Below are 181,698 nucleotides of genomic sequence, written 5' to 3' on the forward strand. Positions count from 1 at the left end.
TTGAAATACAAAACGCCCGATGCGGTGCATCGGGCGTTGGGGTGAAACAGGTGTAAACCTATTTCAGGACTAGACACTGCCACTTTCTTACATCCAATGAAGATCCCCCTGTGGGAGCGGGTTTACTCGCGAAGAGGTCATAACATTCGATATAAATATTGACTGAAAGTCCGCTTTCGCGAGCAAGCCCGCTCCCACATTTGGTCGGTGTTGCCCCACAGATGTGGGACAATGCCCGCCACTTTCAGCCATACCCGAATCGACCACCGCCATGACCGCCCCCCGCTCCCCCAAGCCTGCGCGCAAAAAGCCTGCCCCGAAGACCCCGGCCACGGCCGTCGCTCCGAAGGAGAAGGCCAGCCTGCACCCGCGCAATCGCCATCAGGGTCGCTACGACTTTCCGGCGCTGATCAAAAGCACCCCGGAACTGAAGAAGTTCGTGATCATCAATCCGTACGGCAAGGAAAGCATCGACTTCGCCAGCCCGGAAGCCGTGCGGGTGTTCAATCGGGCGCTTCTCAAGTCGTTCTACGGCATCGCTCACTGGGACATTCCGGCCGACTACCTGTGCCCACCGGTGCCAGGCCGTGCCGATTACGTGCACTTCCTCGCCGACCTGCTGGCCAGCGGCAATGACGGCGTGATTCCCCGTGGCGCCGCCGTGAAGGTGCTGGACATCGGCATGGGCGCCAACTGCGTGTATCCGCTGATCGGCTACAGCGACTATCGCTGGCAGTTTCTCGGTTCCGATATCGATGGGACCGCCATCGCCGCGGCGAAGGCCATCATTCAATCCAATGGCCTGAACAAAGCAATCCAGGTACGCCAGCAGAGCAACCCCAAGCAGATCCTCACAGGCTTGCTGGAGAGCACTGAGCGCTTTGACCTGACCATGTGCAACCCACCATTCCACGCCTCGCTGGACGAGGCTACGCGGGGCAGCACGCGCAAATGGCGCGCCCTGGGCAAGGCCGATCCAAAACGCAAGCTGCCGGTGTTGAACTTTGGCGGGCAAGCGGCGGAATTGTGGTGTGAGGGCGGGGAGGTGCGTTTCGTCACGCAACTGATCAGCGAGAGTGCGCACGTGGCACAACAAGTGCTGTGGTTCAGCACGCTGGTGTCGAAAGCGTCGAACCTGCCGGCAATCCAGAATGCCCTGACCAAGGCCGGAGCGCTGGACAGTCGGGTGGTGGAAATGGGTCAGGGACAGAAGCAGAGCCGCTTCGTCGCCTGGACGTTCCAGACCAAATCCGAACAGCAGGTCTGGCGCGAGCGCTGGGCACGTAAAGCTGAGTAACTGACCGACGCAGATCAACTGTGGGAGCGGGCTTGCTCGCGAAGGCGGTAAGTCAGTCGACTTCAATGGTGACTGACACACCGCCTTCGCGAGCAAGCCCGCTCCCACATTGGTTCAGCGGTGTTTGTGGTAAATCGCGCCCACAAAAAAACCGTGCCCGGATCGCTCCGGTGCACGGTTTTTTTTAACAAGTCTTACTTGTTAACAGCGTCGGTCAGGCCTTTGGCCACAACCAGCTTGATCACTTTCTTGGCAGCGATTTCGATGGCAGCGCCAGTCGAAGGGTTACGGCCGGTACGGGCAGGGCGCTCAGTCACTTTCAGTTTGCCGATACCTGGCAGAGTGATTTCGCCGCCGTTTTCCAGCTGATCGGCAACGATTTGGCCCAGTTGGTCCAGAGCGTTACGCGCGGTGGTTTTCGGCGCGTCGATAGCTTCAGCGATGTCGGCGATCAGTTGGTCTTTAGTAAGAGCCATTTAGTGTTCCTTCCCTATCAAATTCATATGGATTGCAGAGTGCAATGTCAGCCATCGAGCCCGATCTTCTGGATCTGGCACCCTCGGCCAAATAACCTCGGGATCGGGGTTATAGATACCGAAATCAGGGTTTGGTTCGACCTGACAAATGCTGACTGCACGCTTAACGCAGTGACTTCGCGCAAGACCGGGCAAAGCTAGCACACAGACGTGGAAATATCCGCCTCTAGCTACCCATTTGGTCAGCTTTATTGCGCTAAAACAGGAAAAAACTGCATAAGCGCCGTCGGTCGCCCGTCAATTGCCCTTCGTACCGCGCCAAAACCAGTGGTTGCGGTACACTGGGCGTTTTTTCGGGGGAGCACGCCCTCCTCTCTTCATTCAGCCGAGAAGCCCATGCCGATCCGTCATTGCATCGTCCACCTGATCGACAAAAAACCCGACGGCACACCTGCAGTTCTCCACGCCCGCGACTCTGAACTGGCTGAGTCCGCGGCCATCGAGAACATGCTCGCCGACCTCAACGAAAGCTATAACGCCAAACAGGGTAAAGCCTGGGGCCTTTTCCATCCGGAATCCGGCGCGTTCCCGTTCAGCGGCTGGCTGAAGGAGTACCTCGAGGGCGGCCAGGATTTCACTGCATTCAGCCGAGTGGCGGTCGAGCACCTGCAAAAACTGATGGAAGAGTCGAATCTGTCCGTCGGCGGCCATGTGTTGTTCGCACACTACCAGCAAGGCATGACCGACTACCTGGCCATTGCCCTGCTGCACCACAGTGAAGGCGTGGCCGTGACCGATGAACTGGACGTGACCCCGTCCCGTCACCTGGACCTTGGCCAGTTGCACCTGGCGGCGCGGATCAACGTTTCCGAGTGGCAGAACAACAAACAATCCAAGCAATACATTTCGTTCATCAAAGGCAAGAACGGGAAAAAGGTTTCGGAGTATTTCCGCGACTTCATCGGCTGCCAGGAAGGCGTCGACGGTCCGGGTGAAACCCGTACCCTGCTCAAGGCCTTCAGCGATTTCGTTGAAAGCGAAGACCTGCCGGAAGACGACGCCCGCGAGAAGACCAAGACCCTGGTGGATTACGCCAGCAGCCAGGCCAAGCTCGGTGAACCGATGGGCCTGGAAGAATTGTCGGGGCTGATCGACGAAGAACGCCCGAAGGCCTTCTACGATCACATCCGCAACAAGGATTACGGCCTGTCGCCGGAAATCCCGGCCGATAAACGCACCCTGAACCAGTTCCGCCGATTCACTGGCCGCGCCGAAGGCCTGTCGATCAGTTTCGAAGCGCACCTGCTGGGCTCGAAGATCGAGTACGACGAAGAAGCCGGCACGTTGATCATCAAGGGCCTGCCCACTTCGCTCACCGACCAGCTCAAGCGTCGCAACTGATGCTCGGCGGCGTACTGAAGAAATTCCTGCTGATCCTGCTGGTGGTCGTGGCCTATCAGAACTGGGGCAAGATCGAGCGGGTGTTCAATCCATCGCAAGTGGTGCCGGCGCAGACCCAGGCCAGGGCCAACGTCGTGCTCTACGCCACCGAATGGTGTGGTTACTGCAAGTTGACCCGGCGCTTCCTCGATCAGAAAGGCATTGCGTACAAGGAGTTCGACATCGAGAAGGATGCCGTCGCGCGCGGGGACTATCAGGCACTGGGCGGTGGTGGAATTCCGATCATCGATGTGAACGGGACGCTGATTCGCGGGTATGACCCGGATGCGATTCTGGCGGCACTGAAATAACCCTGTAGGAGCGAGCTTGCTCGCGAAAAAACCATGGGCGCCGCTGGGCATCCGGTTTTACGCGTTATCGTTCACGCTCTTCGCGAGCAAGCTCGCTCCTACAGTGGTCAGATGGCTTCGATCCGGAAACCAAACCGCGGGAAGTGCACATGCACCACACCGCCACGCTCGTCCTCTCGCCGTACAATCAGCTCCTCGCGGCCGGCAAACAACAACTCCCCTGCCACCGGATCCACGCCGTAGTCCGTGGCTGCGATCACTACCTGCTGCCCCGCCTTGAATCCATTGGGATCGACAAACTGCTCATCCGGCAAGGCCGCTGGCGTGGACGTACGCGCCACTGCCAGGGCCTCCTCGGAACTCATCTCGCTGGAGGCACCATGACCGAAGCCCAATACCCGCGCATGCCATGCATTGACTGCCGGATAAGCTTCGACCAGTGGAGCCGTCACCGGCGTGGCCTTGAGGAACCAGAGGCAATGAGCCAGGGCGAAGTCGGCAATCGACGGCTCGCCAAACAGGTAGTCACCCTCCTCGCGCTGCAACTGTTGCTCCAGACGCGACATGATCGTTGGCCACTGATGCCTGGCCTGTTCGGTAGACAATTTTGTCGCGCTACCACCATTGAAAAAACCGGCACGGTCGGCCAGAAACGCCTTGATCGCTTCCTGCGGTAAATTACCGAAGCGCACGGCAATCGATTCCGGCTGGAACACCAGGCTGACCGCATGCTGGAACACCACCGAATCAGCCCAGGTTGCAAACGATGCGGTGATCATTTCCTGACCTTCCGGGAAGAACGCCGGCAAGGTTTTTTCCTGCTCCAGTCGCCGGGCAATCAATGCCGTGTCGCAATAGATATCGGCACCGACCTGCAACACCGGTGTCTTGCGGTAGCCACCGGTCAACGCCGTGAGATCCGGTTTGGGCATCACTGGCGAGATCTTCACCGAACGCCAGGACAACCCCTTGAAACCCAGCAGCAGGCGGGCCTTCTCGGCAAAGGGGGACGTCGGGTAATGATGCAGAATCAACTCGGACATGCTCGGCTCCGCCGCAAGGATCAGGAACCAGCAGCTTAGCGCGCAATCACCTGGCAGCCTACAGATCCGCCTGATGGGAACTGATCAGTCAGAGTGATGAGCCAGGGGCTGCGCTCGTTGCGCTCGCCACCAGGCATTCCTTGGCGCTCTTCTTGAGTTTTTTGATCAGCCGCTCCTGACGCAACGCATCGCTTTTGTCACGACAGCGTTCGGTGTAGACCAGGGCCATTGCAGGGCTGGAAAGAAAGAATCGCGCGCCCTTGCCGCTTTGATGCTTGGCGAAGCGACGCACGGGATCATCGCTGATCCCACAATAGAGTGAACCGTTGGCCGCGCGAACGAGGTAGACGAACCAGGTTTTGCTCGCGGGGGTGTCGGCGTCGACAGGGCTTTCGCTGAGGGTGGTCACGTAACGATCAGGGCTTGAAAGGAAACAGGCCGCGATCTTATCAGCGACTGGCCTGGAATGCCTTCAGCCCCTTCAGGGCCTGCGAGCGAACGGCGTTGCGGACAAGTGGCGTCCAGCCCAGCAACAGGCCTTTGAAACCCAGGGCCTGACGCGACCATGTCCACAGGTCGAAACTGTCGTGATGCTCGCAGATCTTGCCATCGCGAAAGACAAAGCGTGCCTGGATGTCATTGACCACGGTATTGCCGGTCTGACTGAACAGATAGGTCGCGACCCAATGGGCGCTACCGGCACGATCATCGGCACGGACATGATCGAAGGTCAGGGAGAAATCCTTGGCACGCGTGGCGAGCATCCGCCACATGTCGCCGGCATCCCGGCCACGCAGCTCACCGAACGCCGGGTCACTGAATACCACGTCATCGGTGTAGCAGGCAGCCATGGCTTCGCCATCGAGGCGCTGGAAGGCCTGGTAAAAGCGGGTGATCAAGGCGCTGTGGACTTCACTCATGGGCAGACTCCCTGTTGTGCAATGGGTATCGAAAGATTGCCTGCACGATAGTCTGCAAATGGGTCGAACACTATCGGCATTCGCAAGACGAATACCGACAGTGTGCGGGGATCAGACCTTTTCGCTGTCGACCTGCACGTACAACGCACGTCCGGCCCCCAGGCCGGCGATGATCGCACCGAGGCCAATGACACCGAAGATCCAGCCCACGGCCGTCCAGCCGCCGGTCCAGTCATGCACGATGCCGACCGCGAACGGCCCCATGGACGCCAAGGTATAACCGAAACCCTGGGCCATGCTCGACAGGTTTGCCGCCACGTGGGAGTCCCGCGAGCGCAGCACGATCAGGGTCAATGCCAGGCTGAACGTGGCGCCCTGCCCCAACCCCAGCACAATCGCCCAGCCCCACAAGCCATCGATTGGCGCATACAGGCAGCCGAACAAACCGCCGAGGGTCAGCGCCATCACGATCACGATCGCCAGGCGCTGATCCTTGCCCCGTGTCGCCAGCCATGGCGCGGCGAGGGAACTGACCAGTTGAACGATCACCGAACCCGACAGCACCAGTCCGGCCTGGGTCGGGGTCAGGCCACGTCCGATCAGGATCGACGGCAACCAGCCGAACACGATGTAGGCCAGGGACGATTGCAGGCCCATGTACAGGGTCACCTGCCAGGCCAGCGGATCGCGTAACAATCCCCGAACCCGGTAAGCCACGTTGTGCGCGCCGTGTTTCTGGCCGACTTGCGGCAACCAGAACAGCGCAGCCGCCAATGCCGGAATGACCCAGAAACCGAGGCCCAGCGCCCAGCTCTTGTCAAAGTGTTCACTCAACGGCACGGTCGCACCCGCCGCCATTGCCGCGCCCAGGCACAGGGCCATGGTGTAGACACCGGTCATGGTCCCGGCCTGCTTCGGGAAATCGCGCTTGACGATGCCCGGCAGCAACACGCCGATCACGCCGATGCTGGCACCGGCCAGCACACTGCCGGCAAACAGGCCGATCTCACCGAACGAACTGCGCAGGATGATCCCGCACGCCAGGGTCAGAAGAATGCCCAGCACCACCCGTTCCGCACCAAATCGCCGTGCCAGCACGGGTGCCAACGGCGCAAACAGGCCCAGGCAAAGCACCGGCAACGTGGTCAGCAACCCCGCCGTGGACGCCGACAAGCCAAGGGACTTCGAGACCTCGCTGAGCATCGGCGCCATGCTCGACAACGCCGGGCGCAGGTTCAGCGCCACCAGAATCAGGCCCAGCAGCAACAACCACGGCCGCCGTAGAGCCGGGTGGGCCTGCTGGACCTGTTCGTCATCGACCTCGGCATCGATCAGCAGCTCCTCCAGTTCGGCCGAACGTTTTGAGGTTGTGGATAACTCACTGCGGTGCATGGGCTTCTCGGTTTCAAGGTTCATTGATCAACTGCCTCGACAGGGCTTTGGCCCGTTCCGGGTCGCGTTGCTCGACGGCATCGAGCAACTCGATGTGCAGGTCGAACACTTCCTGGCGGCGCGGGACGATGCTCAGGGTCTGGCGCAGTTGCGCGCCGACGATGCTGGAAAAATAGCGATACAACTCGCTGAGGGTCGGGTTGTGCGCGGCGTCCACCAGACGGCGATGAAACACCAGGTCGCAGGCGATGTAGGTGTCGAGATCGCCGTGATAGTGGCTGCCGCTGACACCCAGGGCCTCGCGCAATGCCACCAGGTCTTCGTCGGTACGGCGCACTGCCGCCAGGCCGATGGCCTCGACTTCGAGGATGTGCCGGGTTTCCCGGGCCTGCTCAAGGGAACAACGGGACAGTGCCTTCAAGGTATCGAGCGGATCGACCACAGCCCGCAGGTAACTGCCGTCACCCTGACGGATTTCGATCAACCCGGAAAACGCCAACACCCGCATGGCTTCGCGCACGGTGTTGCGGCTGATGCCCAGCTCGGCGGACAACTCAGGCTCGGTGGGCAAACGCTGGCCCACTACCCAAACGCCCTGATTGATGCGCAGGCGCAGTTGGTCCAGGGCCTGGTCAACCAGGGATCGTTTCACCAATGGAGAAATTTCTGACATGGAATTCGCCCTCTCATCCAATCATAGGATGAATTTTCTGACATGTTAGTCAGCTTAAGCTGCCCACACAACCCCTGTAGGAGCTGCCGAAGGCTCCTACAGGGTTGGGCACAAATCGCAGGCAAAAATAAACCCGGAACTCGGTCCGGGTTTATTTCAGTGCCTGGGGTCGATCAATGCAGGATCTGGCTCAGGAACAGCTTGGTCCGTTCATTCTGCGGGTTGTCGAAGAAGTCGTTCGGCGCAGCCTGTTCGACGATTTCACCCTTGTCCATGAAGATCACGCGGTTGGCCACGGTGCGGGCAAAGCCCATTTCGTGGGTCACGCAGAGCATGGTCATGCCGTCTTCGGCCAGGCCGATCATGGTGTCCAGTACCTCTTTCACCATCTCCGGATCGAGTGCCGAGGTCGGTTCGTCGAACAGCATGATCTTCGGTTTCATGCACAGCGCACGGGCAATCGCCACACGCTGTTGCTGGCCGCCGGACAGTTGTCCCGGGTACTTGTGCGCCTGCTCCGGAATGCGTACGCGCTCCAGATAGTGCATGGCGATTTCCTCGGCCTTGCGCTTGGGCATCTTGCGCACCCACATCGGCGCCAAAGTGCAGTTCTGCAAGATGGTCAGGTGCGGGAACAGGTTGAAGTGCTGGAACACCATGCCCACTTCACGACGGATCGCTTCGATCTGCTTGAGGTCGTTGGTCAGTTCCACGCCATCGACCACGATGCGGCCCTGCTGGTGTTCTTCCAGGCGGTTGAGGCAGCGGATGGTGGTGGACTTGCCGGAACCCGACGGGCCGCACAGCACGATACGCTCGCCCTGCTTGACGTTGAGGTTGATGTCCTTGAGTACGTGAAACTGACCGTACCACTTGTTCACGCCCTGCATCTGAATAATGCCTTCAGGGCTCACAGGCTGTTTGATTGCTTCGCTCATCACAAAACTTCCTAAATTAGGTAGCGACTTAGCGCTTGTGGCCAGTGTCGAGCTTGCGTTCCAGATGCATGGAATAGCGCGACATACCAAAACAGAAAATCCAGAACACCAGGGCGGCGAACACATAGCCTTCGGTGGCCATGCCCAGCCACTTCGGGTCGGCGGCGGCTTGCTTGACGCTGTTGAGCAGGTCGAACAGGCCGATGATGATCACCAGGCTCGTGTCCTTGAACAGCGCAATGAAGGTGTTGACGATGCCGGGGATCACCAGCTTCAGGGCTTGCGGCAGAATCACCAGGCCCATGCTGCGCCAGTAACCCAGGCCCATCGCCGCTGCCGCTTCGTACTGACCTTTTGGAATTGCTTGCAGACCGCCGCGCACCACCTCGGCCACGTAGGCCGACTGGAACAGGATCACGCCGATCAGCGCCCGCAGCAGCTTGTCGAAGTTCATGCCTTCAGGCAGGAACAACGGCAGCATCACCGAGGACATGAACAGCACCGTGATCAACGGCACGCCGCGCCAGAATTCGATGAAGGTCACGCAGACCACGCGAATCGCCGGCATGTTCGAACGACGGCCCAACGCCAGGACAATCCCCAGCGGCAACGCACCGGCGATGCCGACGGTAGCGATCACCAGGGTCAGCATCAGGCCGCCCCACTGGCTGGTCGCCACCGCGTCCAGACCCAATACGCCGCCATGCAGCAGGCACCAGGCAATGATCGGGTACAGCACCAGGAAGCTCAGCCCGTACACCGCCTTATGGTGAAAGCGCGAGATAAACAACGGCGCCACGCCGACAATCGCCAGCCACACCGTCAGGTCCACGCGCCAACGCAGTACCGGCGGGTAGTAGCCATACATGAACTGGCCGAAACGCTGCTGGATGAACACCCAGCAGGCGCCCTCCTTCGTGCAGTCGGCCTGACTGGTGCCGACCCAGTTGGCATCAAGGATCGCCCACTGCAGGATCGGCGGTACCACCAGGTAGATGAGGTAGAACGCGAACAGGGTCAGCAGGGTGTTGAGCCAGCTGGAGAACATGTTCGCGCGCATCCACGCCACCGCACCGATGCTGCGGTTCGGTGGCGGCATGTCAGGTTTGAAAGTATGAGTACTCATGCGCTTTTCCTTACCGCTCGATCAGCGCAATGCGCTTGTTGTACCAGTTCATCAGCAGGGAAATGCTGATACTGATCGCCAGGTACACGCTCATGGTGATCGCAATCACCTCGATTGCCTGGCCGGTCTGGTTGAGCACGGTCCCGGCAAACAGCGAGACCATCTCCGGATAACCGATACCGGCCGCCAGCGAGGAGTTCTTCGCCAGGTTCAGGTATTGGCTGGTCAGCGGCGGAATGATCACGCGCAGGGCTTGCGGGATGATCACCTTGCGCAGGGTCGGACCGTTGCGCAGGCCGAGGGAATGCGCCGCTTCGGTCTGGCCATGGCTGACCGACTTGATGCCCGAACGCACGATCTCGGCGATGAACGCCGCGGTGTATACGGTGAGGGCCAGGGTCAGCGCCAGCAGTTCCGGGATCAACACCCAGCCGCCGACGAAGTTGAAGCCTTGCAGCTTCGGCATTTCCCAGTGCACCGGTGCACCGAAAACCAGCGCGCACAGCGCAGGGATGGCCAGGAACATCGCCAGGCCGACCCAGAACTTGTGGAACGGCACACCGGTGGCTTCGAAGCGTTTGGTCGCCCAGCGGCTCATCAGCACGATGGCGACGATGGCGACTACAATGCTGGTCACAAACGGCCAGAAACCATCCGCCATCAACGCCGCCGGCATGTTCAGGCCACGGCTGCTGACATAGAAGGTGTCGCCGAAGTTATGACTGTTGCGCGGCCCCGGCATGGTCAGGAACACCGCGAAGTACCAGAACAGGATCTGCAGCAGCGGCGGAATGTTGCGGAAGACTTCCACATACACCGTCGCCAGCTTGGCGATGATCCAGTTCTTCGACAGTCGCGCCACACCGACGATGAAACCCAGGATCGTCGCCAGAATCACGCCGATGAAGGTCACCAACAGGGTGTTGAGCAGGCCGATGACAAACACCCGGGCGTATGTGTCCGCTTCGGTGTAGTCGATCAGGTGTTGAGCGATGCCGAAACCGGCACTGCGCTCCAGAAAGTCGAAACCGGAGGTAATACCCCGGTGTTGCAGGTTGGTCTGGGTGTTATCGAACAGATACCAGCCCAGCGAGACCACCGCGATAATCGTGATGATCTGGAATACCCAAGCACGCACGCGTGGATCGCTGAGGCTGAGCCTCTGCTTTGGTGCGCCGATTGAATTTTGCATGAAGTGCCCCGGAAATAATGGAACAGAACATCACCCGGTGGTTGGCCCACCGGGTGATAGAACCATCAGCGCACTGGTGGTGCGTATTGAATGCCGCCAGCGTTCCACAGAGCGTTCAGCCCGCGGTCGATTTCCAGCGGAGTGCTCTTGCCGAGGTTTTTCTCGAACACTTCGCCGTAGTTGCCGACTTGCTTGACGATCTGCACGACCCAGTCTTTCTTCACTTTCAGGTCTTTGCCGTATTCACCGTCGGTACCGAGCAGACGGGCAACGTCAGGGTTCTTGGTGCCCTTGGCTTCGGCTTCCACGTTCTTCGAAGTGATGCCGGCTTCTTCAGCGTTGAGCATGGCGTAGCCAGTCCAGCGCACGATGGCCAGCCACTCGTCGTCGCCATTACGCACGACCGGGCCCAGGGGTTCCTTGGAAATGGTTTCCGGCAGAACCACGTAGTCCTTCGGTGAAGCCAGCTTGCTGCGCTGGGCGAACAGCTGGGACTTGTCGGAGGTCAGTACGTCGCAACGACCGGATTCCAGCGACTTGGCGCTCTCGTCGGAGGTGTCGAACGTGATCGGGGTGTATTTCAGGCCGTTGCCGCGGAAGTAGTCGGAAACGTTCAGTTCGGTGGTGGTACCGGCCTGGATGCAGATGGTCGCGCCGTCCAGCTCTTTAGCGCTTTTCACGCCCAGCTTGTTGTTTACCAGGAAGCCGATGCCGTCGTAGTAGGTAATGAAGCCCGGGAATTTCAGGCCCATGCCCGCGTCACGGGAGCTGGTCATGGTGGTGTTGCGCGACAGAATGTCGATTTCGCCGGACTGCAGCGCGGTGAAGCGCTCCTTGGCGTTCAACTGGCTGAACTTGACCTTGGTCGCGTCGCCGAAGACAGCCGCTGCTACTGCACGGCAGTAGTCAGCATCGATACCCACGATCTTGCCGGTGGAATCCGGAACCGAGAAGCCTGGCAAGCCATCGCTGACGCCACACTGCACGAAACCTTTCTTCATCACTGCATCCAGGGTTGCGCCCGCCTGGGCAAACCCGCTGACACCGAGTGCTGCGGCTGCAGTCACGATAGCCAGGGTGGATTTCAACATCTTCATTCAAACCTCCAGTTTTGCTCTTGTTGTGTCGGAGCGTGAGTCCTGTCGCACCCTTTTGAGGCGTAGTCGACCCGTGTTGGCTTGTTTTGGGGTCAACCGACGTAAGACGTTAGCTATGAGTCTAGTAGGAGAAAATCCACGTCATGGAAAACTCGCTCTCACCAGTCGGCCGAACGGGCTGTAGCCCTTTCACGTTCGCGAAGCCCCGTAGCGGCCATTGGCGAACATCCATCACCGGATTCATTGCTATCCCACAGTCGGCAGTACACTGATAGTGTTACCGCCGGGCGCGAGATGGGTTGCACCGTTTCCCCATAGCAAAGCCCGTACCACACCGCTCGCCGAAGCGGTTCAACTGCAGGTCAATAGCAAAACTTGTACGCTTGCGACACTTTCTTAACGGATCAACCTGACGCGCACTTTGATCACGCACTTAAATGTGCGCGCACGCACAACATTGGAGCAGACATGACCGAGCCCTTGATTCTTCAGCCCGTAAAGACCGCAGACGCCTGCGTTATATGGCTGCACGGCCTGGGCGCCGATCGCTACGACTTCCTTCCGGTGGCCGAAGCGCTGCAGGAAACCTTGCTGAGTACCCGCTTCGTTCTCCCGCAGGCACCGCATCGCCCTGTCACTATCAACGGCGGCTACGAGATGCCGAGCTGGTACGACATCCTGGCCATGAGCCCGGCGCGCGCGATCAACCGCGAGCAACTGGAAGAGTCGGCGAACCGCGTCATTGAACTGATCGAAGTGCAGCGAGCCAGCGGAATAGACGCCTCGCGGATTTTCCTGGCAGGTTTTTCCCAGGGCGGCGCCGTGGTTTTCCACACCGCGTTTCTGAAATGGCAGGGACCACTGGGTGGTGTAGTTGCCCTTTCTACTTATGCACCGACCTTCAGCGACGAACTGCAACTGTCCGCCAGCCAGCAGCGGATCCCGGTGCTGTCGATGCACGGCCAGTATGACGATGTGGTGCAAAACTCGATGGGGCGCAGCGCCTACGAGCATTTGAAACTGCGTGGTGTCACCGTGACATGGCAGGAATACCCAATGGGTCACGAAGTGTTACCCGAAGAAATTCGCGACATCGGCGTCTGGCTCGCCGAGCGCCTGCGTTAAGCATTCTGTTTAAAAGCGCCCTTTGATCCATCCCACTACGCCGCGCCCGATTCTTGCATTACACTGGCCGGCGTACATTCCTTAATCAATTGATGAGATGACCGTGCTCAAAGCACTCAAGAAAATGTTCGGTAAAAGCGAGACTGAGCAACTCGCGCCAGTTCCCAGCCCTGCGTCTCACGCTCCCGGCCACCGCACCGACGGTATTCAGTCTGAACGAGCCACCGCCACGGCGGCACCCAAGCATGAGCCGAAGACCGCAATGGCTGACCTGCCTGTGGCGACAACAGCCCAGGAGCAGCCGCTCAGCGAAACGCCGAAACCCGCCAGACCACGCCGCGAACCCAAGCCAAAGGCACCGGTCATTCCATGGAAACTCGAAGACTTCGTCGTCGAGCCCCAGGAAGGCAAGACCCGCTTCCACGATTTCAAGCTGGCCCCTGAACTGATGCACGCCATCCAGGACCTGGGCTTCCCGTATTGCACGCCGATCCAGGCCCAGGTACTGGGCTTCACCCTCGCCGGCAAAGACGCCATCGGCCGCGCCCAGACCGGTACCGGCAAGACCGCGGCGTTCCTGATCTCGATCATCACCCAGTTGCTGCAAACCCCGCCGCCGAAAGAGCGCTACATGGGTGAGCCACGGGCACTGATCATCGCGCCGACCCGCGAACTGGTGGTGCAGATCGCCAAGGACGCCGCCGACCTGACCAAGTACACCGGCCTCAACGTCATGACGTTCGTCGGTGGCATGGACTTCGACAAGCAGCTCAAGCACCTCGAAGCCCGCCACTGCGACATCCTCGTGGCCACGCCGGGCCGCCTGCTGGACTTCAACCAGCGCGGCGACGTGCATCTGGACATGGTCGAAGTAATGGTGCTGGACGAAGCCGACCGCATGCTCGACATGGGCTTCATCCCGCAAGTGCGCCAGATCATTCGCCAGACGCCGCCGAAGTCCGAGCGTCAGACGCTGCTGTTCTCCGCGACCTTCACCGAAGACGTGATGAACCTGGCCAAGCAATGGACCACCGACCCGTCGATCGTCGAGATCGAGTCGCAGAACGTGGCCAGCGAAAACGTCGAGCAGCACATCTACGCGGTGGCCGGTGCCGACAAATACAAACTGCTCTACAACCTGGTCAACGACAACGGTTGGGAGCGGGTCATCGTGTTCGCCAACCGCAAGGATGAAGTGCGGCGCATCGAAGAACGCCTGGTGCGTGACGGCATCAACGCCGCGCAATTGTCCGGCGACGTGCCGCAGCACAAGCGCATCAAGACCCTCGAAGGCTTCCGCGAAGGCAAGATCCGCGTACTGGTCGCCACCGACGTGGCCGGTCGCGGCATCCACATCGACGGCATCAGTCATGTGATCAACTTCACCCTGCCGGAAGTGCCGGACGACTACGTGCACCGCATCGGGCGTACCGGGCGCGCCGGTGCCGACGGCGTGTCCATCAGCTTTGCCGGTGAAGACGACTCCTACCAGCTACCGTCCATCGAAGAACTGCTGGGCCGCAAGATCAGCTGTGAAACGCCACCGACGCATCTGTTGCGGGCGGTTGAACGCAAGCGTCCCCATTAAACGACGCTGAAAAGACAAGCGCAGCCGGAAACGGACTGCGCTTTTTTTTCGCCTGGATATTGCGACAGATATCTAAAAGTCCATAATGGACAAATTAGTTTACTTCCAGCTCCGGAGCCGACCATGTCCAGCACGCCCCAAGTGATCCCCCAAGCCCAGGCTCGCGAGCTACTGACGCAGGTCGATGTGCCGCAGATCCTGCGCAAACTGTTCCGCGACCTGGCCGCCGGGCAGGCCGTACAACCGGCACAGCAATTGGTGGAGTTTCCACAGGGCGCCGGCGATTTCATCAACTACCTGGGCGTGTTGGCCGAAGACGGTGTGTACGGGATCAAGACTTCGCCCTACATCGTCCGCGAACAGGGGCCATTGGTGACGGCGTGGACGCTGTTGATGTCGATGCAAACCGGCCAACCGCTGCTGCTGTGCGATGCCGGCGAACTGACCACGGCACGCACCGCTGCGACCACCGCCGTAGCGGTCGATGCCCTCGCGCCGCTCACAACCAATCGCCTGGCCATCATCGGCAGCGGCAAAGTGGCTCAGGCGCACCTGCACTACGTGAAAGGCCTGCGCGACTGGCAGAGCATCAGCCTGTACTCGCCGAGCTTGAGCGAAGACGCTGAAACCGTGAGCCTGCTGAAAAACATCGAGCCACGCCTGAACATCGTCGACAGCCGCGAAGCTGCCGTTCAGGACGCCGACGTGATCATGCTCTGCACCTCGTCCGCCGGTCCGGTGATCGATCCATCGAGCTTGCGCAAACCGGCGCTGATCACCTCCATCAGCACCAACGCGCCGCGTGCCCACGAAGTGCCGCCGCAAAGCCTCAACAACATGCAGGTGTTCTGCGACTATCGCCTGACCACCCCGGGCTCGGCCGGTGAAATGCTGATTGCCGCCGAACGGCACGGCTGGGACAAGGGCGCGATTGTCGGCGACCTGCCCGACCTTCTCAGCGAAAAAGTCCTGCGCCCCGATTACGATCGCCATGTGTTTTTCCGCTCCATCGGCCTGGGCCTGGAAGACATTGCGCTGGCCAATGCGATCTATCGCCTCACGCACTAACACCAACAGTCACCTGTGGGAGCGAGCTTGCTCGCGATAGCTATCTGTCATTCAGAAATGATGTTGACTGATACACCGCCATCGCGAGCAAGTTCGCTCCCACAAAGGCACCGACTTCATTGGCATTTGCGCTCTAAAGGAGACGTTCATGAGCCAGGCAGATTTCATCATCATCGGCGGCGGGATTGCCGGCGCTTCCACGGGTTTCTGGCTGTCGCAGCACGGCCGCGTTATTGTGCTCGAACGCGAATCCCATCCGGCCTATCACTCCACCGGCCGTTCGGCTGCGCTGTACACCGCAGCCTACGGCACCCCGCAAGTGCGGGCGTTGACCCTGGCCAGCCGGGACTTTTTCGACAACCCGCCCAGCGGTTTCTGCGAACACCCGCTGCTGACCCCGCGGGGCGAAATGACTGTGGACTTGACCGGTGACCCGGAAGAACTGAACAGGCAATACCAGAGCGCAAAAACCACGGTGCCGCAGATGCAATTGCTCGGCGTCGACGAGGCCTGCGCGCTGGTGCCGATCCTGCGCCGGGAAAAAGTCCACGGCGCCATCTACGACCCGACCGCCAGCGACATCGACACCGACGCCCTGCACCAGGGCTACTTGCGCGGCATCCGCCGCAATCAGGGCGAGGTGCATACCGACAGCGAAGTCGTCAGCCTGAACCGCGACGACCAAGGTACATGGCACGTCCAGACCGGCAGCCAGACCTTCAGCGCGCCGATCATCATCAACGCCGCCGGCGCCTGGGCCGACAAGATCGGCGAACTGGCCGGCGCGAAGCCACTTGGGCTGCAACCAAAACGCCGTGCCGCGTTCATCTTCGCCGGCCCCGAAGGCGTGGACATCCACCATTGGCCGATGCTGGTCAGCCTCGACGAATCCTTCTACATGAAACCCGACGCCGGGATGTTCCTCGGCTCACCGGCCAACGCCGACCCGGTGGCCCCCCACGACGTGCAGCCTGAAGAACTGGACATTGCCATGGGCATCTACCAGATCGAAGAAGCCACCACCCTGACCATTCGCCGCCCAACCCGGACCTGGGCCGGCCTGCGCAGCTTCGTCAGCGACGGCGACTTGCTGTCCGGCTTCGATCCACAGGTGCCGGGGCTGTTCTGGGTCGCGGCACAAGGCGGTTATGGCATCCAGACTTCACCTGCCATGGGCCAGGCCAGCGCGGCACTGGTGCGCGGCGCAGCATTGCCCGAGTCGCTTGGCCGCTTCGGCCTGAGTGCCGAAATGCTCTCCCCCGCCCGCCTCGGCTGATCCTGATCCTCAGGTGACGTGTCCACACGATTACGGCACACTTTCAGCGCCCCTTTGACGGGGCGCTGACGCTGCCTGGAGTTCCACTGTATGAACGCCCCCGAAAAAGACTCGGCCCCGAACACTGCGTCGCTGGATAACTACCGGGCGATCGCCGATGCCATCGCCACGCTGTTCTTTCCCCACGCCGAAGTGGTGCTGCACGACCTGCGCACGCAAAAGGTCGACTACATCGCCAACAACCTGTCCAAGCGGGAAATCGGCGACGACTCGGCGCTGGAAGACATGCTCAGTGACGATGTCAGCGAACGAAACATCGGGCCGTACGAAAAGCTCAATTGGGATGGTCAGAAGATTCGCAGCCTCAGCACCGTGCTACGGGACAGCGAAGGTCGTCCGCTGGCGGTGCTGTGCATCAACCTGAATATTTCGCTGTTCGAGAATGCCAAGGCCGCCCTGGACCTGTTCCTGTCGCCGACCAAGCTGATCCCGCAACCGGATGCACTGTTCCGCGATGACTGGCAGGAGCGGATCAACACCTTCCTCCACGCCTGGCTGCGCGAACGTCAGTTGAGCCTGAATCTGCTGACTCGCGACCACAAGCGGGAACTGGTGCTGGCGTTGCACGCCGAAGGCGCGTTCAAAGGCAAAAGCGCGTCGAACTATGTGGCCAATGTGCTGAACATGGGCCGGGCGACGGTGTACAAGCATTTGAAGGAATTGAAGGGCTAGGCCCTGAAGCTTGTGCTGTCTGATCTGGCCTCTTCGCGAGCAAGCCCGCTCCCACACTGGATCTTCGTCTTATGGAGATCAAATGTGGGAGCGGGCTTGCTCGCGAAAGCTATAGATCAGTCGCCGTAGATATCCGACTTGAAGTACTTGTCCGAAATCTTCTGGTACTCACCACTGGCACGAATGCCATCAATGGCCGTGTTCAGCTCGCTGACCAACTCGGTATTGCCCTTGCGCACTGCGATCCCGGCACCCTCGCCCACATACTTCGAGTCTTTCAGCTCCGGCCCGACAAAGGCGTAGCCCTTGCCACGGGGCATCGACAGGAAGTCATTGAGTGGAATGGTGTCGGCAAAAATCGCGTCAAGGCGGCCGGCTGCCAGGTCCATGTAGATTTCTTCGTTGTTGCTGTAGCGCTTGACGTTGATGCCCTTGGGTTCGAACACCTCGGTGGCGTAACGGTCGGTGGTGGTGGCGCGCTGCACACCGACAGTCTTGCCCTTGAGGCTGGCGTACTGGTCATCCACCACCGCGCCATCCTTCATCACCAGACGCGACGAAGTGAAATAGTACTTGTGAGTAAAGTCCACCGACTTCTTGCGGTCTTCATTGATGGTCATGGACGACAGCGCCATGTCGATTTTCTTCACCTTCAGGGAAGGAATCAGACCGTCGAACTCGCCTTCGACCCACACACACTTGGCCTTCATCTGCGCGCACAGGGCGTTGCCGATGTCATAGTCGAAACCGACGATTTCGCCTTTGTCGGTTTTCGAGGCGAACGGTGGATACGCCGCTTCGATACCGATGCGCAGGGTTTTCTCGGCGGCGAACACTGAGCTGCACGCCAACAGGCTCAGGGCCAGACCGGTGATGAGGGGGAACTTCTTCATGTTCGTTTTCTCGCGGTTGTTGTTGGTTTGGCAAGACGGAAGAAAAAGCTGAAACGGGTGGAAACCTTTTTTGTACTTATAATTCCATCTTGGACTTTTATGTATTGGTCGTCAATCGGGCAAATGCAGACCGTGCCGGCCGATGGTCGGGTGGTGGTTCTGCAAGGTATTGGGTGAGTCAGATGGCCCATTCGCGAGCAAGTCGGATCGCCGCACCGCCGCTCCCACAGTGGATCTGGTTGAACACAGATTTTGTGTACGACACAGAACCCTGTGGGAGCGGGCTTGCTCGCGAAGGCTGACTTGAGAACGCCGCAGGAGTTACTGCTTCCAGCGATCCGCCGCCGCATGATCACTGTCACGCCCCTCAACCCAACGCGGCCCGTCACTGGTGTTTTCTTTCTTCCAGAACGGCGCACGGGTTTTCAGGTAATCCATGACAAAGGCGCAGGCGTCGAATGCCGCCTGACGATGGGCACTGGCCGCGCCAACGAAGACAATCGGCTCGCCCGGTTCCAGGGCGCCAATACGGTGCAACACTTCCAGCTTGAGCAAGGGCCAGCGCTGTTCAGCCTCGATGGCGATCTTGCCGAGGGCCTTTTCGGTCATGCCCGGATAATGTTCGAGGAACATCCCGGCGACGTCCAGGCCGTCATTGAAGTCGCGCACGTAACCGACAAAACTCACCACTGCACCCACGCCGACATTGGCGTCGTGCATGGCGTTGACTTCAGCACCCGGATCGAACGCTGTGGACTGCACGCGAATGGCCATGGCTCAGCCTCCGGTCACAGTCGGAAAGAACGCCACTTCATCGCCCTCGCTGACCGGCTCGTCGAGCTGGCACAGGTCTTCGTTGCGGGCGCACATCAGGTTTTGCTCGGTCAGCACCTCGGCACCGTCACGTTGGGCCAACAGTGCGCGGACGTCGTCGACGGTGGCGAAGTTGCCCTCCACTTTCACCGAGTCCAGACCCAACGCTTCACGATAACGGGCAAAAAACTTCACGGTCACGTTCATGGCTGCTCCGCCTGGAAATGTCCGCTCTTGCCGCCGACCTTCTCCAGCAGACGCACGCTTTCGATGGTCATGCCACGGTCCACGGCCTTGCACATGTCGTAGATCGTCAGCGCGGCGACGCTGGCGGCGGTCAGGGCCTCCATCTCGACGCCGGTCTGCCCGGACAGCTTGCAGCGCGCCACGATGCGCACCGAATCGTCGCCTTCGGCACTCAGTTCGACCTTGACTCCGGTCAGCATCAGCGGATGGCACAGGGGAATCAGATCGCTGGTTTTTTTCGCCGCCTGAATGCCGGCAATGCGCGCCACGGCAAACACATCACCCTTGGGGTGACCGCCGCTGACGATCATCCGCAGGGTTTCGGGCAGCATGCGCACCAGCGCTTGGGCCGTCGCCTCACGGAACGTCACGGCTTTTTCAGTGACGTCGACCATGTTGGCGCGGCCTTGGGAATCGAGATGAGTCAGCACGGGATTACTCCTGATCAGGAGCATCGATTGTAAACCTGCGGGTCAATTTTTCGCACGCACGATTGTCGGCCCACCACAAACCGATGTGGGAGCGGGCTTGCTCGCGAAAGCGGTGGGTCAGTCGATGCATGGGTGACTGATCCACCGCTTTCGCGAGCAAGCCCGCTCCCACAGGGGATTTTGTGTCGGGCAGAAAAACCGGGCGGCTGTTGGGCCGCCCGGTTTCGGTGGACAGTTACAAATGCGATTCGGCGTATTCGGCCAGGATCGAACGTGGTACCCCTTGCAAGGTGATGTGCACCCCGTTCGGGAAGTCCTTGAAGCGTTCAGTGAGGTAGGTCAGCCCGGAGCTGGTCGCGGACAGGTAAGGGGTGTCGATCTGTGCCAGGTTGCCCAGGCACACCACTTTGGAACCGGCGCCGGCACGGGTGATGATGGTTTTCATCTGGTGCGGCGTGAGGTTCTGGCATTCGTCGATCAAAATCAGGCTCTGCTGGAAGCTGCGGCCCCGGATGTAGTTGAGGGATTTGAACTGCAACGGCACTTTGCTGAGGATGTAGTCGACGCTGCCATGGGTGCTTTCGTCATCCATGTGCAAGGCTTCGAGGTTGTCGGTGATGGCGCCCAGCCACGGCTCCATTTTTTCCGCTTCGGTGCCGGGCAGAAAGCCGATTTCCTGGTCCAGGCCCTGCACGCTGCGGGTGGCGATGATGCGGCGATAACGTTTGCTGACCATGGTCTGCTCGATCGCAGCGGCCAGCGCCAGGATGGTTTTACCCGAGCCCGCGGCACCCGACAGGTTGACCAGGTGGATGTCCGGATCGAGCAAGGCGTACAGCGCCAGGCTCTGATAGATATCACGCGGCTTGAGGCCCCAGGCTTCCTGGTGCAGCAGCGGTTCCTGGTGCAGGTCGAGAATCAGCAAGCGGTCTTCTTCAATCTCCTTGATCCAGCCGACAAAGCCCTGTTCATCAATGATGAACTCGTTGATGTGCACCGCCGGCAGGTTGTCGATCAATTGCACCTGATGCCAGGTGCGGCCGTGGTCCTGACGGGTTTCGACCTTGCTCACGCGGTCCCAGAAAGAGCCGGTCATGTTGTGGTAGCCGTTGGGCAGCAAGGACACGTCATCGACCAGTTGGTCGGTGCTGTAGTCCTCGGCCGCGATCCCGCAGGCCCGCGCTTTGAGGCGCATGTTGATGTCTTTGGTGACCAGCACCACGGGCTTCTTCGGGTCGCGCGCGTGCAGGTCGATCAGTTGGTTGATGATTTTGTTGTCATTCAGGTGCTCGGGCAGAATCAGGTTCGGCTCGGCATGCTTGCTCATCAGAATTGACAGCAAACCCTTGGGTCCGCTTTTGCCACGCTGGATCGGCACACCCTGCTCGACATCCTCGGGTGAGGCATCGCCCAGAGTCTTGTCGATCAGGCGGATGGCCTGGCGGCATTCGGCGGCTACGCTGTGATGCCCGCTCTTGAGCTTGTCGAGCTCTTCAAGCACGGTCATCGGGATCGCGACGTGGTGTTCTTCGAAGTTAAGCAGCGCGTTTGGATCGTGAATCAATACGTTGGTATCGAGTACATAAAGGATTGGCTGGTTGGAAGAAGAGCTACGTCCGTGATCATCCATACTCGGTCACCTTTGTGGGAGCCATTCGACGCAATACCTTGACGGTGCTGCGCCTCGAAGTGACTGCCGAATACACCTGCGGGGACTCAAGTGTTCTGCATACATGCGGGGTCTTGGAAGACGCCACCTGTGTTGCAGGTTTCGGCGGTCTGTCTTCGTAATACTCCAAAACGTGTGACAGAAAAAAGTACTTTGACGCTTTTTTGAAGTTTATTTTGCAGATTGACCAATAGCACTTGGCGGACTGCCATCACCCGTTTAAAGTCGGAAGTCCACCTGCAACGAATCCCCTTCCAGAATTGCCAAAAACCCAATGTTTACGGGGTTTTGTCATTTTCAGCGAAACGCATCCTGGCAATCCTCCCAGCCGATCCCGACAGGCGCCGTTTGCGTGACCAGCCACGGCAACGCCGTTTTCACTGCATCCTGTTTCACATTGAAATTGATCACCCCGTGCCGCCACAGCAGCATCAGGGTCAGCACCCGTTGCGCACTCGGGTTGCCCTTGAGTTTGCCTGCACCGTCCTGGGCATCGATGTCCCACAACGCTACCTGCAACCCCTGAGCCTTGAAGAAACCTTCGGCATCGGAGCGGCGCTGGCCATCGGGCGGACGGAACAGGGGCACGTAGTTCTCCGGCAGCTTGCTCTTGACCAGTTCGGCGCTGCGGCGCACCGAGTCCTGCCAGTCCTGCCAGTGGCTGTGGGAACGGAACTCCCAGCCTTGTACGCCGATGCACTGACTCGAGTAGGTCGCTTGCAGGCTACTCACCGAATGCTCGGCCAAGCGCGCCTGGATGTCCTTGCCAAGAACGAAGAACGTCCCGCTCAGGTTCGACTTGCGCAGGTACTCGGTGACCCAGGCGGTGTTATCCGGCGCAGCGTTGGCGGCGCTGTCGAAGGTCAGCAGAAACAGCCGGTCATGCATCCCGTCGCCACTGCGCTCATAGTCGCCAAAATGATCGACTTCGCTGCTGGTTTGCGGGAACAAGGCGGCCTTGCGCAACTGCTCGTCCAGGTACTGGGTGTGGAACACACGGCTCGGCTCGGCCCATTTGATGTAGTAGCTGTCTGCGCCGACCTGGAACTTGGCGGCCTGCTCACGCAAAGTGGGCATGTCTTCGACCAGAAAACAGAAGGAGGCATCCTGGTCGCAGCTCTGTTGGGCGAAGTTGTAGTTGGTCAGCAGCCGTTGCCACATGCGCTGGCGAACCCGGTTGACCGACTCCAGATTGATCGTGCGCAGGCCCAGGCGCTGGGCCAGGGCGGGCTCATCCAGCGCCTCGCTGGCCAACAGGACACTGGAAAACATGAGGATCTCGGCCCTGGACGCCACGTCGAACAGCGTCGGGTTGCCGAGTTTTTCCGGCCAGGTGCTGCGATCAAGCGTCGCCACCTCGCCCGGTGTCGCGATAGCGCCGAAGCTCAGTAACCAGATCGAGATGAGAAAAGCGATACGCAATGGGATGTCTCCATAACAAAACCCGCGCGGCACTATAGCTGATCGCGGCCCTCATTCCCGCAGCAACCCCAATCTCCTGTGGGAGCGAGCTTGCTCGCGATGACGGTGCATCAGCGAACATCTTTTCCGAATGTCAGACCGCTATCGCGAGCAAGCTCGCTCCCACAGGGCTTTGTGCACAGCCACCGGCCATCACCTATGGACGCGATAGCTGGAGTCAACGAGGACAACCCCCTAGAATCGCCGCCACGATTAAAGGAGACGACTTCATGCTGATGGTGATTTCACCCGCCAAGACCCTCGACTATGAAACACCGCCGGCGACCCAGCGCTTCACCCAGCCGCAGTACCTCGACCACTCCCAGGAGTTGATCCTGCAATTGCGCGAGTTGACGCCCGCGCAAATCAGCGAGTTGATGCACGTCTCCGACAAGATCGGCGGGCTCAACGCCGCGCGTTTCGGCAGCTGGACGCCCGCGTTCACCCCGGAAAACGCCAAGCAGGCGCTGCTGGCCTTCAAGGGCGATGTGTACACCGGCATGAATGCGCAATCCCTCAACGAAGCCGATTTCGATTTCGCCCAAAAACACCTGCGCATGCTCTCGGGCCTCTATGGCCTGCTGCGTCCGCTGGACCTGATGCAACCCTATCGCCTGGAAATGGGCACCAGGCTGGCCAACGCCCGGGGCAAGGACCTGTATGCCTTCTGGGGCACGCGCATCAGCGAATGGCTGAACGAAGCCCTGGTCGACCAGGGCGATGACGTGCTGCTCAACCTGGCGTCCAACGAGTACTTCTCGGCGGTCAAACGCAATGCCTTGAACGCGCGCATCATCAATACCGAATTCAAGGACCTGAAGAACGGCCAGTACAAGATCATCAGTTTCTACGCGAAAAAGGCCCGCGGCTTGATGAGCCGCTTCGTCATCGAAGAACGCATCAACGACCCTGCCACCCTCAAGCAGTTCGACGTTCAGGGCTATCGCTACAGCGCCGAACAGTCCAAGCCGGACAATCTGGTGTTTCTGCGCGATCACGCACCAGAGTGATGCATCCGGTCGGCGCACGACCTCCACAAACCTTCCTGCGCCGACCCTTGACTCACTTCAGCCTTCCCCGCCTTTTCGCCATTTTTATGGCGCCAGAAAAATACCGACCGGTTTTCTAACTTTAGTTTCACTCGACTTCAATCATTTTTTTGCGTAGTGGCACTGACTTTTTTTAACAGTAGTGGCAAAAAAATATCCCATCCGATGAGCCGCCTATATATAAAGGGCGAAACGGCAAGTGCTATCAATTTGAGAGCAGTGCCATCTTTCTCAATATTTCAAAAAATTTCAGGTTTCGCGATGAGCGGACTGGAACTATGTCCAAACGCGCCGCTCATACCACCCGTAACGATTCTCTCCGAGCGTGTACGAGATAACTTACGCAGATAAGCGATTCTTGTAGCGAAGTTGTAATACAAACTTGCGCTGACTAATCACTGATTTGGACAACAGCAATCGGACAGGAGATAACGCGGTATGACTATCCCCTACAAGGCCACGACAGCGCCCCTATAAACGTGCTCACCCGAGCACCAAACCGCTTGATCCACGGGCTTTCAGCCTGACATCGAGCGTGCAAGGCCGTTGCACCCGAATCCTTCTGACAGGAGGGTCGGCTGCATAACAGGGCAAATCATAACAACAAGGCCTAGTTGCGCACACTTTGAGTGCATTTATTTAGACACTCGTAACTTATATGCCAGCACAGGGCATCGTTGTGCCTGTAAGGCACACTTGCGAGTGCACTAAAACACGCTGAACACCATTAACTCCGGCCATCTAATGGCTTGATGTATACAGGCTTGATAACAGAGAGGTAATTGCGATGCGCATCAGCATTTTTGGTTTGGGTTACGTCGGCGCAGTATGTGCCGGTTGCCTGTCTGCACGGGGCCATGACGTCGTTGGCGTCGATGTGGCCAAAGACAAGATCGATATGATCAATGCCGGCAAATCGCCGATCGTTGAACCGGGCCTGGGCGAACTTCTGGCCCAAGGCATCCAGACAGGTCGTCTGCGTGGCACCACCAACTTCGCCGAGGCGATTCGCGACACCGACCTGTCGATGATCTGCGTGGGCACGCCGAGCAAGAAGAACGGCGACCTGGAGCTGAACTACATCGAGGCAGTGTGCCGCGAAATCGGTTTTGTCCTGCGTGACAAGACCACCCGCCACACCATCGTCGTACGCAGCACCGTGTTGCCGGGCACCGTGGCCAACGTGGTCATCCCGATTCTCGAAGACTGCTCCGGCAAAAAGGCCGGCGTTGATTTCGGCGTGGCCGTGAACCCAGAGTTCCTGCGCGAGAGCACCGCCATCGCCGACTACGATCAACCGCCAATGACCGTCATCGGCGAGTTCGACAAGGCGTCCGGCGACGTTCTGCAATCGCTGTACGAAGAGCTCGACGCACCGATCATCCGCAAGGACATCGCGGTCGCCGAGATGATCAAGTACACCTGCAACGTGTGGCACGCTACCAAGGTCACCTTCGCCAACGAAATCGGCAACATCGCCAAGGCGGTCGGCGTCGACGGTCGCGAAGTGATGGACGTGGTCTGCCAGGACAAGACCCTTAACCTGTCCCAGTACTACATGCGCCCAGGCTTCGCCTTCGGCGGCTCGTGCCTGCCAAAAGACGTGCGTGCCCTGACCTACCGCGCCGGTTCCCTGGACGTGGAAGCCCCGTTGCTCAACTCGCTGATGCGCAGCAACGAATCCCAGGTGCAGAACGCATTCGACATCGTCTCCAGCCACGACAAACGCAAAGTCGCCCTGCTGGGCCTGAGCTTCAAGGCCGGCACCGACGATCTGCGCGAAAGCCCGCTGGTCGACCTGGCGGAAATGCTGATCGGCAAGGGTTACGACCTGAGCATCTACGACAGCAACGTCGAGTACGCCCGCGTTCACGGTGCCAACAAGGACTACATCGAGTCGAAGATCCCTCACGTCTCGTCCTTGCTGAACTCCGATTTCGACGCGGTGATCAACAACTCCGACGTGATCATCCTCGGTAACCGTGACGAGAAATTCCGCGCCCTGGTGCAGGAAGTTCCACACGGCAAGCAGGTGATCGACCTGGTGGGCTTCATGTCCAAGGCCACCAGCACAACTGCCCGTACTGAAGGCATTTGCTGGTAACCACGGTTCCGTAGGAGCTGGCGAAGCCTGCGATCCTTTGGCGCCTTCACGGGCGCCAAAGGTCCCTGGATCGCAGCCTGCGGCAGCTCCTACGGGCTGCTTTCTACGCCTGCCAAAACCCCATCGGGCCACCCCAAAGGCTCGCCCGAGATCGAGACGGATGCAGATTATGCACAGGCTAAAGCACGGCCTACTCCAGGCCGCCGGTTGGCTGTTCTACCTGAGTTTACTGATGGGCCTCGCCATGGCGTTGCCCGTGTCCACGTTCGACTCCGAGTCGAAGGACTTCATTTTCCTGATTGGCGCCGTGGGTATCTGGCGCTATTCGATGGGTGCCACTCACTTTGTGCGCGGCATGATTTTTCTGTACATCGTCTACCCGTACCTGCGGCGCAAAGTGCGCAAGCTGGGCAAAGCGGCTGACCCGTCCCACGTGTTCCTGATGGTCACCAGTTTCCGCATCGACGCCCTGACCACCGCGCAGGTCTACAGCTCGGTGATCCGCGAAGCCATCGACTGCGGCCTGCCGACCACCGTGGTCTGCTCCATCGTGGAGATGTCCGACGAACTGTTGGTGAAGAGCCTGTGGAACCGGATGAACCCTCCGGCCCGGGTGAAACTCGACTTCGTGCGCATTCCCGGTACCGGCAAGCGCGATGGCCTGGCCTACGGCTTCCGCGCCATCTCCCGACACCTGCCGGATGATCGCGCCGTGGTCGCAGTGATCGATGGCGACACCGTGCTGGCCGAAGGCGTGGTACTCAAGACCGTGCCGTGGTTCCAGATGTTCGGCAACGTCGGTGGCCTGACCACCAACGAGTTCTGTGAAGTGCGCGGCGGCTACATCATGAGCGAATGGCACAAGCTGCGTTTTGCCCAGCGCCACATCAACATGTGCTCGATGGCCTTGTCCAAGCGCGTGCTGACCATGACCGGCCGCATGTCGGTGTTCCGCGCCACCGTGGTCACCAACCCGGACTTCATCGCCGATGTGGAAAGCGACTCGCTGCAACACTGGCGCCTGGGTCGCTTCAAGTTCCTTACCGGCGATGACAAGTCGAGCTGGTTCAGCCTGATGCGCCTGGGCTACGACACGTTCTACGTGCCGGACGCCGCGATCAACACTGTTGAACACCCGCCGGAAAAGAGCTTCATCAAGGCCAGCCGCAAACTGATGTTCCGCTGGTACGGCAACAACCTGCGGCAGAACTCCCGTGCCCTGGGCCTGGGGATCAAACGCCTCGGTGTGTTCACTTCGGTAGTGCTGTTCGACCAGCGCGTGTCGATGTGGACCTCGCTGCTGGGCCTGACCGTGGCGTTGATTGCCAGCTTCAAGTATGGCACCGCGTTCATCCTGGTGTACCTGCTATGGATCGGCATCACCCGGTTCATCCTGACCTTGTTGCTGTCGTGCTCCGGACACCGGATCGGCCCGGCCTACCCGGCGATTCTCTATTACAACCAGATCGTCGGCGCGCTGGTGAAGATCTACGTGTTCTTCCGCCTCGACCAACAGTCCTGGACCCGCCAGCCCACTTCTCTGACCCGTGATCTCGCCAGCTTTCAACGTTGGTTCAACACCTGGTCGTCTCGGACCATGACCTTCTCTGCCGGCAGCATTTTTGTCGCCGTGCTGCTGTTGATGGTCTGACCGAACTCGCCTGAATTAACTAGGAAAACGCCCCCTATGAATACCGCCGTCAACGCCAACGTAGTGCATGAATCCGAAGCCCAGCGCCAACACGCCCGCGTGAAAATCCCGGCCAAGCTGCGTTTCTTCGGCCCCGACCGGACACCGGTCGAAGCCCGGGTGATCGACCTGTCCGCCGGTGGCCTGGCATTCAACGCCGGTCAATTGCCGCTGAAAATCGGTGACGTGTACAAGGCCCGCCTGCAATTCCTCATCGACAACCTCGGCCTGGCCATGGACGTCGAATTGCAGGTCCGCTCCTTCGATCGCGAGACCGGACGCGCCGGCTGCCAGTTCCAGAACCTGGAACCACGGGACATCTCGACCCTGCGCCACCTGATCACTTCGCACCTGGCCGGCGACATCGTCAGCGTGGGTGAAATGCTGGCGACCCTGCAGCGCGACAACTTCACCAAGGCGCGCAAGCTGAAGGACGGCGGCCACGGCATGACCGCGTTCGGCCGCATGAAAGCCGTGACCTTCAGCCTGGGGATCTTCGTTGTCGGTCTGGCTGCTTTCGGTTTTGTTTTCAAATCGGTGTACGGCATGTACTTCGTCAGCCACGCCCAGGCCGGTCTGGTCAGCGTGCCGGGCGTGAACATCACCATGCCCCGCGACGGCACCGTACAGAGCCTGGTGAAAGCCGACGGCGTGGCTGCCAAGGGCGCACCGCTGGCGACCTTCAGCACCAGCATGCTCGACGTGCTCAAGGGCCATCTGGACGAAGACCAACTGCAACCGGCCAAGGTTGCGGAACTGTTCGGCAAGCAGATGACCGGCACCCTGACCTCGCCTTGCGACTGCACCGTGGCCCAGCAAATGGTCGCCAACGGTCAGTACGCCAGCAAGGGCGACGTGATCTTCCAACTGGTCCCGCGGGGCGGCGAAGCCAATGTTGAAGCGCGCTTCTCCTATCGCCAGTTCAGCGACGTGCGCCCGGGTACTTCGGTGCGCTTCCAGATCGCCGGCGAGGACAAGAGCCGCACCGGCAAGATCGTCAGCAGCACCAGCCTGAAAAGCGCCGATCTGTCTTCGGACATCCGCGTGCTGATCCAGCCGGACGAAACCCTGGACAGCTCCCTCGCCGGCCGCCCGGTGGAAGTGAACAGCGACCGTGGCCCGAACCTGAACTGGCTGATCGACAAAGCCATGGCTGTCGGTCTTTAAGTCGAGGACATGCCTGTGACTACTCCAAATTTTCTGAACACACCACATCCCCTGTGGGAGCGGGCTTGCTCGCGAATGCGGTTGAACATTCAGAATCAATGCTTGCTGACACACCGCTTTCGCGAGCAAGCCCGCTCCCACATGGGCTCGCTGTGTGCAGTGGCATTGGCGGTGAGCCTGGCCGGTTGCGCCGGCCTGCCCGACCAGCGCCTGGCCAACGAAGCGCTCAAACGTGGCGATACCGCCACCGCTGCGGCGAACTACCGGCAACTGGCAGACCTGGGCTACAGCGAAGCACAGGTCGGCCTGGCCGATATCCAGGTCGACAGCCGTGACCCGGCGCAGATGAAACAGGCCGAGGCGACTTACCGCGCCGCGGCCAGCGTTTCGCCCCGCGCCCAGGCACGCCTCGGTCGTCTGCTGGTGGCCAAGCCCGGCTCCACCGAAGCGGAACAACACGAAGCCGAAACCCTGTTGAAAAAAGCCGCTGCGGCAGGCGAAGGCAACACGCTGATCCCGTTGGCGATGCTGTACCTGCAATACCCCCACAGCTTCCCCAACGTGAATGCCCAGCAGCAGATCAGCCAATGGCGTGCCGAGAACAAACCGGAAGCCGGTCTGGCGCAAGTGCTGCTCTATCGCACCCAGGGCACCTACGACCAGCATCTGGATGACGTGGAAAAGATCTGCAAGGCTGCGCTCAACACCAGCGACATCTGCTACGTCGAACTGGCCACGGTCTATCAGAAACAGGCCAAGCCAGAGCAACAGGCCGAGCTGATCAAGCAGATGCAAGCGGCGCACGCCCAAGGCACCGTTTCGGCGCAGCGCGTCGACAGCGTCGCCCGCGTGCTCGCCGACGCGTCCCTGGGCAAGACCGACGAGAAAACCGCGCAGTCGCTGCTCGAACCGATCGCACCGGGCTACCCGGCGTCGTGGGTCACCCTCGCGCAATTGCTCTACGACTTCCCGGAACTGGGCGACGTCGACCAGATGATGAAGTACCTGGACAACGGCCGCGCCGCCGACCAGCCACGCGCCGAACTGTTGCTGGGCAAACTCTACTTCGAAGGCAAACTGGTGCCGGCCGACGCCAAGGTCGCCGAAGCGCACTTCCAGAAAGCCGTCGGCCGCGAAGTCGCTGCCGATTACTACCTCGGCCAGATCTATCGCCGTGGCTACCTGGGCAAGGTCTATCCGCAGAAGGCACTCGACCATCTGTTGACCGCTGCGCGCAACGGCCAGAACAGCGCTGATTTCGCCATTGCCCAACTGTTTTCCCAAGGCAAGGGCACCAAGCCTGACCCGCTGAACGCGTACGTCTTCAGCCAACTGGCCCTGGCCCAGAACACTCCGCAAGCCACCGAGCTTGCGCAAACAATCCAAACGCAATTGCCGCCCGACCGGTTGGCCGAAGCCCAACGCCTGTTGAAACAAGAACAGGCCGTGCGCGGTGCACTGAGCCCGAACACGCCGGAACTGCATGCCCTGCAAGAAGATGGCGAGGAATCCCAATGAAGTTGAATCCATTCATGAAGGCCGGAATCGGCCTGACATTCGCGCTGATCTGGTCTTGCCCGACGCTTGCTGCGATGACTGAAGAAACCAAGAACTTCGGCCTGGACGTGAAAATCACCGGCCAGTCCGAAGACGACCGCGACCTCGGCACCGCACCTGGCGGCGACGTCAACGGCGTCGGCCTCGACCTGCGTCCATGGGTCTACGGCGAAAGCGGCGCGTGGAGCGCCTACGCCATGGGTCAGGCGGTGACGTCCACCGACATCATCGAGACCGACACCCTGCAACAATCCGATGGTGCCGAGAACACTGACAACAATGATCGCCAGACCAAGAAAAACTACCTGGCCATGCGTGAGTTCTGGGTCGGCTACAGCGGCTTCACGCCCTACCCCGGCGAGATCCTGAAACTTGGTCGCCAGCGCCTGCGCAACGACGACGGCCAATGGCGCGACACCAACATCGAAGCCCTGAACTGGACCTTCGACACCACCCTGCTGCGCGCCAACGCCGGTATCGCCGAACGCTTCAGCGAATACCGCACCGACCTCAAGGAACTGTCGCCGCAAGACAAGGATCGCCTGCACGCCTACGCCGATGCCGCGTACCAGTGGACACCTGGCAACTGGGTCGGCATTCGCGGTCACCACACCCATGACAACGGCAAGCTCGACTACCCGGAGCCGGGTGTGCCGACGGATTCGCTGGACAAGAAACAGAACGGCGACATCAGCTGGCTCGGCCTGACCGCCGACAGCGACGCCTACAACTGGCGCAACACCAACACGGTCAATTACTGGGGCAGCATCACCGGCATGAGCGGTGACATCGACAAGGTCAACCCGCTGAATGCCGATGGCACGGCGCCGGCCGAAGCCAAGCGCGGTGAAGACCTCAGCGGCTGGGCCACCGATGTCGGTGTGCGCCTGCGCCTTGATCCGCAATGGCAAGTCGGTGCCGCCTACGCCCGCGCCAGCGCCGATTACGAACAGAACGGCCTGGAAAGCAACCGCTCGAACTACACCGGCACCCGCTCGCGCGTGCACCGTTTCGGCGAAGCCTTCCGTGGCGAAATGAACAACATGCAGAGCGCCACCCTGTTCGGTTCGTGGATGCTCAACGACGAATACGACGCCAGCCTGATCTACCACAAGTTCTGGCGTGTCGACGGTAACAAGCCGGTCGGCAGCAATGGCATCAACGCCGTGCAGAACAACACCGACGACGTCACCGGCGCGATCCTCTCCAGCACTTCGCTGCCGCTGAACGATGGCGAAAAAGACCTCGGTCAGGAAATGGACCTGGTAGTCACCAAGTACTTCAAGCAAGGCCTGTTGCCGGCGTCGATGAGTCAGGCGATCGATGAACCTTCGGCCCTGGTGCGCTTCCGTGGCGGCGTGTTCAAGCCGGGCGATGCGTACGGCAAGGAAGTCGATTCGTACATGCACCGCGCGTTCATCGACGTGATCTGGCGCTTCTGATGCACATTGCGAAGGGAGTCTCCCAGATGAATCATCCAGCCCGAAAAGGCTCGATCAGCCTGTTGGCCGGCGCGATGCTGCTGGCCAGTGCGACTGGCTTCGCCAATGTAGAGCCGGCCAAAGTGGATCCGGCGAAGCCGGTAACCATCGCCAAGGAACTGCAACAGGCCAAGACCTACACCGTCAGCAGTGCACCGACCGCTCCGCTGGAACTGGCCAAGCCGAAACTGCCGGACGTTTCCGGCTACACAGCCGAAGCCATCGCCGCGAAGATCGTGCGCAGCAAACCGGGCAAGATCAGCCTGCGCCGGATGATGCAGGAAGACGCCCTCAAGGACTTCATCGGTGGCGACAACAAGATGGCCGAGTGGGTGGTGCGTCAGCACGGCATTCCCCAGGCGATCTTCGTCGACGATGGCTACATGAACCTCAAGGACCTGGCGAAAAAGGTCCCCAAGCAATACTTCAGCGAAACCTCGCCAGGTGTGTACCTGGCGAAGTTGCCGATCGTGGTCGGTCGTCACGGCATCCTGGAAATCGACAAGCAGACCCAGGAACTGCGCCTGTCCCAGGAGGCTGGTGCGTTCCTGGTCAACGACGGCCAGCTGTTCGTTCGCGATACCAAAATCACTGGCTGGCGGGAGAAGGACAACGGCCCGGCGACGTTCAACTCGCCGAAGGAATTCCGTCCGTTCCTGCTGTCCTGGGGCGGCACCGAGACCTACATCGCCAACAGCAAGATCGCCAGTTTCGGCTACGCCAACAGTAAGTCCTACGGCGTGAGTATTTCCCAGTACACGCCGAACATGGCCAAGGTGCTCAAGCGCCCTGAACCGACCGGCTGGATCGTCGGCTCCGAATTCTCGGACATGTGGTACGGCTTCTACTGCTATGAAACCCGCGACTTCGTGGTCAAGGGCAACACCTACAAAGACAACATCGTCTACGGCATTGACCCGCACGACCGTTCCCATGGTCTGATCATTGCCGACAACACGGTGTATGGAACGAAGAAGAAGCACGGGATCATTATTTCCCGTGAGGTCAACGACAGCTTCATCTTCAACAACCGCAGCTACGACAACCACCTCTCGGGGCTGGTGATCGACCGTAACAGCGTGAATAACCTGATTGCCCACAACGAGATCTACCAGAACCACACCGACGGCATCACCCTCTACGAGAGTGCCGACAACCTGCTGTGGGGCAACCGCGTGTTGAGCAACAAGCGCCACGGCATCCGCATTCGTAACAGCGTGAACATTCGCCTGTACGAAAACGTCGCCATGGCCAACGGCCTGACCGGCGTCTACGGCCACATCAAGGACCTGAGCAACACCGACCGTGACATCAAGCTCGACCCGTTCGATGCCCAGGTGTCGCTGATCGTGGTCGGCGGTGAGCTGGCGGCCAACGGCAGCGGCCCGCTGTCCATCGACTCGCCGCTGAGCGTCGAGTTGTATCGCGTGTCCATGCTCGCACCGACCAAATCCAGCGGCATCAGCTTCACCGGCATCCTCGGCGAGCGCCAGGATGAAATTCTCGACCTGTTGGTGCGCCAGCAGAAAGCCGTGCTGATCGACCCCGTCGAACGCCAGACCGAAATGCGGGACTGAGGATAATCTTATGCACCCACACTTGATCAAATTACTCAGCCTGTCGGCCCTGACCGCCGGCATTCTCGCGGCGAGCGGCGGCGCGCGTGCCGATGAAGCTGCCGGTAAAGCAAGCCCACCAAAATTCACTGCCGAACCGTGCTGCAGCCTGTGCCCGGCCGCCCACGATCCGAAGAACTACACCACCCGTTATCAGCAGAACTTCACCACGCTGGTGCAAGCCCAGGGTGACTGGCTGTTCCGTACGCAAGAAGACTTGCGCACCGAATTCGACACCACGCCCGCCGGCTACAAACGCATGAAGCAACTGCACGATGCGTTCAAGAGCAAAGGCGTGGAACTGGTTGTCGTCTACCAGCCGACCCGTGGCCTGGTGAACCGCAACAAGCTCAACCCGGCGGAGAAAGCCAGCTTCGACTTCGACAAGGCGCTGAGGAACTACAAGTCCATGCTCGGCCGTTTCGCGCAGATGGGCTACGTCGTCCCGGACCTGTCGCCGCTGACCAACGAGTCGTTGCCCGACACCCTGCCCGCCCACGATTTCTACTTCCGTGGCGACCAGCACTGGACCCCGTACGGTGCCCAGCGCACGGCGAAAATCGTCGCCGAGAAGGTCAAGCAATTGCCTGAGTTCGCCGACATTCCCAAGCGCGAATTCGAGACCAAAAAGTCAGGTCGCATGGGCAAGACCGGAACCTTGCACAACATGGCCGGTCAACTCTGTGGCACCAGCTACGCGATCCAGTACATGGATCAGTTCACCACCGAGCCGAAGGGCGAAGCCGGCGATGGCGATCTGTTCGGCGACTCCGGCAACCCGCAAATCACCCTCGTGGGTACCTCCCACAGCGGCAAGAACTACAACTTCGCCGGTTTCCTCGAAGAGGCCATCGGCGCCGACATTCTCAACGTGGCGTTCCCCGGTGGCGGCCTGGAAGGCTCGATGCTGCAGTACCTGGGCAGCGACGAGTTCCAGAAGAACCCGCCGAAGATTCTCATCTGGGAGTTCTCGCCGCTGTACCGCCTCGACCAGGAAACCATCTACCGCCAGATGATGGCGCTGCTGGACAACGGTTGCGAAGGCAAGGATGCACAGATGTCCGGCAGCGCGACGCTCAAGCCGGGCAAAAACGAGTTGATGGTCAACAGCAAGAACATGGACCTGCGCAACGCCAGCCACCAGGTCGACATCCGCTTCGCCGACACTTCGGTGAAAACCCTGCAAGCCACCCTCTGGTACATGAACGGTCGCCACGAGGACATCAAGATCGACAAACCGGAAACCTCCGAGACTGACGGGCGTTTCGCTTTCGAATTGCGCACGGACGAAGACTGGGCCTCGCAGAACCTGCTGGCCGTCGAAGTCCAGGGTCCGGAACAAGCGGGTGCCGCGCCACAGAAAGTCGAAGCGAAAATCTGCAAACGCAACGTATTCCCGGGCGCCGAACAGCGTACTGCTTCGGTCGGGCAATGAGGTCTGCTATGCGCTATCCGAAATTTTCAACACTGTTGGCACCGACGCTCTTGAGCCTGGCGATGTTCGCCGCAGCCTCGCAAGCGGCTGCGCCACTGCGTCCACCCCAGGGCTATTTTGCGCCTGTGGATAAATTCAAGACGGGCGACAAGAGCGAAGGCTGCGATGCAATGCCTACGCCGTACACCGGTTCGTTGCAATTTCGCAGCAAGTACGAAGGTTCGGACAAGGCCCGCGCGACCCTGAACGTGCAGTCGGAAAAAGCCTTCCGCGAAAGCACCGCCGACATCACCAAGATCGAGCGCGGCACCAGCAAGCGCGTGATGCAGTTCATGCGTGACGGTCGCCCGGAACAGCTGGAATGCACACTGAGCTGGCTGACGGCCTGGGCCCAGGCCGATGCCCTGATGTCCAAGGACTTCAACCACACCGGCAAGTCGATGCGCAAATGGGCGCTGGGCAGCATGGCCTCGGCGTATATCCGCCTGAAGTTTTCCGACTCCCACCCCCTGGCCACCCATCAACAGCAAGCGCAGTTGATCGAAGCCTGGTTCAGCAAGATGGCCGACCAGGTGGTCAGCGACTGGGACAACCTGCCGCTCGAGCAGACCAACAACCACTCGTACTGGGCCGCCTGGTCGGTAATGGCCACTTCCGTCGCCACCAACCGCCGCGACCTGTTCGACTGGGCAGTGAAGGAATACAAGGTGGGCGCCAACCAGGTCGACGCCGACGGCTACCTGCCCAACGAACTCAAGCGCCAGCAACGGGCCCTGGCCTACCACAACTACGCCCTGCCGCCGCTGGCGATGATCGCCAGTTTCGCCCAGGTCAACGGCGTGGACTTGCGTCAGGAAAACAACGGCGCACTCAAACGCCTGGGTGACCGGGTGTTGTCCGGGGTGAAAGACCCGGATGAGTTCGAGGAAAAGAACGGCAAGGAACAGGACATGACCGACCTGAAGGAGGACATGAAATTCGCCTGGCTCGAACCGTTCTGTTCGCTCTACACCTGCTCGCCCGAGGTGCTGGCGAAGAAGCACAAGATGCAACCGTTCAAGACCTTCCGTCTTGGCGGTGACCTGACCAAGGTCTACGACCCGGCCAATGAAAAGGGCAAGGGTTCCTAGACCAACACTGATCCCCTGTGGGAGCGGCAGTGCGACGATTCGACTTGCTCGCGAATGCGGTCTGACATTCACCAATGATGTCGACTGACACACCGCTTTCGCGAGCAAGCCCGCTCCCACAGGGTTAGTTGTCAGCTGTGAGATGTGAGTTATGCCCCCCGAATTTCTGTGGGGGGTTTGGGGGGGCCGTTGGCCCTTGACTGTTGGTTCAAACAAGGAGAGACCGGGATGGTTTTTTCATCCAACGTGTTCCTGTTTTTGTTCTTGCCGATCTTCCTCGGCTTGTACTACCTGAGCGGGCAACGCTATCGCAATCTGCTGCTGCTGATTGCCAGTTACGTGTTCTACGCCTGGTGGCGTGTGGACTTCCTCGCGCTGTTCGCCGGCGTCACGCTGTGGAACTACTGGATCGGCCTGAAAGTCGGTGCCGCCGGGGTCAAGACCAAACCGGCACAGCGCTGGCTGCTGCTCGGCGTGGCCGTCGACCTGTGCATCCTCGGCTACTTCAAGTACGCCAACTTCGGCGTCGACAGCATCAACGCGATGATGACGTCGGTGGGTCTTTCGCCATTCATCCTGACCCACGTGCTGCTGCCGATCGGGATCTCGTTCTACGTCTTCGAGTCCATCAGCTACATCATCGACGTCTACCGTGGCGACACCCCGGCGACCCGCAACCTGATCGACTTCGCGGCGTTCGTGGCGATCTTCCCGCACCTGATCGCCGGCCCGGTGTTGCGTTTCCGCGACCTGGCCGACCAGTTCAACAACCGCACCCACACCCTCGACAAGTTCTCCGAGGGCTGCACGCGGTTCATGCAGGGTTTCATCAAGAAAGTCTTCATCGCCGACACCCTCGCGGTGGTGGCCGACCACTGCTTCGCCCTGCAAAACCCGACCACGGGCGATGCCTGGCTCGGCGCCCTGGCGTACACCGCGCAGCTGTATTTCGACTTCTCCGGCTACAGCGACATGGCCATCGGCCTGGGCCTGATGATGGGTTTCCGTTTCATGGAAAACTTCAAGCAGCCGTATGTCAGCCAGTCGATCACCGAGTTCTGGCGGCGCTGGCACATCAGCCTGTCGACCTGGCTGCGTGACTATCTGTACATCACCCTGGGCGGTAACCGCAAAGGCACGCTGATGACCTATCGCAACCTGTTCCTGACCATGCTGCTTGGTGGTCTGTGGCACGGCGCGAACATCACCTACATCGTCTGGGGGGCGTGGCACGGCATGTGGCTGGCGATCGAGAAAGCCATCGGCCTGAACACCTCTCCACGCAGCTTCAACCCGATCCGCTGGGTACTGACCTTCCTGCTGGTGGTGATGGGCTGGGTGATCTTCCGCGCGGAAAACCTGCACGTCGCCGGGCGCATGTACGGCGCGATGTTCAGCTTCGGCGACTGGTCGCTGTCGGAACTCAACCAGGCCAGCCTCACCGGTCTGCAAGTGGCGACCCTGATCGTGGCCTACGTGACCCTGGCGTTCTTCGGCCTGCGGGATTTCTACACCAATCAGCCTCCGGTCAAGACCAAGCCTGCCGTGAACGTCGACGCCGACGGCCCGGCCGCTGCGACACCGGGAACGATCAAGGCCGTGCCTGGGGATAACCCGGCGAGCATCCACCAGCCTGGCTACACCGTCGGCGTCGAAGCCCAGGTGCAACCGGCCTACTGGACCGCTGACTGGTCGCGTTACGTGATGCGTGCGCTGGTGCTGCTGCTGTTCATCGCCTCGATTCTCAAACTCTCGGCGCAAAGCTTCTCGCCGTTCCTTTACTTCCAGTTCTGAGGGATCTGACCATGACCCGCTCATTACGCATCTTCTACATCGCGCTGTTCCTGGTGACCCTGCTGGTGCTCGGCCTGTGGTCGGTGCGCAGTTTCTTCGGCTTCAGCACCAACGCCGATGCGACGGTACTCAACGGTCGCTGGACCAAGGCCGTGGAAACGCACTACGACGACGAGTTCCCGATCAAGCGCCTGGGCACCAACCTCTGGGCCGCGCTGGATTTCAAACTGTTCAACGAAGGTCGTCCGGGCGTGGTGCTCGGTCGCGACCAGTGGTTGTACAGCGATGAAGAATTCCACCCGGTGGTCAACGAAGAATTGAACCTGCAAGGCAACTACGCGCTGGTCGAAGGCGTGCGCCAGACCCTGAAGGAAAAAGGCGTGCAACTGGTGATGGCGGTAGTACCGGCCAAGGTGCGCCTGTACCCGGAACACCTCGGTGAAGTGAAACCGGCGAGCATCCACGCCAACCTCTACAAGGACTTCCACCAGCGCCTGGCCGCCGACCGGATTGCGGCCCCTGACCTGCTTGGCCCGCTGCAACAGGCCAAGCAGGATGGCCAGCAAGTGTTCCTGCGCACCGACACCCACTGGACGCCGCAAGGCGCCGAGATCGCCGCCAACCTCCTGGCCCGGACCATTGCCGACAAGTACCCGCTGAGCGGCGAGCCGCAGCGTTTCGTCACCGAACCGGCTGAGACCATCACCCACAAGGGTGACCTGCGTCTGTTCCTGCCACTGGACCCGCTGTTCGAAAACCTGATGCCTGAACAGGAGCAGTTGCAAAAGCGCAATACGGTCGCGGCTGAAGATCAGCCCGCCGGCGACGACGCTCTGTTCGCCAACACCGAAGTGCCGGTGGCCCTGATCGGCACCAGCTACAGCGCCAACCCCAGCTGGAATTTTGTGGGTGCGCTCAAGCAAGCGCTGAACAGCGACGTGGTCAATTACGCCGAAGACGGCCACGGCCCGATTCTGCCGATGCTCAGCTACCTCAAGAGCGATGCCTTCAAGAACAGCCCGCCACAGGTGCTGATCTGGGAGTTCCCTGAACGATATCTGCCCGTGAACAACGAAATCGGCGACGCCGACCCGCAGTGGGTCGCAGAGCTTAAACAAGCCGGCGCCCGCCAACAAAACGTAGCTGCAAACACTCAATCCGAGACGCCCGACCGGGCGCAAAACTGAAAGAGAGGTACACCATGACTTTCACTACAACTCCGCGTCGTCTCGCTAAAAGCTTTGCCCTGGTTGCCGGCCTCAGCGTGCTGTCGGTACAGGCTTTCGCCGCTGGCGACGCCGCCCTGTACGGCCCGACCGCGCCGAAAGGCTCGACCTTCGTGCGTATCTACAACGCCAGCAACGCCGAAGTCAGCGCCACCGTCGGCAGCACCAACCTGAGCGATGTAGCGCCACTGTCGAGCAGTGACTTCAGCTTCATGCCGGGCGGCGACTACAGCGCCAAGGTCGGTAGCCAGAGCCTGCCGGTGAAACTGGCCGGCGACCACTATTACACCTTGGTCAACAACGCCAGCGGCGCACCGCAATTGATCGAAGAGCCGCCGTTCAAGAACAAGCAGAAGTCCCTGGTACGCGTACAAAACCTTAGCGACAAGGCGCTGACCCTGAAAACCGCCGATGGCAAGACCGACGTGGTCCCGAACGTTGCGCCCAAGGGTCGCGGCGAGCGTGAAATCAACCCGGTGAAGGTCAGCCTGGCCTTGTACGACGGCACCACCAAAGTCGGCGACGTGAAACCGGTCGCCCTGGAACGCGGTGAAGCCGCGGTGCTGTACGTCACCGGCAGCGGCAGCAGCCTGTCGCCGGTCTGGGTGAAACGCCCGGTGTCGACGCGCTGATGAATTCGTCAGGTCGATGATCCCCCTGTAGCAGCTGGCGAAGCCTGCGTCCGGCTGCGCAGCAGTCGTCAATCCAGGCGCCTTCTTGTCTGGATTGACGACTGCTGCGCCGCCGAACGCAGCCTCGCAGGCTCGGCAGCTGCTACGGGTGACCCGATCTGGCTACGAAACAAAAACAAGAGTGAAACGACAGAACGCAGTAGCTCTAACCAATCGATATTAAAGGAGTAACAACATGATTCCGGTGATCTTGTCAGGTGGTAGTGGCTCACGTCTTTGGCCGCTTTCCCGCAAACAATTCCCTAAGCAGTTCCTGGCCCTGACCGGCGAACACACCCTGTTCCAGCAAACCCTGGAACGCCTGGTGTTCGAAGGCATGGACTCGCCAATCGTGGTCTGCAACAAGGACCACCGCTTCATCGTCAACGAGCAGTTGGCGGCGCGCAAGCTGGAATCCCAGCGCATCCTGATGGAGCCGTTCGGTCGCAACACCGCGCCAGCCGTGGCCCTGACTGCGATGATGCTGGTCAATGAAGGTCGCGACGAGCTAATGCTGGTGCTGCCGGCCGACCATGTGCTGGAAGACCAGAAAGCCCTGCAACGCGCTCTGGCCCTGGCTACCGTCGCCGCCGAAAACGGTGAAATGGTGTTGTTCGGCGTGCCGGCTACCAAACCGGAAACCGGTTATGGCTACATCAAGTCGACCAACGACTCGCTGCTGCCTGAAGGCATCAGCCGCGTCTCGCACTTCGTGGAAAAACCCGACGTGAAGCGCGCCACCGAGTTCGTCCAGTCCGGCGGTTACTTCTGGAACAGCGGCATGTTCCTGTTCCGCGCCAGCCGGTTCCTGGAAGAGCTGAAGAAGCACGATCCGGACATCTACGACACCTGCCTGCTGACCCTGGAACGCAGCCATCAGGATGCCGACACCATCACCTTCGACGAAGCCACCTTCGCCTGCTGCCCGGACAATTCCATCGACTACTCGGTGATGGAAAAAACCCAACGCGCCTGCGTCGTGCCGCTGACCGCCGGCTGGAGCGACGTCGGCTGCTGGTCGTCGCTGTGGGAAGTCAATGAAAAAGACGCCAACGGCAACGTCACCAAAGGCGACGTGGTGATCCAGGACAGCAAAAACTGCATGATCCACGGCAACGGCAAGCTGGTGTCGGTGATCGGCCTGGAAAACATCGTCGTGGTCGAAACCAAGGACGCCATGATGATCGCCCACAAGGACAAGGTCCAAGGCGTGAAGCAGATGGTCAACACCCTCAACGAACAGGGCCGCACTGAGACCCAGAACCACTGCGAGGTCTACCGTCCGTGGGGCTCCTACGACTCGGTGGACATGGGCGGGCGCTTCCAGGTCAAGCACATCTCGGTCAAGCCGGGTGCGTGCCTGTCGCTGCAGATGCACCACCACCGCGCCGAGCACTGGATCGTCGTCAGCGGCACCGCCGAGGTGACGTGTGACGAGAACGTGTTCCTGCTGACCGAGAACCAGTCGACCTACATTCCGATCGCTTCGGTTCACCGTTTGCGCAACCCGGGCAAGATCCCGTTGGAGATCATCGAAGTTCAATCCGGCAGCTACCTGGGCGAAGACGATATCGAGCGGTTTGAAGATATCTACGGGCGCTCCACTCCGGTTGAGCGTGGCGTGGCGGTGAAAACCATCGCGCAGTAACGCTCAGTAAAACAAGAAGCCCTCGTCCAGCCTGCTGCGTTCCCTATCCGCAGCAGGCTGGGCGGGGGCTTTTTTTTTGCACTGTTTTTTTGTAGTGCCTCGACTGGCCTCTTCGCGAGCAAGCCCGCTCCCACAGAAGACCGGGTGGAATACAACATTCGTGAACAATCAAAAAACCTGTGGGAGCGGGCTTGCCCGCGAAGGGGCCCCTACAGTCATCGCGGAAATCTCTCCCATCGCCAATCGCACCTACGCTTAGGTAGGATGCTCTTCTCTGCTCCCGAGGTTTGCGCGTCATGTTCATCGGCGTCCTGCTGGTCATCACCTGGCTGATCCTGTTGCTGCGCTATCCCGCCAAGGCCTTGCCCGTCTCCCTGGCGGCGGCCGTGGGGCTGGGCATCGTCGCCACCTGGGTCATCTGGATGGACCACCACGAACTCAAGCAACTGCAACGCCTGGAGTTGCGCATCACTTACGCACCACAACAATGTCCCGCTGACCGCCCATTGCAATTGACCCTGAACAACGGCAATGACGTGCCGCTAACCGAACTGCGCTGGCGAGTCGCGGCCTATGCACCGGGCGATACGGTGAACCTGGCCGACAATCAATACACCGCCCCGCGCTATCGTGGCCCCGGCGAATTGCAGGCCGGTGGCAACTGGGAAGATTGCTTGCCGCTGCCGCCATTGCGCCCTGGCTACCGGCCGGAAACCCTGGAGTTTCGCGCCGAGCGATTGCAGGGTAGTTTTTCCGACTGATCCCTCCCCCCATATTTTGCACAAGGAATGCGCCATGCCCGTTGCGTTGATTACCGGTTGCTCCAGCGGCATTGGCCGTGCCCTTGCCGACGCGTTCAAGGTCGCCGGCTATGAAGTCTGGGCCAGTGCGCGCAAGGCCGAAGATGTCGCCATGCTGAGCGCTGCCGGATTTACCGCCGTGCAACTTGACGTAAACGACGGTGTTGCCCTTGAGCAATTGAGCGAGCGCATCAACCAGGAACGCGGTGGTCTCGACGTACTGATCAACAACGCGGGTTATGGCGCCATGGGACCGTTGCTCGATGGCGGCGTGCCGGCCATGCAGCGCCAGTTCGAAACCAATGTGTTCGCCATCGTCGGCGTCACCCGCGCGATGTTTCCCGTGCTGCGCCGGACCAAAGGATTGGTCGTGAATATCGGCAGCGTTTCGGGTGTGTTGGTCACGCCATTCGCCGGTGCCTACTGCGCCTCGAAAGCCGCCGTGCATGCCTTGAGCGATGCCTTGCGCATGGAACTGGCGCCGTTCGGCGTGCGGGTCATGGAAGTGCAGCCCGGGGCCATCGCTTCCAGCTTCGCCAGGAATGCCGGGAACGAAGCCGAGCAACTGATCAGCGAGCAATCGCCGTGGTTTCCGCTGCGTGAAGGCATACGCGCCCGGGCCAGGGCTTCCCAGGACAGACCGACCCCGGCCAGTGAGTTTGCCGCCGGATTGCTCAAGGCCGTGCAGCAAGCCAAACCGCCACGGCTGATCCGCCTGGGCAATGGCAGCCGCGCGTTGCCGCTGATGGCCAGTTTGCTGCCCAAGGGTTTGCTCGAATCCGGGCTGATGAAGCGGTTCGGGCTGCGTGGGCAGCTCTGACACCGCGTCATCGTTATTCGCGGGCAAGCCCGCTCCCACAGGTCATGCACAGATTTTGAAATAGCGCTAATCCTGTGGGAGCGGGCTTGCCCGCGAAGGCGTCAGAACAGACACCACAGAACTTCAGGAAACAACATGACCGACTACACCGAATACTTCGACGAAGTGATCCAGGCCCACGTGGCCATCGAACAATGGCTGGCCGAGGAACGCGACGCGTCCGAACTCGAAGAACTGCTGACGCGTTTTTCACCGCAGTTCTCCATGGTCTCGCCGCTCGGCCGGGTGCTGGACTTGGACGCGCTGAACGAACTGTTCACGCTGGCGGGCGGCAAGAAACTCGGGTTCAGGATCGAGCTCAGCGAATTGCGTGGGATCGCGCTGTACGAGGGTGGCGCCACCGTGAGTTACCGCGAACAACAGACCGATGCGACCGGGTTGCACTCGGATCGTCGTTCCACCGTGGTCTTCGAGAAGCACGCCGATGGCCGGGTGATCTGGCGGCATCTGCATGAGACGTTTTGCAAGGAGTGAAGCGCTGCCTTATACCCGCGCAACCGAGTCGTTCCCATCGCGGGCAAGCCCGCTCCCACGGGGATCTTTGGTGTGAATGCTATTTAGGTAACCCAGCAGATATTTGTGGGAGCGGGCTTGCCCGCGATGGGGCCACACGGTCTACAAGTCATGCCCCACCCGCCTGCTTCACCACCACCGTACAGGTAATCCCCGCCGCCAACAGCACCCCCTCCGGTACTTCATCGATGTGAATGCGCACCGGTACCCGCTGCGCCAGGCGCACCCAGTTGAAGGTCGGGTTGACGTCGGCGATCAGTTCGCGGCTCTCCGGATTGTCGCGGTCATAGATGCCGCGCGAGATGCTTTCCACATGGCCCTTGAGCACTTCGCCGCTCATCAGTTGCATGTCGGCCTTATCGCCGACGCGCACATGAGGCAGTTTGGTTTCTTCGAAGAAGCCGTAGACCCAGAACGAGTTCATGTCGACCACGGCCATTTTTGCCTCGCCGATGCGCGCGTAGTCGCCGCGATGCACGTTGAGGTTGGTGACGTAACCATCCACCGCCGCACGGACTTCAGTGCGTTTGAGGTTGAGTTCCGCGGCTTCCAGTTGCGCCTGGGCCTGTTGGTAATCGGCCAGGGCCGAGTCGGCGAGGTTGCTGGCGTCGTCACGGTTTTCCCGGGAGATCACCAGGTTGTCCATATCGGCGCGACGATGGGCGTTGACCTTGCGCATCTCCCAGGTTGCCTTGCGCGATGCCACCAGACTCTGTGCCTGTTTCACCGCGAGACGGTAGTGCTCGGGGTCGATCTGCATCAGCAATTCACCCTTCTTCACCAGCTGGTTGTCGCGCACCGGCACGTCCACCACTTCTCCGGTGACGTCGGCGGCGACGTTGATGATGTCGGCCCGCACGCGGCCGTCACGGGTCCACGGCGTGTTCATGTAGTGCTCCCACAAGGAGCGGCCGATCCACAGCGCGAGGGCCAGCACCAACAAGGTCGCGAGCAGGCTGAAAAACTTTTTCATCGGGGCATTCTCAGTGATAGAGAGTCAACGGTAGACAGTCAGCGCCAACGCGCCGAACAGACAGGTAAACAGGCTCAGGCGCAGCAACGCCGGATGCCAGAAAAAACGGTACAGGTCGAACCCGGACAGGAACCGGTCCAGCGCCCAGGCAAGCAGAGCCGCGATGAAAAACATCAGGGTCATGGTCGGCATGTACACGCCGTGGAAGGCGATTTCACGAGGCATGTTCAAGTCCTTTGGGCTGGCGGCTTGCGAAGGCAGCGAGCGGTGATTGCGGATCAAGCAGCGAGGTGCGGATGAAGTGCAGGTAGCTCTTCACCCGGCGCAACGCCGAGGTATCGAAGTGCGGGGCGAAGGGTTCGTCGGTGGACTGCACACGGCTGATCGCGTGATCGACGGCAATCAGCGCGCGTTCCAGGTTGCTGCTGTTCGGTTGCAGGAACAGCCGCACCAGCGCCCGCCCCATCACCCGGATCGCCTGGCGCCACGGCCGGGATTCGGCATAGGCCGGATGCACCGGCAGAATCGCCTGTTCCTTGCGCAACTCGATGATCCCGTGGCCGACTTCCAGCACCACGAACATCCAGCGCAACAAGTCCCGCTGCACCTGCGGTTGGCCCGCCGCGAAGCCGTAGGCCTGATGCACCAGATCTCGGGTGCGGCTTTCGAAACTCGACGCCAGCCCCTTGAGCTTGCCGCTGATGGCGTACACCACCTGAGCGCGCAGGTCCTGCTCCAGCCGACGCCACAGCCAACGGCTGTTGGGCGGCAGAATGATCGCCCCGGCCGCCGCGCACACCAGCATGCCCAGCACCATGGCGATGTAGTCGTTGATGAAGGTGTAGGGGTTGTAGACCGTGAGGTTGTCCGGCACTGAACCGGTGCTGAAGAAGATCAGCAAGCCCAGGCCGACACCGACGTACTGCGGCCGCGAAGTCAGGAACGAGCCGAGTACGATCACCGGTGCGAGTATCACGCACAGCAACGCAAATCCATCGATCCACGGGAAAATGAAAAACATCTCGACGAAGCCGATCAGCGCTCCGAGCAAAGTCCCGCACGCCATCTGAAAGGCCATGCGTTTCGGGTTCGGGGTGGCGGCGGACAGGCCCACGGTCGCGGCCGCAATCAGGGTCATGGTCGCGCCGCTCGGCCAGGCGGTTGCCACCCAATAGCTGCCCAATACCACCAGAATGAACGCCGCGCGTATCCCCGATGCTGCCGCTGCCATCCAGTTGGTTTGCGGAGTGAACGGCTCGTCCCAGCGCTCCCGTTCGTGACTGTGATCGGCCAGGGAAGCGTGGGTCTGTGCATAACTGTGCAGGTCGTCGACGAAGCGATAGAGCAGTTCGTACGCCGTATGGAAGTCCAGCAGTTCGTCGTCGCTCGGTTCGCTCTCCTGAAAGATCGCCCGCAGGCTGCGCACCCGCGCCGGCAACCCTTCCTTGTAGGCGCTCAGCACCGTGACCAGACGCGCTGCATCGGCGCTGGTCAAGGCACGCCCGCTGAAGCCGTCGAGCAGCTCGGCGAGGTCCTGCAAGCCGGGTTTGATCGCCTCCACCACCTGGTCCGCCGCGCTGCTGCGCAGGCGTTCGAGCAACTGGTGCAAGGCATTGAAGCGCGTGGTGATGCCCATGAATTCGCTGTTCAGGCGACTGAGACGGCCATTGCGCCGACGCATGTGCGGGTCTTCGAAAACAGTAACGCTGCGCAAGCCTTCCAGGCCCACGGCTTCGGCGATAAAACGCACGTTGCCGGCCTCGAACGCCTCGCGCTGACTGCGGCCGCGCAAGCCGTCGGTCACGAACAGGGCGAACACGCCAAAGCGCTGGTACAACGCATTGCGCATCGCCGCGCTCGCTGATTGCGGCAGGATGGCGGCACTGATCAGGGTCGAACAGAGAATGCCCAACGAGATCTCCAGCACCCGCCAGACCGCCGCCATGAACGCACCCTCCGGATGGGCCAGCGCGGGCAAACCGACCATCGCCGCGGTGTATCCGGCGAGTACGAAACCGTAGGCGCGGAAGTTGCGGCAGCGGGCAGCGCCGGCCGTGCAGATACCGACCCAGATCGCCAGCGAACCGAGGAACAGTTCAGTGTTCTGCGCAAACAGGGCGATCAGCGCGACCATCACCGCCGACCCGGCCAGGGTGCCGAGAAAACGATAGAAACTCTTGGCGAACACCTGGCCGCTTTGCGGCTGCATGACGATGAACACGGTGATCATTGCGGTACGCGGTTGCGGCAGCTCCAGGCGCATGGCCAGCCACAGCGTGAGGAACGCCGCGATCAGCACCTTGAAGATGTAGACCCAGGTCACGCCGTCGCTGCGTGCCCAGTCGAAAAAACCCCGACGCCATTCCAGGGAGTACAGCCAGCGCAAGGGTACGGGCAAGGGAGTCATCAAATCCTGCTCAGTGAAAAATCAGCCAAAACTCGGAACCTGTGGGAGCGGGCTTGCTCGCGAAGTGGGAGTATCAGGCGACAAAAGTGTCATCAGACACACCGCCTTCGCGAGCAAGCCCGCTCCCACAGGTGTTGTGTTCAACGCAAAAGGCTCGGGGTTTTCGGTGCCTGGGTCTGTTCGGCGTTCGGCACGTCGTTGCCGGCACCGAGACCACCGCCCAACGCCGTCACCAATTGCGCATGGGCGCTCAAACGCGCTGCCTGAACCTGCTGTTGCACTTGCTGCTGCTTGAACAGCAGGGTCTGGGCATTGAGCACGTTGAGGTAATCGGTCAGGCCACGCTGGTAGGCGATCATCGCGATGTCGTAGGTCTTCTGCGCAGTGGCCACCGACTCGGCGGCGAAAGCCTGTTGCTTGTCCATGGACTCGCGGCGGATCAACTGGTCGGAGATGTTTTTCAGGGCATTGACCAGGGTCTGGTTGTACTTGGCCACGGCGATGTCATACCCGGCCGAGGCTTCACCCAACTCCGCACGCAGGCGCCCGCCATCGAAGATCGGCAACGAAATCGCCGGTCCCACGCTGTAGTTGAGCTTCTTGCCGGTCAAGAACTCCAGGGCCCCGCCGCCGGTGGCCATGTAGCCGAGGCTGCCGACCAGATCGACGTTCGGGTAGAAACCGGCATGGGCAACATCGATGCCCCGCGCCTGCGCCGCCACTTGCCAGCGGCTGGCGACCACGTCCGGGCGTTGGCCGAGCAATTGCGCCGGCAGCGACGACGGCAGTTTCAGCGGTGCACCCAGCGACAGCGTTGGCCGCTGCAACTGCGCGCCCTCCCCCGGGCCCTTGCCGGCGAGGGCGGCGAGCTGGTTGCGGCTCAAGGCGATTTCTTCGTCGAGGGAGTCGATCTGGCGATGGGTTTCCGGCAGCGGCGTCTCGGCCTGGCTGACTTCGAAATGGGTGCCGATACCCCCGTTCAGACGCTTTTGCGCCAGCTCAAGGATCTGCTGTTGCTGCTTCAAGGTCGCTTCGACGATGTCCCGCTGGGCGTAATGCAACGACAATTCGATGTAGACCCGTACGATATTGTCTTGCAATTCGAGCTGGGCCTGGCGCGCTTCGGCGACGCTCATGTGCGCCATGTCCACGGCGCGCTCGGTGGCATTGCTTTCGCGGTCCCAGAGGTCGAGGGCATAGCTGAAACCCAGCGCCGCGTTATTGTCCCAAGTGGTGCTGTTAGCCAGCTCACCAGGGCCATAGAACTGATCGGTAGGCCAGTTGTGACGCTTGAGGGTGGACTCGCCATTGATCTGCAGCGACTCGGCCGCTTCGGCCACGCCGGCCATGGACCGGGCCTGACGCACCCGGGCGGCGGCCATGGCCAGGGTCGGGCTGCCTTGCAGAGCGAGGTCGATCCAGCGGTTCAGTTGCGGGTCGCCATAGGCTTGCCACCATTGTGAGGTGGGCCAGTGCGCATCCTGCGCGGCGCTCTGGATCGCTTCGTCGGTGGCCAGTGAATTGACCACCAGCGCCTTGCCCTGTGGGGCAATACCTCCGGTTCCGATGCAGCCGCTGATTGCCAGGGTTAAAGCCAAAACACTGAGCGGCTGAAGCGCTCTGCTGATGCGACGCGGCACTGCTGCGATTTCCTGAAAATAGGGGGAGGCATGGGATTTTCTGGAAACCGGAGATCCGCTTTTATGGGAGCGGGCTTGCTCGCGAAAGCGGTCTGTCAGTCAACATCGCTGTTGAATGTGATGCCCTCCTCGCGAGCAAGCCCGCTCCCACGGGTTATGCGGTGGGTCGAGCCCCGGTTGCCCAAGTTGCGCAATTCTATGGGGCGGCCTGAAGGGCGATAAGCCGGGATTCCTGTGAATCTTTGTTACCGTTAACGAGATAATCCGTAGGTAGGGGTCACCGCCCCCGAAACTTCGTGTCACAATTTGCCATCGCACCCGAGAGCACCCCATGGACACTTTGCAAAACATGCGCGCCTTCAGTTACGTGGCCGAAGCCGGCAGCTTCACCGCCGCCGCCGTGCAACTGGACACCACCACGGCCAACGTCTCGCGCGCGGTCTCCAACCTGGAAGCCCACCTGCAAACCCGCCTGCTCAACCGAACGACCCGCCGCATCGCCCTGACCGAAGCCGGCAAGCGTTACCTGTTGCGCTGCGAACAGATCCTGGCCTACGTCGAAGAAGCCGAGGCCGAAGCCAGCGACGCCCACGCCCGCCCGGCCGGGCAACTCAAAGTGCACACCATGACCGGCATCGGCCAGCACTTCGTGATCGACGCCATCGCCCGCTACCGCAAGACCCACCCGGACGTGACCTTCGACCTGACCATGGCCAACCGCGTGCCGGACCTGCTCGACGAGGGTTACGACGTGTCCATCGTCCTCGCCAGCGAACTGCCGGATTCGGGTTTCGTCTCCCAGCGCCTGGGCATCACCTACAGCATCGTTTGCGCCTCGCCGGCCTACGTCAAAACCAACGGCTGCGCACAAAAACCCAGCGACCTGCTCAACCACGCCTGCCTGCGCCTGGTCAGCCCGGTGATTCCGCTGGAGAAATGGGCCTTCGACGGTCCCGATGGCCAGGAAATGGTCACCATCAACAGCTCACCTTTCCTGGTGAACTCCGCCGATGCCATGAAATCCGCGATCATCAGCGGCATGGGCGTTGGCGTCCTGCCGCTGTACGCCGCGATAGAAGGCCTGCGCAACGGCACACTGGTGCGCGTCATGCCCAACTACCGCTCGCAAGAACTGAACCTGTATGCGATCTACCCGTCGCGCCAGTACCTGGATGCGAAGATCAAGACCTGGGTCGAGTATTTGCGCGGATCGTTGCCGGAATTGCTGGCAGCGCACCAGGCGGAATTGGCGGCGTATGAATTGAGTGGGAGTTTGGGTGGGGTTCGGGTGGCGAACTGAAAATCTCTCAGCTCACAGATTGATCCTTTGTGGGAGCGAGCTTGCTCGCGATGGCGTTCTTACATTCAACATCACTGTGAGCAGATACACCGCTTTCGCGAGCAAGCCCGCTCCCACAGGTACTGTGTACACCGAACCAGACAATCAGGCCGGCCGGTAGGCCGCCTCGGGCGCTGTTGCGGTGCACGCCCCCTCGAGAGGCCGAGTGGAGGTTCTGCGCAGTGGGCAACCCGGCATGGATGCCGGGATAGCCGCCCCCGGCCATGGATGGCCGATGGCGGCGGGCCCACGGAGCAGGACCGGAGCGAGGGCACCCTGAGCCTAAGCGAAGGGCCGAACGTCAGGGGCAAAGCGTTTTGGTTACTTTGGCGCTCTTCCAAAGTGTCCCGCTGTAAGAGCGGAACCGAAAGCCGCCGTTACCGAAGAAACGGATATGTACACAGTCAACCACAACATGGTCGGCCCAAAGGCCGCCAAGTCCCCCAAACTGACAGCGCCGTCAGTTAGCCGTCACCCTCCTGACCGGCAAACAGGTTTATAAAGGAAAATACCTTACCCACCTACCGACCACCCCAGCCCCGGCGCCCCACTCGCATGCGAATCCAGAAAAAACCCGCCCTGCTCGTCGCCCTTCTGATCGTCCTGGCAGCGCTGGGCCTGTGGTACGCCACCAAACCGGCCAAGGCCAAACTCGCCACCCCCACCGCCATCCCCGTGCGCGTGGTCGCCGTCGCCGAAAAAGACGTACCGCGCTACGTCAGCGGCATCGGTTCGGTACTGTCCCTGCACAGCGTCGTGGTCCGCCCGCAAATCGACGGTATCCTCACCAGACTGCTGGTCAAGGAAGGCCAACTGGTGAAAAAAGGTGACCTGCTGGCCACCATCGACGACCGGTCGATCCGCGCCAGCCTCGACCAGGCCCGGGCACAACTGGGCGAAAGCCAGGCGCAACTGCAAGTGGCGCAGGTCAACCTCAAGCGCTACAAGCTGTTGAGTGTCGACGACGGCGTGTCCAAGCAGACCTACGACCAGCAACAAGCCCTGGTCAACCAGCTCAAGGCCACCGCCCAAGGCAACCAGGCCTCGATTGACTCCGCCGAGGTACAGCTTTCCTACACGCAAATTCGCTCCCCGGTCAGCGGTCGTGTCGGCATTCGTACCGTCGACGAAGGCAACTTCCTGCGCATGACTGACACCCAAGGCCTGTTCACGGTGACCCAGATCGACCCGATCGCCGTGGAATTCTCCTTGCCGCAGCAAATGCTGCCGACCCTGCAGGGCCTGATCAACGACCCGCAGCACGCCCGGGTCAAGGCCTACATCGGCGCCGACACCGACGGCGAAACCGGCAACCTGCTCGGCGAAGGTCACCTGACCCTGATCGACAACCAGATCAACGCCAATACCGGCACCATCCGCGCCAAGGCCGAATTCGACAATCCAGGACAGAAGCTCTGGCCGGGCCTGCTGGTGACGGTAAAGATTCAGACAGCCCTGGATAAAGATGTGCTGGTGGTGCCACCGACAGTCGTACAACGCGGCCTCGATCAGCACTTCGTGTACCGGGTCAATGGCGACAAGGTCGAAGCCGTGCAGGTGCAGATGGTCTTTCAAGGCAGCGGCCAGGACATCATCAAGGGTGTGAAACCGGGTGATGTACTGGTCAGCGATGGTCAGTCGCGGCTCAAGCCCGGCGCTACTGTGCAAGTACTGACCGAGCCACCTCAAGTGGTGCGATCGGAGGCGACGCAATGAAGGGCCATGGTTCGATTTCAGCCTGGTGCATCGACCATCCGGTGGCCACGGTCCTGCTGACGTTCGCCCTGGTGCTGCTGGGTGTGATCGCGTTTCCACGCCTGCCGGTAGCGCCGTTGCCGGAGGCAGAATTCCCGACCATCCAGGTGGCGGCGCAACTTCCCGGCGCCAGCCCGGAAACCATGGCTTCCTCGGTGGCCACCCCCCTTGAAGTGCAATTCAGTGCCATTCCCGGTGTAACCCAGATGACGTCGAGCAGTGCCCTCGGCTCGACCAACCTGACCCTGCAATTCACCCTCGACAAGAGCATCGACACCGCCGCCCAGGAAGTGCAGGCGGCGATCAATACTGCCGCAGGCAAATTACCCAAGGACATGCCGAACCTGCCGACCTGGCGCAAGGTCAACCCGGCGGACAGCCCGGTACTGATCCTCAGCGTCAACTCGTCGCTGATGCCAGGCCCTGAGCTCAGCGACCTGACGGAAACCCTGTTGTCCCGTCAGCTCAGTCAGGTAGACGGTGTAGGCCAGGTCGTCATCACCGGTCAGCAGCGTCCGGCGATCCGCGTCCAGGTTTCGGCGGACAAGCTCGCGGCCATCGGCCTGACCCTCGCGGACATTCGCCTGGCAATCCAGCAGACCAGCCTCAACCTGGCCAAAGGCGCGCTGTACGGCGAATCGAGCATTTCAACCCTGTCCACCAACGACCAGTTGTTCCGCCCCGACGAATACAGCCAGTTGATCGTTTCCTACAAGGACCGTGCACCGGTTCACCTCAAGGATGTCGCGAAAGTCGTCAACGGCTCGGAAGATGCCTACGTTCAGGCGTGGGCGGGTTCGCAACCGGGCGTAAACCTTGTGATTTTCCGCCAGCCAGGCGCCAACATCGTCGAGACCGTGGATCGCATTCAGGCAGCACTGCCGGCGCTGCAAGCGATGTTGCCGGCCTCGGTGCAGGTCAAGGTGCTGATCGACCGCACCCAGACCATCCGCGCTTCGCTGCACGAGGTGGAAATCACCTTACTGATCGCCGTGATGCTGGTGGTGGCGGTGATGGCGCTGTTCCTGCGGCAACTGTCGGCCACGCTGATCGTGTCGGCAGTGCTCGGTGTATCGTTGATCGCCAGCTTCGCGCTGATGTACGTCATGGGCTTCAGCCTGAACAACCTCACGCTGGTGGCGATCGTGGTGGCCGTGGGCTTTGTGGTGGACGATGCGATCGTGGTGGTGGAGAACATCCACCGACATCTGGAGGCCGGTGACGGCATGCGCGAGGCGGCGATCAAGGGCGCCGGCGAGATCGGGTTTACCGTGGTGTCGATCAGTTTCTCGCTGGTGGCGGCGTTCATTCCGCTGCTGTTCATGGGCGGCGTGGTCGGTCGGCTGTTCAAGGAGTTCGCCCTGACCGCCACCTCCACCATCATGATTTCGGTGGTGGTTTCGCTGACGTTGGCACCGACCCTCGCTGCGCTGTTCATGCGCGCGCCAGTGCACCATGCCCACGACAAACCGGGGTTCGGTGAGCGCCTGTTGGCGTGGTACGAAAAAGCTCTGCGCCGCGCCCTCGCCCACCAGAAACTGATGATCGGCGTGTTTGGCTTGTCCCTGGGGTTGGCGGTCGCCGGTTACATCGTTATCCCTAAAGGTTTCTTCCCGATTCAGGACACAGGCTTCGTCCTTGGCACCACTGAAGCCGCCGCCGATATTTCCTACGGCGACATGGTGAAAAAACACCTGGCGATGGCAGAAATCGTTGCCGCCGACCCCGCTGTCGAAACCTTCTCGCACTCGGTCGGCGTCTCGGGCAGCAACCAGACCATTGCCAACGGCCGCTTCTGGATCACCCTGAAAAAACGTGGCGACCGTGACGTTTCGGCCAGTGAATTCATCGACCGGATTCGCCCGCAACTGATGAAAGTGCCCGGGATTGTGCTTTACCTGCGTGCAGGGCAAGACATCAACCTCAGCTCAGGCCCAAGCCGCGCCCAGTACCAATACGTGCTCAAGAGCAACGACGGTGCAACCCTCAGCACCTGGACCCAGCGCCTGACGGAAAAGCTGCGCGGCAACCCGGCGTTCCGCGACATTTCCAACGACCTGCAACTGGGCGGCAGCATCACCCACATCAGCATCGACCGTAGCGCCGCGGCACGTTTCGGCCTCACCGCCAGCGACGTCGACGAAGCCCTGTACGATGCCTTCGGCCAGCGCCAGGTCAATGAATTCCAGACCCAGATCAACCAGTACAACGTGATCCTGGAACTGGATACCAAACAGCGCGGCAAGGCCGAAAGCCTCAACTACTTCTACCTGCGCTCGCCCCTGAGCGGGGAAATGGTGCCGCTGTCGGCCCTGGCCAGGTTCGATGCACCGACCATCGGTCCGCTGTCCATCGCCCATGACGGCATGTTCCCTGCGGCCAACCTGTCGTTCAACCTGGCCCCCGGCGTGGCGTTGGGCGATGCGGTGATCATGCTCAACCAGGCCAAGGCCGACATTGGCATGCCGACCGCCATCAGCGGCAATTTCCAGGGCGCGGCCCAGGCGTTCCAGAGTTCGCTGGCCAGCCAGCCGTGGCTGATCCTGGCGGCGCTGGTGGCGGTGTACATCATTCTCGGCGTGCTCTACGAGAGCTTCGTGCACCCGCTGACGATCATTTCCACCTTGCCTTCGGCGGGCCTCGGCGCGGTGATCATGCTGTGGATTTGCGGCCAGGACTTTTCCATCATGGCCTTGATCGGCCTGGTGCTATTGATCGGTATCGTCAAGAAGAACGGCATCCTGATGATCGACTTCGCCCTCGAAGCGCAGCGCAATGGCGGAATGTCGCCTGAGGAAGCGATTTTCAAGGCCTGCATCACACGGTTCCGTCCCATCATCATGACCACCCTCGCCGCCCTGCTCGGCGCTCTGCCGTTGATGCTCGGCTATGGCACCGGCGCCGAACTGCGCCAGCCCCTGGGGATCGCGGTAGTCGGCGGCTTGCTGGTGAGCCAGGCGCTGACGCTGTTCACCACGCCGGTCATATACTTGTGGCTGGAGCGTCTGTTCCATCGACCTGAACCTGCGCCAGTACCGGCGCTGGCGACTACAGACTGAGGCGGGTCATGCGCGTTCTGATTATCGAAGACGAAGAAAAAACCGCGGACTATCTGCATCGCGGCCTGACGGAACAGGGTTTCACCGTGGATCTGGCCCGCGACGGTGTGGAAGGCCTGCACCTGGCGCTGGAGAGCGACTACGCGGTGATCGTCCTCGACGTGATGCTGCCGGGCCTCGACGGTTTCGGTGTGTTGCGCGCCTTGCGTGCGCGCAAGCAAACCCCGGTGATCATGCTCACCGCCCGCGAGCGTGTGGAAGATCGCATCAAGGGCCTGCGTGAGGGCGCCGATGACTATCTGGGCAAACCGTTTTCCTTCCTGGAACTGGTGGCGCGCCTGCAAGCGCTGACCCGCCGTAGCGGCGGCCATGAACCGGTGCAGGTGAGCATCGCCGACCTGTGGATCGATTTGATCAGCCGCAAGGCCACCCGCGCCGGTACACGCCTGGACCTGACCGCCAAGGAGTTCTCGCTACTCAGCGTGCTGGCCCGGCGCCAGGGCGAAATCCTTTCGAAAACCGCCATTGCCGAAATGGTCTGGGACATCAATTTCGACAGCGACGCCAACGTCGTCGAAGTCGCGATCAAACGCCTGCGGGCCAAGCTCGACGGACCGTTCGAAGAGAAACTGCTGCACACCATTCGTGGCATGGGTTATGTGCTGGAGAGCCGTGGTGTCCAGTAATTCGATCGCGCTGCGCCTCAGCGGGATGTTTACGCTGGTAGCGCTGCTGGTGTTCCTGCTGATTGGCTGGGCACTGTACCAGCAGGTCGACAAAAGTCTGGGCCTGTTGCCCGAAGCCGAACTGGATGCGCGCTACAGCGTGCTCGAATCCACGGTCGGCCGTTATGGCACCCCCGAGCACTGGGTGAAGATCAAAAACAAGCTCAACCTGCTGAGCGAAGAAGACAAACGCATCAGCTTCTGGATCATCAGCGGTGATCCGCACTACGAATACGGCAACCTGACCCCGCAGCTCCGCGCCTTTGCCCAAGGGCCGCCGGGTACGCGCGACATGCATCTGCCGGATCACCCATATCCGCTGAAAGTGCTGGTCAGCGAGTTCCCGGCCAAGGATCAGCGCCCACCGCTGCGCTTCATGATCGCCATCGATACCGAAACGTTTTTCCATACCCAGCATGACCTGCTGGTCGCGCTGATCAGCCTGGCGATTGTCGGCGTGCTGCTGGCCTCGGCACTGGGTTATTGGGTGGCGCGGATCGGCCTCAAGCCGCTGATCAAACTGTCCCAGGAAGCCCAGCGCCTGGCCCCGCCGCTGCGCTCGGGGCGCTTGCGACTGTCACCGTTGCCGCCGGAACTGGATCAATTCGTCCGTTCGTTCAACTCGACCCTGGAACGGGTTGAACAAGCCTACTCACGCCTTGAATCGTTCAATGCCGACGTCGCCCACGAACTGCGTTCGCCACTGACCAACCTGATCGGCCAGACCCAGGTCGCTCTGACCCGCGGACGCTCCGCCGAGCATTACTTCGAAGTGCTGCAATCGAACCTCGAAGAGCTTGAGCGACTGCGCTCGATCATCAACGACATGCTGTTCCTCGCCAGCGCCGATCAGGGCAGCAAGGCGACCAAACTCACCTCGACCTCGCTGGCCGATGAGGTGGCCACGACCCTGGAATATCTGGACTTCATTCTCGAAGACGCTCAGGTCCAGGTTGAGGTCAGCGGTGACGCGCAGGTGTGCATCGAGATCGCCCATCTGCGCCGGGCGTTGATTAACTTGTTGAATAACGCGGTACAGCACACCGCACCCGGGCAGGTGATTCAAGTACGGATCGAAGCCCGGGAGCATCAAGTCAGCATCGGCATCGCCAACCCCGGCTCGCCGATTGCCAGCGAACATCTGCCGCGCCTGTTCGAACGCTTCTACCGGGTCGATGCCTCACGCAGCAACAGTGGCCACAATCACGGCCTGGGGCTGGCGATCGTCAAGGCGATTGCGCTGATGCATGGCGGGGATGTGTTCGTGCGCAGCGACCATGGGATGAATACCTTCGGCATACACCTGCCCGTCTGACCCTCTTCTTCCTTTGTGGGAGAGCTTGCTCGCGATGCAGGCGACTCGGTGCAACTTCTGAACCGAGGTGATGCTATCGCGAGCAAGCTCGCTCCCACATTGGTTCCGGGTTGAACACACGTGTGCGGCCAACCAACTGTTGCCATAACAGCAACAGTCCTTTCATGAATCCGATCTTTTTCCCCTCGCCTCATATCCTTATCTTTGCCCGCACCAAACAGCACTTGCCAAGCAAGAAGGTTTTAAAGATGTCCAACAGTATGGGTATTGCCAGCGCTTTCGTTTTGTCCTCTTTGTTCCTGTCGCCATTGGCGATGGCGGAAGAATCGCAGACTTTCGTCGCGCATAACGCCGCACGCGCTGCGACGTTCGAAGAGCATCAGATCGAGATGACGGCCAAGGCTTCGCAAGACTCCCAGGCCCCGCAAACATCCGGCATCCAGGCCCAGCCACTGGCCGAAAAAGACAGCTGATCTGCACCAGTCTCTCGCGTTTCCCTCGACACTTTTCATCGGCTCTTCCCTTTGAAAAGTTGTCGTCAAAGCCGCTGCTGTCAGCGGCTTTTTTTATAGCTGCGACTCGGCCTTCATTGCAATTTATGCAACGAAAGTCACTGACGCCCAGGCAATTGATCAATCGCTCTGGCAACAGGAAGGATTCACTCGGCTGCGACGTTTATGCAACTACGCTTATAGCGTCCCTTTAGCAGACGTCAGCCCTATGACCGCAAGCCGCACCGCACATTTTCAAGGCCCGACCGGGCGACCCGAGATCATGGTGATCTTCGGCAGCACCCTGACAGTCATTTCGATCCTGTGCATCGTCACTTTCCTGCTGATCCGCGAACACGCCAACGCCCAGCAGACCGCCACACGCAGCGCGACCACCATCGCGCAACTGATCGATGCCGATGTCCTGCGTACGGTCGAGCTCTATGACTTGACCTTGCAAGGCCTGATCGCCGCAGCCCAACGGGACGACCTCAAACAGGTTGCACCGCAGATCCGGCATCTGGTGCTGTTCGACCGCTCCACCACCGCGCGCTACAAGGGCGACATCCTGCTGCTGGACAAACACGGCGACGTGCTGGCCGACTCTTCATTGATCGAACCGAAACCGGGCAACTTCGCTGACCGCGATTATTTCCTGGCCCATGCCTTCAACCACGACACCGGCATGTTTATCAGCCGGCCGTTCAAACCACGCTGCGACTGCGATGACAGCGACGAATGGCGCATCAGTTTCAGCCGGCGCATTTCTTCGCCCACGGGCGAGTTTCTGGGTGTCGCGGTGGCGTCGATGCGCATGAGCTACTTCGATCAACTGTTCAACAGCCTCGACATCGGCAACGGCAGTACGCTGGGCATCATCAACGATGACGGGATCCTCCTGGCGCAGAAACCGTACCGGGAACAAAACGCCATCGGCAAAAGCCTCTCCAGCCGTCCCAACGTCGTACGCATGCTACGCGAGCGCAGTGGCACCTTTGAAAGCGTGTCGAGTGTCGACCATCAACGGCGCCTGTACACCTTTACCCGGGTCGGCAACCTGCCACTGACGGTCATCGTGGCCCTGTCCATCGACGAAGTGTTCGCCACCTGGAACCGCACGGCCTATGTGATCAGCGGTGCGACAGGGGTTTTGTGCATCGGCCTGTTGTGGCTGACCTGGATGCTCTGCCGCGAGCTGCGACGGCGCCAAAGTGCCGAGCAGGAACTGGCGCAACTGGCGGCCACCGATGCCTTGACCGGCGTGGCCAACCGTCGCTCCCTTGATCTGACCCTGCGCCATGAATGGTTTCGCGCGCAACGCAGCGGCAAGCCGTTGTCGTTGCTGATGATCGATGCCGATCACTTCAAGGCCTTCAACGACCGGCACGGGCATCAGGCCGGCGACGATGCCTTGCGGGCGTTGGCCGAGGTCATCCGCGCCAATGTCCATCGCCCGGCGGATCTGGTGGCTCGTTATGGTGGCGAAGAGTTTTCGGTGGTCCTGGCCGAAACTGAGAGTGAAGGCGCAAAGCAGATCGCCGAGTACATCCGCGAGGCGGTGCAGAAACTACCGCTGGTGGACCCCGGTGAGCCGCCGATGAGCGTAAGTATCGGCATTGCCACCTGGACTACAGCCAGCGATATCAACCTGGAGCAATTGCTGTTCAGCGCGGACAAGGCGTTGTATCAAGCCAAGGAAGGGGGGCGTAACCGGGTGGTGTATGCCAGCTGAATTTTATGCTGAACCGACCGGCCTCTTCGCGAGCAAGCCCGCTCCCACAGGGGGACGCGGTCAACTGTGGGAGCGGGCTTGCTCCGGGCGGCGCTCCGACGAAGGGGCCTTCATTGCCACCATCAAAATCAGGACATAAAAAAAGGCCACCCGAAGGCAGCCTTTAAAAAACTAGAGAGGTTTTTTGCTTACACCGCCGCAACCGGACGCATGTAAGAGATCGGTGCAGTGCTGGCGTCTTCGAACGTCACGACTTCCCAGGCATCTGTCTGCTCAATCAACTTGCGCAGTAGCTGGTTGTTCAGTGCGTGGCCGGACTTGAAGCCCTTGAACTCACCAATCAGGCTATTGCCCAGCAGGTAGAGGTCACCGATTGCATCGAGAATCTTGTGCTTCACGAATTCGTCTTCATAGCGAAGGCCGTCTTCGTTCAGTACTCCATCGGCATCGACCACGATTGCGTTTTCAACGCTGCCGCCGAGTGCGAGGTTGTGCTTGCGCAGGTACTCGATGTCACTCATGAAACCGAAAGTACGGGCGCGGCTGACTTCTTTTACGAACGAAGTGCTGGAAAAATCCACGCTTGCACTTTGGGTGCGGTCCCGGAAAACCGGGTGATCGAAATCGATCTCGAAGCTCACCTTGAACCCTTCGAAAGGGACGAAAGTGGCGCGCTTGTCGCCGTCTTCCACTGTCACTTCACGCAGGATGCGGATGAATTTCTTGGCGGCGTCCTGTTCTTCCAGGCCTGCCGATTGAATCAGGAATACGAAAGGTCCAGCGCTGCCATCCATGATCGGGACTTCGGACGCGGAGAGCTCGACGTAGGCGTTATCGATGCCCAGGCCAGCCATGGCCGAGAGCAAGTGCTCTACCGTGTCCACTTTGACGTCGCCATTGATCAGCGTGGTCGACATAGTGGTTTCACCGACGTTTTCCGCGCGGGCAGGAATCTGCACCACAGGGTCGAGGTCAGCGCGACAAAACACAATGCCAGTGTCGACAGGCGCAGGCTTGAGGGTCAGGTAGACCTTCTCCCCGGAGTGCAGGCCTACACCTGTGGCACGGATAATATTTTTCAGTGTGCGTTGTTTAATCATGGCTTGGGCCGCTTCAGCGCAAATTGCGAACTGGTATCAACAAAGGCTGGCGATGATAGCAGACCGAGCCTTTGCTGAACACCAATCACCTTCATAGCCCTGATACATTCCATCAATCGGCCTGACGACGCAGGAAAGCCGGGATGTCCAGGTAGTCCAGGTCATCTTGCGGATTCATCTTCGCGGCAGTCGCAGCACCGGCCTGGGCCTGGTTGCGCATGACGGTCGGACGGTCCAGGTCACGGTAGTTCACCGCTGGAGCTTCCTGACGAACAGGGGCCTGTTGTTGTGGCTGTGCAGCCATCGAAGTGTGGACGGTGTTGTCGATGACCTTCACAGGCTTCTCGATTTTAGCGCCAAGACCTGTGGCAACGACAGTCACGTGCAGCTCGTCGCGCATGTCCGGATCGATAACGGTACCGACCTTGACCATCGCGTGCTCGGAAGCGAAGGCTTCGATGATGCTACCCACGTCGGAGTACTCACCCAGGGACAGGTCAGGACCGGCGGTGATGTTCACCAGGATGCCGCGTGCGCCTTGCAGGTTCACGTCTTCGAGCAGCGGGTTGCGGATGGCCGCTTCGGTCGCTTCACGTGCACGGTTCGGACCGCTGGCGCAGCCAGTGCCCATCATCGCCATGCCCATTTCGCTCATTACGGTACGCACGTCGGCGAAGTCGACGTTGATCATGCCCGGACGCTTGATGATGTCGGAGATACCGCGAACGGCACCGGCCAGTACATCGTCAGCCTTGGCGAAAGCCGACAGCAGGCTTGCGTCTTTACCGAGGATGGTCAGCAGCTTCTCGTTGGGAATGGTGATCAACGAGTCGACGCTTTCGGAGAGCATGCGGATGCCTTCGTCGGCGATCTGCATACGCTTGCGGCCTTCGAACGGGAACGGACGGGTCACGACCGCAACGGTCAGGATGCCCATTTCCTTGGCCACTTCGGCGATGATCGGCGCAGCACCGGTACCGGTACCGCCGCCCATGCCAGTGGTGATGAACACCATGTTGGTGCCCTGCAGGACTTCGGCAATACGCTCACGATCTTCCAGAGCGGCCTGACGGCCGACTTCAGGGTTGGCGCCAGCGCCCAGGCCCTTGGTCACGCCCGTGCCCAGTTGCAGGATGGTCCGCGCGCCGATGTTTTTCAGCGCTTGAGCATCGGTGTTGGCGCAGATGAACTCGACGCCTTCGATGTTGCTCTTGACCATGTGGTTGACAGCGTTGCCGCCGCCACCGCCGACACCGATAACTTTGATTACCGGGCTTGCGGGGATGTTGTCTACGAGTTCGAACATTTTCCCTCTCCTTTACATTCTCTAGTTTTTTCGCCTACTGCGTGCTTCGGTAAAACGGTATTGCGGTAAATCTTCAGAAATTGCCCTGGACCCACTTCTTCAGGCGGTCCAGCAGCGGAGCCTGTGGCTCTTCGTTGCTGTAGCTGTCGCGGCTGCCGATTCCCGAGAACGAGATGCCGTCGGACTGCTTCTGCAGGCCGTACATCAACAGGCCGACGCCGGTGGAATAGATCGGGTTGCGCACCACGTCATCCAGACCTTTCACGCCGTGAGGCACGCCCAGGCGCACCGGCATGTGGAAGATTTCCTCGGCCAGTTCGGTAGCGCCTTCCATCTTCGACGTACCGCCGGTCAGCACGATGCCGGCCGGGATCAGGTCTTCGTAGCCACTGCGGCGCAATTCGGCCTGGATCAGCGTGAACAGTTCGTCGTAGCGCGGCTCGACCACTTCGGCCAGGGCCTGGCGGGACAGCTCGCGCGGCGGACGGTCGCCGACGCTTGGCACCTTGATGGTTTCACCGGCACCGGCCAGCTTGGCCAGGGCGCAGGCGTAACGGATCTTGATTTCTTCGGCGTACTGGGTCGGAGTGCGCAACGCCATGGCGATGTCGTTGGTCACCTGGTCACCTGCAATCGGGATCACCGCAGTGTGACGGATCGCGCCTTCGGTGAAGATCGCGATGTCGGTGGTGCCACCGCCAATGTCCACCAGGCACACGCCCAGCTCTTTCTCGTCATCGGTCAGTACCGAGTACGCGGAAGCCAGTTGCTCGAGAATGATGTCGTCGATTTCCAGACCGCAGCGACGCACGCACTTTTCAATGTTCTGTGCGGCGTTGACGGCGCAGGTGACCACGTGGACCTTGGCTTCCAGACGCACGCCGGACATGCCCAGCGGTTCGCGGACGCCTTCCTGGTTATCGATCACGTAATCCTGCGGCAGGGTGTGCAGCACGCGCTGGTCAGCCGGGATCGCCACGGCCTGGGCGGCGTCGAGCACTCGCTCAAGGTCGGCAGAGCTGACTTCGCGATCACGAATCGCCACGATGCCGTGGGAGTTCAGGCTGCGGATGTGATTGCCGGCCACGCCGACGAACGCCGAGTGAATGCGGCAACCAGCCATCAGCTGCGCTTCTTCGATGGCGCGCTGGATCGATTGCACGGTGGATTCGATGTTCACCACCACGCCTTTTTTCAGGCCACGGGACGGATGGGTACCGATCCCGACGATTTCCAGCGTGCCGTCGTCCGCGACCTCGCCCACCAGCGCCACCACCTTGGAGGTGCCGATATCGAGACCGACGATCATTTTGCCGCTTTGCACGTTTGCCATGGGTCCTGCCTCTTCTTAATTCTTCGCGACAGCGGGTTGGGCTGCCGTGGGCGCTACAGGTTCCCGCCAGCCAACAGCGAGGCCGTTGGCGTAGCGCAGATCGATGCGCGCAATGTTCGTAATCTGTTCTTTGAGCGTCTTGTCATAGATGGCGATGAAACGGCGCATCTTTTCCACCTGGTTGCCGCGTCCCAGCAGCAGTTCAATCCCGGGACCCGCGCTGCCGGGACCGGTGGTCAGGAACCAGCTGCCGCGATCACGCAGTTCGAGGCGTGCAATCGAGAAGCCCAGCGGCCTGAGCATCTGGCTCAGCACCTGGTATTGCTGCATCACTTGCTGCTGGGCCCGCTGCGGGCCGAACAGCTGTGGCAAGTGTTCGTAGTTCGCCAGCTCACGCGGAGTGAAGGCCTGGCCCTGATTGTTCAACAGCGACTCGTCGCCCCAACGGGCCACCGGCAGTTGTTCTTCCAGGCGGATCACCACTTGATCCGGCCACACCCGGCGCACTTCGGCGTGGGCAATCCATGGCATCGTTTCCAGCTCGGTGCGCATGCTCGCCAGGTCGATGGTGAAGAAGCTCGACGCCACGTACGGGGCGATCCGCTGCTGCACCGCTTGCTGGCTGATGTAACTCAGGTCGCCCTGCACGTTGATCCTGGTGATCGGCCGGTCGGCATACGGCAACAACCGTGTCGCGCCTTCGTAAGTACCGACCCCCAACGCCACCAGCAGTACCGGCCAGAACAACGCTTTGAGAAAACCGAAGTTGGCTTTCGGCAGGCGCGCGGACATCGGCTCTTTGGCCACCATTCGGCTGGCACCCCGCGGTACCGGCTTGCGGCCGGTCGGTGCGGTGGGCTGATGTCTGAGCTGAGCGCCTTGCATGGCCTTAACCTCTCATCGACTCTTGGTTACCGGCAGTGTTGCCGACAACGCTCTCGGCCAAAATGGCCAGAACCAGTTGCTGGAAATCCAGACCGGCGGCACGGGCCGCCATCGGCACCAGGCTGTGATCGGTCATGCCCGGTGCGGTGTTGACTTCCAGGAACCAGAACTGCCCGTCGGCGTCCTGCATCACGTCTGCCCTGCCCCAACCGGCGATACCCAGCGCTTCACAGGCTTTCGCCGTGAGGTCCATGAGTTCCTTTTCCTTGGTGCTGTCCAGGCCGCACGGAATGCGGTACTGGGTATCGTTGGCGATGTACTTGGCGTCGTAGTCGTAGAAGCTGTGCGTCGTGCCCAGGGCAATCGGTGGCAACACCTGGTCACGCAGGGTGGCGATGGTGAACTCCGGACCGTGAATCCATTGCTCGACCAACACTTGCGAATCGTAGGTACTGGCCGCTTTCCATGCGTCGATCAACTCGGACGCAGAACTCACTTTGGCCATCCCGATACTTGAACCTTCATGGGCCGGTTTGACGATCAAAGGGAAGCCCAGTTCCGTGGCCGCCGAAATACAATCGGCCTCGCTGCAAAGGACCGCGTGACGTGGGGTCGGAATGCCCAGGCTGTGCCAGACCTGCTTGGTGCGCAGCTTGTCCATGGCCAGGGCCGACGCCAGGATGCCGCTGCCGGTGTACGGAATGCCCAGGCATTCGAGCAGGCCCTGCATGCTGCCGTCTTCACCGCCACGACCGTGGAGGATGATGAAGGCGCGGTCGATCTTTTCGCTCTGCAGACGCTGCAGCAGGTCATCGCCCACATCGAGGCCGAACGCGTCCACACCGGCGGTTTGCAGTGCATCCAGAACGGCGTTGCCGGATTTCAGGGACACTTCGCGCTCGGCGCTCTTGCCGCCGAACAGCACGGCGACGCGGCCGAAGTCTTTCGGCGCGATCGTGGAGACCAGGTTGGCGTAGGCAGCACTCATTTCAACTTCCCCTTCTCCGGCGCGGCAACGGCACCGGCGAACAACTCACTTTTCAACAGTTTTGGTGCGAGACCGCCGATATCGCCGGCGCCCTGGCACAGCAGGATGTCGCCGGCGCGCAGCAGCGGCTTGACCACTGGCGCCAGGTCGACACCACGCTCGATGTAGATCGGGTCAAGCTGGCCACGCTGACGGATGCTGTTGCACAGCTTGCGGCTGTCGGCGCCCGGAATCGGCTCTTCGCCGGCCGGATAGACTTCCATCAGCAGCAGTACGTTGGCGTCGGCCAGCACATTGACGAAATCGTCGTACAGGTCACGGGTGCGGCTGTAACGGTGCGGCTGGTAGACCATCACCAGGCGGCGCTCCGGCCAGCCACCGCGTACGGCCTTGATCACGGCCGCGACTTCCGTCGGGTGGTGACCGTAGTCATCGACCAGCATCACATTGCCACCATCCACCGGCAGTTCGCCGTAGACCTGGAAGCGTCGGCCGACACCCTGGAACCCGGACAGGCCCTGGACGATGGCTTCATCGCTGACGCCTTCGTCGGTGGCGATGCAGATGGTCGCCAGTGCATTCAATACGTTGTGGTTGCCCGGCATGTTCACCGAAACATCCAGCGGCTCGCGGTCAGGGCGCAGCACGGTGAAGAAGGTCTGCATGCCTTGCTGGCGCACGTTGATGGCGCGCACGTCGCAGTCTTCGCCGAAGCCATAGGTGACCGTCGGGCGTTTGACCTGCGGGAGGATTTCACGCACCACCGGATCGTCCAGGCACACCACCGCCAGACCATAGAACGGCAGGTTGTGGAGGAATTCGACGAAGGTTTTCTTCAGTTTGTTGAAGTCACCGTCGTAGGTCGCCATGTGATCGGCGTCGATGTTGGTGACCACGGCCACCAGCGGCTGCAAGTGCAGGAAGCTGGCGTCGCTTTCGTCGGCTTCGGCGATCAGGTAACGGCTGGTGCCGAGTTGGGCATTGGTGCCCGCGGCGTTCAGGCGTCCACCAATCACGAATGTCGGGTCCAGGCCACCAGCGGCGAACACCGAAGCGATCAGGCTGGTGGTGGTGGTTTTGCCATGGGTACCGGCAACGGCAATGCCGTGGCGATAACGCATCAGTTCAGCCAGCATTTCAGCACGCGGCACCACCGGGATACGGCGTTCCAGGGCGGTGGCGACTTCCGGGTTGGACGTGTTCACGGCGCTCGATACGACCAGCACATCAGCGGCCGCGGCGTTCTCGGCGCGATGGCCGATGAAGATCTGCGCCCCGAAAGACTCCAGGCGCTCGGTCACCGGCGAAGCCTTCAGGTCGGAACCGGACACGGCATAACCCAGGTTCAGCAACACTTCGGCAATCCCGCACATGCCCACACCGCCGATACCGACGAAGTGGATGCGACGGATGCGGCGCATTTCCGGTTGCGGCATGGCTTTCTGACTCTCAACCATGGGCCACCTCCAGGCAGCTATCGACCACGTTACGGGTGGCATCGGGTTTGGCCAGGCGGCGTGCCGCGGTAGCCATTTCGTTGAGTCGTTGTGGTTGCATCAGGACCTCTGTCAGACGAGCGGCAAGATCCGCTGCGCCAGTCGTTCTTTGTGGCATCAGGAAGGCTGCGCCTTCACGGGCCAAATATTCGGCGTTGCGGGTCTGGTGATCGTCGATGGCATGGGGCAAAGGCACCAGCACCGAGGGCAGACCGGCGGCGGCCAGTTCACTGATGGTCAGCGCGCCTGCGCGACATACCACCAGGTCGGCCCAGCCGTAGGCTTGGGCCATGTCTTTTATGAAGGGCTGCACCTGCGCCTCGACGCCAGCCGCGCGATAGCGCTCTGCAGTCACTTCATCGTGGTTTTTGCCGGCCTGATGGAACACTTCCGGACGCAAGTCGGCAGCGACTTGCGACAGGGCTTCAGGCAGCAACTTGTTCAACGGCTCTGCGCCCAGGCTTCCGCCCAGGATAAGCAAACGCGCCTTGCGACCGGCCAGGGCAGGTCGCGATGTCTCGAGGAACAGCTCTGTGCGCACCGGATTACCGGTGGTCCGGCGGCTGTCCGACAGGGTAAAGGTGTCGGGGAACGCTTCACAGACTCGGGCGGCAAACGGCACCAGCAACCGATTGGCGGTACCGGCCACGGCGTTCTGCTCGTGAACGATCACCGGCACGCCGGCCAGTTTGGCCGCGACACCGCCAGGACCGGTCACAAAGCCACCAAAGCCCACGACACAGACCGGTTGCAGACGACGAATGATCGCCCGCGCCTGCCAGACCGACTTGAGCAACATGAACGGCGCCTTGAGCAGGGACAATTTGCCCTTGCCCCGCAGACCGCTGGCGTTGATCCGATGCAACTCGATACCGGCCATCGGCACCAGATCGTTCTCGATCCCACGCGGGGTGCCGAGCCAGTGCACGGTATAGCCGCGTGCCTGGAATTCGCGGGCACAGGCCAGCGCCGGGAACACGTGTCCACCGGTGCCGCCGGCCATGATCATGACGTTAGCGCCCATGGTTCGGCTCCTCGGCGAAGTCGCTTTCATGGAACTCCATCTCTTCACTACCCAGGTGGGTACGACTTTCCCACTCGATGCGCAGCAACAAGCCGAGACAGGCACAGCAGATCACCAACGAACTGCCGCCATAACTGAGGAACGGCAGGGTCAGCCCCTTGGTCGGCAACAGACCGACGTTCACGCCGATGTTGATCAGGAATTGACCGATCCACAGAAACGACAGACCGTATGCCACGTAAGCTGCAAAAAACTGCTTGGCCTTTTCAGCCCACAATCCGATGTACATGCCGCGAATACACACGAAAACGAACAGTGCCACGGTGCACAACGAACCCACCGCACCCAGCTCCTCGGCCAGGACCGAGAACACGAAGTCAGTGTGGGCTTCCGGCAGGTAGAACTGTTTCTGCACGCTGTTGCCCAGGCCGACACCCAGCCATTCGCCGCGACCGAAGGCGATCAATGCCTGGGACAACTGATAGCCGGCGCCGAACTGGTCGGCCCACGGGTCGGCAAAGTTGGTCAGACGCGCCATTCGATACGGCTGCATTTGAATCAACAGCACCACCGCGCCGACGGCCAGCACCACCATCAGGGAAAAACGGAACAGCCCGACGCCGCCAAGGAACAGCATCGCCGCCGCCGCGCCCATCATCACGACGGTGGCACCGAAGTCCGGCTCCATCAGAAGCAGACCCGCCATCGGCAGCAGCACGATGAACGGCTTGAAGAAGCCCATCCAGCTTTCACGCACTTCTTTCTGGCGACGCACCAGATAACCGGCGAGGTAGATCACCACGAAGACCTTGGCGATCTCGGAAGGCTGAACGTTGAAGAAACTGAAGCCGATCCAGCGCATCGAACCGTTAACCTCGCGGCCGATCCCCGGAATGATCACCATCACCAGCAAGCCGAACGCCCCCAACAGCATCAACCAGCCCAGGCGTTGCCAGGTGGCAATCGGGATCATCATGGTGACGATGCAGGCACCCAGGCCCAGCACCACGTAAATAAGGTGGCGAATCATGTAGTACAGGGCGCTGCCCGACTGCACGGCCGCCACTTCGGTCGATGCCGAGGCGATCATGATCAGCCCCAGGCCGAGCAGCGTCAGGCAACCGGCGAGCATCGGGAAGTCGAGGTCGATCCCGCGCCCGGTAATGAGCGGCGATGGAAACGGCTTGATGATGCCTTTGAGGCTCATGCCAGATCCTCCACGGCTTGGACGAACTGGTGACCACGGTCTTCGTAGTTCTTGAACATGTCGAAGCTGGCGCAGGCTGGCGACAGCAGCACCACGTCGCCCGGTTGGGCGGCGGCGCGGCATTGTTCGACGGCTTCGACCAGGGAAGCGACGCGGATCAGCGGAACGGCGTCGCCAATGGCCTCGCCGATCTTGTCGGAGTCGCGGCCCATCAGCACCACGGCGCGGCAGTTGGCCGCCACCGGATCACGCAGGTCCTTGAACTCGGCACCCTTGCCGTCGCCACCGGCGATCAGCACGACCTTGCCGTCGATGTCCGCGCCCAGGCCCTCGATGGCCGCCAGTGCGGCACCGACGTTGGTGGCCTTGGAATCGTTGTAGTAACCCACGCCGTCGAGGTCGCGGACCCACTGGCAGCGGTGCTCGAGACCGGCGAAGGTGCGCAGGCTCGACAGCATGGCATCGAACGGCAGGCCGACCGCATGACCCAGGGCCAGGGCCGCCAGGGCGTTGGACTGGTTATGGGCGCCGCGAATCTTCAATTCGCGCACTGGCATCAGGTTCTGGAATTCGAAGGCCAGGTATTTCTCGCCGTCTTCTTCACGGATGCCAAAGGCCTTGAAATCGGGTTTGCTCAGGCCGAAGGTCCAGCACGGCTGGCCCTCGCCCATCAGCGGACGGCTCAGGGCATCCTGACGATTGACCACGAACTGCCTGGCGCCCCGGAAGATCCGGTGCTTGGCCAGGTGATAGGCCGGCAGACCGCTGTAACGGTCCATGTGGTCTTCGCTAACGTTGAGCACGGTCGCCACTTCGGCGTTGAGCTGATCGGTGGTTTCCAGCTGGAAACTTGACAACTCCATCACGTACAACTCGATGTCGTCGCTAAGCAGGTCCAACGCCGGGGTACCGAGATTGCCACCGACGGCAACACGTTTGCCGGCCGCCGCCGCCATTTCGCCGACCAGCGTGGTGACGGTACTTTTCGCGTTGGAGCCGCTGATGGCCACGATCGGTGCCTTCGCGTTACGCGCGAACAGCTCGATGTCACCGGACAACTTCACGCCACGGGCGGCGGCAGCCTGCAGGGCCGGGGTCGCCAGCGCCAGGCCGGGGCTCACGTAGAGCTCGTCGGCACGGCACAGGAATTCGACGTCCAGCTCGCCACAACGCACTTCCACGTGGGGGTAGTCACGCTTGAGCGTGGCCAGTTCCGGTGGATTTTCCCGCGTATCGGCCACGGCAAACGCCACGCCCCGATTCGCCAGGAAGCGAACCAGGGACATGCCGCTCTTGCCGAGGCCGACAACGATGCGGAAGTGGTCAGAAGCGATCAGAGACACGTGTTTCTACCTCAGCTTCAGGGTGGCAAGGCCGATCAGCACGAGAATCACGGTGATGATCCAGAAACGGACGATCACGCGCGGCTCGGGCCAGCCCTTGAGTTCAAAGTGGTGGTGAATGGGCGCCATGCGAAATACACGGCGACCGGTCAGTTTAAAAGAGGCAACCTGAATGACGACTGACAGGGTTTCCATCACGAACACGCCGCCCATGATGAACAGGACGATTTCCTGACGGACGATCACCGCGATGGTGCCCAGGGCCGCGCCCAGCGCCAGTGCGCCGACGTCACCCATGAAGACCTGTGCCGGATAGGTGTTGAACCAGAGGAAGCCCAGGCCGGCTCCGATCAACGCGCCACAGAACACGATCAACTCACCGGCGCCCGGTACATAAGGAATCAGCAGGTATTCGGCGAATTTCACGTTACCCGACAGGTAGCAGAAAATGCCCAGGCCACCACCGACCATCACGGTCGGCATGATCGCCAGGCCGTCGAGGCCGTCAGTCAGGTTGACCGCGTTGCTCGAACCGACGATCACGAAATAGGTCAGGACGATGAAGCCTGCGCCCAGCGGAATGCTGTAGTCCTTGAGCATCGGCAGGATCAGCGTGGTTTCCACCGGCGTGGCGGCAGTCATATAAAGAAAGACCGCCGCGCCCAGACCGAACACCGACTGCCAGAAATACTTCCAGCGGCTCGGCAAGCCACGGGAGTTCTTCTCGATGACCTTGCGGTAGTCGTCGACCCAGCCGATGGCGCCGAACAGCAAGGTCACCAGCAGTACGACCCAGACGTAACGGTTGCTCAGGTCAGCCCACAACAGGGTGCTGACACCGATGGACGACAGAATCAGCGCGCCGCCCATGGTCGGTGTACCCGACTTGGACAGGTGCGACTGCGGGCCGTCGTTACGGACGGACTGGCCGATCTGACGGTTCTGCAACGTGCGGATCATCCATGGGCCATAGCACAGCGACAAGACCAGCGCGGTCAGTACACCGAGAATCCCGCGCAGGGTCAGGTACTGGAAGACCGCGAAGCCTTTGTAAAACTGTTGCAGATACTCCGCTAGCAGCAGCAGCATTAATGTTTCTCCAGACTGGACCCGCACAAGGCGGCGACGATGTTTTCCATCGCAGCGCTGCGCGACCCCTTGATCAAAATGGTGGTATTTGTGTCTTGCTCGGCACCCAGGGCCTTGATCAGTTCAGCCTGAGTGCTGAAGTGAAAAGCCTGCGGACCGAATGCGTTCACGGCGTGAGCCATCATTGGCCCGACGGCGTACAGCGCAGAAACCTTGCCACGGGCGTACTCGCCCACGTCGCGGTGCCCCTGCTCCGCCCATTCGCCCAACTCGCCGATATCCCCGAGCACCAGGACGGTGCGACCGGAAAAGCCGGCCAGTATATCAATGGCAGCGCACATGGAGGTGGGGTTGGCGTTGTAAGTGTCATCGATCACGCGCATGCCGTTGGTGGCCAGTTGCGCGACGGTGCGCCCCTTGACCGGTTGCACCGCGCCAAGGCCGGTGGCGATACCGAGCAGTGACACACCCAGGGCATGGGCGGCAGCGGCGGCGGCCATGGCATTGGCGACGTTATGGGTGCCGAGCAGGTTCAGTTGAACGCGCTCCACACCTTCAGGGCTGTGCAGGTTGAACGCCGGGCAGCCGCGGGCATCGGTGGCCAGGTCACTGCCATGAAAATCGGCGCTGGAATTGCTCAACGCAAACGTCAACACTTTGCGATCACCGGCGCGTGCCTTCCAGATACCGAATGCCTTGTCGTCGAGATTGAGAACGGCGACGCCATCGGCATCCAGCCCTTCGATGATCTCGCCCTTGGCTTCGACGATTTTGTCCGGCCCGCCGAACTCGCCGACGTGGGCGGTCCCGGCATTGTTGAGAATGGCCACGTGCGGCCTGGTCAGGCCGACGGTGTAGGCAATTTCACCCAGGCGCGAAGCGCCCAGTTCGATCACGGCAGCGGTGTGTTCCGGCGCCAGTTCGAGCAAGGTCAGCGGCACGCCGAGGTCGTTGTTAAGGTTGCCACGGGTGGCCAGCACCGGACCGCGAGTACGCAGGATGCTCGCAAGCATTTCCTTGACCGTGGTCTTGCCACTGGAACCGGTGACGGCCGCGACAGGATGGGTGTAGGCGGCGCGATTGAGCGCGCCCAACTGGCCCAGGGCCTGGCGGGTGTCGCTGACCAGTAACTGCGGCAGCGTGCTGCCGGCGACTTCACGCTCGACCAGCGCGGCCACGGCGCCCTTGGCGGCGACTTCATTCAGATAATCATGACCGTCAAAACGCGGACCGGTCAGGGCAATAAACAACTGACCCGGCCTGATTGCACGACTGTCGATGCTGACGCCGTCAAAACCGGCATCGGCGGACACCAGGCGAGCCTTCAACGCACCGGTCAGTTCACTCAGTTTCAAGGCCTTAAGCATGGGCCACCTCCCACGCGGTCAAGGCATGATCGGCCTCGACCAGATCGGAAAAGGCATGGCGTTCGCCGTTGATTTCCTGATAGTCCTCGTGACCCTTACCGGCCAGGACAATCACGTCATCCACCGAGGCACTGGCGATCAGCCGGGCAATCGCCTGACCACGACCGGCAACGAACTCCACTTTATCCACAGCCGTGAAACCGGCGCGGATGTCATCGAAAATCACTGCAGGGTCTTCAGTACGCGGGTTGTCGTCGGTGACCAACACACCATCGGCCAGGCGCTCGACCACTTCGGCCATCAACGGACGCTTGCCGCGATCGCGGTCGCCGCCACAGCCGAACAGGCACAACAGCCGGCCCTTGGCGTGCGGACGCAGTGCCAGCAGTACTTTTTCCAGGGCATCCGGGGTGTGGGCGTAATCGACCACGACCAGCGGCTGCGAGCCTCCACCCAGACGCTGCATGCGACCGGCAGGGCCTTCAAGCTTCGGCAGGACCTTGAGGATTTCGTCCAGGGCATAATCCAGACCGAGCAACGCGCCGACCGCGGCCAGGACATTGCTCAGGTTGAAGCGACCGAGCAAGGTGCTGCGCAGGTGGTGCTCGCCCTGTGGCGTGACCAGCGTGGCGCGCACGCCTTCGTCGTCGAATTGCGCCTGGCGGCAATACAGGTAGGCGCTGGAATCTTCCAGGCTGTAGGTGATCAATCGCGATTCGAGCTTGTCGGCGGCCAGTTGCCGACCAAACTCGTCGTCGAGATTGACCACACGGCATTTCAAGTCATTCCAGGCAAACAGCTTGCCCTTGGCTTCGCCGTAAGCCTGCATGGTGCCGTGGTAATCCAGGTGATCGCGGGACAGGTTGGTCATCACTGCCACATCGAACGCCAATGCAGTCACGCGGCCCTGGTCCAGGCCATGGGAAGAAACTTCCATCGCCACGGCTTTGGCCCCGGCCTTTTTCAGGTCCGCCAGGGTCGCTTGCACGGCAACCGGATTCGGCGTGGTGTGCAGGCCGCTTTCCAGCGCGCCGTAGAAACCGGAACCGAGCGTGCCGACCAGGCCGCAGTGCTGGCCGAGCAGGTCCAGTGCCTGGGCAACCAATTGAGTCACGCTGGTCTTGCCGTTGGTGCCGGTCACGCCCACCAGGTTCAGGTGATGGCTTGGCTCGCCATAAAAACGCCCGGCGATGTCCGACAGCTGTGCCGCCAGGCCTTTGACCGGAATCAACGGCACTTCAGTGATCGGCAGGACCGTGGCGCCTTCTACTTCATAGGCCACCGCGGCAGCACCGCGCTGCAAGGCGTCGGCAATATGCGCGCGGCCATCGAATTTCCCGCCCGGCACGGCGAGGAACAGATCGCCCGCGCGCACATTGCGGCTGTCCAGGGCGAGCTCGCGAATCAGCAGATCATGGCCGGCGTGAGGGAAAATCTTGTTAAGGCTCAGAGACATCAGCCGCGCCCTCCATTGGCTTTCAGCGGAACGACCGGTGTTGCGTTCGCTTGTTGAGTGGGTGGCAGGTTGTCCGGCGTAATGTTCATCAGGCGCAGGGTGCCCGACATCACGCGACTGAACACCGGCGCGGAAACCAGGCCGCCGAAGTAACCGGCCTTGGTCGGCTCGTCGATTACCACCACTATGGCGTAACGCGGATCGCTCATCGGGCCGAAGCCGGCGAACAGCGAACGGTAGGAGTTTTCGGCGTAACCCTTGGTGCCGACCGAGGTTTTACGCGCAGTACCCGACTTGCCGCCCACGTGATACGCCGGCACCTGCGCACGGAACACACCGCGAGGGGCCTCGATCACTTGCTGCAGCATGCCTTGCATGGTTTTCGCGACCGCCTCCGGCAGCACCTGAGTGGTTTGCGGCGCCTTGTCGGTCTTGATCAGGGTCAGCGGTGCGAGGCGACCGTTGTTGGCCAGGGCCGAGAAGGCGTGGACCAGCTGGATCGCGGTCACGGAGATACCGTAGCCGTAGGACAGCGTGGCGGTTTCTGCCTTGCGCCATTCGCGGTAGTTCGGCAGGTTGCCGACGCGCTCGCCCGGGAAGCCCAGGCCGGTGTCCTGGCCAAGGCCGACTTTCTGCGCCAGACGGAAAATGGTTTCGCCGCCGATATCGAACGCGACCTTGCTCATGCCGACGTTACTGGAGTTGATCAGGATGCCGGTCAGGTCGAGCACCGGACCTTCGGTCTTGGAAACGTCCTTGATGGTGTACTTGCCAATCTGCAAGGAGCCCGGATACACCTCGACGGTGTCGCTCGGTTTCCAGCGGCCGGATTCGATGGCGGCGCTCATCGAGATCGCTTTCATGGTCGAGCCTGGCTCGAACACGTCGATCATCGCGCGGTTACGCATCATCGCCGGCTGCAGGTTGCGACGGTTGTTCGGGTTGTAGGTCGGTTGGTTGACCATCGCGAGAATCTCGCCGGTCTTCACGTCCATGATCACCAGGCTGCCGGCCTTGGCGCCGTTCTCGATGATCGCGTTGCGCAGTTCGCGGTTGGCCAGGTATTGCAAGCGCAGGTCAATGGACAACGCCAAGGGCTTACCGGCCTTGGCGTTTTTGGTGACCTGCACATCCTTGATCAGCCGGCCGCGCCGGTCCTTGATCACCTGACGCTTGCCGGGAACCCCGGCCAGCCATTCGTCGTAGGCCAGTTCGACGCCTTCACGACCGTGATCGTCGATGTCGGTAAACCCGACCATATGGGCAGTGACTTCACCGGCAGGATAAAACCGCCGGAACTCTTCGATGCCATAGACACCCGGCACCTTCAGGTCGAGCACAGCCTGGCCCTGCTCCGGGGTCAACCCGCGCACCAGGTAAATGAATTCTTTGTTGGCCTGGGCTTCGAGACGCTCGGCCAGGGCTTTCGGGTCCTGCCCCAAGGCAGCCGCCAGTGCCGGCCACTTCTCTTTGGCCGTTTGCATTTCCTTGGCATTGGCCCAAAGGGTGGTGACCGGAGTACTCACGGCCAAGGGCTCGCCGTTACGGTCGGTGATCAGACCACGGTGAGCCGGAATCGGAATATGACGAACGCTGCGGGCATCGCCCTGACCTTTGAGGAAGGCACGATCGACCACTTGCAAATCGATGATGCGCCAGGCAATCGCGGCCACCATGATACCGAGCAACCCCAGCACCACGCGGAACCGCCAAGGAAAGAGTGCACCTTCGAGTTTCATCATGGCGCCACCATCTTCACGTCAGCGGCACCGGGGATGTGCATTTTCAATTGTTCGGTGGCCAGCACTTCGATACGACTGTGGGCGGTCCAGGTGCTCTGCTCCAGAATCAACCGGCCCCACTCGGCTTGCGCCTTGTCGCGCACGCTCAATTCGTTGTACAGCGAATTCAATAGCTGACGGTTCCAGTGGGCGCTGTAGGACACGCCGATGGCCGAAATGAGCACGCCGACAAACAGCAGCAGCATGAAGAAGCTTCCGCCGGGCAATGGCTTGGCGAAAAGCCTGCTCACCGCAGCTTCTCCGCCACACGCATGACAGCGCTACGGGAACGCGGGTTGGCTTTGAGTTCGGCGTCGGAGGCCGTCTGCGCTTTGCCATGAATTTTGATTTTCGGTTCGAAGGCGACATGCCGAACCGGCAGGTTGCGCGGCAGGTTGTCGGCTTCGCCTTTGACCAGCTTGCGCATGAACAGTTTGACGATACGGTCTTCCAGCGAATGGAAGCTGATCACCACCAGGCGACCGCCCACTTCCAGGCATTCCAGCGCGGCTTCGAGGCCGGTTTCCAGGTCACCCAGTTCGTTGTTGACGTGAATACGCAACCCCTGGAACGCACGGGTTGCAGGGTTCTTGCCCTTCTCCCACGCCGGGTTGGCGACCTTCAGGACTTCTGCCAGGTCACCGGTGCGCTCGAATGGCTTGATGTCGCGGCGCTCGGCCACGGCACGGGCCATGCGGCCGGAGAAACGCTCTTCGCCGTATTCCTTGAACACCCGGGCGATTTCTTCCACGGGCGCGGTGTTGACGAATTCGGCGGCGCTGATGCCACGGGACGGATCCATGCGCATGTCCAGCGGACCGTCGTTGAGGAAGCTGAAACCACGTTCCGGGTCGTCGAGCTGTGGCGAAGACACGCCCAGATCCAGCAGAACGCCGCTGACCTTGCCGGCCAGACCGCGTTCGGCGACTTCGGAACCGAGTTCGGCAAAGCTGCGCTGCACAACGACAAAGCGGCCGTCTTCGGCCGCTAGCGTCTGCCCGGTGGCAATCGCTTGTGGATCTTTGTCGAATCCGAGCAACCGACCATCGGGACCGAGCTGGCTGAGGATCAACCGGCTGTGTCCGCCGCGCCCGAACGTGCCGTCCAGATAGCAGCCATCAGGACGTACGGCGAGAGCCTCGACGGCTTCGTCAAGCAGTACGGTGATGTGGTTAAAGCCGCTATCAATAGTCACAGGATCAAATCACGCAGTTCATCAGGCATCGCGCCCGGTTGTTGAATGGCAGCCAGGTCAGCGGCAGAAACCGCGTTCCAGGCATCCTCGTCCCACAATTGGAACTTGTTCAGTTGGCCTACCAACATCGCGCGCTTATCCAACTTGGCATATTCACGAAGACGCGGCGGAACCAGAAAACGACCACTGCCATCGAGCTCGAGATCGACGGCATTACCAATCAGTAAACGTTGCAGGCGGCGGTTCTCTTCGCGAAGCGAAGGCAGTGCGCGCAGTTTGGTTTCAATAATTTCCCACTCATCGAGGGGGTAAACACACAAACAAGGATCAACGGCATCAATTGTCACGATCAATTGACCGGAACTGCGCGAATCGAGCTCGTCACGGTACCGGCTCGGCATTGCGAGACGGCCCTTTGCATCGAGACTGATAGCGTTGGCTCCGCGAAACACGTCAGCGTTTCTCCAAATTCTAGCGTTTTGAGTTCAAAAAACCCACTTCATGCCACTTTCCGCCACTTGCGCACACTATAGGAATGCGCCCACCACACCGTCAAGGCGCGGAGCAAAGGAAAACCCTTACAGAACTGAGATTTAGGAGCATTAACGGAGAGGTAACGACAATCCGGCAGATGAAACTGACCGATAACTTGAATCAGCACGGGAGGCTGTGTTCAGAAGTTAAAGTAATTTATTAAGAGTAAGATTTTTTTGGTATTACAAAAGAGGTTCTGCGGACGATTGTGTAAGGAGGGAAACCGGTGCTGCGTGGAGTTGATGCGATCACTACAAGCGCGGGCTAATCGATATCACAAAACAGCTTCTGTTGACGACCGTGTAACGAAGAAAACCGGCGCTGCGTGGAGTTGATGCGATCACTACAAGCGCGGGCTAATCGATATCACAAAACCGCTCCTGCTGACGATTGTGCAAGGAGGGAAATTATTACCACCGACACACTCTGCCCAATAAATTAAGCAGAGAGGAGAAAAAGGTGGAGAGTCGATCTGTAAGCCGGGTTCTGTCTTGAACAGTCATTCGTCTACGATGGCCATCACTGGACATCTTTAGCAACCTACCCGGTCCCAGCGCGGGCCACGCCTTGGGACCCTATTTGGTCTTGCTCCAAGTGGGGTTTACCTAGCCACGAACTGTTGCCAGACGTGCGGTGCGCTCTTACCGCACCTTTTCACCCTTACCGGCGCCGAAGCGCTTAGGCGGTTATTTTCTGTGGCACTTTCCGTAGGCTCGCGCCTCCCAGGCGTTACCTGGCACTTCGCCCTATGGAGCCCGGACTTTCCTCCCCCCCCTAATTTTCATAGAGGGCAGCGACTGTCCGATCGACTCTCCGCCGCGAAGGTTACCGGCACAACGCCCGAAGAACAAGCACCAAGCGCCATCAGGCACGCCTGCGCGTCAGCTTTTACTCGCCCTTCTGTTGGTCCAGCGCGATCTGGTACAGCACATTCTTTCGCTCGCCGGTGATTTGCGCCGCCAAAGCCGCCGCACGCTTGAGCGGCATTTCTTCGAGCAACAGGTTGAGGATGCGCATTGCCTCGCTACTGACGGCACCTTCCTCCTCGGGCGCGGACCAGCCCGCCACCAGCACCACGCACTCGCCGCGCTGCTGGTTGCTGTCCGACTCGACGAACTCACGCAGTTCAGCCAGCGGCAGCCCCTTGAGGGTCTCAAACGTCTTGGTCAGCTCGCGGGCAAGGAGCGCCGGGCGCTCGGGACCGAACACCAATTCCATGTCTTGCAGGCATTCGAGGATGCGATGCGGAGCCTCATAGAAGATCAATGTGCGAGGCTCTTCCTTTACCTGCTCGAGACGTGCTCGCCGCCCCACCGCCTTGGCCGGCAGAAAACCTTCGAAAATGAACCGGTCGGAAGGCAGCCCCGCCGCCGACAGCGCTGCAATCAACGCGCAGGCACCCGGAACCGGCACAACATTGATGCCCGCCGCCCGGGCCTGCCGCACCAGGTGATAACCCGGATCGGAAATCAGCGGTGTCCCGGCATCGGAAATCAACGCCACGTTGTCACCGGCAAGCAGGCGAGTGATAAAGCGGCTACCTTCATCCCGCTCGTTGTGTTCATGGCACGCCGCCAATGGCGTCGAGATGCCGAAGTGTTGCATCAAGCGCTGGGAATGACGGGTGTCTTCCGCAGCGACCAGGGCCACTTCACGCAGAATCTTCAGCGCCCGCGCACTGATGTCATCCAGGTTGCCGATGGGCGTCGCCACCACATAAAGCGAGCCAGCAGCGGAATTCAAAGCACCTGGAGCAGTCAAAGCGCACACCTCATGATCGGTAAAAGTCGCCATTGTAGCGCGTAGCGAGACTCACGATACCCGCAAGCAAACGAGGTATCGGTGACCGTTTGTGCGCTGGCGCAACATTTACACCAGCTAAATTGATCGATTCACGCCACTAACATCGCGCCCCGGCCAGTGCTTGGGTACAATTCCACGCTAATTTGATCGAGTATCAGGAACGCTTACATGATCGCTTGCCTGCGGCTGTTATCTGCCCTCTGCCTCGCTGCCTTGCTGGCGGCTTGCGCCAGCTCGCCCTCCTCCAGCCTTGGCGAACTTCCACGGACACCGGATGCCAGTATCGAGCAGTTGCTTGAGAAGGCCTCCCAAAGCAAATCACCGGAAGATGCCGCCCTTCTGCGCTTGAGCGCTGCCGACCTGGCCTATCATCAGGGCAATGCCGGCCAGTCCGCGCAAATCCTGCAACAGGTTCCTGTCGAACAACTCAAGCCGGGCCCACAGATTTTCGCCAACACCCTGGCGGCTGAACTGGCCATGACCCGCAATCAGCCCAAGGCCGCGCTGGCCGCCTTGAACCACCCAAGCCTGCAATACTTGAGCGAACTGCCCGTCGAACAACAGGTCCGCACCGGCACCGTTCACGCCCGCGCACTTGAAGCCGATGGCCAGACCCTCGCCGCCGCTCGCGAGCGCATCTTCATCGCCCCGATGCTCAAAGGTGAAGCCGCGAGCAAAAACCACGAAGCCATCTGGACCCTGATCGCCTCGCTGCCGACCGATCAGTTGCGGCCGAACACCACCGACGATCTCGGCGGCTGGATGGCCCTGGCGCTGGCCGTGAAATCCGCCGGCACCCTGGAACAGCAACAGGCTGCCATCGACAACTGGCGCGCGCAAAACCCGAAACACCCGGCAGCCGTTCAATTGCCGCAGCCACTGACCCAACTCAAGGAGCTGGCCAGCCAGCCCCTGAACAAGATCGCCCTGCTGCTGCCTCAGGACGGCCAACTGGCCTCGGTCGGCAAAGCACTGCGCGACGGCTTCATGGCCGCTCACTACCAGGCCCAACAGGCCGGGCAGAAACCGCCCGCCATCGAGTTCTATGACAGCTCGCGCCTGACTTCCATGGACGAGTTCTACCGCAAGGCCCAGGCCGATGGCGTGCAACTGGTCGTCGGCCCGCTGGAGAAGCCGCTGGTCAAACAGCTGAGCACTCGCCCGCAATTGCCGATCACGACCCTGGCACTCAATTACAGTGAAGGCGATCAAGGCCCGGCGCAGCTGTTCCAGTTCGGTCTTGCCGCTGAAGACGAAGCCCGCGAAGTGTCGCGCCGCGCTCGCGCCGACGGTCTGCATCGCGCAGCCATCATGGTGCCGAAAGGTGAATGGGGCGACCGCGTGCTCAAGGCGTTCAGCCAGGACTGGCAGGCCAATGGCGGCACCATCGTCGCCACCGAACGCGTCGACCAGCCGGTCCAACTGGCCCAACAGATTGCCGACATGTTCCAGTTGCGCCAGAGCGAAGGTCGCGCCAAGAGCCTGCAAAGCACCGTTGGCTCGCAAGTGGCCGCCCAGCCATCGCGCCGCCAGGACATCGAGTTCATTTTCCTCGCCGCAACACCGCAACAGGCACAGCAGATCAAACCGACCCTGAACTTCCAGTACGCTGGCGATGTTCCGGTCTACGCCACCTCCCACGTGTTCAGCGCCAGCGGTGACGTCAACCAGTACAACGATATGAATGGCATTCGCTTCTGCGAGACGCCATGGTTGCTGGACGCCAATGATCCACTGCGCCGCCAGGTCACCGCTCAATGGCCACAGGCCGCCGGCAGCCTGGGACGCCTGTATGCCATGGGTGTGGATGCCTATCGACTGGCGCCTCGCCTGGGCCAGCTCAAGTCTCTGCCGGACAGCCGCATCGACGGTGAGTCGGGCAGCCTTGGCATGTCTCAGAGCCAGCGGGTCGTGCGCCAGTTGCCATGGGCCGAGTTCGCCAATGGCCAGGTTCAGCGCCTGCCGGACACCGCTCGCTGATGCCCGACAGGTCACGCCAGCAAAGCGGCAAGGATGCCGAGCGCCATGCGCTCGGGCATCTTCAACAACAGGGTCTGCGCCTGCTGGCGCAGAACTGGTTGTGTAAACGCGGCGAGCTTGATCTGGTCATGCTAGATGGCGATACAGTAGTATTCATTGAAGTCCGCTACAGAAAAAACACTCAATGGGGTGGCGCGCTCGATAGCATCGATGAGCGCAAACGGCAAAAACTGATTTTCGCCGCACAATATTTTCTTCAGCGCGAGCCGCGCTGGGCCAATTCCCCTTGCCGCTTCGACGTGATTGCCATCGACAGCAACCTCGATCAGTTGAACTGGCTACAGAACGCCTTCGACGGCTGATCGCCGGCATTGCGAACCGGACACTATCACCCAACACTTTTGCTCTTTGCTTTGCGGGCTGCACATTCATGTGCCGAACAGCCGCGCTACTTAAGGTCACACAGATGGACATGCAATCGCGAATTCGCCAGCTTTTTCAGGCCAGTATCGACACCAAGCAACAGGCGATGGAAGTCCTTGCACCGCACATCGAGCAAGCCAGCCAGGTCATGGTCAACGCCCTGCTCAACGAAGGCAAAATGCTTTCCTGCGGCAACGGTGGCTCAGCCGGCGACGCCCAGCACTTCTCGTCCGAGCTGCTCAATCGTTTTGAGCGCGAGCGCCCGAGCCTGCCGGCCATCGCCCTGACGACCGACAGCTCGACGATCACCTCGATCGCCAACGATTACAGCTACAACGAAATCTTCTCCAAGCAGATCCGCGCACTCGGCCAACCGGGCGATGTGTTGCTGGCTATCTCCACCAGCGGCAACTCGGCCAACATAATTCAAGCGATCCAGGCCGCACATGATCGCGAAATGATTGTCGTAGCATTGACGGGGCGTGATGGCGGCGGCATGGCGTCGCTACTGTTGCCCGAGGACGTCGAGATTCGCGTACCGGCCAACGTCACCGCTCGTATTCAAGAAGTCCACCTGCTGGCGATCCACTGCCTTTGCGACTTGATCGACAGCCAATTGTTCGGGAGTGAAGAATGACCCCTAATCGCCTTGGCCTACTGGCCTTGACCCTGTGCCTCGGCATCAGCGGCTGTACCTCGGTGGTGACTGCCAGCCGTGAAGCACCGATTGAAGATGACCGTGGCACTCGCACACTGGGCAGCAAGATCGACGATTCCCTGATCGACACCAAGGTCGGCGTGAACATCGCCAAGGCCGACCCGGCCCTGGACAAGGATTCGCACATCGTCGTCACCAGCTTCAACGGTGTCGTGCTACTCGCCGGGCAAACACCGCGAGCAGACCTCAAGGCCAAGGCCGAACAGGCCGCCGCCGCTGTCCAGCGCGTGAAACAGGTGCACAACGAACTGCAAGTCCTGCCGCCCTCTTCGTTGCTGGCACGCCAGAACGACACCTGGCTGACCACCAAGATCAAGACCCAGATGCTCGCCGATGCGAACATCCCTGGCTCGCGCATCAAGGTTGTCACTGAAAACGGCATCGTCTACTTGCTGGGCCTGCTGACCAAACAGGAAGCGGCGCAGGCGACCAACCTGGTGCAAGGGGTTTCCGGTGTGCAGAAGATTGTGAAGTTGTTTGAGTACATCGACTGACCTGATCTGCACGCGATGCAGCAGCTGCCGCAGGCTCGGGCCGCGTTCGGACGATCTTTTGATCCTGATCTTCCAAAAACAAGATCAAAAGATCGCAGCCTGCGGCAGCTCCTACGTTTGAAGGTGGTGAAGTAATAAAAAAGGCGATCCGCATGGATCGCCTTTTTTATTACTTCACCACCTTCAAACTGGGGCGACCGCTTGGACGCGGCGGCTCACTGTCGGGTGGCGGAAGATCGTCATCCGGTTCGATCTCGTCGTCCTCGCCCATCGGCGATTCCAGATCGAACACCATGCCCTGGCCATTCTCCCGGGCGTAGATACCCAGGATCGAAGCAATTGGCACGTACAAGGTGTGCGGCACGCCACCAAAGCGCCCCTCGAAACTGACCGCCTCGTTATCCATGTGCAAGTGACGCACGGCTTGCGGCGATACGTTCAGGACGATCTGTCCGTCACTGGCAAACCCTTGAGGCACCTGCACCGACGGGTACTCGGAATTGACCAGCATGTGCGGGGTGCAATCGTTGTCCACAATCCACTCATAGAGCGCGCGGACCAGATAAGGTCGACTGGAGTTCATAACGGCTCCTTAAGCCTTAGCGCATGTCGCGTTCGACACCAGACAGACTCGCCTGGAAAGCCTCACGCGCAAACTGGCGCTCCATATAATCAAGCAGCGGCTTGGCCGGCCGCGGCAGTTCTATACCCAGAATCGGCAATCGCCAGAGTATTGGCAATAGGCAGCAATCCACCAGACTTTGTTCCTCACTGAGGAAAAACGGTTTGTCGGCAAACAGTGGCGACACACCCGTCAGGCTTTCGCGCAACTCTTTTCGAGCCACGGTACGGGCTGCTTCCTTGGTCCGCGAATCCAGAATCAGGTCCACCAGACCACACCAGTCGCGCTGAATGCGGTGCATCAGCAGGCGACTGTTGGCACGCGCCACGGGATAAACCGGCAGTAGCGGCGGGTGCGGGTAACGCTCATCCAGATATTCCATCACCACAGTCGACTCCCACAACGCCAGGTCGCGATCGACCAGGGTGGGCAGACTGCCATAAGGGTTCACTTCAATCAGTTTAGGTGGCTGACGACCAGCCTCCACGTAAATGATCTCGGCGCTGACACCCTTCTCTGCCAGTACGATGCGCACTCGGTGGGAATAGTGGTCGGCGGGGTCGGAGTAACAGGCCAACCGATTGGTCACGCCCATGGCGATCCTCCTCGCTTGTAGAAATTATCGAAAGCTCAAAAACGAGCGCGCCCAGAGGGCGCCTCCCGTAACGACTGGATCACCAGTTTCGCTACATCTTCAGAGGCGCCCTTGGGCGCGCGCGATTAACAGCAATAGCTTGAAGCTTTATCAGTGCACGTCTTTCCAGTATTCGCGCTTGAGCAGGTAAGCGAAGACAAAGAAGAACGCCAGGTACAACAATACGTACGTACCGATGCGCTGATGTTGCAGCTTAACCGGGTTAGCCGAGTAAGCCAGGAAGGTTACCAGATTCTTGACCTTCTCATCGAACTGCTCTGCAGTCAGGGCACCGCTTTTCGGCACGATGGTCAACTGATCGCACGCTTCATGAGTCAGCGCCGTACCGGTCAGAGGATCATATTGCTTCTTGCCGTCTTCGACGATCTGAACCTGCTTGCAACCAACCACCTGGCGACCTTGCAGGCCGGCCAGGACGTTAGGCATGCCCACGTTCGGGAAAACCTTGTTGTTCACGCCCCATGGACGCGCAGGATCTTCGTAGAACGACCTCAGGTAACCGTAGAGCCAGTCGGTGCCGCGAACGCGGGCAACCAGGGTCAGGTCCGGCGGCGCTGCGCCAAACCAGGCCTTGGCGTCCGCCGGCTGCATGCCGATGCTCATGTGGTCGCCGATCTTGGCCCCCGTGAACATCAGCTTCTCCAGCATCAATTCATGGGGAATGCCCAGGTCGTCGGCAACACGCTCATAGCGCTGGAACTTGGCACTGTGACAACCCATGCAGTAGTTGGCGAACGTACGCGCGCCGTCCTGCATGGCTGCTTTATCGGAAACGTCGATGTCGACTTTTTCCAGCTCGGGGCCACCGTGCTCAGCTGCGAAAGCGAACACTGGCAATGCAGCAAGCATCAATACAGCAAATAGTTTTTTCATCAGCCAGTCACCCTTTCCGGAACCGGTTTGGTCTTCTCGAGCCGGGTGTAGAACGGCATCAGAATGAAGTAGGCGAAGTACAGGAAGGTACATACCTGCGACAGCAACGTACGCTCCGGGGTTGGAGCCAATACGCCCAGCACGCCCAGGATCACGAACGAGATGCAGAACACCCAGAGCCAGATCTTGCTCAGCCAGCCCTTGTAGCGCATCGACTTGACCGGGCTACGGTCCAGCCACGGCAGGACGAACAGCACAGCGATGGCCGCGCCCATGGCGATCACGCCCAGGAGCTTGTCCGGAATCGCACGCAAGATGGCGTAGAACGGAGTGAAGTACCAGACCGGAGCGATGTGCTCTGGGGTCTTGAAGGCGTTCGCCACTTCAAAGTTCGGCTTCTCGAGGAAGTAGCCGCCCATTTCCGGGAAGAAGAACACGATCGAGCAGAAGATGAACAGGAACACCACCACGCCGACGATATCTTTCACGGTGTAGTAAGGGTGGAAGGCAATGCCGTCCAGCGGTATGCCGTTTTCGTCCTTGTGCTTCTTGATGTCCACGCCGTCCGGGTTGTTCGAACCGACTTCGTGCAAGGCCAGGATGTGCAGCACCACCAGACCCAGGATAACGATCGGCAGGGCAACCACGTGCAAGGCGAAGAAGCGGTTCAGGGTAATACCGGAAATCAGGTAGTCACCACGAATCCACTGGGTCAGGTCATTGCCGATGACCGGGATCGCACCGAACAGCGAGATGATCACCTGGGCACCCCAGTAGGACATCTGCCCCCACGGCAGCAGGTAGCCCATGAAGGCTTCGGCCATCAGTGCCAGGTAGATCAGCATGCCGAAGACCCACACCAGCTCACGCGGCTTCTGGTACGAACCGTAGAGCAGGCCACGGAACATGTGCAGATAGACCACGATGAAGAACGCCGAAGCGCCGGTGGAGTGCAGCAGACGCAGGATCGAGCCGTACTCGACGTCGCGCATGATGTATTCGACGGAGGCGAACGCCTCTTCCGCCGACGGGTTGTAGCTCATGGTCAGCCAGACACCGGTAACGATCTGGTTGACCAGAACGAGCAGCGCCAGGGAGCCAAAGAAATAGAAGAAGTTGAAGTTCTTCGGAGCGTAATACTTGCTGAGATGGTCCTCCCACATCTTGGTGGCGGGAAAGCGCGCATCAACCCAATCCATGAACTTGCTCATCACGCTTTCTCCGTATCGACGCCAATGATAATGATTTCATCGGTCTCATAGGAATGCGGGGGAACTGGCAGGTTCAAAGGCGCAGGCTGCGACTTGTAGACGCGACCAGCCAGATCGTAGTGGGAACCGTGGCAAGGGCAGAAATAGCCGCCTACCCAGTCTTTACCCAGATCCGCAGGTGCCACTTCGGGACGGAAGGTCGGCGAGCAACCCAGGTGCGTGCAGATACCGATCAGCAGCAGGACCTCGGGTTTGATCGAACGGATTTCCGGATCAACGTAAGTCGGTTGTGTCGAGTTCTTGGAGGTCGGGTCAGCGAGCTGGCCCTCGATCTTCTTCAGATTCCCCAGGATTTCCTGTGTACGGCGGACGATGAACACCGGCTGGCCGCGCCACTCAGCAATCATCTGCTGGCCTGGCTCGATCTTGCTGACATTCACTTTCACCGGTGCACCTGCGGCTTTCGCCTTGGCACTGGGAAACCATGACCCCACGAACGGGACCGCAGCCCCCACCGCTCCTGCAGCACCCACCACGGATGTGGCTGCTACCAAGAAGCGACGCCGGCCTGCATTCACGCCGTCATTGCTCATTCAGTCCTCTCCCATCAGCTTTGTGGCCTGTTAAATCAGGCATCTACTAAGTAAAACTATGTACTTATAAAAATTTTGCCGAATGGTAATGAAAAGCCCCAATTCTGACAAGGTAATTACCGGAGCCCACCACCCCCAAGCCTTGTAGTATAGGGCGTCTGCGGATGTGGCAAGTTGTCACAGCGCAATTCTTTGATAAATCGCAGACATAAAAAAACGCCCAGCTCCGCGAGGAAACTGGGCGTTCTTTTTTGAACGTGAAAGCGAATTAACGCTTCGAGTACTGCGGACGCTTACGCGCTTTACGCAGACCGACTTTCTTACGTTCAACTTCACGAGCATCGCGGGTTACGAAGCCGGCTTTACGCAGGGCGCTGCGCAGAGTCTCGTCGTAGTCCATCAAGGCACGAGTGATGCCGTGGCGGATTGCGCCAGCCTGACCACTCACACCACCGCCGATCACGGTGACGTAGATGTCGAACTTCTCGACAGTCTCAGTCAATTCCAGCGGCTGACGAACTACCATGCGGGCAGTTTCGCGGCCGAAGAAATTATCCAGCGAACGGTTGTTGATGGAGATGTTACCAGTACCCGGACGCAGGAAAACGCGTGCGGTTGCGGTCTTGCGACGGCCAGTGCCGTAATTTTGAGTCGCCGACATAATGTACTATTCCGTTAAAACTTCAGTTCTTGGGGCTGCTGAGCAGTATGTGGGTGTGCAGCGCCCGCATAGACTTTCAGCTTACGGTACATGTCGCGACCCAGCGGGTTCTTAGGCAGCATGCCTTTGACCGCGGTCTCGATCACGCGCTCAGGGGCCTTGGCGATCAGCTTTTCAAAGTTGATCGACTTGATGCCGCCCGGGAAACCGGAGTGGGAGTAGTACATTTTGTCAGTGGTTTTAGCACCGGTAACACGGATCTGCTCAGCGTTGATTACGACGATGTAGTCGCCGGTGTCAACGTGAGGAGTGTACTCAGGCTTGTGCTTGCCACGCAGACGGCTCGCGATTTCGGTGGCCAGACGACCCAGGGTCTGACCAGCAGCGTCGACGACAAACCAGTCGCGCTTTACTGTTTCCGGTTTAGCAGTAAAAGTTTTCATTCTTTATAGCCTCAGGGGCCGCCCTGTAAATTAGACGGCGGATCTTACTGAATAGTGCGTACTTTGACAAGTCAAAGGCAGCCGGATACAGACGCTTTCGGGGGCTCGGGTCGGCGCGTCCGTTCAACGGCAAGATTCTTCGGCGGCGGCGCATCACTTCCACTGCAGAAAGAGGTGCGCAATTATGCAGATTGCGAAAAATAATTCAACCTGCTTTTATGATTGTTTTGCCCAAGGAGCACCCGATGGACTATCGCCAGCTAGGCCGAACCAATCTGAACGTGAGTGCCCTCTGCCTCGGAACCATGACCTGGGGCGAGCAAAACAGCGAGGCAGACGCCTTCGCCCAGATTGAACGGGCCAAGAGCGCCGGGATCAACTTCATCGACACCGCCGAGATGTACCCGGTGCCGCCCAAGGCCGAAACCTACGCCACCACCGAACGCTACATCGGCAATTACTTCAAAAGCCGCGGCGACCGCGCCGACTGGATCCTGGCCAGCAAGATCGCCGGCCCCGGCAACACCATCGACTACATCCGCGACAAGAACCTTCGGCACAATCGTCAGCACATCACCGAAGCCGTGGACGCCAGCCTCAAGCGCCTGCAGACCGATTACATCGACTTGTACCAACTGCACTGGCCGGAGCGCAGCACCAACTTTTTCGGACAACTGGGCTACAAGCACAAGATCGAAGCCAACCTGACCCCGCTGGAAGACACCCTCGAAGCGCTGGACGAGCAGGTGAAGGCCGGCAAGATCCGCCACATCGGCCTGTCCAACGAGACGCCGTGGGGCACCATGCGCTTCCTGGCCCTGGCCGAAGCCCGAGGCTGGCCGCGCGCCGTGTCGATCCAGAACCCGTACAACCTGCTCAACCGCAGCTTTGAAGTCGGCCTGGCGGAAATCGCCATCCGCGAGCAATGCGGCCTGCTCGCCTATTCGCCGCTGGCGTTCGGTTTCCTGTCAGGCAAGTACGAAGGTGGTGCCCGCCCGCCAAAAGGTCGCTTGAGCCTCTACAGCCGCTTCAGCCGCTATTTCAACCCGCAGTCTGAAGCTGCCTGCAGCCGTTACGTGGCTCTGGCTCGCGAGCACGGCCTGGACCCGGCGCAAATGGCCCTGGCGTTCGTGACGCAGCAGCCGTTCGTGACCAGCAACATCATTGGCGCGACGACGATGGAGCAACTGGACAGCAACATCGCCAGTTTCGACTTGAAGTTGTCGGAAGAAGTGCTGGAGGGGATCGAGGCGATTCACAAGGATCACCCGAATCCTGCGCCTTGATTGATTCATAGACCCCATTCGCGAGCAAGCCCGCTCCCACATTTTCGACCGTATTCCCTTGGGAGAACTCGATTGAATGTGGGAGCGGGCTTGCTCGCGAAAGCGTCAGTCCTGCCATCCGGGATCAAAGCGACCGTGCAATGATCTCCTTCATGATCTCGTTCGTCCCGGCATAAATCCGCTGTACCCGCGCATCCGCCCATGCCCGCGCGATCGGGTACTCCCACATGAACCCGTAGCCACCGTGCAACTGCACGCACTCGTCGAGCACCTTGCATTGCAGGTCGGTGCCCCAGTACTTGGCCATCGCCGCCGTCGGCACGTCGAGCTTGCCTTGCAGGTGCAGTTCCAGGCAGCGGTCGACGAAGACCCGACCAATCTGGATTTCCGTGGCCATCTCCGCCAGCTTGAACCGGGTATTCTGGAAATCCGCGATCGACTTGCCGAACGCCTTGCGCTCGCGGGTGTAGTCCAGCGTCCATTGCAGCGCCGCTTCGGCTGAAGCCAGCCCGCCAACGGCCACGGTAAGGCGTTCCTGGGGCAACTCCTGCATCAGGTAGGCAAAGCCCATTCCGGCCTGGCCCAGCAGGTTTTCCTTGGGCACACGCACGTCCTGGAAGAACAGCTCCGAAGTGTCCTGGGCCTTCATCCCGACCTTCTCCAGGCGCTTGCCCTTGTCGAAGCCCGGCGTATTGGCTTCCACCAGAAACAAACTGGTGCCCTTCGCGCCGGCCTTCGGATCGGTCTTGGCGACGACGATCACCAGATCCGCCAGGTAGCCGTTGGTGATAAAGGTCTTGGAGCCGTTGATCACGTACTCGTCGCCATCGAGCACGGCGGTGGTTTTCACCCCTTGCAGATCGGAACCGGCGCCCGGTTCGGTCATGGCGATCGCGGTAACCATCTCGCCGGACACCAGTTTCGGCAGGTATTTATGCTTCAGCGCCTCACTGCCGTAATGCAGGATGTAGGGCGCCACGATGTCCGAGTGCAGGGAAAAACCGATGCCGGTAAGGCCCAGCCGCCCCACTTCTTCGATCACCACCGCGCTGTAGAGAAAGTCCGCCCCCAGGCCGCCGTACTCTTCCGGCAAGTGCGAGCAAAGCATCCCCGCCTCCCCTGCCTTGTTCCATAGCTTGCGGTCGATATAGCCTTGTTTTTCCCATTGCCCATGGAACGGCACCGCCTCTTTTTCGAGGAACGTCCGCACGCTCTCGCGGAAAAGCTCGTGCTCGGAACTGAACAGGGTTCTGGGGATCATGCGGCACCTTTTCTTTGTTTTTAGAAGGAGTTGACCTCAAAGACTATGCCTCGCTTCCGATACAGGACACTGGACACATCCGACAAAAAATAAGACGATCCAGCCGTCTGGTGACCACTTCCCCCTATAAAAATAAAGTTGAATTATGTCTAACCAAGCCTCCACGCCCCTGCGGCGCGTCAGCATCCTGGCCATCGACCGGGTTTTCGCTTCCACCCTCATGCAAGCCAAGGACTTCTTCCACCTCGCCAGCCTGCGCTACGGCAAACAGCTGGGCCAGGGCCTGACACCGGCGTTCGAAACCCGCCTGGTCAGCCCCGACGGCAAACCGGTCAACACCTTCAGTGACGTGATGATTCCGGTGGATGGCGGGCTGGAAAACGCCGACATCATCGTTCTTCCCGCGTTCTGGGACGATTTCGACAGCCTCTGCAAACGTTATCCGCAAGTCCTGCCCTGGTTGCGCCAGCAACATGCGCGCGGCGCCGTATTGTGCGGCGAGGCCACCGGTGTTTTCTGGCTGGCCGAAGCCGGGTTGCTCAATGGCAAGGAAGCGACCACCTACTGGCGCTTCTTCAATGCCTTCGCCGAACGCTTCCCCCAGGTCCAGCTCAATCAGGACAAGCACCTGACCGACGCCGACAACCTGTACTGCGCCGGAGGCACCACCTCGGCATGCGATTTGTACATTTACCTGATCGAGCGTTTCTGCGGCGCCAACGTGTCCCAGGCCGTAGCCCGGGACATCCTCTATGAAGTGCAGCGCAGCTACTCGCCAGGACGGATTGGATTCGGCGGGCAGAAGCTGCACCAGGACGTGATCATCCTGCAGATCCAGCACTGGCTCGAAGAACACTTCGCCGACAAGTTCCGTTTCGAAGATGTCGCCCGCGAACACGGCATGAGCATCCGCAATTTCATGCGCCGCTTCCAGACCGCCACCGGTGACAAGCCATTGCATTACCTGCAACGCCTGCGCATCGAAACCGCCAAGGGCTTGCTGTCCGCCAGCCGCAAGAGCATCAAGACCATCAGCTATGAAGTTGGCTATGACGATGCGAGCTTCTTCGCCCGGTTGTTCCGCCAGCACACGGAGTTGTCGCCGAACCAGTACCGGCAGCAGTTTCAGCAAGCTGCGTAGATCCAGGCCCGACACAAATCCAATGTGGGAGCGGGCTTGCTCCCACAGGGATTGCGGTGAATTTGAGGTTTCTTCAGCGCAAAAAAAAGGGCCTGCATGTGCAGGCCCTTTTCATTTTCCGAATCATCTTACGGCTTGTGCGCCCGGGACAGGAATTCGTGGGATTGCATTTCCAGCAGTCGGCTGAGGGTACGCTGGAACTCGAAGTTCAGGCGGCCACCTGTGTACAGGTCTTTAAGCTCGACTTCGGCGGAGATGATCAGCTTCACGTTGCGGTCGTAGAACTCGTCGACCATGTTGATGAAGCGTCGGGCGATGTCGTCGGTGGTGACGCTCATCTGCTCGACATCGCTGAGCAGTACGGCGTGGAAGATCTTGCCCAGCTCGATGTAGTCGTTCTGGCTGCGCGGGCCGTCGCACAGTTCGCGGAAGTTGAACCAGGCCACGTCATCGCAGGTGCGCAGGGCACGAATTTCACGGTTCTCGATCATTAGCACGTCATTTTCGACCGCCGCCGTGCATTCCGGTGTCAGCGCACGGAAGCTCTTGCGCAGGCTTTCGTTGGCGGCTTCGTCGAGCGGATAGTGGAACAGCTCGGCTTGTTCGAGGTGACGCAGACGATAGTCGACGCCGCTGTCGACGTTGACGATCTCGGTGTTCTGCTTGATCAGCGCAATGGCCGGCAGGAAGCGCGCGCGCTGCAGGCCGTCCTTGTACAGGCCGTCCGGCACGATGTTCGAAGTCGCGACCAGGGTCACGCCGTTCTTGAACAGTTCTTCCATCAGAGTGCCAAGGATCATGGCGTCGGTGATGTCGGAAACGAAGAATTCATCGAAGCAGATGACCCGGGCTTCGGTGGCGAAACGCTTGGCGATGATGGTCAGCGGGTTTTTCTCGCCGCCCAGGGTTTTCATCTCTTCGTGCACGCGCTTCATGAAGCGGTGGAAGTGCGTACGGGACTTTTCCTTGAAGGGCAGCGCTTCGAAGAAGGTGTCCACCAGGTAAGTCTTGCCGCGACCTACGCCGCCCCAGAAATACAGGCCCTTGACCGGGGTCTGATCCTTCTTGCCAAACAACTTGCCCAGCAGGCCCGGCTTGTTTTGCTCGGCCGCGACCAGGTCGTCGTACAGGCGCTGCAAATGACGCACGGCAGTTTCCTGCGCGGCGTCATGGAAGAATTCCGGGCGTTTCAGATCAGCTTGATATCGTTCTAGGGGCGTCATAATTCGTTAGCAAGGCAACAAAAACGGGCCGACACTGTAGCGACGGCCCCGAGGAATGGCAATCAGCCCTTGGTCGGGCCGAACCGTTGTTTATTCCTGAACAGGCGTCAGGGCGATGCGCAAGGCTTCGATGGCCGCGTCGCGTGCGGCGTTGTCGGCGAAGGACGGGCTGTCGGCAACGCACTCGTCTTCCAGCCAGACACTGAAGCCCAGGGCTTCACTGCGCACGTCCAGATCCTGGCCCGCTTGCAACTGCTTGGTCACTTGCCCTGCGGTTTTGCCATCCGCGAAGTTGCGCGACAACAGTAGTTGTTCGCCATCGGCCGCCAGCAGACGGAAGCGGAAACTGCCGTCGTCTTCGCGGAAGCTTACAAAACGCGCAGCCTTCACGGCTTTCTTCTTGGTGGTCGCCGCCACTTGAGCCTGGGCAACGAAGGAGCGCAGGCCCACCGCTTCACGCAGTTCGTTGAGGAACGGAGTCGCCACCGCACGGGCCTTTTTCGCGCCGTGCTGCAGGATGTCTTCCAGATCCGCCGGGCGCTCGATCAATTGGTTATAACGCTCGCGGGATTCGCCCAGCTCGCTGTCCAGCAACTGGAACAGACGATTCTTCGCCTCGCCCCAACCCAAGCCCTGCAACAGGTCGCTGCGGAACTCGTCGGCCTGCGCCGGGGTGGCGAACGCCTGGAAAAGGGTGAACAGGTGCGAGTTGTCCGGATCCTTGGCTTCGCCCGGCGCGCGGGAGTCGGTGACGATCCGCGAAATGGCGTCCTTCATCTCTTTGGCGCTGCTGAACAGCGGGATGGTGTTGTCGTAGCTCTTCGACATCTTGCGGCCATCCAGGCCCGGCAACGTGGCGACGCTCTCTTCGATCAACGCCTCGGGCATGGTGAAAAACTCTTTGCCCTGGCCAAACAGGTGGTTGAAGCGCTGGCCGATGTCGCGGGCCATTTCCACGTGCTGGATCTGGTCACGACCGACCGGCACCTTGTGCGCATTGAACATCAGGATGTCTGCGGCCATCAGCACCGGGTAGCTGTACAGGCCCATGGTGATGCCGGCGTCCGGGTCTTCGCCGGTCTCGACGTTCTTGTCCACCGAAGCCTTGTAGGCGTGGGCGCGATTAAGCAGGCCCTTGGCGGCAACGCAGGTCAGCAGCCAGGTCAGTTCGGGGATTTCCGGGATGTCGGACTGGCGGTAAAAAGTCACGCGGTCGACATCCAGACCACCGGCCAGCCAGGTCGCGGCGATTTCCAGACGCGAGCGCTGGATGCGCAGCGGGTCATCGCACTTGATCAGGGCGTGGTAGTCGGCCAGGAAGTAGAACGAATCGGCATTGCTGTCACGGCTGGCGACGATCGCCGGGCGGATGGCGCCGGCGTAGTTGCCCAGGTGCGGCGTGCCGGTGGTGGTGATGCCGGTGAGGATACGGGTACGAGTCGTCATGGGTAATCGCTTGTCAGACTGCAATCAATTCGAGAGACGCGGCAGGATCAGATCCTTGAGATCGGTCAGCTTGCCATGAAAAAAGTGTCCGCATTCTGCCACTTTCAGCAGCTCATGGGGGCGTTCGAGCTTGTCGGACCATTCGTAAACAAGCTGCGGATCGATCACTTCGTCGGTTTCCGGCTGGATCAGGGTCAGCTCGCCGTGCTGCGGCAGTTGATCCTGATCGCCCAGGCGCATGACCGCTGGCGCAACCATGAACAAGTGCTTGAGCTTCTCGCCCTTCGCTTCCAGACGTCCGCCGAGACTTGCTGCAACAAATCCACCGAAGGAGAAACCGAACAGGGTCAGTGGCAATTGCGGGTGTCTGGCGCGAAACCATTCGGCGACAGCCTGTGCGTCATCGACTTCGCCGGTGCCCATGTCGTGGGTGCCTTCGCTGGCGCCGACACCACGGTAGTTAAAACGCAGGGTGATCAAACCGGCATCACGCGCAGTGCGCTGCAGGGTCGAGACCACTTTGTTGAGCATGGTGCCGCCCTGCACCGGGTTCGGATGGCAGATGAGCGCCAGGCCACGCGGCTGCTCGTTGTCCAGACTGTTGTTTTCCAGAAGCAGTGCTTCCAGTTGACCCACCGGGCCATCAATCACTACAGGGGTTTCACGCATAAGCAAGGAAGGAACTCCGTGACCCCGGATCGGGTCGACTCGTCTAGCAAATTGTCTGTGGCTGTCTATTGCGAGTGAATCGCGGTATACAGCGCAGGTTCGAGCCGTTAACGTAAAGCAAAGCCGTTTATAGAGGAAGGACTCGTGGAACACTCGCTCTTAGTTTGGTTGTTACCGACTCTTGCCCTGGTTGTGGGTGTCGCCATTGGGTTCCTGATCGCTCGCGTTGCACCGAACGCCGCGCCCAGCCGCACGCAGCGTCAGCTGGACGATATTCAGGAACGTTTCGACAGTTATCAGAACGAGGTGGTGACCCACTTCAACAGCACCGCGACACTGGTCAAGAAACTGACTCAGAGCTATCAGGAAGTGCAGGACCATCTCGCCGAGGGCGCCAACCGCCTGGCCCTGGACGAGCAGACTCGCCAACGCCTGCTGGCTTCCCTGCACGCCGACGCGGCACAGGCGCCCCGTGAACGCCTGACGCCACCGCGCGATCAGGAGCCGCCGCGCGACTACGCACCGAAAGCCCCGAACTCGCCGGGCATGCTCGATGAGCATTATGGCCTGAAGAAGTAAGCAGCTTTCGCGCATGACAAAAAGCCCCCGGACAAGTGATTCTCCGGGGGTTTTTTTATTACTGATCCGTTTTATCTGTTGCCCACCCCGGCCCCTTCGCGGGCAAGCCCGCTCCCACAGTGGTCGATGTCGAACACAAAATCTGCATTCAACACTAACCTGTGGGAGCGGGCTTGCCCGCGAAGAAGCCAGAACTGACGATACAAAAAAGCCCGCCTGATCTACTTAGGATCGGGCGGGCATTTTTTTACACCTGGGGCTCAATCAGACGATCAAGGGTACTGCTGGACCGTACCTTGCTGCTGGGCACCGTACTGCTGGCCAGGAATCGCCTTGAGGTTGACCTCTACACGGCGGTTCTGCGCCCGGCCGTTGACGTCGCCGTTGCTGGCAACCGGGCTATCCGGGCCGGCACCGCGAGCGCTCAGGTTGGCACCGCTGACACCTTGCGAGGTCAGGTAGGTGGCCACGCTCTGGGCACGACGCTGGGACAGGTCCATGTTGTGCTGACGGCTGCCGGTGCTGTCGGTATAGCCGACGATCTCGATCTGGTTCTGGTTGAACTCTTTCAGCGAGCCCGCCAGGTTGTTCAGCGGCTGATAGAAACCTGGGGCAATGTTCGCCGAATCGGTCGCGAACGTGATGTTGCCCGGCATGATCAGCTTGATCTGGTCGCCCTGGCGCTGAACTTCAACACCGGTGTTGGCCATGCTGGCGCGCAGCTTTTTCTCTTGCTGATCGGCGTAGTAGCCGTAGCCGGCGGCGGAAGCACCGACCACCGCCGCACCGATCAGTGCGCCCTTGCCACGGTTATCGTGGTTGATCGCAGCACCGGCCAGCGCACCGGCCAGAGCGCCGAGGCCACCGTATTTCGCGGTCTTGCTCATGCCTTCGGAGCCGCTATCCGCCTGGCCCTGTGCCTGGCCCTGACCGCCGTATGGGTTAGGCGAGGCACAACCGGACAAAACGGCCACAGCCGTAGCGAGAATAATCAAACGACGCGTGGTGAACATGTAAAGCTCCTACTTTTTTTGCATTCTGTGGTGCAACGGACCAAGGCACAGCCTTTGCGGGTGTTGGATCACTTTCGGGAACAAAAATTCCGCTCGTTACAAATCAGGCCCGCACAAAGGGGTTTTCGCGCATTTCATCGCCCAGACGGGTGTCCGGACCATGCCCGGCCACCACCGTCGCCTCTTCGTCAAGGGTGTACAAACGCTGTTTGATCGAACGCACGATGGTCGCCTGATCGCCACCCCATAAGTCCGTGCGCCCGACTCCGCGACGAAACAGCGTATCGCCGGCAATCAGCAACTTGGCCTCGGAAAACCAGAAGCTCATGGAGCCCGGTGTATGACCTGGCGTGTGCAGCGCCACGCCACAACCGCAGGCCAGTTCTTCATCATCGGCCAGCCAGCGGTCCGGGGATGGCACCGGGGTATAAGGAACGCCGAACATCTGGCACTGCATTTCCAGGTTGTCCCACAGAAACTGGTCTTCCTTGTGCAAGTGCAGGGTCGCGCCGGTTTTCTCCTTGAGCTGACCGGACGCCAGGAAGTGATCGAGGTGGGCGTGGGTGTGAATGATGCTGACCACTTTCAGACCCAGGGCATCGAGACGCGCCAGGATCAGCTCATGATTGCCACCCGGATCGACGACGATGGCCTTTTTCGTCACCGGATCGCCGATGATCGTGCAGTTGCACTGCAACGGGCCGACGGGGAAGGTTTCGCGGATGAGGGTGGGATGCTGGGACATCGGGGGCCTGCTCGATAAACGGGGACGGGCGATTTTCGCACAATTGAGTATCCAGCCAATGGCCGCGATGTGTAACGTGAAAAATCCTTAACCCAGCACCCCCAACTCCTTCGCCCGCGCCACGGCCTGCGTACGCCGCTCGACCCCGAGTTTGCTGTTGATGTGGCTGGCGTGGGTCTTGACCGTGTGCAGGGAAATAAACAGCTGATCGCTGATTTCCTGGTTCGAACAGCCTTGGGCAATCAATCGCAGGACCGCCATTTCCCGGGTGCTGAGCTGTTCCGCGGTCGCGCAGGACTCCAGCCCGGGACGGACAGCCAATGCCGGCAGTTTTTCACTGAGGCTCAGGGACACGGGGGTTGGCGGACAGTTTTGAAGCTGTCCACGCAACCAGTCCGGGTGCTCGGCCAGCAAGCCCTCGAAGGGTTGCAGCACTCCTCCGCCGGCGGCGTCCAGCGCCTGGGCCAGTGCCTTGCGTGCTTCTGGCTCCCGTCCGTTGCCCAGCAACAACGCCACTTTCTGGGTCAGCGCCATGACACTGAGCATCTGCCGGCCGCTTTGCTGGCCATGTTCAAGCAGCGCATTCAAACGCCCTTCGGCCAGCATCGGCTGACCCTGGATGACGTCGAGCAAGGCTTGTTGCAATTCGATATGCAGCGGCAATTGCGGGTGGAATTCTGGTGGTGCCGCCCCGTTTTCGCCGTTATAGGTCTGCCCCAGGCGTGCCAGCCAGGCTTCGGCCAGATCGGTGCGCCCCTGGGCCAGCCAGAGTTCACATTTGACCAGGGTGATCATGGCCAGGTAGTAGATTGGTGGCACATCCCAGATGTGCATGAGGCGTTCGGCTTCGGCAAGTTCGGCAAAGGCCTTGGCAAACTCGCCACTGTTGCCTTCCAGCCTGGCAATCACGCAGTGGCCGATCAGCACGCTGATGTCACGGCAGGCACGCGCCTCGCTCAATCCGGCCTGTAATCGCACCCGCGCCAATTGTGGCTGCATGCGCAGGGCCAGCAAAAAGCCTTCGTACAAGGTCAGCCGGGCGCGAACCGCATACAGCCGCTGCGCAGACAAGCTCTGCAGGCGCTGCATTCCCTGACGAACCTCCTCCAGCGCCCGACAGATTTCCCCGCGCGCTTGCAGCACCCGGGCGCGGTCGTAGTGCGCCAGTGCTTCGAACAAGGGGTTGCCGACCCGTTGCGCCAGTTCCAGCGATTCGCGGTTAAGCCCTCGTGCCCGCCACAAATCACCGTCGGCAATGGCCAGGTTGGACAGGGTCGAGAGGCACATCAGCCGCTGGCCGTAACGCTTGGACGGAAGACTTTCCAACGCTTCGCCGCAGTACCGCAGCGTCAGTTCGCGGTTGCCGCGCCCACGGGCAATGATGCCGCTCAACGCCAGCCATTGAGCCAGCATCGACTTCTGGGCGGTGGCCGATGGAGCGGGCAGGAAACGGCTCAAATGGCTGGCCAGTTCTTCGGCGGCATCCAGTTGGCACGCCATCCCCAGTGCCCAGCTATAGAGCACGATCAGTCGCGGCGTGCTGATCAGCAAGCTGTCAGGCAAGTCCATTTTCCAGCGCAGCAACATACCGACGTTCTGCTCCGCCAGCAGTTGCTCTTCGGAGAGGTTCTGCACCAGGTTCGCCGCGACGTCCAGGTGGCCGGCGCGCAAAGCCTGCTCCACGGCCTCATCGAGAAGGCCCTGGGCATTGAACCAGCGGCAGGCACGCAGGTGAAGGCTGGCGGGCGGCACCATCGACTGGGAGGTCGGGCGCGTGCGCAACAGATCGGAAAAAAGGTGGTGGTAACGATACCAGTGGCCATGCTCGTCCAGCGGCACCAGGAACACTTGGTGGGCGAGCAGGAAACGCAGGATCTCTGCGCTGTCATGGGCGTCGCGAACGGCGTCGCACAGTTCGCTGCAAAAACGTTCCTGGGGCGCTGTGTCATAGAGGAATGACTGAACCTCGGCCGGCAGGCAATCGATGACCTCTTCGAGCAAGTAATCGCGGATCAGCCCTTCCCCGCCGTGCAACGCTTGCGGCAGCGCACCATCGGTGCCCGCCTCCGAGGCGGCCAGCAGCCAGAAACGCAACCCCGCGACCCAACCTTCGCTGCGCTGGATCAGGTTTTCCAGCGCCTCACCGCGCAAGGAACTGCTGTGCCGGTCGAGCAGACTCAAGGCCTCGTCATGGGTCAGGCGCAGATCCTGCTCATGCAACTCAAGCAGTTGTCGCGACAGCCGCAGCCGCGCCAGGTGCCAGTCGGGACGCTGGCGACTGGTAACCATCACGAGCAAGCCATCGGGGAGATGATTGAGGAAAAATTGCAGGCAACGATCCAGCACCGGCCCCTGGGCCAGATGGTAATCATCCAGCACCAGCAGCAATGGCGTCGCGGTGGACAGGTGTTCGGCCAGTTCGTCGAGCAGGCCGTCCAGCCACTCTTCGAACGCGAACGGCTGATGGCGCTGGCGCATTTTCAACAGCCCGAGGGATTGCCTGCCCAGGTGCGGGAAGTAGTCCTGAAGGCCTTCGAGCAGGCGTTCGAGAAAACGTCCCGGGTCACTGTCTCGCGGGCTCAAGCCCAGCCAGAGACTTTGCCAGTGCGCCGGCAACCCCTGACAGAATTCCACCGCCAACGAGCTCTTGCCGAACCCTGCCGGTGCGCTGACCAGCAGCAACCTGCCACCGAGCCCGGCACTCAGGCGCTCACACAACCGTGGACGCAGCACATGGCCGTCGGGCAACGGCGGGCGGAAGAAGCGCCCGTCGAGTGTCGCGACAGCAACGTTTGCAGAACCTGGGGGTGTAGACAAATCAGTCATAGCCGGCTCTTGTTTGAATTGCGGGTGGCGGCGTTGCAGATGTCCGCAGACTAGCCGTAAACGGATAGGGAATGAAGGTAATTGCTACAAATGGCTACAAAAAGTCTACAAGCAAAAAAAAACGCCCCGAACCAGTCGGGGCGTTTTCAGAGGGTGCGGCCTCTACTCAGTACACCTTAGCGAACACCATCCTGACGCAACGCGGCCGGGGTGAAGTCGCTGGTGGTGGCAGTGAAGCCGAAGTCATAAGCCGACTTCTCTTCGTTCTTCATGCCCAGTGCCAGGTAACGACCCGACTGCAGGTCATACAGGGCTTCGAGGGCATACCACGGCACTTGCTTGTCGTAGTAGTTCTCGGCATGGGCCTCGCCTACACGCCACAGTTGGCCACGACCGTCGTAATGGTCGATGACCGCTGCCTGCCAGGTATCTTCGTCGATGTAGAAGTCACGCTTGGCGTAGATGTGACGCTGCCCTTCCTTCAAGGTGGCAACTACATGCCACACCCGGCGCAGCTCGTAACGCGCCAGGTCCTGGTTGATGTGACCGGCCTTGATGATGTCGGTGTACTTGAGGCTCGGGTCGTCGAGCTTGTAGGCGTCGGAGGCGATGTACATCTCTTTCTTGCCTTCGAGCTTCCAGTCGTAACGATCCGGTGCACCGTTGAACATGTCCAGGTTATCGGAGGTACGCAGGCCATCGGCCGCGGTACCCGGCCCGTCATAGGACACTTGTGGCGCACGGCGCACACGGCGCTGACCGGCATTGTAGACCCACGCCGAACGAGGTTCCTTCACCTGGTCGAGGGTTTCGTGAACCAGCAGCACACCACCGGCCAGTCGTGCCGGGGCAGTCACTTTCTGCTTGAAGTAAAACAGGATGTTGCCCGGGTTCGCCGGATCGTAGTCCTTCATCTTGTCGCGGAATACGAACTGGTCCTGGAAGTACACCAGGCTGAACGAGCCGTTCGGCTGTGGCGTGGCCTGGGTTACCAGGCGGGTCACGCTACCACCGCGATAACGGGTGATGTGGTTCCAGATGACTTCAACGCCGCTTTTCGGAATCGGGAACGGAATGGCGGTTTCAAAGTTCTCCAGGCCGTTGCCGCCCGACACCAGCTTGGTGTTGGTGGCGTTCTTCTTGATGGCGGCGAACACGTCATCCGGCACGGTGGCACCGCGATGGGACGGATAGACCGGCATCTTGTAGGTTTCCGGATAGCGCTTGAACATCGCGTACTGGCCCGGGGCGAGCTTGTCCTTGTACTGGTCGACGTTCTGCGCCGTGATGGTGAACAGCGGTTTTTCGCTGGCGAACGGATTGGACAGGAAACCTTTGCTGTCGACCGTACCGGCGTTTTTCGCCATCGGCTTCCAGGCCGGGATCGAACCGTCGGCGTTACCCGCCATTTCGGCGCCCATCGGGGTCAGGCTCTTGCCCAGCTTGTCGGCCTCGGCCTGGGGTACCGCTGCGATGACGCTGGTCGCCAGCAGCGAAAGACCCAGAACACCGGCGTGGAACAGACTCTTTGTTATTTTCATATCTGTGTTCGTCCTGAAAATACTGTGCTTAGAAGTTCACGCCGAGGCTGAGCGCAACGAAGTCGCGGTCATCCACGGTGGTGTACTTGCCGTCGAAGAAATTGGTGTAGGCCAGGCTCGCGGTGTAGGTGTTCTGGTATTCGGCGTCGACACCCAGGCTCACCGCCTTGCGGCCTTCCTCGAAGTTGCCGCCAGGACCAGGGGAGTAACCGCTCACGTCATGGGACCAGGCAACGTTCGGCTTGAGGTTCACACCGGCAAACACGTCGTTGTATTCCCAGATGGCACGACCGCGGTAGCCCCACGAAGTCGCGGTGGTGAAGCCTTCGTCGGTGCAGTTGCGGCTGCGGTTGTTGGTCGGCGTACCCGGGCCGGCACCGTTGATGGTGCTGGAGTTGAGCGCCACGCAGGTATCGAGTGCGCCGGAGGCTGGCAACTCACCCGGGCCGTAGACCGGATCGCGGCCATAACGAACGTCAGACGTGCTTTCCAGGCCGCCAACGTGGGTCACGCCCACTTCGCCCACCAGGGTCAGACGGCTGGCGCCCATGACCTGGTCGAAGAAGTGCGTCAGGGTGGTCTGGAACTGGGTGACTTCCTTGCGACGATACCCGTGCAGGTCCTGACCCGGCACGCCGGTAAGCAGCGATGCATTGGTCAACGGATTGTTCGGGTTGTTATTGCCCAAAGGACGTATACCGGAGAACAGGATGTCGGTGGAGTTGAGCTGCACCGGCGCGTTCGGACGGTAGCTGATCTCACCGCTCCACGCCGTACCGGTAGGCAGGGTGGTGGAGAAACTCAAGCCATACAGGCGAATGTCCTCGGGGTATTCGATGAAGTATTGCGAATTACCTGCCACCAGCAGTGGCCCGAGTGCCGCGAACGGGCCGGGCAACCCTCTGGCCGTGTTGTAGACCGACTGCGGCGCACCGGTGGCGCTGAAAATCGGCGCGCGGCTGTGGTAGTTCATGAAGTAGGCGCCGAACTCGGTGTCCAGCGGGTCGAACATGTACTTGAAGGACGCGCCCCACTGACCGCTGTCGCGGGCATCACGATCGGGGCCACGACGCACCAGAACACCCTCTTCGTTGACGTCGACACCGTTGGCGGCCAAAGGCGCCAGGGCAATGGCCGGAATTTGCGAGCGCTTGTTCAGTACACGCAGGTTGTCGTCGCAGCCGTCGGCAACGATGTCCGGCTGGGAGAAGAACGTGCCGCAGTTGTCGACGACGGTCTGGTCCCATTCAATTTGGTAGAACGCTTCGGCCGAGAGGTTTTCGGTCAGGCTCTGGGACACATAGAACATGTTGACCGGGATCAGGCCTTCCTTGATCTCGGCACCCGGACGACGGAACGCGGACACGTCGATCGGGTTGATCGAGTTGATGCCGCCACCGATGAAGGTACTTTCACCCCAGCTCACGACCTGCTTGCCCAGACGCACGGAGCCCGGCTGATCGGCAATGGCGTAGTTGTGGTAGACGAAGGCGTCGAGGATCTGGCCGCCGGCGGACTTGGCGCCTTCCTTGCGGCCCTCGTCGCTGATGTCCTTGAACGGACGGCTTTCGTCCTTCAGTTCAAAGTCGTACCAGTATTTGCCACGGACGAAAACACCGGTATCGCCGTATTTCAGTTCAAGGTCATGGATGCCCTTGAAGATCTTCGAGAAGGTTTCCCCGCTCTTGAAGTTCAGGTGACCGTCATCAGAAGTCTGGGACAGACCCTTGCCGCCGTTGTTGACACCGATGAGGTTCTTGTTGGCACTTTCGGTAGACCAACTGGCACCAACCGACAGGGATGAGTCGAACTGACCTTCGATTTCACCGACGTTGAAACTGACGCCGAATGCTGGCCCGGCGAGCGTAGAGGCAAGACTGACAGCCAGGGGCAGTTTCGCCCGGCGCCAGAACTGGTTTACTGATGTCATCGACCCTACTCCATGTGCATTTTATTTTTATGGCAAGAGCACTTCTAAAAACGCTGTGGATAACCGGGAGCCATGGCATCCCAAAGTCATTCCAAAGTTGCATCGCCCCGGTTCGTGCGGTTGCCCCGTTCTTAAAAATCCTTGAGCGGACTATAGCCAGCAGGTAGTAGCGCTTGATCCCTCTAAAGTGTGATTTGCAGTTGCCAGCCACTCTGGAACAGTCCTTTCGCCAGTCCGACACCCGTCGGCACGGCAAGGATGGCTGAAAAATTCGATTTGACAAGCCAAGCGCTTGCTTGGTGGGGCCGGCGTGCCCTTTCGGGCACACCGGGAGACGCTTAAAGCGTCGAGAGGAAGGTGCTGTTGGTGGCCTGCCATTCGCTGATGTCGACACGAATGCGCTTCTTGTCGAGTTTGCCGACACTGGTCTTGGGAATTTCAGTAACAAGGGCGATCTGGCTCGGAATTGCCCACTTGCTCAGGTGCCCCAGCTCCACAAACGGCTTGAGGTGTTCCTTGAGTTCCCGCGCCCCGATTGCATGACCCTCACGGAGCACCAGCAGGGCAAACGGCCGCTCGCCCCACTGCGGGTCGGGGATCCCCACCACTGCTACTTCACGTACCGCCGCATGACGGCTGATCAGGTCTTCCAGGTCCAGGGAGGAGATCCACTCGCCACCGGTCTTGATCACGTCCTTGATCCGGTCACGAATGTCGATCACGCCCATGCTGTCCAGGGTCGCCACGTCACCGGTGTGCAGCCAGCCTCCGGCCCAGAGCTCGGCGCCCTTCTGCGGCTCGTTGAAATAACCCTCCGTCAGCCATGGCGCGCGTAATACCAGCTCGCCCTGGGTCTCGCCATCGGCGGGCAGGAAGTTGCCTTCGGTGTCGACGATCGCCGCCTCCACCAATGGCCCCGGCACGCCGGCCTTGATCCGGTAAGTGGTGCGTTCGTCTTCGGTACCGGCCATCAATTCGTCGTTGAGGTGCGCGCACGACACCAGTGGCCCGGTTTCCGACATGCCGTAGGCGGCCGTCAGCTGAATGCCTTTGGCCTTGGCCGCCTCGTACAACGTGCGGTTCAGGGCGCTGCCGCCGATGACGATTTTCCAGCCGCCGAAGTCGACGTTCTGCGCGGCCTTGGCATTGAGAACCATCTGCAAAATGGTCGGTACGCAATGGGAGAACGTGACCTTCTCCTTGCGCCACAACTCCACCAGGTACTCCGGGTCATAGCGGCCGGGATACACCTGCTTGAGCCCGAGCATGGTCGCCACATACGGCAAGCCCCAGGCGTGGACGTGGAACATCGGGGTGATCGGCATGTACACGTCGTTGGTGCCCAGCAGGCGCACACTATCGATCGCGCCCATGATGGTCGACACGCCCATGGTGTGCAGCACCAGTTGCCGATGGGTGAAGTACACGCCCTTGGGGTTGCCGGTGGTGCCGGTGGTATAGAACGTGGTCGCGACCGAGTTTTCGTCGAAATCCTCGAAGTCGTACTGCGGGCTCGCCGCTGCCAGCAACTGTTCGTATTCGCCGACGAGGTTCGGCAGGTCCGCGGTTTTTTCCGGCAGGTCAGTCAGCAGCAGGGTTTTGTCGACGGTGGTCAGGTGCCCCTCGATGGCCTTGTACAGGCCGACGAACTCGCTGTTGACCAGCACAAAGCGGTCCTCGGCGTGGTTCATGGTGTAGAGGATCTGTTCCGGCGACAGGCGCACGTTGATGGTGTGGATCACCGCGCCGATCATCGGGATGGCGAACATGCATTCCAGGTAACGATGGCTGTCCCAGTCCATCACACCCACGGCATCCCCGGGCTTGACCCCGGCCGCTGTCAGTACGTTGGCCAGGCGGGCCACCCGTTCGATCAGGGTCGGGTAGCTGTAGCGCAACTTGTCGCGGTAGATGATCTCGCGGGTTTTCTCATAACGGGCACCGGACATCAGCAGCCGTTTGATCAACAGCGGGTACTGGTAAGCGCCTTCGGCCGGGGGGATAACGCGAGTCTGCAACATAATAATCCCTTTAATCTGACTGCACGGTCGTGACTGAAAGTACGCACTGTAGTGCCCTTGAACGTCAGCCAAATCAGCCAAAGGAATGATTTGCAGAACCCCGCAAATGCTAGCATTGCGCCAGCATTGGCCATTTATTACGCACTGTAGGAGCTGCCACAGGCTGCTCCTACGGGGGATCACGATTGATCAATGCATCTCGGTAAAAGCCAGCTTCACACCAATTGCAATCAGCACCGCACCCATGGTCCGGTCGAACCAATGCCCCATGCGGGCGAAACCGGCGCGCACGCGCTGCTGACTGAACAACATCGCCACTAGGCAGAACCAGCCCGCTGTCGCCGCGGCCAGGTAAACCCCGTAACCGGCCTGCACCGCCAGCGGCGTGTGCGGGTTGATCACCACGGTGAACAGCGAGAGGAAGAACAGCGTGGCTTTCGGGTTGAGGCCGTTGGTGACGAAACCTGAGGTGAAAGCACCACGGGCGGTGCGCTCCCCGGCTTCCTTGTGCAGGTCGTCCGTCACAGGCTTGGCCGGTTGCGCGCGCAGCGCCTTGTAACCGATGTACAGCAGGTAAGCGGCGGCGGCCCATTTCAAGGCATTGAACAGCACGATCGACTGAGACACGATCAGGCCGATACCCAACAGCGAGTAACCCACGTGCAGGAAAATCGCCGTACCCACACCCAGCGCGGTCCAGGTGCCCGCACGGCGACCGTGGGTAACACTCTCGCGCACCACCACGGCAAAGTCCGGGCCGGGACTGGCCACGGCCAGCAGGTGAATCAGGGCAACGGTCAAGAACTCTGTCCAGTACATGGGGGCTCCTTCAGGCCAAGCGTAACTATTTATTTCATCTGGTAGGCTCGGCAGGTTACGCCTTCAGTTCATTGCACAAAAGGTACAGTTGATGACGAACACTCGCCGCGCCGTATTCCTCGACCACCCGTCCCTGGACCTCGGCGACCTTGACCTGGACCCGTTGCGCAGTTGTTTCAGCGATTTGCAGCTGTACGCCCAGACATTGCCCGATCAGGTCATCGATCACCTCAAGGGCGCCACCGTCGCCATCAGTAACAAGATCCTGATCGATGCCGCCGCCATGGCCGCCAGCCCTGATCTCAAGCTGATCCTGATCACCGCCACCGGCACCAACAATGTCGACCTCGCCGCCGCCCGCGCCCACGGGATTACCGTGTGTAACTGCCAAGGTTACGGCACACCGTCGGTGGCGCAGCACACGATCATGCTGCTGCTCAACCTGGCCACGCGCCTGGCCGATTATCAAAAAGCCGTGGGCGAAGGTCGCTGGCAGCAAGCCAGACAATTCTGTTTGCTGGACTACCCGATCGTCGAACTCGAAGGCAAAACCCTTGGCCTGCTGGGACATGGCGAATTGGGCGGTGCAGTCGCACGGCTGGCTGAAGCCTTCGGCATGCGCGTTCTGCTGGGGCAAATTCCCGGACGCCCTGCCCGGCCGGACCGCTTGCCGCTGAATGAACTGTTGCCGCAAATCGACGCACTGACTCTGCACTGCCCGCTCAACGAACACACCCGCCACTTCATCGGTGCCCGTGAACTGGCCGCGATGAAACCTGGCGCGTTCGTAATCAACACCGCCCGCGGAGGCCTGATCGACGAACAGGCGCTGGCCGACGCCTTGCGCAACGGACATCTGGGGGGCGCCGCCACTGACGTGCTGAGCATCGAGCCTCCCGTCAACGGCAATCCGCTGCTGGCCCACGACATCCCGCGCCTGATCGTCACCCCGCACAACGCCTGGGGCAGCCGCGAGGCGCGCCAGCGAATCGTTGGCCAAGTGACCGAAAACGCACGGGGATACTTCAGCGGTAAGGCGCTGCGGGTCGTCAGTTGATAAACTGCGGCACTTTTTTCCACGGGAGCAGTTATGGATCCGCGCAGTGAAGTACTGCTTCGTCAGGCCGAGTTATTCCAGGGTTCGGTGTTGTTGGCCGGTTTGCCCGCCGACGACTTGCTGGGCCGCCTGCCCGAAGCTCATGGCTGGTGCTGGCACGCCGGCGATCAGGCCGCGCTGGACGCCCGCTTCGCCGAGCGCAGCCATTTTGGCGTGAATGCGCCCGAGCGCGAGTTCGATACAGCGGTGGTCTTTCTGCCCAAGGCCAAGGACCTGACCGACTACATCCTCAACGCCCTCGCCTCGCGGCTTGCCGGTCGCGAGCTGTACCTGGTCGGCGAGAAAAAAAGCGGCATCGAAGGTGCCGCCAAACAACTCAATCCGTTCGGCAAGCCACGCAAGCTCGACAGCGCGCGCCACTGCCAGCTCTGGCTGGTCACCGTGGCCAACGCGCCTGAAGCCAAACCGCTGGAAAGCCTGGCGCAGACCTACGAACTGCCGCTGGCCGAAGGCCCGCTGAAGGTCATCAGCCTGCCGGGGGTGTTCAGCCATGGTCGCCTGGATCGCGGCAGCGCACTGCTGCTGGAGCATCTGGACAAACTGCCCAGCGGCCACTTGCTCGATTTCGGTTGCGGTGCAGGGGTCTTGGGCGCGGCGGTGAAACGTCGTTACCCGCACAACCAGGTCACGATGCTGGATGTGGATGCCTTCGCCGCTGCCAGCAGCCGTCTGACCCTGGCTGCCAATGGTCTGGAAGCCGAGGTGATTACCGGTGACGGAATCGATGCCGCGCCGATGGGTTTGAGTGCGATCCTGAGCAATCCACCATTCCATGTCGGCGTGCACACCGACTATTTCGCAACCGAGAACTTGTTGCGAAAAGCGGCCAAACATCTGAAAAACGGCGGCGAACTTCGCCTGGTAGCGAACAGCTTCCTGAAGTATCAACCGCTGATCGAAGAGCACCTTGGCGTGTGCTCGATCAAGGCCGAAGGACAGGGCTTCAGAATCTACCGGGCAAAACGCGGCTGAGACTTTTTTGAAAAAGAAGGCTTGCCGAATGGGTTTTGCAAAGGCAGAATCCGCTCCGTCCTAGGGGAGTAGTCTCCCACGAGCGCCACGCTCGTCCGGCATGCGTCAACATACTTGGTCAAAAGACCATGGCGCATGCGACCCAAGCATCCACATCAGATGGATCGCAGGGTTTGACAAGACCTATGACACGAACACCTTACCCGGGGCGGGAAGGCTGTACGTGTCATAGCCGTGTCGACCCGCCCCTTAGGAAAACCCCTGATGCTGGATTCATTACTCGTACCTACCGCAATCGTTGCCTTGGCCGAAATCGGCGACAAGACGCAACTGCTCGCGCTCATTCTCGCCGCCCGTTTCCGCAAGCCCTGGCCGATCATCGCCGGTATCGTCGCCGCGACCTTGGCCAACCACGCGGCCGCCGGTGCAGTCGGTGCCTGGGTCGGCAGTTTCTTCTCGGATACGATGCTGCACTGGATCCTCGCCGCGAGCTTCGCCGCCACGGCGCTGTGGACCCTGGTCCCGGACAAGATGGATGACGACGAGGCCAGCACCGCCCGCAAGTTCGGGCCGTTCCTGACCACGCTGATCGCGTTTTTCCTCGCGGAGATCGGCGACAAGACGCAGATCGCGACCGTGATGCTGGCTGCGCAGTATCCGGAACTGTGGCTGGTGATTATCGGCACCACCCTCGGCATGCTGATTGCCAACGTGCCCGTGGTATTGGCCGGTAACTTTGCCGCGGACAAATTGCCATTGACCCTGATCCGTCGACTGGCGGCGTCGGCGTTCTTCATCCTGGCGATTGTCGCGGTGTACAAAGCGATGCAGAGCAGCGGATGGGTTTGACGAGGTAACGCAGTAGACCGCGTTATCGTTCTTCGCGAGCAAGCCCGCTCCCACATTGGTTTTGTGCTCGACGCCGAACCCTGTGGGAGCGGGCTTGCTCCGGGCGGCGATCCGACGAAGAGGCCAGCAGTCTCACCGCATGACGATCAGGACTTCCTGGCCTTCTCGTACAAAGGCATGACTTTCGGAATCGCCGCCTGCAACGCCGCAATACGGCTCGCCGACGCCGGGTGAGTGCTCATGAACTCCGGTGGCGCACCTTCCGAAACCTTGCTCATCTTGTTCCACAGGGTGATCGCGGCATTCGGGTTGTAACCGGCGCGGGCGGCCAGTTCCAGGCCGATCAGGTCCGCTTCGTTTTCATTGGCGCGGCTGTTGGGCAAGGTCATGCCGTAGTTGGCCACGGTATCGGCCAGGGCCATGGTGTCCTGCCCCAACCCCAACAAGGCACCGGCGCCCTGCTTGGCCATTTCGATGCCATAAGCCTTGGACATCGCCTCACGACCGTGCTCGCGCAGGGCGTGGGCGATTTCATGGCCCATGATCGCGGCGATCTCATCGTCGGTCAGCTTCAGGGTGTCGATCAGCCCGGTGTAAAAGATGATCTTGCCGCCAGGGCCGCAGTTGGCGTTGAGTTCATCGCTCTTGATCAGGTTGACTTCCCACTTCCACTGGGCCGCGTCCGGTCGGAAGTTCGGCGCCTGGGCAATCAGCCGGTCGGCAATCAGCTGAACCCGCCGGGCTTCATTGCTGGTCTTGTCCAGCACACCTTTGCTGGACGCCTCGCCCACAGTCTTCTGATACGACTGGGCGTACATCTGGTCGACCTCTTGCGCGGACAACATGCTGAACATGTATTGCTTGCGCTCAACGCCTACAGCACCGCCACTGGTGGTATTGACCGACTGGCAACCGGTGAGCAACAGCGCTGCGCCCAGCGCACTGACAACCAAAATCTTGTTCATCAAAAAACTCCCTGAAAACATGCTGCGTATCCTAGGCGCGGAAATGTATAGGCGCCAGATACTATGGACGTAAGACGCACAATTCGGACAAAGCTCTCATCGCCGTAGAAAAAAATTCACATACGGCGGCGCCCCACAGCCCATCACGCCGCGCATTGATTCAATTACGACATCCGGCATGCAAAAACAGTCATTTCATCCGCCCGCGCTCATGCCCGCCCGTCACCCTGCCGATACATCTGGGCAGTCGTCTTTTCCCGTGCGGAGCCCCCATGAAATTCAAGTCGATCCAGTTTTCCGTGGCAGCCCTTGCCGGCGCCATTGTCCTTAGTGTCGTGGTAGCGCTGGTGGTGTACGCGCTGTTTTCCGGGGCCCGGACGCAGGACATGGTCCAGGAACGGACCCAGGCCCAGTTCGAGCAAGTCATCGAACAACGCCTGACGTCCCTGGCACAGACCCAGGTCAGCCAGATCCAGCGTGAGCTCGAAGCACCGCTGTTGATAGCCGGCGCACTGGTGCGGGTCAACGCCCTGATCGGCACACCCGGTGCCGATGGCCAGCCTGCGCTGAGCCTCAGCCGTGAGCAACTGATCGGCCTGATCAAGGAAAACGTAGTCAAGAACCCAAAGATCCTCGGCACCTACATCGGCTGGGAAAAAGACGCGCTGGACCACAATGATGCGGCCTACGTCGGCACCCAGGTGGTCGGCATCGACGCCAGCAACGGGCGCTTCCTGCCCTGGTGGTTCCGCAACGACGACGGCACCCTGGGCCTGGACAAACTGGTGGACGTCGACGACCAGAAAACCCTGTCCACCGGCGTGCGCGCCAGCGAGTACTACCTGTGCTCGAAAGAAACCAGAAAATCCTGCGTGATCGATCCTGCGCCATACAAGGTCGGCGATAAAATCGTCATGCTCGCCTCCTTTATCGAACCGATCATGCTCAACGGTGCCTTCCAGGGCATCGTTGGCGCCGACCTGTCGGTGAACTTCATCCAGGAAATGCTCCTGGGCGCCAACCAGAAACTCTACGGCGGCGCCGGGGAAATGGCCCTGATCGGCGGCAATGGCCGCATCGTTGCCTACACCAAGGATCCGAGCAAATTCGGCGAAAAAGTCAGCGATATCCTCGACAGCAAGCAGATTGCCAACATGGCCAATCTCAAGCGCGGCGAAGTCACCTACACCGTCGACAAGGCCCAGGGCCGGATCGAGTTGTACCTGCCCTTCGGCATCGGCCAGACCGACGCCCGCTGGACCCTGATGCTGCAATTGCCGCTGAACGCGGTCATGGCCGACCTGCAAAAACTCCAGGCCGACCTCGACGCCCAGCGTAAATCCGACACCTTCGGCATGGCGATGGTCGGCCTGGTGATTGCCGGTATTGGCTTGCTGGTGATCTGGCTGGTGGGTCACGGCATCGCCCGTCCGCTCAAGCAGATGGTGGCCATGCTCGACGATATCGCCCAGGGCGAAGGTGACCTGACCCGGCGCCTGACCAGCGACCGCGCCGATGAACTGGGTTCGATCGCCAAAGGCTTCAACACCTTCCTGGCCAAATTGCAGGCGATGATCACTCAGGTGGTGACTTCGGTGCAGAGCGTCAGCGACTCGTCGGAACACACCGCCGACATCGCTATCCGCACCAACACCGGCGTACACAAACAAATGGCCGAGATCGATCAGGTGGCCACCGCCGTGCAGGAAATGACCGCCACCGCCCAGGACGTTGCGCGCAATGCGACCCAGGCCGCACAAGCCGCCAGCCATGCCGATCAAGCCGCCAGCCAGGGCATGCAGATCGTGCGCGACACCTCGAATTCGATTGGCGCCCTCGCCGTGGAGATCGGCCGGGCCGTGGGCGTGGTGCAAACCCTGGCCAAGGACAGCGAAAACATCAACGCCATCCTCACCGCCATTCGCGGGATCGCCGAACAGACCAACCTGCTGGCCCTGAACGCAGCCATCGAAGCCGCCCGCGCCGGTGAACAGGGCCGAGGTTTTGCCGTGGTGGCCGACGAGGTGCGCAACCTGGCGCAGAAGACGCAAAAGGCCACCGAAGAAATCCAGACCATGATCCAGCAACTGCAGCAGGGCACGCGGGATGTGGTGCGAGTCATGGAAGACAGTCAGAACCGCACGGACGAAAGCGTGCAACATGCGGCCAAGGCCGCCGAAGCGCTGGAAACCATCACTCAGGCGGTGTCGGTGATCAACGACATGAACACCCAGATTGCCAGCGCGGCCGAGGAGCAAAGTGCGGTGGCGGACGATATCAACCGCAACGTGATCAACATCGGTCAGGTGGCCAATGAAGTGGCCGGTGGTGCGGATGAGTCGAGCGCGGCCAGTGCGGACTTGACCAAGCTGGCCGAGCAGCAGCGGCGGTTGATCAATCAGTTCAGGGTTTGACCTTCAGGCCCTCTTCGCGAGCAAGCCCGCTCCCACAGGGGATTTGTGTACGCCACAGATCCAATGTGGGAGCGGGCTTGCTCGCGAAGGGGCCAGCACTGACACCAAAAAACTCAACCCGGCGTCAGACACTCCGGCCCATTGAGCTTCGGATCATTCACCATGTTGGCCAGCACCCGCTCACGCAATGCGGCGGGTTCACTGGCCAGCAAGGCTTGCAAAGCATGCAACGGCGTCTCGGGATCCAGCCACGCGGCCTGCCCCGCCTCATCAAGAATCAACGGCCGCCGCTGGCTTGCCGCCGGCTGGGTGATCACGGCGGTACTCAGCCACACCTGCTCCTGCACCGGATATGCCTCCCAGATCGCCGCAAAGAACAATGACGAGCCCTCCCCCGGTGTCAGCCAGTACGGGCGCTTGCGCGTCGTGCCGCGCCATTCGTAGAAACCATTGGCCGGCAACAGGCAGCGGCGCAGGCGCAGGGCTTCGCGGAACATCGGTTGTTCGGCAACGGTTTCGGCGCGGGCGTGGGCCGGAGTGCGGGACAGATCGGTCAGCCAGGGTGGCGTCAGGCCCCAGCGGGCGCGGGCCAGCGTGCGCTGACCGTCAGGCTCGGCCCGCAGCATCAACACCGAATCATTCGGGGAAATGTTCCACTGCGCCTGCTGGTCGGCGGGAAAACCGGGCAGCGCCGCGAAGGCGGGGTTCCAGCGAAACAGGGCATAACGTCCACACATGGGGCAACACGGCTCTTGATCAAACGAACGCCAGCCTAACAGACCAGCGTGCCGGGAAAGCTGTCCGGTTCATCGCCGGACAGCGGCAGCGCGGCATTGTACGCGGTGATCAGCTCGCGGGCGTATGCAGCCTGGTCGTTCTCGACCGACAGCCCGAGCAGGCCATAGATCGGCAACTCGCCGCTGCCCCCGAGCAAATCACGGCCCACCAGATGCGCCTCGATACCCTCGCTGGCGAGCATGCCTTGCAGCAACTCGCCTTCCATCAGGTTTTCCGGATCGTAGATGCGCTGCATACACGCTCCTCATTCGTTTTCACTGAACACTTCGAGATGCCATTCCTCTTCATGAACCTGCAACACGAAGGTTATCGGCCGGCAGCACACCTGACAGTCCTCGATATAGGTCTGATCGCCACCGGACAAATCCAGCGTCGTCTCTACCTCCTCACCACAATACGGACATTCATACACTGCGTTTTCCAGCATCGCGGTCTCCCAAGTGACTTGTGCGTATAATCGCCGGTCTATTTGCAGGGCTATTTTTGTCTGGCTACTTTTTCAGACCGTGCCCCGCCGGTTTTCGAACAAAACCTTTACTTACCCTAGCCGTTTCTAACAAGAGAGCATGATGGGCGAATTCGATGCCATCCGACCTTACGACGACAGCGAAGTCCCAGCGGTGCTGGACCGGCTGCTCGGCGACAAGGCGTTTCTAGATATCCTCACCCACTTCCGCTTCCCGCGTTTTGCCGGCGCCTTAGGCTGGGCGCTCAAACCTCTTATAGCCCATCGGCTGCGCCGTGAGTTTGCCGGCGTGACCTGTGTGGCCACGTTACAGGACAAAGTCGAGGTTTACGTCGACCACACCATCGAGCGCGCCACCGACGGTGTCACCTATACCGGTGTGGAGCAATTCAAATCCGGCAGCGCCTACCTGTTCATCGCCAACCACCGCGACATCGTGATGGACCCGGCCTTCGTCAACTACGCCGTGTACCACGCCGGCCTGCCGACCCCGCGCATCGCCATTGGCGACAACCTGCTGCAAAAGCCCTTCGTCAGCGACCTGATGCGCCTGAACAAGAGCTTCATCGTGCACCGCTCGATCAGCGGACGCCGGGAGAAAATGGCGGCCTATCAATTGCTTTCGGCGTACATCAACCATTCGATCCGCAACGATTGCGCCTCGATCTGGATCGCCCAGGCCGAAGGCCGCGCCAAGGACGGTGACGACCGTACCGAATCGGCGATCCTCAAGATGTTCCACATGAGTCGCAAGGACGAGCCGTTCGGCGAAGTCATTCAGTCGCTGAACCTGACCCCGGTGTCGATCAGCTACGAATACGACCCGTGTGACCAGGCCAAGGCCCGCGAGCTTTACATCCGCGCCACCACCGGCACCTACACCAAAGTGCCAGGCGAGGATGACGTGAGCATCGCCAAGGGCATCACCGGCTACAAGGGCCGGGTGCATGTGAACTTTGCCGCGCCGATCACCGAACTGTTCGAAGACACCAAGCAATTGGCGGTCGAAATGGACAGGCAAATCCTCAGCGGATACCGCTTGTTCCCGGTGCACTACCTGGCTTATGCGCAGTGGAAGGACGCCGATCCGCAGTTGCAGGTGCCCAAAGCCGCCGAAATGTTCCCGGCCGAGGAACTGGCCAAGGCCCATGAAGAATGGCAACGCCGCCTGGACGCCTGCCCTGAGGAACATCGTCCATTCCTGGTGCTGCAATATGCGACGCCGGTGCGCAATCAGTACCGGGTGAAGGCAGGATTACCGCTGTAAGCGGTTTCTGCCAGATGTGAAAACGGCGCCCCTGGGGCGCCGCTTTTGTATCTGTTCGCCACAGGTTTTGCGGTTACTCAGACCTGAGTGCTGATCCACGACACCAGCAGCGCGATCCCCATGCAGGCAAAGCCGAAGATGTAGAAAAACCGGTTCATGCGCAAGGTCGCCCAGTCCAGCGTGGGTTCTACGTTGGGGCTGCTCTGGCGCTGCGCCTGCAAACTGGCCATCGCGCGCAGTTCGCGACGACGGGTGGCGTGCAGCAACCAGCCGCCCGGGAAGGCAAAGAGCAAGGCCAGCAGATTGATCAATTTGGCGGGATGGGCGGTAAACAGCGTCATCAAGTGCAGCGACATCACAGACCTCAAGCAAATCAGGTGGCAGGTGCCGGACCGGCGACCGCGGCGCGGATTCTACCGAAAGCCTGCGTACCTGCCCTCTGTTTCCGACAAATAACGAAGCATTTGATCAATGGCTGTCCTGCGTCACGGCTTCGTCATCTGTATCGGCGAACATGCGCGCCTCGAAACCGACAAGGACCACGTCATGCTCCACGCCGAAAACCAGGATCGCCTTTACCTCATCACCCCCAGCGAAGAACAACAAGCCCTCGTCGGCAGCCTCGCCTTCAACGTTCAGGATCGCCACTGGCTGGTGTATTGCGCCTTGGGCGGGCATCACCATGCGGATTTGCCTGAAACGGATTTACTGACCGGTGTGAGTGTGCTGGATTTCTACTCAGAAGCGGCCTGACACCAATCTGTAGGAGCGAGCTTGCTCGCGATGGACTTGAGGGCACCGCGGGGAATCAGATTTCCCGCGTAATCGTTAACGACCATCGCGAGCAAGCTCGCTCCTACAGTGGGCTCGCATTACTCGCCGAGAATCTGACCCACGGTCGGGTCCTTGAACAGGCGGGTCAACGCATCGCTCAGCACATCGCTGACCAGCTTGGTGTTGGTTTCCTGGTTCGGCGCCATACCGAAGCGCTGGTCCAGGGACGAACCATAACGGCCGCTGTAGCGACGGTTGGCGTTCTGTACATCGGAGCGGAAGGTCGCGCCGATGGTGGCTTCGGTCACGTACATGCCTTCCTTGGGCGACTGGTACTTCAACTCCGTCAGGGTCACGGTCAGTTGCGGTGCGTTCATGGCGTTGTTCGTCGGGGTAAAGCCCAACAGCCGCACGGCGGCTTCAGCCTGGGCCTGCAACTTCGGCAGGATCTGCGCGCTCTGCACGGTGATTGCGCTGGTTTCCGGATACAGGCCACCACGGGTGCCCAGTGTCGGTGACGGACGACCGTCCACTACACGCACCACGACGGGCTGACCATGGCCGACCGGGGCCAGTTGGGCGGTCAGCTTCGGTTCCGGGCTCAGTTGTTGCGGGCTGTGGGCGCAGCCAACCAGGGTCAAACTGGTCACAGTGATCAAACCGAACAACAGGCGTTGCAACATGCTCTTCTCTCCAGAATCAGGCACAAACAGGCCGGCAGTATAGCGGTGCGCCACTGCGGGTAACCAGCACCTCACAGTGTTTGATGAAATCTCTGACAAGCCCTTGGCAACGCGGTTCCTGTCATACAGATGTCACCCTCCATACACTTGCACGTAATGGCTTGCGATTATCGTTTTCTACAGAAAACCAACACGGTACTCCGCCATGCGCCATCTGATCTCTCTGTTCGCGCCACGCCCGTTGCATCGCTGCTTCGCCCTGATCGACCGCAACGGCCGCTGCCAGGCCTTCAAGCAGTGCAGCCTCCAGCCCATGGGCGATGGCTGGGTTGAAATCGAAGAGATCCGCCTGAACTGGCTGAATCAGCCCCTGCCAGCCGGTGCCCGTGTCGTTTCGCAGCAACACCTGCCACGCTCGCGCGCACAACATCTGATGACGACCTGACCAAACACCTAATAAAAGTCATTAAACACGACCATTTCCCTGCGTTTCTTAGATACAATCTCCCCCCGATTATAAGGACGTCTCCTGATCGGGCCTCGCAGCATCGTCAATGCGCTTGTATTGACACCCCGCACCGCCCACAGAGAGCCGCCCACACAGATCGAGTGAAGCTGGCGCGCTTGCTGTTTTGTTGAGCAAAACCTCCACTTTTCGCGAATCTGCAGAGCTGTCATTACGCTCGGTCACTGAGCTGTTTGCCCGTTTTGCCTGCCCTGTATCCCATGGCGGCAATCCATCCGGGCACGGTGCCAGGCTGGGACAGCCCTTTTTGAGGTTCACGTCTTCAAAAGAGCGTGAAAAAAACGGGTTTTCACAACTTCACAAGAGTGTGGCGAGCAAATGAATAGTTTTGCGTCTGAACATGCACCATTAGCGTCTACAACAGCCCAACGACACAGGACCGAGTATTCCTCGAACACCGGAGCCTGAAGCCTGTCCGCTACGGATTTGGTTGCACAAACGGATGTATCGACCATAAGTCGAATTGCCTCCCGCGCGCCGAAATGAGTTCATATGGCTCATAGGCCCGGCAGGTAGCGTCCGTCGAAGTTGCGATAAATTGCGAAGATTCGGACATGGCGATACTGCCATGAATACCCTGGGGCCACACTGACACGCCCCGGAACGCCTGGCAGCCATGCCGACAATTTGGTGCTGCAGATTTTGGAGACGCGTTAAATGGCGCATAACGAAGCAGTCGACGTAGTACTGGTTGGGGCCGGCATCATGAGTGCCACCCTTGCAGTGCTGCTCAAAGAGCTCGACCCCGCGATCAAGCTGGAAGTCGTCGAGTTGATGGATTCCGGTGCCGCGGAGAGTTCCAACCCGTGGAACAACGCCGGTACCGGTCACGCCGGGCTGTGTGAGCTCAACTACACGCCGCAGGCAGCCGATGGCGCCGTCGACATCAAGAAAGCCGTGCACATCAACACCCAGTTCGAGGTGTCGAAGCAGTTCTGGTCGTATTTGACCAGGAAGGGCACGTTCGGCTCGTGCAAATCGTTTATCAGCCCGGTGCCACACCTGAGTTTCGTGCAGGGCGACAGCGGCGTGTCCTTCCTCAAGGAGCGCTTCAAGGTGCTGAGCAAGCACCACGCCTTCGCGGACATGGAATACACCGAAGACAAGGCCAAAATGGCCGAGTGGATGCCGCTGATGATGCCTGGCCGCGATCCTGGCGAAACCCTCGCCGCGACCCGCGTGATCAATGGCACCGACGTCAACTTCGGCGCCCTGACCAACCAGTTGCTCAAGCACCTGACCAGCGCACCCGATGCCCAGGTCAAGTACTGCAAGCGCGTGACCGGCCTCAAGCGCAGCAACGGTGGCTGGACTGTCAGCATCAAGGACGTCAACAGCGGCAACACCCGTGAAGTCGACGCCAAATTCGTCTTCCTCGGCGCGGGCGGTGCGGCATTGCCGTTGCTGCAGGCCTCGGGAATCGAAGAGAGCAAAGGCTTCGGCGGCTTCCCGATCAGCGGCCAATGGCTGCGTTGCGATAACCCGGAAGTGGTCAAGCACCACCAGGCCAAGGTCTACAGCCAGGCTGCCGTAGGTTCGCCGCCAATGTCCGTGCCGCACCTGGACACCCGCGTGGTCGAAGGCAAGAAGTCCCTGCTGTTCGGACCTTATGCCGGCTTCACCACCAAGTTCCTCAAGCACGGTTCCTTCATGGACCTGCCGATGTCGGTTCGTGCCGGCAACATCGGCCCGATGCTGTCCGTGGCAAAAAACAACATGGACCTGACCAAGTACCTGGTCAGCGAAGTGATGCAGTCGATGGAGCAGCGCCTGGAGTCCCTGCGTCGCTTCTACCCTGAGGCGAAAGCCGAAGACTGGCGCCTGGAAGTGGCCGGCCAACGGGTGCAGATCATCAAGAAAGACCCGAAGAAAGGCGGCATCCTGCAATTCGGTACCGAACTGGTCGCGGCCAAGGACGGTTCCCTGGCGGCACTGCTCGGCGCTTCGCCAGGTGCTTCGGTGACCGTTTCGATCATGCTGGAACTGATCGAGAAATGCTTCCCGGGCAAAGCCAAAGGCGAATGGGCTAGCAAACTGGCCGAAATCTTCCCGGCCCGGGAAAAGGTTCTGGAAACCGACGCTGCGCTGTATCGCAAGATCAACACGCAGAACAACGTTGCCCTGGAACTGGTTGAAGCCAGCAGCGAGACCGAAAGCTACGCTTGATTCGGCCCGATGAAAAACGCCCCGTACTCGCTGAGTACGGGGCGTTTTTTTATGCATTTGAAAGATCGCAGCCTCGCTTCGCTCGACAGCTCCTACAGGAACACGCGGTCCAGTGTAGGAGCTGTCGAGCGAAGCGAGGCTGCGATCTCTTGATCTTAACCGCGAACCTTCTCGATCAACTCGATGTAGTCCGACGCATTGCGCTGATCCTTGATCAGGGCAACGAAGTCATTGCCGTGCTCATCCTTGCCATTCACGTCGTATCCCGCTTCGACGAAGAACGTCAGGAAACGCTCGAAATCGTCGATGCGCAGGCCACGGTAGGCCTTGACCAGTTTGTGCAGGGACGGAGAAGTCGCGTCGACCGGTTCGAAATCGAGGAACAACCTGATCTGCTCATCGCCGATCTCGTCACCAATCACTTGTTTTTTATCTTTACGCATTGCCGACTCCAGCTCGCAGACATTTCACGGGGCGGGCAGTTTACCCCTGCGCGGGCACAGGGCTCAACGCGGACGAGTGCTGCCGGTGTGCAGATCGGCCCAGACATGGCCATTGGCGTAGCTGAGAAACTGGCAATACACCGTGTCGTTGCGCAACAAGTCGATCACCATCCGGTATTGCGCCAGCGGGTAATAAAGGGTCAGGGTCTTGCTCGCCTCGTCGTAAACCGGCTTCTTCAGGCTTTTGCTTTCACCATCGAAGTTGACCAGCACCTGACTGATGGTGGCGCCCTTGTTCAGGGATTTGCCCTTGAGCCGAATCATCAGCGGTGAAGTGACCGGAATCGGTTGTTGACTGGATTGACGCTGAGCGCCGACCACCACCGAGTAATCGGTGACCTGCATCAGTTGCTGCTGTTCGGGATCGGCATCGCGCAGAGTGAGATCGTCCGGCGGCAGGAATTGACTGTGCATGGGCGCCGGCGCGGCGGCCAGGGGCAGGCTGAGGGTCAGCAACAGGGCGGCGCAGCTGCGGGTAAAAGGGTTCATGGCAGGCTCCGGAGTCGGGGCCGAGCACTCTAGCATGGGCTGAAGGAAGTGGTTCAAGTACACAGAAACCACTGTGGGAGCGGGCTTGCTCGCGAAGAGGGAGTGTCCGTCACATCACTGCAACTGACACACCGCATTCGCGAGCAAGCCCGCTCCCACAGGAAGAAAATCAATCGAATTGCGCGCGCATCCACGCCTGATACTCGGCAACACCGGGCTCGCCCTCACGCGGCGCCCAATGCGCCAGCTCACCCTCACCGACCGGGCGGTAAGGACCGGCCTTGCATTCGAACATCAGGCTGTCGGCCTCCAGCACCACCAACCCGTGGAACACACCGGTTGGCAGGTCCACGCCAACACAGTCGCCACCGGCCTGCAGCACGGTCTTGCTCAGCACCGCACCGGTCTCATCAAAGATCAACACGCCCAGCCGCCCCTTGAGGACCAACAGGGTTTCGGCCTTGTTGGCGCCCAGATGCCGGTGAGGCGGGACATAGGTGGACGGCTGCAACCCCACCGCCATGCGATGGCAAGCGTCTTCCATCTGATGGAAGTTGTGATGCTGGCGTCCACGAGGATTGGCCGCGGCTTTCCCGGCCAGCTCGGCGAACAGGGTCTGATCCAGAAAGCTCGGCACGCTCATGTTCTTACATTCCTTTAACCGCAAAGATCCCGTTAGCATTACGCCAGTAGCCTTTGTAGTCCATGCCGTAACCGAAGATGTAGCGGTCGATGCACGGCAGACCGACGAAATCGGCCTTGAGGTCCGGGCGGGCCTTGCGGTCGTGGTCTTTGTCGATCAGCACGGCGGTGTGCACTTTGCGGGCACCGGCGTGTTTGCAGAAGTCGATGATCGCGCCCAGGGTGTGACCTTCGTCGAGGATGTCGTCGATGATCAGCACGTCACGGTCGATGAAGGAAACCTCCGGCTTGGCCTTCCAGAACAGGTCGCCGCCGCTGGTTTCGTTGCGATAGCGGGTGGCGTGCAGGTAGGACGCTTCCAACGGGAAGTGCAGGTAGGTCAGCAGCTTGCCGGAGAAAATCAGCCCGCCGTTCATCACACAGAACACCACCGGGTTGCTGTCCGCCAGTTGATCGTTGATTTGTGCACCGACGCGGGCGATGGCCGCCTCGACTTCAGCTTCGGTGTACAGGCAGTCAGCCTCTCGCATGATTTGACGGATATGCTCGAGATCAGCGGACATGGCGCTCTCCAAGGGGGGGACGGATTCGGAAAAGCGGGCAAAGGTACGCATCCCGAACGGCCAGATCAAGCGTTTGTGGACTAACGTACTCTATGTCTATAGGACAACACCCTCGGATAGATTAATCTAGGCCGGTTTTTTTGCCCGCCGCCGGAGCCTTTCCCATGCCCATCCTCGAGATCCGCCACCCGCTGATCCGTCATAAACTTGGCCTGATGCGCCGCGCAGACATCAGCACCAAGAATTTCCGTGAGCTCGCTCAGGAAGTCGGCGCCCTGCTGACCTATGAAGCCACCAAAGACCTGCCGCTGGAATCCTACGATATCGAAGGTTGGTGCGGCACCGTATCGGTCGAGAAAATCGCCGGCAAGAAAATCACCGTGGTGCCGATCCTGCGTGCCGGCATAGGCATGCTCGAAGGTGTGCTCAGCCTGATCCCGGGCGCCAAAGTCAGCGCCGTGGGCGTGGCCCGCAACGAGGAAACCCTCGAAGCCCACACCTACCTGGAAAAACTGGTCCCGGAGATCGACGAACGCCTGGCCATGATCATCGACCCGATGCTCGCCACCGGCGGCTCGATGGTCGCCACTATCGACCTGCTGAAAAAAGCCGGTTGCAAGGACATCCGCGCCATGGTGCTGGTTGCCGCGCCGGAAGGCATTGCCGTGGTCGAGAAAGCTCACCCGGACGTGACCATCTACACCGCGTCCATTGATCAAAAACTGAACGAACACGGTTACATCATCCCGGGCCTGGGCGATGCTGGCGACAAGATCTTCGGCACCAAGCAGAAGGACGCGTGAGCATGCAGCAAGAGTTCAACGATCCGCTCTGGCGCACGGTGCTGTCCGGCGCACAGATGCTGTTCGTGGCTTTCGGCGCCCTGGTGTTGATGCCGCTGATTACCGGCCTCGACCCGAACGTGGCGCTGTTTACCGCAGGCCTGGGGACGATCCTGTTCCAGATCGTCACCGGACGTCAGGTGCCGGTGTTCCTGGCATCGAGCTTTGCCTTCATCACCCCGATCATTCTCGCCAAGGGCCAGTTCGGCCTGGCCGCGACCATGGGCGGCGTAATGGCGGCCGGTTTCGTCTACACCTTCCTCGGCCTCGCGGTGAAGATCAAAGGCACTGGTTTCATCGACCGCCTGCTCCCGCCGGTAGTAATCGGCCCGGTGATCATTTCGATCGGCCTGGCCATGGCGCCGATTGCCGCCAACATGGCCATGGGCAAGGCTGGCGACGGTAGCGAGCTGATTCATTACCAGACGGCGATGATGATTTCGATGCCAGCGCTGCTGACCACACTGATCGTCGCGGTATTCGGCAAGGGCATCTTCCGCCTGGTGCCGATCATCTCCGGCGTGCTGGTGGGCTTTGGTATGGCGTTCTACTTCGGCGTCGTCGATACCGCAAAGATTGCGGCCGCACCGTGGTTTGCCATCCCGCACTTCACCGCACCGGAATTCAACTGGCAGGCGATTCTGTTCATCGTTCCGGTGGCCCTGGCCCCGGCCATCGAGCACATCGGAGGCGTGATTGCCGTGGGTAGTGTGACCGGTCGCGATTACCTGAAGAAGCCCGGTCTGCACCGCACCCTGCTCGGCGATGGCATTGCCACCACGGCGGCCGGCCTGTTCGGCGGCCCGCCCAACACCACCTACGCCGAAGTGACCGGCGCGGTGATGCTGACCAAGAACTACAACCCGAAAATCATGACCTGGGCGGCGATCTTCGCCATCAGCCTGGCGTTCATCGGCAAGTTCGGCGCGCTGCTGCAAAGCATTCCGGTGCCGGTGATGGGCGGGATTCTGTGCCTGTTGTTCGGTTCGATTGCGGCGGTGGGGATGAACACGCTGATCCGCCACAAGATCGATCTGGGCGAGGCGCGCAATCTGGTGATTGTGTCGGTGACCCTGGTGTTCGGGATCGGCGGCGTGTTGATCGGCACCGGCACCGGACCGGACGACTTCGGCCTCAAGGGCATCGCGCTGTGCGCGGTGGTAGCGATTGGCTTGAACCTGATCCTGCCGGGCAATGACAGCTGGAAGCACAAGAAGGCGAATGAGCCGCTGATCTAAGCAGGTTCGGATTCTTCACTGACTGAAAGACCCTCTTCGCGAGCAAGCCCGCTCCCACATTTGGAATGCATTCCACCTGTGGGAGAGGGCTTGCTCCGGGCGGCGTTCCGACGAAGCTTTTAAAGCACCAACGGCGCCCTTTCGCACAACGCACTCAACGCCCGCGCCCAATGCGGATCATCGTTGAGGCACGGCACCAGCACCAGGTCCTCTCCCCCCGCTGCGCGGAATTGCTCCTTGCCGCGATCACCGATCTCTTCCAGGGTCTCGATGCAATCGGCAACGAACGCCGGGCACATCACCAGAACCTTTTTCACGCCGCTTTTGGCCAACTCATCGAGGCGCGCTTCGGTGTAGGGCTCGATCCATTTGGCGCGCCCCAGGCGCGACTGGAACGACACCGACCACTTGCCCTCCGGCAATCCCATGCGCTTGGCAAACTCTGCCGCCGTACGCAGGCACTGGCCGCGATAACAGGTGGCAACCACCTCAGGTGGCGCCCCGGCGCAACAATCACCGCCACCCTCGAAGCTGTGACCGGGGTTGAGCTTCTTCAGATGCCGCTCCGGCAATCCATGAAAACTCATCAGCAAGTGATCGAAGTCCTGCTGCAAATGCGGCCGGGTCGTGGCCACCAGCGCATCGAGGTATTCCGGTTGGTCGTAGAACGGCTGGAGCACCGACAACTGCACGTCGAGGTTTTTCTCGCGCACCACGCGTCTGGCCTCTTCGATGACCGTAGTCGTGGTGCTGTCGGCGAACTGTGGATACAGCGGCGCCAGGGTGATCCGCTTGTGCCCCGCCGCGACCAGGCGCACCAGTGTCGATTCAATCGATGGCTCGCCATAACGCATCGCCAGTTCGACCGGGCCGTGCTGCCATTGACGGGTCATCGCTTGTTGCAGTCGACGGCTTAGCACCACCAGCGGCGAGCCCTCGTCCCACCAGATCGAGGCATAGGCATGGGCCGACTGCTCGGGACGCTTGATCAGGATCAGCGATACCAACAGCCGTCGAACCGGCCATGGCAGGTCGATCACGTACGGGTCCATCAGAAATTGATTGAGGTAACTGCGCACATCCGCCACCGAGGTGGAGGCAGGTGAGCCCAGGTTGACCAGAAGCAACGCGTGATCGGTCATGCAACGTCCTATTTCAAAGGCGACCGGACAGATCGTCCAGAGCCGCGCGCAAATCCGTGAACTTAAAAGTGAAACCCGCCTGTAACAAACGCACCGGAGTGGCGCGCTGGCCGCCCAGCAACAGCAACGACAACTCGCCCAGCCCCACCTTCAATGCGAAGGCCGGCATCGGCATGAACACCGGGCGATGCAGCACGCCGCCCAATGCCTCGGCAAACTCGCGGTTGCGCACCGGCTTGGGCGCGCACGCATTATAGGGACCGCTGGCCTCGTTGCGATGCAGAAGAAAATCAATCAGGGCGATTTGATCGTCGATATGAATCCATGGCATCCACTGCCGGCCGTTGCCGATCGGGCCTCCCAGGCCCAGCTTGAACGGCAGTAACAGCCGCGACAAAAAGCCGCCCTCGGCCGATAGAACCAGCCCGGTACGGACAAGGATGACGCGAATGCCCAGCGCTTCAGCCCGCTGGGCGGTCTCTTCCCAGGCGATGCATAACTGACTGGCGAAATCATCGATGACCGGTGGCGACTGTTCGGTCAACTCACGTTCGCCACCATCGCCATACCAACCGACAGCAGAACCGGAGATCAGCACCTGGGGTTTCTGATCGCGGCTTTCCAGCCAGGCCAGCAGGGTTTCAGTCAGCGAGATGCGACTGCTCCACAACAGGGCTTTGCGTTTGTGCGTCCAGGGCCGGGCGGCAATCGGCGCACCGGCAAGATTGATAATTGCATCGACAGGTTCTTGCCCGAGATCCTCCAGACGGGCGATTCCACGCACTTGGGCACCACATATTTTCGCGACATTTCCAGGTTGGCGACTCCAGACTGTCAGGCGATGACCCTGGCCCAACCAGTGCCGGCAGAGCTGACGTCCTATCAAACCAGTACCGCCGGTCAGCAATATGTGCATGACTTCTTCCTCGCGTGGCGTTTTACCTTGTCCATTAGTCTATTTTTATAAGCAGGGATCTTTGGTATCGAGCAGGCTCTATGTTTAACAATAGGCCAAGCTGTCAGAACGAGAACGCTAAAAGTTATACCAAAAAACAACATTGTACAGGTTTGAACCCCGGCGTAGTCTGTACAGAAAGGTAAACGAGGCCCCTATGACTGTACCTATCGCAATCATCGGCACCGGCATTGCCGGACTCTCCGCCGCCCAGGCCCTGACGGACCTCGGGCACGTGGTTCAGCTGTTCGATAAAAGCCGCGGCAGCGGCGGGCGCATGTCGAGCAAGCGCAGCGATGCGGGGGCCCTGGACATGGGCGCGCAATACTTCACCGCCCGCGACCGCCGCTTTGTCACGGAAGTCCAGCGCTGGCAGGCCAAAGGCTGGGTCGCCGAGTGGACGCCGCAGCTGTACACCTTCCATGGCGGCCAACTCAACCTGTCACCGGACGAGCAGACTCGCTGGGTCGGCACGCCCCGCATGAGCGCCATCACCCGTGCCCTGATCGGCGACCTCGAAGTGCATTTCGCCTGCCGGATCACCGAGGTCTATCGCGGCGAAGAACACTGGCATCTGCAGGACGCCGAAGGCTTCACCCACGGTCCGTTCAGCCACGTGGTCATCGCCACGCCAGCCCCACAGGCCACGGCGCTTCTGGCATCAGCACCGAAACTCGCTGGCGCCGCGGCCGGTGTGAAAATGGACCCCACCTGGGCCGTCGCGCTGGCGTTCGAAACGCCGCTGGAAACGCCCATGGAAGGCTGCTTCGTACAGGACAGCCCGCTGGACTGGCTGGCCCGCAACCGCAGCAAACCTGGACGCGACAACACCCTCGACACTTGGGTGCTGCATGCCACCAGCGCCTGGAGTCGCCAGCACATCGACCTGTCCAAGGAAGCGGTGATCGAGCAGTTGCACGGCGCGTTTGCCGAACTGCTGCACGATTCCATGCCCGCACCGAGCTTCAGCCTCGCCCACCGCTGGCTCTACGCCCGCCCCGCCAGCAGTCACGAATGGGGCACCCTGGCCGATGCCGACCTGGGGCTCTACGCCTGTGGCGACTGGTGCCTGTCCGGACGCGTCGAAGGAGCCTGGCTCAGCGGTCAGGAAGCCGCCCGCCGCTTGCATGAGCACCTGCAGTAAAGAGCATCAATCCGAGCAAATCGCTGCTGTCGCCCCTGACAGCAGCCCGTCAGAAAACCTATACAAAAAAGTTGACTTGTATAACTTCGAATCTATGATGAAGTTATCTTGTACAGACCCGAATGTTTGTACAGGTTCAGATTCGAGGTGCTCCGATGTTCCACGCCCCCGCCAAACCGAAAATCGCCATCAGCGCCTGCCTGATGGGGCTCGACGTGCGCTATAACGGCGGGCACAAGGCATCGCGACTGTGCAGCCGCACCCTCACCGATTACTTCGACTTCATCCCGGTCTGCCCTGAAGTGGCCATCGGCCTGGGCGTCCCCCGCCAACCGATTCGACTGGTGGGCAGTGCGGATCAACCCGAAGCCGTGGGCACCCTTGATCCCAACCTTAACGTGACACAACCGCTGACCACCTACGGCCGGGACATGGCAGCGCAGTTGGGGGATATCTGCGGCTACATCTTCATGCAAAATTCCCCGTCCTGCGGCCTGGAGCGAGTCAAGGTCTACCACACCAACGGCGCACGGCCGGACAGTGGCGGGCGCGGGATCTACGCCCGGGCCTTCTGCCTGCGGCACCCGGACTTGCCGGTGGAGGAGGACGGCCGGCTTAACGATCCGGTGCTGCGGGAAAACTTCCTCACCCGGGTGTTCGCCTGCAGCGCCTGGCAGCAACTACGCCGGGAGGGCATGACCCGGCGCAGCCTCACGGACTTTCACTCGCGCTACAAATACCTGCTGATGGCCCATAACCCGGTGCAATACAAAACCCTGGGCCAGCTGCTGGGCAACATGGGCAAAACCGACCCGCAGGAACTGGGCCCCCGCTATTTCAGCGAACTGATGACGGCGCTGAAAAAATGCGCCACCCACCGCACTCACACCAACGTTCTGCAACACCTCAGTGGCTACCTGAAACAGGCCATCAGCGGCGAAGACAAGCAGGAAGTGCAGCACGTGATCAGCCAGTACCGCCTGGGCATCGTGCCGTTGGTGGTGCCGCTGACGCTGCTCAAACATCACTTTCGCCAACACCCCGATCCGTACGTCGCACAGCAGGTTTACCTGCAACCGCATCCGGAAAACCTCAGCCTGCGAAACGCCATCTGATGAAAAAAGCACTCGACGCCAGCGCCCGCGAAGACCTCGGCGATGACTTTAAAAAGGCGCTGGACGAAGGCTGGCTGCCGATCCGTGAAGTGGCGCGGCAAACCGGGGTCAATGCCGTGACCTTGCGCGCCTGGGAGCGGCGCTACGGCCTGATCGTGCCGCTGCGCACACCCAAGGGCCATCGGTTGTTCTCGGCCGACCACGTGCAACGCATCCAGGCCATCCTCACCTGGCTCAACCGTGGCGTTGCCGTCAGCCAGGTCAAGCCATTGCTGGACACGCCGCAAGCCTTCAGCGAGTCCGTCGACAACGATTGGCACGCCTTGCTGCAAACATTACTGCAGGCGGTCAGCCGATTGCAGGAACGCGCCCTGGATGACAGCGTCAATCAGGCGATGGCGCTGTACCCGCCGCGAACCCTGTGCGAGCAATTGCTGATGCCTTTGCTGGCCGCTCTGGAGCAACGCTGGCAAGGCCAGTTCGGGGCGCAGATGGAGCGAGGATTTTTTTGTGCCTGGCTGCGCAGCAAGTTCGGTGCGCGCATCTACCATAACAATCGTCAGTTGCGTACCGCGCCGCTGCTGCTGGTCAACCACTCGGACCTGCCCATGGAGCCGCACCTGTGGCTCACGGCCTGGCTGATCAGCAGCGCAGATTGCCCGGTGGAGGTCTTCGACTGGCCGCTGCCTGTCGGTGAATTGGCATTGGCCGTTGAACTTCTGCAACCCCGCGGGGTTCTGCTGTACTCAAGCAAAGCCCTGAATCCGGCGCAGTTGCCGAAACTTTTCAAAGGTGTCAGTTGCCCAAAAATGATTGCCGGACCAACGGTATGCATCCACCAAACCGAGTTGTCCGTCAGTACTGCCGAGATCGCTGACTTTTACCTGGCCGAAGATCCGTTGTCGGCACATCAGGCACTCGTTCAGCACGGGCTGATTTAAATGAATCCCGCGGATAACAAAATGCAATTGATCTGGCTGCGCAGCGACCTGCGCCTACATGACAACACCGCCCTCTCGGCCGCCGCGGCTAACGGCCCCTGCATGGCGGTGTATCTGCTGAGTCCGGAACAATGGCTGGAACACGACGATGCGCCCTGCAAAGTGGACTTCTGGCTGCGTAACCTGCGCCAGTTGAGCCATGAACTGGGGCAACTGAACATTCCTCTGCTGATCCGCCGGGCGCCGCGCTGGGATGATGCACCCAAGATATTGCTGACTCTGTGTCGACAGTGGCAGGTCGACGCGTTACACCTCAACGATGAATACGGCATCCACGAGTCCCGTCGCGATGCAGCAGTTGCCCGGACCCTACAGGCCGAAGGCATCGAAGTTCGCCGCTACCTCGATCAATTGCTGTTCAAGCCCGGGAGCGTGCTGACCCGGACCGGCACTTACTTTCAGGTCTTCAGTCAGTTCCGCAAAATCTGCTACGAACGATTGCACCACTCGCTGCCCAACCTGGTCCGCGCACCGCACAAACAAGCGCCGCTGAACATTGCCAGCGATGCGCTCCCCTTGAGTGTCGACGGTTTTGCAACACCCGATGAGTACCTGCGCAACCTGTGGCCGGCGGGCGAAGCCGAAGCCAGGCATCGCCTCGACAGCTTTAGCGATGCGCAGATCGAGCACTATCAAAGCGAACGGGACTTCCCGGCGAAGCCCGGCACCAGTCAGCTTTCAGCCTATCTGGCCGCCGGGGTGATTTCTGTGCGCCAATGCCTGCACGCGGCCTTGAACAGCAATCAGGGTGAATTCGAAAGCGGCAAGACCGGCGCCGTCACCTGGATCAACGAACTGCTGTGGCGCGAGTTCTACAAACACATACTGGTGGGCTACCCACGGGTTTCCCGGCACCGCGCGTTTCGTCCGGAAACCGAAGCGCTGGCCTGGCGCAACGCCCCCGAAGAACTGGCCGCCTGGCAACAGGCGCGTACCGGCTTGCCAATCATCGACGCCGCCATGCGCCAACTGTTGGCAACCGGCTGGATGCATAACCGCCTGCGCATGGTGGTGGCGATGTTCCTGACCAAAAACCTGCTGATCGACTGGCGCGAAGGCGAACGCTTTTTCATGCGTCACCTGATCGATGGCGACCTGGCGGCAAACAATGGTGGCTGGCAGTGGAGTTCCTCCACCGGCACCGACCCGGCGCCTTACTTCCGGATTTTCAACCCGTTGAGCCAGTCGGAAAAATTCGACCCCGAAGGCGTATTCATCAAGCAATGGCTGCCGGAACTGGCTGGCTTTAATAAAAAAGACGTGCACAACCCCGCCAATCTCGGCGGCCTTTTCGGTGTTGTGGATTACCCCTCACCGATCGTCGACCTGAGTACTTCTCGTACGCGTGCGTTGACGGCATTCAAAAACCTGCCCTCGCGGCAATACGCCGCCGTAGGGTCATGAATTACCGCCACCGGGATGACTTCGATGCCGGGGCTTTGCATTATGGACAATTACCCGTATTGGGCCGGGCAATTACCCGGCTGAAAAGGAGATTGGGATGAGTCGGACACTCGCACGACGATACTGGCTGACGGGTGCAAGCAACGGCATCGGTGCCGCCCTTGCCGAAGAAATCCTCAAGACCGGTGCGCACCTGGCCGTCAGTTCGCGCACCGTGGCACCACTCAAAGACTTGTCGCTACGTTACCCGGGGCAGGTGCTGGTGGTCGCCGGGGACCTGACCAACAGCCAGACCGTACGTGAGATCGGCGAGCAGATTGCCGAGGACTGGGGCTCGCTGGACACCGTGATACTCAACGCCGGCACCTGCGAGTACGTGGATGCCAAGCAGTTCGATGCGTCGATTGTCGAGCACGTGGTGCGTACCAATCTGTTGGCCAGTAGCTATTGCATTGACGCTGCCGTGCCTTTGCTGCGGGCCGGCACCGCACCGTATATGGTAGCCATGGCCAGTACGGTGACCTACCTGCCGCTGCCCAATGCAGAAGCCTGCGGCACCTCGAAGGCCGGGCTGCGTTATCTGTTCGAATCCCTGCGCATTGACCTGGCCCCGGAAGGCATAGAACTCACAGTGATCAGCCCCGGTTTTGTCGAGGCGCCTCTGACGGCGAAAAACGACTCCCCCATGGCCTTGAGCTGGCCGGTGGAGAAAGCCGCGCGGCACATCTTCGACAAACTCAAGGACCGCCCGTTGGAGATCGCTTTCCCGGCAGCGTTCATGGCCGCCCTCTGGCCGCTCTCCAGACGGCCGGACCAAGTGAAACTGGAGATCGGCAAACCCATGGTGCGCAGCCAGCCGCCGATCAAGGATTAACCGTAAAAAGCGCCAGCTTCGGCAGCGGCATCCCGGACGTTCCGATCCTTGAGCGTCCGTCAGACCTTTCACACAGCACCCGGCGACTGCCTTACACTGCGCGCCATGAAAACCATCCCCCATACGCAAATCGCGGAACCCGCGGTCACCTGCTCGACCTGCGCAGCCTGCTGCTGCCAGCTCGAAGTCATGCTGATCACCGATACGGGTGTGCCTGAACGGTTCATCGATACCGATGACTGGGGCGGGGAAGTGATGCTGCGCCTGGATGACGGTTGGTGTGCCGCGCTGGATCGCAACACGATGATGTGCACCATCTACGAAAAACGCCCGCTGATCTGCCGGGAGTTCGAAATGGGTGCACCGGAGTGCATCGACGAACGCCAGGGGATTTCGACGGCGTATCGCTAGTCTGAAGTTGTCCCAATACCAATGTGGGAGCGGGCTTGCTCGCGAAAGCGTCAGGTCAGTCGATTACAGTTTCGGCTGATCCACTGCTTTCGCGAGCAAGCCCGCTCCCACATTTAGTGCAGCGTCGGTGCTTACAACGGCAACGTGTAATGCAGCGAGTAGCTTTCTACACCATCGTTGGAACTGGCGAGCCCGGCGTTGGAATAGTGCGTCGCGCGGACCCCGACTTCGTGGCCGCCATTGAAGCGCAGGCCAAAACCGAACCGGTCTTCAAACTGGAAAGAACTGCCCAGGTTGTTGTCTTCGATTCGCGTATTGGAGAACGCCGCCACGCCAATGCCTGCTTCAACGTAGGGCTTGACATTCTGGCCGGCAAACTCGTAAACGAACACCGGGGAGAACGACAGGCTGTTATTGCTCGACGTCTTGTCGCCTTCCCAATAGGTGTAGGCGCCGCTCCAGTAACCGGTCACGCGACCAGTATCACTCTGCAACCAGCTCTGATCCCAATCGAATTGCATGCCCAGCCGATACGTCATGGTCGAATCGCTGGTCTGACCAACCGCGAACTCCACACCTGCCGCCTGCGCGGTAAAAGTGTGCCCCATCAGTGCGGCCGCAATCGCGGCCAAGCAGAATAGTCGCTTCACTTGAAACTTCCTTTTGTGAACGATTTCGTATGGTTTTTTTGTTGCCAAACTCTGCAAAACTATAGAAGTCAGCGATTTATCAGAAGTTCACCCGACTCTTCGTATTCCCCCCGGACAGCCTTCTACCTGTTGAAGCTTCGCACAACACCAGAGGTATTCCACAGTATCGGCAAGATATTTCTGAAATGTAGCGGATCAGCGCTGGTCCAGAACTGCGCCTCACGGACCGGGCCCTCGGCGAGCAGCTCGCCTTCGGCCAGCAGACGTTGAAGTTGCCGTGCGACGGCGGCGCCGGTGTCGATCAGGCTGATGTCATCGGGGATCATCTGCCGCAGCAACGGCTTGAGAAAGGGGTAATGGGTACAGCCGAGAATCAGGGTGTCCGCTCCGGCGGCCAGCAGTGGCCGAACATACCCGGCCAACAGCTGGCGCAACTCGGGGCTGCGCAGGTCGCCGCTTTCAATCAGCTCTACAAGCCCGGGACAGGGCTGGGTGATCACCTTCACGTCCGTGGCGAAACGGTCGAGCAATGCGGCGAACTTGGCACTCTGCAAGGTACCGGTAGTGGCCAGCACCCCCACCACACCGGAGCGGGTTGCGGCGGCGGCCGGCTTGACCGCCGGCTCCATGCCGACGATGGGCCATTGCGGATAGTCGCGACGCAAGTCGGCGACACCGGCAACCGTCGCCGTGTTGCACGCCAGCACCAGGGCCTTGGCGCCCTGTTGCCGAAAGAAGTCGGCCATCACGCTGCAACGTTGCTGGATAAACTCCGGGGTTTTCTCGCCGTAGGGAACATTCCCGCAGTCGGCGACATACAACAGAGACTCATTGGGCAGCAATCGCTGGATCTCGGCCAGTACCGAGAGCCCCCCGACACCGGAGTCGAACACGCCAATCGGCGCTTCACGCATGTTTCGACCCACAGACACTGCAACCCGGATCACGCTTGACCCGCAACTCACGGAAGCGCGTGCCCAAGGCATCGATCAACAACAGGCGCCCCACCAGCGGCTCGCCGAATCCGGCCAGCAACTTCAGTGCTTCGAGCGCTTGCAGACTGCCGACCAGCCCCACCAGCGGACCGACCACGCCGGCCTCGCTGCATGTCAGCTCGGCTTCGCTGCCGTGCCCATACAAACAGTGGTAGCACGGACTCTCCGGCCGACGCGGATCGAACACCGACAGTTGACCTTCGAGGCGAATCGCCGCACCGCTGACCAGCGGTTTGCCGGCGGCTACGCAAGCGGCATTGACCGCTTCACGGGTGGAAAAATTGTCGGAACAATCGAGGACCAGATCTACCCCGGCCACCACGGCGGCCAGGGAATCCTCATCCAGCGCCGAACGATGGGCGACCAGTTGAATCTCGGGATTGATCGCGGTCAGGCGCTTGAGCGCCGAATCGACCTTGGTCATGCCGACGCTGTCGGTGTCGTGAATGATCTGGCGTTGCAGGTTGGTCAGGTCGACCGTGTCGAAGTCCGCCAGGTGCAACTCGCCAACGCCGGCGGCCGCCAGATACAGAGCCACTGGCGCGCCAAGGCCGCCAAGACCGACGATTAATACGCGGCTCTCCTTGAGCCGCAACTGACCGTCGATATCGATGTGTTGCAGCAGAATCTGCCGGCTGTAACGCAGCAACTCCTGATCATTCAGCACGGCAGGCGCCCCAGACTGATGCGTTGATGACCGCCCAGATCGGTACGGCTGTGGACTTCTTCAAAACCCCGGGTCAGCAGCAAATCGCGGACCGCCTCGGCCTGATCATAGCCGTGCTCGAGCATCAGCCAGGCACCGGCCTCCAGATGGTCCGGTGCCTGGGCGACGATCAGGCGCAGATCGTCGAGCCCGTCGACACCGGCCACCAGGGCGCTTGCCGGTTCGAAGCGCACATCGCCCTCGACCAGATGCGGATCGGCCGCTGAGATGTAGGGCGGATTACTGATGATCAGTTGAAAACGCTGGCCTTCCAAGGCGCTGAACCAATGGCTGCTCAGCACGGTGGCGTTGTTCAGGTGCAGACGCTGGCGATTGCGCTCGGCCAGGGCCACGGCTTCCAGCACGCGATCCACGGCAGTGACGTTCCAGGCCGGACGTTCGCTGGCCAGGGCCAGGGCAATCGCGCCGCTGCCGGTGCCGAGGTCGAGTACCTTGGCGGGAGTGGCCGGCAGCAGTTCCAGTGCGGCTTCCACCAGCAACTCGGTGTCGGGGCGCGGGATCAGCGTGTGCGGCGCCACTTCCAGGTCCAGCTTCCAGAAACCCTGCTGGCCGAGGATATAGGCCACCGGCTCACCGCTGCGTCGGCGCTGCAAATATTCGGCGAACGTCAGTGCCGCTTCACTCGGCACGATACGCTCCGGCCAGGTGTGCAGGAAACTGCGGGACTTGCCCAAGGCCGCCGCCAGCAGCAGTTCGGCATCCAGACGCGCCGTCGGGGAGTCGGGTAGATCGGCGGCGCGCAACAAACTGGCAATGATCGTCATTTACTCACCTATCGCTGCCAGTTGATCGGCCTGGTACTCGGCCAGCAACGGCTCGATCACCGCCTCGACACCGCCGGCGAGGATCTCGTCGAGGGAATACAAGGTCAGGTTGACCCGGTGGTCGGTGACCCGGCCCTGGGCAAAATTATAGGTGCGGATGCGCTCGGATCGGTCGCCGGAGCCGACCAGCAACTTGCGCTCGCTGGCGATGGCGTTGGCCGCGGCGGAGGTTTGCTGATCGTTCAGCTTGGCCGACAACCAGGACATCGCCCGTGCGCGGTTCTTGTGCTGCGAACGCTCTTCCTGGCACTCGACCACGATGCCGGACGGCAAGTGCGTGATACGGATCGCCGAGTCGGTCTTGTTGACGTGCTGGCCACCGGCGCCGGAGGAGCGATAGGTGTCGATGCGCAGGTCCGCCGGGTTGATCTCGATGGCTTCCTGTTCGTCCGGCTCGGGCAGTACCGCCACGGTGCAGGCCGAGGTGTGGATGCGGCCCTGGGACTCGGTCGCCGGAACCCGCTGCACACGGTGTGCGCCGGATTCGAACTTCAGCTTGCCATAGACGTTGTCGCCCTCGACCCGGGCAATCACCTCTTTATAGCCGCCGTGCTCACCCTCGTTTTCCGAGAGGATCTCCACCCGCCAGCCACGACGCTCGGCGTAACGCGAATACATGCGGAACAGGTCGCCGGAGAAAATCGCCGCTTCGTCACCGCCGGTACCGGCACGGATCTCGAGGAACACGTTGCGCCCGTCGTTCGGGTCCTTGGGCAGCAGCATGCGCTGCAGGTCGGCTTCGAGCGTGACCAGACGCTCCTTGGCTTCGCGGACTTCTTCCACGGCCATTTCACGCATGTCCGGGTCGCTGTCCTTGAGCAGTGCCTGGGCGCCTTCAAGGTCGTCCTGCACTTTCAGCAGTTCTTTATAGGCGCCCACGATCGGTTCAACTTCCGCGTACTCCTTGGAATAGGTGCGGAATTTGTTCTGATCGGAAATGACCTCGCCGTCGCCCAGCAGGGCAGTCAATTCCTCGAAACGGTCCTGGAGGATATCCAGCTTATTGAGCAGTGACGCTTTCATTGCGGTTTTTTATCCGAAAAGCTATCCGATGAGCCCTCACCGAGGGCAAAGAGTTCCTGGGCCATCGCCAGCGCATCCAGGCGACCTTCGGCAGAGAGCTTTTTCAACTGCACGCTCGGTGCGTGCAACAGTTTGTTGGTCAGCCCGCGAGCCAGTTGCACCAGCACCTCTTCGGCACTGCTGCCGTTGGCCAGCATGCGCTGGGCCTTTTGCAGTTCTTCGTCGCGCAGGCGTTCGCTCTGTTGACGATAGGCCTTGAGCACGTCCACCGCCGCCAGCTCGCGCAGGCGGACCATGAAATCTTCGGCGCCGACCGAGACCATCTCTTCGGCGGCCTGGGCTGCGCCCTGACGGCTCTTGAGGTTCTCGGCGACCACTTCGTGGAGATCGTCGACGCTATAGAGGTAAACGTCGTCCAGTTCGCCGACTTCTGGCTCGATGTCTCGCGGAACAGCGATATCCACCATGAAGATCGGTTTGTGCTTGCGCAGTTTCAAGGCGCTTTCCACCGCCCCCTTGCCCAGGATCGGCAACTGGCTGGCGGTGGAACTGATGACGATATCGCTGCGTACCAGCTCTGCCGGAATATCCGACAACAACACCGCATGGGCGCCAAACTGCTCGGCCAGGATGCTCGCGCGCTCCAGGGTACGGTTGGCGACCACTATGCGTTTTACACCCAGGTCATGCAGATGGCGGGCGACCAGAGTGATGGTCTCGCCGGCGCCGATCAACAAGGCCTGGCTGCGTTGCAGGTCGCTGAAAATCTGCTTGGCCAGGCTCACCGCGGCAAACGCCACCGACACCGGGTTCTCGCCGATGGCCGTGTCGGTGCGCACCTGCTTGGCCGCATTGAACGTGGCCTGGAACAAGCGCCCGAGCAATGGCCCGATAGTCCCGGCCTCGCGGGCCACGGCATAGGCCGATTTCATCTGGCCGAGAATCTGCGGTTCGCCCAACACCAGCGAGTCGAGCCCGGAAGCGACCCGCATCATGTGACGAACTGCCGCATCATCTTCATGCACATAGGCGCTTTCGCGCAGCTCGTCGTAGCTCAAATGATGATATTCGGCCAGCCAGCGCAGCACGATCTCCGCCGACAGGTGATCCTGTTCTATATAGAGTTCACTGCGATTGCAGGTGGAGAGGATCGCAGCTTCGCGGCTGTCGGTGAGTCGGCAGAGCTGCTGCAAGGCCTCAACCAGCTGCTCAGGGGTAAAAGCCACGCGCTCGCGGACGTCTACTGAAGCAGTCTTGTGGTTAATACCGAGTGCAAGGAAGGCCATTCAAAGTCGCTGATGGTGACGTGAAGCCGACAATTGTCCTACTTCGACGGAGTCAGAACAACTACTCGATATCTATCGCGCCATCAGGCGCTGCCGCGGGTTGCGAGCAGTTCTCGTTTACACAGGCATCAGGGTGATCCGGATCGGGTTGGCAGGTAAATTGCCGGGCCGGTTATGTTTGGCCGAAAGCTTGTGTCATGATGATCCGACCGCAGGTTAGTCGTCCTCTTCCTATATGAATAGATCCTCCGCGTTGCTCCTCGCTCTTGTCTTCCTCAGCGGCTGCCAGGCCTTGGCACCCGTTTCGTCGGACAGTGCGCCGCCGGTTGAAGACAGCACCCCGGCCCCTGAAAAGCCCAAGGTCTACAGCTCATTCAGCGAGGAAACCATCTACAGCCTGTTGAGCGCCGAACTGGCTGGCCAACGCAATCGTTTCGACATTGCCCTGGACAACTATGTGACCCAGGCCATCAATACCCAGGATCCGGGCATCTCCGAGCGGGCATTTCGTATCGCAGAATATCTGGGCGCCGATCAGGCAGCCCTGGATACCGCGCTGATCTGGGCCAGGAACGCCCCCGACGACCTCGAAGCGCAACGCGCCGCCGCCGTGCAATTGGCACGCGCCGGGCGCTATGACGACTCCATGGTCTATATGGAGAAAGTCCTGCAAGGCAAGGGCGACACCCATTTCGATTTCCTTGCGCTGTCCGCGGCCGACACCGACCAGGACACCCGCAACGGGTTGATGACAAGTTTCGACCGTTTGTTGCAGCGTCATCCGGACAACAGCCAGCTGATTTTCGGCAAGGCCTTGCTGATGCAACAGGACGGCGACGCCAAAGGCGCGTTGAAGCTGCTGGAAGACAATCCGCCGGACGACGGCGAAATCGCACCGATCCTGTTGCGCGCACGCCTGCTGCAAACCCTCGATCGCGGTGACGAGGCCTTGCCGTTGCTGCAAAAAAGCATCAAGAAATACCCGGACGACAAGCGCCTGCGCCTGACTTACGCGCGGATGCTGGTTGAACAGGACCGCATGGACGACGCCAAGGCCGAGTTCTCGAGCCTGGTCCAGCAATACCCGGAAGACGACGAACTGCGTTACTCCCTGGCACTGGTCTGCCTGGAAGCCAAGGCCTGGAACGAGGCCAAGGGTTATCTTGAAGACCTGATCGCCCGGGAAAGCCACGTCGACTCGGCGCACCTGAACCTCGGCCGCATCGCCGAAGAACAGAACGACCCGCAAGGCGCGCTGATCGAATACGCCAAGGTAGGCCCGGGCAGCGACTACCTGCCGGCGCAATTGCGTCAGACCGACATCCTGATCGACAACGGCAGGACCGCCGAAGCCCAACGCAAACTGGCGGCAGAGCGCGACGAGCAGCCGGATTACGCGATCCAGTTGTACCTGATCGAAGTCGAAACCCTGTCCGCCAACAATCAGGGCGACAAGGCCTGGAACGTTCTGCAACAAGCCTTGCAGCAATATCCGGACGATTTGAACCTGCTCTACACCCGCGCCATGCAGGCGGAAAAACGCAATGACCTGGCGCAGATGGAAAAAGACCTGCGCGCGATCATCAAGCGCGACCCGGACAATGCCATGGCGTTGAACGCCCTCGGCTACACCCTGTCTGACCGCACCACGCGCTACGCCGAAGCCAAGGCCCTGATCGAACAGGCACACCGGATCAGTCCGGAAGACCCGGCGGTACTCGACAGCCTTGGCTGGGTGAATTACCGCATGGGCAATCTCGACGAGGCCGAGCGCCTGCTGCGCCAAGCCCTGGAACGCTTCCCCGACCAGGAAGTCGCCGCTCACCTGGGCGAAGTCCTGTGGGCCAATGGCAAGCAGCGTGAAGCCAGACAAGTCTGGGGCAAGTTCCTCAAGGAACAGCCTGACAGCCCGACCCTGCGCGGCACCATCAAACGCCTGACCGGATCAGAGACTCTTTAAGATTATGTTTTTGCGCCATTTCATCGTTTTCAGTTTTATCGCCCTGCTCGCCGGCTGTGCGGGCCTGGGTCCACGCGAATCGGTCGAGGGTCACGGCAACGCCGCCCAATGGCGCGAGCACAAACAGCAACTGACCGGCCTCGATGGCTGGCAGATAGATGGCAAGATCGGCATCCGCGCCCCGAAAGACTCGGGCAGCGGCACGCTGTTCTGGTTGCAGCGCCAGGATTACTACGACATTCGCCTGTCCGGACCACTGGGCCGCGGCGCCGCTCGCCTGACCGGACGTCCGGGTAAGGTATCGCTGGAAGTCGCCAACCAGGGACGCTACGACGCGCCGAACCCGGAAGTGCTGCTCGAAGAACAGCTGGGCTGGAAATTGCCGGTGTCCAACCTGGCCTGGTGGGTGCGCGGGCTCCCGGCACCCGACAGCAAAAGTCGCCTGACACTGGATACCGACAGTCGCCTGGCCAACCTCGAGCAGGATGGCTGGCAGGTCGAATACACCGACTACACGCAGCAAAATGGCTACTGGCTGCCCGAGCGCATCAAGCTGCATGGCACCGACCTTGACGTCACACTGGTGATCAAGGCTTGGCAACCACGCAAACTGGGATCATGACATGCCAGCCAATCGCCTGACTTTGCCGTCTCCGGCCAAACTCAATTTGATGCTGCACATCCTCGGTCGCCGCGAAGACGGCTACCACGAACTGCAGACGATGTTTCAGTTTCTCGATTATGGCGACGAAATCACCTATGCCCTGCGCGATGACGGTGTCATTCAATTGCACACCGAGTTCCCGGGCGTGCCCCACGACAGCAACCTGATCGTCACGGCCGCCAGAAAACTTCAGGAGCAATCCGCTTGCTCGCTGGGCGTCGATATCTGGATCGACAAGATCCTGCCCATGGGCGGCGGCATCGGCGGCGGCAGCTCGAATGCCGCAACGACTTTGCTTGGCTTGAATCATCTGTGGCAATTGGGCTGGGATGAAGATCGCCTGGCCGGGCTGGGGTTGACGCTGGGCGCCGACGTCCCGGTTTTCGTGCGTGGCCACGCGGCTTTCGCCGAGGGCGTGGGGGAGAAACTGACCCCTGTCGACCCGGAAGAACCGTGGTATCTGGTGCTGGTGCCGCAAGTCTCTGTAAGTACGGCAGAAATTTTTTCAGATCCGTTGTTGACACGTAACACTCCTCCCATTAAAGTGCGCCCCGTTCCCAAGGGAAACAGTCGAAATGACTGCTTGCCGGTGGTAACAAGGCGTTATCCAGAGGTACGTAACGCTTTGAATTTGTTAGGTAAATTTACCGAAGCAAAACTCACCGGAACTGGAAGTTGTGTGTTTGGGGGCTTCCCAAGCAAAGCTGAAGCTGATAAAGTCTCGGCCCTTCTTACAGAGACCCTTACAGGGTTTGTAGCAAAAGGAAGCAACGTTTCGATGTTGCATCGCAAGCTGCAAAGTCTGCTCTAAAGGAACCGATTACTGGGTAATCGTTGCAACAGATACAGGGGCGTCGCCAAGCGGTAAGGCAGCAGGTTTTGATCCTGCCATGCGTTGGTTCGAATCCAGCCGCCCCTGCCATTTTCCTATACTCATCCAGGTTACCCTCAGCCTTCAGGTACTGCGCGTGTCCAAGATGATGGTCTTTACGGGGAACGCTAACCCCGATCTGGCTCGGCGTGTCGTACGTCAGCTGCATATCCCTCTCGGTGACATCTCTGTCGGTAAATTCTCCGACGGCGAAATTACAGCCGAGATCAATGAAAACGTCCGCGGTAAAGACGTCTTCATTATTCAGCCGACTTGCGCTCCGACCAACGATAACCTGATGGAACTGGTAGTGATGGCTGATGCCTTCCGCCGCTCCTCGGCTACTCGTATCACTGCTGTTATTCCTTACTTTGGTTATGCCCGTCAGGATCGCCGTCCGCGTTCCGCACGTGTGGCTATCAGCGCGAAAGTCGTGGCTGACATGCTTACCGTTGTCGGCATCGACCGTGTTCTCACGGTTGATCTGCATGCTGACCAAATCCAGGGTTTCTTCGATATTCCGGTAGATAACATCTACGGCTCCCCGGTTCTGGTGGATGACATCGAAGATCAGCGCTTCGAAAACCTGATGATCGTGTCCCCGGACATTGGCGGCGTCGTGCGTGCACGTGCCGTTGCCAAATCCCTGGGCGTGGATCTCGGGATCATCGACAAACGCCGTGAGAAAGCCAATCACTCTGAAGTGATGCATATCATCGGTGATGTCGAAGGGCGTACCTGTATTCTGGTCGATGACATGGTCGATACCGCCGGCACCCTGTGCCACGCGGCCAAGGCCCTGAAAGAGCATGGCGCTGCCAAGGTTTTCGCCTACTGCACGCACCCTGTGCTGTCGGGTCGGGCGATCGAAAACATTGAAAATTCCGTGCTGGACGAGCTGGTGGTGACCAACACCATCCCGCTGTCCGCTGCAGCACAAGCCTGTGCGCGTATCCGCCAACTGGATATCGCACCGGTAGTTGCCGAGGCGGTCCGCCGCATCAGCAATGAAGAATCGATCAGCGCGATGTTCCGCTAAGGGCCCTGCCCTTCTCGAAATGTCTCGTTGACGAAAAGCGCCCCGCCCCGGCATTCCTGTCGGGGCGGGGCTTTTTTGCCCATATCGCCTTTAGCGCTGGTCGCAAACGCTGGGGCGAGTGTGGTTATTTTGGAGATACAACATGAACGATTTTACTCTGAATGCTGAAGTGCGTTCCGACCTGGGGAAAGGTGCGAGCCGCCGCCTGCGTCGTCTCGCAAGCCTGGTTCCAGCTGTAGTTTACGGTGGCGACAAAGCCCCTGAATCCATCAGCATGCTGGCCAAAGAAGTTGCCAAACTGCTCGAAAACGAAGCGGCTTACAGCCACATCATCGAGCTGAACGTTGGTGGCACCAAGCAGAACGTCGTGATCAAAGCCCTGCAGCGTCACCCGGCCAAAGGCCACGTGATGCACGCTGACTTCGTACGCGTAGTCGCTGGCCAGAAACTGACCGCTATCGTTCCAGTGCACTTCATCAACGAAGAAGCACCGACCAAGAAAGGCGGCGAAATCTCGCACGTTGTTGCCGAGATCGAAGTTTCCTGCCTGCCGAAAGATCTGCCTGAGTTCATCGAAGTCGACCTGGCTAACGCTGAAATCGGTTCGATCATTCACCTGTCGGACCTCAAGGCTCCTAAAGGCGTTGAGTTCGTTGCTCTGGCACACGGTGATGACAAGGCTGTTGCCAACGTCCACGCTCCACGTGTTGCTCCAGAAGCTGCAGAAGGCGCTGCAGAGTAATTTTACTCTGTACGCCGGAGTGACCGGAAACATCGCGGACTAGAGCATAGCGAGAAAGCGGGCGAGAACGCGGAGTTTACATCATGGTAAATGAGCAATTTTCGTCCACTTTCGCCGCTCTCCCTGATTGCGGCGATGTTATCCACCACTCCAAGGAAGGGCCCCTATCGTGACTGCCATTAAACTGATCGTTGGCCTGGGAAATCCAGGCGCTGAATACGAACAGACCCGGCATAACGCAGGGGCCCTTTTTATTGAGCGCATCGCGAACGCACAAGGCGTGAACCTTGTGGCGGACCGCAAATATTTCGGCCTGACCGGGCGCTTTTCGCACCAGGGTCAGGATGTTCGTCTGCTGATTCCCACCACGTACATGAACCGCAGCGGCCAGGCCGTAGCGGCACTCGCCGGTTTCTTCCGCATCAAGCCCGAAGAAATCCTCGTGGCGCACGACGAACTCGATCTGCCTCCGGGCGTTGCCAAACTCAAAGTGGGCGGCGGCCATGGCGGTCATAACGGGTTGCGCGACATCATCGCGCAACTGGGCAACCAGAATACCTTTCATCGCTTGCGGCTTGGCATTGGCCACCCGGGCGTTGCCAGTATGGTTTCAAATTTCGTCCTGGGTCGTGCGCCACGCGCCGAACAGGAAAAACTCGATGCCAGCATCGACTTTGCCCTCGGCGTGCTGCCGGATATCCTCGCCGGGGAATGGAACCGAGCGATGAAAAACCTGCACAGCCAGAAGGCCTGACTCACTCCTCGGGGAAAACACCATGGGATTCAATTGCGGCATCGTCGGTCTGCCTAACGTCGGCAAGTCCACCCTGTTCAACGCCCTGACCAAATCCGGGATCGCGGCCGAGAACTTCCCCTTCTGCACCATCGAACCGAACAGCGGTATCGTGCCGATGCCGGATCCGCGTCTGGAAGCCCTGGCAGCCATCGTCAATCCGAAGCGCATCCTGCCGACCACCATGGAGTTCGTCGACATCGCGGGCCTGGTTGCCGGTGCATCGAAAGGTGAAGGCCTGGGCAACAAGTTCCTGGCCAACATCCGTGAGACCGATGCCATCGCCCATGTGGTCCGCTGCTTCGAAGACGAGAACGTGATTCACGTCTCCAACAGCGTCGACCCGAAACGCGACATCGAAATCATCGACCTGGAGCTGATCTTCGCCGACCTCGACAGCTGCGAGAAGCAACTGCAGAAAGTCGCGCGTAACGCCAAGGGCGGTGACAAGGATGCAGTGGTCCAGAAAGGCCTGCTGGAGCAACTGATCGCCCACTTCACCGAAGGCAAGCCTGCACGTAGCCTGATGAAGAACATGGGTGCCGACGAAAGAGCGGTGATCAAGGGCTTCCACCTGCTGACCACCAAGCCGGTCATGTACATCGCCAACGTCGCTGAAGACGGTTTCGAGAACAACCCGCACCTGGACGTGGTCCGCGCCATCGCCGAAGAAGAAGGCGCCGTGGTGGTACCGGTGTGCAACAAGATCGAAGCGGAAATCGCCGAGCTCGATGACGGCGAAGAAAAAGACATGTTCCTCGAAGCCTTGGGCCTCGAAGAGCCTGGCCTGAACCGCGTGATCCGCGCCGGCTACGAAATGCTGCACCTGCAGACCTACTTCACCGCCGGTGTCGAAGAAGTCCGCGCCTGGACCGTGCGCGTCGGTGCCACCGCACCTCAAGCGGCTGGCGTGATCCACACCGACTTCGAGAAAGGCTTCATCCGCGCCGAAGTGATTGCCTACAACGACTTCATCCAGTACAAGGGCGAAGCCGGTACCAAGGAAGCCGGTAAATGGCGCCTGGAAGGCAAGGATTACATCGTCAAAGACGGCGACGTGATGCACTTCCGCTTCAACGTGTAAGCCACACATCAAGAAAAAGCCGCGTTTGATACGCGGCTTTTTTGTGCCTGAAATAATCATCCGCCACACCTGCGCCCCATTGTGGGAGCGGGCTTGCTCGCGAAGAGGGAGTGTCAGTCGAAGTACATGTGGCTGACGAACCGCATTCGCGAGCAAGCCCGCTCCCACAGCGGGATTTGTGTCGAGTCAGGCCTTTTTGGTTCGCGGCAGGAAGATCGCCAACACTCCGAACAACGGCAGGAACGAACACAGGTAGTACACGTACTCGATGCCGTGCATGTCCGCCAGATGCCCGAGCAACGCCGCGCCAATCCCGCCGAAGCCGAACATCAAGCCGAAGAACACCCCGGCGATCATCCCGACATTACCTGGCACCAGTTCCTGGGCATACACAACGATCGCCGAGAACGCCGAGGCGAGGATGAAGCCGATGACTACGCTCAGGATGCTGGTCCAGAACAGGTCGACATGGGGTAGCAGCAATGTGAAGGGTGCAACGCCGAGGATCGAGAACCAGATCACCGCCTTGCGCCCGATCTTGTCGCCGATCGGCCCGCCAAAGAACGTCCCCGCTGCGACCGCGCCGAGAAACAGGAACAGGTGCAACTGCGAACTGGCCACCGACAGGTCGAACTTCTCGATCAGGTAGAAGGTGAAGTAGCTGGTGAGGCTCGACATGTAGAAATACTTGGAGAACACCAGCAACCCGAGTACCACCAGCGCACTGGTGACTCGACCCTTGGACAGGCCGTGAGTCGCCGCCTGGCCTTGCTTGAGCTTGAACAGGTTCAAGTGGTTGGCGTACCAGCGGCTGATCCGGTAGAGCACGAACAGCGCAAACACCGCGAACAGGCCGAACCAGGCCACGTGCCCCTGGCCGTAGGGAATGATGATCGCAGCCGCCAGCAACGGACCGAACGCCGAGCCTGCGTTACCGCCGACCTGGAAGGTCGATTGCGCCAGCCCGAAGCGCCCGCCCGAAGCCAGGCGCGCCACGCGGGACGCCTCCGGGTGGAAGGTCGATGAACCGATGCCGATCAGCCCCGCCGCCAGCAGAATCAAAGGAAAGCTGCCGACCATCGACATCATCAGAATGCCGACCAGGGTGCAGACCGTCCCCGCTGGCAACAACCACGGCTTGGGATGGCGGTCGGTGTAGTAACCGACCCACGGCTGCAGCAGCGAGGCCGTCAACTGGAACGTCAGGGTGATCAGGCCGACCTGAGTAAAGGTCAGGCCATAGTTGGCCTTGAGCATCGGATAGATCGACGGCAGCACCGACTGGATCAGGTCGTTGATCAAGTGTGCCAGCGCCACCGCGCCGATGATGCGCATCACCAGGGGACTGCTTTGGGGCGTAGCGGACGCCGGCACTGAGCCGGTCTGGGCGTTGCTGATAGCCATGGGAGTTTCCAAACCACAGGAGGTACAAACGTGCAGGTACGTCAATGTGCCATTTTTCAGTGCGGCAACGCCATCCCCTTAGCCTGCTAACGACTTCGATTTTCATCGCCACGACCTTGATGGCGCAAAGCCATGGTCTGAATCTTGCCTTCCTTGTCGGCTTGAACGCGGCTTCCTTACAAAGGAGACCGACAATGGGAAGTTTCGCTACAGAGTCGGCCTACAGAGCGGACAAGGGTGAACTTTCGAGGCCTTTTTAGAGGGCACGAGTCGGGGGGCGACAACCTCCGACGCACGCCAATAGTGCGTGGTGTCCAGAGGAGTCTTGGGGCATGCAGGCTTTTTTATCACCGGGGATCGGGCTGCTGGGGCGTTTTGGCTTCGCACGCAAATTCCAGCTGTTGTTTCTGCTGTTTATCCTGCCGCTGGCCGGCAGCCTGTGGATGATCGGCCAGGACTATCGCGACAAACTCAGCCTGATCTCCGGCGAACGCGCCGGGGTGCGGCAACTGCTTGCGCTCGATGCGCTGGATGACCTGCTAGCCGCCCAGCGTGATCGCGCTGCCCGATGGCGCGCCACGGAAACCAATCGCCAGCCAACGCCGGCCACCCTCGCCGCGATGGCCGCCTTCGATGCGGTTCAGCCCGCCGTCAGCCAGGCCACTGCCGAGTTGGGCCAGGCCCTGCAAAAAGAAAGTGCAGAAGCTGAGACGCTGACCCGTTACCAGGCCCTGCAAACCGCCCTCGACGGCCTCGACTCAAAAAGCCTGAGCAGCGTTGGCTGGTGGCCGGATGGCTATGATCGCTTCACCAACGCCCTGAGCGCCCTGCAAGCCTTGCGCGAGCAGATCGCCATGGACAACCGCCTCACGCTGGCGCCGTGGCTGGAAACTTATTTGCTGACGCAGATTTCCACCCAGCATGCGCCGGACCTGATCGAGCGGGTCGGTCGCCTGGCGGCGGTGGGGCAAGCCTCGGTAGTGTCCGGGCAGTTCACCCTGCAAAGCCGCCTGCAACTGCGCGACCTGCGCAGCCGCATCGGTGATGCGCGAGAGCAGCTTGTGAAAACGGCTGGCCTGCTCGAAGCACGCCTGCCCAGCGCCCTGCAAACCTGGGCCGGGCAATACCATGACAGCCTCAAGCGCCTCGATGCCGGCCTGAAGGTGCTGGATGACGGCGTGTTCGGCGGCAGCATCAACCTCAAGCCGGAGGACTTCGAACGCAGTCTCGATGCCCTGCTCTCCGACCTCGCCTCGCTGCGCCAGCAGTCGCTGGTGTCGCTGGATCAACGCCTGGATTACTACCACGGCTCAGCGATCCGCCAGTTCATTGTGGTGGCCGCCGTGTTCGGCTGCCTGCTGCTGGCTGCGCTGTATCTGTTCATCTGTTTGCAGGCCTCGATCCGCCGCAGTGCCAGCGGCATCACGGTGCTGGCCGAGGCCCTGCGCGATGGCAATCTGAGCCTGCAAGTGCAGGTTCAAGGCCGGGACGAACTGGCGGTCATCAGCACCGCGCTGAACGTCGCCGTGGTGCAACTGCGCACCAGCCTGCAAGGGGTGGATCACGAAACCCTGCAACTGAGCAACGCGGTGCAAACCCTCAACCATCATTCCAGCGATGCCCTGGGCGAAGTCGAAGCCCAGCAGTTGCAGATCAGCCAGATTGCCGCGGCGGCAACGCAACTGGCCGCCACCTCACAAGGGGTGGCCCACAGTTGCGAACAGGCGTCCGGCAGCGCCCAGCACACCCGGCGCATTGCCGCCGACAGCAGCCGTGACAGCCAGCGCACCACCGCGAGTATCCAGCAGCTCAATCAACGACTGAACGAGACCGCTGCGGCACTGGGCCGGGTCAGCGAGCAAGGACAGCAGATTCAACTGGTGGTCGACACCATTCGCGGCGTCGCCGAGCAGACCAACCTGCTGGCGCTAAACGCTGCAATCGAAGCGGCACGGGCCGGCGAACAGGGTCGCGGATTTGCGGTGGTAGCCGATGAAGTGCGCAGCCTGTCGCAACGTACACAATCTTCGACCGCGCAGATTGCCGGCACGGTCGACAGCCTGCGCAATACCGTGAATGAGGCCGTCAGCCTGATGCAAGCCGCGTGCAGTCAGGCACAGAGCGATGCACAAGCGGTCACCGGCCTTGGTGAACGACTCGGGGAAATCGCCAGTGCCGTGCAGAGTGTCACCGATACCCTGGCGCACATCGCCACGGCGGTGGAAGAGCAGGCCAGTACCGCCGACGAGGTCAGCGGTAATATCCAGCAGGTCGATCAGGCAGCACTACGTTTGCTCGAAGGTGCCCGCGCGGTGAACCAGGCAGCGGACACCCTGAGTCAAGGCAGCAAAGCCTTAAGCGACAACACCGGGCGCTTCCGCTTGAGTTGAGTCCGCCAGGACTTCTCAGGCGCGGATTACCGCTTCCGGTTGACGTAGAGCATGTCCGAATTGAGGTGGATGTCGAGGTCGTTGGCGGCGAACCACAGGTTCCACCACTCGCCGTCATCGACGTGAATCAGGTTGTGCTTCACCAGGTCCGCGGGGCTATCGATGGGCTCGACGCTGGCCAGATAATCGGGGGAACAGATCGGAAACACCCGAGGACAAATCAGGCTGGTGCGGGAATGGGCATATTGGCCATCCAAGCCGTAGACGATGCCCAGGTCAGCGCTTTTGCCATCCACGTCGGTAAAGGTCGAATTGGGCTCGATGGCGAACTTCAAGCCCGGGCGCAGATGACGCATGGCCTCGATGCGCGGGCGCCGCTGTCCATTGCCGAGCCCGGCAGCGCCTTTGCGGCACCGCTGGATCGAGCCTTCAAAGGCACGCGTCTGGGCTGGCTCGGCGACTTCAACGGCTACCTGCCGATGGAGCAAGGCATCCTCTCGCTGTGCGAAAAGGCCTTTGCCGACTTCGAAAGCCTGGGTTGCCACATTGAACCGGTTCAGTCCGAATTCGCGCCAGAGAAGCTGTGGAGCAGTTGGCGGACGTTGCGCCACTGGATGGTCGCCGGCTCGTTGGGCGCGACTTATGCCGACCCGCAAAAACGTGCGCTGTTGAAACCGGAAGCCTGCTGGGAAGTGGAGAACGGCCTGAAACTCTCGGCCACCGACGTGTTTGCCGCATCGGTGACGCGCAGCGACTGGTATCGGGCGATCTCCAGATTGTTCGAAAAGTACGACTACCTGCTGCTGCCCAGCGCCCAGGTGTTCCCGCTCGATAAAACCCGACCATGGCCCGCCGCCATCGAAGGCGTGACCATGGACACCTATCACCGCTGGATGGAGGTGGTGATTCCCGGCACTTTGTCCGGCTGCCCGGTGGCCAACGTACAGGTCGGCTTCAACGCCAGCGGCCTGCCCATGGGCCTGCAAATCATCGGTAGACACCAGGCCGACTTCGCTGTGCTGCAACTGGCGCACGCGTACGAACAGGCCAGCCGCTGGTTCCAGCGCTGCCCTTCACCCCTGCTCAGAGGATAGATTTTGATAAACGGTTGAAAGCGCAGAGAAATATTTTAGATTTGTGCTTGACGCATCCCCGTTACCGGTGAATAATGCGCGCCACTTGGCTACATAGCTCAGTTGGTTAGAGCATAGCATTCATAATGCTGGGGTCCGGGGTTCAAGTCCCTGTGTAGCCACCAAGTACTAAAAACGGCTTACCGCAAGGTAAGCCGTTTTTTTATGCCTCGAAAAAAGTACGCTGCAGTGACAGGAGTTCCTGTACCGCAGTATTGAAGTTATCGAATCGAATTTCGAATGGCTGCCAAGGCAGACAGGGGCTGGCCCCCTACCCTCCATGGCAGCCGAATCCTCATTGCCCGCGAAGGCGTTCGATGAAGCCTGCAATTCGACCGCAGGCATCGCTGAGCGCTGCGTCGGAGACCGTGAACGAGATGCGTACGAAGCCAGCGGTGCTGGCGCCAAAAGCGCTGGCATCGAGTACGGCAACACCGGTTTCACGGAACAGTTGCCAGGCAAAGTCAGTGCTCGACAATCCCGTCTCACGCACATCCACCAGCATGAACATGCCCGCCTCAGGCACCTTGCACTTGAGCAGCGGCACGTGGCGCAACCCTTCGACCACCAGGTCTCGGCGCCGGCGGTAAAGAGCCTGCCCTTCCCCGACCACGTTCTCATCCAGTTCCAGTGCCTTGAGCGCGGCGGCCTGAATGAATCCCGGCAAGCCGTAGAGCATGCACAGCAACAGGTTATCGAGATGACCGATCAGCGCTTGCGGCCCCACCACCCAGCCTACCCGCCAGCCGGTCATGGCATGGGATTTGGACAGGCTGTTAAGCACCACGGTGCGCTCGGCCATGCCCTCAAGGGTGGCCACGCTCTGGTGCTGACGGTCATAGGTCAGCTGACCATAAACCTCGTCGCTGATTACCCACAGGTTATGGCGTTGAGCGATCAGCGCAACGGCCTCCAGCTCCTCGCGGGTGTAGACGTTGCCGGTGGGATTGTTCGGCGTGGCCAGGGCGATACCACGGGTCTTGTCGGTCACCACTGCTTCCAGCGCGGCCAGGGTCAGGCGGAAGTCTTTTTCGGCCGGCTGGGCAATCGGCACCAGGCATGCACCTGAAGCCTGGATGCTCGCCGCGTACGTCAGGTACATGGGTTCCGGCACCAGCACTTCATCGCCTTGTTCGAACAGGCACATGGCCGTGGCATACAAACCGTTCTGTGCGCCGGCCACCAGCGCCACGTTGTCGGCGGACACCGGCTGGCCGAGTAACGCCGACTGCTTGGCGGCAATTGCTTCGCGCAGGGCCGGGCGACCGATCACGTGGGTGTAATGGGTGTCGCCCTCATTGATTGCCTGAACCGCCGCCGCGCATATCTCATCGGCAGTGGCGAAATCCGGATCGCCGATGCTCAACACGATCGCATCTTCACCACGATCCTGTGCATCACAGGCCGCGTAGTGAATGTCCCAGGCGGTAACGGTTTCACCACTGATGCGATTGACCATGGACGAATACTTCATATGAAACTCCTTATGAGCCCTTGGGCCGATGTGTCCATCGACCTTGAAGTCAGGCCTGACGTTGCGGCGTTTTGCCTATCCGGGCAAAGCCTTGCTCAATGACAATCGCCAGGATGATATAGATCACCGCCACCACCAGCAGCGGCTCATAGACGCGTAATGTTTGCGAACGCACCAGGTTTGCCGCCCCCAGCAGGTCGGTGACCGCCACGGTCGACGCCAGCGCCGTAGCCTTGAGCAGCATCACGCTTTCCCCAGCCAATGTCGGACGCAGCATCTGCAAGGCGCGCGGCATCCACACCCGGCGCAACACCAGCCAAGGGCACATGCCATAGGTCTTCTCGCAAGTACGGCCAGAACATACTGCCGCGAATCAACGGGAAGGTCGCAAAAACACTGCCCACACCGTAGTACAACACGTAGATCTGCACCAGCAACGGCGTACCGCGCAGCACGCTGGTGTAAAAACGCAGGCCGCTGGACAGGAAGCGGGTCTTCGACAAGCGTCCCGGCGCCACAAGCACCGCCATGAAAAAGCCAATAACCCCTGAGATCAGCAGCAGTTGCAGGGTCAGTCCGGCGCCCTTGACCAGCTCCTGGTAAAAATTGCCCAACCAATGAAAGTCCATGCTCGCCCTCCCCTTATGCGTGCCGAGGCATCCAGCGTTCGAAGCGCACTTCGACCCACCGGAAGACCGAGCTGGAAACCAGCGTGATCAGGTAATAGAACGTAGCCACGGCGAGGTAAAACAGCAAATAGTGCTTGGTAGATGCCGCTGCCTGGCGGCCGGCTGTCAGCAATTCGCTGTAACCCACGACGCTGATCAAGGCGCTTTCCTTGACCAGCACCAGCCACAGGCTGGATAACCCGGCGATCGCGAAGGGCAGCATGCACGGCAGGATTACCCTCCTCACCAGCAAGCCGCGGGCGCATGGCCAGAGCGCGGGCAATCGCTACGCGCTGTTGCTGGCCACCGGACAGAAACGAGGGATACACGTTTCGCTTGTCGATCAGGCCGACTTTTTCCAGCAAGTGCTCGGCATACGCCATGGCTTCCTTGCGGTCCTCGCCGAGTACGTACACCGGCGCTTCGATAACGTTTTCCAGCACGGTGTGATGGGGCCACAGGTTGAAACTCTGGAACACCATGCTCAAGCGCGTGCGCAGACGTTCGACCTGACGCGGATCGGCGATCTGCGCGAGACCACCTCGCCCTCTTTGGCGCGCATCGAAATGCCCTTGAGCACGTGGTGATCGGCATCTTGTGCAGGTCATCGATGGCGACGACCGCGGTGTCCGTGTGTGGCTGGGGGATATTCACGTGGGTGAGTGCTTACACTTCTGGATCCTCGAATTCTGATTGATCAGGCAGGCGGGGCAACACCACGACTATTCGTCGTCGCGCGCCGGGATCCACCACTCTTCGCCACGCACGGTGCGTATGTACTCCGGCCAGCGGAAACGATGGGGGGCTTGAAAGTCGGCCGGCAACAGCGGCGCCTGCCAGTGTTCACCGCCGATGCCGCCGCCGGTGCGCTGGTTGAACTCGTCCCTGGCAGCCTTCAGCAGGTCTTCGTTGCAGAACAGGTCGAGCAAGGTGTTGGCAATGGTTTTCGCCGCCACTTCAATCATCGGATCGATGGTCTGCGGAATGCCGCCCAAGGCGTTTGAGACCCAATCCGGGTACACGTGGCCGGCGGGCGCGCTGAGCATCGGGCGGGCCACCAGCAGACGCACGGTCGGGCAATGCCAGGTGTATTCGGGGTAGTCGTCGGATGTCAGGTATTTCTGCCATGCCGGCATTTGCAGACGCATCTGCCGTTCGCATTCCTGCGGGTCGATCAGTTGTTCAGTAGCCGGCAGGAAGGGTTCCGCCATCGGCTCCAGACCGAGATTGCTCTGGATCTGGCGGGCAATGTCACAGGCCTCGGCCCCCCATTGCGGTGCGCCGACGGCGGCCAGGTTGCTGTATGTCGCACGCGCCAGCACATGATTGGGCAGACCGCCACGGGACTTGCAGACCCAGGTCTTTTTCCACTGGCAACCGGTGGCCATCGCCGCAGCGGCGGCGTTGTTATCCATCACCTGGGAAATGGTTTCGGCCTGCTCGATCGAATCGCAACGCAGCAGGTACTGGATCTGTGACAGGTGCGGTGGCAGGTTGTCGGCGGTGGCCTGCCCGGCCGTCAGGATGGCCTCGTTGTAACTCCACAAACCGGTGAACGGCAGGGTCGAACGGCGCAGGCTTTCGTTGAGGTTGTAGAAGTGCATCAGCGCATCATTGGCGCCCGGTGCCCGGGCAGCCAGATGATTCTGCGGGATCGGACTATAGCGATCGGCGGCAATCCAGTTTTCCGGGTCTTCGCAGGTGAAGCTGTAGATGTAGGCGTAAGCAATGCCGCAATGGGTATCCCAGGTGGTGGTGTTGTTCAGCGGCAACATGTAGGTGGGGTGAAAACTGATGGCCGCATCCAGGCTGTCGTAGTAACCCTTGGCCGCGTGTACGGGTTTGGACGCACGGAGCTTTTCCGCCGGCTCACCAAAGAAACGAATGGTGCCCTCGATGCCGAACTCAAGCATCGCCGCCTTCGCCGCGAGCACCCCGCCCAGCGCACTGATGCCCAGCGCAGAATGTGGATCGGTGTGGCCCGGGGCGAAACGCGACAAACCTTCGCGGGGCATCTTGCGGGTGGTGGCAGCCTGGCAGTTTCCAGGGACGGCGTCGTATTCGGCGTAGGTCGCCAGCACCGGTCCCTTGCCATTACTGAAGGTTGCGCAAAACGCGGTGGGCATGCCGCCGCTGTTTTCTTCGACGGTGAAACCTTCCTTGCGCAACAGATCCACATACCAGGCACAGGATTTGTACTCGCGAAACGCGGGCTCCGCGTAGTGCCAGATGATCTGGTGCCAATCCGACAACTGTTGACGATGCTGGTCGATCCACTTCAGGGCAAATCTTTTCTGCAATTCCATGCGGTTCACTCCAAACGGTTCAGGCAGACAGGAAAGCGGCGGCGTCCAGCTCCAGAAGAATCGGCTGACGGGTGTGGGCCTGGCTGGCAAGTACCTCGCGCAACTGCTCAAGGCTGCTTATGGCGATGTGGGCGACGTGGCAGGACTTGGCCAGTGCGGCAAAGTCCGGTGGCAGGATGTCCACGCCCAATGGGGGAATATCGCGGTTGGTCATGTAGTCGCGGATTTCGGCATAGCAGTGGTTGTTCCACAGCACCACGATCACCCCCAACTCCGCTTCACGGGCAGCGATCAGTTCGGCACTGGAGAACTGCACGCCACCATCGCCGACCAGCGCTACCACGGGACGATCGGGCGCGGCGAGCTTGGCGCCGATGGCCGCCGGCAAACCGTAACCCAGGGTGCCAAAGCCTGTTCCGGCGTTGAACCAGCTGTTGGCTTGCGGGGCGCGATAACCCAGCGCGCCCTGATACACCGGCTGGGTCGAATCGCCGACCACAATCGGCGCGGGCAGGCTGTCGCGCAGGGTGTCGAGCATCTGCTGCATGACGCTCTGCTTGCTGCTCCAGCCGGACCGTTCGGCAGCGTTGACCTGTGCCACACGCTGATATGCCCAGTCGCTGGCGCAAGCTTCAGGCACTGCCGCCAGGAGCGCTTGCAGCCCTTGCCCGGCATCGCCCAGCAAGCCCACGTCGGCGCGTGCCGCCCCCAGGATCTGCAACGGATCGATGTCCAGGCGAATCAGCGGCGCATTGAGTGACAGCGGGCCCAGACCAAAGAAGTCGTAATCGGTTTCGCCCAATTCGGTACCGACCGCCAATACCACGTCGGCTTCGGCAAACAGAGCGCGGCCATGAGCCGACGACTGCACCCCGTCGAGCAACAGTGGATGCTCCGGCGCCAGCAGACCCCGGGCATTGGTGGTCAAGGCAACCGGCGCCTGCAACTTTTCCGCCAGGGCCTGTACCAGCGGGCCTGCGCCTCGGGCGCCACCACCGGCGAGGATCAACGGCTTGCGGGCCGCCGCCAGCAGTTTCACCGCCGCCGTAATATTCGCGGCTGCCGGTGCCGGGGCTTGCGGCAAGGTACGTGGGCGCAGGTCGAGGTTGTCGGCCGGCATTTCCAGCACGTCCAACGGAATCTCGATGTGCACTGGACGCGGGCGGGCACAGCCGAACAGCGCGAAGGCGCGGGCAAGCACTTCCGGCAATTCCTCGGGCCGCTGCAAGGTATGGCTGAAGGCGCAGACCCCGGCGACCATTGCACGCTGGTCGGGCATTTCATGCAGGTAGCCGTGGCCCAGGCGTTGATGTTCGCGGCGGCTGGTGGTGGAAATCACCAGCATCGGCACCGAGTCGGCGTAGGCCTGGCCCATGGCTGTGAGGATGTTGGTCATGCCGGGGCCAGTAATGATGAAGCACACGCCGGGCTTGCCACTGGCCCGGGCGTAGCCGTCCGCCATGAACCCTGCACCCTGTTCGTGACGCGGGCTGATGTGGCGCAGAGAACTGCCGTGCAGCCCGCGATAAAGTTCGACCGTGTGCACACCGGGAATGCCGAACACCGACTCCACGCCGTAGCCTTCAAGTAACCGGACGAGCGCCTGGGCACAACGGGTCATGCGAGCACCTCTTTATTCTTTTTAGGAATGCCAGGCTCACAGAGACCTGAACCGAGGGCCCTAGTATTGGTGAAGAAACAATTACATCAATCGAAATAAATTTGCGATACTGTCAAATTTTATTGAACGGTTATATTCAATATTTGGGCACGTCATTGACCCCATCACTGGCGCTACGCAGGTTGTATGCAGCGCCACCCGTGGCGTGATGTACATGCGCAATGCGATTCGCTTTGCGGCGACGGGGGTTCAATTGTGCAAAGTGGCCGGGGCTACGGCACTCGAAGGCGGCGTGATGGTTTCGGCGTGATGGCGACGCGGCTCGCGTGCCAAGGTCACAGGCAAGCCTGAACCGCAGCCATCGAGTCACCGAGTCGTGTCAGTTGCGAACCGTCGGTAATGCCGACAACGCCCGCCCCCAGATCTGCCAGGTGCGCAGCCAGACCATCGCCTGCCAATCGCTGTCGGCGGGATAGAACTGCTCGAGCAGATTCAGCTTGATCCCGCGCCCTGTTGCGTCATTCGGGTTGCCGTGCAGATGCAGCCAGTGGTCATCGCGCAGATGACGGTGAACGTCCGGCCCCGGGTATGTCCCGCACTCGATGACAAACGGCATCAGCCGCACCTGTGGCAGCGCATTGATCAGCGCTTGCGAGGTGTAGCCGGTGGCCGTTGCCGCCACGCCGGTTTCGCTCAGGGTGTTGGCACCGGTTTGCAGACTGTAGAGCCACGGGCCATAAATCGCCTGCGCATCCGCCAGCGCCGGATAGGCGGACTCGGTGATGGTCAACAACATCGGATGACCGTACTCGCCAGCGCCCGTGTGCAGGTCGAAACACATGGCGACCTCGGCATGGGCCACGTGCGTTTGCACGATCCTGTGCAACGTGCGGTTCGACCAGCTCGGCGCCAGCCCGCCGAAAAACAGGCCGTCGGGATGAGCATGCTGACCGCCCTCGACAATCGACATGACTGCCGGCCAGCCGTGCAGGCGAATCTGCTCGTCGAGCAAGGCATCGGCACGATCACGCTCCGGGCCGTGCAACTGCGGGCAGGCATAGATTTCATGCAGGGCGTTGTAAGCCTGGTTGTCTGGCAGCGGTTGCTGGAAATCCAGGTGATTGCGGTTCAGGTCGATGTTGTCTTCGTTGACCCGGCGCAACCACGCCATGCCCCAGGGGTTGATGGCATGGATCATGACCACGGCGACATCCGTTGGCAGGGAGCGCTTGCCCAACTCCTGCAGCCATTTGATCTGGCAGCCCGAGCCATAGAAGCCTTCGACTCCGTGAGTGCCGCTCAACGCGATCAGCAGTCGCTTGGCGCCCGGATCACCCAGCACCGCCACATCGGTACTCAGGGACTCGCCGAACGGTCCTTTGAGCGGGTGTGGATATTCCGTCAGCGTTGCGCCTGCCGTGGTTGCGGCGGCCAGGAACTGTTCACGCTGGGAGCGATAGCTGGACTGGGTGGGGAACTCGGTTTGCATGTCTGCCTCTTGTTGATTTTCCGGCCTGCCTGTTGGCAACGACCCTACAGAAAATCCCGCCATTGATGAAGGACAAAAACGTCGGTGCCGCAGGACCTGGTTTGCTTCCCTCCCGGTCGGCCGATAAAGTCCACTGATCGTAGATCCAACGGACGGAGTACCCCCACGTGTTCTCAACCTTCCCTTTGCGCCGCTATCGCCTGCCAGCCCTGGTTCTGCTCGCCAGCGTCTTGACCCTGGCCGCGTGCAACAACGCATCGGTGCCGACGCTGCCGCTCGCACCGGAAAGCGCTTCCGGTTTGCGCACCGACCTGAAAACTCAACACGCGGAGAAATACATGGCAGCGGCGGCCAACCCGCTGGCGGCCGAAGCCGGGCGGGCGATGCTGCGCCGGGGCGGCTCGGCCATCGACGCGGCGATTGCGATGCAAGCAGTGTTGACGCTGGTCGAGCCACAGTCTTCGGGCATCGGTGGCGGCGCACTGATCGTACTCTGGGATGGCAAGGCCGTGCGCACCTACGACGGACGTGAAACGGCCCCGGCCGCCGCCACCGAGAAGCTTTTCCTGCAAGCCAACGGACAACCGATGGGGTTCACCCAGGCGCAGATTGGCGGCCGCTCGGTGGGTACGCCCGGCGTATTGCGCGCCCTGGAACTGGCCCATCAAAAACACGGACGCCTGCCTTGGGCGCAGCTGTTTGAACCAGCCATCCGGCTCGCCGAACAAGGCTTCGCCATTTCGCCACGCCTGCACCAGTTGATCGCCGCGGATTCGTCCATGCCGCGCTCAGCGGAAATGATGGCTTACTTTCGAAATGCCGATGGCAGCCCGAAAACCGTCGGCACAAACTTGAAGAACCCGGCACTGGCCGCCGTATTCAAACGCATCGCCCATGAAGGCCCGGATGCCCTGTACAAAGGCCCGGTCGCCGAGGAAATCGCGGCCAAGGTGCAGGGCCACGCCAACCCCGGCAGCCTGTCCCTGACCGACCTCGCCAACTACCAGGCCAAGGAGCGCGCACCACTGTGTACCGATTACAAACGCTGGCAAGTCTGCGGCATGCCACCGCCGTCTTCGGGCGGGATCGCCGTGGCGCAGATCCTCGGCACGCTGCAAGCCCTTGAGACTCGTGATAAACGCCTGGCGCTGGCGCCGCTCAAACCAGTCAAGACCTCGGCCCCGGCCGGCATTGAACCCACCCCGCAAGCCGTGCACCTGATCTCTGAAGCCGAACGCCTGGCCTACGCCGACCGCGCTCAGTACGTCGCCGACACAGACTTCGTAGCCGTGCCGGTCAAGGGCCTGGTCGACCCGGCCTACCTCGCCAGCCGCGCCGCCCTGATCGGCGAACGCAGCATGGGCACGGCCAAACCCGGCACTCCGCCAGGCATCCGGGTGGCCTATGCACCGGACCGTTCGCCGCTGCGGATTTCCACCTCGCAAGTGGTGGCCGTCGATGACGCAGGCGGCGCCGTATCAATGACCACCACCATCGAGTCGGCGTTCGGCTCCCACATCATGGTTCAGGGTTTCATGCTCAACAACGAGATGACCGACTTCTCGTTCATCCCCGAGGAAAACGGGCAGAAAGTCGCCAACCGCGTCGAACCCGGCAAACGCCCGCGCTCCTCCATGGCCCCGACCCTGATCTTCGACCGCCAGAGCGGCGAATTCCTCGCCACCGTCGGCTCTCCCGGAGGCTCGCAAATCATCGAATACGTGGCCAAATCCACCATCGGCCTGCTCGACTGGAACCTCGATGCCCAGGCCGCCATCAACCTGCCCAACTTCGGCAGCCGCAATGGCCCGACCGAACTGGAACAGGGACAGTTCAGCCCGATGCTGATTCAGGCGCTGAAAGACAAGGGGCACAGCGTGAGCGAGATCGACATGACCAGCGGGACCCAGGCGATCGTTCGGGTCAAGGACGCCCAAGGCAAAGCGTCGTTGACGGGAGGTGCTGATCCGCGGCGTGAGGGGCAAGCGCTGGGGGATTGAGTCGTACACGGGGATGAGAAAGGGCTTACCGGTGGGTAGGCCCTTTTTATAGGTAAAGAGTCCAGGTCACCTCTCTCTCGCTGCTTTTTCCTACCCGCAAACAATTGCGTCCTGGTTAGAGTTTCCGCGCCTCCACAGACTTGCATCAGTCCCACGATGGGACTAGGATCATGCCATGAGAATCATCGCCATCAATCAGCTGAAGCAATTTTGGGAGAGATACCCGAGCGCAGAACAACCCTTGTTGGCCTGGATTGACGAGGTAAGAAATGCAGCCTGGAAAACGCCTGCCGACATAAAGCTGCACTTCGCTACAGCCAGTATTCTCAAAAGCCGCAGAGTCGTGTTCAACATCAAGGGGAACGACTTCAGGCTGATAGTCGCCGTGGCTTATCGCTTTGGCGCCGTGTACATAAAATTTGTCGGCACTCACAAGCAGTACGACACGGTCGACGCTGATAACGTCGAAATGGAGTAACCCATGAACATTCACCCGATTCACACCGAAGAGGATTACCGCGCCGCTCTCAAGAGCGTGTCTGCACTGTTTGAGAATGAACCAGAAATTGGCACTCCCGAGGGAGATTACTTTGACATCATGATTACGCTGATCGAGTCGTATGAGTCGAAGCACTTCCCGGTCGATTTACCCAACCCTATCGATGCGATCAAGTTCAGAATGGAGCAGTCCGGGTTGTCCGCCGCCGATCTTGCACCCGCTATCGGCCGCACAAATCGTGTTTATGAAGTACTCAATGGCAAGCGAGCGTTGACGCTTCCGATGATCTGGAAACTGCACGAGCTGTTCGGGATACCCGCCCAGAGCCTGATCAAACCGGTCAAGCAGGCGTGATCAGGGTCGGTTCTTGCAAGCATACCCACCGATAATACGGACAATGCAGAATTCCGCTTATCGACTGATCTTCAACCCCTGCCGAACCTGGTGCTTTTCCAGCGCCAGCTCGATCAGTCGCGTCACCAGTTCGCTGTAGGTCATGCCGGTGGCCTGCCACAGTTTCGGGTACATGCTGATGCGGGTGAAGCCGGGCAGCGAGTTGATTTCGTTGATCAGCACTTCGCCGCTGTCGGTCAGGAACACGTCGACGCGGGCCAGGCCGGAGCAGCCCAGTACCTGAAATGCCTCGACGGCCAGGGCGCGAATGCGCTCGCTGGCCTCGACGCTGATACTGGCCGGCACCACCACTTCAGCAGCCGTGTCGTCGATGTATTTGCTGTCGTAGGAATAGAACCCGCTGCGCACCACGATCTCGCCGCAGCCGCTGGCGATGGCGTCTTCGTTGCCAAGCACCGCGCATTCAATCTCGCGGCCGCTAACGGCAGATTCGATCAACACCTTGGTATCGAAACTCAAGGCCAGCTCCACCGCTGCGCTGTACTCAGCCACGTCGGTGACCTTGCTCACGCCCACGGAAGAGCCCTGATTCGCCGGTTTGACGAACAGCGGCAAACCCAATTTGCCCCGCACCTCGGCAAACCCGGTGCGCGCCGCCGTAGCGCGGGTCAATGTCACGAACGGCGTCACGGCCAGCCCGGCATCGCGCAGCAGGCGCTTGCTGATGTCCTTGTCCATGCACACGGCCGAGCCAAGCACATCGGAGCCGACAAACGGCAGATCGGCCATGCGCAGCAAGCCTTGCAGGCAACCGTCTTCACCGAGGGTGCCGTGGACAATCGGGAAGATCACATCGACGTGACCGAGCATTTCCTGACTGGAGGTTTCCACCAGTTGCTGACTGGCTTTGCCCGGCACCACGGCCAGTTCGCGATTGGACTGATTGAGGGCGATCAGGGCCGGGTTTTCCTGGTTCAGCAAAAAACTGGAAGGGTCGTTGAGGTGCCAGTGGCCTTGTTTATCGATGCCGATCAGCACCGGCTCGAAGCGTGAACGATCCAGCGCATCGACGATGTTTTTTGCCGACTGCAGCGACACCTCATGCTCAGCCGAACGGCCCCCGAAAATGATCCCCACGCGCAGCTTGCTCATGACCTGGCCTCATCCTGACAAATAAAAAACGACCTGTAGAGAATGCGCCACACAGTGCAGCATTTGCCCTGGGTTTTCTAGCGGACAAGCCGCCATCCGATCAGAAGACAGCGAACCGCTGTCTGGGTTACCGTGTTGTGCATCAAGCTCAAGACAACAATCACCATGGCCAAGCGTTTGCCTCGAAATGACTGGTTCCATCGCGCGCCCGATGTCGGTGGGCTTCAGCGTTTCGAGGCGTTTTTTGCCGGCCATGGCTACGATCTTCACCGCCACGACACCTATGCCATCGGCCACACCCTGGCCGGGGTGCAGAGTTTTCAGTATCGCGGTGGCTGGCGTCACAGCCAGCCAGGCGCAACGATCGTGCTGCACCCGGACGAAGCCCACGATGGCGAGGCCGGTACCGAGTCCGGTTTCCAGTACAGGATGATGTACATCGAACCGGCGCTGATCCAGCAGATGCTCGGCGGGCGAGCACTGCCATTCATCAAGACCGGGCTGTCGAACGATCCCCGCCTTTTCGCCGCCACGGGCGCGTTGCTGCGCAGTCTGGATTGCCCGCTCGACCCGCTGGAAGAACAGGATGCGCTGTTCGATCTGGCGCAAGCCATGAGCACGGTTTCCGGTGCAGCGGGCAAACGCTCGGGTTTCGATTACGTGGCCGCGCAACGCGCGCGGGAATACATCCACGGCGCCCTGGATCGCACCGTGACCCTTGATGAACTGGCGCAGCACAGTGGTCGGGATCGCTGGAGCCTGTCCCGGGATTTTCGCCTGTTGTTCGGCACCAGCCCCTACCGTTACCTGACCATGCGGCGCCTGGACATGGTCCGTGCGCTACTGACTCAGGGTCAGACGCTGGTCAGTGCCGCGCTGATCGCCGGTTTCACCGACCAGAGCCACATGACTCGACAATTCAGCAAAACCTACGGCCTGTCACCGGCCCGCTGGATGAAAATGCTGCGCCGTTGAGCCACGCACAATCGTACAAGAAGTGCGCCGAGTCGCTGGCTATCGTGGGTTCACAAACAACCGCGAGAGCTGTTTCATGAACGCTTACGAAAGCCTGAACTTCGCTGAAAAAATCAACCGGATCGACTCACACTGGTCACCCCGGGTCATCGCCGAAATGAACGACTACCAGTTCAAGGTGGTGAAGCTGCTAGGGGACTTTATCTGGCACGACCACCTTGATACCGACGAAACCTTCATCGTTCTGGAAGGCCAGTTACGCATCGACTTTCGCGATGGCCACGTGCTGGTGAACGCCGGGGAAATGTACGTGGTGCCCAAAGGCGTCGAGCACAAACCCTGTGCCGGGCAGGAGGTAAAACTCCTGCTGATCGAACCCAAGGGCGTGCTCAATACCGGCCGCGAAGGTGGCGAGCGCACGGCCGAGAATGATGTGTGGATTTGAGCGCTGATCGGCTCAAGCCTGCAAGGTCTTGCCATCCACCGGCTCACCAATGGTCAAAAAGTGCCCGCCCGCTACGTGGTGCAAGGTGCGCAGCGCATCCTGCCCCTCGAAGTGCCAGCGACCTTCGCTGAACACACGTTCGTCAGCCTGGGCGGCAATCACTTCGGCCAGGAACAGATCGTACTGCTGGTGGTTGTTCGGCTCCGGCAACAGGCGACATTCCAGCCAGGCCACGCAGCCTTCGAGCATCGGCGCATCGACCGACTCGCCGGTGAAGGTCTGCAAGTCGTAGGTTTCAAACTTGTCGCGCCCCTGGCCCTGGGTCAATTCCAGGCCGGAGGTCGAACCGACGGTTTGCACAATGTCGGCCTGGGCAGCGCACGGAACGTTCAGCACAAAAGTGCCCGAGGCTTCCAGCAGTTGGCGAGTCCAGGTGGATTTGTCCAGCACCACGGCAATTTTCGGGGGTTCGAAATCCAGCGGCATGGCCCAGGCTGCCGCCATGATATTGCGCTGGTCACCGTGGGCTGCGCTGACCAGCACGGTCGGGCCGTGATTGAGCAGACGATAGGCCTTGGACAAGGGGACCGGACGACGGTGGGAAACGCTCATGGGAGTCTGCTCCTGGGGAAAGAGCCGATTGTAGCGCCCACGTAACCCTGTGGGAGCGGGCTTGCTCGCGAAGGCGTCAGTTCAGTCACAGTTGCGTTGAATGACACACCGCTTTCGTCGGAACGCCGCCCGGAGCAAGCCCGCTCCCACCAAGAGCTGATCGCAGGTCAGTTAGTGAGCTGATTGGCAAACTGCCCCACTGCATTGACCACTTTCTGCGCGCCGTCCTGGATCTCGACAATCACCGTCCCCGCTTCCGCCGCCAGCGCCAGGCCCTGTTCCGCCTGAAGCTTGCCATCGGTCATCAGGGCCACGGCGTTGCGTGCCATGTCCTGGTTCTGCCGCACCACGAGGACGATTTCGTCGGTGGCCTGGCTGGTGCGCGAAGCCAGTTGCCGGACTTCATCCGCCACCACGGCGAAGCCCCGCCCCTGCTCGCCCGCACGGGCGGCTTCGATGGCCGCGTTGAGCGCCAACAGGTTGGTCTGCTCGGCAATGCCGCTGATGGTTTTGACGATGGTACCGATCACCAGCGACTGCTCGTTCAAGGCTTCGATGCCGTCGCCGGCGGTTTGCATGTGTTTGGCCAGGTCACGCATCACGTCTACGGCCTGGGTCACCACGGCGTTACCGCGCTGGGCGCTTTGGTCGGTTTGCTGCGAGGTGCTGTAGGCAATGTTGGCGGCTTCGGCGACGGCGTGTTCCTGATTGACCTGATCGGTAATCACCGTGGCGAACTTCACCACTTTGTAGAGATTATTGTTGGCATCAGCCACCGGGTTGTAGGACGCCTCAAGCCAGACTGTACGACCATGGCTGTCGACACGTTTGAAACGGCCGGCAACGTACTCACCCGCGTTCAGGCGACGCCAGAAGTTCTGGTACTCGGCACTGTTGTAATCCTCCGGCTGGCAGAAGGTGCGGTGATGTTTGCCTTTGATCTGCGCCAGGCTGTAACCCATGCCACTGAGGAAGCGGTCGTTGGCGGTCAGCACGTTGCCATTGAGGTCGAATTCGATCACCGCCGTGGAGCGCACCAGCGCACCTATCAGGTTCTCGTGTTCGCGGGAGGCCTCGATGGTGCGGGTCAGGTCGCTGGAGAAGATCGAAAAGTTCTTGATCCGCCCGTCCGCCGAGCGCACCGGCTGCAGGATCGAACGCAACCAGGCTTCCTGGCCCGTACCGCGCAACAGGCGCACCGCGCCAGCGAAATGCTCGCCACGGGTCAACGCGTTCTTGAAACGCAGCTGGAATTCATCGGACTTCACGTGATCCGGGACCAGGTCGTCGATGTGTCGGCCAATCAGGTCACCGCTCTTGTAATGCATTTCGCCAAGGAAGTTCTGGTTGACCGACTGAACCCGTCCATCGCTGTCGAGGGTCAGCACCAGCATCTCGCTTTCCAGACTTTCCTTTACTTGCTGGAGGCTGGAGAGTTCTTCACGAAGAGCCGACAGCTCCTGCTTCAAGCGTTTATTGAACATGGGAAAGCACCGATGGACAGGGGTAGAAAGCGATATGCAGCCTAACCATCGGCCTTGGAAACATTTACTTAAGCGTGTTTCAGGCTTGCCCTGTAAAAATAATTCCAGACCTTTTGCTGATCAGCCGACGCGATTCAGTCGCGCCATCACACCCTGCATTTTCAGCCGGTGTGCAAGCCACTCCTGTCGGGTTATCCCCAGCAGCACCACATCAATCCGGACGCCATCCTTGACGACGTTCTGACGTCGTACACCCTCTATGGAAAAACCGAACTTGCGGTGCATCCGGATCACCGCCGGATTGCTTTGCAGAACCTCACAGTTGAGTTTTTCCAGCCCGGCCACATTGAATGCATAGTCCAGCAACCAGTATTCCAGGCGACTGCCAAGACCTTGGCCCTGCAACTCACTGTCTAGATAAAAAGCCCAGTCGGCGGTTCTGTGCAACGCGTTGATCGCGTTCAGCGATACCACGCCACAGGCCTTGGCATCGTGCATGACGACAAACACCGATTGACGCGAGCTCCCCTTCAACGAGTCGAGCCACGCGCCGTGCTCAGCCTCGGAAATTTCGTGATCGGTGTACATGAACTTGCGAACGTCGGGCTGATTACGCAGCGCTCGCACCCGGGCCTGAATATCACCTGACGCTTCCAGAATAGGCATCACCTGCATCTACATCTCCCTATATCGCTGACCGCGCCTAAGCGCACGGAGCGACTCTGTGCTGTCCGACATGGGGCATGCGTGCCCCGAAGTAGGCTGCACTGCCCACGCCAACCGCCCCCATCACCGCACTGAACATCACGCAGATCCACGGACTCCACGGCATCAGACCGATCAACAACAGCGGTGTGACACTCGCCCATGCGGCGTAGGCAATGTTGTAGGTGAACGAGATACCCGAGACGCGAATCCGCGCCGGGAACAGGCTGACCATCACCGATGGCACCGCGCCAACCACCCCGCAAGCCAGCCCTGCCACGGCGTATGCCAGGCCGATCCAGTCGCCGCCCATGATCAGGCAGCTGTAAAGCACACCGATGCCCAGCGGCAGCAGCAGGCTATAGAGCATCACCGTGCGCCAGGCGCCAATGCGGTCGACCAGCAGCCCGGCGAGCACGCAGCCGATGTTCAGGAACACGATACCCAGTGCGCTCAAGGCGAAGGTATGGCTGGCGGTCATGCCAAAGGTTTTCTGCATCATGGTCGGGGTGATGACCACGAACACCACCACGGCCGAGGTCAGCACACAGGTGAGAATCATCGCCGGCAAAATGGCCAGGCGATGCTCGCGCAAGACCGTGCGCAGCGGCAGTTCGCCGGCCGCCTCGCGTTGCGCCTGCATGGCCATGAACACCGGGGTTTCGCTGAGCCAGCGACGCAGCCAGACGCCAATCACCCCAAACACGCCGCCCAGCAGGAAGGGGTAACGCCAGGCGTAATCGAGGATTTCCGTTGTGCTGAACGCCTGCGCCAGGAAGGTCGCGGTCAATGCGCCGATCAAATAACCGAAGGTCAGCCCCGCCTGCAAGAAACCCAGGGCGTAGCCGCGATGGGCGATGGGTGCGTGCTCGGCGACAAATACCCAGGCACTGGGCACCTCACCGCCCACCGCCGCGCCCTGGAGGATGCGCAGGGCCAACAGCAACAAGGGTGCCAAATAGCCGATTTGCGCGTAGGTCGGCATGATCCCGATCAGCAGGCAGGGCAACGCCATCATCAGGATGCTCAGGCTGAAGACTTTCTTGCGCCCCAGACGGTCGGCGAAGTGTGCCATCAGGATGCCCCCCAGCGGTCGCGCCAGGTAACCGGTGACAAAGATCCCGAAGCTTTGCAGCAGGCGCAGCCACTCGGGCATTTCCGGCGGGAAGAACAACTGGCTGAGGGTCAGGGCAAAAAACACGAAGATGATGAAATCGTAGATTTCCAGCGCCCCGCCGAGAGCAGCAAGCCCAAGGGTCTTGTAGTCCGAGCGGCTGAACGGCGCCGGGAGCGAATCGGTGTTGGCAGTCATGTAAAGAACTCTGGCACAGGCAAAAACCAAGGCGCCCATGGTCTACGCAAACGCACCGGCGGACAACCCGTTAGACCAAAGTCCCATAGCCACGAAACAGCTCCGCAAAAATCCTCGGCTTGAATTAATGTTGGCGTCTGTCCAGACGGGCGGTTACTGCCCCGAAGACCACGACAAACATAAAAATCCGAGGTACCCCCCGTGGCCGCTGATATCGAAGATAGCCGCTCTGCCCGATTTGCCCTGCGCTGCTCAAGTTTTGCCGAACGCTGGTTCCCCGACTCCTGGGTGTTTGCTGCCCTGGCGGTGATTATCGTGGCCCTGGCCACCATGGCGATGGGTGCCAAGCCCACCGATGCCGCGATGGCGTTCGGCGATGGTTTCTGGAGCCTGATACCCTTCACCATGCAGATGGCCTTCGTGGTGATCGGCGGTTATGTGGTCGCCAGTTCGCCGCCAGCGGTCAAACTGATCGACCGACTGGCAAAGCTCCCGAAAAACGGCCGCTCCGCCGTGGCCTGGGTCGCGCTGATCTCGATGGTCGCCTCGTTGCTGAACTGGGGCCTGTCCCTGGTGTTCGGCGGACTGCTGGTGCGCGCCCTGGCCCGCCGTACCGATCTGAAAATGGACTACCGCGCCGCCGGTGCCGCCGCGTACCTGGGTCTTGGTGCCGTGTGGGCATTGGGTCTGTCGTCATCGGCCGCACAATTGCAGGCCAATCCGGCGAGCCTGCCGCCGTCGATTCTGTCGATCACCGGGGTGATTCCGTTCACGCAGACGATCTTTCTCTGGCAGTCCGGCGTGATGTTGCTGGCCTTGATCGTCATCTCTCTGATCATTGCCTACGCCACCGCCCCTGGCCCGAACTCGGCGCGTGACGCCAAGGCGTGCGGCGTTGACCCGAGCTTCAACCTGCCGCCGCTGCAACCACGCACCCGCCCCGGCGAATGGCTGGAATACAGCCCGCTGCTGATGATCCTGCTGGTGCTGCTGGCCGGTGGCTGGCTGTTCCATGAGTTCTCGACCAAGCCGGCCATCAGCGCGATTTCCGGGCTGAACACCTACAACTTCCTGTTCATCATGCTGGGCGCCCTGCTGCACTGGCGCCCGCGCAGCTTTCTGGACGCCGTGTCCCGCGCAGTGCCGACCACCACCGGCGTGTTGATCCAGTTCCCGCTGTACGGCTCGATCGCCGCCCTGATGACCACGGTCAAAGGCGCCGATGCGCAGACCCTGGCGCACCACATCTCGACCTTTTTCGTCAGCATTGCCTCCCACGACACCTATGCCCTGTTGATGGGCGTGTACTCGGCGATCCTCGGTTTCTTCATTCCGTCCGGTGGCGGCAAGTGGATCATCGAAGCGCCGTACGTGATGCAGGTGGCCAATGACCTGAACTATCACCTGGGTTGGGCGGTACAGATCTACAACGCCGCCGAAGCCTTGCCGAACCTGATCAACCCGTTCTACATGCTGCCGTTGCTGGGCGTACTGGGGTTGAAGGCGCGGGACCTGATCGGCTTCTCGTTCGTACAGTTGCTGGTGCACACGCCACTGGTGCTGCTGCTACTCTGGGTGTTGGGGACGACGCTGGCCTATACGCCGCCGGTGATGCCATAGCCTGAATTTACAACCTACGAAAATACATGTGGGAGCGGGCTTGCTCGCGAAGGCGGTGTGTCAATCAACGTGGAGGTCGATTGATCCAATGCATTCGCGAGCAAGCCCGCTCCCACATTTGAAATGTGCCACCAGCGGTTTCAGTATGTAGCACCCACGTTAACGGGAAACCACGCTGAAAAGGATCTGAGCATGCTAAAACTCGCAGGACTCACTTTCGCGGCCCTCACCCTGAGTGCCGCTGCCCACGCCGATGTCGCCTTGAAACTGGGCAGTACCGAACGCGTTACCCGGCTCTTCGCCTATCCCAACAACTGCAACGTGATCTGCTTTCGCAACTGGACGCTTGAGCAAACCGTAGAGCACTACCTGACCCAGAGCGTGCAACGCGATGGCTACGGCGACGCTAAGGTTCTGGTCAAAACCGACAATGGTCAGCTCTACGCTGAAATCAGCGGCGTACCCAACGGCTATGAAAAGCCCCTGGCCGCGCTACTCGACGCCGGCGACCTGGCCTACAACGGCGCCAGTAAACTGAATGCCGATGGCAAGTGGGCGTACAGCTGGTATCTGTTCCTGCCGCTGGGCATGGCCCTGGAAAACCGCAAAAGCATCGAACTGCTGCACTTTCCGCCAGACTATTCGCTGACCCAGGCCCAGGATTACCTGAGGTCCGCCACCACGGATCGCTGGGCCACCCTGCTGACCGCCAACGGCATTCCGGCCGGGCAGACACCGGGCTACCAGACAATCATCGACATCGCCCCGATTGCCGCGCCGTCCAACGCGGGCAAGGACCTCGAAGGCGTCTACGGCTACTTCAAGGATTACCAGACCACCATGGTCAAGGAAGTCAGCCTGAACGCCAGCGGCGCAGCCCTGCCGATGGTCGCCTTCGGCTCGCCGGTGCGTAACTGGATCAAAGAGCAGTACGGGCAGACGGTGAACGTGTTGAGCCTGGTCCAGATCACCCCGGACAACGGCGTGAAGGTCCCCGTGTTGGGCTCCAACCACCCGAGCTACATTTGGTATGCCGCCGATCCGGCAAGCTATACCGGCAGTGACGCCCAGGCCAAGGCCGATGCGGCCGGCCTGAAAGTCATGGGCCAGGACTTGAGTGCTGCGTGCTGGCAGGCCGCCATGGGCCGCCAACCGGACAGCAATCCGGACGTTGAGCTCAATACCTGCCGGCAAACCTGGCAAGTGGCCCAGAAAGAAAAAACCTGCGAGCTGTTCTACACCTCGATCCGCAACCTGTCGCCCCAACAGGCTGTGGGTAAATGCGCGACAGCTTCAATCGTGTCCCAGCTCAAGCAGCTCAAGGCCCCAGCGCCAGCCACGGCAAAACCTGCTCCGCCGTTGTAATCCGATGAACGGCGGTCAAATCTGTCACTTATGACAGTAGACCGCCCGTAGTATCTGCGAGAGGCTTGGGCTGAACCCATGTGCTGCTGTGCTGACAGGACCGTCGGCGCAAGGAAGTCGCAGCACCCAGCAGACAGGGATAGTTATGAAAGCTCACGCCTCTCAACGAAAACGCCCACAACCGCCGCAAGGTATTTACCCCTTTTCGGAGCTGCCCGTTCGCCTGGGATTTCCTTCCCTGGCCGACTTCGAAATCATTGAAAACGCCAAGGGCGAAGCCACGGCTGTTGCCGCACGGCGCGAATTCCCGCGAATCACTCGTCTGTGCCGGGCGTCGGGGCACTTGCTGCCCTATCGCTGCCGGCATACCCGCCAGCTCGCCCCGGGTGTGCACGTCTACGACCCGCGCTTCTGCGGACTTTTGCGACACTCCTGCGACCCCAATATCTTTCTGGATTTGAGCGAGTTGTGGTTATGGGCGCTGAAGGACATCAGCAAGGGGGACTGGCTGACCATGGACTTCGCCGCCAGCGAAGACAAACTGCAACGCCAGTTTGCCTGCCATTGCGGCTCATACGAGTGCCGTGGCTGGATTACCGGCTACGATGAAGAGCCGAACGCCGACGGCCAACTGTATTTACAACAGTGGCGTCGGCGAAGTCGGTATTGAAGGGTTTCACAGAGGTTCGAACGGACGCAGGCGGTACTGCGGCGGCAGTTGCTCGAACCCGCTGATGGTCGCATTCAGGCTCTTCCAGCGGCCGTCCTTGATGCCGTAGATGCAGCCGTGGATCGACAGGCTCTGCCCACGGTGCCAGGCGTTTTGCACAATGCTGGTATGCCCGACGTTGGCCACCTGCTGGATCACGTTGAGTTCGCAGAGGCGGTCGACGCGCTCCTCTTCAGTGGCGTATTTGGCCAGTTCTTCGCGTTTTTCATAATAGAGATCGCGAATCGAACGCAGCCAGCCGTCGATCAGGCCGAACTGGCGATCCTGCATCGAAGCACGCACACCGCCGCAGCCATAATGGCCGGTGACGAGAATGTGTTTGACCTTGAGTACATCGACCGCGTACTGAATCACCGACAGGCAGTTCAGGTCCGTGTGCAGCACGACGTTGGCCACATTACGGTGTACGAACAGATCGCCCGGCAGCATGCCGACGATCTCGTTGGCCGGCACCCGGGCGTCGGAACAACCGATCCACAGGAACTCAGGGGTCTGTTGGCGGGCCAGCTTGGCGAAGAAGTCAGGATCTTCCTCCTTGATCGCAGCGGCCCAACGCTCGTTGTTATCAATCAGATCTTGTAATTCGTTCATGCTTTGAAGCCTCAAGAATGATGCGCAGCTTTGACTGACAACCGTCCGTCGGGGTCACGCGCGAAATGCAGATGCTCTCCTGATCCGGAACACGGGGCTCCATGCCGGTGGAATTCTCGGAAGCCAAGTGGGTCAACCGTAGTAAGGCCTACAGTATGAGGAATTACCATGAATGATTCACGACGTCCGTACGATGCGGTGCAACCGGAACCCGTCGATGACAACGAAGACCGCATGGGCTCGGTGCGCGAGCTGGATTTCGATGAAGAAGAGCCCGGCGCCAGAATCGGTGACGAACTGCCGGAAAGGGAGCGCGAGCAACTGATGCCTCGTCGGCGAGGACGTGAAGCGGGCCTGACCGGAGCCTCGACCGGTGACCATCAACCTACCGACGACGATCTGAGCCCGGAAACCCTGATCCGCGAAGACGGCGCCCGGGATGCCCATGAGGCGGGCAATGACAGGCGTGCGGATTGGGACCTGAGCATCGTCGATGAGGATGATATCGGCGGAGGCGATGGCCTGGATGAGGCGGAACTGGCGCGGTGCGATCCGATGGACGGCAAGCGCTGATTTTTTTAGTGCCTGTTCAGCCGCCTTCGCGAGCAAGTCGAATCGTCGCACCGCCGCTCCCACAGGGGAATGCATTCCAAATGTGGGAGCGGGCTTGCTCCGGGCGGCGATCCGACGAAGCGTTCAAGCTCAATCCACCAAAGTACAAGCCATGACCACCGCATCTTCGCGCCCGCCCACCGCCGGGTAGTAATCCCGACGCCGACCGATCTCATTGAAGCCGTAACGTTCGTACAACTTGAACGCCGCGGTATTGCTGTCGCGCACTTCCAGGAAGCACTCCCGGGCGTCGGCCTTGTAGGCGATCGACATCAAATGCTCAAGCAATGTCAGCCCCAGGCCACGGCCCTGGTTCTCCGGCTTGACCGTAATGTTCAGCAGGTGCGCCTCGTCGAGGATGATCTGCACCACTCCGTGGCCGACCTGTTGCTGACCTTCGAACATCAGCCAGATCTGATACTTGCCCAGGCCATCGAGGAAAATCCCGCGGGTCCAGGGATGGCTGTAGGCCGCGTATTCGATTTTCAGAACAGTTTCCAGGTCCGCCTCGGTCATCGGGCGAAACGATACAGCGTCACTCATTCGATTCTTTCCAGCGCGCCATCAGCCGACGCATGGCTTGCCAGACATCAGCCTTACGCTGTGGCTCTTCCATTAATAATTCCAGGCCCGGCACCGCCCAGGCCGAGCCCAGGCCTTCGATCTGCAATTCGCGATTGAATGCCTCGGCATCCGCCTCACCGGCAAATCGCACCGCGGGCAGGCCGATCAGCCACAAGCAGGCGCAGGGCGTTTCTTCCATGCGCACCGAGAGAAAACCTTGCACGAAGTCGCGGGCCGCTTCCGGGCCCTGATCCATCGTGCCACGCACCAACAGAGGCCAACGCACCGGCTCACCGACGATCTGCGGGCTGTCCGGCAGACCGGCCGCGCGCAGCATGTCCTTGAGCAGCAGGTAGGCAGGATCGCGAGTCTGGAAGGGTTCGCCTGTGGGTAACTCCACCAGCAGCAGGCAACGCCCGGCCCGTAGCAATTGCAGGGCGAAACGCGGGGGTGGCACGACCGGCGCCTTGACCACGACCGGTGCCTCTTCGGCCTCTTCCACCGGTTTGGCCCCGGTGCGGGTGCTGGCCAACGATGGTCGCGACACCTCGACCTTCGCCCGTTCGGCCGGCTTGACCACAGGCGCCACGGGCGTCTGAGCCACAACAGCGGGCACGACAGGCGCGACCACCACCGGCTCGGGGATCTCCAGCAGCTCGGGCCGCGACGGCGCGGCAAAGGGCAATTCGGTGCGCGGCAGCCAATTGACCACCTGCATGGCGGCCAGATAAGCGCGACGACGGGACTCGATAAGCAAAGGTCGGCCACTTGTGGATAACTAAAGTGCGCTGATTCTACCGCCGTTCGCTCAAGATCGCCCGCAGTTGATCGATGCACTTTACCGAAAAGAAGGCGACAGTCTGTCCCGAGATTGAATCGCATTGCCCCCGATGCAGTACAATCGCGGCTTTTAATCGCCAACCAGCCGGCCATTCCGATGATCGAACCCAAGCGCGTCTTGCGCGCCCTCGCTGAACACTGGGCACTTCTGGAGCCACTGTGCGAGCACTTCGACCAAGGCACACTGAGCCTGAACGAACTGCGCACGCAACTGGCCGCCCAGCAACTCGACAGTACGCCGCAGGACATCACCAGCCTGCTGGATGTGTGGATTCGCCTCGATATCCTGGTTCCCGTGGCCAAAAGCCCGAACCGTTTCGAGCTCAATGCGCAGATTCACGACTTCCTCGCCTATCTGCGCCGTGAACACCGCCTGGGCCTTTGCCTGGAAATCGAAGCCTACCTGCGCCACCTCGAGCGTCTGGCCGGTTATATCCAGGACGCCTTCGAGATTCGCGATGGCAACGACCTGGCCCGCCAGTTGCGCCTGCTCGACATGCGGGTTCGCGATGTACTGAAAAAACTCGATAACGATGAACAGGCACTGGTGGCCGTCGCCGAACGGGCGAAAACCAGCGACCGGCAGATTCCGTTGCGCCAGCGTTACGCTGAAGTACTAGCGACCTGGGACGAATACGTCGAGCCGATGATTGATCTGGTGAACGCCGATGGCGCCTTCGAACAAGGCGTGCGCAAGGTCGAAACCGTGCTGCTGAAGATGCTCAGCGAACAGCAGCGCCTCGGCCACCTGGTCGACGACGACATGTTGCTGCGCACCCACGCGCGCATCCTCGAAATGCAGACCAGCGCCCAGCTGACCCTGCGTCATGCTCGCGAGCTGCTGCTGCCGCTGCGTGAAGAAGCGCGCCGGCACAACGCCGTGACCCGTGGCGCCGCATTGGCCCTGTCGATGATCCGTCGCAAGGGCCTCGACGCCGTACCGCAAGCGGCCATGCCGATGTTCACTCGCCCACAGAGCACCTTCCTCGGCAGTGCCAGTCAGGTCGAAGCCTACGTTTACGCCCTGGCGCGTTTCGAACCGAAACCGGCGCGTTTCCCCAAGGCCCACAAGACCCACAAGGGCGGCGATGCACCGCGCGCGCCTCGCACGGTTCGGGAAATGCTCGAACGCTGCGAAGACGCCTTGCCGATGCCGGACTTGATGACCTGGCTGCTGGAGCAGGAACCGGACGGCGCCACCGACGAGCTGCTGTACTGGTTCTCGCGCCTGTCGCGGGAAAAACGCTTCAAGCGCGAGCGTCTGGAACGTCGCCAATACCATACTCACGAGCACCAGGTCAGCCTGCGCTCCTTCGCCCTGCTCTCGGTCAGCGACACCGCCGCCGAGAATTCTGCGAGCACTCCTTATGCATCTTGATCTATCCGAACTGTCCCATCTGGCACCGATCTTTCGCGAGCTGTTCAAGGGTTATCACGTCAGCCGCCGCGATCCGGAGCTGTACGCACAGTTGTCGAACTTTCAGGACCAATACCGCACGCTGTTCAAGGCCCTGGGCTTTGAACTGGTCTGCGACACCCGCGGTTTCTACTACTTCGTGCCGGACCTCGCTGCCGCCGCGGTGAACAAGACCGCCCAGCGCCTGGCGCTGTTTACCTTCATCCTCGTCGAGCACCTGGCCGACCAGGGCCGCGACCCGATCTCCGTGCTCGACGGCGGCAGCCTCGGTCGCGACGAACTGCCGTCGCTGCTGGAAAAGTACCGCGACCTGTTCATCCAGGCCGAAGTGCAGACCCAGGACGAACTGGAAGAAAAGATCATGCGCCGCATGACCCAGCTCGGCTTTGCCAGCGAAGAAAACGGCATCTACCGTTTCCTGCCGCCGATGCACCGCTTCCTCGATGTGTGCCTGTCGGTGCAGCAGGACCGCGACCTGGCCGCCAGCCTGCACAGCGTCCTGCCGTTGCCGGTGCCGGTGCTGATCGACGAAGACAGCGACGAAAAACTGCTGCAGACCGACGATCCGCTCGACTTGAGCGAATTCGAAAGTGAAAGCGAAGAAGACGCCCTGGCCCGGGCCATTGCCGAAGAACAGGAGCTCGACGCATGAGCAAGGAACGTTACGGCATCCGCCGCTTTGCCCTTTTGAACACCGCCGGCTACAGCCTCGGCCTGTTCCCGCTGGAAGAGCCGCTGTCGGTCTACGGCGCGAACAACCTCGGTAAGTCCGCCTCGATCAACGCCCTGCAGTTCCCGATTCTGGCGCGCATGTCGGACATGAGCTTCGGCAAGTACAGCCTGGAGCAGTCCCGGCGCTTCTACTTCGCCTCGGACACCAGTTACATTCTGGTGGAAGTGAACCTGCCCCACGGCCCCCACGTGATCGGTGTGGTCGGCCGCGGCCCGGGCGGTGGTTTCGGCCACCAGTTCTTTGCCTATGCCGGCAAGCTGGACCTGGCCCACTACCAGAAAAACGACACCTGCCTGCGCCAGAAAGAGCTGTTCACCAACCTTGAGCGCGAAGGCCTGAAAGCCTACGAGCTCAAGCCGGACGAACTGCGCCGTTTGCTGGTCGGTGGTCACACCTCGATTCCGCTGGATCTGACGCTGATTCCGTTGCGTTCCACCAGCGAGCAGAGCCTGAAGACCTTCCGCGCACTGTTCATCAACCTGCTGCACATGCGCGAGATCACTGCGGCCAAGCTCAAGCAGCTGTTCCTCGATGCCTTCGAACACAGCCTGCGTTCCGGCAGTGTCGATTACATTGCCGCGTGCGAAGAAGCCTTCCGCGATGTACGACGCATGGAGCAGGACTACAACTCGCTGGTCGCCGCCGGCCCGTTGGTCGAAGCGCTGGCCAACGGCGTGAAGCAACGCGACATCCTGCGCGGCAAGCTGCACCGCATCTCGCCCCTGCTCGATTCACTGCTGGGCACCTGGTCGGACTACGCCAGTGCGCGCAAGGAAGAGCTGACCATTCAGGCCGAGCATTACCGCAATGAGCAGGACGCCCTGCAAAACGACCAGCGCGGTGGCACTCAGGAACTGATGCGTCTGGAGCGGGAAATCACCGGTATCCAGCGCTGGCTCGGCGAATTGTCGGTGCTCAAGCATCGCTTTGCCCTGGTCGATGACGTCAAGGTGCTGGAGCAGCAACTGCTGGCCGCCAAGGACGCTCACGATGAACTGGCCGGTGCGCTGGCGCAGTCCCGACAGTTCAGCGCCGAAGATCTGGAAGAGCGTCTGCGGGATCTGGAAAAACGCCTGAAATCGGTCAAGCAGCAACTCGATCACGCCGACAACAACAGCTACGCCCGCCTTCGCGAAGAATTCTCGCAGCAAGACGTCGAGCGTCTGATGCGCCTGTTCAACAGCGCGCTGTTCAGCCTGCCATTGGGCGAACATGGCATCACCCTCGACGAAAACGGCGACTGGGTGAAATCCGTGGAGCTGATCCTCGACGGCTTCAAAGGTGAACGCTTCGAAGTGCCGGGCCTGTCCATCGACATCTCGCACATCGAACCGCCGGCCTTGCAGGCTCTGGCTGACCGCGCGGCCCTGCGCGACCAGAAAGAACGCCTGGAAAAAGAACTCAAGCAGCTGAAAACCCAGCAAGCCGTGGCTGCCGACCGCGCCGCGAGCAAGACCCAGACCGAAGCGCTGTACCAGCAAGTGCTGGACGCACAAAAAGCCCTGGAAGACTTCCGTCGCGCGCAAACCCTGAGCGCCGAAGAAGGCGACAAGCTGGAACAACTGGCGCAGATGGAAGCCGCACAAGACGAATTGAAGCGTTCCAGCGACGCCTTTACCGAGCGTGTCCAGCAACTGTCGGCCAAGCTGCAACTGGTCGGCCGGCAGATCGGCGACATGGAAGCCAAGCAACGCACCCTCGACGACGCCCTGCGCCGCCGTCAGCTGTTGCCGGCGGACCTGCCGTTCGGCACGCCGTTCATGGACCCGATCGACGACTCCATGGACAACCTGCTGCCGCTGCTCAACGACTATCAGGACAGCTGGCAAGGCCTGCTGCGGGCCGACGGCCAGATCGAAGCGCTGTACGCTCAGGTGCGCCTCAAGGGCGTGGCCAAATTCGACAGCGAAGACGATATGGAGCGTCGCCTGCAACTGCTGATCAACGCCTATGCGCACCGTACCGACGAAGCCCTGACCCTGGGTAAGGCTCGCCGCGCCGCCGTGACGGACATCGCCCGGACCCTGCGCAACATCCGCAGCGACTACGACAGCCTCGAACACCAACTGGCGCTGTTCAACCGCGAGATCAACAAACGTCAGGTCTCCAACCTGCAAAGCTTCCGCATCGTGCTCGCGCCGAACAAGGAAGCGCTCAAGCACATTGACCAGATCATCCACAGCGCCGGTCAGTATGAAGAAGGCGAAACCCTGTCGGTCTTCGACCTCAGCCAAAGTGCCGAGCAGGACAACAAGAACGAAGAGGCCAAGGAATACCTGGCGCGGCTGGTGGCGGCCAACCACAATCAGCTCGGCCTCAAGGACTTGTTCGAACTGGCGTTCGAGATCACCAAGGTCAACGGCCAGCCGGTGATCCACACCGACATCGACGGTGCCGCTTCCAACGGCACCACCATGACCATCAAGGCGCTGACCAACATGTACTTGTTGTTGCACTTGATGGACCGTGACCAGGCCGGTCGCGTGCGTCTGCCGTACTACCTCGACGAGGCGGCGGACATCGATGAGAAGAACCAGGCCGCCTTGCTGGAAACCAGCCTGCAACTGGGCTTCGTGCCGATCCTGGCCAGCGTGAAGCCGCAGGTCTGCGCCAGTGTCGCCATCGACCTGGAAGGCGGCAGCGGCCCGGCCGGTATCTACATCGACGAGGCGGACTGGAAGTACATCCGTCGTCACGACCAGGTCAAGGCAACCGTCAACGAACAAGCGGATGAACCGGAGCTGGATGCGGTCTGAGGCTTGAAGCGAAGGCAATGAAAAAGGCCGCGGTCCATTGGATCGCGGCCTTTTTCATAGGTGTGTCATTTAGCCTTGCAGTGAACTTCAGGGCCTCTTCGCGGGCAAGCCCGCTCCCACATTTGATCGCATTTCTTCAGGATCAACGCAGTTTCCTGTGGGAGCGGGCTTGCCCGCGAAGGCGTCATCACTGACGCCACATAACCCCCAGACTATTTACCCAGAGAAATCTTCGGCGCCCAGCCCAGCCACTCCTCTTCGAACTTGTCGAACAGCGCGAACGTCTGCTCCGGTCGCGCCGGGCTGCCCATGCGCTCGCCATCCGGCGTGGCAAAGGCGACACCGCCCTGAATCATCGTTTCCAGGGATTCAGTGCGCACCGTTGCACCTCTGAACAGACCGACATCGAAGTCGAAACCGCTGGTGTTCCAGAACCGTGTACCGCTGCGTACCAGTGGCGCGTACTTCGGCTCGATCAGGATATGGATCAGGACGCGATCAGCGGTCTGGCCCAGCTCATAACCGGTCACCTTGCCCACGGTGATTTCGCGATACGTCACTGGCACACCAGCTTTCAGCGAACCACGACGGGCCGCGCTCAGCACCAGACTCAATCCCGCTTCCTGCTTTGCAGTTTCGGGAGTTGCGGCCAAAGCGACAAAGTTCTTTTGCGGTCCCAGGTTCTTCGGCGCGGGTTGCACCTCGATGTATTGCCCGGTCACCAGGGTTTCGAGGTTGGATGTCTTGATCAGGCCCAGTTCAGGCTTGACTACCCAGAACTGACTGCCGACCCGGGCAATGCGCTCCGGCACTTCGGTAATCCGCGCGGTCAGCAACACCGATTGCAGGTCGTCGCTCAGGTCAACGCCCTCGATCTTTCCGACGTCCAGGCCCTTGAAGCGAATCGGCGTGCCGGTACGCAAACCATCGGCGCGGTCTACCCTGATGGTGATCACCTCACCCTTTTGCGTGGCGTCGTCATGGCTGGCGAACAAGCGGAAACGTGGAATACGCTTTTGTAGCGGCGCCTTGGCTTCCGGAGTTTCAAACGCAATACCACCGGCCATCAAGCTTTGCAGCGATTCACTCTTGACTTGAACTCCACCGGTCAGTCCGCCCGTGAGCGTGATACCGCTGGCATTCCAGAAGCGTGTCGAGGCGTTGACCAGATCCTCGTATTCCTTCTCGATGTGCACGCCGATGATCAACTGCTTTTTGGTGCGCGAGAACTGATAGCTCTGTACCGAACCGACCTTGACCTGCTTGTAGAGAACCGGACTGCCGACTTCCAGCGAGCCGAGATTTTCCGTGAACAACACCAAATGCAGACCAGGTGCACGCAGATCCAGCGGCGGCGCCTTGGCCCGAGCCGCAAACTCTCGTTGTGGTGCCGAGCCCTTGTCACCAGGCCGCACAGCGATGTAGTTGCCTTTGACCAACGCCTCAAGGCCGGTAATCCCCGCCAGGGAAATCGACGGTTTGACCACCCAGAATTGGGTGCCTTCGACCAGGTAATCCTCGGCCAACGGGTCCATCGTCAATTCGGCGGTGGCCCCGGACAGATCAGGATCGACCTTCAGCGCCTTGAGATTGCCGACCTGAATGCCTTTGTACATCACCGGCGTACGTCCAGCCTGCAAGCCTTCGAAGTCGCTGAGCTTGACCTTGACCCTGATGCCGGCCGCCGCTGCATCGAAGTCTTCATAGAGCCTGAACGGCAGGCTCGGGTCGGTAGGCGGGCTGTCCTTGCGGTTTTCCGGGGTGGCGAACGCAATACCACCGGCGACGATGCTGGCCAGGGATTCACTGCGCACCTTCACACCCGACAGATTGGCATCGATGCTGATGCCACTGGCGTTCCAGAATCGTGTGTGTTTACGTACCAGTTTGGCGTAGGTCGGCTCGATGAAGACCTTGAGCTCGACAGTGCTCTGGTCTTCGGAGAGCACGTAGCTCTTGATCTGACCCACCTTGATCTGTTTGTAGAACACCGGGCTGCCGCGGTTTAGCGAGCCGAGGCGATCAGCCTTGATGGTCAAGTGCAGACCGGGCTGGGCATCGGAGAGTGGCGGTTCCTGGGCCAGGGCCTTGAACTTGCGGACCGGTTCACCCTCGCCCGGACTGATAGCAACGTAGTTGCCCGAAACAAGTGTCTCAAGACCTGTGATACCGGCCAGCGTCACGCTCGGCTTGACCAGCCAGAAACGTGTGCTGGTGCGCAGGTACTGTTCCACATCCTTGTTCATTTCGATGCTGGCGATCACACCTTTGGAACTGCCTTCGTCATCGAGCTTGAGGCTTTTGACCTTGCCGACCGACATGCCTTTATAGACAACTTCGGTCTTGTTGGCCTGAATGCCCTCGCCGCTCTCAAAGCGCACCTGAATCTGGATACCGGTCTCGTTATAGGCACGCCAGCCGAGCCAGCCGCCGATGATCAAGGCGATCAGGGGCAACACCCAAATGGCAGACCAGTTCGAAGCCGGTCGGGTTTTCGCTACAGGCAAATCAGTCATGGTCGTCGTCCGACTCCGTGTTATCCCAAATCAGTCGGGGATCAAAAGTTACCGCGGCAAGCATCGTCAGAATCACCACCGTGGCGAAAGCGATGGCGCCAAGATTGGCTTCAATGCTGGCAAGCCGCCCAAAATTCACGACCGCCACGAGGATGGCGATCACAAAGATATCGAGCATCGACCAGCGGCCGATGAACTCAATGAAACGGTACATCCAGATACGCTGGCGAGCCGAAAGGGGCTGACGGCGCTGCACGGAAAACAGCAGCAGGGCGATGCCCACCAGCTTGAACGTGGGCACCACGATACTGGCGATAAACACCACGGCCGCAATGGGGAACATTCCGTAGTGCATCAACTCGATCACACCGGCCATGATCGTGCTGGGCGCGCCTTTGCCCAGGGAGTTCACGGTCATGATCGGCAACAAGTTGGCCGGTATGTAAAGAATGGCGGCGGTAATCAGCAATGCCCAGGTTCGCACCAGGCTATTCGGGCTGCGGGCATGCACCAGCGCACCGCAGCGCGTACAGACTTGCTCATCGGTATCAGCTTCCTGCCTGTTCAATTCATGACATTCCTTGCAAATCAGAATGCCTGCATCAATCGCCCGCATGGGCATCTTCTCCTGATAACGCTTGCCAGATCTGGTGAGGCGACATTACGACCTCCAACCAGACTTGAATCAGCAACAAACCAATGAAGCACGCCAGGCCAAGGCCTACGGTGATGGCTGCCATATCTGCCAGCTTTACGATCGCCACCAGTACGCCCATGAAGTAAACCTCGAGCATCCCCCATTCGCGTATATGGTGATAAATGCGATAGAGCAACAAGCCGTAGCTGCGTCCGACATCGAAACGGATACTCAACAATACGACCAGTTGGCACAGCAGTTTGAGCAGCGGGATCCCCATGCTGCACAGGAACACAATCACTGAAACGCTTTGCATGCCCGTGTCAAAAAGGGCGACAACACCGCTCCAGACCGTGTCTTGCGAAGTTTGGCCGAGTAGATGGAGCTGCATGATGGGTAAGAAGTTCGCCGGAATAAACAACAACAAGGCGGCGATGACCAGGGCGAGACTGCGCTGTACGACGTTGTACCGATTGGCATAAAGCTCGTAGCCACAGCGCGGGCACAAGGCTTTTTCGCCATGGGCGAGTTCTGGCTTACGCATGAGCAAGTCGCACTCATGACAGGCAACCAGATTTTCTAGTGGTAATTCTGACAGCCCTTGGGCGTCAACCGGCTCCGGCATAAGCGCTCTGACTCTGAAAAAGTTGGACCTATTCTAGTGTCCCGGGACAAAAATAACTGCGCCAATTTGTGCTTGATTGATCGTGCTTTTTCTACGCCAAAAACAAAACCCCTACCTGCATACGCAGATAGGGGTTTCGGAATTTAATCTTGACGATGACCTACTCTCACATGGGGAAACCCCACACTACCATCGGCGATGCATCGT

The 181,698-nt window shown here is 60.5% G+C and carries 164 protein-coding genes, 2 tRNA genes, 1 other RNA gene, 8 pseudogenes and 1 riboswitch; of the genes and pseudogenes, 79 read left to right on the top strand and 96 right to left on the bottom strand.

What is annotated here, in order from left to right:
* Positions 1–271: 271 nt before the first annotated feature.
* The gene (gene rlmF, locus AC07W4_RS07965; RefSeq protein WP_495032078.1) at positions 272–1,297 is read left to right on the top strand and encodes a 23S rRNA (adenine(1618)-N(6))-methyltransferase RlmF; all 1,026 of its coding nucleotides are present in this window, start codon (positions 272–274) and stop codon (positions 1,295–1,297) included.
* Positions 1,298–1,491: 194 nt separating this feature from the next.
* Here the strand turns inward: rlmF and AC07W4_RS07970 are convergent, their stop codons facing one another.
* Entirely contained in the window at positions 1,492–1,773 is a 282-nt protein-coding gene (locus tag AC07W4_RS07970) for an HU family DNA-binding protein (protein ID WP_007905514.1), read from the bottom strand.
* Between the two features lie 396 nt (positions 1,774–2,169).
* Between AC07W4_RS07970 and yejK the strand changes: the two genes are divergently transcribed.
* Positions 2,170–3,174, top strand: a complete 1,005-nt coding sequence (gene yejK / locus AC07W4_RS07975) for a nucleoid-associated protein YejK (RefSeq protein WP_008018580.1) — start codon at positions 2,170–2,172, stop codon at positions 3,172–3,174.
* Positions 3,174–3,524 (top strand): glutaredoxin family protein, encoded by a 351-nt coding sequence (locus AC07W4_RS07980; RefSeq protein WP_495032079.1) that lies wholly within the window; start codon positions 3,174–3,176, stop codon positions 3,522–3,524. The genes yejK and AC07W4_RS07980 overlap by 1 nt, the downstream gene beginning before the upstream one ends.
* A 107-nt stretch (positions 3,525–3,631) precedes the next feature.
* Here AC07W4_RS07980 and AC07W4_RS07985 read toward each other — a convergent pair whose 3' ends face one another.
* From AC07W4_RS07985 to AC07W4_RS08025, 9 genes are all read right to left on the bottom strand, one after another.
* Positions 3,632–4,567, bottom strand: coding sequence for a glutathione S-transferase family protein (locus AC07W4_RS07985; protein ID WP_495032080.1), 936 nt, complete (start codon positions 4,565–4,567; stop codon positions 3,632–3,634).
* 88 nt (positions 4,568–4,655) lie between these two features.
* Positions 4,656–4,976, bottom strand: a complete 321-nt coding sequence (locus tag AC07W4_RS07990) for a GIY-YIG nuclease family protein (RefSeq protein WP_495032081.1) — start codon at positions 4,974–4,976, stop codon at positions 4,656–4,658.
* A 40-nt stretch (positions 4,977–5,016) separates the two neighbouring features.
* Positions 5,017–5,487 (bottom strand): nuclear transport factor 2 family protein, encoded by a 471-nt coding sequence (locus AC07W4_RS07995; protein ID WP_495032082.1) that lies wholly within the window; start codon positions 5,485–5,487, stop codon positions 5,017–5,019.
* 111 nt (positions 5,488–5,598) lie between these two features.
* A complete protein-coding gene (locus tag AC07W4_RS08000) occupies positions 5,599–6,903 on the bottom strand; it encodes a CynX/NimT family MFS transporter (RefSeq protein ID WP_495032083.1) in 1,305 nt (434 codons plus the stop codon).
* Positions 6,893–7,552, bottom strand: a complete 660-nt coding sequence (locus AC07W4_RS08005) for a FadR/GntR family transcriptional regulator (protein ID WP_008053475.1) — start codon at positions 7,550–7,552, stop codon at positions 6,893–6,895. Before AC07W4_RS08005 ends, AC07W4_RS08000 begins: the two co-directional genes overlap by 11 nt.
* A 173-nt stretch (positions 7,553–7,725) precedes the next feature.
* The gene (locus tag AC07W4_RS08010; RefSeq protein WP_008053474.1) at positions 7,726–8,490 is read right to left on the bottom strand and encodes an amino acid ABC transporter ATP-binding protein; all 765 of its coding nucleotides are present in this window, start codon (positions 8,488–8,490) and stop codon (positions 7,726–7,728) included.
* 28 nt (positions 8,491–8,518) lie between these two features.
* Positions 8,519–9,616 (bottom strand): amino acid ABC transporter permease, encoded by a 1,098-nt coding sequence (locus AC07W4_RS08015; RefSeq protein ID WP_095943796.1) that lies wholly within the window; start codon positions 9,614–9,616, stop codon positions 8,519–8,521.
* A 10-nt stretch (positions 9,617–9,626) separates the two neighbouring features.
* Positions 9,627–10,808, bottom strand: a complete 1,182-nt coding sequence (locus AC07W4_RS08020) for an amino acid ABC transporter permease (protein ID WP_495032084.1) — start codon at positions 10,806–10,808, stop codon at positions 9,627–9,629.
* Positions 10,809–10,873: 65 nt separating this feature from the next.
* Positions 10,874–11,905, bottom strand: coding sequence for an amino acid ABC transporter substrate-binding protein (locus AC07W4_RS08025; protein ID WP_102698486.1), 1,032 nt, complete (start codon positions 11,903–11,905; stop codon positions 10,874–10,876).
* Positions 11,906–12,373: 468 nt separating this feature from the next.
* Here AC07W4_RS08025 and AC07W4_RS08030 point away from each other — a divergent pair, with 468 nt between their 5' ends.
* The 5 genes from AC07W4_RS08030 (at position 12,374) to AC07W4_RS08050 (ending at position 17,694) form a co-directional block, all read left to right on the top strand.
* A complete protein-coding gene (locus tag AC07W4_RS08030; protein ID WP_095943794.1) occupies positions 12,374–13,030 on the top strand; it encodes an alpha/beta hydrolase in 657 nt (218 codons plus the stop codon).
* A 97-nt stretch (positions 13,031–13,127) separates the two neighbouring features.
* Positions 13,128–14,618: an ATP-dependent RNA helicase RhlB gene (rhlB, locus tag AC07W4_RS08035; protein WP_495032085.1), complete on the top strand. Its 1,491-nt coding sequence runs from the start codon at positions 13,128–13,130 to the stop codon at positions 14,616–14,618.
* A 123-nt stretch (positions 14,619–14,741) separates the two neighbouring features.
* Positions 14,742–15,686 (top strand): ornithine cyclodeaminase family protein, encoded by a 945-nt coding sequence (locus tag AC07W4_RS08040; RefSeq protein WP_495032086.1) that lies wholly within the window; start codon positions 14,742–14,744, stop codon positions 15,684–15,686.
* A gap of 148 nt (positions 15,687–15,834) precedes the next feature.
* Complete coding sequence (locus AC07W4_RS08045; RefSeq protein ID WP_495032087.1) at positions 15,835–16,962, top strand: NAD(P)/FAD-dependent oxidoreductase; 1,128 nt, start codon at positions 15,835–15,837, stop codon at positions 16,960–16,962.
* A 90-nt stretch (positions 16,963–17,052) separates the two neighbouring features.
* Entirely contained in the window at positions 17,053–17,694 is a 642-nt protein-coding gene (locus AC07W4_RS08050; RefSeq protein ID WP_008050155.1) for a helix-turn-helix transcriptional regulator, read from the top strand.
* Between the two features lie 116 nt (positions 17,695–17,810).
* Here the strand turns inward: AC07W4_RS08050 and AC07W4_RS08055 are convergent, their stop codons facing one another.
* From AC07W4_RS08055 to AC07W4_RS08080, 6 genes are all read right to left on the bottom strand, one after another.
* A complete protein-coding gene (locus tag AC07W4_RS08055) occupies positions 17,811–18,587 on the bottom strand; it encodes an ABC transporter substrate-binding protein (RefSeq protein WP_495032088.1) in 777 nt (258 codons plus the stop codon).
* A 321-nt stretch (positions 18,588–18,908) separates the two neighbouring features.
* Entirely contained in the window at positions 18,909–19,361 is a 453-nt protein-coding gene (gene moaE, locus AC07W4_RS08060) for a molybdopterin synthase catalytic subunit MoaE (RefSeq protein ID WP_007989960.1), read from the bottom strand.
* Between the two features lie 3 nt (positions 19,362–19,364).
* Positions 19,365–19,607: a molybdopterin converting factor subunit 1 gene (gene moaD, locus AC07W4_RS08065; RefSeq protein ID WP_008050148.1), complete on the bottom strand. Its 243-nt coding sequence runs from the start codon at positions 19,605–19,607 to the stop codon at positions 19,365–19,367.
* Complete coding sequence (moaC, locus tag AC07W4_RS08070) at positions 19,604–20,077, bottom strand: cyclic pyranopterin monophosphate synthase MoaC (RefSeq protein ID WP_085724104.1); 474 nt, start codon at positions 20,075–20,077, stop codon at positions 19,604–19,606. The genes moaD and moaC overlap by 4 nt, the downstream gene beginning before the upstream one ends.
* A gap of 235 nt (positions 20,078–20,312) precedes the next feature.
* Entirely contained in the window at positions 20,313–21,707 is a 1,395-nt protein-coding gene (locus tag AC07W4_RS08075) for a PhoH family protein (protein WP_008050144.1), read from the bottom strand.
* Positions 21,708–22,043: 336 nt separating this feature from the next.
* Positions 22,044–23,168 (bottom strand): polysaccharide deacetylase family protein, encoded by a 1,125-nt coding sequence (locus AC07W4_RS08080; RefSeq protein WP_495032089.1) that lies wholly within the window; start codon positions 23,166–23,168, stop codon positions 22,044–22,046.
* Between the two features lie 269 nt (positions 23,169–23,437).
* Between AC07W4_RS08080 and yaaA the strand changes: the two genes are divergently transcribed.
* The 16 genes from yaaA (at position 23,438) to AC07W4_RS08160 (ending at position 43,929) form a co-directional block, all read left to right on the top strand.
* On the top strand, positions 23,438–24,217 hold the full coding sequence (yaaA, locus tag AC07W4_RS08085; protein ID WP_495032090.1) for a peroxide stress protein YaaA: 780 nt from the start codon (positions 23,438–23,440) through the stop codon (positions 24,215–24,217).
* 826 nt (positions 24,218–25,043) lie between these two features.
* Positions 25,044–26,360 carry a nucleotide sugar dehydrogenase gene (locus AC07W4_RS08090; protein WP_008050141.1) on the top strand — a complete coding sequence of 439 codons (1,317 nt, stop codon included), beginning with the start codon at positions 25,044–25,046 and terminating at the stop codon, positions 26,358–26,360.
* Positions 26,361–26,529: 169 nt separating this feature from the next.
* The gene (alg8, locus tag AC07W4_RS08095; RefSeq protein WP_371918241.1) at positions 26,530–28,011 is read left to right on the top strand and encodes a mannuronan synthase; all 1,482 of its coding nucleotides are present in this window, start codon (positions 26,530–26,532) and stop codon (positions 28,009–28,011) included.
* 36 nt (positions 28,012–28,047) lie between these two features.
* On the top strand, positions 28,048–29,217 hold the full coding sequence (locus tag AC07W4_RS08100) for a PilZ domain-containing protein (protein WP_495032091.1): 1,170 nt from the start codon (positions 28,048–28,050) through the stop codon (positions 29,215–29,217).
* A 15-nt stretch (positions 29,218–29,232) separates the two neighbouring features.
* Complete coding sequence (algK, locus tag AC07W4_RS08105; protein ID WP_495032092.1) at positions 29,233–30,735, top strand: alginate biosynthesis TPR repeat lipoprotein AlgK; 1,503 nt, start codon at positions 29,233–29,235, stop codon at positions 30,733–30,735.
* Positions 30,732–32,216 carry an alginate export family protein gene (locus AC07W4_RS08110; RefSeq protein WP_495032093.1) on the top strand — a complete coding sequence of 495 codons (1,485 nt, stop codon included), beginning with the start codon at positions 30,732–30,734 and terminating at the stop codon, positions 32,214–32,216. Before algK ends, AC07W4_RS08110 begins: the two co-directional genes overlap by 4 nt.
* Positions 32,217–32,242: 26 nt before the next feature.
* Positions 32,243–33,832 (top strand): mannuronan 5-epimerase AlgG, encoded by a 1,590-nt coding sequence (gene algG / locus AC07W4_RS08115; RefSeq protein ID WP_495032094.1) that lies wholly within the window; start codon positions 32,243–32,245, stop codon positions 33,830–33,832.
* A gap of 10 nt (positions 33,833–33,842) precedes the next feature.
* Positions 33,843–35,306, top strand: a complete 1,464-nt coding sequence (locus tag AC07W4_RS08120) for an alginate O-acetyltransferase (RefSeq protein ID WP_495032095.1) — start codon at positions 33,843–33,845, stop codon at positions 35,304–35,306.
* An 8-nt stretch (positions 35,307–35,314) separates the two neighbouring features.
* Positions 35,315–36,436 carry a mannuronate-specific alginate lyase gene (locus AC07W4_RS08125; RefSeq protein WP_495032096.1) on the top strand — a complete coding sequence of 374 codons (1,122 nt, stop codon included), beginning with the start codon at positions 35,315–35,317 and terminating at the stop codon, positions 36,434–36,436.
* 228 nt (positions 36,437–36,664) lie between these two features.
* Positions 36,665–38,230 (top strand): MBOAT family O-acyltransferase, encoded by a 1,566-nt coding sequence (locus AC07W4_RS08130; protein ID WP_008050131.1) that lies wholly within the window; start codon positions 36,665–36,667, stop codon positions 38,228–38,230.
* A gap of 11 nt (positions 38,231–38,241) precedes the next feature.
* Complete coding sequence (locus AC07W4_RS08135) at positions 38,242–39,417, top strand: alginate O-acetyltransferase (RefSeq protein ID WP_495032097.1); 1,176 nt, start codon at positions 38,242–38,244, stop codon at positions 39,415–39,417.
* 14 nt (positions 39,418–39,431) lie between these two features.
* Positions 39,432–40,088: an alginate O-acetyltransferase AlgF gene (locus AC07W4_RS08140; protein WP_007972635.1), complete on the top strand. Its 657-nt coding sequence runs from the start codon at positions 39,432–39,434 to the stop codon at positions 40,086–40,088.
* A gap of 235 nt (positions 40,089–40,323) precedes the next feature.
* Positions 40,324–41,775, top strand: coding sequence for a mannose-1-phosphate guanylyltransferase/mannose-6-phosphate isomerase (locus tag AC07W4_RS08145; protein WP_495032098.1), 1,452 nt, complete (start codon positions 40,324–40,326; stop codon positions 41,773–41,775).
* Between the two features lie 296 nt (positions 41,776–42,071).
* On the top strand, positions 42,072–42,536 hold the full coding sequence (locus AC07W4_RS08150) for a multidrug transporter (protein WP_495032099.1): 465 nt from the start codon (positions 42,072–42,074) through the stop codon (positions 42,534–42,536).
* A gap of 34 nt (positions 42,537–42,570) precedes the next feature.
* On the top strand, positions 42,571–43,395 hold the full coding sequence (locus AC07W4_RS08155; protein ID WP_495032100.1) for an SDR family oxidoreductase: 825 nt from the start codon (positions 42,571–42,573) through the stop codon (positions 43,393–43,395).
* 135 nt (positions 43,396–43,530) lie between these two features.
* On the top strand, positions 43,531–43,929 hold the full coding sequence (locus AC07W4_RS08160; RefSeq protein WP_495032101.1) for a DUF4440 domain-containing protein: 399 nt from the start codon (positions 43,531–43,533) through the stop codon (positions 43,927–43,929).
* A gap of 148 nt (positions 43,930–44,077) precedes the next feature.
* Here the strand turns inward: AC07W4_RS08160 and AC07W4_RS08165 are convergent, their stop codons facing one another.
* The 4 genes from AC07W4_RS08165 to AC07W4_RS08180 all read right to left on the bottom strand — a co-directional run bounded on the left by AC07W4_RS08165 (position 44,078) and on the right by AC07W4_RS08180 (position 48,988).
* A complete protein-coding gene (locus tag AC07W4_RS08165) occupies positions 44,078–44,941 on the bottom strand; it encodes an efflux RND transporter periplasmic adaptor subunit (RefSeq protein ID WP_495032102.1) in 864 nt (287 codons plus the stop codon).
* A 24-nt stretch (positions 44,942–44,965) separates the two neighbouring features.
* Positions 44,966–45,166: a DUF1656 domain-containing protein gene (locus tag AC07W4_RS08170; protein WP_008050113.1), complete on the bottom strand. Its 201-nt coding sequence runs from the start codon at positions 45,164–45,166 to the stop codon at positions 44,966–44,968.
* Positions 45,156–47,348, bottom strand: a complete 2,193-nt coding sequence (locus AC07W4_RS08175; RefSeq protein WP_495032103.1) for an FUSC family protein — start codon at positions 47,346–47,348, stop codon at positions 45,156–45,158. Before AC07W4_RS08175 ends, AC07W4_RS08170 begins: the two co-directional genes overlap by 11 nt.
* A gap of 140 nt (positions 47,349–47,488) precedes the next feature.
* Positions 47,489–48,988: an efflux transporter outer membrane subunit gene (locus AC07W4_RS08180; RefSeq protein WP_495032104.1), complete on the bottom strand. Its 1,500-nt coding sequence runs from the start codon at positions 48,986–48,988 to the stop codon at positions 47,489–47,491.
* A 331-nt stretch (positions 48,989–49,319) separates the two neighbouring features.
* Between AC07W4_RS08180 and AC07W4_RS08185 the strand changes: the two genes are divergently transcribed.
* The 7 genes from AC07W4_RS08185 to AC07W4_RS08215 all read left to right on the top strand — a co-directional run bounded on the left by AC07W4_RS08185 (position 49,320) and on the right by AC07W4_RS08215 (position 59,404).
* A complete protein-coding gene (locus AC07W4_RS08185; RefSeq protein WP_008050110.1) occupies positions 49,320–50,288 on the top strand; it encodes a LysR family transcriptional regulator in 969 nt (322 codons plus the stop codon).
* A gap of 594 nt (positions 50,289–50,882) precedes the next feature.
* Positions 50,883–52,043 (top strand): efflux RND transporter periplasmic adaptor subunit, encoded by a 1,161-nt coding sequence (locus tag AC07W4_RS08190; protein WP_495032105.1) that lies wholly within the window; start codon positions 50,883–50,885, stop codon positions 52,041–52,043.
* A complete protein-coding gene (locus AC07W4_RS08195) occupies positions 52,040–55,141 on the top strand; it encodes a multidrug efflux RND transporter permease subunit (RefSeq protein ID WP_495032106.1) in 3,102 nt (1,033 codons plus the stop codon). The genes AC07W4_RS08190 and AC07W4_RS08195 overlap by 4 nt, the downstream gene beginning before the upstream one ends.
* A gap of 8 nt (positions 55,142–55,149) precedes the next feature.
* Positions 55,150–55,827: a heavy metal response regulator transcription factor gene (locus tag AC07W4_RS08200; RefSeq protein ID WP_056726212.1), complete on the top strand. Its 678-nt coding sequence runs from the start codon at positions 55,150–55,152 to the stop codon at positions 55,825–55,827.
* Positions 55,817–57,181: a heavy metal sensor histidine kinase gene (locus AC07W4_RS08205; RefSeq protein ID WP_495032107.1), complete on the top strand. Its 1,365-nt coding sequence runs from the start codon at positions 55,817–55,819 to the stop codon at positions 57,179–57,181. Before AC07W4_RS08200 ends, AC07W4_RS08205 begins: the two co-directional genes overlap by 11 nt.
* A gap of 248 nt (positions 57,182–57,429) precedes the next feature.
* Positions 57,430–57,654: a hypothetical protein gene (locus AC07W4_RS08210; protein ID WP_495032108.1), complete on the top strand. Its 225-nt coding sequence runs from the start codon at positions 57,430–57,432 to the stop codon at positions 57,652–57,654.
* 247 nt (positions 57,655–57,901) lie between these two features.
* Complete coding sequence (locus tag AC07W4_RS08215; protein ID WP_495032109.1) at positions 57,902–59,404, top strand: sensor domain-containing diguanylate cyclase; 1,503 nt, start codon at positions 57,902–57,904, stop codon at positions 59,402–59,404.
* Between the two features lie 188 nt (positions 59,405–59,592).
* Here the strand turns inward: AC07W4_RS08215 and lpxC are convergent, their stop codons facing one another.
* The 18 genes from lpxC to rsmI form a co-directional block, all read right to left on the bottom strand.
* Positions 59,593–60,504, bottom strand: a complete 912-nt coding sequence (gene lpxC, locus AC07W4_RS08220; RefSeq protein ID WP_007916984.1) for a UDP-3-O-acyl-N-acetylglucosamine deacetylase — start codon at positions 60,502–60,504, stop codon at positions 59,593–59,595.
* A 112-nt stretch (positions 60,505–60,616) separates the two neighbouring features.
* The gene (ftsZ, locus tag AC07W4_RS08225; RefSeq protein WP_007972612.1) at positions 60,617–61,810 is read right to left on the bottom strand and encodes a cell division protein FtsZ; all 1,194 of its coding nucleotides are present in this window, start codon (positions 61,808–61,810) and stop codon (positions 60,617–60,619) included.
* A 73-nt stretch (positions 61,811–61,883) separates the two neighbouring features.
* Positions 61,884–63,143 (bottom strand): cell division protein FtsA, encoded by a 1,260-nt coding sequence (gene ftsA / locus AC07W4_RS08230; RefSeq protein ID WP_007989901.1) that lies wholly within the window; start codon positions 63,141–63,143, stop codon positions 61,884–61,886.
* Between the two features lie 15 nt (positions 63,144–63,158).
* Positions 63,159–64,028, bottom strand: a complete 870-nt coding sequence (locus AC07W4_RS08235) for a cell division protein FtsQ/DivIB (RefSeq protein ID WP_495032110.1) — start codon at positions 64,026–64,028, stop codon at positions 63,159–63,161.
* Between the two features lie 4 nt (positions 64,029–64,032).
* On the bottom strand, positions 64,033–65,016 hold the full coding sequence (locus AC07W4_RS08240; protein ID WP_495032111.1) for a D-alanine--D-alanine ligase: 984 nt from the start codon (positions 65,014–65,016) through the stop codon (positions 64,033–64,035).
* Positions 65,013–66,473 (bottom strand): UDP-N-acetylmuramate--L-alanine ligase, encoded by a 1,461-nt coding sequence (murC, locus tag AC07W4_RS08245; RefSeq protein ID WP_007989894.1) that lies wholly within the window; start codon positions 66,471–66,473, stop codon positions 65,013–65,015. The genes AC07W4_RS08240 and murC overlap by 4 nt, the downstream gene beginning before the upstream one ends.
* A complete protein-coding gene (gene murG / locus AC07W4_RS08250; protein WP_495032112.1) occupies positions 66,466–67,536 on the bottom strand; it encodes an undecaprenyldiphospho-muramoylpentapeptide beta-N-acetylglucosaminyltransferase in 1,071 nt (356 codons plus the stop codon). The genes murC and murG overlap by 8 nt, the downstream gene beginning before the upstream one ends.
* Positions 67,526–68,743: a putative lipid II flippase FtsW gene (gene ftsW / locus AC07W4_RS08255; protein ID WP_008045920.1), complete on the bottom strand. Its 1,218-nt coding sequence runs from the start codon at positions 68,741–68,743 to the stop codon at positions 67,526–67,528. The genes murG and ftsW overlap by 11 nt, the downstream gene beginning before the upstream one ends.
* Positions 68,740–70,086 (bottom strand): UDP-N-acetylmuramoyl-L-alanine--D-glutamate ligase, encoded by a 1,347-nt coding sequence (gene murD / locus AC07W4_RS08260; protein WP_495032113.1) that lies wholly within the window; start codon positions 70,084–70,086, stop codon positions 68,740–68,742. Before murD ends, ftsW begins: the two co-directional genes overlap by 4 nt.
* Before the next feature lie 6 nt (positions 70,087–70,092).
* On the bottom strand, positions 70,093–71,175 hold the full coding sequence (mraY, locus tag AC07W4_RS08265) for a phospho-N-acetylmuramoyl-pentapeptide-transferase (protein ID WP_108228490.1): 1,083 nt from the start codon (positions 71,173–71,175) through the stop codon (positions 70,093–70,095).
* Positions 71,175–72,542, bottom strand: coding sequence for a UDP-N-acetylmuramoyl-tripeptide--D-alanyl-D-alanine ligase (locus AC07W4_RS08270; protein WP_495032114.1), 1,368 nt, complete (start codon positions 72,540–72,542; stop codon positions 71,175–71,177). The genes mraY and AC07W4_RS08270 overlap by 1 nt, the downstream gene beginning before the upstream one ends.
* Complete coding sequence (locus AC07W4_RS08275; protein WP_495032115.1) at positions 72,535–73,998, bottom strand: UDP-N-acetylmuramoyl-L-alanyl-D-glutamate--2,6-diaminopimelate ligase; 1,464 nt, start codon at positions 73,996–73,998, stop codon at positions 72,535–72,537. Before AC07W4_RS08275 ends, AC07W4_RS08270 begins: the two co-directional genes overlap by 8 nt.
* Positions 73,998–75,737 carry a peptidoglycan D,D-transpeptidase FtsI family protein gene (locus tag AC07W4_RS08280; protein ID WP_177318792.1) on the bottom strand — a complete coding sequence of 580 codons (1,740 nt, stop codon included), beginning with the start codon at positions 75,735–75,737 and terminating at the stop codon, positions 73,998–74,000. Before AC07W4_RS08280 ends, AC07W4_RS08275 begins: the two co-directional genes overlap by 1 nt.
* Positions 75,737–76,030 (bottom strand): cell division protein FtsL, encoded by a 294-nt coding sequence (ftsL, locus tag AC07W4_RS08285; protein ID WP_032829321.1) that lies wholly within the window; start codon positions 76,028–76,030, stop codon positions 75,737–75,739. The genes AC07W4_RS08280 and ftsL overlap by 1 nt, the downstream gene beginning before the upstream one ends.
* Entirely contained in the window at positions 76,027–76,974 is a 948-nt protein-coding gene (gene rsmH, locus AC07W4_RS08290; RefSeq protein ID WP_008045933.1) for a 16S rRNA (cytosine(1402)-N(4))-methyltransferase RsmH, read from the bottom strand. Before rsmH ends, ftsL begins: the two co-directional genes overlap by 4 nt.
* Entirely contained in the window at positions 76,971–77,426 is a 456-nt protein-coding gene (gene mraZ / locus AC07W4_RS08295) for a division/cell wall cluster transcriptional repressor MraZ (protein ID WP_007917012.1), read from the bottom strand. The genes rsmH and mraZ overlap by 4 nt, the downstream gene beginning before the upstream one ends.
* 541 nt (positions 77,427–77,967) lie before the next feature.
* Positions 77,968–78,321, bottom strand: an RNA gene (gene rnpB / locus AC07W4_RS08300) — RNase P RNA component class A.
* A gap of 75 nt (positions 78,322–78,396) precedes the next feature.
* Positions 78,397–79,302 (bottom strand): 16S rRNA (cytidine(1402)-2'-O)-methyltransferase, encoded by a 906-nt coding sequence (rsmI, locus tag AC07W4_RS08305; protein WP_162130349.1) that lies wholly within the window; start codon positions 79,300–79,302, stop codon positions 78,397–78,399.
* 177 nt (positions 79,303–79,479) lie between these two features.
* On the opposite strand from rsmI, the gene AC07W4_RS08310 reads away from it, so the two are divergent.
* From AC07W4_RS08310 to AC07W4_RS08325, 4 genes are all read left to right on the top strand, one after another.
* Positions 79,480–81,291: a penicillin-binding protein activator gene (locus tag AC07W4_RS08310; protein ID WP_495032116.1), complete on the top strand. Its 1,812-nt coding sequence runs from the start codon at positions 79,480–79,482 to the stop codon at positions 81,289–81,291.
* Positions 81,291–81,653, top strand: a complete 363-nt coding sequence (locus tag AC07W4_RS08315; protein WP_495032170.1) for a YraN family protein — start codon at positions 81,291–81,293, stop codon at positions 81,651–81,653. Before AC07W4_RS08310 ends, AC07W4_RS08315 begins: the two co-directional genes overlap by 1 nt.
* A 104-nt stretch (positions 81,654–81,757) precedes the next feature.
* Entirely contained in the window at positions 81,758–82,351 is a 594-nt protein-coding gene (locus AC07W4_RS08320) for a phosphoheptose isomerase (protein WP_007972584.1), read from the top strand.
* Complete coding sequence (locus tag AC07W4_RS08325) at positions 82,348–82,926, top strand: BON domain-containing protein (protein WP_008045952.1); 579 nt, start codon at positions 82,348–82,350, stop codon at positions 82,924–82,926. The genes AC07W4_RS08320 and AC07W4_RS08325 overlap by 4 nt, the downstream gene beginning before the upstream one ends.
* Positions 82,927–83,095: 169 nt before the next feature.
* Here AC07W4_RS08325 and AC07W4_RS08330 read toward each other — a convergent pair whose 3' ends face one another.
* From AC07W4_RS08330 to rplM, 7 genes are all read right to left on the bottom strand, one after another.
* Entirely contained in the window at positions 83,096–83,509 is a 414-nt protein-coding gene (locus AC07W4_RS08330; protein ID WP_007998247.1) for a ClpXP protease specificity-enhancing factor, read from the bottom strand.
* 16 nt (positions 83,510–83,525) lie between these two features.
* Positions 83,526–84,143, bottom strand: coding sequence for a glutathione S-transferase N-terminal domain-containing protein (locus AC07W4_RS08335; protein WP_495032117.1), 618 nt, complete (start codon positions 84,141–84,143; stop codon positions 83,526–83,528).
* 150 nt (positions 84,144–84,293) lie between these two features.
* The gene (locus AC07W4_RS08340; protein WP_046041914.1) at positions 84,294–85,076 is read right to left on the bottom strand and encodes a cytochrome c1; all 783 of its coding nucleotides are present in this window, start codon (positions 85,074–85,076) and stop codon (positions 84,294–84,296) included.
* On the bottom strand, positions 85,076–86,287 hold the full coding sequence (locus AC07W4_RS08345) for a cytochrome b (RefSeq protein WP_008045954.1): 1,212 nt from the start codon (positions 86,285–86,287) through the stop codon (positions 85,076–85,078). The genes AC07W4_RS08340 and AC07W4_RS08345 overlap by 1 nt, the downstream gene beginning before the upstream one ends.
* Positions 86,287–86,880: a ubiquinol-cytochrome c reductase iron-sulfur subunit gene (gene petA / locus AC07W4_RS08350; protein ID WP_008045955.1), complete on the bottom strand. Its 594-nt coding sequence runs from the start codon at positions 86,878–86,880 to the stop codon at positions 86,287–86,289. Before petA ends, AC07W4_RS08345 begins: the two co-directional genes overlap by 1 nt.
* Before the next feature lie 268 nt (positions 86,881–87,148).
* Complete coding sequence (rpsI, locus tag AC07W4_RS08355) at positions 87,149–87,541, bottom strand: 30S ribosomal protein S9 (RefSeq protein WP_003228056.1); 393 nt, start codon at positions 87,539–87,541, stop codon at positions 87,149–87,151.
* 14 nt (positions 87,542–87,555) lie between these two features.
* The gene (gene rplM / locus AC07W4_RS08360) at positions 87,556–87,984 is read right to left on the bottom strand and encodes a 50S ribosomal protein L13 (RefSeq protein ID WP_007917032.1); all 429 of its coding nucleotides are present in this window, start codon (positions 87,982–87,984) and stop codon (positions 87,556–87,558) included.
* Between the two features lie 245 nt (positions 87,985–88,229).
* On the opposite strand from rplM, the gene AC07W4_RS08365 reads away from it, so the two are divergent.
* The gene (locus tag AC07W4_RS08365) at positions 88,230–89,270 is read left to right on the top strand and encodes an NADP(H)-dependent aldo-keto reductase (RefSeq protein WP_495032118.1); all 1,041 of its coding nucleotides are present in this window, start codon (positions 88,230–88,232) and stop codon (positions 89,268–89,270) included.
* A gap of 124 nt (positions 89,271–89,394) precedes the next feature.
* Here AC07W4_RS08365 and AC07W4_RS08370 read toward each other — a convergent pair whose 3' ends face one another.
* Positions 89,395–90,531 carry an acyl-CoA dehydrogenase family protein gene (locus AC07W4_RS08370; protein ID WP_495032119.1) on the bottom strand — a complete coding sequence of 379 codons (1,137 nt, stop codon included), beginning with the start codon at positions 90,529–90,531 and terminating at the stop codon, positions 89,395–89,397.
* 220 nt (positions 90,532–90,751) lie between these two features.
* Here AC07W4_RS08370 and AC07W4_RS08375 point away from each other — a divergent pair, with 220 nt between their 5' ends.
* Positions 90,752–91,672 (top strand): GlxA family transcriptional regulator, encoded by a 921-nt coding sequence (locus AC07W4_RS08375; RefSeq protein ID WP_177318793.1) that lies wholly within the window; start codon positions 90,752–90,754, stop codon positions 91,670–91,672.
* A gap of 128 nt (positions 91,673–91,800) precedes the next feature.
* Here AC07W4_RS08375 and zapE read toward each other — a convergent pair whose 3' ends face one another.
* From zapE to AC07W4_RS08390, 3 genes are all read right to left on the bottom strand, one after another.
* Complete coding sequence (zapE, locus tag AC07W4_RS08380) at positions 91,801–92,895, bottom strand: cell division protein ZapE (protein ID WP_007998226.1); 1,095 nt, start codon at positions 92,893–92,895, stop codon at positions 91,801–91,803.
* 90 nt (positions 92,896–92,985) lie between these two features.
* Entirely contained in the window at positions 92,986–94,341 is a 1,356-nt protein-coding gene (locus AC07W4_RS08385; RefSeq protein ID WP_495032120.1) for a tryptophan--tRNA ligase, read from the bottom strand.
* Positions 94,342–94,365: 24 nt separating this feature from the next.
* Positions 94,366–95,010, bottom strand: a complete 645-nt coding sequence (locus AC07W4_RS08390; protein ID WP_032829323.1) for an alpha/beta hydrolase — start codon at positions 95,008–95,010, stop codon at positions 94,366–94,368.
* 144 nt (positions 95,011–95,154) lie between these two features.
* Between AC07W4_RS08390 and AC07W4_RS08395 the strand changes: the two genes are divergently transcribed.
* Positions 95,155–95,589, top strand: coding sequence for a Z-ring associated ZapG family protein (locus AC07W4_RS08395; protein WP_008045970.1), 435 nt, complete (start codon positions 95,155–95,157; stop codon positions 95,587–95,589).
* Between the two features lie 272 nt (positions 95,590–95,861).
* Here the strand turns inward: AC07W4_RS08395 and AC07W4_RS08400 are convergent, their stop codons facing one another.
* The 7 genes from AC07W4_RS08400 to AC07W4_RS08430 form a co-directional block, all read right to left on the bottom strand.
* Positions 95,862–96,602 (bottom strand): YiaD family glycine zipper/OmpA-like lipoprotein, encoded by a 741-nt coding sequence (locus AC07W4_RS08400; protein ID WP_495032121.1) that lies wholly within the window; start codon positions 96,600–96,602, stop codon positions 95,862–95,864.
* Positions 96,603–96,705: 103 nt separating this feature from the next.
* Positions 96,706–97,347 (bottom strand): MBL fold metallo-hydrolase, encoded by a 642-nt coding sequence (locus AC07W4_RS08405; RefSeq protein ID WP_008045972.1) that lies wholly within the window; start codon positions 97,345–97,347, stop codon positions 96,706–96,708.
* 87 nt (positions 97,348–97,434) lie between these two features.
* Positions 97,435–100,173, bottom strand: coding sequence for a winged helix-turn-helix domain-containing protein (locus AC07W4_RS08410; RefSeq protein WP_495032122.1), 2,739 nt, complete (start codon positions 100,171–100,173; stop codon positions 97,435–97,437).
* A 176-nt stretch (positions 100,174–100,349) separates the two neighbouring features.
* Complete coding sequence (locus AC07W4_RS08415; RefSeq protein ID WP_095943457.1) at positions 100,350–101,714, bottom strand: DUF1329 domain-containing protein; 1,365 nt, start codon at positions 101,712–101,714, stop codon at positions 100,350–100,352.
* Positions 101,715–101,742: 28 nt separating this feature from the next.
* Positions 101,743–103,644 (bottom strand): DUF1302 domain-containing protein, encoded by a 1,902-nt coding sequence (locus AC07W4_RS08420; protein WP_495032123.1) that lies wholly within the window; start codon positions 103,642–103,644, stop codon positions 101,743–101,745.
* 338 nt (positions 103,645–103,982) lie between these two features.
* Positions 103,983–105,665, bottom strand: a complete 1,683-nt coding sequence (locus AC07W4_RS08425) for a fatty acid--CoA ligase (RefSeq protein WP_008045977.1) — start codon at positions 105,663–105,665, stop codon at positions 103,983–103,985.
* A 189-nt stretch (positions 105,666–105,854) separates the two neighbouring features.
* Positions 105,855–106,484, bottom strand: coding sequence for a LysE family translocator (locus tag AC07W4_RS08430; protein WP_008045978.1), 630 nt, complete (start codon positions 106,482–106,484; stop codon positions 105,855–105,857).
* Positions 106,485–106,575: 91 nt separating this feature from the next.
* On the opposite strand from AC07W4_RS08430, the gene AC07W4_RS08435 reads away from it, so the two are divergent.
* The 3 genes from AC07W4_RS08435 to AC07W4_RS08445 all read left to right on the top strand — a co-directional run bounded on the left by AC07W4_RS08435 (position 106,576) and on the right by AC07W4_RS08445 (position 109,422).
* A complete protein-coding gene (locus tag AC07W4_RS08435) occupies positions 106,576–107,541 on the top strand; it encodes a 2-hydroxyacid dehydrogenase (RefSeq protein ID WP_495032124.1) in 966 nt (321 codons plus the stop codon).
* Positions 107,542–107,574: 33 nt separating this feature from the next.
* A complete protein-coding gene (locus AC07W4_RS08440; protein ID WP_495032125.1) occupies positions 107,575–108,573 on the top strand; it encodes a methyltransferase in 999 nt (332 codons plus the stop codon).
* A 50-nt stretch (positions 108,574–108,623) separates the two neighbouring features.
* A riboswitch (yybP-ykoY riboswitch) is annotated at positions 108,624–108,748 on the top strand.
* 89 nt (positions 108,749–108,837) lie between these two features.
* Positions 108,838–109,422 carry a TMEM165/GDT1 family protein gene (locus AC07W4_RS08445; RefSeq protein ID WP_008016665.1) on the top strand — a complete coding sequence of 195 codons (585 nt, stop codon included), beginning with the start codon at positions 108,838–108,840 and terminating at the stop codon, positions 109,420–109,422.
* Positions 109,423–109,568: 146 nt separating this feature from the next.
* Here AC07W4_RS08445 and AC07W4_RS08450 read toward each other — a convergent pair whose 3' ends face one another.
* Entirely contained in the window at positions 109,569–110,387 is an 819-nt protein-coding gene (locus AC07W4_RS08450; protein ID WP_495032126.1) for a M48 family metallopeptidase, read from the bottom strand.
* A 1,361-nt stretch (positions 110,388–111,748) separates the two neighbouring features.
* Between AC07W4_RS08450 and AC07W4_RS08455 the strand changes: the two are divergent.
* Positions 111,749–111,946, top strand: a pseudogene (locus AC07W4_RS08455) (HAMP domain-containing protein); the annotation flags it as partial.
* Positions 111,947–112,057: 111 nt separating this feature from the next.
* Positions 112,058–112,801: a methyl-accepting chemotaxis protein gene (locus tag AC07W4_RS08460; RefSeq protein WP_413787378.1), complete on the top strand. Its 744-nt coding sequence runs from the start codon at positions 112,058–112,060 to the stop codon at positions 112,799–112,801.
* Between the two features lie 113 nt (positions 112,802–112,914).
* Here the strand turns inward: AC07W4_RS08460 and AC07W4_RS08465 are convergent, their stop codons facing one another.
* Genes AC07W4_RS08465 through AC07W4_RS08475 form a run of 3 tightly spaced genes read right to left on the bottom strand, consistent with a single transcriptional unit; the run spans position 112,915 to position 114,026 of the window.
* Positions 112,915–113,538 (bottom strand): SOS response-associated peptidase, encoded by a 624-nt coding sequence (locus tag AC07W4_RS08465; protein ID WP_223454762.1) that lies wholly within the window; start codon positions 113,536–113,538, stop codon positions 112,915–112,917.
* A gap of 35 nt (positions 113,539–113,573) precedes the next feature.
* A complete protein-coding gene (locus AC07W4_RS08470) occupies positions 113,574–113,834 on the bottom strand; it encodes a putative signal transducing protein (RefSeq protein ID WP_008045983.1) in 261 nt (86 codons plus the stop codon).
* 9 nt (positions 113,835–113,843) lie between these two features.
* Positions 113,844–114,026, bottom strand: coding sequence for a CPXCG motif-containing cysteine-rich protein (locus AC07W4_RS08475; protein WP_008045984.1), 183 nt, complete (start codon positions 114,024–114,026; stop codon positions 113,844–113,846).
* A 139-nt stretch (positions 114,027–114,165) separates the two neighbouring features.
* Here AC07W4_RS08475 and AC07W4_RS08480 point away from each other — a divergent pair, with 139 nt between their 5' ends.
* Positions 114,166–115,332, top strand: coding sequence for a 1-acyl-sn-glycerol-3-phosphate acyltransferase (locus AC07W4_RS08480; protein WP_495032127.1), 1,167 nt, complete (start codon positions 114,166–114,168; stop codon positions 115,330–115,332).
* A gap of 77 nt (positions 115,333–115,409) precedes the next feature.
* Here AC07W4_RS08480 and AC07W4_RS08485 read toward each other — a convergent pair whose 3' ends face one another.
* Entirely contained in the window at positions 115,410–115,688 is a 279-nt protein-coding gene (locus AC07W4_RS08485; RefSeq protein ID WP_495032128.1) for a hypothetical protein, read from the bottom strand.
* Between the two features lie 190 nt (positions 115,689–115,878).
* On the opposite strand from AC07W4_RS08485, the gene AC07W4_RS08490 reads away from it, so the two are divergent.
* Entirely contained in the window at positions 115,879–116,085 is a 207-nt protein-coding gene (locus AC07W4_RS08490; RefSeq protein ID WP_033063016.1) for a hypothetical protein, read from the top strand.
* On the opposite strand, the pseudogene AC07W4_RS08495 reads toward AC07W4_RS08490, so the two are convergent.
* Together AC07W4_RS08495 and AC07W4_RS08500 are read right to left on the bottom strand one after the other, a co-directional pair.
* Positions 116,085–116,171 (bottom strand): annotated as a pseudogene (locus tag AC07W4_RS08495) (outer membrane lipoprotein carrier protein LolA); the annotation flags it as partial. The gene AC07W4_RS08490 and the pseudogene AC07W4_RS08495 sit on opposite strands and share 1 nt — an antisense overlap.
* Positions 116,172–116,204: 33 nt before the next feature.
* Positions 116,205–116,789, bottom strand: coding sequence for a YajG family lipoprotein (locus AC07W4_RS08500; protein ID WP_495032129.1), 585 nt, complete (start codon positions 116,787–116,789; stop codon positions 116,205–116,207).
* A 205-nt stretch (positions 116,790–116,994) separates the two neighbouring features.
* On the opposite strand from AC07W4_RS08500, the gene AC07W4_RS08505 reads away from it, so the two are divergent.
* Together AC07W4_RS08505 and mqo are read left to right on the top strand one after the other, a co-directional pair.
* Complete coding sequence (locus tag AC07W4_RS08505; protein ID WP_495032130.1) at positions 116,995–117,234, top strand: hypothetical protein; 240 nt, start codon at positions 116,995–116,997, stop codon at positions 117,232–117,234.
* Between the two features lie 738 nt (positions 117,235–117,972).
* Positions 117,973–119,481: a malate dehydrogenase (quinone) gene (gene mqo / locus AC07W4_RS08510; RefSeq protein ID WP_495032131.1), complete on the top strand. Its 1,509-nt coding sequence runs from the start codon at positions 117,973–117,975 to the stop codon at positions 119,479–119,481.
* A gap of 155 nt (positions 119,482–119,636) precedes the next feature.
* Here the strand turns inward: mqo and AC07W4_RS08515 are convergent, their stop codons facing one another.
* The 4 genes from AC07W4_RS08515 to AC07W4_RS08530 all read right to left on the bottom strand — a co-directional run bounded on the left by AC07W4_RS08515 (position 119,637) and on the right by AC07W4_RS08530 (position 121,678).
* Positions 119,637–119,924: a PA4642 family protein gene (locus AC07W4_RS08515; protein WP_495032132.1), complete on the bottom strand. Its 288-nt coding sequence runs from the start codon at positions 119,922–119,924 to the stop codon at positions 119,637–119,639.
* Positions 119,925–119,987: 63 nt separating this feature from the next.
* Complete coding sequence (locus AC07W4_RS08520; protein ID WP_495032133.1) at positions 119,988–120,473, bottom strand: hypothetical protein; 486 nt, start codon at positions 120,471–120,473, stop codon at positions 119,988–119,990.
* 169 nt (positions 120,474–120,642) lie between these two features.
* The gene (locus tag AC07W4_RS08525) at positions 120,643–121,116 is read right to left on the bottom strand and encodes a WbuC family cupin fold metalloprotein (protein ID WP_495032134.1); all 474 of its coding nucleotides are present in this window, start codon (positions 121,114–121,116) and stop codon (positions 120,643–120,645) included.
* A 4-nt stretch (positions 121,117–121,120) separates the two neighbouring features.
* The gene (locus AC07W4_RS08530; RefSeq protein WP_008045996.1) at positions 121,121–121,678 is read right to left on the bottom strand and encodes a hypoxanthine-guanine phosphoribosyltransferase; all 558 of its coding nucleotides are present in this window, start codon (positions 121,676–121,678) and stop codon (positions 121,121–121,123) included.
* A gap of 164 nt (positions 121,679–121,842) precedes the next feature.
* Between AC07W4_RS08530 and upp the strand changes: the two genes are divergently transcribed.
* Together upp and AC07W4_RS08540 are read left to right on the top strand one after the other, a co-directional pair.
* A complete protein-coding gene (upp, locus tag AC07W4_RS08535) occupies positions 121,843–122,481 on the top strand; it encodes a uracil phosphoribosyltransferase (RefSeq protein WP_008045998.1) in 639 nt (212 codons plus the stop codon).
* 2 nt (positions 122,482–122,483) lie between these two features.
* On the top strand, positions 122,484–123,758 hold the full coding sequence (locus tag AC07W4_RS08540; protein ID WP_057713328.1) for a uracil-xanthine permease family protein: 1,275 nt from the start codon (positions 122,484–122,486) through the stop codon (positions 123,756–123,758).
* A gap of 119 nt (positions 123,759–123,877) precedes the next feature.
* Here AC07W4_RS08540 and hemH read toward each other — a convergent pair whose 3' ends face one another.
* Both hemH and AC07W4_RS08550 read right to left on the bottom strand, forming a co-directional pair.
* Positions 123,878–124,900 (bottom strand): ferrochelatase, encoded by a 1,023-nt coding sequence (hemH, locus tag AC07W4_RS08545; protein ID WP_495032135.1) that lies wholly within the window; start codon positions 124,898–124,900, stop codon positions 123,878–123,880.
* 13 nt (positions 124,901–124,913) lie between these two features.
* Positions 124,914–125,816, bottom strand: coding sequence for a TIGR01777 family oxidoreductase (locus AC07W4_RS08550; RefSeq protein ID WP_495032136.1), 903 nt, complete (start codon positions 125,814–125,816; stop codon positions 124,914–124,916).
* 196 nt (positions 125,817–126,012) lie between these two features.
* Here AC07W4_RS08550 and AC07W4_RS08555 point away from each other — a divergent pair, with 196 nt between their 5' ends.
* The 7 genes and pseudogenes from AC07W4_RS08555 to AC07W4_RS08585 all read left to right on the top strand — a co-directional run bounded on the left by AC07W4_RS08555 (position 126,013) and on the right by AC07W4_RS08585 (position 131,804).
* The gene (locus tag AC07W4_RS08555) at positions 126,013–126,999 is read left to right on the top strand and encodes an NAD(P)/FAD-dependent oxidoreductase (protein ID WP_008046007.1); all 987 of its coding nucleotides are present in this window, start codon (positions 126,013–126,015) and stop codon (positions 126,997–126,999) included.
* A gap of 155 nt (positions 127,000–127,154) precedes the next feature.
* The gene (locus AC07W4_RS08560) at positions 127,155–128,114 is read left to right on the top strand and encodes a YbgA family protein (RefSeq protein WP_495032137.1); all 960 of its coding nucleotides are present in this window, start codon (positions 127,155–127,157) and stop codon (positions 128,112–128,114) included.
* Positions 128,114–129,055: a MerR family transcriptional regulator gene (locus tag AC07W4_RS08565; protein WP_495032138.1), complete on the top strand. Its 942-nt coding sequence runs from the start codon at positions 128,114–128,116 to the stop codon at positions 129,053–129,055. The genes AC07W4_RS08560 and AC07W4_RS08565 overlap by 1 nt, the downstream gene beginning before the upstream one ends.
* A gap of 21 nt (positions 129,056–129,076) precedes the next feature.
* The gene (gene phrB, locus AC07W4_RS08570) at positions 129,077–130,519 is read left to right on the top strand and encodes a deoxyribodipyrimidine photo-lyase (RefSeq protein WP_495032139.1); all 1,443 of its coding nucleotides are present in this window, start codon (positions 129,077–129,079) and stop codon (positions 130,517–130,519) included.
* 2 nt (positions 130,520–130,521) lie between these two features.
* Positions 130,522–130,620 (top strand): annotated as a pseudogene (locus AC07W4_RS08575) (nuclear transport factor 2 family protein); the annotation flags it as partial.
* Complete coding sequence (locus AC07W4_RS08580) at positions 130,617–131,393, top strand: SDR family NAD(P)-dependent oxidoreductase (RefSeq protein ID WP_495032140.1); 777 nt, start codon at positions 130,617–130,619, stop codon at positions 131,391–131,393. The pseudogene AC07W4_RS08575 and the gene AC07W4_RS08580, both read left to right, overlap by 4 nt.
* 105 nt (positions 131,394–131,498) lie before the next feature.
* Positions 131,499–131,804, top strand: a complete 306-nt coding sequence (locus AC07W4_RS08585) for a YkgJ family cysteine cluster protein (protein WP_007981864.1) — start codon at positions 131,499–131,501, stop codon at positions 131,802–131,804.
* A gap of 131 nt (positions 131,805–131,935) precedes the next feature.
* Here the strand turns inward: AC07W4_RS08585 and AC07W4_RS08590 are convergent, their stop codons facing one another.
* The 6 genes from AC07W4_RS08590 to hemA form a co-directional block, all read right to left on the bottom strand.
* On the bottom strand, positions 131,936–132,454 hold the full coding sequence (locus AC07W4_RS08590; protein WP_495032141.1) for an acyloxyacyl hydrolase: 519 nt from the start codon (positions 132,452–132,454) through the stop codon (positions 131,936–131,938).
* A gap of 122 nt (positions 132,455–132,576) precedes the next feature.
* Positions 132,577–133,368, bottom strand: coding sequence for a glutamate racemase (murI, locus tag AC07W4_RS08595; RefSeq protein WP_495032142.1), 792 nt, complete (start codon positions 133,366–133,368; stop codon positions 132,577–132,579).
* Complete coding sequence (locus AC07W4_RS08600; RefSeq protein ID WP_007997111.1) at positions 133,361–134,116, bottom strand: molybdopterin-synthase adenylyltransferase MoeB; 756 nt, start codon at positions 134,114–134,116, stop codon at positions 133,361–133,363. Before AC07W4_RS08600 ends, murI begins: the two co-directional genes overlap by 8 nt.
* Positions 134,110–134,940, bottom strand: a complete 831-nt coding sequence (gene prmC / locus AC07W4_RS08605; RefSeq protein WP_495032143.1) for a peptide chain release factor N(5)-glutamine methyltransferase — start codon at positions 134,938–134,940, stop codon at positions 134,110–134,112. The genes AC07W4_RS08600 and prmC overlap by 7 nt, the downstream gene beginning before the upstream one ends.
* Complete coding sequence (prfA, locus tag AC07W4_RS08610; protein WP_007981853.1) at positions 134,941–136,023, bottom strand: peptide chain release factor 1; 1,083 nt, start codon at positions 136,021–136,023, stop codon at positions 134,941–134,943.
* A complete protein-coding gene (hemA, locus tag AC07W4_RS08615) occupies positions 136,020–137,309 on the bottom strand; it encodes a glutamyl-tRNA reductase (RefSeq protein ID WP_095945275.1) in 1,290 nt (429 codons plus the stop codon). Before hemA ends, prfA begins: the two co-directional genes overlap by 4 nt.
* Before the next feature lie 235 nt (positions 137,310–137,544).
* Between hemA and AC07W4_RS08620 the strand changes: the two genes are divergently transcribed.
* From AC07W4_RS08620 to ychF, 8 genes are all read left to right on the top strand, one after another.
* Positions 137,545–139,269 carry a tetratricopeptide repeat protein gene (locus AC07W4_RS08620; protein WP_495032144.1) on the top strand — a complete coding sequence of 575 codons (1,725 nt, stop codon included), beginning with the start codon at positions 137,545–137,547 and terminating at the stop codon, positions 139,267–139,269.
* A gap of 4 nt (positions 139,270–139,273) precedes the next feature.
* The gene (gene lolB, locus AC07W4_RS08625) at positions 139,274–139,891 is read left to right on the top strand and encodes a lipoprotein insertase outer membrane protein LolB (RefSeq protein WP_008046036.1); all 618 of its coding nucleotides are present in this window, start codon (positions 139,274–139,276) and stop codon (positions 139,889–139,891) included.
* A gap of 1 nt (position 139,892) precedes the next feature.
* Entirely contained in the window at positions 139,893–140,744 is an 852-nt protein-coding gene (gene ispE / locus AC07W4_RS08630; protein WP_495032145.1) for a 4-(cytidine 5'-diphospho)-2-C-methyl-D-erythritol kinase, read from the top strand.
* Positions 140,745–140,780: 36 nt separating this feature from the next.
* Positions 140,781–140,855: transfer RNA gene (locus tag AC07W4_RS08635), tRNA-Gln, on the top strand.
* 46 nt (positions 140,856–140,901) lie between these two features.
* Positions 140,902–141,843 (top strand): ribose-phosphate pyrophosphokinase, encoded by a 942-nt coding sequence (locus AC07W4_RS08640; protein WP_003171603.1) that lies wholly within the window; start codon positions 140,902–140,904, stop codon positions 141,841–141,843.
* A 142-nt stretch (positions 141,844–141,985) separates the two neighbouring features.
* Positions 141,986–142,585, top strand: coding sequence for a 50S ribosomal protein L25/general stress protein Ctc (locus tag AC07W4_RS08645; protein ID WP_007973891.1), 600 nt, complete (start codon positions 141,986–141,988; stop codon positions 142,583–142,585).
* A 169-nt stretch (positions 142,586–142,754) separates the two neighbouring features.
* On the top strand, positions 142,755–143,339 hold the full coding sequence (pth, locus tag AC07W4_RS08650) for an aminoacyl-tRNA hydrolase (protein ID WP_495032146.1): 585 nt from the start codon (positions 142,755–142,757) through the stop codon (positions 143,337–143,339).
* A 22-nt stretch (positions 143,340–143,361) separates the two neighbouring features.
* Positions 143,362–144,462 (top strand): redox-regulated ATPase YchF, encoded by a 1,101-nt coding sequence (gene ychF / locus AC07W4_RS08655; RefSeq protein ID WP_495032147.1) that lies wholly within the window; start codon positions 143,362–143,364, stop codon positions 144,460–144,462.
* Positions 144,463–144,648: 186 nt separating this feature from the next.
* Here the strand turns inward: ychF and AC07W4_RS08660 are convergent, their stop codons facing one another.
* Positions 144,649–145,866 (bottom strand): MFS transporter, encoded by a 1,218-nt coding sequence (locus tag AC07W4_RS08660; protein WP_495032148.1) that lies wholly within the window; start codon positions 145,864–145,866, stop codon positions 144,649–144,651.
* A 332-nt stretch (positions 145,867–146,198) separates the two neighbouring features.
* On the opposite strand from AC07W4_RS08660, the gene AC07W4_RS08665 reads away from it, so the two are divergent.
* Positions 146,199–148,256 (top strand): methyl-accepting chemotaxis protein, encoded by a 2,058-nt coding sequence (locus AC07W4_RS08665; RefSeq protein ID WP_495032149.1) that lies wholly within the window; start codon positions 146,199–146,201, stop codon positions 148,254–148,256.
* Between the two features lie 38 nt (positions 148,257–148,294).
* Here the strand turns inward: AC07W4_RS08665 and AC07W4_RS08670 are convergent.
* Positions 148,295–148,627: pseudogene (locus AC07W4_RS08670) on the bottom strand (LysR substrate-binding domain-containing protein); the annotation flags it as partial.
* Here AC07W4_RS08670 and AC07W4_RS08675 point away from each other — a divergent pair.
* Positions 148,613–149,350 (top strand): annotated as a pseudogene (locus AC07W4_RS08675) (amidase family protein); the annotation flags it as partial. The pseudogenes AC07W4_RS08670 and AC07W4_RS08675 sit on opposite strands and share 15 nt — an antisense overlap.
* Positions 149,351–149,437: 87 nt before the next feature.
* Positions 149,438–149,514: transfer RNA gene (locus tag AC07W4_RS08680), tRNA-Met, on the top strand.
* Between the two features lie 170 nt (positions 149,515–149,684).
* Here AC07W4_RS08680 and AC07W4_RS08685 read toward each other — a convergent pair.
* From AC07W4_RS08685 to AC07W4_RS08715, 7 genes and pseudogenes are all read right to left on the bottom strand, one after another.
* Positions 149,685–150,863 (bottom strand): pyridoxal phosphate-dependent aminotransferase, encoded by a 1,179-nt coding sequence (locus tag AC07W4_RS08685; RefSeq protein ID WP_495032150.1) that lies wholly within the window; start codon positions 150,861–150,863, stop codon positions 149,685–149,687.
* A gap of 49 nt (positions 150,864–150,912) precedes the next feature.
* Positions 150,913–151,492: pseudogene (locus tag AC07W4_RS08690) on the bottom strand (ABC transporter permease subunit).
* A gap of 13 nt (positions 151,493–151,505) precedes the next feature.
* The gene (locus AC07W4_RS08695; RefSeq protein ID WP_495032151.1) at positions 151,506–151,754 is read right to left on the bottom strand and encodes a hypothetical protein; all 249 of its coding nucleotides are present in this window, start codon (positions 151,752–151,754) and stop codon (positions 151,506–151,508) included.
* A gap of 28 nt (positions 151,755–151,782) precedes the next feature.
* Positions 151,783–152,028 (bottom strand): annotated as a pseudogene (locus tag AC07W4_RS08700) (ATP-binding cassette domain-containing protein); the annotation flags it as partial.
* A gap of 225 nt (positions 152,029–152,253) precedes the next feature.
* Positions 152,254–153,837 carry a zinc-binding metallopeptidase family protein gene (locus AC07W4_RS08705; protein ID WP_495032152.1) on the bottom strand — a complete coding sequence of 528 codons (1,584 nt, stop codon included), beginning with the start codon at positions 153,835–153,837 and terminating at the stop codon, positions 152,254–152,256.
* A 19-nt stretch (positions 153,838–153,856) separates the two neighbouring features.
* Positions 153,857–155,458 (bottom strand): 5-guanidino-2-oxopentanoate decarboxylase, encoded by a 1,602-nt coding sequence (locus AC07W4_RS08710; protein ID WP_495032153.1) that lies wholly within the window; start codon positions 155,456–155,458, stop codon positions 153,857–153,859.
* Between the two features lie 379 nt (positions 155,459–155,837).
* Positions 155,838–156,947, bottom strand: coding sequence for a DUF2817 domain-containing protein (locus AC07W4_RS08715; protein ID WP_495032154.1), 1,110 nt, complete (start codon positions 156,945–156,947; stop codon positions 155,838–155,840).
* Positions 156,948–157,114: 167 nt separating this feature from the next.
* Here AC07W4_RS08715 and ggt point away from each other — a divergent pair, with 167 nt between their 5' ends.
* The 3 genes from ggt to AC07W4_RS08730 all read left to right on the top strand — a co-directional run bounded on the left by ggt (position 157,115) and on the right by AC07W4_RS08730 (position 159,800).
* Entirely contained in the window at positions 157,115–158,947 is a 1,833-nt protein-coding gene (gene ggt, locus AC07W4_RS08720; RefSeq protein ID WP_495032155.1) for a gamma-glutamyltransferase, read from the top strand.
* Between the two features lie 175 nt (positions 158,948–159,122).
* Entirely contained in the window at positions 159,123–159,425 is a 303-nt protein-coding gene (locus AC07W4_RS08725; RefSeq protein ID WP_090457679.1) for a type II toxin-antitoxin system HigB family toxin, read from the top strand.
* A 3-nt stretch (positions 159,426–159,428) separates the two neighbouring features.
* The gene (locus tag AC07W4_RS08730; RefSeq protein ID WP_495032156.1) at positions 159,429–159,800 is read left to right on the top strand and encodes a helix-turn-helix domain-containing protein; all 372 of its coding nucleotides are present in this window, start codon (positions 159,429–159,431) and stop codon (positions 159,798–159,800) included.
* Positions 159,801–159,857: 57 nt separating this feature from the next.
* Here AC07W4_RS08730 and ddlA read toward each other — a convergent pair whose 3' ends face one another.
* Entirely contained in the window at positions 159,858–160,952 is a 1,095-nt protein-coding gene (gene ddlA / locus AC07W4_RS08735) for a D-alanine--D-alanine ligase (protein ID WP_495032157.1), read from the bottom strand.
* 165 nt (positions 160,953–161,117) lie between these two features.
* Between ddlA and AC07W4_RS08740 the strand changes: the two genes are divergently transcribed.
* Complete coding sequence (locus AC07W4_RS08740) at positions 161,118–161,927, top strand: AraC family transcriptional regulator (protein ID WP_495032158.1); 810 nt, start codon at positions 161,118–161,120, stop codon at positions 161,925–161,927.
* Positions 161,928–162,003: 76 nt separating this feature from the next.
* Positions 162,004–162,372 (top strand): cupin domain-containing protein, encoded by a 369-nt coding sequence (locus AC07W4_RS08745; protein WP_108228436.1) that lies wholly within the window; start codon positions 162,004–162,006, stop codon positions 162,370–162,372.
* A 12-nt stretch (positions 162,373–162,384) separates the two neighbouring features.
* Here AC07W4_RS08745 and AC07W4_RS08750 read toward each other — a convergent pair whose 3' ends face one another.
* The 5 genes and pseudogenes from AC07W4_RS08750 to AC07W4_RS08770 all read right to left on the bottom strand — a co-directional run bounded on the left by AC07W4_RS08750 (position 162,385) and on the right by AC07W4_RS08770 (position 166,485).
* Positions 162,385–162,984: a flavin reductase family protein gene (locus AC07W4_RS08750; protein WP_495032159.1), complete on the bottom strand. Its 600-nt coding sequence runs from the start codon at positions 162,982–162,984 to the stop codon at positions 162,385–162,387.
* Between the two features lie 167 nt (positions 162,985–163,151).
* Positions 163,152–163,760, bottom strand: coding sequence for a methyl-accepting chemotaxis protein (locus AC07W4_RS08755; protein ID WP_495032171.1), 609 nt, complete (start codon positions 163,758–163,760; stop codon positions 163,152–163,154).
* Positions 163,743–164,468: pseudogene (locus AC07W4_RS08760) on the bottom strand (PAS domain-containing protein); the annotation flags it as partial. The gene AC07W4_RS08755 and the pseudogene AC07W4_RS08760, both read right to left, overlap by 18 nt.
* Positions 164,469–164,588: 120 nt before the next feature.
* Positions 164,589–165,143, bottom strand: a complete 555-nt coding sequence (gene pseH / locus AC07W4_RS08765; RefSeq protein ID WP_495032160.1) for a UDP-4-amino-4,6-dideoxy-N-acetyl-beta-L-altrosamine N-acetyltransferase — start codon at positions 165,141–165,143, stop codon at positions 164,589–164,591.
* 28 nt (positions 165,144–165,171) lie between these two features.
* A complete protein-coding gene (locus AC07W4_RS08770; RefSeq protein ID WP_495032161.1) occupies positions 165,172–166,485 on the bottom strand; it encodes an MFS transporter in 1,314 nt (437 codons plus the stop codon).
* Between the two features lie 201 nt (positions 166,486–166,686).
* Here AC07W4_RS08770 and AC07W4_RS08775 point away from each other — a divergent pair, with 201 nt between their 5' ends.
* The 3 genes from AC07W4_RS08775 (at position 166,687) to AC07W4_RS08785 (ending at position 170,140) form a co-directional block, all read left to right on the top strand.
* Positions 166,687–168,105, top strand: coding sequence for a short-chain fatty acid transporter (locus AC07W4_RS08775; protein ID WP_008046111.1), 1,419 nt, complete (start codon positions 166,687–166,689; stop codon positions 168,103–168,105).
* A 192-nt stretch (positions 168,106–168,297) separates the two neighbouring features.
* On the top strand, positions 168,298–169,470 hold the full coding sequence (locus tag AC07W4_RS08780; RefSeq protein WP_495032162.1) for a hypothetical protein: 1,173 nt from the start codon (positions 168,298–168,300) through the stop codon (positions 169,468–169,470).
* 145 nt (positions 169,471–169,615) lie between these two features.
* A complete protein-coding gene (locus AC07W4_RS08785; protein ID WP_495032163.1) occupies positions 169,616–170,140 on the top strand; it encodes an SET domain-containing protein in 525 nt (174 codons plus the stop codon).
* Positions 170,141–170,146: 6 nt separating this feature from the next.
* Here the strand turns inward: AC07W4_RS08785 and can are convergent, their stop codons facing one another.
* The gene (gene can, locus AC07W4_RS08790) at positions 170,147–170,791 is read right to left on the bottom strand and encodes a carbonate dehydratase (RefSeq protein ID WP_008046121.1); all 645 of its coding nucleotides are present in this window, start codon (positions 170,789–170,791) and stop codon (positions 170,147–170,149) included.
* A gap of 168 nt (positions 170,792–170,959) precedes the next feature.
* Here can and AC07W4_RS08795 point away from each other — a divergent pair, with 168 nt between their 5' ends.
* Positions 170,960–171,364 (top strand): serine kinase/phosphatase, encoded by a 405-nt coding sequence (locus AC07W4_RS08795; RefSeq protein ID WP_495032164.1) that lies wholly within the window; start codon positions 170,960–170,962, stop codon positions 171,362–171,364.
* A gap of 129 nt (positions 171,365–171,493) precedes the next feature.
* Here the strand turns inward: AC07W4_RS08795 and rimI are convergent, their stop codons facing one another.
* Together rimI and AC07W4_RS08805 are read right to left on the bottom strand one after the other, a co-directional pair.
* Positions 171,494–171,946, bottom strand: a complete 453-nt coding sequence (rimI, locus tag AC07W4_RS08800; protein ID WP_007978046.1) for a ribosomal protein S18-alanine N-acetyltransferase — start codon at positions 171,944–171,946, stop codon at positions 171,494–171,496.
* Positions 171,939–172,685: an energy transducer TonB gene (locus AC07W4_RS08805; RefSeq protein ID WP_495032172.1), complete on the bottom strand. Its 747-nt coding sequence runs from the start codon at positions 172,683–172,685 to the stop codon at positions 171,939–171,941. Before AC07W4_RS08805 ends, rimI begins: the two co-directional genes overlap by 8 nt.
* A gap of 219 nt (positions 172,686–172,904) precedes the next feature.
* On the opposite strand from AC07W4_RS08805, the gene mksB reads away from it, so the two are divergent.
* Genes mksB through mksF form a run of 3 tightly spaced genes read left to right on the top strand, consistent with a single transcriptional unit; the run spans position 172,905 to position 177,713 of the window.
* Complete coding sequence (gene mksB / locus AC07W4_RS08810) at positions 172,905–174,185, top strand: Mks condensin complex protein MksB (protein ID WP_495032165.1); 1,281 nt, start codon at positions 172,905–172,907, stop codon at positions 174,183–174,185.
* A complete protein-coding gene (mksE, locus tag AC07W4_RS08815; RefSeq protein WP_495032166.1) occupies positions 174,175–174,876 on the top strand; it encodes an Mks condensin complex protein MksE in 702 nt (233 codons plus the stop codon). The genes mksB and mksE overlap by 11 nt, the downstream gene beginning before the upstream one ends.
* Entirely contained in the window at positions 174,873–177,713 is a 2,841-nt protein-coding gene (mksF, locus tag AC07W4_RS08820) for an Mks condensin complex protein MksF (RefSeq protein ID WP_495032167.1), read from the top strand. The genes mksE and mksF overlap by 4 nt, the downstream gene beginning before the upstream one ends.
* A 212-nt stretch (positions 177,714–177,925) precedes the next feature.
* Here the strand turns inward: mksF and AC07W4_RS08825 are convergent, their stop codons facing one another.
* From AC07W4_RS08825 to AC07W4_RS08835, 3 genes are read right to left on the bottom strand one after another with little or no spacing between them, the layout of a single operon-like run.
* Positions 177,926–180,229: a PqiB family protein gene (locus AC07W4_RS08825; RefSeq protein WP_495032168.1), complete on the bottom strand. Its 2,304-nt coding sequence runs from the start codon at positions 180,227–180,229 to the stop codon at positions 177,926–177,928.
* Entirely contained in the window at positions 180,222–180,845 is a 624-nt protein-coding gene (locus tag AC07W4_RS08830; RefSeq protein ID WP_007997011.1) for a paraquat-inducible protein A, read from the bottom strand. The genes AC07W4_RS08825 and AC07W4_RS08830 overlap by 8 nt, the downstream gene beginning before the upstream one ends.
* On the bottom strand, positions 180,832–181,491 hold the full coding sequence (locus AC07W4_RS08835; RefSeq protein WP_495032169.1) for a paraquat-inducible protein A: 660 nt from the start codon (positions 181,489–181,491) through the stop codon (positions 180,832–180,834). Before AC07W4_RS08835 ends, AC07W4_RS08830 begins: the two co-directional genes overlap by 14 nt.
* Positions 181,492–181,698 lie beyond the last annotated feature (207 nt).

Source organism: Pseudomonas sp. GW821-FHT02A08, assembly GCF_059422045.1.

Bases quoted from the DNA above. Each gene is read 5' to 3' on its own strand.
- rlmF (WP_495032078.1), top strand. From the start codon at position 272: ATGACCGCCCCCCGCTCCCCCAAGCCTGCGCGCAAAAAGCCTGCCCCG.
- AC07W4_RS07970 (WP_007905514.1), bottom strand. From the start codon at position 1,773: ATGGCTCTTACTAAAGACCAACTGATCGCCGACATCGCTGAAGCTATC.
- yejK (WP_008018580.1), top strand. From the start codon at position 2,170: ATGCCGATCCGTCATTGCATCGTCCACCTGATCGACAAAAAACCCGAC.
- AC07W4_RS07980 (WP_495032079.1), top strand. From the start codon at position 3,174: ATGCTCGGCGGCGTACTGAAGAAATTCCTGCTGATCCTGCTGGTGGTC.
- AC07W4_RS07985 (WP_495032080.1), bottom strand. From the start codon at position 4,567: ATGTCCGAGTTGATTCTGCATCATTACCCGACGTCCCCCTTTGCCGAG.
- AC07W4_RS07995 (WP_495032082.1), bottom strand. From the start codon at position 5,487: ATGAGTGAAGTCCACAGCGCCTTGATCACCCGCTTTTACCAGGCCTTC.
- AC07W4_RS08000 (WP_495032083.1), bottom strand. From the start codon at position 6,903: ATGAACCTTGAAACCGAGAAGCCCATGCACCGCAGTGAGTTATCCACA.
- AC07W4_RS08005 (WP_008053475.1), bottom strand. From the start codon at position 7,552: ATGTCAGAAATTTCTCCATTGGTGAAACGATCCCTGGTTGACCAGGCC.
- AC07W4_RS08010 (WP_008053474.1), bottom strand. From the start codon at position 8,490: ATGAGCGAAGCAATCAAACAGCCTGTGAGCCCTGAAGGCATTATTCAG.
- AC07W4_RS08015 (WP_095943796.1), bottom strand. From the start codon at position 9,616: ATGAGTACTCATACTTTCAAACCTGACATGCCGCCACCGAACCGCAGC.
- AC07W4_RS08020 (WP_495032084.1), bottom strand. From the start codon at position 10,808: ATGCAAAATTCAATCGGCGCACCAAAGCAGAGGCTCAGCCTCAGCGAT.
- AC07W4_RS08025 (WP_102698486.1), bottom strand. From the start codon at position 11,905: ATGAAGATGTTGAAATCCACCCTGGCTATCGTGACTGCAGCCGCAGCA.
- AC07W4_RS08030 (WP_095943794.1), top strand. From the start codon at position 12,374: ATGACCGAGCCCTTGATTCTTCAGCCCGTAAAGACCGCAGACGCCTGC.
- rhlB (WP_495032085.1), top strand. From the start codon at position 13,128: ATGACCGTGCTCAAAGCACTCAAGAAAATGTTCGGTAAAAGCGAGACT.
- AC07W4_RS08040 (WP_495032086.1), top strand. From the start codon at position 14,742: ATGTCCAGCACGCCCCAAGTGATCCCCCAAGCCCAGGCTCGCGAGCTA.
- AC07W4_RS08045 (WP_495032087.1), top strand. From the start codon at position 15,835: ATGAGCCAGGCAGATTTCATCATCATCGGCGGCGGGATTGCCGGCGCT.
- AC07W4_RS08050 (WP_008050155.1), top strand. From the start codon at position 17,053: ATGAACGCCCCCGAAAAAGACTCGGCCCCGAACACTGCGTCGCTGGAT.
- AC07W4_RS08055 (WP_495032088.1), bottom strand. From the start codon at position 18,587: ATGAAGAAGTTCCCCCTCATCACCGGTCTGGCCCTGAGCCTGTTGGCG.
- moaE (WP_007989960.1), bottom strand. From the start codon at position 19,361: ATGGCCATTCGCGTGCAGTCCACAGCGTTCGATCCGGGTGCTGAAGTC.
- moaD (WP_008050148.1), bottom strand. From the start codon at position 19,607: ATGAACGTGACCGTGAAGTTTTTTGCCCGTTATCGTGAAGCGTTGGGT.
- AC07W4_RS08075 (WP_008050144.1), bottom strand. From the start codon at position 21,707: ATGGATGATCACGGACGTAGCTCTTCTTCCAACCAGCCAATCCTTTAT.
- yaaA (WP_495032090.1), top strand. From the start codon at position 23,438: ATGCTGATGGTGATTTCACCCGCCAAGACCCTCGACTATGAAACACCG.
- AC07W4_RS08090 (WP_008050141.1), top strand. From the start codon at position 25,044: ATGCGCATCAGCATTTTTGGTTTGGGTTACGTCGGCGCAGTATGTGCC.
- alg8 (WP_371918241.1), top strand. From the start codon at position 26,530: ATGCACAGGCTAAAGCACGGCCTACTCCAGGCCGCCGGTTGGCTGTTC.
- AC07W4_RS08100 (WP_495032091.1), top strand. From the start codon at position 28,048: ATGAATACCGCCGTCAACGCCAACGTAGTGCATGAATCCGAAGCCCAG.
- AC07W4_RS08110 (WP_495032093.1), top strand. From the start codon at position 30,732: ATGAAGTTGAATCCATTCATGAAGGCCGGAATCGGCCTGACATTCGCG.
- algG (WP_495032094.1), top strand. From the start codon at position 32,243: ATGAATCATCCAGCCCGAAAAGGCTCGATCAGCCTGTTGGCCGGCGCG.
- AC07W4_RS08120 (WP_495032095.1), top strand. From the start codon at position 33,843: ATGCACCCACACTTGATCAAATTACTCAGCCTGTCGGCCCTGACCGCC.
- AC07W4_RS08125 (WP_495032096.1), top strand. From the start codon at position 35,315: ATGCGCTATCCGAAATTTTCAACACTGTTGGCACCGACGCTCTTGAGC.
- AC07W4_RS08130 (WP_008050131.1), top strand. From the start codon at position 36,665: ATGGTTTTTTCATCCAACGTGTTCCTGTTTTTGTTCTTGCCGATCTTC.
- AC07W4_RS08135 (WP_495032097.1), top strand. From the start codon at position 38,242: ATGACCCGCTCATTACGCATCTTCTACATCGCGCTGTTCCTGGTGACC.
- AC07W4_RS08140 (WP_007972635.1), top strand. From the start codon at position 39,432: ATGACTTTCACTACAACTCCGCGTCGTCTCGCTAAAAGCTTTGCCCTG.
- AC07W4_RS08145 (WP_495032098.1), top strand. From the start codon at position 40,324: ATGATTCCGGTGATCTTGTCAGGTGGTAGTGGCTCACGTCTTTGGCCG.
- AC07W4_RS08150 (WP_495032099.1), top strand. From the start codon at position 42,072: ATGTTCATCGGCGTCCTGCTGGTCATCACCTGGCTGATCCTGTTGCTG.
- AC07W4_RS08155 (WP_495032100.1), top strand. From the start codon at position 42,571: ATGCCCGTTGCGTTGATTACCGGTTGCTCCAGCGGCATTGGCCGTGCC.
- AC07W4_RS08160 (WP_495032101.1), top strand. From the start codon at position 43,531: ATGACCGACTACACCGAATACTTCGACGAAGTGATCCAGGCCCACGTG.
- AC07W4_RS08165 (WP_495032102.1), bottom strand. From the start codon at position 44,941: ATGAAAAAGTTTTTCAGCCTGCTCGCGACCTTGTTGGTGCTGGCCCTC.
- AC07W4_RS08170 (WP_008050113.1), bottom strand. From the start codon at position 45,166: ATGCCTCGTGAAATCGCCTTCCACGGCGTGTACATGCCGACCATGACC.
- AC07W4_RS08175 (WP_495032103.1), bottom strand. From the start codon at position 47,348: ATGACTCCCTTGCCCGTACCCTTGCGCTGGCTGTACTCCCTGGAATGG.
- AC07W4_RS08185 (WP_008050110.1), top strand. From the start codon at position 49,320: ATGGACACTTTGCAAAACATGCGCGCCTTCAGTTACGTGGCCGAAGCC.
- AC07W4_RS08190 (WP_495032105.1), top strand. From the start codon at position 50,883: ATGCGAATCCAGAAAAAACCCGCCCTGCTCGTCGCCCTTCTGATCGTC.
- AC07W4_RS08195 (WP_495032106.1), top strand. From the start codon at position 52,040: ATGAAGGGCCATGGTTCGATTTCAGCCTGGTGCATCGACCATCCGGTG.
- AC07W4_RS08200 (WP_056726212.1), top strand. From the start codon at position 55,150: ATGCGCGTTCTGATTATCGAAGACGAAGAAAAAACCGCGGACTATCTG.
- AC07W4_RS08210 (WP_495032108.1), top strand. From the start codon at position 57,430: ATGTCCAACAGTATGGGTATTGCCAGCGCTTTCGTTTTGTCCTCTTTG.
- AC07W4_RS08215 (WP_495032109.1), top strand. From the start codon at position 57,902: ATGACCGCAAGCCGCACCGCACATTTTCAAGGCCCGACCGGGCGACCC.
- lpxC (WP_007916984.1), bottom strand. From the start codon at position 60,504: ATGATTAAACAACGCACACTGAAAAATATTATCCGTGCCACAGGTGTA.
- ftsZ (WP_007972612.1), bottom strand. From the start codon at position 61,810: ATGTTCGAACTCGTAGACAACATCCCCGCAAGCCCGGTAATCAAAGTT.
- ftsA (WP_007989901.1), bottom strand. From the start codon at position 63,143: ATGGCAAACGTGCAAAGCGGCAAAATGATCGTCGGTCTCGATATCGGC.
- AC07W4_RS08235 (WP_495032110.1), bottom strand. From the start codon at position 64,028: ATGCAAGGCGCTCAGCTCAGACATCAGCCCACCGCACCGACCGGCCGC.
- AC07W4_RS08240 (WP_495032111.1), bottom strand. From the start codon at position 65,016: ATGAGTGCTGCCTACGCCAACCTGGTCTCCACGATCGCGCCGAAAGAC.
- murC (WP_007989894.1), bottom strand. From the start codon at position 66,473: ATGGTTGAGAGTCAGAAAGCCATGCCGCAACCGGAAATGCGCCGCATC.
- murG (WP_495032112.1), bottom strand. From the start codon at position 67,536: ATGGGCGCTAACGTCATGATCATGGCCGGCGGCACCGGTGGACACGTG.
- ftsW (WP_008045920.1), bottom strand. From the start codon at position 68,743: ATGAGCCTCAAAGGCATCATCAAGCCGTTTCCATCGCCGCTCATTACC.
- mraY (WP_108228490.1), bottom strand. From the start codon at position 71,175: ATGCTGCTGCTGCTAGCGGAGTATCTGCAACAGTTTTACAAAGGCTTC.
- AC07W4_RS08270 (WP_495032114.1), bottom strand. From the start codon at position 72,542: ATGCTTAAGGCCTTGAAACTGAGTGAACTGACCGGTGCGTTGAAGGCT.
- AC07W4_RS08275 (WP_495032115.1), bottom strand. From the start codon at position 73,998: ATGTCTCTGAGCCTTAACAAGATTTTCCCTCACGCCGGCCATGATCTG.
- AC07W4_RS08280 (WP_177318792.1), bottom strand. From the start codon at position 75,737: ATGAAACTCGAAGGTGCACTCTTTCCTTGGCGGTTCCGCGTGGTGCTG.
- rsmI (WP_162130349.1), bottom strand. From the start codon at position 79,302: ATGGCGACTTTTACCGATCATGAGGTGTGCGCTTTGACTGCTCCAGGT.
- AC07W4_RS08310 (WP_495032116.1), top strand. From the start codon at position 79,480: ATGATCGCTTGCCTGCGGCTGTTATCTGCCCTCTGCCTCGCTGCCTTG.
- AC07W4_RS08315 (WP_495032170.1), top strand. From the start codon at position 81,291: ATGCCCGACAGGTCACGCCAGCAAAGCGGCAAGGATGCCGAGCGCCAT.
- AC07W4_RS08320 (WP_007972584.1), top strand. From the start codon at position 81,758: ATGGACATGCAATCGCGAATTCGCCAGCTTTTTCAGGCCAGTATCGAC.
- AC07W4_RS08325 (WP_008045952.1), top strand. From the start codon at position 82,348: ATGACCCCTAATCGCCTTGGCCTACTGGCCTTGACCCTGTGCCTCGGC.
- AC07W4_RS08330 (WP_007998247.1), bottom strand. From the start codon at position 83,509: ATGAACTCCAGTCGACCTTATCTGGTCCGCGCGCTCTATGAGTGGATT.
- AC07W4_RS08335 (WP_495032117.1), bottom strand. From the start codon at position 84,143: ATGGGCGTGACCAATCGGTTGGCCTGTTACTCCGACCCCGCCGACCAC.
- AC07W4_RS08340 (WP_046041914.1), bottom strand. From the start codon at position 85,076: ATGAAAAAACTATTTGCTGTATTGATGCTTGCTGCATTGCCAGTGTTC.
- AC07W4_RS08345 (WP_008045954.1), bottom strand. From the start codon at position 86,287: ATGAGCAAGTTCATGGATTGGGTTGATGCGCGCTTTCCCGCCACCAAG.
- petA (WP_008045955.1), bottom strand. From the start codon at position 86,880: ATGAGCAATGACGGCGTGAATGCAGGCCGGCGTCGCTTCTTGGTAGCA.
- rpsI (WP_003228056.1), bottom strand. From the start codon at position 87,541: ATGTCGGCGACTCAAAATTACGGCACTGGCCGTCGCAAGACCGCAACC.
- rplM (WP_007917032.1), bottom strand. From the start codon at position 87,984: ATGAAAACTTTTACTGCTAAACCGGAAACAGTAAAGCGCGACTGGTTT.
- AC07W4_RS08365 (WP_495032118.1), top strand. From the start codon at position 88,230: ATGGACTATCGCCAGCTAGGCCGAACCAATCTGAACGTGAGTGCCCTC.
- AC07W4_RS08370 (WP_495032119.1), bottom strand. From the start codon at position 90,531: ATGATCCCCAGAACCCTGTTCAGTTCCGAGCACGAGCTTTTCCGCGAG.
- AC07W4_RS08375 (WP_177318793.1), top strand. From the start codon at position 90,752: ATGCAAGCCAAGGACTTCTTCCACCTCGCCAGCCTGCGCTACGGCAAA.
- zapE (WP_007998226.1), bottom strand. From the start codon at position 92,895: ATGACGCCCCTAGAACGATATCAAGCTGATCTGAAACGCCCGGAATTC.
- AC07W4_RS08385 (WP_495032120.1), bottom strand. From the start codon at position 94,341: ATGACGACTCGTACCCGTATCCTCACCGGCATCACCACCACCGGCACG.
- AC07W4_RS08390 (WP_032829323.1), bottom strand. From the start codon at position 95,010: ATGCGTGAAACCCCTGTAGTGATTGATGGCCCGGTGGGTCAACTGGAA.
- AC07W4_RS08400 (WP_495032121.1), bottom strand. From the start codon at position 96,602: ATGTTCACCACGCGTCGTTTGATTATTCTCGCTACGGCTGTGGCCGTT.
- AC07W4_RS08405 (WP_008045972.1), bottom strand. From the start codon at position 97,347: ATGTCCCAGCATCCCACCCTCATCCGCGAAACCTTCCCCGTCGGCCCG.
- AC07W4_RS08410 (WP_495032122.1), bottom strand. From the start codon at position 100,173: ATGACTGATTTGTCTACACCCCCAGGTTCTGCAAACGTTGCTGTCGCG.
- AC07W4_RS08415 (WP_095943457.1), bottom strand. From the start codon at position 101,714: ATGAAAATAACAAAGAGTCTGTTCCACGCCGGTGTTCTGGGTCTTTCG.
- AC07W4_RS08420 (WP_495032123.1), bottom strand. From the start codon at position 103,644: ATGACATCAGTAAACCAGTTCTGGCGCCGGGCGAAACTGCCCCTGGCT.
- AC07W4_RS08425 (WP_008045977.1), bottom strand. From the start codon at position 105,665: ATGTTGCAGACTCGCGTTATCCCCCCGGCCGAAGGCGCTTACCAGTAC.
- AC07W4_RS08430 (WP_008045978.1), bottom strand. From the start codon at position 106,484: ATGTACTGGACAGAGTTCTTGACCGTTGCCCTGATTCACCTGCTGGCC.
- AC07W4_RS08435 (WP_495032124.1), top strand. From the start codon at position 106,576: ATGACGAACACTCGCCGCGCCGTATTCCTCGACCACCCGTCCCTGGAC.
- AC07W4_RS08440 (WP_495032125.1), top strand. From the start codon at position 107,575: ATGGATCCGCGCAGTGAAGTACTGCTTCGTCAGGCCGAGTTATTCCAG.
- AC07W4_RS08445 (WP_008016665.1), top strand. From the start codon at position 108,838: ATGCTGGATTCATTACTCGTACCTACCGCAATCGTTGCCTTGGCCGAA.
- AC07W4_RS08450 (WP_495032126.1), bottom strand. From the start codon at position 110,387: ATGAACAAGATTTTGGTTGTCAGTGCGCTGGGCGCAGCGCTGTTGCTC.
- AC07W4_RS08460 (WP_413787378.1), top strand. From the start codon at position 112,058: ATGGCCGAGATCGATCAGGTGGCCACCGCCGTGCAGGAAATGACCGCC.
- AC07W4_RS08465 (WP_223454762.1), bottom strand. From the start codon at position 113,538: ATGTGTGGACGTTATGCCCTGTTTCGCTGGAACCCCGCCTTCGCGGCG.
- AC07W4_RS08470 (WP_008045983.1), bottom strand. From the start codon at position 113,834: ATGCAGCGCATCTACGATCCGGAAAACCTGATGGAAGGCGAGTTGCTG.
- AC07W4_RS08475 (WP_008045984.1), bottom strand. From the start codon at position 114,026: ATGCTGGAAAACGCAGTGTATGAATGTCCGTATTGTGGTGAGGAGGTA.
- AC07W4_RS08480 (WP_495032127.1), top strand. From the start codon at position 114,166: ATGATGGGCGAATTCGATGCCATCCGACCTTACGACGACAGCGAAGTC.
- AC07W4_RS08485 (WP_495032128.1), bottom strand. From the start codon at position 115,688: ATGTCGCTGCACTTGATGACGCTGTTTACCGCCCATCCCGCCAAATTG.
- AC07W4_RS08490 (WP_033063016.1), top strand. From the start codon at position 115,879: ATGCTCCACGCCGAAAACCAGGATCGCCTTTACCTCATCACCCCCAGC.
- AC07W4_RS08500 (WP_495032129.1), bottom strand. From the start codon at position 116,789: ATGTTGCAACGCCTGTTGTTCGGTTTGATCACTGTGACCAGTTTGACC.
- AC07W4_RS08505 (WP_495032130.1), top strand. From the start codon at position 116,995: ATGCGCCATCTGATCTCTCTGTTCGCGCCACGCCCGTTGCATCGCTGC.
- mqo (WP_495032131.1), top strand. From the start codon at position 117,973: ATGGCGCATAACGAAGCAGTCGACGTAGTACTGGTTGGGGCCGGCATC.
- AC07W4_RS08515 (WP_495032132.1), bottom strand. From the start codon at position 119,924: ATGCGTAAAGATAAAAAACAAGTGATTGGTGACGAGATCGGCGATGAG.
- AC07W4_RS08520 (WP_495032133.1), bottom strand. From the start codon at position 120,473: ATGAACCCTTTTACCCGCAGCTGCGCCGCCCTGTTGCTGACCCTCAGC.
- AC07W4_RS08525 (WP_495032134.1), bottom strand. From the start codon at position 121,116: ATGAGCGTGCCGAGCTTTCTGGATCAGACCCTGTTCGCCGAGCTGGCC.
- AC07W4_RS08530 (WP_008045996.1), bottom strand. From the start codon at position 121,678: ATGTCCGCTGATCTCGAGCATATCCGTCAAATCATGCGAGAGGCTGAC.
- upp (WP_008045998.1), top strand. From the start codon at position 121,843: ATGCCCATCCTCGAGATCCGCCACCCGCTGATCCGTCATAAACTTGGC.
- AC07W4_RS08540 (WP_057713328.1), top strand. From the start codon at position 122,484: ATGCAGCAAGAGTTCAACGATCCGCTCTGGCGCACGGTGCTGTCCGGC.
- hemH (WP_495032135.1), bottom strand. From the start codon at position 124,900: ATGACCGATCACGCGTTGCTTCTGGTCAACCTGGGCTCACCTGCCTCC.
- AC07W4_RS08550 (WP_495032136.1), bottom strand. From the start codon at position 125,816: ATGCACATATTGCTGACCGGCGGTACTGGTTTGATAGGACGTCAGCTC.
- AC07W4_RS08555 (WP_008046007.1), top strand. From the start codon at position 126,013: ATGACTGTACCTATCGCAATCATCGGCACCGGCATTGCCGGACTCTCC.
- AC07W4_RS08560 (WP_495032137.1), top strand. From the start codon at position 127,155: ATGTTCCACGCCCCCGCCAAACCGAAAATCGCCATCAGCGCCTGCCTG.
- AC07W4_RS08565 (WP_495032138.1), top strand. From the start codon at position 128,114: ATGAAAAAAGCACTCGACGCCAGCGCCCGCGAAGACCTCGGCGATGAC.
- phrB (WP_495032139.1), top strand. From the start codon at position 129,077: ATGCAATTGATCTGGCTGCGCAGCGACCTGCGCCTACATGACAACACC.
- AC07W4_RS08580 (WP_495032140.1), top strand. From the start codon at position 130,617: ATGAGTCGGACACTCGCACGACGATACTGGCTGACGGGTGCAAGCAAC.
- AC07W4_RS08585 (WP_007981864.1), top strand. From the start codon at position 131,499: ATGAAAACCATCCCCCATACGCAAATCGCGGAACCCGCGGTCACCTGC.
- murI (WP_495032142.1), bottom strand. From the start codon at position 133,368: ATGCGTGAAGCGCCGATTGGCGTGTTCGACTCCGGTGTCGGGGGGCTC.
- prmC (WP_495032143.1), bottom strand. From the start codon at position 134,940: ATGACGATCATTGCCAGTTTGTTGCGCGCCGCCGATCTACCCGACTCC.
- prfA (WP_007981853.1), bottom strand. From the start codon at position 136,023: ATGAAAGCGTCACTGCTCAATAAGCTGGATATCCTCCAGGACCGTTTC.
- hemA (WP_095945275.1), bottom strand. From the start codon at position 137,309: ATGGCCTTCCTTGCACTCGGTATTAACCACAAGACTGCTTCAGTAGAC.
- AC07W4_RS08620 (WP_495032144.1), top strand. From the start codon at position 137,545: ATGAATAGATCCTCCGCGTTGCTCCTCGCTCTTGTCTTCCTCAGCGGC.
- lolB (WP_008046036.1), top strand. From the start codon at position 139,274: ATGTTTTTGCGCCATTTCATCGTTTTCAGTTTTATCGCCCTGCTCGCC.
- ispE (WP_495032145.1), top strand. From the start codon at position 139,893: ATGCCAGCCAATCGCCTGACTTTGCCGTCTCCGGCCAAACTCAATTTG.
- AC07W4_RS08645 (WP_007973891.1), top strand. From the start codon at position 141,986: ATGAACGATTTTACTCTGAATGCTGAAGTGCGTTCCGACCTGGGGAAA.
- ychF (WP_495032147.1), top strand. From the start codon at position 143,362: ATGGGATTCAATTGCGGCATCGTCGGTCTGCCTAACGTCGGCAAGTCC.
- AC07W4_RS08660 (WP_495032148.1), bottom strand. From the start codon at position 145,866: ATGGCTATCAGCAACGCCCAGACCGGCTCAGTGCCGGCGTCCGCTACG.
- AC07W4_RS08665 (WP_495032149.1), top strand. From the start codon at position 146,199: ATGCAGGCTTTTTTATCACCGGGGATCGGGCTGCTGGGGCGTTTTGGC.
- AC07W4_RS08685 (WP_495032150.1), bottom strand. From the start codon at position 150,863: ATGAAGTATTCGTCCATGGTCAATCGCATCAGTGGTGAAACCGTTACC.
- AC07W4_RS08695 (WP_495032151.1), bottom strand. From the start codon at position 151,754: ATGCTGCCCTTCGCGATCGCCGGGTTATCCAGCCTGTGGCTGGTGCTG.
- AC07W4_RS08705 (WP_495032152.1), bottom strand. From the start codon at position 153,837: ATGGAATTGCAGAAAAGATTTGCCCTGAAGTGGATCGACCAGCATCGT.
- AC07W4_RS08710 (WP_495032153.1), bottom strand. From the start codon at position 155,458: ATGACCCGTTGTGCCCAGGCGCTCGTCCGGTTACTTGAAGGCTACGGC.
- AC07W4_RS08715 (WP_495032154.1), bottom strand. From the start codon at position 156,947: ATGCAAACCGAGTTCCCCACCCAGTCCAGCTATCGCTCCCAGCGTGAA.
- AC07W4_RS08725 (WP_090457679.1), top strand. From the start codon at position 159,123: ATGAGAATCATCGCCATCAATCAGCTGAAGCAATTTTGGGAGAGATAC.
- AC07W4_RS08730 (WP_495032156.1), top strand. From the start codon at position 159,429: ATGAACATTCACCCGATTCACACCGAAGAGGATTACCGCGCCGCTCTC.
- ddlA (WP_495032157.1), bottom strand. From the start codon at position 160,952: ATGAGCAAGCTGCGCGTGGGGATCATTTTCGGGGGCCGTTCGGCTGAG.
- AC07W4_RS08740 (WP_495032158.1), top strand. From the start codon at position 161,118: ATGGCCAAGCGTTTGCCTCGAAATGACTGGTTCCATCGCGCGCCCGAT.
- AC07W4_RS08745 (WP_108228436.1), top strand. From the start codon at position 162,004: ATGAACGCTTACGAAAGCCTGAACTTCGCTGAAAAAATCAACCGGATC.
- AC07W4_RS08750 (WP_495032159.1), bottom strand. From the start codon at position 162,984: ATGAGCGTTTCCCACCGTCGTCCGGTCCCCTTGTCCAAGGCCTATCGT.
- pseH (WP_495032160.1), bottom strand. From the start codon at position 165,143: ATGCAGGTGATGCCTATTCTGGAAGCGTCAGGTGATATTCAGGCCCGG.
- AC07W4_RS08770 (WP_495032161.1), bottom strand. From the start codon at position 166,485: ATGACTGCCAACACCGATTCGCTCCCGGCGCCGTTCAGCCGCTCGGAC.
- AC07W4_RS08780 (WP_495032162.1), top strand. From the start codon at position 168,298: ATGCTAAAACTCGCAGGACTCACTTTCGCGGCCCTCACCCTGAGTGCC.
- AC07W4_RS08785 (WP_495032163.1), top strand. From the start codon at position 169,616: ATGAAAGCTCACGCCTCTCAACGAAAACGCCCACAACCGCCGCAAGGT.
- can (WP_008046121.1), bottom strand. From the start codon at position 170,791: ATGAACGAATTACAAGATCTGATTGATAACAACGAGCGTTGGGCCGCT.
- AC07W4_RS08795 (WP_495032164.1), top strand. From the start codon at position 170,960: ATGAATGATTCACGACGTCCGTACGATGCGGTGCAACCGGAACCCGTC.
- rimI (WP_007978046.1), bottom strand. From the start codon at position 171,946: ATGAGTGACGCTGTATCGTTTCGCCCGATGACCGAGGCGGACCTGGAA.
- AC07W4_RS08805 (WP_495032172.1), bottom strand. From the start codon at position 172,685: ATGCAGGTGGTCAATTGGCTGCCGCGCACCGAATTGCCCTTTGCCGCG.
- mksB (WP_495032165.1), top strand. From the start codon at position 172,905: ATGATCGAACCCAAGCGCGTCTTGCGCGCCCTCGCTGAACACTGGGCA.
- mksE (WP_495032166.1), top strand. From the start codon at position 174,175: ATGCATCTTGATCTATCCGAACTGTCCCATCTGGCACCGATCTTTCGC.
- mksF (WP_495032167.1), top strand. From the start codon at position 174,873: ATGAGCAAGGAACGTTACGGCATCCGCCGCTTTGCCCTTTTGAACACC.
- AC07W4_RS08825 (WP_495032168.1), bottom strand. From the start codon at position 180,229: ATGACTGATTTGCCTGTAGCGAAAACCCGACCGGCTTCGAACTGGTCT.
- AC07W4_RS08830 (WP_007997011.1), bottom strand. From the start codon at position 180,845: ATGCGGGCGATTGATGCAGGCATTCTGATTTGCAAGGAATGTCATGAA.
- AC07W4_RS08835 (WP_495032169.1), bottom strand. From the start codon at position 181,491: ATGCCGGAGCCGGTTGACGCCCAAGGGCTGTCAGAATTACCACTAGAA.